This is a genomic window from Acinetobacter sp. TGL-Y2 (genome assembly GCF_001612555.1).
GTDB lineage: Bacteria > Pseudomonadota > Gammaproteobacteria > Pseudomonadales > Moraxellaceae > Acinetobacter.
This window is the reverse complement of the sequence record NZ_CP015110.1, coordinates 2,016,077-2,246,762: the sequence shown is the minus strand read 5'-3', so window position 1 is coordinate 2,246,762 and position 230,686 is coordinate 2,016,077. Positions and strand designations below refer to the sequence as shown.

The window sequence follows — 230,686 nt, the reverse complement described above, 5'->3', positions numbered from 1 at the left end:
TTTAAACGCATCAAACTTGAATACTGCTGTGTTATTTTAATGGTGATTAAAAAAATGACTGAGCTTAAAAAGGTCTTCCGCCCGCTAGACTAATCCGTTTGAGTAGACGACGCTGCTCAGCAGGAAAGGGACGACGTGAATGCAGCGTCACTTGATTGTCCCAAAACACGATATCACCTTGTTCCCACTGATGTTCATAACGAAACTCAGGTTTTAAAATATGCGCGCGTAACTGTGCAATCAGCTCACTGCCGGCTTGATCATCATAATTGACCAACTCCACTTCGCTACGGGTATTAAGCCACAGTGCTTTTCGACCTGATGCAGGATGAGTACGCACCAAGGGGTGCGGATACGCATGTCCCAAAATCGGCTGATCTTTAAAGCGATATAAAGGGGAGTTGACATAATTTTCAGTGCCTTTGTTGCTTTTGGCACGTACAAAAGGGTTATAGGTAATCAATTGCAAGTGATCAATCTGCTGCTTGGTGTGTGCGTCCAACGCTGCATAGGCTTTAATGGTGTTGAACCATGTGGTTTGACCGCCGTCTTGGGGTAGCTCAATCGCGTAGAGCAAAGAGCCAAAAGAAGGGGTTGGCGTCCACTGGTGGTCTGCATGCGGAAACAACTCGCCATGTCCAGTATAGTCACCTTGACCGACGGCATTGGAAACAGGTACGACATCGGGGGGTGTTCCAGTATCAGACTGCGTGGCTAAAACAGGATTGTCTGCGCTGGGCTTAAAGATCGAACCGAAGTAACTGGAAAAGGCCAAATACTGCAAATCATCTAAAGATTGCTGTTTAAAAATAAGAATTAAATGTTCGGCTAAGGCTTGTTTTAAACGGAAAATAGTCTCACCTGACTGCGCTTTTCGTGCGTCTAGTCCAATCACGACCGCACCCAAAGCTTCATGTGCTAGAGGGATAATTTGAATATCAGCAGGATTCTGAAAGTGATCTGTTTGATGCCAACGCGGTGCATCGTGTATCGCTTGTGAGAGTTGAGTCAGACTGGTCATGTGTATTTCTTAAATTTCGATATTGATTTAATTTAGAAAACAATCACTAAAATCAGAAATCATAAGAAATGATAAACTTATGAAATTCATTATGAATTTCATAAGTATTTGAATGTTTAACTTTTAATAAATTGATCAAAATAATGCAGAATTTCACATTAATGAGCGCAAAATGCCTGATTGAAATAGAGAAAAAGATCAGGTACTTGTGACCAAAGCAATAACGCTAAAGCCAATAATATGATAATGCCGAACAAAACGATGGTTTTAAGTCCTTGAGTGCTATCAGTCATGAACAACGGCCTCCTCATTCACAAAGAAATGCACCAATACACCAAATACGCTTAAGGCAATGGTCATTGCCCAAATGATGTTGTAGTTCCCTGTTATATCATGGTTAAGACCGCCGAGCCAGCCACCGAAAAATGAACCGACTTGGTGGGTAAAAAACACAATGCCACTGAGCATGGTCAGGTATTTGACCCCAAACATATTCGCCACGATGCCGTTGGTCAGCGGTACGGTCGACAACCATAGCAAGCCCATAATGATGGCAAAACTGTAAATGGTCCATGTACTGAGCGGCAAGCTCAGAAAAGTAATGATGGCAATACCGCGTAAACCATACAACCACATTAGTAATTTAGGCTTGGAGTATTTGTCGCCAAGCCAACCTGCCGTATAGGTTCCCACAATATTAAACAGCCCCACCAAAGCCAGAAATATGGTGCCCGTGGTGGTGCTAAAACCATGATCAGTCAAATAGCCGGGTAGATGAATCCCTAAGAAAACCACTTGGAAGCCACAGACGAGAAATCCTAAACCTAGCCAAATAAAAGGTTTATGATTTTTGGCAATAATTAGAATTTGCTTAAAACCTAAAGAGGGTTGATTTGCATTTGCTAGCACATTGGGTGCTTGATACATGGGCGCTTTGAGCATAAACGCTAAAGGCACAATCAATGCAACTAAAATAGCCGTGATTAATAAGGCAGACGACCAACCAAATTGTTGCAATAACAGCAGGGTCGTGGGCAACATAATGAATTGACCAAATGATCCTGCTGCACTGGCAATACCCATCGCCATACTGCGCTTACTCGGATGCGCCGCGCGACCTACCGCAGAGAGTAAAACTGAAAATGAGGTGGCAGAGAGTGCAAGACCAATGATGAGTCCAAGGCTTAAATTAATCAAAATGCCACTTGAGCTAAATGCCATGAGCACTAGGCCAATGACATAGAGTACACCACCTGTCGCTACGACTATTTTACTGCCATACTTGTCAGCAAGTGCTCCAGTAAACGGCTGTACAGCTCCCCATAGAAGGTTTTGCAAGGCAATGGCAAGACTAAACACACCATGATTCCAATTGAACTCATGACTCATTGGAACCAAATACAGTCCAAAACCATGTCGGACGCCCAGCGATAATGCCAAAATAAAAGCACTCCCAATGAGCATATAAATAAGCGGTTTAGAAAAACGAGTGTCAGACATAATCAAGCCATTGATTTGTTATTGTTCAAATTGTAAGTGTTCAATAGAATGATGACGATAGAATTATTTTTTATCAATCAATAAAAAATATTTATGCAAAAAATACATGAAGATTGAAGGTTTAACAACACGCTTAAAATGAGATCTAAATCGAGAGTTAAAAAAAGCGACCTCAAGGTCACTTTAAATGGTGTCTCTTTTTTAGAAATGGTAGCTGTTTAGAAACGGTAACTTAGAAACGGTAACTTAGAAACGGTAACCTACACCGGCATAACCTAAAATGGGGTTAATTTCGATATCGGATTTGGCTTGAACCAACTCACCGAGTTGAGCATCTTTCACGGTAATGGTGGTTTCACCTTTTAAATGGGCATAACTGACTGAACCGACTGCAAACCAACGATCATTAAAGTCATAGGTAAAACCGACTGTCGCAACCGGTGCGAATGCATCAGAGGCTTCAAGTTCCACCACTGGATTTGCGCTACTTTCCTTTTTTTCTAAAGCTGCACCTGCATTGCCTTGCTTGATATTGGCAATCATATGACCTGCGGTGACCAAATCTTTTTCAAGGGCAGGGTTCATCTCCAATTCATTAAAATATGCATACATCAGACCCACGCCGACATAAGGCCGAAACTTATTCACTCCAGTCTTGCCAAAGTGGTATTGAAACTCAAATGCGGGTGTCCATGCGCGCGCTTCAGCTGCTTTGCCATGGGCATCTAAGTCCGCAATTGCAATATCATTTTTTAAACCAATTTCTAAGAAATCTAGCGGAAGATTTCCAATTTGCGGTGTAGCAATGGCGGCGAAAGGTGCAGAAATTTTACCTTTTCCCATAATATCGACTTTAGGTGGAATACCGGCTTTGATTTCTAGAGAAATATTATCGGTGAAGAAATAATTGGTCATAATGCCAAAGGTCGTGACATCCTCGGCCTCTAAGCCGGTATTTTGAGCTTCCCAAGATTCTAAACCTTGAATTTTTGATGAACCACTAATCCCTGAAGGTAAGTCACCACCGGTAAAGAAACCTAGAAATTTCAGCGTGGCCGCTAAAGCATCTTGGTTGAGATTTGGATCTAGGTTCTCAAGCACAGTATCGACTTTAATGGTGCCATTTTGCGCCACCTCACCATTTTTTATGGCAGTGTTGATCTGAATAGGTTGGGCCTTACCTTGAGGCATCACGTGTAAAGCACCGACAGAGACTGAGAAACGTTTAAAGCCATCACCATCTTTTAAGCTAAAATAAGGTGAATCTGCATAAGTGAGTGTAGGTACAGCGGCTAAAGAGGTCGCTAGATAGAGTAGTGTTTTATTCATTGTGTTGGACTCCATGTCCGAGTTGATACTATTTTTATAGGCTGTATTATTAGAGTATTCACTGAAAGAGTATTGTTGTCATTCAAAGTGTTTTTTTTAACTAATGTTTTTTTTTATACTTTATTGAGTCTAAAGTTCAGCATTTGTAAGATTGGGTAAGCTACATTTTAAAATTTAGATAAAAATTATTCCATACTTATTCTTAAAAATGAGCCGCTTAATCAAAATAAACACCCGCGCAACAGACAAAAAAGGCCACATGAGGTGACCTTTTTGATGAAGTATCATGGCATTTCAGCCAAAGACACTGATTTTATAAAGAATGAATGATTCATTCTTTAAGGCGTATTTAAGCAAAGCGAGATAAATCTTCTTCAGGACGTGCGGTTAATACTTCAATCCCTGTTTTGGTGACAGCAATCGTATGTTCATACTGTGCAGATAGTTTATGGTCTTTGGTCACAACTGTCCACTTATCGCCGAGTAGCTTGGTTTGCCATACGCCTGCATTCACCATCGGTTCAATGGTAAAAGTCATGCCTTCTTCTAAAACCATACCGCTGTCTGGCTGACCATAATGCAGCACTTGTGGCTCATCATGGAACACAGTACCAATACCATGACCGCAGTACTCACGTACCACGCTAAAACGTTCAGCTTCAACATATTTCTGAATCGCATGTCCAATATCACCAATGGTTGAACCTGGCTTTACAGTTTCCATACCTCGGTACATCGCCTCTTGTGCCACTTTACATAAACGATCAGCAAGAATAGACGTTTCACCGCCGACCACATACATCATATTGGTGTCGCCGTGGTAACCATCTTTAATCACAGTCACATCAATATTTAAAATATCACCTTTCTTCAAGGCTTTGGCTTCCGAAGGAATACCGTGACACACCACATGGTTGACTGAAGTACAGATCACATGTTGAAACGCAGGGCGACCTGGCGCTGCCCCATAGCCTAGACATGCAGGAATCGCATCTTGTTTGTTGACGATGTAGTCATGACAAATCGTATCAAGTTCAAGGGTGGTCACACCAGGTTTGATATGCGGTTTGATCATATCCAAAACTTCTGCTGCTAGTCGTCCCGCTACACGCATTTTTTCTATTTCGTCTGGCGTTTTGATGAGTCGACGTGGTGCCTCGTAAGTACTGTTCATGATCTTTAAAAACTTTTGGAAATTTATGTATGACTATGGTATAAATAGCCGCCCAATTTATCAAATGCTTTTTCGTGAATTCATTCACAACGTCATTTGGAATCGGGCAATTAAAATCCGCACATATGTCGTCACATTTCTCTGGGTGCCTTTTTTAAAGGTGGAGGATGCGGACATATGGAGGCCTAACCCAAACATTTAAGGTAAAGAAAATGGCAGATTACAACGTAAGCATGCGCGACCTTCTTCAAGCAGGCGCACACTTTGGTCACCAAACACGTTTTTGGAACCCAAAAATGCGCGAATACATCTTCGGCGCGCGCAACAAAATTCACATCATTAACCTTGAGCACACTGTTCCTGCGTTAAATGATGCTTTGAACTTTGTAAACAACCTTGCTAGCAAAAAGAACAAAGTATTGTTCGTTGGTACTAAGCGTGCTGCTTCTAACATCATTCGTGAGCAAGCTCAACGCGCGGGTCAACCGTATGTTGATCACCGTTGGTTAGGTGGTATGTTGACGAACTGGAAAACACTTCGTCAATCGATCAACCGTTTGAAAGATCTTCAAACTCAATCTCAAGACGGTACTTTCCTTAAGCTGACTAAACGTGAAGCTTTAGAGCGTACGCGTGAGATGGATAAACTTGAACGCTCTTTAGGCGGCGTGAAGAACATGGGCGGTTTACCTGACGCATTGTTCATCATCGACGTTGATCATGAAGCGATTGCGATCAAAGAAGCGAAGAACCTTGGTATTCCTGTAATCGGTATCGTTGATACAAACTCGAACCCAGATAACGTAGATTTCGTTATTCCTGGTAACGATGATGCGATTCGTGCTGTAACACTTTATGCTTCTGCTATGGCTGATGCGATTCTTGCTGGTAAAGAATATGCTCAAACTCAAGCAAATGCTCAAGCTAAAGCTGAAGAAGTTAAAGAAGCTCCTGAGGCTTAATGCTTCTTGATGCACGTTTGTCATCTTTGCGACACGTAATCGTGGCTTATTAGGCATCAACTAAGCAAAACGGCCCAGATGGATTAATTTGGGCCGTTTTTTTTGAAAAGATACATTTATCTACCGAATTTAGGAGAACGACATGACTGTAGTTACTGCAAGCATGGTAAAAGAATTACGCGACCGTACTGGTCTTGCGATGATGGAATGCAAAAAAGCATTAACAGAATCAAATGGTGATGTTGAAGTTGCAATTGACAACCTTCGTAAATCTGGTCAAGCAAAAGCTGCTAAAAAAGCAGGTAACATTGCTGCTGATGGCGCGATCACAATTGTTCAAGAAGGCAACGCTGCAATTCTTTTAGAAGTAAACTGTCAAACTGACTTCGTTGCTAAAGACGAAAACTTTGCTGGTTTCTCAAACAAAGTTGCTGCTGCTGCACTTGCTGCAAACGAAACTGATGCTGCTAAAATTGCAGAACTTAAACTTGAAGATGGTTCAACTGTTGAAGAAGCGCGTATTGCTCTTGTTCAAAAAATCGGTGAAAACATCCAAGTTCGTCGTGCTAAAATTGTAACTGGCGATAACCTTGCTGTTTACAAACACGGTTTGAAAATTGGTGTTGTGGTTTCTTACGCAGGTGATGCTGCAACGGGTAAAGGTGTTGCAATGCACGTTGCTGCATTCAACCCAGTGGCTGTTTCTGCTGAACAAGTTCCAGCTGATCTTGTTGCTAAAGAGAAAGAAATTGCTGAAGCGAAAGCTTTAGAATCTGGCAAACCAGCGAACATCGTTGAAAAAATGGTGTCTGGTTCTGTTGAGAAATACTTGAACGAAGTTGTTCTTACACGTCAAATGTACGTGATTGACAACGACAAGAAAGTTGAAGAAATCTTGAAAACGACTGCAACAACGATTGTTGAATTCGTTCGCTTCGAAGTGGGTGAAGGCATTGAGAAGAAAGCAGAAATGAGCTTCGCTGAAGAAGTTGCTGCTGCTCAAGCTGCTGCACAATAATTTTTAATTATGTGCAGTAAAAAAAGCCCCAATTGGGGCTTTTTTTACACTTGGAATAAGAAAACAACCATAGGGTGAATATATGGCTAAGAAAGCCAATATGGGTATTTTAGGAATCGTCCTTGTTGTACTGGCTGCAATTTTTGGCTGGGACTTGACGGATCACCATGCGAACACGACAGAAAATTCACAACATATAGATTCAAACACAGCGCAACGTCCTGAGCAGCACACCACATTGAGCCAAAATACTCATGCGGGTGTAAAAATAATTGAACAGGCATTTCAGCAGAAGCAAAGCAATATTCAAGTGCATGCAGCGGGAACAGTTAAAGCCGTTTTAAGAGATGACAATGAAGGCTCACCACACCAAAAGTTTATACTCGAATTAAACACTGGGCAGACCGTACTGGTTGCACATAATATTGATCTTGCACCACGCATTGAAGTTTTACAAAAAGGTGATCAAGTGGAATTTTTTGGTGAATATGAATATAGCGCACAGGGTGGGGTGATTCATTGGACACATCATGACCCGCAAAAAAATCATGTTGATGGCTGGTTAAAACATAAAAATAAGACCTATGAATAGGTCTTATTTTTATTGAAATATGGAATAATGCATTATTGGCTCAGAATCGCGCCATTTTGACGTCGTCTCCATTTTGGTACCACCTTAGCTAAATAGGCATCCATACACCATAGCGGGCCAATCAGGAGGAACTGAAGGTCTTTAAAGAATGAAGGCTTTTTGCCTTCGACCTTATGTCCGTAAAACTGACCAATCCAAGCCACGATAAATAGCCCAATATAGAAGCCTACACCTACAGGTAAAATCCAGATCAGCCATGCCATGATCAGAACCAGTGCCGACATTGCCACGGCCAACACTAAATCGAGTCGTGCGTAAAAAACCAAACTTAAAACCAGAAGTAATGCAGTCAGAAGTGCGCTGAAATGCGCCAGTATGCCAACTAGGGCAAAAAGGATGGCAGGAACACAGACCCAATGAATGGATTTGTTGGTGGCATTTTGATGGCTTTCACTATATTCATCGAGCCATTCGGAAATTGTTTTCATGAGAACATCCTGTGTCATTTTTTTGATTTATAGTAGAGAATATAAACGACATTAGAGCGGAGGTCAAAGCTATTGGATGAGTATTATGTTGACCAAAGTAGAAATAAAACAAAGATAAACTGAGATAAAAGATTAGGCATATAAAAAGCCGCTTGATAAAGCGGCTTTTACGTTAAATATGGTTGCACAACGATTAAGAGTTTGGTCCGTCAACTCGTTCAATACTGACACGCGCTGTGCCCGCATTGGTAATACCTAAGCTTTTCGCAGCACCATAAGATAAATCAACCACGCGATTGCCATGGAATGGACCACGATCGTTGACTTTCACCACAACACTTTTACCATTAGTTTTGTTGGTCACACGGATAAAGCAGTTCAGTGGAAGGCTACGATGTGCAGCAGTCAATGCATTCATATCAAAAGTTTCGCCGCTTGCAGTTTTGCGACCGTGGAATTGACGACCATACCAAGAAGCTACGCCAGTTTGGCTGAAACGACGAACAGTGTTTGAAGCAACATTGTTTAATTTATCAATGACTGAAGGTTCTTCTACAGGAACTTGTATTTTTGCAGCAATCGTTTCACGGCGAATTTTGTCACCTGAACGTTCAGTAATTGCTAAACTGTTTAAATTTGAAAAGTGAGCGTTGAAGCTAGTTGCATCTTTACTGATGACACGCGACGCCAAACTCGAATTTTCTGCATCATTATTTAAATATGATGACTGAACAAGTTCTGCATGGGCTTGAGTTAAACTCAGACCTATGGTTAAAACGGATAATAATTTAAGTGAAGCGTGCATCGTTTAACTCCTGATAACCTCAATATATAACTTTCTAAGTTGCTGAAAATTAACCTTCGAGGTCTGTAATTCACTTGTGCAACTGCATTTAACGGTAGGAGATAATATTCATGGTGATACAAAAGTGTCTAGTACTATTTGAAGTTCAGTTACAAAAACCACAAATTATCACAATAATTGATTGTTAAATAATCAAAATTGTAACAATTTATGATAAATGCTGATATATTGATCATTTGAGGTTAAAAAAATCTTGACTTATTATTTTGGTTGGAAAACCAGTCTTAGCGACTGGCGATTTCTGTGCCCAAAAGCCAAAGTGCAGTGGCATACATTCGGCTTTTGTTATAGGTGGTAATCACTTGGAAATTTGGATAAGTAATGTAATAAATCGAGCCATAGTTTTCCTGTAGTTGAATGACATTCACCATGTCTAAATCGTCAATTTTAACGATAGGATTCATAGGACTAACGCCTTGGCTTCGAATCGCGCCAAAGGGCGTCGGTTGAGTTAAGTCTTTGGCGATAATTGAATCTGGATTTTGACCACTATATCGTGCTGAAAATGCAATCGGTTGGTTGCGTTGCCAACCATGTTGTGCAAGATAGTTTGCAATTGAACCAATCGCATCAACCGCAGAATTTCTCAGGTCAATATGACCATTGCCATCGTAGTCGACGCCAAATTTTGGAATATTGCTCGGCATAAATTGCGGATAACCCACTGCGCCTGCATATGATCCCACGACTGAATTGGTGGGGATACCATCTTTATATGACCATGCGATTAATGCGCTGAGCTCATCTTGAAAATATTGCGCACGACGCTCATAGCCAAAACCCAGTGTGGCTAACGCATCACGAGTGACAAAATTACCTTTATTTGCACCAAAGCCCGTTTCCACACCCAAAATACCCAAGATAATGGCTTGTGGAACGCCAAACTGTTGTTCAGCACGATTTAATGTATCTGCATATTGATTTTTAAATCGCACGCCGCGCTGAATTGTACCTTCTGCCAAGAAATTGGTTTTATAGTCATACCAAGGCTTACTTTCACCTGGACGATTCATAATGTTGATAATGTTTGGGAGGTTCTTTGAACCATTCATTGCCCAATCGACTTGCTCAGCACTTAAGCCATACGTTTGCATGGTCTTATTTTTAAAATTGTTGTAGCTCGGGTGACTATAAAAATCATTTGCTTGACAAAAACTGGTGACGGTAAATGTCGCCAAAACCAGAGATAAACGCCTAAATTTGTGAGATATAAGAGTATTTAACATATCAAAAATTTTCCGAAAATTATTATCGATGAGTATGAATAGACATCACGATGCCAAAAGTGGCCATTAATGTAATAATTGCTGTACCGCCATAGCTCATAAATGGTAATGGCACACCGACTACAGGTAAAATACCACTGACCATGCCTGCATTTACAAATACATAAACAAAAAATGATAACGCTAGGCTGCCTGCAACCAGACGACCATAATTATGAAAGCAATTTAGAGAAATAGATAAAATTCTCATAATGATCAGGAAATAAAGCGCAAATAGAAAAGCTACGCCCATTAAGCCAAATTCTTCTGAATATGCGGCAATAATAAAATCAGTATGACCTTCAGGTAAAAAATGTAAATGTGTTTGCGTGCCTTCTAGAAAACCTTTTCCTATAAAACCGCCAGAACCAATGGCTGTTTTCGATTGAATAATATTCCAACCTGTCCCTAAAGAATCTGCTTCTGGATTAAATAAAGTGAGCACACGTTGTCTTTGATAATTGTGTAATAAAAATTCCCAAGCAACTGGAACAATGATCCCAGCAGCTGCTACCGCAGCTAAAATCATTTTCCAAGTTAGACCACTTAGAAAGAGGACAAACAAGCCACTGGCAAGAATAAGTAAAGATGTGCCTAAATCAGGTTGTTCTGCAATTAATAAGAAGGGTAAGCCAATCAAAACCAGCGAAATAATTACATTTTTGAAACTTGGCGGAAGAGGATTGCGGGATAAAAACCATGCAATCATTAAGGGCATGCCTATTTTCATAAATTCACTGGGTTGTACGCTCCCAAAACCTGGAATATCAATCCAACGTTGCGCACCTAAACGAACTTCACCAAATGCAATGACGGCAAGTAAGGATAAAATACCGAATATATAAAAGTAAGGAGCGAAGGTTTGATAAACTTTTGGGGAAATTTGCGCGAGACTAATCATTACCACGAAACCAATACCGAAACTCATGGTTTGCTTGGAAACCATCATCACATCTTGCGCCGATGCACTATATAAAGCTGTGAGCCCTAGCAGTGCATTTAAAACCAGCAACATGCATAACCACGGATCAATATGAAGACGATGCCAACGAGAAGGTTTGTCGGCTGTGCTTAAGCCATCACGAGGGGCATGACGTAGAAATTTGTATTGCGGATTTGAAGGCATATGTGGGATTTATAAATGTTTTGGTGAATATCGTCTTATGAGCCGTGATGCTAACATTATCTCATTGTTTAAACCACGCCATGTCTGAGCTTAAATAGAAAAACCCAGCAGAAGCTGGGTTTTCTGAAGTGATTTTTCAAGATTGAATAAACAGTGTGTCGTGGTATTCGGCCAAAGCTAAAAGTTCTTCTTTGCTCAAGTTTGGAATGAGCTTATCAATGGCAATATGAGTCGCTTTGATTACGGCTGAAGAACCTAAATCTGAGGCTTTACGTTTAATCATGCCTAAATCTAAAGTCTTGTTAAAATCATTCATAAAATGACGTACGGCTGCTTCGGCAAACTGCTTATACTGCTCTGAAAGCACGGCACGATTAATGTCATTGCCTGACTTAATTTCAGCAAAACTATTTTTAAGATTGGTGACAAGTTCAGGTTTTAATGAAGCCCCTACACGATATTGACCTTGTGGATCTTTAAATAAACTTTGTTCAGAAAATTCGATGGATTGTTTCACCACATCATTCGACGATTTACCCAACAATTGTTTCAATAATACAGCGACTGTTGATTTGATATAGCCTGCTAATTTTTCAGCAGTCACACGTTTTTCGCTTACGGGGAAACGGCGAACGAGTTCAACTAAAATGGCATTAATAATCTCATCATTAATCATGAGTGCTGTTTGATCACGTAAAGGATACAGTGGTTCGTTGGAATTTTTTTTCTCAATTCCAGTCTGAATGCTTTTCAGTAGCTCAGCAGATGGAACAAAACCAAAATAGGACATCGTTAAAACCTCAATATTTATTCATTTTATTGTCGCGCCAATCGAATTGGGCTTGGCATCCATGCAAAGTCCGATACACGACAAGGGTTAATGTCTAAACCGCCACGCCGTGTATAAGTCGCATATACCATCAGCTTTTCTGGTTTGAACGTTTCCCAAAGGTCGGCATACATTTGCTCGACGCATTGTTCATGGAAGCCGTTATGCTGACGGTAAGAAATAATATAAGCTAAAATAGAACGATAACAAGGTTTTTTGCCTTTATATCGTATAAATACCGTCCCCCAATCGGGTTGACCGGTAACTGGGCAATTGCTGCGTAATAAGTGCGAATACAGCTCAATTTCAACATCATCACTGCTTGTATCAAGTGCGAGTAGAGATGCATCGGGATGATTTTCCAAACGCTCTGGCTCTAAATCATCAATGCACAGTCCTTGCGGTTGACTCACCTGAAGATCATCTGCATCTAAAAGCTGCAGTTTAACTTCGGCTTCAGCGGCTTTGGATAAGTCTTTTTCAACAGTGGCTATAAAGGCTTGTTTTGACTCAAATTGAGTGAAGTTCATGCTATTAAAGTATAGCTTGAGTGATTTCGACTCAATTAAGTTGGGAGAGGTTGCAGGTAGTGCAATACGCCCAATGGCCACTTGTGGAATCCCTTTGAGGTTTAACCACGAAATTTCAAAAACATGCCACCAATCTTTGCCCTGTTGAATTCCCTTAAGATGCGCATAATTTTCACGCGCAGACGCACGCGAAATAGGGAACAGAATATCAGGTTGATATTCTGTAGGATAATTGGTGTCTTTGCCTAATAAAGATTGTTCTACACTCATTACTCACGCATTCCTGAACCACGAGAAAGTAAATAATATGCAATGGCGTATAAAGCACCACAGCACAACGTAATAAAAATTAAAGAGATTGAAACATTGACGTCGCTATGACCCAAAATGCCATATCGGAACGCATTGACCATATACACGATCGGATTAATCAGAGATAAATTTTGCCAAAACGGGCTTAAGGCACTAATCGCATAAAACACACCGCCCAAATAGGTGAGTGGTGTCAGTACAAAGGTCGGAATAATTGAAATATCATCGAATGATTTGGCATAAACGGCATTGATTAAACCGCCCAGAGAGAATAGCAGCGCTGTAATCACAACTGTATAGATCGTCACAAAAATATTATGAATGGCAAGATCGGTGAAGAAGAAGCTCATTAGGGTGACAATCAAACCCACCAGAACACCACGGCAGACACCACCAATCACATAGCCCCACAAGATTAAATGCAGCGGAACGGGACTCATAATCAGCTCCTCAATGCTTTTTTGAAATTTAGCACTAAAAAAACTTGAAGAGACGTTGGAATAGCTGTTGGTAATAATGGCCATCATGATTAAGCCAGGCACAATAAATTGCATATAGCTAAATCCGCCCATTTCACCAATGCGTGAACCGACCAAATTGCCAAAAATAACAAAGTACAAACTCATGGTGATGGCAGGTGGAAGTAAGGTTTGTGGCCAAATACGCATAAATCGGCGAATTTCTTTACGCACTAAGGTAAACAGGGCAACTCTCAATTGGGTGAAATTCATTGCACTGCTTCCTCAAGATTTTTTTCAACCATTTTCACAAATAGTTCTTCAAGACGATTTGATTTGTTACGCATACTAAGGACAGTAATGCCTTGCGCTTCTAAGAGCTGGAATAGATCATTGAGACTGAGGGCTTTATCTAAAGTGACTTCTAAAGTTACAGCGTCAATGAGTTTAAATTTCACCCCAATAATATCCAGTTCAATGGGTTGAATAGGATTGGCTAAGTCTAAAATAAAAGACTCTTCATTGAGCTGATTCAGGAAGGACTTCATGGTGGTGTCTTCTTTAATCACACCACGGTCAATAATCGCAATGCGGCGGCACAGCATTTCAGCTTCTTCTAAATAATGCGTGGTCAAAATAATAGATGTGCCGTTATTGTTCATTTCAGTGAGAAATTCCCACATGGAGCGGCGCAACTCGATATCTACGCCTGCTGTCGGTTCATCTAAAATGAGAAGCTTTGGTCGATGCATCATGGCACGTGCAATCATTAAACGGCGTTTCATACCGCCTGACAGCATACGTGCTTGAACACCGCGTTTATCCCATAAACCCAATTTTTCTAAATACTCTTCTGCACGTTCTTCAGCCAGCTTTTGGGGAATGCCGTAATAACCCGCTTGGGTGACCAAAATATCAAAAGTTTTTTCAAAATGACCAAAGTTAAATTCTTGGGGAACCACACCTAAACACTGTTTAGCAAGCGAAGGGTGGGTGTCCAGATTATGTCCAAAAATTTCAACTGAACCTGATGTCTTTTTTGTGAGTGAACTGATAATACTGATCGTTGTAGATTTACCTGCACCATTAGGTCCTAATAACGCATAAAACTCACCTTCAGGCACACTTAAATCGATTCCTTTAAGCGCTTGAAAACCATTTCGATATGTTTTAGATAGTTCCCTTAACGTCAATGCTTCAGTCATAGAGTTCTCAGTTTATCAATAGTGTGAGTATTGTGAGCGATCTACCTCAATAAACCAAGTTATACCCTCAGAATTATGTGTTGCAATTTTGGAATGTTGTATAAAGGATAAGCATTAAAAGCAAGAGATTTCGATAGTTGCTTTACCTTATCCCATTTTTTGTTATGATGTGCGCAATTCAAAGTATGCGCTCATAGCTCAACTGGATAGAGTACAGGTCTCCGAAGCCTGTGGCGTGGGTTCGAGTCCCGCTGAGCGCACCATTAATCATCATAAAAACAATCATTTATTCAAAATTTGGCCTAATCTATAATTTCATCACAAAAAAATTCCGTATTTTGCAAGTCTACCTACTGCGGTTTTCAAATTCTTGAGCCATTCACTCACCAATCCAATTTTTTTAAATTCAATCATGTGATGTTCTGCTTAAATAGATCCAAATTGCATAATAAGGATCAAACATTATTTCGTTAAGTCATGAGGCATACGTAAAGCTAATTGATTCACTGTGATCAGATTTTCTTTAATTTTCACAACTACAACACTGCTGCGTCAATAATTTGATAGCTTTAATGCTCACCATAACGGATGGATACTATGAAGTTTTTGACAATAGTGGGCTTGGTCGTCATGGTTGGGCTAACTGCTTGCCAACGAGATACAGATACGAATCAGCAGGATAAAACCACTACACCCCATTCCATAGATAAAGATAAATAAAAAAATCCCGCACATATTGCGGGTTTTTTATTCATGTAATTGTATGGATTTAATTTGAGTAGATTTTGCATATCGCTTGAATCGATAAATCAATACATAGGCAACAGCGAGCTTTACCAACATCATTTTGATAGGATTTATCACTATTCAGAGAGTCTTATTAAAACATCATTTGTGAAAGACTAGGGCTAGCGCATCCACTGCAAATTGTACATGTAAATGTGACTTATGAAGATACGTAGTCTAATGGTTATCAGCGTGAAACTTTTTTATAAAATGGCGTTCAGATGGGTATAGGTGCTGGATTATAGATACTGAATTATAGATATTAGATTATAAGACTTCTACTTAAAGAGTGATTAAGAACGACTGTAAAGCCTAACCAGTATGGACTCTTTTTGTCACAAGCATTTTTCAATGGAAACAAATTGTTTGCACGGGTAGCTGAAAAAAATGAGTGAAGGGATTATTTCTAATGGGAATAATATTATAGCTGGATTTAAATTTTAAGCTACATTGCCTTCAAGCCTAAATCGAGCGCTTCTTCTATGTTTTTGTCAAAACGGACAGCGATACTTTTAACTTTGGATTTTAGCACTGACCATGCTTTTTCAATTGGATTTAAATCTGGACTGTAAGCAGGCAAGTACATGATTCTACAGTTAAAGTCTTTGGCTAGTTTTTTGATATCTCCGTTCTTATGAATCGAAGCGTTATCTAGAATCAGCAGATGTCTTTTGGTCTTATCTTGATTATCTTTGGTTAAATTTTCAAGTAGATATCTCAACCATCCCGTGAACATTGCTCGATCGCATGAACCTTGAAAAATCAAAGGGTAAAGGAACTGATACGCTGAATTAGACCTCACAGCACTGATGATACTTAATCTTTTACCATGACCACCCAATTTTAAAGCAGCGCAACGACTGCCTAGTTTAGACCAACCATATTGCGCTGTATCTGTGGTGTTTATCCCAGACTCATCAATATAAAGAATCTGATCTTCCCCAAACGCCTCTTTCCATTGCGGAAGAAACCAGTTGAATACAGCCCTTGTTATTTTGTCGGCTTGCTTATAGAGAAAACTCTTTTTTTACGTGTCCAACCAAGTCTATGAATGGCTTTTAACAGGGTTGAGTAAAGGATTGGATACCCAAACTTTTGTTCAAATAAAGGGATGAGATCTTTCACTTGAGAAAATTCAGTAGTTTCAATAAAGTGTTTGAAAGCATCCATATCCTTGATTTTAGTGGGTCGACCTGCATTGATTTTAGGCTGTTTCAATTCTCCAGTGGTGTTTTGAAGAAGAATCCAATCATCCAAAGTGGTTCTAGATATTTTAAAGGTTTTACATGTATATGATTTGTGATTATTTTCTTCATAAAACTGCATGACTTTTTCACGTAAATCCACTGAATATACTTTAGGCATGATCTTGAACAAATTAATTTTTTATCATTGTATCCCAAAATAAGATTGCAGCTATAAATCTTAGAATTTATCAAGATGAAATTTTTTAAATGTTTTAATTTTTGCTTTATGGTTTATGAGTAGATAATAAAATTAATGGATAGATTAAAATCTCGAATTCAAGTTCCTAATAAGGAAAATGATCGTATTTTTAGATTATATTTTAAAACGTGGTTAAATAAAGTTATAAAATACAGTTGCTTGTGTTCTTATTGGTATGTACTCTAAGCAAACCATATTTTTAAGCAAAGAAAGACCGATTTTGCAAAGTACATATTTTATTCTACTTTTTTTGAGTCATCAATTTCATTTCTTCATTACATATGTCTGAAAATGTACCAGACATTGCCAAATGAAAACTATTAACTTATATTGAAAATACAGTAGCTCAACAAATAAAGACGCTACTTTGACGTTGGACGGATCAATGACAGCTTGTTGCGTTTGAAATTGATTTCAAACAAGAAACCAGCACTAGCCATCCAACAAAAAGCTCGCAGCGATGCGAGCTTTTTTAATGCTGAGATTTTGTCATTTATACAACAGATTATTAGGTTTTAAGTGTATCGAGTACAGTCGCCACCAAATGATAAAGGGCTTGGCGATCTTTATTGGCCAAAGCAATGTCCTCTTTTTCAATACGAATAAAATTCTTCAGATTCTTGGTGTCTTCAACCAACACATGAAGGTTTGAGATGGGATCATTTTTAATCGCAAGTTTTCGCGTATATTCAATTGAGCTTAAAGCGTGAATGCTTGCTTCAAAAGTCGCATGAACATTGGTTAGAAATATAGCGGTTCGATTATTGGTTTTAGCAACATATTTGGTCATATTTTTATCCGTTTATTGGAATTTTTAGAATTAAGATCAAATCATTTAAGCATGAATTGAATATGTTAGGTTATACACAATAGTGCATAAAAGTATAACCAAGTTTTATTTTTTGTATCTTCACCGATGTTGATTGAATCTTGCCTAGATAGGTCATGGATCTACCATCTAGGCGATATGAACCCGTAAATCAGCTCAACAATTTATTAGTGGTTGAATAAATATGCTGCGTTAAAATTTCACAAGTATTCAAAAATACACAGAACATTGATTTAAGAGGACATCATTGCCTTATTTTCTAATGCTTTTCTCAGGTAAGTGTCTAAATCTTCTTGGCGCATCAGCCACTGTACATAGTCACTTGGTAAATCTACGATCGCAGTACCACGGTGTTTCCCAAAATTGATCGTCCGTGGAATACGCGCATCTTCTGATGCGGTATAAAGCTCTTCAATGCTTTGAATATTGAGCTTGTAAATGATATGCATCAAAATGTTGGCAGTTAAAATGATATCCGCATCTGCACGGTGTGCACCTTTCAGCATTTCGCGAGCTTTATCACTACCTTTACTGATCATATAAATCAGTGCAGAAATGTTATGTGCTTCGGCATCCGGCCAGACCAATCGTGCCAATGCCAATGTGCAAATGGCTTTAATATGTTGGGTGTCGACACCGCAGGTTTGAATAGCACGAATGTCATAATCAATATTATGACCAATCATATAAACCGTTTCAGACGGCAAGCGAAAGGTACTAAAATCTGGCTGACCCACCAAATCTGATTCTAAAATATGGTGCACCGCCATTGCAGCAAAAGAGATTTTTTCATCCCCAACGCTATACAACTGATCAAACATTTGCTCACGATCTAAACTGAGTTTTCCAGCGTGAATCTCAACGGGTGCGTAAGCAATCTCAATGGGTAAACCATTGAGCGTATGTGTTTCAGTATCCAGAATAATGGCTTGCATGGGAGATTCCAAATTTAAGGCGTGTTTTTTTAAATTTAACATTTTCGTCTGGATTGGCACAGGTTTATACGCGAAATGAAGAGAATAATACAGTTCAAAGGTGCTTCTGATCTTTATATAAGCACTTTTCAGCTCATTGCGGGAGATAGATACTTTAATAAGCTATAAGTATGTCTAGCAGTAAACGTATAAAGAAGCGCAGGCGTATTCAAAGAAAAATATACAAATATGAAGCTATATAGACATAAAACCCAACTTCTGCTTTTGATCGACTAACTTTATAGGTTTTACGCCGTCGCAATATTCAAAACTCGTGCAGGGCAGGCGATCTTGATCTAAGACAATAAATCGATCATCTTGAATGCAAATAACAAGATCGCTAGGGTGTGTTTGAACAGTCTCAAAAATACATTTCAATGGCGACTCAGGATACTCAGTTTAGCGATGCGACCATGATCTGATATATGTCGGGCTTTGAATTTCTATCTCGATTGATGAATTAGCAGGATTGAAGCCTGCGAGATGAGGAGTAATTTGGCTTTGGGTATATTTCCGCTTTAAGACTATTTCCAAAGCGAAGCCAATAATCCACATCAGAAAACTGCCTATATTGATTTTCTATTCATTTGCTCAGCGTATGTTCACTAAACAGCATGACTTAACATAAGTTTGTTGCGATAAAAGCGCAACGCTGGAGCGTGATTGAATTTTAAAACATAAGGCTATTTAATTAATCATTGATGTTAATTCAAAGACTTGTTTTGACTAAATTTTCTGAAAATCAAGCATAGTGAATGATATTTATTTCAAACTGAATGAAGTTCATTCTCGAAAATTCAAAACTTCGTGCTACAATACGCGCCAATCTTAGCACGGCTTAAAAGCCCTAATTTAATAGGACCTCGCTAATGTTTGCCAATATCTTAATTGCTGAATTTGATCCAGAAATCGCGCAAGCAATCACAAAGGAAGATGCTCGCCAAGAAGCGCACATCGAACTGATTGCCTCTGAAAACTATTGCTCTCCAGCAGTTATGGAAGCGCAGGGTTCAAAACTTACAAACAAATATGCGGAAGGCTATCCAGGTAAACGCTACTACGGCGGCTGTGAATACGTCGATATCATCGAACAATTGGCGATTGACCGTGCTAAAGCGCTTTTTGGTGCTGATTATGCGAACGTGCAGCCCCATGCAGGCTCACAAGCAAACGCAGCAGTGTACTTGGCTTTACTTAACCCAGGCGATACCGTTTTGGGGATGAGTCTTGCGCATGGTGGTCACTTGACTCACGGTGCGAAAGTAAGCTTCTCTGGTAAAACTTACAATGCTATTCAATACGGTTTGAACCCTGAAACAGGTGAAATCGATTACGAAGAAGTTGAACGTTTAGCTGTAGAACACAAGCCACGTATGATCGTTGCTGGTTTCTCTGCGTATAGCCAAATCGTTGATTGGCAGCGTTTCCGTGAAATCGCGGACAAAGTTGGCGCTTACCTATTTGTAGATATGGCTCACGTTGCTGGTCTAGTGGCTGCGGGTGTTTACCCAAGCCCAGTTCAAATTGCTGACGTAACAACAACAACGACACATAAAACACTTCGTGGTCCACGTTCAGGTTTGATCCTTGCCAAAGCAAACGAAGAGATTGAGAAAAAACTTCAATCTGCAGTATTCCCAGGCAACCAAGGTGGTCCACTTGTTCACGCAGTGGCGGCGAAAGCCATTTGCTTTAAAGAAGCGATGGCGCCTGAATACAAAGAATATCAAAAACAAGTGGTTATTAATGCTCAAGCAATGGCTGAAGTACTCATTGCACGTGGTTATGACGTTGTTTCTGGTGGTACGAAAAACCATTTATTCCTCTTGTCTTTGATTAAACAAGACATTACAGGTAAAGAAGCAGATGCTTGGTTGGGTGCTGCTCACATTACTGTGAACAAAAACTCTGTACCAAACGATCCACGTTCTCCATTTGTGACTTCAGGTATCCGTATTGGTACACCTGCAGTGACAACACGTGGTTTTGGTGAAGCTGAAGTGCGTGATTTGGCAGGTTGGATCGCTGACATCCTTGATGCGAAAGGCGATGAAGCTGTCATTAATGCAGTTAAAGCGAAGGTTGAAACGGTTTGTGCGAAATACCCAGTGTATGCAAACTAGGTTTTGATTTGAGAAAGGGCCCCCTCAAGGGGGCTTTTTTTATTGCATTTGGAAAAGTGGATGATGCCTACCATATTTTTCTGATATAACTGAATAATGAGAAAAATATTTAATCTTGCAACATTCGCTTGATCAGTATTCTTAAAAATGGATTTAACAATATGAACAAACCACAAATTATTATTTCTGAACAAGATCTCAATCGTTTAGAAACCATGCTTGATCATCAAATGAAATTATCGCCCACTATGAAACACTTGGAAGATGAACTTGCACGGGCGGATGTGGTTTTACCCCAAGATATACCAGCTAACGTGGTCACCATGAATGCCCGTGTCAAAATCACCATTGCACCTTCAACCGAGTCTACAGAAATCACATTGGTCTATCCGCATGACTTCAAAGGCGAAGCGGGGCAAGTCAACGTGATTGCACCGATTGGCACTGCCATTTTAGGTTTGGCAGAAGGTCAGCAAATTGAATGGCCACAACCAGACGGTCAGTTAATGAAAGTCAAAATTGAAAAAATTATTTATCAGCCTGAGCGTGAAGGTGATTATCTTTAAGTAAATAGTGCTTATGAAGGAAATGATCAGCCGATATCACGTAAATGGATGAATTAAACAAAAAAAGCCCAGTACAAGGACTGGGCTTTAATTTTAATTTGGAGTTTTGCCTTAGCCTGTTTTTGTTATTCGTTATGGACGACGGTTTCAGCAACATATTTGTTTAAATAGGTTTCCCGAATCTCTTTACGCTGTGCATCTGTACGGGCATTGAGCATTTTTTTACGAAGGTCATTGCGTTCTGTAGTACTCATTTGTTGCCAAGCTTCACGCATTTTAAGCTTTTCAGGTTCAGGCAGTTGTGTAAACCAATCCATACGCTGTTGGAGTGCCACTGTTTGCTCTGTGGGGATTTCTTTTAAATTTTGATAGCGTTTAATCAGCGCCTGTTGTTCAGTTTCAGACAATGCATCCCAAGTTTCATTCACTTGTGTGTTGGCGTCTTTAGAAAAAATCCAAAAACGTTCGTATCCTGCAAAACTGGTTTGCAGAAGACTCAGGGCACAAAATGCCAAAGCAAGACGTTTAGCTGCCATGGGCTAATTTTTCCTCACCAAAAACTGAAAGCATATCTAAATCTTCCATCATTTGTGGAGAGAGTTTAGGGCTGACAATCACTTGTTGATTGTTGGGCTGCTCAGTCAAGTCAACGGCGTTGGGTAAAATCACAAAACCTGTAATGGCTGCTGCCAGTGCAAAGCCTGTGGTTTTCCAATTCATAAAACTGGATAAAAGTGATTTCTCTTGAATGTTTTCAAGTACATGCTCCATCACCACTGTTTTATTGCGATGATGGCGAGCAAGTTGATCAAGCTTGGAAGTCACTTGTTTAGCGAAGTCATCGTTCTTCATCAGATGATCCCCCTATATGTGGATTTAAGTGAGAAAGCGAAAGTCTTAAACCTTGAATGGCTCTATGGTAATGCGTTTTAACGCTACCTTCCGAGCAGTCCATAATTTCAGCTGTCGTATGCGTATCAAAACCTTCCCAAGCGCGTAGCATAAACGCTTGTTGCTGACGAACAGGAAGTTTGGCAATGGCGGATTGAATTTCTTCAACGGCTAATTCTTGCGACAAAAACTGTAAAGGGTTAGGTGTACTGTCATCCACGACATCTTCGTCATCGGAATCGAGATCTACTTTTTTAAATAAAGACAGCGGAAAGGGGCGGCGCGCTTCTTTTCTGCGCCAATCTTGTAATTTGTTATTTAAAATAGTGTAAAACAGTGGATACCATTCTGCAGTAGACTTTGCTGCATAGGATTTATGTAAGGAAATAAAGGCTTCTTGCACCAAATCCATGGCAATCCCATTATGACCTTGTGTTGCACCTTCCATCATGACTAAAGCACGACCCGTGACATCCTGCATGAAAAATTTCAGGCGTTGTTCAGCTGTGCTCAATAGAACACTGGCGTCTTCAGACTGTGGATGTTTCGGTGCTAAATCCATAGAGATGGAAAATCCCGTCATTGGGGTACCCACCATTATTTTTAATCGTTACTTATATAACGTTAAAAGATAATGATAGGTTGACAATTTAAGCAACTATTTTTAGCAGTTTAAACGGTTTTTATATTTTTGAGCAGAATCGTTACGGTTCTTTAACGAATTAAATGCGTTGACGAACCATCTCGAAGAAGCAGATTGAACCCGCTGCTGCGACATTGAGCGACTCCTGACCACCAGGCTGAGGAATAGTGATTGCAGCAGCGTTAGCCAGTGCGTACTCAGAAGCACCTGAACCTTCATTGCCCAAAATCCAAGCACACGGCTGCGTCAAGTCTTTAGAGTAAAGGCTTGCAGGCTCATGTGAGCTGGTCACATAAACCGGAATACTGAATTTGGTCAGTAGGTCTTCAACAGACACATTTTCATAAGTATTTAATGAAAAGTGTGCACCCATGCCTGCACGTAATACGCGTGGCGACCAAAGCGATGCAGAACCTTTGGTAGATACAATTTGCTTAATACCCGCTGCGGCAGCAGAACGAAGCAAAGTACCCACGTTGCCCGGATCTTGAATATTTTCAAGAATAAGCGTGTCTTTAGAGAAATCTAATGACTGCGTGGAAGAAGGAATATCCACCACTGCGATACACGCTAAAGTGGTACCCAATGTGCTTAAATCTTTATATAAAGATTCGCTTAAGACAAATACAGAACCCGTATAAAGCTGGGCAATTTTGTCAAAATCTGGATGTTCCATTGCATGTTCAGTGGTGAAAATCGAATTGAGGGTACGATTTTGCTCTAACCAAGCTAAGCTTAAGTGTGTGCCTTCAAGTACAGTTTGACCTTGCTTTTTGCGATATGAACTTTGTTCAATTAAACCACGTAAGTGTTTGATTTTAGGATTGTCTTTTGATTCTAGAAAAATAATGGCCATGTCAAAACTGTCCGTGGAAGTCCAATGAAATGATTGGACTCCCAGTATAAAAATTAATTGTGGTAACGAGTAACAAGGTCAACTTCGTTTTTTGAACCAATCACAACCGGTACACGTTGGTGTAATTCAGTCGGTTGGATGTCTAGAATACGGACGCGACCAGTGGTCGATGCGCCGCCCGCTTGCTCCATGAGCATACTCATTGGATTCGCTTCATACATTAAGCGTAAACGACCTGCTTTTTTCGGGTCTTTCGTGTCGTATGGGTATAAGAAAATACCGCTACGGCAAAGAATACGGTGAATGTCACCCACCATACAGGCAACCCAGCGCATATTAAAGTCTTTTTCGCGTACCGAAGTTTTACCGTCTTGTAATTCACCAATATAGCGTTTTATCGGCTCTTCCCAATGACGTTGGTTTGATGAATTAATCGCATATTCTTGGGTGTCGGCAGCGACTTGAACATTTTCGGTAGTCAATAAAAATTCTTTAGAAACTGGATCAAAGGTAAAGAAGTCTGTACCAGCACCTACTGTTAAAGCCATCATTGAAGATGGACCATAAAGCACATAGCCTGCAGCCACTTGTGCAGTACCTGCTTGCATGAAATCTTCTGCTTGAGTCACCGCATTTTTTGCAGGCAAGATAGAGAAAATTGTACCTACGCACATGTTAATGTCGATATTACTTGAGCCATCTAATGGATCAAACAAAACCAAATATTTACCCTCTGTTTGCGCGGGAGTGAAATCGTCTAATTCTTCAGATGCTAAACCACCCACATTGGCATTATTTTTCAAAGCGTCAATGAGATAGTCATTTGAAATGACATCGAGTTTTTTCTGCGCTTCACCTTGCACATTTTCATTGCCAGCACTGCCTAAAACACCAGCCAAAGCACCTTTTTGTAACAGTACATCAATGTCTTTACAGGTCTGTGCAATCGTTTCAATAACATTTGAAAGCTCAGGTGTGAGATTCCCTTGTTGTTGTTCTAAATATTGGGAAAGGGTGCGGTAAGACATAACAAATGAGCTCCAAGAAAGCGCTAAAAAATAGCAAAATAAATACTGTGCCTATTTTAGATGACTTCGACTGAAAATAGAAAGCTTAGTGTGAGATTTGTAGCGATTTTAGACTTGTAAGAGTTTTAGAACATGCTATGTTGGAGTGGAGGATAGAAAAGAGAAGGAAGACGATCATGACCACATTAACGTTCGATGCGACTCCAACGCCAAGTGAAAGTATTGATTTAAAAGATATTAGTTCTGAAAAATCTAAGGAGGCATGGAAGGCATATGAAGCCAAGCCTGAGTATAAAGATTTTAATAAACATGACATGATTGAGTCGATGCAAAGTCCCGTACCAGATCCAGAAACAGACAAAAAATCAAAACCAGAGCTAGACTGATTCAAATACAAATCATCTTAAACAGTTCCAGCTGAAGTTTAAAGTCAAAAAGCGCTCTAATGTTAGAGCGCTTTTTTGTTTTTAATTCATATTATTTTAACAGCGGTGGAACAGCTTCGTAGTTAAGTTCTACGCGGCGGTTTTCTTTCCAAGCCGCTTCGGTATGACCAGCATTGATGGGCATCTCTTTACCGTAGCTAACTGCTTCTAATTGACCTGAGTTTACGCCATTGGTAATCAGGTAGCTTTGGACAGCTTTGGCACGACGTTCGCCTAGTGCCATGTTGTATTCACGTGTACCACGTTCGTCGGTATGACCGGTCAAAGCAATCTTTGAGTTCGCATTGGCCAATAAAAACTGCGCATGTGCTTGCAGGGTTTGATAATCTTCATTGGTCAATTCACTACTGTCATAGTCAAAATGAACTACACGTTTTGCTAAAAATGCTTTGTTGGCTTCAGTCACGCCTTTAGACGATGCACCCACCAAATTTTGCGCATTTAACGCGGCATCTTCACTTAGACCAGATGTATTTACGGTTGTCGACGTCGTCGGAGTCGTGTTTCCCGTGGTGATGTCCGTTGCAGGTTTACGACTTGCACAACCTGTCATAACCAGACTAACTGCAATCAGCGGCAACGCCAAATTTTTAATGATATTCATAATAATCTCCTTGAATTTTAATTGAATTATTTTGGTGCCCAAGCCGGTTCACGAACTTCACCTTGCTCACTCGGTAAATTCATGCGGAAGCGACCGTCAGTTGACATAATAGCCAACAGTCCACGATTTGCTTCACGTGTCGCATACACCACCATTTGACCATTCGGTGAGAAGCTTGGTGATTCATCTAAACTGGTCGGGGTTAAAATATTGGTAATACCGGTCGATATTTCTTGAATTGCAACTTTGTAGTTACTGCCTGCAGGGCGGTGAACCAGTGCCACATATTTACCATCAGCACTTAAAGAGCCACGAGCATTGAACGCCCCACGGAAAGTCAGGCGTTTGGTGGAGTTGTCACTAAAATTGTGCTTATAAATTTGCGCGGAGCCACCACGGTCAGAGGTAAAAATAAAGCCTTTACCATCTGGGGTATAACGCGCTTCAGTATCAATCGCAGAGTTATTGGTCATGCGTTGCAGTTGGCGTGTGGTCAAATCCATTTGATAAATTTCTGGGTTATCATGCATAGACGCAGTGAACAACATGCTTTTACCATCAGGTGAGAAACTAGGTGCGCCATTTAGACCACGGAAGCCTGCAAGCTTTTCACGTTGACCAGTGGCCAAGTCCTGAACATAAATGGCAGGGCGTTTGGTTTCAAAAGACACATAGGCGATTTTTTTCGCATCAGGTGTCCAAGCCGGCGATAAAATTGGATCGCGTGAACTTAAAATGGTTTTTGGTTGCTCACCATCTGTATCTGCAATTTGCAAGGTATAGCGGTTTTCTGGCGTTGCAGGGTTACGCAGTACATACGCAATACGACCGCTGAAATCACCTTTAATTCCAGTAATGGCTTGGTAAATCGCATCACTGATCATATGTGCCGCAGATCGCGTACGAGATGCAGGAACCGTGAGTAATTCGTTTAACAGGTATTGTTGTTTTTCGACATCATAGAGTTGGTAATGCACGGCCAGTGAACCATCTGCATTGGTTTTCACTTCACCATTCACCACATACGGCACGCCTGCCGCTTTCCAAGCTGCACCATTGGCATTGTTCAGACTGGCTGTTGCTGCTAAGTTTTTTGAAGAGCTGGTAAAACGACCTGAGCGATTTAAATCTTGTTCAATCACAGGATAAAGACTCTGGTCACCAGAAAATGGCACAATCGCAATTTTAGGTGCCTGTTCAGGGGCTTTGGCAATTTCCAAATGAAGTTGTGCATAGCTTGTCGTGATTAAAGCAGGGCTGAAGGCTGCAATCACAGCCAAACCAAGAAGATGTTTAGAGATTCGTTTCATTGTAGGTCACATGCTCGAAATACTAGTTTTTAGATTATGCTAGCTTTGTAGCATACAGAGATGATTTTAATCTATAGAAAGCATGTAATTATGACGATTATCTGAAAATATGAATCGAATAATCGTTATTCAAAGATCTATTCAACTTAGACCATTTGCAATTGGAACATTTAAGCTTAATAATCAATATGGCTATAAGTAGTTAAGTTTGAAAAACGCTCGACCGTGGTCGGGTGTGGTGATTTGGGTTTTATTTAACCGTAAAAGAAGCTGTAAAACTACGCGCTTGACTTCTAGCTTCAGGGTCTGAAGGCATCGGATACGGTGCAGCTGAACGGACTGCTTGTTCAATACCTGCTCTCAGTTGTGGTTCAGTAGTAGCTACAACAATAGACAATACATCGCCGTTGTTGCTTAACGGAATATGTGCAGTGGCTTTCTTTTCTGTAAATCCATCCGGTATTTTCCATGCATTTATGATTTTACTTTCGAAGTCTCGCTTGGCAGAAGATGCAATTTTACGAGCTTCAGCTTTTTTATTGGCTGCATCTTCACGTACTTTTTGTTCTACTAAAGCTTTTGCTTGATATGCATCACGTTCAGCTCTTGCTTTGGCAGCTGCTTCAGCCTTAGCATTAACCTTCTGTGCATCTGATCTTACTTTTTCTGATCTATCTTCATCTATAACTGTTTTAGCTTTCGCTGCTACTTCTACATGAGTTCCGGCTTTTTCGGCAAAAGCCTTGCGTTGATAAGCTAAATGAAGTTGGTTGTATCGTTCTAAACTTATTCCTTGTGGAATGGATGTTGAGGGAATGGTGATATTGATATTTTCTGCATATGAAAGCGGAGACAATAGGATAATCAGTGTCAGAAGTTTGTGAATCATATTTGTAATTATAAAGAGTGATTAAAGTAAAAAATCAATATATCGTTTTCATCTTTAAAAAACAAACCCCATACGAATATAGGGTTTGTTTGAAATCTATTTAACGGTAAATGAAGCGGTAAAACTTCTTGCTTGACTTCTAGCCTCAGGGTCTGAAGGCATCGGATACGGTGCAGCAGAGCGGACTGCCTGTTCTACACTGGCTTTGACGTCTGGATCGGATGCATTCACAATGACACTGTTTACAGCACCACTTTCACTTAAACTCACACGTGCCGTTGCTTTTTGACCTGAAGCATTCACTGGCATACGCCAAGCATTTTTAACTTTATTTTCAAAGTCACGTTTCGCTGAAGATGCAATTTTCTTCGTTTCAGCCTTTTTATTGACCGCTTCTTCTTTGGCTTTTTGAGCAGATGAAGCGCGTTCTTCAGCTGCGGCACGTTCTTTGGCTTCAGCATCGGCTTTGGCTTTATTCGCTGTATCTGCTTTCGCTTTGGCAGCAGCGTCGGCTTTGGCTTTATTTGCTGCATCAGTTTTCGCTTTGGCAGCAGCGTCGGCTTTGGCTTTATTTGCTGTATCTGCTTTTGCTTTGGCAGCAGCGTCGGCTTTGGCTTTATTTGCTGCATCAGTTTTCGCTTTGGCAGCAGCATCAGCTTTGGCTTTATTTGCTGTATCTGCTTTCGCTTTGGCAGCAGCGTCGGCTTTGGCTTTATTTGCTGCATCAGTTTTCGCTTTGGCATCAGCTTTGGCTTTATTTGCTGTATCAGTTTTTGCTTTGGCAGCAGCGTCAGCCTTGGCTTTATTTGCTGCATCAGTTTTCGCTTTGGCAGCAGCGTCGGCTTTGGCTTTATTTGCTGTATCTGCTTTTGCTTTGGCAGCAGCGTCGGCTTTGGCTTTATTAGATGCATCAGTTTTTGCTTTTGCAGAAGCGTCGGCTTTGGCTTTTTGAGCAGCCTCCGTTTTGGCTTTATTTGCTGCTTCGGTTCGGGCTTTCGCAGCGGCATCTGCTTTAGCTTTTTGATTTGCTTCCGCTCTTGCTTTTGTCTCAGCGTCAGCTTGTGCTTTTTGAGCAGCCTCCGCTTTGGCTTTATTAGATGCATCTGCTTTAGCTTGTTTCAACTTTTCAGCAGCTTCACGATTGGCTTTTTCGGTTGCTTTTGCAGCAACTAAGGCTGCTTGTTTTTCCGCAGCCGCTTGTTTGGCAGCTTCAGCCGCTTTTTGAGTATCTGCCTTAGGTTCGACTTTAGGTTGTTCTACAGGTTTAGCAGCTATAGCTGGAATATTAGGCGCAGCCAAAACGGGGTCAGCCGTTTGTTGAATGGTCGGCTGAACTTTAGTGTCCGCAGTTTCAACTGAGTCTGTTTCTACAAGTGGTGTTGGCTCAGGTGGAATGATTAAATCTTCAGGTTTGATCAGGACTGTTTTAATCGGTTTCGGTGGTTCATTGGGCTGAGTTAAACCCAAAAACAGTAAACCTGAAAGGGCAACCACATGCACAGCCAAGGTAAAACCGAGTGCAATTTTTTTTTCTTTAGAAAAAGACTGTTTCGTATCTTTCATAGCTTATTTTACAGGCTTGGTCAGTAATCCGACTTGTGTTAAACCCGCATCTTGAAGGTTTGACATCAAGGCAATTACATCACCATAAGGACGAGTTTGGTCACCATTAATCACAATATTTAATTGCTGATTATCTGTTTCTTCTTGAGCAGTGATGAGTAGATCCTTTAGCTCATCTAAAGTCACAGCCTGCTTTATCTTTTTATATTCAAGATAATAACTGCCATCTTCTTTTAAGCTCACCATGGCAGGTGCGGCTTCAGATACAATCGGATTGCTATTGGCTTCCGGTAAATCAACCTTAATGCCGCTGGTAATCATGGGGGCAGTCACCATAAAGATCACCAATAAAACCAACATCACATCGATGTATGGCACGACATTCATGTCACTATTGAGTGGTTTTTTGACGCGTTCAAAGCGTCCAGAACGTTGAATCGCCATTAGTCATTTTCCTGTGTTGTTCCCACAGACTGACGTTGTAAAAGCGCCACCATTTCTTCTGCAAATAATGCACGATCTGAATAGACTTCTTCGCCTTTGGATGTGTAATGGTTAAAGGCCAGTACCGCTGGAATTGCGGCAAATAGACCAATGGCTGTTGCAATCAGTGCTTCTGCAATACCCGGTGCAACGGTTGCCAACGTGACTTGTTCAACCTGTGCTAAACCAATAAAGGCATTCATGATGCCCCAAACCGTACCAAACAAACCAATATACGGGGCAACTGAACCAATACTAGCAAGAGCACCTAAACCTTGCTCCATACGGCTTTGGTCACGACTTAGACCGACACGTAAAATACGTTCTGTACCATCAATGGTATGAGAGGTCTCGGCTTTTGATTTTTTTAGCTTTAAAAATTCGCCAAAGCCATGATAGAAAATATCTTCTAGACCTTCACGTTTAGAGTTCACTTGTGCATTGTTATACAACGTATTCAGCTCTGCGCCTGACCAAAACACTTTTTGGAAATGTTCATCGCCTTGTTGCGCTTTTTTATAGGTCATATGTAACTTGGCAATTAAATACCAACTCAACAGGGACGCGAGGACTAAAACCAGCATGACCAATTGAACGACAGGACTTGCTTGTAAAATTAAATCTGAGATGTGTAGAGATGATTCTAGTTGTGTTGCCATAGTTACATGTGCCAATAGTATTTTTATTCGTGAGCCAATTGTTTTTGGATCAGTTCACGGATTTCATCAGGAATTCGAAGCGGTCTCATTGCCAAGCTAATACATGCCAATTCAACCTCGCCAGAAGCTAGCATGATTTCACCACGATAAATATTTTGTTGCAACACAAAAGACGTGGCTTTACACGAAACTACACTCGCTGTAACAGTAATGAGGTCATCCATTAGGATTGGACGTGAGTATTTGAGCGAAATCTTGTGTACCACGAAATGATAATCTTTTTGGTGCCAGTAGTGTGAAATACCTGAAGCACGTAGCCATTCGGTGCGGGCGCGTTCCATAAAACGGATGTGATTGGCGTGGTAGACAATACCTCCTGCATCGGTATCTTCTATATATACACGAATTTGAAATTCAAATTTGTTCGCCATATTCATTTCCCATGTCTAGCTTTGGATCTTGGATTTTTGGGTGATTCTATTGTTCTGATATTTTAAGCATGATGCACAAAATAATTGCTCAGAACAATGTACTGCAAAGGCTCGCAGTTTATCACCCTGAATTTTCAGTCCAATGGCACAAGGTTTCAAACACAGAAATAAAAGAAAAAGTTCTTTTCATTTTTATATTACACATCTAGATTGGAGCTGTTCATGCGTTGTTAATTTGTAAAACTAAATTATTCAACACTATCAAGATTAAGTCTTTGATGAGCATGTTCAGCTAAGTGCGCTGTTAAATATTGACTCGTATAGAATCTTCGCTCGTTAATCTTACGCTTACTGTTAAAATTTAAGCGGTCTTTTACTTTCTCATAGATGAAACCAAGTGCTGAAAATCCAGCGCCGAATAAAGCAAAACTAAGTATTTCAGGAATTCCACCATAAGTGATAAAAAAAGTGGAAAAACAGATTATTGCAATAATCATTGCAAGAGAAATATCTTTTTTATCAATAGGTTTAGGCGTTATAACTTCATTTATAAGCTGATCCATGGGTTCTTTAAAAACTAAGCTAATCAAAATTATCGCAGAAGCATAATTAAAAGAAATACTTTTAAGACAGTAATTTTGAGATTGATGGAATATGGTTCTCACCTGAAAGTCTTCTTTAATTTCGACAGTTTTGTTTAACGTTATATCAAAAAATTCAAAATTTAAACTTAAAGCAGTTCTATTTTCGATTAATTTTTGCAATGTCTCCAACTCTATGTGAGTAAGTTCAATGATAGCTTTGTCTCTCGGGATGATGGTATCAAGATCAATATTTTTAAGTGCTTCATCATATTGATGAATGATTTCTTGCATTAACTCTTGTTCGGTCATGGGGATATGGTCTATTTTCATTTTTTGTTTTTGAATATGTGGAAAAAGGATGATGAATCATCCTTTTTTGTTGACTCACTTCTCTTTCGGCTCAGGAGGTGTCATACCAAACTGCACATACGCCTGATTGGTTGCAATCCGACCACGCGCAGTACGCATTGCATAACCTTGCTGAATCAAATACGGCTCAATTACATCTTCCAGTGTGCCTGAATCTTCCGCCATTGCCGCAGCCAACGCTTCAACGCCCGCAGGACCACCATCAAAACGCTCAAGTAGCATAGACAAATAACGACGGTCTAAAGTATCTAAACCATCCTTATCAACATTAAGCATATCCAAAGCACGTTGCGCCATTTCTTTGGTCACTTCGCCATTACCTTTGACTTGGGCATAGTCACGCACACGACGCAGTAAACGGTTGGCAATACGCGGCGTACCACGTGCACGACGTGCAATTTCTAAAGCACCCTCTGCTGTGGTCGGAACATCCATTAGGTTTGCAGAACGCGCCACAATATGGGTCAAATCTTCAACAGAATAAAACTCTAAACGTTGCACGATCCCGAAACGATCTCGTAAAGGAGAAGTAAGTAGTCCTGCGCGTGTAGTTGCTGCAACTAAAGTAAAGGGAGGTAAATCCAATTTAATGGATCGTGCACCCGGACCTTCACCAATCATGATATCGAGTTGGTAATCTTCCATTGCAGGATAGAGAATTTCTTCAATCACAGGTGACAGACGATGAATTTCATCAATAAATAAAACATCACCTTCTTCAAGATTGGTCAGCATCGCTGCTAAATCACCTGCGCGTTCAAGCACGGGGCCAGAAGTTGACTTGAGATTACCACCCATTTCACGGGCAATAATATTCGCCAGCGTGGTTTTCCCTAAACCGGGTGGGCCAAAAATGAGGGTGTGATCGAGCGCTTCACCGCGTCCACGTGCAGCACCAATAAAAATTTCCATTTGCTCACGTACCACAGGCTGACCAATATAGTCTTCAAGTGAAGTGGGGCGTATGGCACGATCAAAATGATCTTCGGGTTTTTCAGAACCACTGATAATACGGTCTTGCATCAATTTATTAATCTATCGTTTAACTCGTTTGCTTATCATATGTTTGATATTCAAAAAATATGAATCACAGCGGAGTCTTATCATTTAAGTTTAAGTTGAGGATTAACCTGCGGTTCGCCTTACTTTTGTTAAGTCAAAAGTAAGCAAAACCATTGTCATTCGCAAAACTCGTCAAAGACCAATCTACATTTGAATATATCGCAGAAACTTTAGTTCACAAATTTCATCCTGCCTCAAACAGTTGCGAATGACCTTTTCGCGTATCAAATTATTTTCATTTGAAATTATTGATCATAGCGTTTTATTTATTCATCGATTTCAATGATGCACGGATAATGTCAGCCGCTTCAGTGTAATCACCTTTGGCCGCAGCAACAATTTTTTGTGCCTCTAACGGTTTAAAGCCGAGAGATTGTAAAGCCGCTTCTGCTTCAGCCACAGCAGAGTTACCAGTGAACTGAATTTGTGTTGTCGCTGAACTTGAAGATGACGTTGCCATGGCTTTAAAGCGATCACGAAGTTCAATCATCAGACGTTCAGCTGTCTTTTTACCCACACCTGGGACTTTAATCAAGGTATTCACATCTTCATGCTCAACGGTGTGAATCAGCAGTTCAACGCTTAAGGTTGATAGAATGCCCAACGCCATACGTGGACCGACACCATTGACTTTAAGTAAGGTGCGGAAAATGGTCTTTTCTCGCGGCTCTGCAAAGCCAAAGAGTTGTTGAGCATCTTCACGCACCACTAAATGTGTCCAAAGCGTGGTTTTTTGACCTTTTTGCAATTGGCAAAATGTAGATAATGGCGTATCGACTTCATAGCCCACGCCGTTTACATTGAGTAAGACTGTAGGTGCTTCTAAGGCAAGCACTTCACCAATAAGACATCCGATCATTGAATTTATTCACTTCTTTGTTAATGTTTGAATAGTAGAGTGCATTGGATCTAAAGGCAAAAGTTCTCGTATCATTTATCGAATCTCGTTTGTTGCAAACGCAGAAGAAGGTAATCTGAGAGCATTATAAGAACCCCACCTTATTGCCTTTGAGTTCTTGTGCCAAGTTATAGGCTTGATGATCTGAAAATTTACTGACAATATCCAACACTTGCATAATATTGTCATAGTGATGGTCACTAAAACGTGCGCCATAACCTGACAGGATCGAAAATAAACGACCTTCTTTAAAACTATGCACTTTATCTGGTGTAGTGAGTGGGATAAACGCATCTAAAATATGTTGCAAGCTTTGATGTGCAATGATTTCGAGTCCTGCTTTTTGCGGATGCTCAAAGATTTTTTCACGGGCCAAATTTTTGGCTTTATTAATCCCTTGTTCTATATCAGCAGAACAATATTGCAATAAACTGCCTTTCAGCTGTCCAGACAAAATTTCAAAGTGATGTTTGGCAAAAGCCGTGGTCACTTCATCGACCAGACGTTTCATCACGCGCCCACGTAAGGCTGCAATTTTTTGTTGCCATGGCGTATGTGGATTTGCAAGTTCAGAAGGTATGCCGTATTCACCAATTAAATTCAGAAAAATCGGTTCAACTTGTTCATAAGACAACATATTTAAAATAATGCCATCTTCTAGATCAATCAGGGCATAGCAAATATCATCTGCGGCTTCTAACAGATAGGTTAAAGGATGACGACAATAATGATCTTCACCGAGTTGAATTAAACCTAATTGTTCAGAAATTTGCTTCAAAATCTCTTTTTCAGATTGGTAACAGCCAAATTTCGCGCGTTGACTTGCGGGTGTGTCACCTTGAGATGCAATGGTTTTCGATAACCATGGGTACTTTAAGTAAGCCCCTAAGGTTGCGTAAGTAAGACGCATGCCCCCGTCATTGGGATGATAATCAATTTTGGTCAGCAATCTTAAGCCTTGTGCATTGCCTTCAAACTGGCGCACATCGGCTTGTTCTTCAGGACTGAGTGCTTTTAGAAAATCACCATGCGAAGCATCATCAAACCATTCACGAATGGCATATTCACCGGCATGACCAAAAGGAGGGTTGCCAATGTCGTGTGCAAGACATGCTGCTTGAATAATGGCACCCACATCGGCAGGGGAAATCCAAACTGGAAGATGGTCTTTAATTTTTTCAGCAGCCAGCATGCCAAGCGAGCGACCAATACACGATACTTCAAGTGAATGCGTCAAACGTGTATGAATGCCGTCATGTTGTGTCAGCGGGTGAACTTGCGTCTTACGGTTAAGCTGCCGAAAGCTTTGCGAGAAAATAATGCGGTCATAATCTTTATGAAATGGACTGCGCGCTTGTTCTGAGCTTTGTTTTTTACTGCCAATTCGGATGGTAGACAGCAGTTCGAGCCAACGCATTTGAGTCATTTATGATTGTTCAGTGATTACTTAAATGCATCATGCCAAAAATAAAATGAATACTCTAGGGCGAGACGACATAATTTGTCTTGTTAATTTTAAAACTGAATTTTAATTTTAAGCGCCACTTTTGACTTTTTTTGAAGGGTATGTGAGGAGCAATGTTTGAAACTATATTGCTTCAATTGCAATAAATGTATTGAAATTGGGCGGGATAGACCTCATGTTAGATGCATAAATATGAATTAAAGAGTATTGAGCTTTATGTTATTTCATTTGCCGAAATTGCCTGCTGAAATTCGTGTCAGCCATTTAAATGCCCGTATCAATGAACAACGAAAAAAAATAGCGCAAACCACGGCGTCCAAATTTGAACTTCTACAACTTTCCCAACAGTTTTCTAAAGAAGCTCGCGCGCGTAAAAAGAACAATCAAAAAATCTATGTATTGGATTTTAAAGGCGATATGGCTGCATCTGCGGTTGAAAACTTACGTGAAGAAATCACCCTGATTTTATCGACTGCAAAAGCAGGTCGTGACCGTGTGTTATTACGCCTAGAAAGCCCAGGTGGTATGGTGCATGGCTATGGGCTTGCTGCTGCACAATTGGTACGTTTACGCGATGCAGGCTTTCATTTGACCATTTGTGTCGATAAAGTCGCTGCAAGTGGTGGCTATATGATGGCATGTATCGCTAATGAAATTGTCTCAGCACCTTTTGCTGTTTTGGGTTCAATTGGTGTCGTGGCTCAAGTACCGAATTTCAACCGCTTACTCAAAGAACACAACGTGGATTTTGAGTTGTATACAGCAGGTCAATACAAACGCACTGTGACCATGTTTGGAGAAAATACTGAAGAAGGCAAAGCCAAGTTTGAAGAAGAACTTCAACAAACGCATGTGTTGTTCAAGCACTTTGTTGAAAAATACCGCCCACAGTTAAACGTTGAAAAAGTGGCAACAGGTGAACATTGGTATGGTCAAGATTCACTGGATTTGAATTTGGTGGATAAGCTACAAACTTCAGATGAATACTTATTGAATCTATTAAACTTGCATGATGTTTATCTGATTCAAACACGCCGTAAGCCGACTTTGGGTGAGAAGCTGGGTCTACAAGCGGCACAAATGGCAGATAGCTTAATTCCAGCCGTGGTGAATAAAATGATGGAATCTCTAAGCAAAGCCAACTCAAGTCTGGTCCAAATGCGTGATCCTAAATTATAAGTTTTCAGTTTTGAATTAAACCAAAGCCAGTCGATTGACTGGCTTTTTATATGTCGCATAGAAGATTGATTTATTTCTTTTTCAGCAAAATGAATCCAGTGATAATTGAGCCTAGTGTCGCGATCCACATATCTTTATGCGCATCCCATACGTCGCCTTGTTGACCATTGTAATTTTCCGCTTCTTCAGGAGATAAACCAATCGCGATTAACCATTCGATCCATTCATAAACTAAACTGCTTGCCATGACAAATTGCACGACCAAGATAAATAAAACTTTGGCAGAAAGCTGTGGAAGCCAAACTTGGAACAGCCTTAGAAAGAAAGGGTAGAGCAACAGCCCATAAGTAAAATGCACCCATCGATCATACATATTTCGTGTCCAGCCCATCTCTTGATTTAAATCAAAATTAAAAAGCTGTATTAACCAGTCGTTATAAGGGACATAAGAATACAGATAGTGCGCGCCTAAAATATGTATCAAAAGAAAGCCGATATAAAGCGCAAAACTCCAAAAGCTTAAGCCCACTTTTTTAAGGCAATAAAATAGAAACACCAACATGATGGCTGTACCAATTTGATGTAAGCCATAAGCGGTATATTCAAGGGGATCAATACTAGCCAATATTAAAGCAATGAGTAGTAATCCTAAAACCCAAAAGTGCTTACTGGTCAATGATTTATAAATCATAACGTTATTATCGTTTTTCAAGTTCTGGTATTATATAAGAAAATATAAAAGAAAGTATCCGCTAATTTTCGAAATAAAAATATAAGCCAAAACCCCATTGTTAAATTTTAATCTCATATAGTTTGAGGTTATTTGAGAAAGACTGAAGGCTTTAAGCACTAAAATCCTTTAAAATATTTGTATTTAAATTTCCTGAGTGTAGAGCATGGCGGTTATAAACGCATTTCTGGCGAAGCAAAATTGTTATTTTGATTATGAATTCGAAGCGCTCTATCTAGACAATGATTTCCCTGAAGAATTGTCTATGTCTTTGCGCGGCATGATGTATCGTCATGAAATTCACTATCCTAATGCGATCTATTATATTTATTACAGTGATGTTCTGAGAGGTAATGAATTTGAAAAGTTAAAAGCCGATTGGATGTGCTATTGTCCAGCGAAGTAACGTCTTTATTATAAAAATTCTATCTTCTTCTACTTGATGAGAAACGTAGCCTCGCAAGGCTGAGGTGATTTCTAAACAAGCCCTCATCCCGTTGCCAGAGCACATTCCTCATTCCATAGGAAGAAAGGCACTTTATTCAAGACATAAAAAAGCGAAGCATGACGCTTCGCTTTTTTATTTTATCTAAAATTAGATTTTAGAAATAAGGTCAGCCACTTGCTTTGCTTGATCTGCGGCATTACCTGTATACGATGCAGGTGTCATTGTCGCAAGACGTGCACGATCTGCTGCAGGTACGGCAAGCAATTCGTTACCATTGACGAAATCAACCATCATGTCACGCGTCATTGCTTGACCACGCGTTAGGGCTTTTAATTTTTCGTATGGTTTTTCAACGTTATAACGACGCATTACGGTTTGAATCGGTTCAGCCAAAACTTCTTGAGCATTGTCTAGGTCTTCAAGAATACGGTCAGCATTGAGTTCAAGTTTACTAATACCTTTAGAGCAAGCTTCAAATGCGATTAAACTCTGTGCAAAACCCACCCCCATGTTACGAAGAACAGTCGAGTCGGTTAAGTCACGCTGCCAACGAGATACAGGAAGTTTTTCGCCTAAGTGACCTAAAATTGCATTGGCAATACCTAGGTTGCCTTCTGAATTTTCGAAGTCAATTGGATTAACTTTATGTGGCATGGTTGAAGAACCCACTTCGCCATCTTTTAAACGTTGTTTGAAGAAACCTAAAGAGATATAGCCCCAAACATCACGGTTAAAGTCGATCAAAATCGTGTTGAAACGACGTAGCGCATCAAACAGTTCCGCCATGTAATCATGCGGTTCGATTTGCGTGGTGTACGGGTTAAATTCTAAACCTAAAGATTCAACAAATGCTTGTGAATGCGCAGGCCAGTTAATGTCTGGGTAAGCAGAATAATGTGCGTTATAGTTACCTACAGCACCATTAATTTTGCCCAAAAGTTCAACATTTTTAAATTGTTTGATTTGACGTGCAAGGCGATATGCCACGTTTGCCATTTCTTTACCCAAAGTCGTTGGGCTTGCAGTTTGACCATGTGTACGAGACAACATGGGTTGATCTGCATGTTTTTCAGAAAGGGCAACGATTGAATCAATGATCTGCTGCATGGCAGTCACTAAAACTTCACGACCGCTTTTCAGCATTAAAGCATGAGACAAGTTGTTGATGTCTTCTGAGGTACAGGCAAAGTGAATGAATTCGCCTGCATTTTTGAGTTCATCAATGTGCGCAATTTTTTCCTTAAGGAAATATTCTACGGCTTTTACGTCATGATTCGTTGTACGTTCAATCTCTTTAATGCGGTTTGCATCATCTTCAGAGAAATCAGTCACAATCGCATCGAGCGCTGCATTGGTCTCATTTGAGAAAGCAGGCACTTCTGTAATTTCAGCACGGTTAGCAAGGGCTTGTAACCAACGCACTTCGACAGTCACACGCGCATGGATTAAACCAAACTCAGACAGGAAGGGACGCAGAGCGTCACATTTGCTTGCGTAGCGACCATCAAGTGGAGAAAGTGCAGTTAAAGCGTTCATAGCGATTCCTTAGACATTGGAATTAAACGTAAAACAAAAACTCGAACAGCATCAGCTTAAACAGCCTGAAACTGTAAACGAGCGAGATCTTGAATATCTTTGAGTAACTTACGTTTGGTGAAGATCATGGACCATGAGCTTCCACCCGAATGGCGCCATAAATGGGCCATTTGTAAGCCTGTAAATAGGGATGCACGAATGCGATTGGTATGTGCGCTGTCTTTAAATGCTTCAGCACTGCCTTTGACCATAATGCGTGGATTAATCGATCCAGCCGTTTCAACATAGGTCTGTGCAAGATTGGCGATGATGCTTGGATGTAAATAGTTATTATCAAAGAATGAAAGTTGTTTTAGAATTTTTTGTTGTGATTTTTCAATAATTTCAACGAATTTTGGATTGCTGTAGACTTTCTTTTCTAAATGCAGCAGTGCCATGGCATAAGACATGGGAAGCTTAGCATTGGCTAATTTTGGAATTCGAGATTTAGGTGAGGTATTAAACGGTTGGGTAATACTACTTTCTAAAGTTTTGAGTCCGAGGGAAATATCGGCGAGTTGATGAAAAAAATCTAAGGTCTGACAGTTTTGATTAGATTGCGGGCGAATATTTAAACTCGCCTTAATCAATTGTTCTAAATAAAAGTTACCGTTTTCACCTACACTTTGACGTCCAGAGAGCGCTGTCATATGGGTCAGCTGTGCAGATTGAAACACAGCGGCCAATGCTAAGGCTCTATTTTGACGCACATTCAGAGTTTGAGGCTGTTGGAACGGTAACTCTGTCATGACCGATATTCCTTTAAATAAAATCAGGTTTTGGGGCATTGGTATGATGAATCACACCACCACCTAAACAAACTTCATCTGCGTAGAACACTACACTTTGTCCTGGGGTCACTGCACGTTGTGGTTCATCAAATTCAACCCGAACACCATTTGGCATGCTTGAATCTTGAAAAATCACGCAGTCTTGGTCAGGTTGACGATAACGCGTTTTGGCTGTACAGCGAAAACCTGATTCAGGAATTACTTGCTCGCCAGCGACCCAATCGATGGCTTCCGACCATAAAATGGTGCTTTGCATCAGTGGGTGTTCATGACCTTGCCCAATCACCAAACGATTGTTTTCAATGTCTTTATGCAAAACAAACCAAGCGCCTTCAGCAGCGCCTTTTAAGCCGCCCATACCAATGCCACCGCGTTGACCGAGCGTATAGTACATTAAGCCGTGATGTTCACCAACCTCTTTACCATCATCGAGCACAATTTTTCCAGCTTGAGCAGGGAGGTACTGTTTTAAGAAGTCATTAAAGCGACGTTCACCAATAAAACAAATCCCCGTTGAGTCCTTTTTCTTCGCAGTGGCGAGTCCAAGTTCTTCCGCAATTCGACGAACTTCTGGTTTCTCAATTTCACCCACAGGGAATAAGGTCTTATTAATTTCGCGACCATGCACCGCATGTAAGAAATAGGTTTGATCTTTATTTTGGTCTACACCACGAAGTAAAGGCGCATATTCTTCACCGCGTGAATTCGTTGCAGTTTCACCACGACGACAATAATGACCTGTTGCGATAAAGTCTGCACCTAGGTTCACAGCATGATCTAAAAATGCACGGAATTTGATTTCTTTATTACATAAAATATCTGGGTTTGGGGTGCGACCTGCGGCATATTCTGCTAAAAAATGTTCAAAGACGCGATCCCAATATTCCATGGCAAAATTGGCGGTGTGTAGTTTGATGCCAATTTTATCGCAAACGGCTTGTGCATCGGCAAGGTCATCCATCGCCGTACAGTATTCTGTACCGTCATCTTCTTCCCAGTTTTTCATGAAAAGCCCTTCAACTTGATATCCTTGTTGAAGTAAAAGTGCTGCAGAAACAGAAGAGTCTACACCACCAGACATACCGACGATGACACGTTGTTGCATAGGATTAAGTATCCAAATTTGAAATTAAGGGAGAATTTTGGTGCTCATAAACGAGCGATAAAGGAAATTTTTGACCTGAAAGAGCATCTTTTACGGCTTTAGTCACCAGTGGACTACGTGCACGTGCAGAGATTTCAAGTTCATCCAATGTCATCCACACTGCACCAATAATGTCTGTATCAAGCGTTGCATCAGCATGATGTCTGATATCTTGGGCTAAAAAACAGAAGCGATAATAGGTACGGTCAGGAAACATCGGTGGCGTATAGGTATATATGCCAAGTAAAGATTGAATCTCAACTTCATAAGCTGTTTCTTCCATGGTTTCACGAACAGCTGCTTGAATCAGCGTCTCACCTGCTTCAACATGACCCGCAGGTTGGTTGAAGACAGTATGCGTCACGCCTTCTGTATGTTCTTCTACAAACAGGAATTTTCCGTCTTTCTCAACGACAGTGGCAACGGTCACATGAGCAGTCCAAGCAGTCATAGAAAAAGTACCATGGGGGGAGAGATGCACTATTGTATAAAATTTTGCTGTGTGTGGCTATGTTGAAAGGGGATTTCTTTATTTATGCGAGGTTTTTTAAGATTGAATGATTAATATTGTGCATTATCGATGATAAAATAAGCGTGGAAAATGAAAAATTCTCAAGCAGTCCCAAGTCTGGATACATAAATTTCTATGGGTATTTGAAGATATTGATTTTAAATAATAAAATTTAAAAACGTGTAATGTGTACTTTATTGTTGTAGGAATTATAATTTTTTTAGCTTTGTTTATGCATTCGGTATAGGGTTGAGCTATGATAAATCATCTGTATAAATGTAAAATTTACTGTGCTGGCTAACACGTTTAAAAAACTTTGGTTTTGTTGTCTTATGGTTTTTGCCATAGGCTGGAGTAGTGTCGCTATAGCTTCTGTAAAAACAATGCATACCAATATGCAGATGCAGCATGAAAAAACAACACAAGATGATTGTATTGATTTACAGCAACAGATTGCAGGGCAAAAGCATGATCATCAAATGCAAAATATGCCGGATTTTCATCAGCAACTGATCAAAATCCCCCAAGCACAGCATACAGATTGTCAGGAATGTATAATATTATCCTGTCAGTCTTCAATCGTTTGGTTTGACCTCGAATTGCCTCAGTATCAAGTGCCTGAGCGGTCTAAAAACACAAGTATACAAAATTTTACTTATAAAGTTCAGTATCCTGCAGGATATTGGCAAAAAATTCTACGCCCTCCCAAAGTTTAACCTAGTTTTAAGAAATATTGATTTCAAAATAAATTTCTAAATTAAGGTTAAATTATGTCTATTAAATTATCGCAGAGCGTAATTGTCGTTGTGGGCCTGCTGTCTTCATCTTGGGGATTTGCAGCATTAAAAGAATATCATTTAACTATTGATGAAGGCATCGTCAATGTGACAGGGAAACCATTGAAACGGATCACTGTGAATGGTCAATTTCCTGCACCTTTACTCGAGTTTGAGGAAGGTGATGATGCTGTTATTCATGTACATAATAATTTAAAAAATCAGGATTCATCTATTCATTGGCATGGTTTGTTATTACCCGGAATTATGGATGGTGTGCCTGGATTCAATGGGTTTAATGGCATTAAACCAAAAAGTCATTTTGTTTATAAGTTTAAAGTTCGCCAGAGTGGTACTTATTGGTATCACGCACATTCTAAAGGTCAGGAACAAGATGGCTTGTTTGGTTCTTTGGTGATCTATCCGAAGGATAAAAAACCACTTGCTGCGCATGAACAGACTGATCGTGATTATGTGGTGATGTTGTCTGACTTTCATGAAAAAACTAGTGATCAAATTCAGAAAAACCTCAAAATTTCTGCTGAATATTACCAAGATCAACGGGAAACTTTAGGAGATGTTTGGAAGCAAGTGAAACGTGATGGCTTAAAAGCGACATGGTCTGACCGTAAAATGTGGAATCAGATGCGTATGCTGAAAACGGATTTGTCTGATGTCACTGATTATACTTTTTTGATCAACGGTAAAACCTCTGAACAGAATTGGACAGGCATGTTTAGACCCAATGAAAAAGTTCGTTTACGTTTTATCAATGCTTCAGCGATGTCATTTTTTGATGTACGTATTCCAAATTTAAAAATGACGGTGGTGAGTGCTGATGGACAGTCTGTACAGCCTGTCCCTGTAGATGAATTTCGTATAGGTACAGCAGAAACCTATGATGTCGTGGTCGAGCCGAAAACAGGACATTATCAGATTGAAGCTGAGTCAATTGACCGTTCAGGTTTTGCGATTGGGACTTTACAGAATGAATTAACACCAAATACATCTCGTATTCAGATGCCTCAGGCACGCCCTCGTGCCATTTTAAATAGGGCAGATATGGGGCATGACAGTGGTGATACACAAGGCACGGATCATTCGAAAATGAATCATGCTGATACGCAAGGCACGGATCATTCGAAGATGAATCATGCTGATACGCAAGACATGGATCATTCGAAGATGAATCATGCTGATATGCAAGGCACGGATCATTCGAAAATGAATCATGCTGATATGCAAGACATGAACCGCGCTAAACATCAAAATACTGTGCCTAAACTAACAGATAATGTAGTGGAAGGTTGGGCGAATGCGTCTACACCAAAAGGTGATAAAGCACTGCAATATAGTGATTTGAAATCATTAACACCGCAATCTGACACACGCGAAGCTACAAGCGAGTTAGTGGTTCGTTTGGGGGGGACTATGGAGCGTTATATTTGGACAATTAATGGTAAAAAATTCAGTGAAGCTGAACCATTAAAAGTAAAATATGGCGAGCGTATCCGGATCAAATTTATCAACGACAGCATGATGGCGCATCCAATGCATTTACATGGAATGTTTATGCAGTTAGAGAATGGTCAGCCTGCGCTCGATATGCCAAATAAACATACTATTGTTGTGCCACCTGCAAAAACCGTGACAGCATTACTTACTGCTGATGAGTTGGGGGAGTGGGCGATTCACTGTCATCTGTTGTATCACATGAGCGCTGGCATGATGAATAAATTGATTGTTGCTAATGTCTCTGACAGTGATACATCAACTTCACCACTTCAAAAAACAAAGGCTTCTGCAACGAATAACAAGGCTGTACAACAAGGAGATCAACATGCGCATCACTAAGTTATTTCCGTACACTGTTCTAGCAAGCTCGTTATTCTGGGTGAATGGAGAAGCTGTAGCACAAGGGCATATACAATCACCATCTGAGCATGGCATTGCGATGCCTGAAATGGATCACTCAGCCCTTACCCATGCAAGTGCTCACCAAGGACATGACCATCGTAAAGAGCATGGTGCGCAAGTCTATGCAGTGACGACCTTAGACAATAAGTGGCGTGTGAATGAAGATGGCGAAGGTGCGTTAAAATCTGAAATTGAAACCCGAATTGGCACGGATGAAAATAAGATTTTCCTCAAGGCACATGTTAATAAGCAAGAATCTTATGATACTGAATATGATTTAAAAATATTATACAGCCGTATGATTTCAGACTTTTGGGATGCGCAGGTCGGGACACGTTACTGGATTGAAAAAGTTAAGCATCGTCAGCATTCTACTGATACCGAAGAAAAGCTTGATGGGGTAATTGGTGTGCATGGTATGGCACCCTATTTCTTTGAAACTGATGCGTATCTATATATAGGTAAAGACAATTATTCAGGGTTGAGTGTGGAAACTGAACGTGATTTATTGCTCACACAAAAACTGATTTTTACACCCTATTTAGATATGGATGTGATCTTTAATGATGATTCTAAATATGCCAAAAGATCGGGTTTAAATGGTGTTACAGCAGGTTTAGAAACACGCTATGAAATCAGTAAAAAGATTATGCCCTATATCGACATCGCTTATGAATATTCTAAAGGCGATAAGACAACCTCCTTTCAATCTTCAAATGGTTCTGAAAGCAGTTGGTTATATGGTGCTGGATTCAGATTTAAATTCTGATTAATTGAAGTTTATAACTAAATAACCGCGAATCGCGGATAAGAAATTGACTCGAAAAATAGGAGGGCTAGAGCCATCGGTTGCGTTACCGCACTAAACTCACAACTCTAGTCCTTATGTTTAACAGGACTGAATTATTATGTGTAATTGATGATTTCTTATTAAGACTTGAAGCAATGTATTTGAAATCTCTCAAGCAGAGTAATGACGCTTTAAGCGTCCGAAATACACAACTTAGTATTTCAGAAATCATCTTTAGCGCTATTTAGTAGATGTGCAGATGCAACTTTCACATCATGAGTTGTGCCGTCACCCATGATAAATTCCATGCGGTTTCCATTTGCCTCTACAGCTAAATGGATTTTAGAGCTATTCCCACCGATGCTTTTAGAAATAGACACTCTTTGATTGCTCGATTCCTCCCACATGTTGATGCGCTCTCACATGGCTCGGATTAATAAAGATTAACTCTAAGTCTTTACAATTGAAAAAATAATTTAAATACTTTGAATAATTTAATGTCTTTGCATCAACAATTGAACTTTCAAAAAATCGAATTTGGTTTAGCAAAGCTTTGTAGTAAATCACGTCAAGGACATCCTGTTCTCATCCGATAAAGAATTGCTTCGATAAATAACCTCAAATTATGTTTGAGATAAATACCGAAATTGACGAGAATAGATTTTAGCTTAGAGCTGTGTTGATCAGCCAGCATCGTTCGAGGCATAGAGAGAAGCGAATGTGGTTTGGTGATTGAATTTTACTTTCTGACTGTTTCTTGAACAGCGAATATCAACCAATCCTAAAAGATTACTCAAATGGCTTTGGCTTTACATGCAAATCGACAATTTTTTTGATGATGCTGATTACTTCTTTTGTATCAAATATTGCATTGTATTTGCCAGCTAAAAGTATTTGTCCAACGCGTTTGGATTCTATTTCTAGCAAACAATAACTTTAACTCACGACACAAATAATACTTTTATTGTTCTCAGCATCTTTGTATCTGGCTTTTTAGAACTTTGGAATATATATGCATTTAAATAAAAATATGCTTACTTCTTATGGTGCAACCTCAGGTTTCGTTTTGCTTTGGGGAGCAGCGGCAATCTTTACCCGTTGGGGGGGTTAGATAATGCCTCACCCATGGTTCTTTTAATTTCCCGATTCTTAATTGCTTTAGCCTTGCTTATTATCGTTGGCTTATTCCGTCAAAAATTACTCCCACAAAGAGGTACAAGCAAACAGGTGATATTGACCGGTTTACTTATGATAGGTGGATACTCTGTATTTTACTTTCAGGCTATGGCTCATGGTGTCACACCCGGTTTAATTGCCACTATCATGGGTGCCCAACCTATTTTAACGCTTTGCATGCTTGAACGAAAAATGAATAAGACAAAATTGTTTGGTTTATTCATTGCTCTATTCGGATTGATAATTTTAGTTTGGGAAAGCTTAGTAAATTCCCATATTGCCCCCTTAGGTATGTTTTTCGCCCTGGTTGCATTACTTTGTATGACATTTGGAGCAATTTTACAGAAAGATATTAAACAGCATCCTGCTGAGATATTACCCATCCAGTATGCCGTCAGCTTACTAGTCTGTTTATTACTTTTACCCTTTGAAGATATAGCTTTGACAGTAAATTGGAATTTTATTATTTCTATATTATTCCTAGGTATTCTTATTTCCGTTGTTGCCCAATTTTTGCTATATAAGCTTCTCAATAACGGAGATGTGGTGAATGTTACAAGCCTGTTTTATTTAGTCCCCATTGTCACAGCTCTGCTAGATTATTTTATATTGGGAAATATCCTTCCTTGGTCTGGATTATTCGGCATGATCTCAATTTTGACTGGAATAATACTTGTCTTTAATGCTGGATCGAATGAAAAAAATAGTTGAATAAGTCTCTTCATGCCTATTTAACGTAATAGGCCTGATGCGAAATATAATTCTATTTATAATTAGCCGAAACTTTCACATAATTTTGTGCAGAATAAGATAAAAATTCTAATTCTTTCTCAGTCAATTTGCGCGTTTTTTTAACTGGACTTCCGACATATAGATAACCACTTTCTAAACGCTTACGCGGTGGAACAAGCGAACCCGCACCAATCATGACATCATCTTCAATGATCACATCATCTAAAACAATGGTATTGATCCCGACCAAGACACGATGACCAATCGTACATCCATGTAAAGTAACGTGATGTCCAATCGTGACATCTTCACCAATAATCAGCGGTGAACCTTCGGGTTTAGACGCATTTTTATGACTGACGTGCAACATCGCATGATCTTGCACATTCGAATTTTTACCAATACGAATATGGTTCACATCACCACGAATCACCGCAAATGGCCACACGGAGACATTTTCACCCAAGACAACATCGCCAATTAAGACAGCCATTGGATCAATATAATTGGATTCATTACTTTGTGGATAAGTATTTAAATAAGCACGAATATTGTGAGTCATGACGAAACATCCATAATTTTGGACACAGTATAAAATAAAAAAGCATTCATACCGAGATATGAATGCTTAAGTCTAATGCGTGCTTAAAACCAAAAGAACGATTTAGAATAAATTGCTAAAGAACTGTTTAACATGATCAATCATACGCGAGAAGAAACCCGCTTCTTCAACCGCTTGTAGCGCAACCAAAGGCTTCTCAGCAATCACTTTACCATCTAAAGTCGCGGTGAGTTTACCCACCACTTGACCCTTTTGTAGCGGTGCATTCAAATTCGGTTGAACCGAAATTTGCGTTTTAATCGCATTCGCTTGACCTTTAGGCATGGTCACATTGAATTTTTCAGCAAGACCAATACTCGCTTCATTTTGAGTACCAAACCAAACTTTAGATGTTGTGATTTGTTTGTTTGCAGGCTGAACATTCACAGTTTCGAAGTTTGCATAACCCCAAGCTAAAATTTCACGTGTTTGAGATGCACGTTCATTCATGCTCGGCGCACCAAAAATCACAGAGATCAAACGCATTGGTCCACGTTTTGATGACGTCGTCAGGCAGTATCCAGCTTCTTCAGTATGACCTGTTTTTAAACCATCGACACTTGGATCGGTATAAAGCAGGGCATTACGGTTGCCTTGTTTAATGCCATTGAAGGTAAATTCTTTTTCAGAATAAATAGGGTAGTATTTAGAACTGTCATGAATGATATGTTGCGCAAGCGTTGCCATATCTTTGGCAGTTGAATAATGTCCTTCTGCTGGCATACCTGTTGAGTTGACAAAACTGGTATTGGTCATGCCTAAGCGCTTTGCTTCTTGGTTCATGCTGTGAGCAAATGTGCCTTCATTGCCAGAGATATGTTCTGCCATGGCTTTAGAGGCGTCATTACCCGACTGAATGATAATCCCACGCAGCATTTCTAACACTGTTGCGGTACCATTTAGAGGCACGTACATGCATGACTCTGTGCTACTTCCACGACACCAAGCAGACTCGTTCATCCGCACTTTTTCGTCTTCGGTCAATTGACCCGCTAAAAGCTTTTGTTCAATGATGAAACTGGTCATCATTTTGGTCATGGATGCAGGGGCAAGTTTTTCGTTTTCATTCTTACTTGCAAGGATTTGACCTGTTTCATAGTCCATCAGAACATAGGATTTATTATTTAATTCTGGTGGTGTAGAGAGTACAGTCGCTGCATAAGAAAATGAAGGTAATAATAGTACTGCAGCTATGGCGCTTTTTAAGGTCATTCTCGGTGGTTCCAATCTTATATGAGCACAAAACAGCTTTGCATTCTAGGACAAAGCAAAGCCGACTGCTACCGTGAGCGTCGGCTTATTTCACACGAATTGTAACTATTTCATGCATGTTTAGCTTTTAAGATTGATAATCTTTCACATCTGAACATACTTTAAGATTGCCCTTGTCGCCCGCAGTTTTGGCATCAGCACGTGCTTGCTTTAAAGCATCTTTAAAACTACTTTGTTTGACCAAGCTTTTCAGCGCAGTTTCTGGGGTTTTTTCTTGCGGTAAATAGTCTTTAAGCAAGTTGTTATAGCCGGTTTTGAATTGATCATCTTGCTTAACAAGCGTAGGGCAAACTTCAGACAGCACATAAATAGCTGCCAGTTCATCTTTGGTTACGCTTTGCTGAGTAACTTCTATATTTTCTTTAATGTCATTAGTTTTGGTTTTTTCAGCGAAAGCAGTCGGAGCAAATGCCAAAGAAGCTGAAACCAAACCCGCAGATAAAAAACCGAACCATTGCTTTTGCATAATTTTCTCTAATTTTATAACCAAATGATTTGCATAGAATAAACATATTTAGTGAGGAAAAAACAGAGAAAATGTATCAATGCTGTAGGCTTTATATATGAAATAGTCAATTTTACATCCATGTGAACTCGATCAAGATTTAAACATAAGAACCTCTACATGGATGTCGGATCAAATCTGCATGAGCTAAATAGGGTATTTAGTGTCTGGGTCTTGAGGCTGAGAATATCAAGATTTAGAGGATTTAGAATCCACAGTACTTAAAATTTACAGTACTTAAAATTTAAAGCATCTCTGCTCAATAAACTCAAACCCAAAGATCAGCATCTTAAAGCCCTAAAATTTCTTCACAGCCTTGCTTTTGATCAGCCTTGTCATATTCAGTGGTTGTTTGCTTAGCTTCTGCATAGGCTGCTTGATATTCAGCATCTGCTTTTAGCTGTGCTAATGTGGTCGTAGGATTGCTTAAACTTTTTAAGCTGGTTTGAGTGAATTGATCCACATGTAAGTTGATTTTCGCATGTTCACCAATTAAAGCTGGACAGATTTCAGTGAGCACTTGTGCTGTTGCAATGTCTTCTTTTACCAATAAATCAAGTTCAGCAGGACTTAAACCTTCAGCAAAAGCAGGAAGAGCAAATGCAGCGCTAAGCAGAGCAATAGAGGTGAAGCGATTAATGAGACTTTTCATGTTATTCAACTCGAGATTAATATTATAAAGTGTGCTGAATATATAGCGTTGTTCAATATTTTCCAATCATATAACCTTCAGAGTCATTTTTCAGAGTCGATTTAAATTATGCATTCAATAATGAATATCTTAATTGCCAATGACGATGGTGTATTTGCACCTGGTATCCAAGCTTTGGCTCGTGCGTTAAAACCTTTAGGTCGGGTGGTTATTGTTGCTCCTGAAAGTGAACGAAGTGGTTACTCGAGTGCTTTAACCTTAGATCGACCACTGCGCCCGATTCAAATTGCCCAAGACGTTTGGGCAGTCAATGGCACGCCAGCAGATTGCGTGTATTTGTCTATGAATGGCATGTTTGATTTCGAGTTTGATCTGGTGGTGAGTGGCATCAACAGTGGGGCAAACTTAGGTGATGATGTGTTGTATTCGGGTACAGTAGGTGCTGCATTTGAAGGGCGGTTAATGAAACAGCCCGCAATTGCAGTGTCATTGGCGGGTCCAAATGTCCGCGCTTACAACAGTCCAGATGACTATGCACAAGCAGCACAATGGGTCTATACCTTTATCTCCCAAGGTTTACCCAGCTTGCCTGAACGACATATTTTAAACATTAATATTCCAGATGTAGAACATATTCAAGGCGCTCAAGTGACTTATCAGGGGCGCCGTAGCCAGTCAAAACCGATTACCACCCAAGTTGATCCCCGTGGTCGTCAAGTGTTTTGGATTGGACTTTCAGGCGAGGCGGTCACTGATCCAGTTAAAGGTGACATGCAAATTCAGTCGGATTTTTTTGCCGTGGCGAATGGCTTTGTCAGCATTACGCCCATACAAATGGATGCGACTAATTACGAGATTTTAGACAGTCTAAAATTACAATTTAATCAAAAGGACTTTTAACCGCAGCTTAAGTGTTATAAGTTTGTGAAAATGTACCATTAAACAGTCACATTCATATTAATTTTGCTAATCTTAAGCCAATTCAAGTTTTAACATTCATATTCAGATTGTAGAGAGGGAATCATGCTTTTGGCCAGACCACAGAAAGCTTCAAAAATGCCTAAGGTATGGATGAATACATTCATGATGTCAGTAACGGTTGTTGCTGCAATCACCATGGTGGGATGTGCGTCAAAACCACAAGTGAACAACCCAACCCGTTATGCAACTGCACCCGATTTTTATACGGTTCGTTCAGGGGACACACTGAGTAAAATCGCAAATCGTTATGGGCTAAGTTATATCAGTGTTGCAGAAATGAATGATATTGCCCCGCCGTATCGCATTTATGTCAATCAGTCGATTCGTTTGAAGCAGTCTGCGAACCGCAACAATAATCGTTCGACTCCACGTCCGCTGGCAACGACAGACACTCAAATTCAGCGCCAAGCGATTCAATTACCGGCCAACAATCAAACCACGTATACGCCACCTGTGACTAAAGCACCAACGACCGTACAAACACCTGTAAATGTTGCACCTACAACTATTAAAGCCACGTCTTTGCGTTGGGTTAAACCATCCAATGGTCCAGTACTGGAAAACTTCAATGCCGCTTCTAACGTAAAAGGTTTACGTTATGGGGGGAATGTCGGAGATCCAATTTTTGCAGCGGCGGATGGTCAGGTGGTTTATGCTGCAGATGGATTAAAAGAATATGGAAATTTAGTTCTAATCAAACATATAGATGGCTACATTACAGCATATGCACATAACAATAAAATGCTGGTGAAAAGTGGTCAAAATGTCACAGCAGGGCAAAAGGTTGCTGAAATGGGCTCAAGTGGTGCAACAAAAACCATGCTTGAGTTTCAAGTTCGCTTAGATGGTAAGCCAATTAACCCTGCAAATATTTTACCTTAGAATTAAATATAGTTGGTGCAAACTAAAAATTCTTCGTATAATACAATGAGTTGCTTTTATCTTAAAAAGGTGAAGTATCTCATAATTTCAGAGGGAAATTTATGTTAGATCAACTTCGATCAATGGGTGTTTTTGCATGTGTTGTTGAGAAAAGCTCATTTAGTGGTGCTGCTCGGGATTTGGGCATCACCACGAGTGCAGTCAGTCAGCAAATACGTTCATTAGAACAAGACATGGAAGTGACTCTACTCCACCGCTCCACAAGAAAGCTAAGTTTGACAGAAGCAGGACAGGCTTTTTTTTATAGCTGCCAAGAAATGCTTGCAGCAGCAGAGCGCGGTAAAATTCGAATTAATGAATTAAGAGACGACTTAGTGGGGGATTTGCGCATTGCAACCACGCCAGAATTAGGTGCAATGCATCTGGTTCCTGCATTATCCCATTGGATCAATGCACATAAAGGTCTAAATGTTCACTTTGAAGCTGAAAATCAATTTATCGATTTAATTCAAGAGCGCATTGATATCGCGATTCGCATGTGTTCTAAAGTTGAAGAATTAAATAATTTGACTTATATGCCTTTGGCACGTGTAGACCAGGTAATGGTGGCTTCGCCAAGCTACTTAAATCAGAACTTACCCATTTCACGTCCAGAAGATTTGTTAAATCATGATTTGATCCCGATCAATATAATGAAAAATTATCAAAACTTTAGTTTTGAGCATGTGACCACCAGTGAAAATGTCAATATTGAAATGAAACATCGTTTGCAGACGAACAATGTTTTTGTGGCAAAATCACTGTGCCAAAACGGTCATGGTATTGCGCGTATCTTGTATTTAGATATTCAAAAAGAATTGAAAAATGGTACTTTGGTAGAGGTTTTACCAGAGTGGAAACTTCCAGCCTTTACTTTAAATGCGATGATTTTAAAGCGTGAGCAGCAGCCGATGAAAATTCATCGTTGTCTCGATGCTTTGAAACAATACTTTAGCCAATTGCCTGGCGGACGTGTATTCCAAGAAGCGTCATAATTCAAAGCCTATAATGTCTAAATCTAAAAAAGCCGCTTTAAAGCGGCTTTTTGTGTCTCATTGAATATTGAATCTCAATGCCGAAATGAAACCAAGATCAATATCAAGCAAGGAGTTGGATTATTTTAAAAAGTTTTGAATGGCTGGTACCAAACGCTTCAGCAAATCATCTGCTTGTTCATGATTCATATTCAGTGCAGGAAGTAAGCGAACCACGTTACCCGCAGTCACATTAATAATTAGATGATGTTCAATGCGAGCAATATTCACCAGTTCCGCACATGCTTTTGGAAGTTCAATACCAATCATCATACCAAAGCCACGCACAATCACTTTTTGCTCAGTAAGTTGAGTGCGGAGTTGATCGACTAGATAGCTGCCTATTTCAGCAGCATTGGCAACGATATTTTCTTTTTGCATTAAGTCAATAATGGTATACACCACACGCGAACCTAGTGCAGAACCGCTATAAGTTGAACCATGGTTTCCAGCCGTTAAAATACCCACGCCTTTACCTTGGGTCATCACCGCACCAATCGGGAAACCATTACCCAAACCTTTCGCTGTGGTCATTACATCAGGTACGATATTGGTATGTTGGTAAGCAAAGTATTTACCTGTACGTCCATTACCTGTTTGCACCTCATCGAGCATCATCAGCCAATTGTGTTGGTTACACAGCTGGCGAATCTCTTCTAAATAACTAAAACCTTGAGGGGCGGTGTTGACACCACCTTCGCCTTGAATCGGTTCAACTAAAATAGCCACTATATCTGGGTGATTGATTGCAGCTTCGGTAATTGCTTCAATGTCGCCAAACGGTACGCGAATAAATCCTTCAACTAAAGGTCCAAAGCCTTCTTGAACTTTTTTATTGCCCGTTGCGGACAAGGTTGCCAAGGTACGACCGTGAAAAGATTGATCTGCAACAATGATTTTGGGTACAGCAATACCTTGCATATGACCAAATTTACGAGCAATTTTGATTGCGCCTTCATTGGACTCTGCACCGCTGTTTGAGAAGAAAATTTCTTCCATGCCTGATACTTCAGCCAGCTTTTGTGCAGCAGCCGTTTGCCAAGGTACTTCATAAATATTACTGGTGTGAATTAAGGTGGCTGCTTGTTCAGCAATTGCTTCAGCAATAACAGGATGGGCATGACCCAAACCGCATACAGCAATCCCGGTTAGAGCATCTAAATATTCAGTGCCTTCAGCGGTATAAAGGTATGATCCTCGTCCGCGAACAAAGCTGATCGGTTGACGGCTAAAGACAGGCATCAAGTGAGAAGGTTGATCAGTTTGTACCGGCGCGAGGCTAATGTTATTCATGACTAACTCTTATTTGTTAGGTGGAAATTAAAAGTTTATCTAAACAAAAACAGCGTAAGATTAAAAGACCCAATGTAAATTAAAGTGGAAAAACTTGGCAATCCGTTCTCTTTAAGGCGGATTTAGGTATAATGCACCCAGATGAGTTGAGGATTTAATCAATGACTGAACAAGTGCGTGATACAGAAGCGTTAATTCGCGATCAAATTGCTAAACATGCGGTGCTTCTTTATATGAAGGGCACACCACAATTTCCACAATGTGGTTTCTCTGCGCGTGCAGTTGAAGCATTGAGCCAAATTGGTCGTCCATTTGCTTATGTTAATATTTTGGAAAATCAAGATATCCGTGCAATGTTGCCACAAATTGCAAACTGGCCAACATTTCCACAACTATGGATCAATGGTGAGTTGATTGGTGGTAGTGATATCATGCTAGAAATGTTCCAAAATGGCGAACTTAAAACGCTAATTGAACAATATAGCCCAGCAGCCGAAGCTTAATTGAGCTGAAGTTAAAGAAAGCGCCTCGAGGGCGCTTTTTTTATATCAATACTTAATGCGATGACGTCTCACTATGAAACATAGATGAAGCCTTAGCTTCAGATTCTAGCCCTTCTTTTTTAGCATTGGCTTCTGTTTTGGCTTTGTCTTTCTTTGCCTTGTCTTTTTTCTTCTTTTTTTTCTTTTTCTTGGTCAAGTCTTCAAGTTCGGCACCATCTTCAATCGCTTGCCAATATTCCAATTGCTCCATCACAGCCGCATAGATCGAACCTTGGGTATAACGACCTTTTTTATTGAGCTCACCGACAGGGCGCGCCATCAATATTTCCAGCGCTTCATCAATGGTGCGAATGGCATGAATATGGAACTGACCAGCGGCCACCGCATCGATCACATCTTGACGAATCATCAGGTGATCCATGTTTTGACGCGGAATAATCACACCTTGCTTGCCAGTTAAACCTTGAAGCTTACAGGCATCATAGAAACCTTCAATTTTGGCATTTACACCACCAATCGGTTGCACCTGACCCAGTTGGTTCATTGAACCTGTAATCGCCCAGGATTGATCAATCGGCAGTTGGCTGATCGCAGAAATTAAGGCAGAGAGTTCTGCAACTGTTGCACTGTCCCCATCAACTTGACCATAGCTTTGCTCAAAAGCCAATGCTGCTGAGAAATGTAGAATTTGCTCACGACCAAAATGTGCTTTTAAGAAAGAAGACATCAGTAGCACGCCTTTGGCATGTAGAGAACCACCGAGTTCTACGCTACGTTCGATATCTAAAATATCGCCACCACCTTGGTAAACCGATGCAGTTAAGCGAGAAGGAAGACCAAACTCAACATCTGCATAATGAATCACAGACAAGGCATTAATTTGTCCCAAACGGTGACCGCGAGTTTCAATCAACTGCGTACCGCGCGATAAATCTTGCCAATACAGTTCGCGCAAATAACCCAAACGATATTGACGATGTTTAAGCGCCGTATTGATATGCTCGGCAGTTACCATCGTGGCGTTGGCTTTAAATGCATGATGATGTGACTCATGAATCAAGTCACCCAGTGTCAAGGCGTGTAATGACAAAGAGCTTTGATCTTCTGCTTGACGGCTCGAATCGGTAAGTAGCGCAGCCAGAGCAGAGCGGTCAAAAGGCAGTAATTTTGAAGATTGCACATAATCTGCAATCAAATGCATATACGCTTGTTCGTTTTCGTCATTACGTTGTAATGTATCTGTAAAGTCAGCACGAATTTTAAAGACGCTACCAAGCTCTGGCTCAACCTCTAAAATTTCATAATACATTTCAGGTTCAGCCAATAACACCACTTTTAAGTTCAATGGGATGGATTCTGGCTCAATTGAAATATTACCTGTTAGCGTTAGCATCTGTTCCAAAGAGGTCAATTTGATCTGACCTGACTTAATCGCACGTTTTAAACCTTGCCATGCATAAGGTTGCTCCAGCAATTGATCAGCTTCAAGCATCAAGAAGCCACCATTGGCACGGTGTAGTGCGCCTGGACGGATTAAAGTGAAATCTGTGCTGATGGTGCCTTGTTGTGTCAACTGTTCAACATGACCCAGCAAGTTGTAATGGGTTGGAAAGTCTTCAAAGATCACAGGTGCGCCCGTGTTGGCTTTATTGCTAATCACCACATTGGCTTGATAGCGCGCAGGCACGCGGTTGAAATGCGCAGGTGCGAAATCGACCTCTTCTTGCTCAAGTACAGTTTCAACATTTTCAATAATGTCTTCAGCATACAGTTTTAAATACTGCTCAAGTCCATCCACTGTGGTGAACTTATTGAGGATGAGTTCCATACGCGGAATAATCACTTGCTTGGCAATATCACGATTAAGCTCAGACACTAAATCTCGAGCTTCATCTTCAAGATCACCAATTTGTAAGCCTAAACGCTCAAGCTTTTTATCCATGTAGCGGATATTGGCATTAATCTCAGCACGTTCTTTACTGTTTAAAGCATTGATGTCTTCTTGAGACATTTCTTCGATTTTGTCATTTATAAAATGTGTTGGAATAAAGCAATGTTCATCGTTTCGATTAATTAGTTTTAAGTCGAGTTCTTCACCCTCACGGGTTAACTCAACCAATGCATGATGTTGTTCATTGCCTGTAATCATGCGAATTTTTTCAATTCGATTGTGATAGGTCTCAGCGCTAAAGCGGCGTTCTAACTGCTTAAAAATAGTTTGCCATGTCTGATGTAACATGGCTTGGAATTTATTGCCTTGACCCGCAAGGAAGTGCAGCACAATTGGATTACGTGGATTGTTAAAATTATAAACATAGACCCAGTCATCTGGGGTCGGCATATTTTTGGCATGTTGCTGTAGTAAACGCTTGATCATGGTGCGTTTACCTAAGCCTGCTGTACCCACTGCAAAAATATTGTAGCCTGAATAAGGTAGTGCAATACCGGCCTCTACAGAGGCCTTGGCACGGTCTTGACCCAAGAAATTATTCAGCGGTTTAATTCTTTTTGTTGACGCTGGAATTTTTGACGCATCTGGGACGTGGGTGAGTTGTTCTGGTTTGAGTGCTGTTTGAGTCAAAGTGTTTTGAATTTCCATTTGTTCAAATACTGAAGGAACCGCATTTACAAGTTTTACTAAATTTGTGGATGGTGGGGTGGTTGCTACAGCTTTTGAGTTGATTTGATCGTGTCTTTGGGTCACAGGTGAAATCCAAAACTAATAAGTACAGTTGAAAGTCTAAAGGTATACAGGTTTAAACACAAAGATCAAGAGAACATCCGCTAAATAACTGCAAAATATCCTGCAGTGGTTGCATAAAAAATATTGAAACCATCGTCATTAAAGAGTTGAATAGCATTAATTCATTTTGCCGACAATAACAACGCAATGACAGCACACACTTCCGGATGGAAATCTGCCTTTTTAGCCTTTTTAGATCGCCGCGCGCTCATCATGTTGTTTTTGGGATTCTCTGCGGGTATTCCTATTCTTCTGATTTTTTCGAGTCTTTCGCTTTGGTTGGGTGAAGCGGGTATATCGAAAAGCGCCGTGACTTTTTTTAGTTGGGCGGCACTGGGGTATTCATTTAAATTCGTGTGGGCACCACTGATCGATGAGCTGCCGGTCCCTTTTTTGACTAAGGCACTGGGGCGTCGTCGGGCATGGCTTTTGATTGCCCAAATTCTGATTATTTGCGCCATTTGTCTGATGGCATTTTCAGATCCTGCTTTGGGGCAGAGCTATTTGTATCAAATGGCAGCAGGCGCCGTTTTGCTTGGATTCTCTGCGGCCACACAAGATATTGTGATTGATGCTTATCGTATTGAGCTAGCTGAAACACAAATGCAGACGGTATTGGCTTCGACTTACAATGCAGGTTATCGCATTGGCATGATCATTGCTGGTGCGGGTGCACTGTTTCTGGCAGCAAAATTAGGCACAGCCAAAGGCAATTATATTTACGAGGCTTGGAAATATACCTACTTGGTCATGGCAGCGGTCATGCTGATTGGTATTGCAACAACGCTGTGTATTCGTGAACCACAAGTCGATCGTGTGCGTAAAGAATATAAACGCACCGATTATTATCGTTTAGTGGCGGTATTTTTTGTCGCTGTCAGCAGTTTTGTGCTCAGTTATCTTGTATCAGGTGGGCTGATCGAGTCGGTTGTTACGCGGTTCTCCATCGAAGATTCTTTTGCACTTTTTGGTTTGGAAGCGGCGCGATTTATTGGTTCTGGAGCAGTCGCATTTGGGGTCGGTGCATGCTTAGTGAAACTGGGCGCAGTGAATCAGCAAATGGCCTATGAAACTTGGGTCAATCCAATTGCAGATTTCTTTGAACGCTATGGCTTGAAATTGGCACTGGTGCTGTTGTTGCTGATTGGATTTTATCGAATTTCAGACATCATTGCGGGTGTGATCTCGAATGTGTTTTATCAAGATCTCAACTTTAGCAAAGAACAAATTGCTGAAGCAGTCAAAATTTATGGCGTGATTTTTAGTTTATTGGGCGGCTTCTTAGGCGGTTTGTTGGCGCAGCGTTTTAACATCATGAAATTGATGTTTGTGGGTGCGGTTTTAGCCAGTTCTACCAATCTGATTTTTATTGGTTTGGTGAAATCAGGTCAACAGCTTTTGGATGTCACCATTCAAGTCGGTGAAAATGTATATCGTACCCAAAGTGATGAGGTCGGTTATTTTAAGTTAAATGTACCTGCTGGTGTGCTGAATCAGGCAGATAAAATCACTATCCAAAGTCAATTTGCACATTCGGATCAAGATGCAGTTAGGGTTGATCTTCCCTATTTAAAAGCCAGTGAGCAGCCCCAAATCTTATTTTTCCCGCTGTCTCAAGACAATCTACTGCGTGCATCTGAACTTAAACAAAGCGTGGTGGTAAAAGGTCAATTGGCTGGAATAGATATGACTCAAATGGATCTGAACAAATCACTCTACTATGTGTTGGATGGACAAGATTATCCTGCAAAACTAGATGATCACGGTTTAATGACGGGTGCAATTGATGGGCAGGCCTTAGCGACAGCGAAACAGAAGAGCATTCGTCTTCGAAGTGACTATGCACCTCTTAACGCAATTACTCCCAAAGTAGCTTTATCTTATAAAGTGGATTCAACATCCCATCACGTTCCACTTTCCATTGATGTTGACCCTATTGCAGTCGTTGATGCAAATGCACAGAAAAGTATTGAACTCAAAGGCAAAGTTATTAAAGAATACAGCTCGAATTGGCTCTACTTTGCCATTATTGTGGATAATCTCGCTTCAGGGTTGGCAGGCGCGGCATTTATCGCATTCTTATCCAGTTTGACCAGTGTCTCATTTACTGCCGTTCAATATGCGATTTTCAGCTCACTTATGACCCTAACACCTAAGATTTTAGGTGGATATTCAGGTACTATAGTGTCCAATATTGGTTATCCAAACTTCTTTCTGATGACCACCTTAATTGGGATTCCTATTCTGATTCTAGTGGTGTGGGTGGGAGTGTTACTGAGCGATCACCAAAAGCAAATTGTAAATAAGGATGAATAAGATGCGAATGCTGCATACCATGTTACGTGTAGGTAATTTAGACAAATCACTTCAATTTTATACTGAAGTGTTGGGCATGACTTTACTACGCAAACGTGATTATGAAGAAGGTCGTTTTACCTTGGCTTTTGTGGGCTATGGTGATGAACAAAACCATACTGTTTTAGAGCTGACGCATAACTGGGACACTACAAGCTATGAACTCGGCAATGCGTATGGTCATATTGCCATTGGTGTTGAAGATGCTTATCAGGCTTGTGCAGAAATTAAATCACGTGGTGGTAATGTCGTGCGTGAAGCAGGCCCAATGAAAGGCGGTGTAACGGTCATTGCTTTTGTTGAAGATCCAGATGGTTGCAAAATTGAATTAATTCAACTGGATAAAGACGCGCGTAATAATTAATTTATACATTCATTTATAAAATAGCGAACATTTTGATCGAATGTTCGCTTTATTTTAAAAGCTCAGTAAGATGGTTAATGACATGATTAACCCCTCAATCTGGGCTTTTTTATGACCTTAAAATTTATGTTTTGCAATGACTTTAAAAATTCAAGGACTGAAGATGCTGAAATTGTTGGCTTTAGATCGTTTTACCATTTTATTGTTTGTGATGGTGGTTTTAGCCAGTGTATTGCCCATTTCTGGTAAAGCCGCGGAGGTATTCTCTGTGGTCACTACCGTAGCTATTGCGATTTTATTTTTCTTGCATGGTGCAAAATTATCACGTCAAGCGGTGATCGATGGGATTTTGCATTGGAAACTCCACGCTTTGGTCTTTGCATTTACCTTTGCACTCTTTCCACTTTTAGGTTTGATGGCGAAGCCGATCTTATTGCCACTTCTGGGTAAAGAGCTGTATTGGGGGTTTTTGTTTATGTGCTTTTTGCCGTCAACTGTACAATCCTCTATTGCATTTACCTCGGTGGCAAGGGGAAATGTTGCCGCCGCAGTCTGTAGCGCGTCATTTTCAAATCTGATTGGTATGTTTATTACCCCCATTTTGGTGGCATTCTTTATACTCAGTCAGTCAGAGCATGACTTTAATCCTACCGCTGCCATTGTAAAAATCACGTTGCTATTGTTGGTGCCTTTTATTTTAGGGCAAGTATTGAGACCCTATATATATCCTCATATGCAAAAATTCCCCAGCATCGTAAAGAGCTTTGATCAAGGCTCAATTCTTATGGTGGTCTATGGTGCATTTAGTGGGGCTGTGGTGGCAGGTTTGTGGCATCAAGTCAGTGGTGTGACTTTATTTTATTTAACCTTCGCCTGCTCAGTATTACTGACTGTAATTATGTTGCTGGGATTTTATATTCCGAAATGGTTGGGTTTTAACATGCCAGATCAGCGTGCCATTTTTTTCTGCGGTTCAAAGAAAACATTAGCCAGTGGTGTGCCGATGGCACAAATTTTATTTATTGGTCAGCCTCTGGGTATGATTGTATTGCCGATTATGATTTTTCATCAGATTCAGCTAATGGTCTGCGGTATTCTCGCCAATTATTGGTCGAAAGAGCCGATGAAAAGTGGGGATGAATAACTCGCTATCTGTACTAAATTGCAGTATAATTGCGCCCACTTGTTGTGCTTAGCCCTGACGGATGCCGTCTCGGTGGGCCAAAAGAATGGTCTGTTGTGGTGTTGATCTGCTGATCTAAATCGCTTGAGCGATAAAAATCAGCGCTTTCCTCAAGTTTGAGAGTGATCAATTGCGATGACAGCTAAACCTTCTTAATTTATATGGAGCATCGACCATGCGCGCCGATATTCACCCAAAATACGAAACTTTAGTTGCGACTTGTTCATGTGGTAACGTAATCGAAACTCGTTCAGCTCTTGGTAAAGAAACAATCTACCTAGACGTATGTTCAGCTTGCCACCCATTCTACACGGGTAAGCAAAAGAATGTGGACACTGGCGGTCGTATCGACAAGTTCAAACAACGTTTTTCTGGTATGTCACGTTCTATCAAACGTTAATATCGAAAAACAAAAAAACAGGCTTTATGCCTGTTTTTTTTCGTCTTAACTTTTGTTTATAACAAAAATGTACAAGACCCTATTGGTCTTGTACATCGGTTAAATGATCGAGTTTTTTCTGGAAGTAATCGCCTTGTAAGAAACGCACATCGACATTCCATGCATTGGCAAAGGCACTCATATCATTTAAACTTTTTAAAATCATTTCAATCGGTTTAACGGCATTGAAAGCTTCAATTTGCTGTTGCAGCTTTTTCAACTCTTTGTTGCTATTGAGCATTTTTGCAAGTTTTTCATCTAAAGTGAAGCACGTAATATCGGTCTGCTTTAATATGGCGTCACTTGAAATACTGGCACCAAAGCCACGGATTGAAATTTCTGCACCATGATCACGTAACACATTGATCGCATTAGTAGACTCAATCAGACTTTTGGCAAAATCATCTTCATCGAATTGTAGAATCAGAGGATGGTTGGCACGGCTTCCGACAATGGTGATGAGTTTAGAAAGTAACTCTGGCAATTGTTTATCACGGAGCAAAATATGCCGATTCAGGTTTACCACCAGTTTTGCTTCAGGGTATTGGGTGACAAAATTATGCAATTGCTTGCATGCTTCAACCAAAATCCAGCGGTCCACTTTAACGGAAAGCTCAGGTTCTTGATCAAGCTCAATTAAATGACTGATGTTATACCACTGGTTGTCGTGAATAAATCCGCTACATACTTCATAGGTATTTAAATTGATATCTTGTTTGTCATAGAGCTGTTGATATTTGAGTTGAATTTCGCTGTTATTCAAGGCTTGCTGAATACGCTCAAGCACTGGAGAGCTACTGAATGATATCGGCTCTATAGCAAAGCTCGGTTCAGCGATGTTGACTGTCTTGGCTTCAAGAGAAAGCGTCGATGGTGCGGCTTTTCGTGGCGGTTCAACGTGGGCGACAGACAAATCAAAATCAGCATCTGTACTACTTTTAGGTAAGCGTGTGTTATAGGCCTGAGCAATCCAGAGATCGAAATGAGTTTGATTGAAATCATGTTGATCTAAAACTTTACTGTCAAAAAGATGATAGCCAATTCGGACCGTTTGATGAAACGTTTGCTCACCAATTTGAACCAATTGAGGTTTTTCTAAAGCAGTCAATCCGGTTAGGCGTGAGCTGAGTATATCTTTAGATTCTGCCTGTATAATGGTGGCATACAATCCAGTTCCTACTTTAAACACAGTCCCATTGGTTTGTGCTTTAATAAATTCGGAAAGCTTTGCAAAATAACCTGAAAATGTTGCCCAATTCGTGTTTAAAACGCTGTCTGGACAACATGCCAAACTAAACAAAATCAGCGCATTTTCTTGAGCGGGTTGATTTTTTAGGAAACGCTGAATATTGTTGAGCACAGGCTCTTTGCCAATACTCGGAGCTGCGAAGGTATTGGAATTATCTAAATGATCTGAGTTGCCCGCTGTTGTAGATGGGTTAGTGGTCTCAATCGTGATCTGAACGGCGTCTTCTTCTAAGCTAGGTAGAAATTCAATTTTTAAAGGATTTTCGCTTTTTGCAGTATCATTTAAAGTATCAATTTCAAAACGCCCAAATTCAAACTGACCTTGCGTGACTTTTTTAAAACGACTTTTAAAATCAATGACTTTTTTAGGTTGGATAATATCAAGTAGCGGAAGCCCCACGAGATCATCCACACTTTGCAAACCAAATAAACTTAAATACTCAGGATTGGCTTGGGTGTGAATCCCTTCTTGAATGGTCGCAGTCGCTTTTTTTTGCTCTTCCACTAAAACTTGTTTGAGCTGTTGAGCACTTTCTAGATCATTGAGTAAATTCTGTTGTGACTGAACTGAACGGCTATAGGACAGGGCACGAACTAAAGTAATATAGAAATGATCAGGAAAATCTAAATCTAAGACATCATAAATACCTTTATGAATATAAGATTGATATTGATCATTTGAGTAATGTTCAGGCTTTAACAATAAAACTGGAATATCTGCTTTGGAGGTGGTTTGAGTTAAAGTAATGGATTGTTCGACTTTAAGATCGTAGGCTTGACCAAAAATAACCAGATCCCAAGGAAGATTTAACTGCTTTTCAAATGTTTTCAAATCATCTAGCAAAAATGCATGAACCAAATGATTTTGATTTTGGAAAATAGTGAGAATATCGTTATAACGAATTTGATTATCATCAATAATCAAAACTCGAGTTTCTGAGCGTTTTAACTTTTTTGATAATAAATTTCTCACTTTAAGGCTTCCCATACATCTTGATGATTATTGGCTTCAGTTGATTGCAAATGAATAAATTGATTGATTATTATTTGTTGTTCGTCGTTTAATAACTCAAAATCAAATTGAATAAAGCTTTGAGTCATTAGCACTACTTTGGTCAAATATACTTTAAGCTCTTGTTCACCCAAGCGCAAATAAATCGCTTGTTGTTCTTTGAAAAAAGCCAAGTTTGGAACAATTAAAGTTGAACTGGTCGACTCTAAATGTTGAATCTGTATGAGCAAACACGGATGATAATTAAAGTTAGAGCGGTCTGCATGGACTTTCACCGCACAAGGATACATATCTTGTGCAATGACTTCTAAACCAAGTTCATAGCTTTTATCGAAAGATTGTTTAATCCAACGAATCACACCACCTTTCCATTTACTCTGTAAATTTTCATTCATTAGAATAAATTCACCTGTTCTTAGGTTTTGTGGTGCTTCATTATTGGACCAGTGCACACGATAACCAGTAATACTGATGTCCAAGACCTGACTTTGATAGGTTTGCTTGGCTTGACGATCAAGGAGTTTAAGCTGTTTTTGTATTGAAGAGTCGTGCATGTTGGCACGATCTGCGAGTAAATTTGTTTCTGACTGGAAACCGAAATGATCACTTAATCCTAAGGTCTCATGGAAGTTTTTGGCTTTAGATAAATAAAAATGAGCAGTCGGTAAACCAAAACAAATTTGTAATGGGGCAGAATATTCATAACGCTCATGACGGCGCTCAGTGGTCGTCCCTAAAACATTCTGCACGTGAAATTTTAAAGGTGCTGAAAAATACAATTTTTCATTTTTAGATAAATATTCATTGTCTTTTTGAATGGTTAAATTGATGTGCTCTAATAAACCTTGGGTGGAAATGAAAATATTGGGTTTAAAACGTTCAGGCTGTTTACGGTTATAGACAGGCGGATGATCTTTTGAGCTGTCGATAATATAACGTGCGATTGTCGTTTCACGCGGCAAAATTTGCACCATCTGTGCCCAATCGAAACTACATTGATATAAAGCATATATTTCAGATGGACGAATTTGATGAGTATTGAAAATTTCTAATAATAAAACTTGTGCATAGGCCTGTTGAATATTACGAATAACACGATTGGTGCCTTGTACCTGATTAATATTAATCAGGTACTCTTGATTCTTTAGCGCCGAATCATATAAATAATGCGTCATCAACCATTGGTTAGACAGGGCAGTGCTATAGAGCATTTGCTGTTGTACCAGCAGTAAACCCAATTGTTGCAAAGCGTAATAAGTCGCAAGCGTACGTGCTGTTTTTAGATTTCTCTTTTGAGCAAAATTGAAAAATGAAATTTTCTGCTGTTTCAGCCCAATTTCACTGCGCTGCGCGATATCAATATAAATGTCTGCAAAAAAAGTACGTATACGTGTGGTCAGTTCAATGATGTGTTTATTTCGATCAGAATGGTATAAACCCTGATTTTGAAAAGTTTTTTCTAAACATAGCAATACATTTTCAATGGTCGGATGTAAGGCTTGTATAAGGTCAAAACGCAAAGTTTCGGAACATTTTAATTCAGCAATTTCATAAAGTGCTTGTAATACTGATTCTGTGGTATCACCCAATTGCATAATGGAAAGCGAAGACACCCATTCAGTTATTGCGGCTACCGTGGCTTCGGAAAAACTGAGTCTTTCTCTATTCAACACGGTAGGAAAATGAAAAATCTCCGAAATTTGCGCCTGAATCATGGTTTACGATCTCTAAAAAGTTGCAACTCCAAAAAGCGGTGTTTTATTTTGTTGTCCCGCAATTTCACGAACAAGTTTCGGTACTAAATATCCAGGTAAATTGGCCAGTACTTCTTTATAAATAAGGTCTATTTTTGCAGCCTCTAAGTCAAAGTGATGCGCGCCCTTTACTTTGTCTAATACATGCAAATAATAAGGCAAAACATTGGCATCGAATAGACGATGACTTAAATCGACCAAAGTTTGAGCAGAATCATTAACGCCTTTTAACAGGACTGCTTGATTCATGACCAAAATATTTTGCTGAGCCACATGAGATAATTTTAAGCAGGTAAAGTCATCTAGTTCCGCAGCATGATTGGAGTGTACCACCAGAATAATACGTAGCCTACTGTTTTTTAATAAAGAAACTAATTCATCATCGAGGCGATTTGGAATTACAATAGGCACGCGAGAATGGATTCTTAATATTTTTATATGCGCAATTGACTCAAGTCTTTCTATCCAAAGCGCTAATTTTCGATTTGAAAGGGTCAGCGGGTCGCCACCACTTAAAATAACTTCATTGATCTGTGTTTGCGCTGATAAATAGTTTTGGATGTTAAGCCAATCTTCATTCTTGGGTAAATTTTCTTGATAAGGGAAATGTCTGCGAAAACAGTAACGGCAATGCACCGCACAAGCCCCAGTTAACGTCAGTAGAAAACGTGACTGATACTTATGTAATACACCTGGAATGTGATTGGCAGATTCTTCGTCTAAAGGGTCAGTCACATAACCAGGATGATCTTCAAGTTCTAAATGATGGGGAAGTACTTGAAGCAGTAAAGGATCAAGTGGATCGCCGACTTTCATTTTTCCGACGAAAGCACGTGGGACACGTAATTTGAACTGTTTCGATGCAAGAATTGCACCGGATAAGAGTTGTTCTGGAGAGAGCTGGAGATTTTCAAGCAATTCTAAAGGGTCAGTAATTAATTCACTGAGTTGAGATTGCCAGTTTTGCTCTTGATACAAATAGTTTATCATGCCGCATGTAAAAAATGATGCTAGTCTAGCATTAATAGATTTAAGTTAGTAAGTTTGGAGCGAGCCTTACATGGCCAATTATTCTACAAATGACTTTAAGCAAGGTCTTAAAGTAATGCATGACGGTAACCCATGTTCAATCATGGAAAATGAATATGTAAAACCTGGTAAGGGTCAAGCATTCAGCCGAGTAAAATTACGTAACCTTCGTAGCGGTAAAGTTTTGGAAAAAACGTTTAAATCGAACGAAACGTTGGAAGCAGCGGATATTCTAGAAGTTGAAATGGAATATCTTTATAACGATGGCGAACTTTGGAACTTTATGGATCCTGTGAGCTTCGAACAAATTGCAGCGGACAAAGTTGCAATGGGTGATGCTGCGAAATGGTTGAAAGACGATTCAAATGAAAAGTGCACAATCATGTTATTTAATGGTGTTCCATTAAACGTGAGTGCGCCAAACTTTGTAACATTAAAAATCATTGAAACTGATCCAGGTGTACGCGGTGATACTTCAGGTGGCGGTGGTAAACCGGCTAAACTTGAAACAGGTGCTGTAGTTCGCGTACCGTTATTTGTACAGCAAGAAGAAAGCGTTCGCGTAGACACTCGTACGGGTGAATATTTAGAACGTGCATAATGGTTTAAAAATAGACTATTATCGATGGGGATGATGAAAATCATCCCTTTTTTTATGCCAAAGTCTTAGATGAATAATAGATTTTGAGGAGTAAAGTCGCAAGGGAGAAAACAGCAGGTCATCCAACAATAAAAATTGAAGCTGATTTAATGCAATAGAGAATGAGGGAATGGATATGGAACAGATACAGGCGAAGTCGAGTATGGCTTCGAAATTGATTTGGATTATAGTGGCCATTGTTGGGGCTGTATCTTTTGGGATACTGGCCTTGAGTCGCGGTGAACACGTCAATGCAGTCTGGATGGTTTTGGCAGCGATCTGTGTTTATAGCATCGCATACAGATTTTATAGTTTATTTATTGCAACTAAAGTTTTTGAGCTAAATTCACGTCGATTAACACCAGCGCATCGTTTAGCCGATGGTTTGGATTATGTGCCGACCAATAAAAGCGTACTGTTTGGACACCACTTTGCAGCCATTGCTGGTGCTGGACCTTTAGTCGGACCCATTTTGGCGGCGCAAATGGGTTATTTACCAGGAACAATTTGGTTACTGGTGGGTGTGGTTTTAGCAGGTGCAGTCCAAGATTTCTTGGTGTTATTCATTTCAACACGCCGTGATGGGCGTTCTTTAGGTGAAATGGCTAAGCAAGAACTCGGCTCTTTTGCCGGTGTGATTGTGATGCTGGGTGCACTTGGGGTAATGATTATTATCTTGGCTGTGCTCGCACTTGTAGTCGTCAAAGCACTTGCGAACAGCCCATGGGGCGTGTTTAGTATTGCAGCGACTATTCCGATTGCGCTGTTCATGGGCGTGTATATGCGTTATATCCGTCCGGGTAAAATCGCAGAAGTGTCCATTATTGGTTTTGTCTTGATGATGCTGGGCATTATCTATGGTGAAAACATTGCACAACATCCGTATTGGGGACAGTTATTTACCTTGTCAGGTACAGAGCTGACTTGGGCACTGATTGGTTATGGATTTGTCGCTTCAGTCCTCCCAGTGTGGCTGCTCCTTGCACCGCGTGATTACTTATCGACTTTCTTGAAAATTGGTGTGATTTCAGGGTTAGCGATTGGTATTTTATTCGCTATGCCTGAATTGAAAATGCCAGCAGTGACCCATTTTATTGATGGTTCAGGTCCAGTATTTTCAGGTTCGATGTTCCCATTCTTATTTATTACCATTGCCTGTGGTGCTATTTCTGGTTTCCATGCCTTGGTTGCATCAGGAACAACGCCAAAGCTCGTCAATAACGAAAAAGATATTCGTGTGATTGGTTATGGTGGCATGCTCATGGAATCATTCGTTGCCATCATGGCGATGATCTGTGCAACTATTTTAGATCCAGGTGTGTATTTTGCTATTAACTCACCTGCGGCAGTGATTGGTACAACAGTTGAAAGTGCAGCAGAAGCCGTGCGTACGCTTGGTTTTATTGTGACGCCAGAAGCTTTAACTATACTTGCACAAGAAGTTGGTGAAAACACGATTTTATCACGTACAGGTGGTGCACCAACATTTGCAATTGGTATGGCGCATATCATCACGGAAATTTTCAATAACCGTTCTATGATGTCGTTCTGGTACCATTTTGCGATTCTTTTCGAAGCGCTATTTATTTTAACCGCTGTGGATGCAGGTACGCGTGCTTGCCGTTTCATGGTGCAAGATACTGTGGGTATTGTTGTGCCTGCGGTGAAAAACTCGAAATCATTGGTGGGTAACCTGATTGGTACGGCTGTAGCGGTATCCGGTTGGGGCTTCTTTGTTTATCAAGGCGTGGTCGATCCACTGGGCGGCATTAACAGTTTATGGCCACTATTTGGTATTGGTAACCAAATTTTAGCGGCTATGGCACTTATACTGGGTACTGTCATTTTGTTTAAAATGAAGAAAGAAAAATATGTTTGGGTGACTATTATCCCAACAGTTTTCTTATTCATTACAGCAATGACCGCGGGTTGGCAAAAAATCTTCCATGAAAACCCGAAGATTGGTTTCTTGGCACAAGCGAATCGTTTCTCTGATGCGATTGCCAGTGGCGAAATTTTAAAACCTGCTAAATCCATTGCTGAAATGCAAACCATTGTGATCTCGAATCAAATCAATGCGGCATTGTGTGCTTTCTTTATGATCGTGGCATTTGTGATGTTATTCGCTGCCATCAAAGTAATTCGCCGTGCATTGGCAAGCCCAACGCCAACGGTGAATGAGTCTGAAGCGATTTATGTAGATGAAGTGCCAGTAGGAGGGTCGAAATGAGTTTAAAAGATCAAATTCGTCAAAAATTGGCGATTGGGGAAATTATTAAATTCACGGTTTTGGCTCAACCTAAAAAGTTCTTGATGTTGCAAGGTCTGAAGACCATTCAGTTGATTTGGCAGCGCTTACAGCAAAGTTTTCGTTTGATGGTTGGAGTGCCTGACTATCAAACCTATCTTGAGCATATGGTAAAGAACCATCCGGATTTAACTGCAATGGATGAAAAAACATTTCACCGTTATTGCGTAGATGCACGTTATCCATCTGCTGGTGGTGGCATGAAAAAGTGTCCTTGTTAGAAGCAGTTTTAAAAGCAAAATAAACCGATAAGAAACGGAGCTGAGGCTCCGTTTCTTATGGACTGTGGGTATAGACTTAATGTATGCAAGCTTTAGCTCGGCTAAATCTTCATTTCTGAGCATGCTCTATTTCTTCAAGTTGGTGATATGCGCGCTGATGTGAATGATGAAGCTTTGCTCGCTGATTGTCGCTATAATGCAGTCGAATAATAAAAATGGATAAAACATGAAAATCGGTATTTATGGTGCAGGTGTAATCGGCTGTTATTTGGGGGGACGGCTGGCTTCTGTCGGCTTTGAAGTCACCTTTCTATGCCGTCCGCGTATGTTTGAACTCCTTCAGCAACGTGGTATGACCCTGAGTGATTATAGGGGAGCAGATCAGCATATTTCGGCTTCAGCATTAAAACTCACAACCTCGCCTCAAGATTTATCTAGCCTCGATATGATTTTCATTTGTGTGAAATCTGCCGCCACAGAAACAGTTGCACATGAACTCAAAAGGCGACTCGACGCACGGCGACCGATTTTGATCAGCTTTCAAAACGGCGTGAGTAATGTACCGTTATTGCGCAGTATTTTAACCGAGCATTCTATTTTGGAAGGCATGGTGCCCTTTAATGTATCGAGTCCTCAACAAGGGCATTTTCATCAAGGCACTGACGGTGCTTTGGTGGTGAAAAGCTTTGAGAGACAATTCGAGCTTCAGCGCGCCTTTGAAGATGCAGGCTTGGAGATTCAATTTTCAGCAGATATGTTGTCTATCCAATGGGCAAAAGTATTACTCAATTTAAATAACCCGATTAATGCATTATCAGGACTGCCCTTAAAACAACAACTGTCGATTCGAGCTTATCGACAATGCTTAGCAATGGCGCAAACCGAAGCCTTAGGGCTACTTCAGGCTGCGGATATTCAACCTGCGAAATTAACTATATTGCCTGCATCCCTGATTCCGCATGTACTGACACTGCCCAATCTATTATTTAAGGCGCTGAGTCGAAAAATGCTTAAAATCGATCCATTGGCACGTTCTTCTATGCAAGATGATTTAAGCAAAGGACTTACAACCGAAATCGATTGGATTAATGGTGAAGTGGTTCGGCTCGCGGATCGATTGGGACGTGCTGCGCCAATCAATACATGTTTAGTGAGATTAATTAAGCAGGCGGAACAAAACACGTCCTATCAGCCGATGGGTGCAGATGAGTTAAAAGCCGCGTTATCTCATTGTCTATCCATCCATGCTAAGGAATGAATCTTAGATAATAAATCCTAAATAATGCACCTCAAAAAATGAATCTCAAGAAACCAATCGAAAAAACAGCTTTAAAGCAAAGTCGTGACAGGCTGAATGAACAGCATTCAAAATCGAGGTCAAATCTTTGCTTTATTTAAAACGCTCGATTCTTTTAAACCTTACATGGCTTTAAAACAAAGCACTGTCTTTGCGTGGGTTTAAAAACCGGGTATGTTGATTAGACATCGTTTTTTATTGGGAAATAGGACGTGGTTTGGGGTATGAATAAAGTTCAAAAGCAACAGGCAAGACAGGTAAGTGCTGAGCAAAATGATCTTGCTGACCGCATTCGGTTTTATACAGGGAAAATTCAAGAATTTTTAAATCACATTGATCAAATCATATTAGACAAGGACCCGCAAACCAAGCTCGCGCTTTGTTCACTGCTGGCAAGTGGTCATGTACTTTTTGAAGATTTACCCGGTTTAGGGAAGACCACGCTTTCGAGTGCCTTGGCGCATTTGGCAGGGCTTAAATTTCAACGCATTCAATTTACCAACGATATGTTGGCCAGTGACGTGATTGGAATTAATATGTTCAATCAAAAAGAGCATCAATTTGAGTTTAAACACGGACCTATTTTCACTCAAATTTTGTTGGCAGATGAAATTAACCGCTGTAGCCCAAAAACCCAAAGCGCTTTGCTAGAAGCGATGGAAGAGGGCATGACCACGGTAGATGCGATTCGTTATACGTTACCGCAGCCTTTTTGGGTGATTGCGACGCAAAATCCGTTGTTCCAGAGTGGCACTTATGCACTGCCCGAATCGCAGCTGGATCGTTTCTTAATGCGTTTGTCTTTGGGCTATCCATCACGTTCTGCGGAAAAACTACTGCTCCAGCAAAACTCAAGACAGACGTTGATTGAACGTTTGCCACAGGTGTTTAGCGAACAAGAGATTTTAGAATTACAACACTTAAGTAGACAGATTAGCATCCATGATGTAGTGCTGGAATATTTACTCGATTTAGCAAACGAGACCCGTAAAGGTCGCCATGGTCTATCCACTCGTGGCGTGTTGGCTTTAAAGAGAGCAGCTCAAGCGCATGCGCTGATTGAACAGCGTCATTTTGTGACGATCGATGATGTACAAGCCATTTTCGTGGCGGTCAGCGCACACCGAATTGGACTCTCTGAGGTGGAAACCAAACAATTGATGCAACGTGTTTTGGTTCAAGGTTAAACCCTGATGCCAAATTCAACGCTACAAAAGTGGTTAAGTGCGCGGTTTCAATTTAATGGAAATAAGCAGCTCAAACAGCGTGATATTTTGGTGTTTATTTACAAGCAAGGCTATTTATATCTTGTGTTGATTTTGATCACTTTTATTGCGGGAATTAATTATGCCAATAATTTGATTTTAGGTTTTTGCTTTTTAATCAGCGCTATTCTATGTATGAGTTTTTATCTGACTTTTAAACAGTTACATGAACTTCAAATTGAAATAACCGTACCCGAATTGGGGCAAGTCGGGAAAACGTTGCCGATTCAATTGAATATTCGCCAAGACAAATTAAAAATCAAATATCTCTTTATTAAATTAGATGAGCAGATTTATCCACTTCTGCTAGATCGGCTTGAACAGCAGTTGACGGTTGAAATGTTAGCTGAGCGCAGAGGATTGTTTAGCTTACCGAACATTCAAATATATTCGACTTATCCCTTTGGTTTGGTGCGTGCGTGGAGTTATTTTTACTTAAAAAGTGAGCTATGGATTGCACCCAAAGCAGCATATTTTCAAAATGAATATCAGTCCGCTGCAGATACAGGCTTGCCCGATATGGATGAATATAAGGAACTCAGAAGCTTTCAAGCTGGAGACGCACTGCAATGGGTTTCATGGAAGCAAGCGGCACGAGGACAGGGTTTGTACGTCAAACAATTTGAAGATCAGCAGGATTTAAATGTCATTCACATTGAATATGCAAAAATGCCGAGTACCGAACATGAAGAAAAACTCAGTTTGATGATGGGTTTGGTTGAGCAATGTGAACAGCAGCAAGCACAATATACTTTAAGTATCGAAAACTTAAAAATTGAGCAAGGCAATGGACGTCTGCATATGCATCAGGCTCAATTACTCTTGGCGCAGGCTTCACCATGAATTCATTTCTTCACATGCCTATTTTGCTGAGCTTAAGTTTAATTGGGCTAGCGCAGGTCACTTTCTTTCCTGTACCTGTCAGTCTTGTTTTTTTATTGATGCTGATTGGCTTATTCTGGCATTTAAATGCTTTAAAAAAACAGCCTACACAGACCTTTCCCAAAATACTCACCGCTGGACTGGTATTAAGTGCATTGGCTGCGATTTATTTTTCATATCAAAGTTTCTTAGGGGTTGAAGCGGGCACAGCTTTTTTGACCACTTTTTTATATGCCAAAGCTTTAGAAAGCAAAAATAAGCGCGACACCATTATTTTGTTTAATTTTGCGCTGTTCGTAACTGCCAGTGTGTTTTTGCACAGCCAGTCTATGTGGATGGCACTGCTGGTGATTTGCTGTTTGATCAGCTGTTTTTTGGGTTTGTACCGTGTACAACGTTTAGATTTTAATAGCAGCCATGCTACCCAAATACAGTCTGTCAAAGCAGACCTCAAAGATGTGGCTAAAACGGTTGCGCTCGCCGTGCCATTTTTCATTGTGCTTTTTATGTTTTTCCCGCGCTTTCCACCGCTGTGGCAGATTCCAATTTCCAGTCAAAAAGGTGTAACAGGTATCAGCGATCAGATGTCCCCGGGAGATATCGCAGAACTGTCACAGTCTTCTGAGCTGGCATTTCGTGTGATTGGAGACTTAAAAAAGTTGCCGCCACAGCATGAGTTGTATTGGCGAGCGATGGTGCTGGATCAATATGATGGAACCACATGGACGCGGCATAATATTAACGAAAATATTCAGCAAAATCTTTTGCAATATGCTCGGTATAGTTTGCAAAATCAAGCTGTTGAATATCAATATTTGGCGGCAGATGTACACCAAAAATGGATTACCGCACTTGAGTATTCTGTACCCAATGAGCGTCGGTTTTCAGTTCACCAAGATTATGCAATTACGCCTAATCGTTTGGTGCAACGTCAGCAACCGATTTCATTGCTGTGGATGGGGCGAGAAGTGCAAAATAGGCCTGTGACATTATCCATGCTTGAAAATAAGTTATCACGGGCTTATCCACCGCAGATGGATATTCGAGCTCAGCAATTGGCGCAGCAATTATTTAAAGACAGTGGCTTGAAGCCTGAAGCTTATTTACGCAATATTTTAACATGGTATCAACAGCAGAATTTTAGTTATACCTTAAAACCAGGGTTACTCGGTGAACACCGTATTGACGAATTTCTGTTTAAGACACGACAAGGCTTTTGTGAGCACTATGCATCAAGTTTTGTCATGCTGATGCGTTATGTGGGTATACCCGCACGAGTGGTGGTCGGTTATCAAGGTGGGCAAGCTGCACCTGATGGAAAAAGTTGGGAAGTGCGCCAGCTGGATGCACACGCATAGTCTGAGGTGTTTGTAAATGGAAAATGGCAACGCGTCGATCCGACAGCGATGATCGCGCCACAGCGATTAGATATGGGCATGCAAGACTATATGTCGAATGAACGAACTGTTTTTGGCGATGAGCAGTTTTCTACACTGCGTTATCAGCAGTTTTCAATGCTCAAACACCTACGTGTATGGAGTGATTATGCCAGTTTCCAGTGGCAAAATAAAATCGTGGGCTATGACACTGACCAACAGAAAAAATGGATGAGTTTTCTGGGCTTAAGCTCAAATTATGCATTGGGCTTAGTGCTCATTACGGCTGTCATTGCAGTTGGATTACTTTATTTTATCGTATCAAAATTCAACGTTTTCTCTGGTCAGTCTAAACAACGACGTTTAATTGATGCATTTAACAAAGGCTTAACAAAAAATCAGCGGAAATATCCATATGAAAGTTTTCAAGCGTGGATTGAACGATTGGCTATAAATATGCAATACAAAGAGTGTTTTTTTGATGCAATTAGGTTTCATCATCAAATAGTATATTTAAATCAATCTGATAAATGGGTTATAGCACAATTTGAAAAACTGCTCAAAGAATGTGCGACTGAATTGAAAGCTCGCAAAAGCACTTGTTAAAATTCTGAAAAATGAATATGATCGCTGTCATTCTAGGTGTATAGCTCAGTTGGTTAGAGCGCTACGTTGACATCGTAGAGGTCAGCAGTTCGAGTCTGCTTATACCTACCAAGATTTTAAAACCTCCTTCTTAGGAGGTTTTTTTATGGGGAAAATTTAGACTCGACCGTATATTGGGTCACATGCAAAAAATACACAGGCAAAGAACGGTATTCGTATGAGCACAGCTTTGCAACTGGTCTGAATTATTCATGGTTGAAATGTTTGGACTCAAATTTTATGTGTTCTCGTATTCGATCAAAGTCATTTCCAGATTTTGAGCTCTCATTTATTAAAAAATATATATCTAATCAACATGTTGCTTAAGACTTAAAATAGTAATGTACTTAGGGTATAATGCAGGCGAAGTACTACTATTTTTTTACAAAATGTTGAAATTTCGCTAGGAATATAGCATGAGGGCATATCATTGTTGACTGAAATGCGTGTACAGCGGATACTTTCAATGTTTTATTTAAGCAATCGGTTCGTAGGGGTTGAGCCATAAGTTCGACCCTCAGAAACACAATCTAAAGGAAGGGGCTATATATGGCTGGTGGAAAGTCAAAAATCATTTACACACTGACCGACGAGGCGCCACTCTTGGCGACTTACTCACTACTGCCGATCATTGAGACCTTTACTAAGCCGGCTGGCGTTGAGATTGTTAAAAGTGACATCTCTGTAGCCGTACGTGTACTCGCAGAATTCGCAGACTACCTAAGCGATGAGCAAAAGGTACCAGACACACTAGCAGAGCTAGGTCGTCTGACGCAGGATCCAGACACTAATATCATTAAATTACCGAATATCAGTGCGTCTGTTGGCCAATTAACAGCATGTATCAAAGAGCTTCAATCTAAGGGCTATGCAATCCCTGACTATCCGGAAAATCCGGCAAATGATGAAGAAAAAGCAATTAAGGTTCGTTATGGCAAATGCTTAGGCTCTGCTGTAAACCCAGTATTACGTGAAGGTAACTCTGATCGTCGTGCGCCTGCTGCTGTTAAGAACTATGTTAAAAAGCACCCACACTCTATGACAGAGTGGAAACAGTGGTCACAAACTCACGTATCTCATATGGAAGAAGGCGACTTCTACCACGGTGAGAAATCAATGACACTTGACCGTGCACGTAACGTAAAAATGGAACTCATCACGACCCGTGGTGAAACCATTGTGCTAAAATCAAAAGTGGCATTGCAAGATGGTGAAATCATCGACTCAATGTTTATGAGCAAAAAAGCACTGTGCGATTTCTACGAGAAAGAACTCGAAGACTGTCGTGAAGCGGGTATTTTGTTCTCTTTACACGTAAAAGCAACCATGATGAAAGTTTCACACCCGATCGTATTCGGTCACTGTGTGAAAATTTACTATAAAGATGCGTTTGAAAAGCATGGCAAATTATTTGACGAGCTAGGCATCAACATCAACAACGGTATGGCGGGTCTTTTTGAGAAAATCGAGACTTTACCATCGTCTCAACGTGAAGAAATCATCCGTGATTTACATGCGTGCCAAGAACACCGTCCTGCGCTTGCAATGGTTGATTCTGCGAAAGGCATCACCAACTTCCATTCACCAAACGATGTGATTGTAGATGCTTCTATGCCTGCAATGATTCGTGGTGGCGGTAAAATGTGGGGCGCTGACGGCAAACCTTACGACTGTAAAGCAGTGATGCCTGAATCGACTTTTGCTCGTATCTACCAAGAGATGATCAATTTCTGTAAGTGGAATGGCAATTTTGATCCGAAAACCATGGGTACTGTACCTAACGTCGGTTTGATGGCGCAAAAAGCTGAAGAATACGGTTCACACGACAAAACTTTCGAGATCGCTGAAGCGGGTGTTGCAAACATCGTTGATCTTGAAACGGGCGAAGTGTTGATGTCGCAAAACGTTGAGGAAGGCGATATCTGGCGTATGTGTCAGGTGAAAGATGCGCCAATCCGTGACTGGGTAAAACTTGCGGTCACTCGCGCACGTAACTCTGGCATGCCTGCAATCTTCTGGCTTGACCCGTACCGCCCACACGAAAATGAATTGATCAAGAAAGTTGAAAAATACTTGAAAGATCATGACACTGACGGTTTAGACATTCAAATCATGTCACAAGTACGTGCAATGCGTTATACGCTTGAACGTGTTGCGCGTGGTCTAGATACAATTTCTGTAACCGGTAACATCCTACGTGATTACCTCACAGATTTGTTCCCAATCATGGAATTGGGTACGTCTGCGAAAATGTTGTCTATCGTTCCGCTTATGGCGGGCGGTGGTATGTACGAAACAGGTGCAGGCGGTTCAGCACCGAAACATGTACAACAGTTGGTAGAAGAAAACCATTTACGTTGGGATTCTTTGGGTGAGTTCATGGCTTTGGCTGTGTCACTTGAAGAGATGGGTATCAAAGAAAACAATGCTGCTGCGAAGCTTTTGGCTAAAACTTTAGACCAAGCAACCGGTAAATTGCTCGACAATGATAAGTCTCCATCACGTCGTACTGGTGAGCTAGACAACCGTGGCAGTCACTTCTACCTAGCGAAATACTGGGCTGAAGAATTGGCAGCTCAAGACGAAAATGCTGAATTGAAAGCGAAGTTTGCACCACTTGCAAACGCACTTGCTGAAAATGAAGACAAGATCCTTGCTGAACTTGCTGCTGTTCAAGGTAAAGCGGCTGATATCGGCGGTTACTATGCGGTAGATCAAGCGAAAGTAGAGGCAGTCATGCGTCCAAGTACTACGCTTAACGCGGTACTTGCGACAGTATAATCTGTCATTTCACATCGACTATATTGTCGATGTGGTCAAAAAACTGGTGCATATGCGCCGGTTTTTTTATTTAAATGAAATAAAAATAGCCTAAGTGGTTGTTTGGGTTTTAAAGAAAGAGATTAATTAAATAAGCTTAACCTCAAACTAAAAATAAGATAATCATTCAAGACGAGTATAACTTTAAAAGTCTGTATGAGAAATTAGTTATATGGGATGAAGTGATAAACCAACGACCATATTGAGTTTAAGGTGTTTTATCCGCAAAAGAAGCTAAATGGCAAATTATTATTAAAAATTAGCTATTTGAATAATGAGGGAATATTTCATAAAATGAAGAAAACTCATTAATTTGATGCTATAGTGAATTTTATTCAATAAAATCTATCGCTTATTATGATCGAGCTTCGCCATTTAAAAACCTTAACTGCCTTAAGAGAACATGGTTCACTGGTTGCGGCAGCGCATGATCTTTGTCTAACACCTTCAGCGATTTCGCATCAATTGCGCGAACTAGATCAGTGGTATGGCGTGGAAGTGGTCAACCGTCGTAGTCGCCCAGTCAGTTTCTCAAATGTCGGACAGCGCTTACTTAAGCTTGCCGATGACGTGTTGCCACAAGTACAAATTGCACAAACCGATATCACGCGCATTGTACATGGTCAGACGGGGCGGATTATTTTCTCATCTGAATGTCACAGTTGCTTTGATTGGCTGATGCCTTTACTTAATCAATACCGCCATCAATATCCCGATGTGGATTTAGATTTTGCTTCAGGTTTTGAGTCAAATCCGCATGAACTTTTACAAAATGCTGAATTTGATCTTCTCATCACCGCCGATCCTATCGCGCTAAAGGGAGTTGAGTATTTCCCGATTTTTGAATATGAATCTCGGTTGGTGCTTTCCAATACCCATCCGCTGGTTCGTGCTGAACATGTGACAGTGCAAGATTTGGCTGAAGAAACCCTGATCACTTACCCAGTCGATAAACATCGTTTAGACATCATGTCGAAATTGTTTATTCCTGCCAATATTATGCCGAAAAATATTCGTACCACGGATCTAACTCAAATGCTGATTCAATTGGTGGCCAGTGGGCGAGGGGTTGCAGCATTGCCTGATTGGGTCGTGAATGAGTATGAGCAAAAAGGCTGGGTCACTTCACGACGTTTGGATTGCGTATCTGCAACGGGTTTACGCCGCACCTTGTATGCTGGCTATCGGATTGATGAAAAAGAAAAAAGTTACTTTGAAGGCTTTCTAAAGCAACTCGATAAATTCGCGAAAAAAAGAAACAGTTATTATTCTGATTAAAATCAACAGGTGATCCAAAGGTATCTAGAGATGCCTTTTTAATCCAAACAGTGACTTGTAACATGCATCAAAAGGAAATTGTCACTTGGTCAATCGATTTTTGATGCCATGTGATGCGATCTGATGTGGTATGGAATAAGCTTAACATCAAGTAATGATTTGGCTGCTGAATTAACGTTTGAATATTGTGCAAAAGCGATAAGATTTAAAAGGTATAAAAATTGCATCGTATTTTACCCATTGTTCAAAAATGTTTTTATACGATGCATTACATTCATCCATGCCAGCACAATGCGGACGCCGATTATATTGTTCTATCTTCAGGATTAGGTGGACATGCTCATTTTTGGAAACCGCAAATCGAGTTTTTGAGTCAACATTTCCATGTACTCAGTTATGATCAAGAGGGCTGTCATGCAGATTCAGAATTATTATCCGATCATTATTCTTTCCAGAATTTGGCGGAACAAGTGCTCACAATTTTAAATGAGCAGCACATCCAGAATTTTCATTTTATTGGCCATGCCATTGGTAGCTTTATTGGTGCTGAGTTAGCTGTACTTTGTGCATCACAGCATTTGAAGATGCTGAGTTTGACCTGTATTAATGCCTGGGATCGTTTAGACCCCCATACCGCCAAATGCTTTGAAGCCAGAATTCATCTACTGAAAAGCGCAGGTGCTGACGCCTATGTTCGCGCGCAGGCATTATTTTTATATCCACCCGCTTGGATTTCGAAACATCATTTACAGATTCAGCAGGCTGAAGACCTTCAACTGCTTGATTTTCCGCCGTTAAATAATGTGCTGACTCGGATTCGAGCTGCCCAGCAATTTAATCTTTCAACGCCGCATCACCAAGTATTAAAAGACGTCCCTATACATTTGATTGCCAATCAAGATGATTTCTTGGTTCCTGTACAGAAGACGCAAGATTTAAAAACCTACTTCACGCATGCGCATGTGTCCATACATGCACATGGGGGTCATGCGTCAACCGTCACTGAGGCAGACCGCTTAAATACCAGTGTGTTGAATTTTTTAATTAAGCAGTACAGTTCTGGTTAATTTAATCGAATACGCCATGAAAGCCGTGAACGAAAAATTCACGGCTTTCATATTTTTAGATACTCAGTTTAAGAAAATGTTATGGGTTTTATTGAAAGATGAAATGCTTTTTAAAATCTGTGCTTGCTTCAGATATGTATTTATTTTGACCAAAGTGTGCGCTTTTATGAGACAGCCCTGATTAAAATGAAGCAATAAATAAAGGGTTTAGTTTACCATATGGTAAAATAATAAAAATACAAGATATTGAATAATATAAATAATTAATAATTGGCACAGCAATTGCTAAATACTGATTAGATCTATTCAAGTGTTGGACTTGAAAATGAAGATTGAATTTGGCTCAAGCGTTGAGGTGTTCAAAATGAAAATAGGTGTTTTTTGTCCGATTGGAAATAATGGTTGGTTGCTCTCTGAAAATGCGCCGCAGTACAAGCCCAGTTTCGAGATGAACAAGAAAATTGTACAACGTGCGGAACATTATGGATTTGATTTTGCGTTGTCCATGATCAAGCTGCGTGGCTTTGGCGGTAAGACCGAATTTTGGGATCATAACCTTGAAACCTTTACCCTGATGGCGGGGCTGGCTGCGGTCACCAGTAAAATTAAAATTTACGCCACTGCTGCCACTTTGGTGATGCCGCCTGCGATTGTGGCGCGGATGGCATCCACGATTGATTCCATTTCGAATGGTCGTTTTGGCTTGAATGTGGTCACCGGTTGGCAAGCGCCAGAATACACCCAAATGGGGATGTGGCCGGGCGATGAATACTTTGCCAAGCGTTATGATTATTTATCTGAATATGTCGAAATTTTGCGTGAGCTTTGGGCGACAGGGAAGTCTGATTTTAAGGGTGAACATTTCCAAATGGAAGATTGCCGCGTTAGCCCAACTCCTCAAGCCGATATGAAAATTATTTGCGCAGGTCAGTCCGATACTGGACTTGAGTTTTCAGCAAAATATGCAGACTACAACTTTGTTTTTGGTAAAGGCTTAAATACGCCCATTGCATTTGCAGACATTAATGATCGTTTGAAGGCACACACTGATAAAACGGGTCGTAATGTCGCAACGTATGTGTTGTTTATGGTCATTGCAGCCGAAACAGATGCAGATGCATTTGCTAAATGGCAAAACTATAACGCTGGCGCAGATATCGAAGCGATTGACTGGCTCATGAATCAAGGCGGTAAAGACACCAAATCAGGTACTGACACCAATATTCGTCAAATGGCATCCAGTGTTTCACCAGTCAATATCAACATGGGAACGATTGTCGGTTCATTTGAAAATGTGGCGTCAATGCTTGATCAACTTGCTGAGATTGACGGTACGGAAGGGATTCTGTTGACCTTCGATGATTTTATTCAAGGTGTAGAAGACTTTGGTCAACGCATCCAACCGCTGATGAAAAGCCGTGAGCATGTAGTCATAGACAGTGTCGCAGAGGACATTCATCTAACAGAGGTCAATGCATTAGAAATCAATCCAACAGAGATTAATCCACAAGACCTTAGCCCAGAAGCAAATGATTCACTGCCTGTTTTGGAGAAATCCGTATGAATTCAAACATTGAAAATACGATCTGTGCTGGATTCACCGCTGATTCTGGGCAGGGAAAAATACTCAAAGCTGAGCCTGAGTATATTCAACTGGTAGCAGAACACACCGCATTGATCGTAATTGATATGCAAAATGCCTATACCTCAAAAGGTGGCTATTTGGACTTGGCAGGCTTTGATGTTTCTACGACCAAGCCGGTGGTTGAGAATATTAAAAAAGCAGTGGATGTCGCGCATGCAGCAGGCATTCAAGTGATCTATTTTAAAAATGGTTGGGATGATCAGTATGTCGAAGCAGGGGGTATCAATTCACCGAATTATCATAAATCCAATGCGTTAAAAACCATGCGCCATCAGCCTGAGCTACAAGGCAAGTTATTGGCAAAAGGAGGTTGGGATTTTGAGCTGATTGATGAGCTTAAACCAGTAGCAAACGACATCGTGATTGAAAAACCACGCTATAGCGGTTTCTTTAATACCGCACTTGACAGCATGCTCAGGAGTCGTGGCATTCGTAATTTGGTCTTTGTCGGTATCGCCACCAATGTTTGTGTGGAATCGACCTTAAGAGATGGCTTTTTCTTGGAGTATTTTGGCGTAGCGCTCGCCGATGCGTGTCATCAAGCTGGACCAATGCAGGCGCAAGAGGCTGCGCTATATAATATTAAAACCTTTTTTGGTTGGGTGTCTGACACAGCCGCCTTTACCGAAGCCTTTCAAAAACAAACCACATATTTAGATAAAACGGCTTAGCCCCTCGATTTAAAAAAATTGAGATCTATCAATGTATGAGAGCAATGAACTTAAAGCTTGAACTGGATATAAAAATAGGAATTTAAACATGCCAAAAACAGTGATCATCCCCGAAGGAACAGGCAAGCCATTGGCACCATTTGTACCTGCAACGAAAGCAGACAATGTTGTTTATGTCTCAGGCACATTGGCTTTTGATGAAAACAATAATGTTGTGTATGTTGGCGATGCAGCAGCACAAACGCGTCATATTTTAGAAATCATTCAAAAAGTCATTGAAACGGCAGGTGGAAAGATGAGTGATGTGACGTTCAATCACGTCTTTGTCAAAGATTGGGCGGATTATGCTGCGATTAATCAGGTCTATGCAGAATATTTCCCAGGTGATAAACCGGCACGCTACTGCGTGCAAACAGGGCTAGTAAAACCTGAAGCTTTGGTCGAAATCGCATCGATTGCCCACATTTAGATTCAGTTGCCACACATTTGAACACGCTGCATTGAATAAAGCGCGCAATGGCAGGGTTGGAGATCCGTTATGAATAGCAAGATTCAAGTTTTAAAGTCACATCAAACTGCATTGTCATCACATGAATTGGCACAATTTTCGCAACTACAAACGATTGAAATAGATCAACAAAGCTTTAAAAATGGTATGTCGAACTTGGGGGCGGCAGTGAATGTAATCACCACTCAAGGCCCAGCAGGAAGGGCGGGTTTTACGGCATCTGCTGTATGTAGTGTCACCGACACTCCACCGACTTTACTGGTCTGTTTGAACCGTTCGGCTTCTGTATTTGAAACATTTAAAGCCAATCAAGTGCTGTGTGTAAATACATTGGCTGCCCATCAAACGGAATTGTCGAATGCCTTTGGTGGCAAGACACCTATGCAAGAGCGTTTTGCAAAGGCCCAGTGGTCAACCTTATGCACTCAAGCACCTGTGTTGGATGATGCTCTGGTGAGTTTTGACTGTGAAGTCGTACAAAGCATGTCTGTGGGTAGTCATGACGTGCTGATCTGTGAAGTGAAGGCAATGAAGCAAAATCAAGGACGCAATGCGCTGATGTATTTCAACCGTGCGTACTGCGAGCCGCAACCCATGAATTAATCCAAATTGAGCAATGAGGGAGGGGAAACCCATGCAAACAAAAGAACCGTGGTTTCCAAAGTTTAAGCCTTATCAAGGTGATTTGGATAAAACCCCTGTGCAAGTCGATGAATACTTGCCAGCGGGTAAAAGTATGGTCTTAGGGCTACAACATGCCTTCGCGATGTTTGGTGCAACGGTGCTCGCACCTTTACTGATGGGTTTTGACCCCAATCTCACCATTTTTATTACCGGTATTGGCACCATTCTTTTCTTTTTAATGACTGGCGGGCGAATGCCGAGTTATTTGGGTTCAAGTTTTGCCTTTATTGGTGCTGTCGCTGCTGCAACAGGTTATGCAGGTGTTGGCTCAAATCCCAATATTGGTTTGGCGCTGGGCGGAACGATTGCCTGCGGTATTGTATATGCAGCAATTGGTCTGATTGTGATGAAAACCGGTACAGGTTGGATTGAGAGGCTAATGCCTCCGATTGTCACCGGTGCCATCGTGATGATTATTGGTTTAAATCTCGCACCGGGTGCAATCAAAGGCATTTCTGGTAATCACTTTGATATGTGGATGGCGGTACTGACCATTGTATGTATTAGCTTTGTGGCTGTTTTCACTCGAGGCATGGTCCGCCGTTTGTTGCTGCTACTGGGGTTGTGCGCTGCATATTTAATGTATTTCATTCTCGCTAATGTGATGGGTTACGGCAAACCGATTGACTTCTCCATTATTGGTAATGCCACCTGGTTTGGACTGCCTACCTTTCATGCACCGGTATTTAATGCCAATGCAATGTTACTCATTGCACCTGTTGCAGTGATTTTGGTGGCTGAAAATTTGGGTCACTTTAAAGCGGTTTCCGCGATGACGGGTAAAAATCTTGATCCCTATATGGGACGGGCATTTTTTGCAGATGGTGTCTGTACATCACTTTCAAGCTCTGTGGGGGGTACAGGGATGACTACTTATGCTGAAAATATTGGTGTAATGGCAGTCACCAAAGTGTATTCAACCACGATTTTTGTCGTCGCAGGTGTGTTTGCCGTTTTAATGGGCTTATCACCAAAATTTGGGGCAGTGATCAGTACCATTCCTGTTGCCTTACTTGGTGGAGCATCCATTGTGGTCTTTGGTTTAATTACGGTGGCGGGTGCAAAAATTTGGGTCGATAACAAGATTGATTTTACCCAAAACAGTACCTTAATTATCGCTGCAGTCAGTCTGATTATGGGAGCCGGTAATTTTAGTCTACATATTGGGGCTTTTGATTTGGGGGGTATTGGCACAGCAACGCTGGCTGCGATTATGTTGAATCTATTTTTAAATCGTGGTGAAGATGTAGCGAACTGTCAGAACAGTGAAATAGATGAGCAAGCGATGAGTGCTAAAAATCATATAGATACGCAAAGCGTAACTCGCCCTGTTGTTCCGCATTAGGAGAATGTTTTGAATACGGTAATTTCATTTATTGGGCTCGGTGCAATGGGCTGGCATATGGCTTCTCATTTGCCCAAGTTGGGTTATAGCGTGCAGGTGTGGAATCGAACAAAGGGTAAAAAGCACTCGATCATGCTGCGCAGTTTAAAACCATTTCAGTCTCGATTGAACAAGCTGTGCAAGCCGATATTATTTTTTCCTGCTTGCCGACCAGTCAAGATGTAGAAAACTTGCTTCATGCCTATGCACCCAAAGCAGGCAGTATCTGGGTGGACTGTACCAGTGGCGTACCCATGAGTGCACAAAAGTTAAGTGCTATGCTGGCTGAGCAAGGTGTGGTTTATTTGGATGCGCCGGTTTCAGGTCAAACCATTGGTGCGGAAAAGGGTACCCTCACCGTGATGGTGGGCGGAGATCGGACGGCTTTTGAGCATGCCAAGCCTTTTATTCAAGCTTTCGCGGATCGTATTGAATATGTGGGGCAAAGTGGCTCAGGCTTTGCGGTGAAAGCGGTGAACAATACCTTAATGGCCACGCACCTATGGGCACTGGCAGAAGGGCTCACCGTGTTAAAAGTCAAGGGTGTAGATTTATCCGCAGCGCTCAATTGTATCAATCACTCCAGTGGTAAAAGCAATATGTCAGAACATATCATGGCGCAGCGAGTGCTAAGCCGTCGTTTTGATAAAACCTTTGCCTTGGATTTGTTGCAAAAAGATATTGGTATCGCAAGGGATCTCATGCGACAGGAAAATTTACACTTGGCCACCCTGCAATTGATGCACAGCCAATTTAATTTCTTTGAGAAATCACAAGCATCACGCATGGATTTTTCTGCAAGCATACAAGCACTGGAAAATATCAATGCCATTCGTTTGGAGTAGTGTGGAATGAACCTGATCAATTTAAAACACAGTAGATACGCTTTTGAATGGTTTAAATGTCGCAGATAGAGTGCTCACTCATGTTAAATATCAATATTAAACATCGATATTGAACATCTTGAGTATACTTCAGCAAATTCGAGGTCAATTTGCATTAAAAGCAGTGATGCATGACTGGGTGTTTAAGCAAAATATAAGGCGTCAATTTTTCAGGCCTTAGATCGAAGCCTATGTTTTAGAGGGTTCATCAGCTTATTTGATCAGCTTAAAACACAGCAGTTTGAGTAAAATCAGAGCAATCCAAGTATGCTGGTTGTATAAAATTTCCACACTTATACCTTAAGCTGAATCCTTGATAAAAAGCAGGTTTAACTTAAGCCATTATTCTCGAAAGAATTAATGTTCTTCTAAGGGATTTAGCAGCTTTGCAATGACGGCAGTTTTGAATAAATTAGCCAAACTGTATGTTATAATTTGTAAAATAATCCCGATAAAATAGAGTTGTCTTATGACAGCGCTATGGGTGAATTAAAAAAGCTGCTGAGATGCAGCTTTTTTAATTCACACTCAATTTATCGGAAATGTCACTTAGGTACGTTTTTTGAATGTTTCAATCCGCTATATTGGCTGATATTTCATTTAATATACGATTTAAAATTTTAACAAATAGCTCAATCTCAAGCAGGGGCTCGACCATGACAAATCCAAATTCAGCGGGTTTGCTAGAACGCTTATTTAAATTAAGCGAAAACAAAACGACTTTCAGAACTGAGGTTCTTGCGGGTGTAACGACATTCTTAACCATGTGTTATATCATCATTGTGAACCCATTGATTCTGTCTGAAACAGGAATGGATCATGGTGCTGTCTTTGTAGCAACATGTTTGGCTGCGGCTATTGGCTGCTTGGTTATGGGGATTGTGGCGAATTACCCGATTGCGTTAGCACCTGGTATGGGCTTGAATGCCTACTTTACTTACTCAGTGTGTATTGGCATGGGTATTCCTTGGCAAACGGCTTTGGCTGCTGTTTTTGTATCGGGTTTGGTCTTCATTGCCATCAGTATGTTCAAAATCCGTGAAGCGATTGTCAATGCGATTCCTATGTCGTTAAAATTCGCGATTGGCGGTGGTATTGGTTTATTCTTGGCTTTAGTTGCCTTGAAAAACTCAGGCATTATTGTCGCGAATCAAGCGACTTTTGTCGGTTTGGGCGATTTAAAGCAACCAACGGTATTGCTATCATTATTGGGCTTTTTCATGGTCGTGGTGATGCATCAGTTCAAAGTCCGTGGTGCCATCATTATTAGTATTTTGGTCATTACAGGTCTAGCAACTGCACTTGGTTTAAATGAGTTTAAAGGTGTAGTAGGTGCAATTCCATCTATCGCGCCGACCTTTATGCAAATGGACTTCGAAGGTCTATTTACAGCAAGCTTAATTGGTGTGATTTTCGTTTTCTTCTTGGTTGATTTATTCGATTCAACGGGTACTTTGGTCGGTGTTTCTCACCGTGCTGGACTACTGAAAGACGGCAAATTACCCCGTTTGAAAAAAGCACTGTTTGCCGATTCAAGTGCCATTGTTGCAGGTGCTGCACTGGGCACGTCTTCAACAACGCCTTATATCGAATCTTCTGCAGGCGTTGCAGCCGGTGGCCGTACAGGTTTGACCGCTGTTGTAGTGGGACTGCTTTTCGTGGCATGTTTATTCTTAGCTCCGCTTGCACAATCTGTCCCTGGCTTTGCAACTGCTCCAGCGTTATTATTCGTGGGTGTACTCATGATTCAGGGCATTACCAATATTGATTGGGAAGACATTACAGAGGCTGTTCCTGCCTTCTTAACCATTGTCTTTATGCCGTTTACCTATTCCATTGCCGATGGTATTGCCATGGGTTTCATTAGTTATGCATTGATTAAATTATTTACCGGTAAAGCGAAAACTGTACCGTACATGGTGTGGATTATCGCTGTACTTTGGGCATTAAAATTTGCAATGTTTGGCGGTTAAGACCTCACATTTTGCGGAGGGTGTAAACGCGGTTTACACCCTTTTTTATTCTGATATTTTAAATTTTTAAATCTCTTTTTTCATTTTGATATCACCTTGAGGATTGAACATGAACCAATTAGCGCTTATTCGTGCATTGCCTAAAGCAGAATTACACGTACATATTGAAGGAACGTTTGAGCCTGAACTCATGTTTGCGATTGCTCAGCGGAATCAAATTGATATTCCATACAAATCGATTGAAGAAGTAAAGCAAGCCTATAACTTCCATAATTTACAGTCATTTTTAGACATTTATTATGCAGGTGCTGCAGTACTCATTCATGAGCAAGATTTTTATGATTTGGCGTGGGCATATTTTAAAAAATGTGCAGAAGATCATGTCGTCCACACAGAAATGTTCTTTGATCCACAAACTCATACAGATCGCGGAATTGCCTTTGATGTGGTGTTAAACGGTCTAAAGCGTGCCTGTGATGATGCCCAAGAAAAACTTGGTATTAGTTCACATCTGATTATGTGTTTCTTACGCCATTTAAGTGAAGAGGCAGCATTTGAAACCTTAGCGCAAGCACTACCATATAAAGATCAAATTATTGGTGTGGGTTTAGATTCAAGTGAAGTGGGCCATCCACCTTCAAAATTTGAGCGTGTATTTGCCAAAGCACGCGAAGCAGGATTTCTGATTGTGGCACATGCGGGTGAAGAAGGCCCAGCTGAATACGTTTGGGAGGCACTTGATTTATTGAAGGTAAATCGTATTGACCATGGTGTGCGTTCTGAAGAAGATCCAAAGTTAATGCAGCGATTAATTCAAGAGAAAATGCCGCTTACGGTCTGTCCTTTGAGTAACTTAAAACTCTGTGTGGTCGATGATATGGCAGATCATAATATTCGCCGTCTGCTACAACAAGGCGTGCATGTGACTGTTAATTCAGATGATCCGTCTTATTTTGGGGGATATATGAATGATAACTTCATTGCCATCACTGAAGCTTTAGATTTAACCGAACAAGAGCTGAAGCAATTGGCGATCAATTCATTTGAAGCTTCATTTATTTCAGATGCCCAAAAGCAAGCATGGAAAGACACAATTCGAACGCTTGTCGCATAATCGGGTTTAGACTTTAATGTTAGGGCTTAAGTTTTGATATTGGGTTTGAATATTTTAGTTTCAAATGAAGTTTTAAGACACAACAAGACAAAACACAGCCCAACTCACACCCCAAGGCAGATCAGTCTCTGTCTTGGGTTGAATACATTCAGGATTGAGCAGGCTCATTCATCATGAAATATTGTTTAAGTTTCGCGGTAATACTCACTTTCATGACCGGTTGCAATGATGCGAGTAAGGATCTTTCTATTGCGAAAAAGATGATTAAACCCTTAATCAATGCTCAATGTGGTCAAGAGTTAGATCAGTCTAAGCTATGGAATGTCAGTACTTACCTGATGACGGCAAGCAACAAATTGCAGTTACATAAAGAGGTTTGTGCATGTGTGGCAGAACATGCATTCACCGATATTTCCAGTCAAGATTTAATGCGGGCGATAATTGATGAAGACCTTAAACATCAACTCATTCAAAAAGCAGTATTAAACAGTGTGAAAGCCTGTATTTTACAAATCAAGCCATCAAGCAAGGATGAGTGATGGTCCTCATCCCGAGTTTACACAATGAATATTAAACTTAGATCGACGTCGTGTAAGGTTGATAAGGATCAGTGTGTCGATCAAGACTAAGTGAAATAATGTTATTGATCGCGTTTGAGCATGCTGTTTAACACATTGTCTTTGTCGATGAAGTGATGTTTGAGCGCTGCAGCAATATGCCCGAATAACAATAAACCTGCTGCCCAAGAAATCCAAATGTGTAGCGGTTTAACCACTGCCGTGACCGCTGGATTCTCACCAATAAGCGTAGGCAGATTGAAAAGATAAAGCACCGGTGCAGGATAGCCGACACTCCAGCTATATAAACAGCCTGTAATGGGGAGGGCAAGTAACATAAAATACAAGCCCAAATGGCCTAAATGTGCCGCTTTTTTCATGACCGGAGACATGCTGTTCGGAAGTTCGGGTGCAGGGTGGGTGTAACGCCAAAAAATACGCACCACGACCAAGAAAATAATGGTGGTGGCGATATTTTTATGCAGACTAATCACATCGCCTTTAAAGCTGCCATCAACCTCATAACTTAAAAAATTGCCACTATAAAAACCAATGATCCAAGCCAGAATAAAGATTATGGCCATCAGCCAATGCAAAACCTGCGCTGTACGCGTGTAATATTGTGATGTGTTTTTCATTTTTAGCGTCAGTTGTGGTAAAAGGCTTATGCTAAAGCAATTCGATTTAGAAAATAAGTCATGCCGTAGAACAGTCTGTTGAAAATCTGCAACAATCACTGCTGTCAAAGTGTTCAGGTGGCCAAGTTCAACAAAATACATATTTCTTAATGTTTTTACATTGGGCAAAATAGCGCTACAGGTTTCCCATATCATAAGGATAAAATTGTGAAAAAATTAATCGCAGTACTTGCACCCATCGCTTTGGTTTTATCAGCGTGTGCGACCGGTACAACAGGAACTGGAACAGCTGCGTCAAATACCACTCAACAGTTGGGTTCTGCGGCACTTAAAATTGCCATCAATGCAAAGTGTACCAATGAGTTGAATAATCTGCCTGCATGGCAAACTGCGACAAAACTCATGACAGCAGATCAAAAAACCAATATTCAAACTGAAATTTGTGGCTGCGTAAGTGAGAAAGCACCGCAAAGCGTAACTGCTGTAGACCTCGCGACAGCGGCGATTGACCCTGCAGCACGTGCAACGATTGTGAGCAATGTAGTGACCAAAACCATTAATGCTTGTGTTGCAGAAGCGGTCAACTAATTTTTAAAGATAAGCATCAACTAGGCTGACGCGTTCAGCCTTTTTTGAGGACACTAAATATGTTAATTGCTGGTGCTGATGAGGCAGGGCGTGGGCCTTTGGTGGGTTCTGTGGTGGCTGCGGCTGTGATTTTAGATCCAAACCGTCCTATTGAAGGTTTGAATGATTCTAAAAAACTGACGGAAAAAAAGCGTGAAAAGCTATTTATTGAAATTCAGGAAAAAGCCATAGCTTGGGCAATTGCAGAAGCGACCCATACAGAGATTGACCAAATCAATATTTTACAGGCATCGCTGCTTGCCATGCGCCGTGCAGTCGAGGCCTTAGACATTCAACCTTCGCACGTGCGTGTGGATGGCAATAAAGTGCCACAAGGTTTAATCATGAGCTGTGAAGCTGTGGTGGGAGGCGATGCCTTACATGAAGAAATTTCAGCGGCGAGTATTTTAGCCAAAGTTACCCGTGATCGTGAAATGGTTGAGTTGGATCGAAAATATCCGCAATATGGTTTCGCCAAGCATAAAGGCTATCCAACCAAAGCCCATTTTGAAGCGATAGCAGTACATGGAGTGATTGCAGAGCACCGCCGAAGTTATGCACCGGTGAAAAAAGCCTTGGCATTATTGGATTAATTTGAGTGAATACTTGAACATCAGGCAAATTTAAAGCGGCTAGGTAGCCGCTTTAGGATCAAAACAATTTTAAAATTAACGATTAAAATCATTTTCTGGAACCACAACTGTCTCTTCTTCAAAAGCAGGTTGGTAGTCCTGGTCGAGATGCTGCAAATGCTCATGCATTGCACGCTCATGTTGAATTCGTTGATAGATTTCTTCACGATGTACAGACACTTCTTTGGGGGCATTCACGCCAATACGGACTTGATTGCCTTTTACGCCAAGTACAGTCACACTAACTTGGTCGCCAATCATTAATGTTTCCCCGACACGACGGGTCAAAATCAGCATGTTTATCTCCTTGCTTATACGCTAAACCTGCGATAGTTTTTTCAAAAAGCGAAAAATAACAACCTCGGAATCAGGGGAAATTTTAACAGATAATTGTGACGAAATATGCACTTATCACAATACTATTTTTAATTTTCCAAAAAACCTATCAGCTTAATATAACAGAGCCACTATAAAAAACACTATAGTGGCTCTGAATATTTATTCATCTTTATAGCTTTGATAATGCTATATAAGATCAATTAAGCGCGAACACTTGACTCACCCGATTCACGGTCTAGACCGAAAGCAGTATGCAAGGCACGAACGGATAGCTCTAAATATTTTTCATCAATGATCACTGAAATTTTAATTTCTGAGGTTGAGATCATCAAAATATTGATGCCATCATCTGCAAGTGCGCTGAACATTTTGCTTGCAACGCCTGCATGAGAGCGCATACCCACACCCACGATGGACACTTTTACGATGTCATCGCGTGTAGAGACTTCACGTGCACCAATCTTTTGAGCTGTTTCTTCAAGAATCGCTTTGGCTTTTGCAAGTTCAGTGCGGTTTACCGTAAAAGTAAAATCAGTTGTGCCATCTTCTTCGACATTTTGGATGATCATATCCACTTCAATGTTTGCAGAGCTGATTGGTGATAGGATTTTAGAGGCAATACCTGGTTCGTCAGGTACACCTAAAATAGTCAATTTCGCTTCGTCACGGTTAAAGGCGATACCTGAAATAATTGGCTGTTCCATATTGTCTTCCGCTTCTGTGGTAATCAAAGTGCCGATGTTTTGCTTAAATTCTTCGTCGAATGCGCCATCATCGTCATTATCAAAACTCGATAATACACGTAAAGGGACTTGGTATTTTCCTGCAAATTCAACTGAACGGATTTGTAGAACTTTGGATCCCAGAGATGCCATTTCAAGCATTTCTTCAAACGAAATACGATCAATTTTTTTGGCTTTTGGTGCAACGCGAGGGTCGGTGGTGTAAACACCATCTACATCCGTATAGATTTGGCATTCGTCCGCTTTAAGTGCTGCAGCAAGTGCAACACCTGAAGTATCTGAACCACCGCGACCTAAAGTGGTGGTATTACCATGTTCATCGAAGCCTTGGAAACCTGCAACCACTAAAACACGACCTGCATCAAGGTTCTCGGTCAATACGTCGGTATCAATCGATTCAATGCGGGCTTTGTTAAATGCGCTGTCGGTTTTAATGCCTACTTGGCGGCCAGTGAGCGATTTTGCTTCAACGCCAATAGAGTTGAGCGCCATCGCTAACATTGAAATCGTCACCTGTTCACCCGTGGACACCATTTGATCTAATTCACGTGGGTCTGGGGTTTCGGTAATGGCTTTGGCTAGAGCCAATAAGCGGTTCGTTTCACCACTCATAGCGGATACAACCACAACCACCTTGTGACCATGGTCATGCCAACGCTTTACACGACGAGCAACATTTAAAATGCGCTCGGGAGTACCCATAGAGGTACCGCCATATTTCTGAACGATTAATGCCATAACTATCCTTACCAAGTAAATAAGTCTAACGACTTAAAGCACTCACACATATTTTAAAACCGCCCTTAGCAGGAGATTTTAAGATACCACGTAGCTCATAAGCTTCGCCTTTTTTCAAAGCGTTCAGCTTATATTGATACTTTGTGTCAGAGAGCCGAGTTGCTGTAACTCGGCCCGCCGGACTCCATAATTGCAATCCTGTTAATGGTTTGGTGTCTTGACGAATGACTTCCAGTTTTACAGGCTGCTTAATATAAATTCGATTGTACATTTTTGAAATGATAATTTTTTTATCGACATAGTCGAAAGGCATAACTTCACAGTAGGGTAATGCTTTGGAAGGAAGATGCAATTGATAATGCGTTCCTGCCCAAAGCACGGGACTCAAAGTAAGTGATAAGAGTCCCAAACCCCGCTTGAACATGACAATTTAACCTTATTTCGCTTCAAGCCAAGCAGTTAAATCTGCCATCACTGCTGCAAATTTTTCGTTGAGTGGCGCGCCACCTTGTGCTAAATCAGGTTTACCACCACCTTTACCACCCAGCTCATTTGCAAGATGTTTGATAATATCACCTGCTTTAATTGTTGCAGTGAAATCTTTTGCGACAGATGCGATCAGGCTGACTTTGTCACCGTCAACACCCGCAATGACAATGATTGCGTTGTCTAATTTAGATTTCACACCGTCATGTAGGTTGCGAAGTGATTTCGCATCCATGTTTTGAACAGTTGTGATGAGTGCAGTACGACCTGCGATATCCTGCACTTGACTTAGAAGTTCAGATGCTTGGAAATGCGCTAACTTTTGGTTCAATTGTTCTATGTGTTTTTGCAGTGCAGAGGCAGTCTCTACAACAGCTTCAACTTTTTCAACGGTTTGATGATTTTGTGCTTTAAGTAAACCGTTAATGTGTTGAACATTCGCTTCAGTTTTTTGCACAGTTTCAATAGCTTTAGTGCCTGTAACCGCTTCAATACGGCGAACACCCGCAGCTACGCCACCTTCAGATGTGATTTTAAATAAACCAATGTCACCGGTGCGCTGAACGTGAATACCACCACACAGTTCAATAGAGAAGTTTTTATCTTCAATCACGGAACCCATAGATAGAACGCGAACTTCATCACCGTATTTCTCACCGAATAACATCATCGCGCCTTTGGCTTTGGCAGATTCGATGTCTAAAAGCTCGGTAGAAACAGCAGTATTTGCAATCACTTCAGCATTGACTAAACGTTCAACTTCTTGAAGCTGCTCAAACGTTACAGGTTGATCATTGGCAAAGTCGAAACGTAAAATATCAGATGCAACCAATGAGCCTTTTTGTTGAACGTGTGTGCCTAAGACTTGACGAAGGGCAGCGTGTAACAAATGTGTTGCTGAGTGGTTGCGCGCAGTCGCAGCGCGAATATCCGCTTTTACAATCGCTTCAACACTTTGAGTCGCTTTTAAGCTACCCATAGTCACGATACCTTGATGGACAAAAGCACCACCAGATTTCTTGGTGTCTTGAACCTCGAAAATCCCTGTATCGTTTTTGAACAGACCTATATCACCAATTTGACCACCACTTTCTGCGTAGAAAGGGGTTTGGTTGAGTACAATTAAAGCTTCATCACCCTCGAAAACTTCATCAACTTGTACGCCATCTTTATAGATCGCAATAATTTGACCTTGACCTTGAGTTGCATCGTAGCCATCAAATTGAGTTTCACCTTCAACATTGACAATGCTGTTGTAATCGATGGCAAATTTACCTGCATCACGTGCGCGTTGACGCTGTGCAGCCATCTCAGTTTCAAAACCAGCTTCATCAATTGTAAGTTCACGCTCACGCGCGATGTCAGCCGTTAAATCACCAGGGAAGCCATAGGTGTCATACAGTTTGAAAACAACAGCACCCGGAATCACTGAACCTTTTAACTGTGCCAATTCGCCTTCAAGCAACTTCAAACCTTGCTCTAAGGTTTTTGCAAACTGCTCTTCTTCTTTCAATAAAAGGGCTTCGATACGAGATTGTTGTGCTGTAAGTTCAGGATAAGCTTCACCCATGACAGCAATTAAAGGCTGTAACATTTTATGGAAGAATGAACCCGTTGCACCTAACTTATTACCATGACGCACAGCACGACGGATAATTCGACGCAGTACATAACCACGACCTTCATTTGAAGGATTCACGCCATCTGCAATCAAGAAGCAACATGAACGTGCATGGTCAGCAACCACTTTAAGTGATGCAGGGTAGTCAACAGCTTTGTTATTTGCAGTTGCTTCAGCTTCTAATGCAGTGGTATCTAAACCGATAATCTCTGCTGCTGATTTTAATAAGTTTTGGAATAAGTCGATTTCGTAGTTAGAGTTGACGTGCTGTAATACAGCAGAAATACGCTCGAGACCCATACCTGTATCGACAGATGGTGCAGGAAGCGGGTGGAGCACGCCATCCACAGTTCGATTGAACTGCATGAAGACGTTGTTCCAGATTTCAATGAAACGGTCACCATCTTCTTCAGGGGTGCCTGGTAGACCGCCCCAGATATGATCGCCATGGTCAAAGAAAATTTCAGAACATGGACCACAAGGCCCCGTATCACCCATTGCCCAGAAGTTATCTGATGCGTATTGACCACCTTTGTTATCACCGATACGGATAATGCGAGATTCATCTAGACCAATGTCTTTGTTCCAGATCTCAAAAGCTTCATCATCAGTATGATAAACAGTGGCATAAAGTTTGTCTTTTGGAAGCGCTAACCATTGCTCTGAGGTTAAGAAATCCCATGCGAATTTAATCGCATCACGTTTAAAGTAATCTCCAAATGAGAAGTTACCGAGCATTTCAAAGAAGGTGTGATGACGTGCTGTATAGCCAACGTTATCTAAGTCGTTGTGTTTACCACCTGCACGTACACATTTTTGCGAAGACGTTGCACGAACGTAGTCACGTTTTTCAAGCCCTAAGAAACAGTCTTTAAACTGGTTCATACCTGCGTTTGTAAACAACAAAGTCGGGTCGTTGGCTGGTACGAGTGAACTCGACGCGACACGTGTATGCCCTTGCGATTCAAAGTAACGCAAAAATGCTTCACGGATTTCAGCGGATGTCATAAAACGAGTACTCACAACCAAGTCACTCCATATTCATATTGGCAAAAGCATACAGAAAGAGTCTAACCAATTATTGCTCTGTTCTGTATGCGGGCTTAATTTTTTAAAACGCCAAATTATAACGGAAAATATAAGCTGCACCAATGATTTTAAAGTGTTTTGATGACAATTCTCTTTAAAGCACCTGTTCCTTTGGCATTATTTATTTTCAAGCTTAACTAAATCTGGATAGTGCTCACATTCTTGAATTTCTAGTGTTGATGCTTTAAAGCTTAGATATAAAGCGTCAGCTCAATGAATTCATTAGATAAATGGAATATTGTTTAGCTTAGCGTGAATTCTTAAATCCATCTGTGAATCAGCTGAAGTTACTATTTAAAATAGTGAATGCACTGTGAAGCGAACATCATCAGTATTATTTAAATGCATTAAACTTAGAATTTATATCTGCAATCTGCTGAAATCTATTAACATAGCCCTGTATTTACATCATTCTTCATCAGTTAAGGGTCTCTAATGCAGCGAGTTGCGATTAATGGATTTGGTCGAATTGGGCGTAATGTATTGCGTGCATGGTTTGAAAATCCGAAAGAATTTCATTTTGATATTGTCGCGGTTAACGATGTTGCAGATGTAGATACGCTCATCCATTTATTTAAATACGACACCACCCATGGACGTTTTAACGGAGAAGTGGAACTCCATTATCAAGCTGAGCAAGCGTATTTAAGCATTAAGGCTGGCAAGGCACAGCTCAATCTGCAGGTGCATTGTCAAAGCCAACCCGAGCTATTACCTTGGGGCGCCTTAGATATCGATGTGGTTTTAGAATGTACAGGTTTGTTTCGTTCACGTCAGGCGGCCACACAGCATTTAACCGCAGGTGCAAAACGTGTGATCATTGGCGCTGCGCCTTTCGATAGCGTGGATGCTGCGATTGTCTACGGGGTGAATCACCATGAGGTTAAAGACACCGATCAAATTATTTCCAGTGTGTCGTGCACCACGCAAGCTTTAGTGCCCTTGGTCAAAATCATTGATGATGCTTTTGGTATAGAGACTGCCATGATGACTGAAATTCATGCAGTGACGGCAGATCAGTCCGTGCTCGATCATGTGCACCGAGACTTACGCCGTGCGCGAGCGTCGGGGCAAAATATTATTCCGACCACATCATCAGCCTTAGGGGCTTTAAAAAATGTCATGCCAAAAATGGAAAACCGAATCGATGGTTATTCTATTCGTGTACCGACCATTAACGTCGCAGCGATTGACCTGACCTTTGTCTCTCAAACGCCAATGAACGCGCTTAAGATTAATGATGTCTTAATTCATGCTGCCAAATATGACTATGCAGAAATTATGTCTGTCACTGATGAGCCTCTGGTGTCTTCAGACTTTAATCATTCACCGTATTCATTGATTGTCGATTTAACCCAAACCATGGTGGTGGGGCATCAAGCCAAAGTTTTTGCTTGGTATGACAATGAATGGGGCTATGCCAACCGCTTAATGGATCTTTGCGAGTCTTTTAATCATTCAAAATAAATCATCGGGGACGCGCTCATGCTATGGATAATGGGTTTTTTAATTCTACTTTTGGTTATTTTATCTGTATTGAATTGGCGCTTGATTCATCAGCATCAACACTTGCTCAATGAGGCAAATGCTCAGATTGAATTACAGACTCAAGTGGATGCGTTGGAGCTTAATTTGCAGAAAACTTTAGAAATTATGCAAGATTTGGCGAAGAAGATGCAGCTTCAACAAGAGGTCTTAGATCTCACTGCATTAAAACTCAATCAAGTTGAACAACAAAATGCGGATTTGGTTGGGCTTGTTTCAGACTTAGTGGGTTTAAAAGAGTCCCAACGTATGATCAAAAAGCTTTAGTATTAAAAGTATCAAAAAAAAATTAGTATCAAAGACTTCAAAAGTGAAAGGTTTCTAGTGTTAAAGATTATCAAAGTTAAAGACTTTGACTAGCTTGATGTGGGGGCTTACCACTTGAGGTGTGAACAGAGCCTTATCATCAATGATGATGGCTGTGTTTTAATGTAGGGTCGTGATGGTTTAGTAGTGATTCTCCATATATTTACTTTAACGAATGGTAAAATAATGGTGCTTGGGTTATTCCATATTTAAAGCGGATACTGTGAATTTTTGAGGGATTGAAGCAAGAGTTTTAGGAATATATTGATCAATGCTGTAAATCTGGCTATTTTTTCAATTCTTTTCTAAAAAAGTCTGATGCAGAGCCAAAACGAACGTGCTAAAATCACAGAAATCGGGTGTGTTCCCGATTTTTTTATGCGGATTCGTTCCGCACTGACAGGATTTAGGTTTACAACATGCCCATTTCAGAGACATGGTTATTACCTGATGGTGTAGCTGATGTATTACCAGAACAGGCGCAAGTAATCGAAACTTTGCGCCGTGACGCATTGAATTTCCTCGCAACTCGAGGTTATCAATTGGTGTACACACCATTTATCGAATACATCGAATCTCTATCTTCTCTTTCAGAATCGAATCAAGATTTAGACTTAGCCACCTTTAAAGTGATCGATCAGTTATCTGGTCGTTTACTCGGTGTGCGTGCCGATATGACACCACAAGTGGCACGTATCGATGCACATGTACATCCAGTCGAAGGTGTGGCACGTTATTGCTACGCGGGTACGGTGTTACATACTAAGCCACGAGGTTTCAATACCACGCGTGCACCGCTACAACTCGGCGCAGAGCTATTTGGTTCAGACAGTATTGATGCTGATGTTGAAATGGTCGATGTGATGTTGAGCTTGCTGGAAACAGCAGGGTTTGCAGAAGGTATTCATTTAGACTTAGGTCATGTGGGTTTATTCCGTAGCTTGGTGAAACATGCCGGCTTGAATAAAGACACTGAAGCGCATCTTTCAGATTTGTACCAACGTAAAGCACTGCCAGAACTTGCAGAATTTACACAAGAATTAAAGTTTGGTGCTGACTTCTTTGCTTTAGGTCGTTATGCCAGTGATCTTGATGCATTGCAAGCCAATTTAAGTACTGAAATCTGGGCAGATGCTGCGTTTAAGCAAGCTTTTGAAGTAGTGCAAACCACCCAAGCTCAAATTCAAGCACGCTGGCCGAAATTACATATTGGTATAGATGTGGTTGAACTGCGTTCTTACCATTATCACACAGGCTTAATGTACGCTGTATATGCACCAAATCGTGCAGCACCGCTGGCTCAAGGTGGTCGCTATGACGGTATTGGTGAGCACTTTGGGCGTGCGCGTCCTGCCACAGGTTTTTCTTGCGATTTATTTGCGCTCAGCGCAGGTCAATTTATTCAAAAAGCGGTGATTGTTGCACCGAAGGGACTAGATATAGATCTGGTTCAAGCAATAGCAGCAATACGTCGTCAAGGTTTAAGCGTTATCCAGCTTTTGGGTAATGATGATTTAAACTCAATTCCTTATGCAACACACCAATTGGTGAAGACGCAAGGTGAGTGGACAGTCGAAAAGATTTAATCACTTAAATTTGTTTGGTTTTAGACAAGTTAAGTTCTTCAATTTTAACAGCATGATGCAATGAGGCTATTATGGGCAAGAATGTTGTGGTACTCGGTACCCAATGGGGCGACGAAGGTAAAGGTAAAATCGTCGACCTGCTCACAGATCAAGCGGCTGCGGTCGTTCGTTATCAAGGCGGACACAACGCAGGTCATACACTTGTCGTTGGTGGTAAGAAAACTGTATTACACCTCATTCCATCCGGTATTTTACGTGAAAACGTATTGTGCTTAATTGGTAATGGTGTGGTTCTTTCACCTGAAGCGCTGATTAAAGAGATGGATATCCTTGAAAAGGAAGGCGTACCTGTTAAAGAACGTCTTCGTATTTCACCAAACTGTCCACTGATTCTTCCAAACCACATTGCGCTTGACCAAGCACGCGAAATCAAACGTGGTAACGCGAAAATTGGTACAACAGGTCGTGGTATTGGTCCTGCTTACGAAGATAAAGTGGCACGTCGCGCGATTCGCATTGCTGACTTGGTTCGTGGTGGTGAGCATCTTAAAGCACAGTTAACTGAGCTTCTTGAATACCATAACTTCCAATTGACTCAATTCTACGGTGTAGAAGCGGTGAATTTGGATGATGTGCTTGCACTGTGTGATCAATGGCGCGAAGTGGTTGCACCACTGGTGATTGATGTAACAACTGAATTGCATAATTTCCGTAAAAACGGTGACAACATCATGTTTGAAGGCGCGCAAGGTTCACTCCTTGATGTTGACCATGGTACATATCCGTATGTAACTTCTTCAAACACAACTGCTGGCGGCGTAAGCTCGGGTTCAGGTTTAGGTCCATTGCACCTTGACTATGTATTGGGTATTACCAAAGCGTACACGACACGTGTCGGTGCAGGTCCATTCCCAACAGAATTGATTTATGATGCTGCAAATGATACTGGCGACCAAATTGGTAAGCATTTGGGTACGATCGGTCATGAGTTTGGTGCATCAACTGGTCGTCAACGTCGTTGTGGTTGGTTCGATGCTGAAATTTTACGTCGCTCTGTAGATGTAAACTCACTTTCTGGTATTTGCTTAACTAAACTTGATGTGCTTGATGGTTTAGAAGAAGTAAAAATCTGTGTGGGTTATGAAGCAGCAGATTCGGGTTGTGTAGGTTCTTCTGATGCGCTTGCATTCGAATCTTTAAAACCAATTTATGAATCGATGCCAGGTTGGTCTGAGTCGACTGTGGGTGCAACGGACGTTGCTCAATTACCTGCTAATGCGATTGCCTATGTAAAACGTATTGAACAGTTGATTGAATGTCCAATCGATATTATTTCGACGGGTCCTGACCGTGCAGAAACGATTGTACTGCGTCACCCATTCGATGCTTAATTAATCACTCGGTAACGAATATAAAAGCCTCGCTTTATGCGGGGCTTTTTTTGCTTTAAAAAAATGAAGCACAGACTAAAGTTGCAAGGATCATCATGCTGATCTGCATAAGGACTTGCTACAATAGAATAGATCAGAAACAAAAATGAAAGAGATGATGCAGCGGATGCAAAAAAATATTTCAAATACCATTTTTTATTCATCACTTTTTGCCATGGGTGGGGCACCCACCATCGCGATGATTATTATCAAAGAGCAAACCAGTGATCCTGCTTTGATTTATCAGGCTTTAATTGGGCTGTCTGTGATCATTGCTTGTATTTTAGTGCCTTTGATCTTGATCCAAAATGGCTATTTATTTTATAAAAGAAAAAGTGAAAATATTGAGCAGAAAATTGAACCGATTGCGCATTTCTATTTTGTCTTGAGTGTGCTGTGCTTACTGTACTGGCTGGCAGTACAATTTTTAAAAATTTAACGAATTACATAATTCCTATGAAATAATCTAAATTGAGATTTCATCTGTGAAATCAATTGAATATAATCCATTTGAATAAATAATCTGATTCTTGTGTAGTGGAGAAAATATAATGAAAAACAAACTACTTCTTACGCTGTGTGCAACGAGTATGTTAACAGTGACAGGTTGCTCAACAGTTGCAAGCCTAGCGGGGGCTGATACAGCGTCTCTCAATGTCGTGGCATCTGACGGTTTTAACAAAACGGTTCAAGAAGCAAAAAGCAAAGGTACTCTAGATACATCATCTTCAACATATAAGCGTATTAATACTGTATTTAATCGTCTGAAGCCGCAAGCCGATTTGATGAACCAAACAGGCACTAAGTTCAATTGGCAGCTTGCAGTGCTTAAGGCAGACACGGTAAACGCATATGTTGCACCAGGTGGTAAGGTTGTATTCTATACGGGTATTGTGACCAAACTGGGTCTAACCGATGCTGAAATCGCAGCGATCATGGGGCATGAAATGGTGCATGCGTTAGAAGAGCATGCAAAAAGCAAGATCGGTGCGCAAGCATTGACAGATTTGGCTCTAAACGTAGGTCTAAGCTATGCGGGCAGTAATGTTGGACAATTGGGTTCAGCTGCTGCGCAGCTCGGTAGCCAAATTGGTATTGGCTTGCCGTATTCACGTAATTTGGAAAGTCGTGCTGACCAAGGTGGTTTAATGTTGATGGCGCGTTCTGGTTATGATCCTCAGGCGGCAATTACATTATGGCAAAAAATGAATAAACAAGAAGGCGGTGGTGGTTCAGCATTCTTGTCTACGCATCCATCAAATAGTCAGCGTATTGAAGCAATGCGTAAAAATTTACCGGCGGCACAAGCGATTTATAAACAGCGTTAAGGCTTGTTAAAGTTGCTTAGATTGTCTAAGAAATCAAAAAGGATGCATATGTATCCTTTTTTTTCTCATAGTTTTAAACTGGATATCGATTTATTTAAAACAATTTAAAGCTGTGCTTTAAATTGTTTTAAGGTGCAGGATTGGGTTGTTGCTGATGAATCGCATCAATTTCTTTTAAAATATCTTCAGTTAAGTTGACCTCGAAAGCATCAATATTTTCTTTAAGTTGATCCAAATTGGTTGCACCAATAATAGTAGAACTCACGAAGAACTGTTGTTTGATAAATGCCAAAGACAATTGCGTTAAACTTAGACCATGTTTTTCTGCCAATAATGCATATTGCTCGGTTGCCCATTCGCTTTCAGGGTTGCTATAGCGGCTAAAACGGCTATACAGTGTAACGCGCGCATCAGCAGGACGTGCACCATCACGAAATTTCCCACTCAAATATCCAAAAGCAAGCGGTGAGTAAGCGAGTAGTCCGACACCTTCATAATGCGCAATTTCAGACATGCCAATTTCATAGGTACGATTAAGTAAGTTATATGGATTTTGAACAGACACAAATTTTTCCAGTCCGAGCTTTTCTGCAAGCTGTAAAAATTTCATGGTGCCCCACGGGGTTTCATTGGATAAACCAATATAGCGAATGCGACCCCGCTTGATTTCATCATGTAAGGCAGAAAGTGTTTCTTCTAAAGCGGTGACATTCTGTGATTTTTTAGACTGCGCATTACCATAACCGAGTTGTCCAAAGTAGTTGGTTGGACGCTGTGGCCAATGTAACTGATACAGGTCGATATAATCGCTGTGTAAGCGTTTAAGCGAACCGTCAATCGCTGAACTGATCTCTGTGACTGTAAATTGCGTTTGACCGTCACGAATATGACTACCGCCTTGTGAAGGGCCTGCAATTTTAGAGGCGATAAAGAGTTCTTCACGCTGACCGCGCTGTGCAATCCAATTGCCTAAAATGGCCTCAGTCGCCCCTTGTGTTTCAGGTTTAGGTGGAACGGGATACATCTCTGCGGTGTCCCAAAAATTTAATCCTCGACCCAAAGCATATTCGAGTTGCTCAAATGCTTGGGCTTGGGTGTTTTGTTCACCAAACGTCATCGTACCTAAGCAAATCTCTGGAACCAAAATACCTGTCTGTCCTAATGGCTTAAATTGCATCTGGCTGCATCCTTCTTATATTGTGATGTGAATCATGAGACTATAGTAACGGAGTTGGGCTTTTTGGGTACATGCCGATTAGTAGAAAACTTATACACAAAGAATAAAAGCAAAAAAACAAACCCGAAGATTTGCTTTTGCTCATCTTTTAGTAAAGATTATTCGTCATCTTTGGTTGTGGAGTCTTCTTCCACTGCATTTACAGCATCTAATGACACATCAAAGATCAGAATGGCTTTACCATCAGTTTCGATCATGCCTTGCTCTTCAAGCGTTTTTAGAACACGGCCGACCATTTCACGTGAACATCCCACAATACGACCAATTTCTTGACGCGTAATACGGATTTGACGACCATTCGGGAGGATCATTGCTTCAGGCTGACCTGACAGATCAATTAGACAACGTGCAATACGACCTGAAACATCAATGAACGCTAAGTCAGTCACTTTACGTGTGGTGTTTTTCAGGCGGCGAACCAGCTGAGCGAACACAGCGTAGCTCAAATCAGGATATTGTTTGCTTACTTCGTGGAAATTTGCATATGAGATTTCAGCAATCTCACAAACGTCGCGAGTTCTTACTTCCGCAGTACGTTGTGGGTTGGTCTCAAATAATCCCATTTCGCCAAAAAAGTCCCCAGGGTTCAAATATGCAACAACAATTTCACGGTCATCATCTTCACGTAAAATAATCGATACCGACCCTTTTAAAATTAGATACAGAGATTTCGACTCCGTGCCAGCATCAATAATAGGTGTGCGTTTTGGGAAGCGATTGATGTGGGCGCGCTTAAGTAAAGCTTTGACAGATTCAGGTAGTTGACCTGGTGACAAAGCATCTGTACTCAGTTGTGAAAAAGTAGAAGTCATGCTTTTTAAATTCCGATTAGGATAATTACTAGATCATCTGATCTAAATGAATGTTTCACATAGACGCAGAAGAGATGAAATTCCTTATCATCTCTATTTATGCTAATGTACAGTACTTCGTAAATTTATAGCTTTTTTTAGGTAGTTGCAATGCATACCAGCGTACATTGGTTAGAGAATGTTGCTTTTGAAGCAAAATCAGAGAGCGGTCACCAGATTGTCATGGATGGTGCTGAAGCCTATGGTGGTGAGAACCGTGGACCACGTCCCATGGAGCTGATATTAATGGGACTTGGGGGGTGTGCGTCCTTTGATATTGTGACTATTTTAAAGAAATCGCGCCAAGATGTGACGGGTGTGATTTGTCAGCTCAAAGCTGATCGCGCTGACACAGTTCCTGCGGTGTTCACTAAAATTCATTTACATTTTGTAGTCACAGGTAAATCAGTAAAAGAAAAGCAAGTCGCTAAAGCGGTTGAGCTTTCTGCTGAAAAATATTGCTCGGCCAGCAAAATGTTATCGGATGGTGGTGTTGAAATCACCCACGATTTTGAGATTGTTGAAGCTGAATAAATGAGCATGACTTTTTCAAGGCAACTTAGAGTTGCCTTTTTATGTTTGACATTGAAAGGCGCATAACAAAATAAAATATTAATAGGATATTAAGTTGATCACTACTCAATCTGTTTTTATATTCCCCAATACGAATTTTCTGTGTATTGAATGGTTATTTCGGTTGAATAATCCTAATTTGATCAATAGTTTTTTTGAAATTTAAAGTCAATAAAATTAAATTCACTAAGGTTCAAGTCATTATAATTGAAGTCACTGAAATTAAAGAAAAGTAGTAAAACTTTAAAAACTTCTGATAAATATTCTATTTTATTTTGAGATTTAAATTTTTAGGACCATGCGCATTAACTAAATTAGTTCTCTTTCAGTATTGGTTTTAACCCGCACTACTTTTTCAAATAAAAACAATTTCAAACAAAGAACAATTAAACCCCTTTGTGAAAAAGATCGGTGATCAAAAGTCGGTGATTTGTTTAAGCAGATGAGTGCTAAAATTTTTACAATGAGAGTAAGGCAAAAAATGTTTGGATTAAAATAATAATTAAAAATGAATGAAATGCCATATTCAATGACATTTCATTCTCAGTACAATTTTTGGATAACTAAAGTTTTTTAGTTTCGAGCTGATCTCAGTGGCTTAACTCTACGCAATTGATGTAATACAGAGATCAATGAATCTATTTCTTCGTACGTGTTATAGAACGCAAGTGAAGGACGTACAGTTCGTTCAACACCAAAGCGTCGTAAAATAGGCTGCGCACAATGATGACCTGTGCGAACCGCAATACCATACTGGTTCAGAATTTTACCCACTTCTTCAGTTTCATAACCTTCTAAAGTAAATGACATTACACTGGCTTTGTTTACAGCTGTTCCAATCAAACGTAATCCTGAAACACCACTCAAGGCATTCTGACCATAATCTAATAAATCATGTTCATAACGTGCAATATTGTGAATGCCAATATTTTCTACATATTCAAGTGCTGCACCAAGCCCTACAGCATCCGCAATATTTCCTGTTCCAGCTTCAAACTTATTTGGAGCTGGTTGATAAGTGACATTTTCAAAGGTTACATCTTCGATCATATTACCGCCGCCTTCCCAAACAGGCATAGACTCAAGTAATTCAGCTTTCGCATAAACAGCGCCAATACCAGTTGGCCCAAAGACTTTATGACCTGAGAAGACAAAGAAGTCTGCATCCAAGGCACTCACATTGGTTGGCATATGAGAAACGGATTGAGCACCATCAATCAATACGCGTACACCTGCTGCATGTGCTAAGGCAATGATTTCTTCAGTGGGTGTAATCGTACCTAATGCATTAGAAACTTGGGTGATTGAAACCAATTTAGTTTTAGGATTGAGTAATTTAATAAACTCCTCAATTTTGATTTGACCCGTATCATCAACTGGGATCACACGTAATTTTGCACCAGTTTCCTGACTCAATTGGAACCAAGGAACAATATTAGCGTGATGCTCCAAGTGTGAGACAATAATTTCATCCCCAGCTTGAATATTCTGTTTGCCCCAAGATTTAGCAATCAGATTAATCCCTTCAGTCGTACCACGCACAAAAATGATGTTCGATGCAGATGGCGCACCAATAAATCTTGCCACCACATTTCGTGCATGTTCATAGGCATCAGTCGCTCGTGCAGCCAATTCATGCGCTGCACGATGAATATTTGAATTTTCATGTTGATAAAAATGACCAATTCGCTCAATCACTGCCAAAGGTTTATGTGTGGTTGCTGCATTATCAAACCACACCAAAGGTTTACCATTGATACGTTCATCTAAAATTGGAAAATCCTTGCGGATACGATGAATATCAATAGGTTGATACGATTGGTGAGGAAATGGAATTTGAGCCGTATGTTTAGGTGCTGCATAAGCACTTTCAACAAAAGGATCATTCAAAAAGTAAAAACCAGATGCTGTTGAATGTGGTTTTTCATTTTTATCCACTGATGCTGATTGGATACGTTGATCTTCAATAATATGAAAATCACCAAATGCAAAGGGATTTTTATTTTGACGATTGCTATGTATGAATGGATCAACAGGAATTGATGTAGATTCTGAGGATCCAAGGTTCAAGAAATAAAAAGGTGATTGTTCAGAAGTCCATTCAGCAGCTTGGGAATGGTTTGAAGGATTGCTTGGACTTCTTGCTGGGCTATTTTCTATACCATTGTTACTTTGAGTTAAATTACTTTGAGCTAAGTTCTGCACAGGTGAAACAGCAGAAAATGGATCTGGCTGATGAGCACCACCAATAATGGGTAATGAAGAAGCAATACGTCTTTCAGGATGATCTGAAATCGGATTGACGTATTGCTGATTAAAATCAGGATTTAACTGTTGCTGATGAGCAATACTTGGAATGCGCCCGGACAAGCCTAAAAATGGATCTTTAGGCTGGGGTGGATGTGTAATGGGTTCATTCGGTAAATCGAAATTTAAGCCTTGAGCGGTTTGATTAGGCAAAGCAGAAAAAAATTCTGCTGCCAAACGGGTCAAAGTAGCTTCATCCAAGCCTGAATGTGACGGTACGCTGTTCACATCTAGACTGGGCGTTGAAGACAAAGGTGAATTATTTGTAGTTTGTTGGATAGTCATGGTATTTATCAACCTCTACATCGTCTAAAACAGCCAAAGCATCGTCTGTTAATACAGCGAGTGAGCAATATAATGAGATTAAATATGATGAAATTGCATTATGGTTAATCCCCATGAAGCGCACGGAAAGTCCAGGTGCTTGTTCGCCTGCTAAACCAGGTTGAAATAAGCCGACGATGCCTTGACGTTTTTCACCGACACGTAAAAGAATGATTTTGGTTTTACCACCTTCCACAGGAATTTTATTCGATGGAATGAGGGGAATACCGCGCCATGTAATGAACTGAGAACCAAATAAACTGACAGTAGGGGGGGGAACACCACGACGTGTACATTCACGACCAAATGCAGCAATTGCATCAGGATGCGCCAAGAAAAAACCAGGTTCTTTCCATACTTTTCTAAGCAGGTCATCCAAGTCATCAGGCGTTGGTGCACCAGTCAATGTTGAAATGCGCTGTTCATCTGCCACACTGGCCAATAATCCATATTCAGGATTATTGATCAGTTCACTTTCTTGACGTTCTTTAATGGTTTCAATGGTCAGACGTAACTGTTCTTTGATTTGATCATGTGGGCTGCTATACAAATCAGAAACACGAGTATGAATATCGAGAACTGTTGAAACGCCATTTAAAAAATATTCTCTTGGATTAACCTCGTAATCCACGAAGGTTTGAGGAAGCGTTGCTTCATCACGTTGCGTACATGCCACTTGAATATCATCGGTATTACTGACTTTATTCACACGGTAGATACCTGCTTCAACGGGGGTCCATTGAAGCAAATGTGTCAGCCAACGAGGGGTTATGGTGGCAAGCTGTGGAACCGTCTTGGTTGCATTGGCGAGTTGGCGAGCTGCCTGGTCACTCAGTGCTTGACGAGCAATTTCTTGATTTTTAGCCATGGAAATCCTTTATTTTCACTATTTCTTAAGCGCTTGTTCAGCGATTAAGGTATAAATATTTCAATCTGAATGTTTTGAGATATAGGTTCAAATATTTGTAAATCAAAACGTCCGTATTGGGTTATTGTTGCAAAAAAAATTAAACTGTTATTGGAACAATAATGATCTTCTCCTCAGCTAACCAAGGCTTAAAAAATGTAAAAAAGAAAAATATGATTTTTGTTTTCAAGATCATTTAAATTTTTATTTATAGTGGTTATTCTTGAATCCAAGGCAGATGATGAAAACGCCAACCATTAAATGTACCTCGATGGTTGTACTCATCTAGATCACCTTCAAAACCTTGATCAATGTTATAAACCGATTCGAAACCTGCATTAAAAGCAACATTCGCAGCAGCAGCTGAACGTTTGCCACTACGGCAAAGCAGAAGAACAACTTTATCTTTTCCAACTTTATTTTCGAGTTCTTTTGCAAAGCGTGGATTACGATTTAAAGAGGTTCCAGTTGCCCAAGGAATATGAATGGTATTTTCAATAAATCCGACAAACTTACGCTCTTCCAATGTTCTAACATCAACAATCACAGCTTGTTCAGTCTGAAAGAGTAGCCAAGCATTGTGTGGTGTCACTGTACCTGTAAACTCCAAATAATGATCTTCAGCAAGCTTTTTTGCTTGGACTAAAATTTCATGGACTTGTTCAGCACTAATTTGAGCTTGTTGGACGAAACTATTCATAATCTTGCCTTAAATCTTGATTAGATTTCAATATTTTAAATGGACTTTAGATAAGTGAGTCTTTAAATGACTCAGTTCTCAATGCATCACTTAAAATAGATGATTTAAAAAATCACTATATATATTCAGTTTTATTAATATACATTTAATCTTTATTCTTCAAATTAATAAAAATTCACTTATATATTCTAAATTTGAAAATAGATTCATAGTCAAAAAACAGATATCCATATGGGTATTTTGTTTATCTGATTCAGACATAATCAAATAATATTCACAAAGGATTTTGAATAACTCTATTGATACAAGAATATGTTGATACAAGAAAAGGAAGAACTAAATTGGGTAATGCGTTGAATACGCATAAATAAGAAGTGAAAAGTAGAAAATGATGAGGGGAATTTTTAATTAAAAACGATTAAAATAAGCAATTTAGATAATCAAAGGAATGGTTTACATTCAAATTGTGTAAATCATTCAAAATATAGAATGTGTTTTATAACTATAAATTTGTGGTGAATCGAATGGCGTGGAATATTCAAAAAATCGTTGAAGAACTTCAAAGTGTCCGTCATGAATGGCGGTTACAGCAAAATAACCTGAAAGATGATGGTGGTCGTGAATTGCCTTCACGCACGGAGATTAAAAAAATATTGAATGATCTTTGCGGTATTCTTTTTCCAATGCGCTTAGGTCCTCATGATTTACGCCATCAAAGTGAAAACTTTTATATTGCCTATACGCTTGAAAAAACACTTTATGCACTCCTTGAACAGGTCAAATTAAATTTATCTTATGTTTCCAAAAATCGTAAAAGCTCTGAAAATAGCGATGAAATATCGGCTCTAGCAGAAAGCATTGTTAATGAGTTTGCAGCACAGCTTCCCTTCATTCGTAAAACTTTAGACACCGACGTAATTGCAGCCTATCAAGGGGATCCAGCAGCACGGAGTGTAGATGAAGTGTTGTTGTGCTATCCCGGAATTGCTGCGATTATCTATCATCGGATTGCACATGAATTCTACAAGAAAGATTTGTTATTGTTGGCACGTATTGTGGCTGAAATATCCCATTCAAACACCGGAATTGATATTCATCCAGGCGCGCAAATTGGGCAAGGCTGTTTTATTGATCATGGAACAGGGGTGGTGATTGGTGAAACCTGTATTATTGGAAAAAATGTTCGAATCTACCAAGCGGTCACGTTGGGCGCGAAGCGTTTTGAAGTTGATGGTGAAGGGCGTTTGCAAAAGGAATATGTGCGTCATCCGATTGTCGAAGACAATGTGGTAATTTATGCAGGTGCGACTATATTGGGACGTATTACGATTGGTGAAGGTGCAATTATTGGGGGGAATGTTTGGATTACGCAAAGTGTTGCGCCTTATAGCGCGGTTTCGCAAAGTTCTCTGACGAAGACGCAGGTTTAGCGGTTATCCTTAATCATCTGGCTGAATGATCAAGCATTAAAGATAAATTCTTCTAGTTTTTGATAAAAATGGTTTGAGTTTAATCGTGGCTAGAAATGCGTGAATGAGCTATAGCCTAATTATTCAAGAAAGGAAAAATAATAGTTCTTATTCCTAAATAACATGTCTTGTGCATAAATGAGAAGCGAGTAAGATTGTTACATGATCAGTATATGCGTAAGTATTGCATACAGCAAAATACATACGATATAAAATCATGCTTTAAGAAATATTAAATTTTAGTAAGTCATTTAACCCTTTTTTATTTAAATTTTTTCTTCTTGAGCCAGTCTTAATTCAGATATCATTCTATTGAGTACAACAGATGTATAGAGCCTTTATGAAAGCTTTTGAATGAAGCTTATATAAAGGGGTTTATGACTCTAAAATTTAATTGCATTAGAACTTGAAATATCGTTACAAAGCACACATCTTAACGCTAAGATATATTCCAATCATTTTAATAAGTTTTTGAAAATAAAAAATAATTTAAATATTTTTCTTGAAATTAAATAAACAGCTCCCATTTATTATCCAAGTACAAAATTTGTTGTGAGGAAAATAAAAATGCGATTCGAGAAATTTACCAACCGCCTACAGCAAGCACTTTCAGATGCCCAATCCTTAGCGATGGGCAAAGATCATACCGCCATTGAAGGGATTCATATTTTATCGGCATTATTGAAAGAGCCCTCAAATTTAAGTTTGCTGCAACAAGCAGGTGCACATTTACCTGATTTAAAAACCAAGTTACAGCATGGTTTAGATCATGCGGCAATGCTGAGCAACCCGACAGGTGACATTAATTTAAATCCTGAAGCAGTGCGTGCTTTAAATTTGGCTGACAGTTATGCGCAAAAGGCTGGAGATGAATTTTTATCGACCGATTGGGTCATCTTGGCGCTGGCTGAAACTGGTGCAACCAAAACATTACTCAATGCAGTAGGCGTGACAACGGACAAACTGCGTAAAGCAATCGAAAATATTCGAGGTGGTGAACAAGTCATGGCAAATAATCATGAAGATCAACGAGATTCACTCGATAAATATACTTTGGATTTAACCGCACGGGCTGCTGACGGCAAACTTGACCCTGTGATTGGTCGCGATGAAGAAATTCGCCGTACCATTCAAGTGCTGTCACGCCGTACTAAAAATAACCCCGTCTTGATTGGTGAGCCAGGGGTGGGTAAAACAGCGATTGTTGAGGGCTTGGCACAGCGTATTGTCAATGGTGAAGTGCCTGAAAGCTTAAAAGGCAAACGTGTGTTGTCCCTTGATCTGGGTTCTTTGCTTGCAGGGGCTAAGTATCGTGGCGAGTTTGAAGAGCGCTTAAAAGCAGTACTCAAAGATTTGGCAAAATACGATGGTGAAATCATCCTGTTTATTGATGAGCTTCATACGCTTGTCGGTGCAGGCAAGGGTGATGGCGCAATGGATGCCGGAAATATGCTCAAACCTGCACTTGCTCGCGGTGAGTTACGCTGTGTGGGTGCAACGACTTTAGATGAGTATCGTCAGTTCATTGAAAAAGATGCAGCACTGGAGCGCCGTTTCCAAAAAATCTTGGTCGATGAGCCAAGTGTGGAAGATACCATTGCCATTTTACGGGGTTTAAAAGAGAAGTACGCGACCCATCATGGTGTTCAAATCTTGGATTCTGCAATTATTGCTGCTGCGAAAATGTCACATCGTTATATTACAGACCGTCAGTTACCCGATAAAGCCATTGATTTAATTGATGAAGCAGCATCACGCATCAAAATGGAAATTGACTCAAAACCTGAGCCACTGGACCGTTTAGATCGCCGTTTGATTCAACTTAAAATGCAACTTGAAGCTGTGAAAAAAGATGCCGATTCAGTCAGCAAAGCTGAAGTAACGCATTTGGAAGGTCAAATTGCAGAGGTTCAAAAAGAATATAATGATCTAGAAGAAGTTTGGCGCGCAGAAAAGACCTTAGTTGAAGGTACCAATCAAGCGCAAGTGGAACTGGATAAAGCACGTACTGCCTTTGAAAAAGCCCAGCGTGAAGGCGATTTGGCTGAAGCCAGTCGTTTGCAATATGGCGTGATTCCAGAATTGCAAAAACGCTTGAGCGAAGAAGAAGTACTTGAAGTCAATGAAGAGCCAAAATTGATTCGAACCAAAGTCACAGAAAATGAAATCGCTGAAGTGGTCAGTGCATCGACAGGTATTCCTGTGTCGAAAATGCTACAAGGTGAGCGTGAGAAGCTGCTTCAAATGGAGTCGTTCTTGCATAACCGAGTTGTAGGGCAAGATGAAGCGGTTATTGCCGTGTCCAATGCGGTACGCCGTTCACGTGCAGGGTTGTCTGATCCCAACCGTCCAAGTGGTTCGTTCTTATTCTTGGGTCCTACAGGGGTAGGTAAAACCGAGCTGACCAAAGCATTGGCGAACTTTTTGTTTGATAGTGATGATGCCATGATTCGAATAGATATGTCCGAATTTATGGAAAAGCACTCAGTCAGCCGTTTGGTGGGTGCACCTCCAGGCTATGTGGGCTACGAAGAAGGCGGGGTGCTAACAGAAGCTGTACGCCGTAAGCCGTATAGTGTGGTGCTATTTGACGAAGTGGAAAAAGCGCATCCAGATGTGTTTAACATTTTGCTGCAAGTGTTAGATGATGGTCGTCTGACTGATTCACAAGGTCGTACCATTGACTTTAAGAATACCGTGATTGTAATGACCTCAAACTTGGGTTCAAACGATGTGCGTGAACTGGGTGATACAGCAAGTGAGGCAGATGTACGCGCTGTGGTGATGAATGCTGTATCTGAACATTTCCGTCCAGAGTTTATTAACCGTATTGATGAACTGGTGGTGTTCCATTCTCTTAAGAAAGTTCAAATTCGCGGTATTGCGGATATTCAATTGGACCGTCTACGTGAGCGTTTGGCAGAGCGTGAGCTTGGTTTAAGGGTAGAAGATGGCGCGTTTGACCAATTGATTGATGCTGGATTTGATCCTGTCTATGGAGCGCGTCCTTTGAAACGCGCTATTCAGCAGCAAGTTGAAAACAGCTTGGCGCAAAAAATATTGGCAGGAGATTTCGTGCCTGGCGATACCATTGTGGTCGATAGCCGAGATGGAAAACTCAGCTTTGAAAAAGTGAAATTGAGTTAATTCAGCAGCCTACTGAGATAAGACCCAGCTTCGGCTGGGTTTTTTCATGTAGCACACCTGTAAAAATGACAGCGGCTAAGCTAAATAAAGTGAAAGCATTGAATAAAATATCCAAAAAAAAATGAGGTTGGGTTGACCTATTATCTGAAAGTGATTTATCTGATTGAACTTCATCACGTGACTTGCTAATTTTTAGACATCATTAAAAGAAACTGAGGTGTTGCTCATGGATGATAAACAACCATTAACAAGAAAAAAACATTGCAAAAGTCTTATAATGCTGTCTGTTCTTATGCTGATCAATAGATTTTCTTATGCCAATCAAAGCCTTGATGACGCTACTTTATCCGAACAAACTGATCGGTTGCAAAAAGTCACACCAGAGGTGATTAGCCAAGTTAAAAGTGGACTAGAGCTTAATCTAGAGCAGCAACATCAAGCACAGCAAAAATTAGCTCAAGTGAATGCCAAACAGATTAAAAAAGAGTTACTCGAAGCGAATGCCGCATCGGACTATGAAATTAAAAGAAAGACAGATCCAGAGACACTGATGCGTGTTGAAAAGCATGAATATGTGCCCGCGAAGCCTTCAAATGTGAGCTATACCTTAGAATATAGCAATAAAAATGTGCAGATCGGAAGCCATATCAAATAAATGAAAGACATCCACACTGCACATGCTAAAAGACGCTCATTTTTAACGAGCGTCTTTTATTATTGCTTTGAAATTTTTAAATTAAGCCTCTAGATGCTTAATTTTCCAAGAACGGTGAATTCGTGTATTACGCTTAAAGTCAGGTCCAATGGTTTCACTGGTCAATTCTTCAATGTCATAAAAGGCTTTAATTTCATCGTCCAATTCAAACCCACGGTAGTTATTCGAGAAGTACAGCGTACCACCCGTGGTCAAACGGTTCATTGCACGTTTAAGCAAAGACAAATGGTCACGTTGAATATCAAAAGTACCATGGAATTTTTTAGAATTTGAGAATGTTGGTGGATCGATAAAAATCAAGTCATATTGCTCATGACCTTCTTTTAACCATTCGAAACAGTCACTTGAGAAGAATTGATGCTGCTGATCTGGATGATCGACGGTCAAGCCGTTCAACACATAGTTTTCTTTTGACCAGTTCAGGTAAGTATTGGATAAATCCACACTGGTGGTACTTGCCGCGCCACCTAAAGCAGCATGTAGGCTTGCCGTAGACGTGTAGCTATACAAGTTTAAGAAATGCTTACCTTTGGCCTCAGCTGCAATACGTAGACGCATTTGACGGTGATCTAAGAACAAGCCTGTGTCTAGGTAATCTGTTAAGTTCACCAAAATTTTGGCTTTGCCTTCTTGCACGATAAAACGTTTAGACGCCGTACTTTGCTTGGTGTACTGGGTTTTACCTTCTTGACGCGCACGAGTCTTAATAAAGATTGCATCACGACCCAAACCTGTCACAGAACGGATCGCTTGCAAGGCCAAGTTAAAACGTTTTTTGGCTTTTTCAGGATCAATGATTTTAGGCGGCGCATATTCTTGAACGTGTAAACGATCGCCATATAAGTCTACAGCCACATTAAAGTCAGGCAAGTCAGCATCATAAACACGTAAGCAGTAAATATTTTCTTTAACGGCCCACTTTTTCAAGTTTTGCATGTTTTTTTGCAAACGATTGGTAAAGTCTTCAGCACCTTCAATTTTTTCAAATTGTTGTGGCTGCCAATCTGCCAAGAAAGGTTTCGATACAGGCGCCGCTTTAATCTCACCTGAGCGGATGTAAATTGGCAATTTACCATTCATCAAACGTAAGGTTTGCGGCTCTAAAATCGCAAGTACATCGGCCTGTTCAATTTGAGCGGCAATAACGGCTGCAGTTTGATTCGGGAAATGCTTTTGCAGCAAACCTGATAAACCTAAATAAAATGCACGACTAGAAACTTTGTCACCTAAACGCTCGCCATAGGGAGGATTGGTCACCACAATCGCAGTTTTACCTTCCGCTTGAAAATCTGGCCAATCTGCAAGGGTACGTTCTTCAATCTGAATTTGATCTAAAATACTGCTAAATCCAGCCGCTTTAATATTCTCTTTGGTGGCTTTAACCGCTTCCCAATCTGCATCATAAGCATAGAATCGTGGAAGAGGTTGCTCGAGCGCTACTTTATGACGTTCAGCTGCTTCACCTTTAATCGCCATCCAAAGTTCATGGTCATGACCATTCCAACCATTGAAACCGAAACGACGCACCAAACCTGGCGCACGATCGGTCAGCATCATGAGAGATTCAATGATGAATGTGCCTGAACCACACATTGGATCAAGAATAATATCTGGGCGAGCGTCTTGTAATTTTATACGGCGCAAAATCGCTGCTGCCAAGTTCTCTTTGATCGGTGCATCAGTCATATAGTGACGATAGCCACGTTTATGTAAAGAATCACCAGACAAATCTAGGCAGTAGGTATGTTCTGTTTTACCTGCAAGCACATAGAGCGTGATTTCAGGTTGTTTAATATCGATGCTTGGGCGTTTACCTACAGCTTCCATGAATGAGTCGACCACACCATCTTTCACGCGAAGGGTAGCAAACAAACTATTGACTTTAATTTCACGTTCAATATGAAGACGAACAGCAAAGGTACTTTGAGGCGCAAAAATTAATGACCAGTCAAAGCTATTTGCACCTTCATACAATTCTTCAGCGACGTCACGTGCGTCATGACTGAACTCAATTTCATGGGTATGAATAGGGGTGAGAACGCGAGAAGCTAAACGTGACCACATACAAACGCGGTACGCATTTTCGAGTGTGCCTTTGAAAACTAAACGTCCAGGGAACCGTTCGATGTTTTGAACACCTAAAGCTTCAACTTCTTCTTGAAGTAAGGTTTCAAGCCCATCTGCACAGGTGACCCAATATGTAGAAAGACGTGGTTTCGAATTCATGAACATTTTCCAAAGACAATTTTAGCAATCGCGTATTTTAACGTATTTTAACGATCAAAGCTTTTGAAATTAGAACAATGCGACCCTTAAAGTATCATTATTTATTCTTCATTCAATTGTTGATGCTAAATATTACGAATATTGCGGAAACAGGTTGGTTTTTTTATTGAATCAAAACAATGGGGTGGAAATAATATGTGGGGAAATGTGACTATCCAACAGTCAAATGATAAATTTTCTACTACTACGCTTTTATATGCACGATTATATCGTGTGACAAGTCGTGTGATTGATGTCATGTATTTTTAACAGAGAATCATGACCTATATTGGATGTGTGATTAGTTTTGCCCTTAGCAACGCATGATGCTGAGCTATATAGCTTTCACATTGTTATATCCTTGAAAAAATACAATAGGTCACTATTTAAGAAAAATAATGATTCAAAGATATAACAATATTCGAGGCTATAACGATGTTCAGTTTAATTTTTTCAATGTTCACTTTTTCTTTATCCATGTCTATATCGCCTGGACCTGTGAATATTACGATTCTGAGCAGTAGTATGAATTATGGTCTGAAGCAGACTTTTGCATTTATTTCAGGTGCCACGATTGGCTTTACTGCATTATTGGCAGCAGTCTGTTTTGGTTTATACCAAGTTATTTCACTCTATCCGATTTTACTGAATCTAATCACTGTCCTGGGTACAGCTTTATTGGTCGGGATGGGCTGGAATATTGCCCGAGCCAAAGGGGAATCAATTCAGACGGATCAGCTTACATTACCCAAAGCCCCAACATTTATGCAAGGTGCTTTGTTGCAATGGTTGAATCCTAAAGCATGGATTGCAGCAGTCTCTGGTACTGCTTTATTTTCAGCATCACATAACGTATTTTATTTGTTTTGTTTATTCTCATTTACTTTGTGGTTTGCTATTTATCCTTATTGATTTGGGGCTATGCAGGTCAAAAGTTAGCGGTGTTTTTAAATCACGGCACTCGTATGCGAGTGTTTAATATCGTTATGGGAATGTTGTTAATGCTCATTGCACTACAGATGAGTTGGTCGCATTTTTATGCTTAGTGATTATGTAGAGTAAAAATCAATATTTACTCAATAAGCTCAAATCATAGAATTTTTTATGAGATAACGTAAAACACTGAGCAGACGTCCTTAGATGAATCACATTAAATATCAGAAGAACAAAAGCAATAGCACAATAGGCAAATAGGTAATTAGATGATTTCACTTCAGTATTTAAAAAGACTATTCATTATTCTCATCATGAGTACGATGCCAAGCTTTTCATTTGCAAATAATCTGCATCATACAATGACAGATGTGCCCTTAAATGCGCTATGGAACCATGATCGTACAGCGGCTGTATCAAGGGATAAAGCGTCACTGAATAGATTAATGAAATTTGTTTAATTTAAGTATTTGAAAATTAATAATAATTAAATACAATAAAGGTTTGAATGTGACTGATATTAGATCAATCAATGAAGTTGAAGACTGCCAATAGCAATGAATCTCTGTATAATACGTTGACTTAACGTATAAGGAATCTCTCATGCACTTGGCGGCATTGCACACCCCGAGCCAGATTCAACTCAATCGAGATGGTAACTTAAAACATTTTCTGACCATTGAAGGTCTCTCCAAAGAAACGCTGACAAAAATATTAGATACAGCCAACTCATTTTTTAACGATCAAAACCAACTGATCACGACGCCGTTACTTGAAGGTCGTACGGTGATGAATCTCTTCTTTGAAAACTCAACCCGTACCCGTACCACTTTTGAAGCAGCGGCGAAGCGTCTTTCTGCAAATGTCCTTAATATTGATATCGCACGCTCAAGTACTTCAAAAGGCGAAACCTTAAGAGATACTTTGTGGAATTTAGAAGCTATGGCGGCGGACATATTCGTTGTTCGACACTCATCTTCAGGTGCTGCACATTTTATTGCACAAACGGTTTGTCCAAATGTCGCGATTATCAATGCAGGTGATGGGCGTCATGCACATCCGACGCAAGCGATGCTTGATATGCTCACCATTCGCCGTGAGACCAACAAGAAATTTGAAGACATGAGTATTGCCATCATTGGAGATATCAAGCATTCACGTGTAGCCCGTTCTGATGTTGCTGCACTACAAACCTTGGGATGCAAAGACATACGTGTGATTGCGCCAAACACCTTGCTGCCTTATGGCTTCGCTGAATATGGCGAAGATGTGCGTCTGTTTAATGATATGCAAGCAGGGATTAAAGGCTGTGATGTGATCATTACCTTACGTATTCAAAATGAGCGTATTGATTCGCCCGCACTGGCATCTCAAGCTGAATTCTACAAAATGTATGGTTTAAATCAAGAGCGTCTTGCCATGGCGAAACCTGATTGTATCGTGATGCATCCGGGACCGATGAACCGTGGGGTTGAAATTGATTCAAGCATTGCAGATGGTCCACAGGCGGTGATTTTGAATCAGGTGACCAATGGGATCGCCGTGCGTATGGCGGTACTTGCATTGTCGATGCAAGGTCAGTTACAGGAACTGGGTTTATTAGAACAAAGTTTAATAGAAGCGATTGCGGGTTAAGGAATTAAGTCATGACTATTGTAAAAATTGAAAATGTCCGTGTTCTTGATCCGATTCAAAAAACCGACAGCGTGCAAACTGTGTTTATTGAACATGGAAAATTAGTGGCTGAATCTGACAGTATGTTGGAGACCATCGATGGCCAAGGCAAATGGCTGATGCCGACCATGGTCGATCTGTGCGCGCGGTTACGTGAACCCGGCCAACAGCAACATGGAACGCTGAAATCTGAAGGTCGTGCTGCACGTGAAAATGGTATTTTGCATGTGTTTACACCGCCTGATTCAAAACCGATTGTGCAAGACAATGGTGCACTGATTCATGGTTTGGTGGAAAAAGCCAAGCTTGACGGTGGGATCTATCTTGAAGTTATTGGTGCGCAGACTCAAGGTTTAAATGGCAAGCAGCCTGCCAATATGGCCGGTCTTAAAAAAGGAGGGTGCACAGCGGTTTCCAATGCCAATGCACCCTTTGCCGATGATGATGTCGTACTTCGCACGCTTGAATACGCAGCTGGTGTCAATATGACCGTGGTGTTCTATGCAGAAGAGCCACAAATTGCCAAAGATGGTTGCGTACACGAAGGTTTTATTGCCTCGCGTCAAGGCTTAACCATGATTCCTGCTTTGGCGGAAACCATCGCCATTGCAAAATACTTACTCATGGTTGAAGTCACTGGGGTGCGCGCGCATTTTGGTCTATTGTCTTGTGGCGCATCTGTAGATTTAATCAAGATTGCCAAAGACAAGGGCTTAAAGGTCAGCTGTGATGTGGCGATGCATCAATTGCATTTAACCGAGCAGTTAATCGATGGTTTTAATTCACTTGCACATGTTCGTCCGCCACTACGCTCAGAACAGGACAAAAATAGTCTTCGCCAAGCCTTAAAAGATGGTGTCATCGATGCGATTTGTACCCATCATGAACCGCTGAGTAGTTCTGCCAAACTGGCACCCTTCGCTGAAACCACACCGGGCATTACCGCTTTTGACACCTATGTGGCCTTAGGCATTCAACTGATTGAAGAAGGATTGTTTGAACCGCTTGAATGGGTTGAAAAAGTGACCCTTGCACCCGCTCGCGTTGCACAAATGGTCGAGCGTTGGAAGGTAGAGTCAGGTTGGGTGCTTTTAAACCCAGCACTAGAGTGGACTGTGGCGAAAGACACGATCTTATCTCAAGGTAAAAATACGCCGTTACTGGGTGAGTTAGTTAAAGGCAAAGTGGAACGTGTGTTTATTGTCTAGCTTTAATTAAAAATGAATCTTAAAAAGTCAGCTTCGGCTGACTTTTTTAATGCCTATCTAAAAACCTTAAGGCGTGCGGTATTTTTAGAAGATTAAAAAATATACATAAATATAATGCACCTATGCTCTAATAACTTTTAGTATAGATGTGCGTAATAAGAAAAAACAAATATGATCCAATAACAGGAGTCCTCAGCATGGATTTAGTACAAATATTAAAAGACCGTGTGATCCCCATCGTTTTAAATCAAGATTCAACCCATCAAAATGCCAGTTTATTCGGTGAGAAAACTGCTGTTTTATCCAGCTTTATTCCCATTTTACTGTCTTTGCTCAAAAACAATCCCAATTTAATTTCAATGTTACAAAGCAATTTGAATCCAAGAATTGCAGATTTATTTCCACATGATAGCTTAGCGAAAAACAATTTAATTGATGCTGTAGGGCATACATTACCCAAAGAAGAAACTGAGTCTTTGCTCAATCATTCCATTGCACCCACTTTAGGGGCATTAGAAGATTTGGCCGGCAGTAATGATGATCGATCGATTGCGCACTATTTAGAACAGCATAAAGCGTCTATTGCTTCAGCATTACCGTTATGGGCAAGCTCTATTTTGGCTGGCTTAGGTGGTTTAGGTGCTGGCGCTGCCACAGGCGCTTTTGCGTCAAACACAGTCAATTCAGTCGTCGAGCCAACACCGACCGTGACATCCCCGCATGTAACACCATCGCATGTCGCACCATCGAGCCCTTATACGCAACCACCTGAACCTGAAAAAGAAAAATCCAGTTTGTGGTTTCCGCTGATTGCACTGGTGATCTTGGCAATTTTGGTTGGTTTGTTTTTGCGTTATTGTAATAACAAAGAACAAGTGGTTGCGACCAATGAACAGCCTGCTATGAGCAATGCCAACGCACAACCTGCATTTTTTCAATTAAGTACAGATGCAACTGGAAGTTTGGTGACGTGTCAGGCGCGTATTGGTAATCCAACCTTCACTGATATTATTCAAACAGAAGTTAAACAATTGTTTAATCACCCGATTGGTTGTGGAGTCGATTCGAGTCAACAGTATCATGCAGAATTGATTGACCAAAATGGTTTATCAAGCATTTTGAAATTGCTTAAAGGTGTACCGAACGCGACTTTAACTTGGACGGGCAGTGAAATTACTTTACAAGGCACAGATGCAGCAGCCATGCAAAATCTAGCTGCACAAATTAAACCTTTGGTGCCAAACGTTAATGTGAATGTTCAACAAGCAGTGGATATGAGCCAAGCCGTGAACAGCAGTATTAGTGATGCTGAGAAAGCGCTGGCAAGTATTAATCCTGAGCAAGTCAAGCCGTTGGATATTGCGACAGCATTGAATCTACAAATTATCAATTTTGCGACAGCTTCAAAAGATATTCCAGATGCCAATAAATCTGTTTTAGATCAAGCTGCGGCACTGATGAATCGTGTACCTAACGTGCAACTCACAGTGAAAGGCTTTACAGACGCGGTGGGCAATGCTGAAAGTAATAAAACCTTGTCACATCAACGTGCACAGTCTGTCGTGGATTATCTGATTTCAAAAGGTGTTGATCCAAGTAAGCTTAAAGCTGAAGGCTATGGTCAAGAAAACCCCGTGGCAGACAATGCGACTGAGGAAGGTAAATTTAAAAACCGCCGTATTGAATTTGCTGTAACCAATACTGAAACAGGTGTTGAACGTGAAGTTAGCCCTGAAGGTGTGGAAAAAGTAAATTAATGATTCATTTTCCTTCCGATTAGGACTTAATTATTAAATCTAGTCTTTAAAATCCAATCAATAAAACCTCATTGTTGAGGTTTTATTGATTTAATCTGTAAAAAAATAAATAATGCATGCTCAGATCATGCATAAAATAATGAAAATAAGGTTGGTAAAATGAATAAAGCATTGGTTATCAGTGTGTTGGCAAGCAGTATGTTTTTAACTGCATGTGATCAGTTTAAGCAAAAAAAAGATGAGACTGTTCAGGTAGAAAATGCTGAATGGAGTTGTACCAATCAGGATCATATCAAGGATTTGCAAGTTTTTCTAAAATCTGAATATCTTAAAGAACTCGAAAAAAGTTTAAGAAGCTCAAAATACTATACGGCAGATGAAGCTTTAGTCAAAACCATTAATGACAGTTTAAAATTTGACATTAAAAATATTCGTACCATTACCCAAGACCCGAAAGCCACTTCTCAATTGGAATGCGAAGGTCAGTTGGTGGTGAATTTTCCAAAAGGCTTACAAAAGCGTGCTGAAAATGCCTATTTGGAGCAAGATGAACGCTGTGAAGAATGTGACGAAGAGGGTGGTCATGCAACCTTAAATGATTATTTAGAAGCGAGTGAAGCACCACTGAGCATTGAAAATGATTTGGTTAAAGGTGATTTTAAGTTTGATGTGATCAAAACCGACAAGGAAGGTTTTAGCCTCAATGCAGATCATCAAAATGAAGTGATTAAAGCGGTGGCGTTTATTACCACCAAGGCTGTGCAATATGAAGCGTATCTCAAAGAAAATGAAGCAATACGTGAACAACAAACTGAAAGTAGTGTCAAAGATGCAGCCCAAACCGAACTGGCTTTAAAAGCGATGAATATTCGAAACAAAGAACTGGATGATGACAAGAAAAAAGTGGTTGAGCGTTTGAATCAAACTTGGGATCGTTTTAGTGATGAACAAAAAACGCAGCTGCAACAAGATCAGTCCGATTGGTTTGAAAAGCGTGACGTCGACTGTAAAGTGATTTCACAGAAACGCGTTTATCAGATTTCAGAGAATGAGCGTGAGACCTATCAAAAACAAGCAGATTACTGGGATGAGTCGATGCATGCGCAAAATGCTGAAATGCAATATAACAAATGCTTTATTCAGCGAAGCAATGAACGTATCGTCTATCTCAACAATGTGTTTAACTAATCATCATAAGCCTATCTAAATTGGATATTTCAAGTTTAAATTGAAGGGACGAATTGATTCGTCCCTTCAATGTTGGCATGCTAGCGAAAAATAAAGTGGAAAATGTAGCATGCGAATCAGTCTAATTGGTGCAGGACGGGTGGCAACTCATTTGGCTCAAGGCTTATGTCAGCAACATGAAATTGTACAGGTCTTTAGCCGAGATCTTGCCAATGCATCCATTTTGGCAAATCGAGTCAATGCAGAAGCCATCAATGATGTTCAACAACTCAGTGCGCAGATTGATCTGCTGGTCATCGCAGTCAGTGACCAAGCGATTTCAAGTGTGATTGAATCGGTCTCCATGCGGTTGCCTGACGTGTTGATTGTACATACATCTGGCAGTACCCATTTAAAGGCTTTAACTCAGCATCATGCAAAATCTGGGGTATTTTATCCATTACAAACCTTTAGTTTGGAGCGAGAGGTGAATTGGGGGAATACGCCGTTATTTATCGAAGCGGAGTGCGCTGAAGATTTAAAGGTATTAAATGCATTGGCAGCAGCTTTGAGCCAGCGGATATATCAATATGACTCTGCACAGCGTTTGAGTCTGCATTTAGCTGCGGTATTTGCCTGTAACTTCAGTAACTATTGCTATGACATGGCCAAGCAAGTTGTGGATGCTAAAAGTGTTGATTTTAGTTTGCTCTATCCCCTGATTTTAGAAACAGCTAACAAAGCCACTCAAAATGATCCAAAAAAAATGCAAACTGGACCTGCCATGCGCGGGGATAAAAATATTTTAATGATGCATCAGCAAATGTTAGCAGATGCTGGACGCCCAGATCTTAAAATGATTTATGAATCTTTGAGTAATGGAATTATGAGGAATTCATGATTTCGATATAAAAACAGTGTAAACCTACGGTGCAGATCAATGTAAAGTTATAGTCGGTGATCCTTATGTGCAGTGGATCGAAGGCTATGCTTAGACTATAAATAAAATATATTTAAAACAAATAATAAGGATTTAAGCATCCAATGCATAAGCATCAACATTTACTCGAAGATGTACTCTGGAAAGATTTGGTCAAACTGAATAAAAAAAATGTTTACTCAGAATTATTGATCTCTGTGCCATGGTTCATACTGTCACTGATCTTTGCTTATCATCAGTGGTATCCGATTGCATTATTTTGCTCGTTTATGTTCTTTTTGACGGGACTTAGACAAGTGCATAATGCGTTTCATTTTGCATTGGGCATTACTCAAAAACAAACCCATGTGGTGATGTTTATTTTAAGTATTGTCATGTTGGGTTCGATGCATGCTGTGCAGATTAACCATCTTCGACATCATCAACATTGTATGCAAGATGAAGATGTTGAAGCCAAAAGTGCCAAGATGAAATGGTGGCAAGCTTTGTTATTTGGTCCTATTTTTCCATGGATGTTGCATAAAAAAGCCTTTGAAGTAGGTAACAACACACAAAAAAACTGGATGATTGCCGAGTTGCTCGCAAATATCATATTCCTGATTTTAGTTTTTGCTGTTTTAGAGAGTACCACCTTAAAATATCATGTCTGTGCGATGCTAATCGGGCAGTGTATGACCGCTTTTTTCGCCGTGTGGACAGTGCATCATGATACGGAAGATCATATTTATATGGCACGGACTGTGCGCAATGAGTTTAAAAGTGTCCTAACCTATAATATGTTCTATCACGTTGAACATCATCTGTTTCCTGCGGTACCTACGCGGAATTTGCATATACTGGCAAAGCGGCTGGATGAATATGATCCCGATATAGAAATTCGAGAAGTATTTTAGATGATGTGAAAAGAAGCCATAAAGAACAGGACATTGAAGTCCTGTTTTGGGATTATTGAATGATCACATCAAGGCATCATTAATTAATTTTCTTAAAGTAAAAATCATTAATTTTATGACCTTCTTCTAAGCCACGGCGTTCAAATTTGGTTTGTGGACGCCAGTCTGGACGTGGGTAGCTGTTGCCTTTGCCTGCCAAGTTCTCAAGGTTTGGACGGTTGTCTAGAACATCCAGCATCCATTCTGCATACGGTTCCCAATCTGTTGCGGAGTGGAAGGTGCCACCCATTTCCAGTTTTTGTTCAACCAAAGGCATACGGTCATGTGATACGAAGCGACGTTTGAAGTGACGTTTTTTCTGCCACGGATCTGGGAAGTAGAGTTGAATCGCATTGATACTGTTGTCAGGCATTTCACGTAAAACTTGAATGGCATCGGCATCAAGTAGACGTAAATTAGTGACTTCTGCCATACCGGCTTCATAGACACACTGCGCAATACCAGGAATGTGAACTTCAATCCCCACAAAATTACGCTCAGGATTGGCTTTTGCCATCAGTACCAGCGAGCGACCCATACCAAAACCAATTTCAACGGTAAGTGGGCGTTCTGGGTGTTCAAAATGCTGGCGCAGGTCACCCACCGGGTATTCCAAAATTAAGTGACCATATTGTTCAAGCGCAGCACGTTGTGAAGTATTCAAAGGAGATGAACGGCGCATAAAGGTCACAATTTCGCGATGCTCGTTCAAGTTGTCTAGTTCCACAACTTGCGGGTCTAATGGTTCGTTCGACATAATTTTGGCAAATGAATTAAATTTGAATGCGGTATTTTAAGACCTAAGGTGCTCAAGTCAAACTTTTTTGACTTTAATCCTTCAGAATGACCGAAATGGATAGATTGAGCAAACCATCATCTATTTTTATAGCTGTCATAAATACATCATGTCATCTTGCTAATCTTCAGCGTATTCCAATAAGTAATAAAAAAGACATCGCCGATGAAACTCATAAAATTACACAGCTTAAGCTTAAGTCTCACTTTACTAGGATGTGCATCTCCTGCCTATGCACAGTTAATGTTTAGCCAATACATCGATGGCTCATCCAATCGCAAAGGACTCGAAATTTACAATCCAGATGCCACCACAGTCAATTTAGCTGATTATGAAATCCGTCAATTTAATAATGGTGAAGCAGTAAAATTTTCCGCATTTGCATTGCAAGGTAGTTTAGCCAGCAAAGCTAAATTTGTGATCGGGCGCTCTGAGCTTAAAGCTGTGATCGGTGACCAAGTCAATCAAGTGGCAGGTCTAAGCTATAACGGTGATGATGCATTGGTGCTGTTATACAAAGGCACACCTATCGATCGTTTTGGTCGTGTCGGTGAACAACCCAGCAATGGTTGGGGAAGTTCGGTTTCAAGTCTTAAAAATAGTTTTGCACGGCTTAAAAAAAGCAATGATGTAAGCTCGATTGACCCGAACGCTGCATTTGATCTTGAATCAGAATGGTCAAAGTGGTCTGATCAAAATGCCTTTGAGATTTATCTGGGCGGTACAACACCAACTCCAACACCCATTCCACCAGCGCCATCGAGCATAAGTTGTAGTACCACGGATACACCGATTGCAGATTTACAATCAGCCACTCAAAATCAAAGCTACGTGGTTCGTGGTGTGATTACCGCAGATTATCGTTATCAGAACGGTTTTTCTGGTTTTTATCTACAAACCCCAGACAGCAAAGCCAAAACAAATGTGACTAATGCAATTTTTGTTTACCTGCCTGCCAGCAGTAGCATCAAAGGCGGTAAGGTCGGTGAAGAAGTGATTCTAAAAGGTCGATTAACGGCTTACCAAAACCAGTTGCAAATCGACCAGCTTGATCAAAATATTCAAACCTGTAATCAACAAGCCAATTCAGTCACCGCGCAAGCTTTCAATTTACCTTTTAGCAGTTTGACTGATAGCACTGGACATGTGCCAAGACTTTATCAAGGAATGTGGGTCAAAATTCCGCAGAGCTTAACGGTCAGTGAAAATTATAATTATGGACGCTATGGTGAGCTGTCCCTAAGTTTGGGTCGGTTGTATATTCCCACCAATCTTTATCCTGCTAAATCTAGTGAAGCGTTAGCACTGGCAAAACAAAATCAACTTTCCAAGATCATTTTAGATGATGGCTTTGGCAATCAAAATCGAACGCCGTGGTTGCCGCAGAACTTCAGTGCAGCCAATACTTTACGCTCAGGCAATCAAGTTAAAAATGTCGAAGGCATTTTAGAGTACCGTTTCGGGGCTTGGCGTATACAACCCATTCAAAACAAAGCGCAGCCTGAAATTGTCAAAGACAGTAATCCAAGAGTTTCGTTGCCAACGAAAGAAGCCAAACAGATTCGCGTTGCGTCATTTAATGTGTTGAACTATGACAATGGTGCAGAGAAAGGCTTTCCGACCGAGCGTGGTGCGAACTCTTTGGCTGAGTTTAATAAACAACATCAAAAAATTGTGAGTGCATTAAAAGCGATTGATGCCGATGTTTATGGACTGATGGAAATCGCCAATAATGGCTATGATGACAAAAGTGCAATCGCCCATTTAACCCAAGCTTTAGGCAAAGATTGGAAATATATTGTTCCACCTAATACTCAAAAACTAGGTACGGATGCGATTGCAGTAGCGATTATTTACAACAGTGCTCGGGTTAAACCCGTCAATGCAGCAGTGGTTTATGATGACCTCAGTCAAAAAAACCGAGTGACTTTGGCACAAAGCTTTCAAGCACTCACTGGCGGAAAAAACTTTACAGTTGTACCCAATCACTTGAAATCTAAAGGTAGCTGTCCTGAAGATAAAACATCTCAAGACGCAGATCAAAGTGATGGTCAGGGCTGCTGGAATGCCACTCGCTTAACCGCTGTACAAAAACTCATGCAATGGATCGCGACTAATCCCACTAAAACGCCACAACCCAATTATTTGTTGGTAGGGGATATGAATAGCTATGCCAAAGAAGATCCGATTCTGGCATTTGAAAAAGCCAACTATCAAATTCTACTCAATGATGAAAAAAAAGGCCAAGGCAAAAATGCATATAGTTACGTGTTTGGTGTGGCGAGTGATACAACAGGAAATGGCGGTGCCGGTAATCTAGATCACGCTATTGCTGATTCAAGTCTTTATCCTTTGGTTAAACGTGCGTTTGCTTGGCATATCAATGCGGATGAACCTACTGCGCTAGACTACAACGAAGAGTTTAAATCAGATGAGCAAAAAGTACTGTTTTATGCAGAAGATGCATATCGTTCCTCGGATCATGATCCTGTGATTGTAGATCTGGATCTCAATCAATCGCCTGATCTGGGTCAAGGCAGTGCAACCAAGCAGGGTGGAGGCAGTCTGGGCCTTTGGAGTATATTGGCTTTGATCATACTGATGATGTCACGCCGATATCATCAACAGCGTAGACTCAGTTAAGCTCTAAGATACTCGTCCAGTAAAGCACAAGTTACCCCTATGCCGAAGTTTGTAAAAAAGCCAGATGTGATCTGGCTTTTTTACAGTGTTTTACAGCACCTTATCAATCAAGGTCGAGCTGGCTTGATTGACTCCGACCAATTCAACTTGAACATGCTTGGCTTCAAATTTCGCCACGACATTGGCCAGCATATTCACAGAGGTAATATCCCAAATATGTGCTTGGGTGAGGTCAATTTGAACCGTTGAGATCTTTTCATTAAAATCAAAAAATTGATAAAATTTTTCCGAACTGCTAAAAAAGATCTGCCCTTTAATCACATAAATTCTTTTAGTGCCTTCTAACTCAGATTGCACTTTCACTTCACTTTCCAGTTTATTGACCAAGAATAAAGCTGATAGTAAAACGCCAGCGAGTACGCCCAAGGCCAAGTTATGGGTCACAAGTACAATGACAACCACGCTAAGCATCACGATATTGCTCTGTTTAGGATGCTTACTAAAATTTTTGATTGAATCCCAGTTGAAGGTGGTGAATGCCACCATGATCATAATCGCAACCAGGGCCGCCATAGGAATAAAGGCAAGCCAATCTTTTAAAAACACCACCAAGCACAGCAAAAACACACCTGCTACTAAGGTCGAAAGGCGGGTACGCGCCCCTGAAGTCACATTGATAATCGATTGACCAATCATGGCGCATCCTGCCATGCCACCCATAAAACCACTGGCAATATTGGCAATGCCTTGTCCGCGGCATTCTTGATGACGATCACCTTCTGTGCCTGTTGCTTCATTGACAATGGTAGTGGTCATCATGGTTTCAAGTAGACCCACCGTAGCCAAGGTTATGGCATAAGGCAAAATGATCTTAAAGGTTTCAAAATTCAGCGGAATATCTGGAATTAAAAATATAGGTAAAGTATCTGGAAATTGACCCAAGTCGCTCACCGTACGCATATCTGCACCCAGCAACAATGCAATTAAACTCAGCACCACAATACAAATCAAAGGTGAGGGGATTAATTCTCCAATTTTAGGAAGATGCGGAAATACATAGACAATGGCTAAGCCCAATGCCAAGAACATATAAGCATGTATATCCATACGCAGCAGTTCAGGAAGTTGTGCTGCAAAAATCAAAATCGCCAATGCGTTGACAAATCCATAGACCACGGACTGCGATACAAAACGCATGAGTTTTGCAACTTTAAAATATCCTGCAATAATTTGAATGATGCCGGTTAATACTGTCGTTGCGAAGAGGTACTGCAAACCATGATCTTTCACCAAGGTAATCATGAGCAATGCCATGGCACCTGTAGCAGCAGAAATCATGGCGGTTCGACCACCAAAAAAAGCAATGGTGACGGCAATACAGAATGAGGCATATAGCCCCACTTGAGGGTCAACGCCTGCAATAGCTGAGAAAGCAATCGATTCTGGTATCAGTGCCAAACCGACCACAAGTCCAGCAAGAACATCAGTTCGGATATTTGAAAACCATTCTTCTTTCTTCAGACTAATCACACAGAACCTTTTGAAGTGTTTTTGAAAGTCGGCTATGTTAAAACAAATCGTAGCAATAAAGCAGGTAATTTCGCTTGAAAAATAAATGAATCTGTTGAATATTCAAAGAGAGGGAAATGCGATTTGTAGCCTGAGGTGTCCTTCAGGGCTTTGAAAAGGTTCAATCGTGCAGAACGCATTTTTAAAACATAAAGCGCTGAGGATAAGTTCAAATATTTTGACATTGAATAAGGGTCATCCATTCGCTCCAACCCAATTACCCTAATTGAATAACAAGGATCAATTATGAAGTTGTATTATTCGCCAGGTGCATGTTCACTGGCAGCACATATTATTTTAAATGAAATTAACGTTGATTTTGACCTTGTACGTGTCGATTTAAAAACCCATAAAACCGAAAAAGATGTCGATTATTACTGCATTAATCCAAAGGGCTATGTGCCTGCATTAGAAATTAACCCTGGGCTGATTTTGACTGAAAATGTGGCCATTTTACCTTTCTTGGCACAACATGATCCAAAGCAAGATTTGATTCCACCTTCAGGTTTGGGCCGTGCCAAAGTGCTCGAATGGTTGGGGTATTTAAACTCAGAGTTACATGATGCCTATGCGGTATTTTTTGGCGCACCACTAGATGCACCTGCAAAAGAAAAAGCCTATGCTGAAATTGATCGTTTGTTGAAATATATTGATCAAGCCATTGCAGATTCAGACAATGATTATTTGGTAGATGATAATTTCGGTCCAGCCGATGCCTATCTGTTTGTACTGACCAATTGGTCGAATCTGATTAAGCATGACTTAAGCCCATATACCCATGTGAATAACATCAGAAATAAAGTGGCAGCACGTCAATCCGTGCAAATTGCCATGCGTGATGAAGGCTTGATTGCTTAAATGTAAATGATGACATTTAAAGAGAGCTCGTAAGAGTTCTTTTTTTTGAAAGTACTTCTATATTTCTATTGTTGATTATTAGTCAATTATATATTACTTATTTATGAATATTTATCAGTAAATACTTTTGTTATATTCGCTTCAAGCAAAAATATATAGGGAATACACATGAGTCATATTTTAATCATCAATGGTGCAAAGGTGTTCGCGCACTCAAAAGGCGATCTGAATAATACCTTAACTGCTCAAGCAGAACAGATTTTAACTGAATTGGGGCATGAGGTTAAAATTACACGTACAGATGATGATTATGATATTCAGCAAGAAGTTCAAAAGTACTTATGGGCGGATGTCGTGATTTACCAGATGCCTGGTTGGTGGATGGGAGCGCCTTGGACAGTTAAAAAATATATAGATGAAGTCTTTACCGAAGGACATGGCACACTATATGCCAATGATGGTCGTTCACGTTCTGATGCTTCAAAAAAATATGGCTCAGGCGGTCTTATTCATGACAAAAAATATATGTTGTCTTTGACATGGAATGCGCCTATGCAAGCATTTACAGACCAAGATGATTTCTTTCATGGCGTGGGAGTGGACGGTGTGTATTTGGCATTTCACAAAGCTAATCAATTTTTAGGTATGCAATCTTTAAACACATTTATTGCCAATGATGTGATTAAAGCACCTGACGTTGCTCGTTATAAAAAAGAATATCAGCAACACTTAGTCAATGAATTTTCTCAGTAAGGAAGCCTCAAATGTTGACCGTCATTGCAGAAATTAATTTAATTTCAAATACTGCATTTAAAAGTGTATTAGAGCGTATTCAGCAGCTTATACCAGCCGTACTGAATGAAGACGGATGTTATGCTTATGAGCTTTTGAGCGATAGCGAGCTACAAAGTCCGATGCAAACTAAAGTGCCAAATTCTTTGGTCATGTATGAAAAATGGGAATCGGTAGAACAGCTTGAAGCGCATATGCAGACACCACATATGCTGGCCCATACGCAGGCGATACAAGATCAGGTTGCTGAAGTCAAAATTAGAATTTTAGAGAATCCATTTAGTCGGTCTTCATCTTTAACGAATGTATAGCAAGCCCATAGCAAAAGCCCTGTGATCACACAGGGCTTTGGGGTATATCTTCAATATTAAATGATGAAATCAGATTATTTAAAAAAATATCCAGTTTCAGGCGAACTTGCATTGGACATCTGTTTACGTGGCATACGACCCGCCAAATACGCTTCACGACCCGCTTGAACGGCTTTTTTCATGGCAGATGCCATCAAAATTGGGTTTCGAGCTGCAGCAATCGCCGTATTCATAAGTACGCCATCACAACCAAGCTCCATCGCAATTGCAGCATCGCTAGCAGTTCCCACGCCGGCATCCACTAAAATGGGGACTTTGGCATTTTCTTTGATAATGGAAATGGTGTGCGGATTTAAAATTCCCAAGCCAGAACCAATTAAACTGCCTAAAGGCATAATGGCTACACAGCCCATACTTTCTAGCTCTTGTGCTACGATCGGGTCATCAGACGTATAAACCATCACTTCAAAGCCGTCATCGACCAAAGTACGTGCGGCTTTAAGCGTATCCATAACATTCGGGTAAAGCGTTTTTTCATCACCTAAAACTTCTAGTTTTACCAGATTGTGTCCATCTAAAAGTTCACGTGCTAGCATGCAGGTACGCACTGCGCTATTGGCATCGAAGCAACCTGCTGTGTTGGGCAAAATCGTGTATTTTTCTGGCGGAATCACTGAAAGTAAATTGGGTTGATGAGGATCTTGCCCAATATTGACGCGTCGAATGGCGACCGTCACAATTTCAGCACCACTCGCTTGAATGGCTAAATCTGTTTCATTTAAATCCTTATATTTACCAGTTCCCACCAGTAAACGAGATTTAAATGTACGTGAACCGATAATGAGATGTGAATCTTCCATGAGAACTCCGTGTTTAGCCGCCGCCGACAGCATGTATGATTTCTATGCGATCTGAATCTGAAATAGGGGTTTCTGCAAGTTTGCTTTTAGAAACGATCATCTCGTTCATTTCAACTGCAAAACGTTTGCCTTCAAGGGATAGATCTTGAATTAATTGATATAAATTTTGATGATGTGTATGTTGCAATTCGCCATTTAAGTAAATATTCATTGATGCAATCCATTCATTTAAAATCAATAAAGATGATTTAACGTGAAAATTTAAAAGCATTCCAAGCCAAAATCAACCAACCAGCAATCATTAATGCGCCACCGATCGGGGTAATTGCACCTAAAATTCGGGGTAACCCAAGCGCCATGATATACAGTGAGCCACAGAAGAAAATAATTCCGATTTGAATCAGGAGAAAACTGGTTTTAATGGGGATTTGAGGAATGACTTTGGCAATAACGCCCAACGCCAATAAACCAATCGCATGATAAAAAAAGTAATCGGTGGCGGTGTGCCACCAATTCAATTGTTCAATAGAAGCTCGTGCTTTTAACCCATGCGCACCAAATGCACCGAGCATCACTGCAACGGCAAGATTAAGCGCTGAAATTGCAATCCACATAAATGATATCGGCTTGGTAAATTTGCAATAAACCATAACATATATCGGGTCTGATTTTTAATTGCAAAATTTAAAAAATATCGCTAAAACCCTGATTAAGATCCACAGTACAACTATAAAAAAAGGGCATTCGCCCTTTTTTTATTTGATACATTTTCAACTCAATTAGTTGGATGACATGGCAACTTTGATTTTATCCATAGCATTTTTTTCAAGCTGACGAATACGTTCAGCAGACACGTTATATTCAGCTGCCAACTCATGCAATGTCGATTTGTCATCGTCTAACCAACGACGCTGCAAAATATTACGCGAACGATCGTCAAGCTGTCCCATGGCTGCATGTAGTGCAGAGGTACTTTGTTGCTCGTAATCTTCTTCTTCAGCCAAACGCGCTGGATCGTAACGGTTATCTTCTAAATAAAGTGCAGGCGCAACATAGGTAGAACCTTCATCGTCATCATCACCTTGTGCTTCAAATGCTGCATCATAGGCAGTCAGGCGACCTTCCATTTCAATCACTTGCTCAGCTGTGACATTTAAGTCTTGAGCAATCGATTGTGCTTCTGCAAGAGTGAGCTTTTTGCTAGATTTTTTTAAACTTCGTAAGTTAAAAAACAGTTTACGCTGGGCTTTTGTGGTCGCAATTTTAACAATACGCCAATTTCGGATTACGTATTCATGAATTTCTGCTTTGATCCAATGTACCGCAAACGAAACCAAACGCACACCCATATTGGGGTCAAAACGTTTTACTGCTTTCATTAAACCGAGATTGCCTTCTTGAATTAAGTCACCTTGAGGAAGGCCATAACCTGCATAACTGCGGGCGATATGCACCACGAAACGCAGATGAGACATCACCAACATTTTCGCTGCATCTAAATCTTGATCATAATAATAGCGGTCAGCCAACTCTTTCTCTTGTTCGGCTGTCAAAATCGGGATTTGATTTACAGTGCTAATATATGCACCAAGATTCACCCCAGGCGCAGACAATGACAGGGGCATCAATTGATTGCTGCTGTCAGTCATGAGTACTCCTTATAGGAAAATAGTTGTAAAACCAATAGATTCATCTTAATTCGAATATCGAGCATAATTAAGGAAAATTGGGTAGTGAAATGTAAGTAAGCACTCTATATGTGCATAAGATTAGTTTAATTGAAAATAGCCAAGATTCAATTAGGATTCAATCAAGTAATGAAATTCATTTATTGAAATTTTTTGAATTTGGCAGCTATAGTTGTGTATTTGACAATAACGTGAAATATCAAGCTGACTATTGGGGTCAGAAGACTTCAATACATAGACTTGAGGTGATGGATTTTTTTTAAGCTGCTTCTTAAGCAAGAGTAAAGGCATTGGGCAAGGTTTTCCAAGCGCATCTATTTCAATCTGAGCGGTCATGTCTACACTAAAACACAGCGGTTATTAATTGTATTCTAACAAATTCGTGCGACTGGACTCAAAATATTTGTGATCTTTCCATTAAGTGGAGAGTGAATGAAAGCGGCATAGCTATTTGGGTGATAAATATACAAATATTTTGTTGAATAATTTGCGAAAAAACCTCTATTAATTGTTTTTAACCCGTGGTAAGCTCGTTGCGTACTTAAGGATTGGATAGGGAATTATCCTTCTCTAAACCTTGTGTATTCATGGATATAACCGGGATTTTGTTAATAGTTTTACAGAATGATTACAAGCTTTGAAATACAAAAATGTTTTGAAACTTTGTTTGCTCTGCTGTTTGCAACACCGGGTGATCCCTTTTCTTACCAACTGAGGATTTACTTATGACAGCTCGCGAACAAGGCGTTGTTAAGTGGTTTAACGATACTAAAGGTTTTGGCTTCATTCAGCGCGCTGGCGGTGATGATGTTTTCGTTCATTTCCGTGCAATTCAAGGCGATGGACACCGTTCACTACGTGACGGTCAACGCGTAGAATTCAGCGTTGTGCAAGGTCAAAAAGGTTTTCAAGCTGAAGAAGTTCAGCCTTTAGACTAATCCTACGTTTTATTTAAAACTAGGTAACGCTCCAATTTTGATAAATTGGGGCGTTTTTTGTTTATAATGGTATAATTTTAAAATAACTGACCGTAGAGCGCGTATATATGTCATCTGGTTTCGAAACCCTTAATTTACATCCGCAACTTAAGCAAGCCATAGATGCTTTAGGGTTTAAAGAAATGACCCCCATTCAAGAAAAAGTATTGCAATATACTTTGGCGGGGCATGATGCAATTGGACGTGCACAAACTGGTACAGGAAAAACTGCAGCTTTCCTGGTCAGTATTATTAATGATTTACTGCACAACCCAATTCAAACGCCACGTTTTCGTGGTGAACCTCGTGCACTCATTTTAGCGCCGACACGCGAACTTGCAATTCAAATTGAAAATGATGCCAAAGATTTGACCAAATTTTCAGGGTTAAATGTCGTGACTTTGGTGGGTGGTGTCGATTTTGACAAACAGAAAAAATTACTCGATCAAGGGTATGCCGACATTATCGTGGCAACCCCAGGTCGTTTGATTGATTTCACCGAGCAAAAAGAAATTTGGCTTGATCAAATTGAATTTTTGGTGATTGATGAAGCGGATCGTTTACTTGATATGGGTTTTATTCCCTCGGTTAAACGTATCGTGCGTTTTTCACCGCGTAAAGAACAGCGTCAGACCCTGATGTTCTCTGCAACCTTTAGTTACGATGTTTTAAACTTGGCGCAGCAGTGGCTGTTTGAACCTGTAACGGTTGAAATTGAACCTGAGAAGAAAACCAATGCTGACGTAGAGCAGCGTGTTTATGTGGTTGGGAAGTCAGATAAATACCGTTTACTTGAAGAAATTTTACGTGATGAGCCGATTGAGAAAGTCATGATCTTTGCCAATCGTCGTGATCAAGTTCGTAAGCTTTACGATCATTTAAAACGTGATAACTATAAAGTGGTAATGTTGTCAGGTGAAATCGCACAAGACAAACGTATTAAAATGCTTGACCAGTTTAAAAATGGTCAACACAATATTATGATCGCGACAGATGTTGCAGGTCGCGGTATTCACGTGGATAACGTCTCACACGTGATTAACTTTACTTTGCCTGAGCAGTCTGATGACTATGTACACCGAATTGGTCGTACAGGGCGTGCCGGAAGCAGTGGCGTGAGTATTAGTTTCTTGTCTGAAGATGATGCGTTCTATCTACCTGAAATTGAAAAAGCCATTGGTCAAAAAATCCCACTGACTCGTTTAGACGGGTATTGTTAATTTATTGACCTCATGATCTCTTCATTACAGTGATCTAAACGTTACCAAAATTTAAAATGGTAATAAACAAAAAAGTCCCGATTCGGGACTTTTTTTATTTTAAAGCTTAAAGATTATTTAGTGCCATTACAGCTAAATGTAATCACTGACTGATAGTCGGTGTCTTTTTCAATGCCTGTACTTTTACCCATCACTGATCCTAAAACACTAGCTGCCGCTGTAACCATTTGTCCAGTTTTCTCATCCAATACGCCTTTAAGCGCACCGTTATATTCAGTCTTTTCATCAACCAAAACTGGCGCTGCATTTTTACCGCAGGTTTTGTTAGCTGCTAAAATCGCATTGTTTTTGGCAATCACTGCGGATTTACCTAAGCCAGCCACTTCATATTGGTTATTAGGCTTTTGAATCGCTAATGTTTCCGTCGGGTTGGAGGCACATGCGGTGAACATGACAGCGGTTATGAGGCTCATTGCGGCAATGGCAGTCTTTTTCAGATTTGAATTCATATCATTCTCAACTTATTTTGGGTCATGGAATAGGATATTTAGCTTTGACTATGCTAGAGGATTAAGCGTGATTAAATTTGAAGAAATTGTATAAATATTGATGCCATAACAGTTTTTTATGTGAATTTTAATCTACCAAGCTTAGAGACGAGATCTCGCTAGAGTAACTTTCATGGTTTATGCTAAGCTTAGCATAATGAGTTTTTAGTAGATCAATCGTCAATGTCAGATTCTTCTCTACATGCAGTTCATGACAATATTCATCAGCGTCAATCTATTGGACATTTAATTGAACCTTCACCCAATGCAGCCCAATTGGAACAAGCATTTCAAGCAGCATTAACCGCGCCTGATCATCATCGTTTAAAACCTACGCATTTTATTGTGGTACAAGGTGAGCAGCGTGAGGTATTTGGTCAGTTGATGATGGATGCAGTGCGCGATATGGGTGAACAGGAAGAAGCACAGATTGAGCGTGTAAAACATCATCCTATGCGTGCGCCACTTTTGGTGTTGGCGGTGACACGTTTTCAAGCGCATCCAAAAGTTCCAGATTTTGAGCAAACTTTAAGCTCGGGTGCTGCCATACAGAACTTTTTACTGTCTTTGCAGGCACAAGGTTTTTCAACCATGTGGAGAAGTGGCGCAGTGGTCGAATCGAAACTGCTCAAGCGTAAGCTGGGTTTACAAGAACATGATTTGATTTCAGGCATTATTTATGTAGGCACTGCCTTTAAAGCGATTCCGCCACGTACTGAAATTGATACACAGCCTTATGTGACTTATTGGCAGGCAAATTAAATTGCATAAAATGTAAGTGCATAAAAAGATTGATTGAATCAAGTCACTATCTAAAGCTTCTGACTCGAAACGCAGCAGCTTTAACATAGGTATACACAGATCATTTGATCTTATCTGATCAATAGGGATGTGTGTAAATCATATGTTTAAGAGATACATCATTTTTTATAGATAAAGATTTTTGGGATAAAAATAATGTCGGAATTAAAGTTTACAGATTTGGTTCAACCTGTCGTTTTGGATAAGAAAACAGCCTTACGCGTGACGGTTTTGGGGGGAGGGAGTTTCGGTACTGCCATGGCGAACACCGCAGCACGAAATGGCTGTGACACCATGATTTGGATTCGCGATGAAGTGATTGCTAGTGAGATCAATCAAACGCATATTAATCAGCGTTATTTGCCTGATTACACCCTTGAAAGCTCCTTAAAAGCAGAGTCAAATTTAGAAAAAGCAGTGCGTGATCGTGACATTATTTTGGTCGCTATTCCGAGTCATTCTTTTCGTGACGTTTTACAGCAAATTAAGCCCTTTATCAGTGCTCAAGCAGTGATTTCCCTCACTAAAGGTGTAGAAGCAAAAACCTTTAGTTTTATGAGCGACATTATTCGCTCAGAATTGCCTGAAGTGCCTTATGGCGTGTTGTCCGGTCCAAATTTGGCCAAAGAGATCATGTCTGGTATGCCTGCAGGTACTGTCATTGCCAGTGATTCAGAGTTGGTTCGATATGCTGTGCAACAGGCGCTTCATAGCGCGTTATTTCGTGTCTTTGGTAGTGATGATGTACATGGTGTTGAACTTGGCGGCGCACTTAAAAATATTTATGCAGTCGCGATGGGCATGGCGGCAGCTTACAAAGTGGGTGAGAACACCAAAAGTATGATTTTGACCCGTGCACTTGCGGAAATGAGTCGTTTTGCGGTCAAGCTCGGTGCGAATCCTTTAACCTTTTTGGGTTTGTCGGGTGTTGGCGATTTGTTCGCGACCTGTAATAGTCCGCTGAGTCGTAATTATCAAGTGGGTTTTGCTTTAGGTTCAGGCAAAAGTTTAGAGCAAGCCACCACAGAACTTGGGCAAACTGCAGAAGGTATTAATACCATTGTGCAAGTGAATACCCGCGCCAAAGAATTGGACGTTTATATGCCTATTACCACGGCGTTATATGAAGTGATTTATGAGGGTGCACCCCCATTAAATATTGCGGTGTCTTTGATGAAAAATGGACATCGTAGTGATGTGGAATTTGTGTTACCACATAACAAAGTGTGATATTTTTAATCAGCGTCCAATACCTGTCATCAAGCTTGGATAAGATGGGATTTTTAGAGTTAGGGAATACACATGCATTTGACTTTGGTTCGACATGGTGAAGCTTCACCCGCTTTAGATGGTAATGATACTAAGCGCCAACTGACAGCACGAGGGCATCAACAAGCCAGACAAACGGCAGGGTATTTAAAAGATCATGTGCAACCTGACATTTTTGTGGTCAGTCCGCTGGTTCGAGCGCAAGAAACTTTAAGTCATATTCAAAGTTTATTTCCAGGTGTTGATGTGATGATTTGTGACAAAATCAAACCTGAAGATGATGCCAAGGTCGCAGTAGAGTGGTTGTCGCAATTGCCTTTTGAAAATATCGTGGTGGTCTGTCATATGAATGTAATTGCACATATCGCAGAAATTTTGACCTCAGAATATTTTAATGCTTTTGCTTTAGCAGAAGCGCGTATCTATGAGCAATCAGTAATCGCCAATGGACTGTCTACGCAGCGAAAATGTTTTATACCAGCAGTCTAAAAATTCCTATAAATTTAAATTAATAACACGGCAGAATAAGATTAATGTTGTATTTATGGATGCCCGAAGCCAATGGGGTTTGGCAATGGTCGCGTGGTGAGAGCTGGATTCAGGCATCGACACTTGAGTTATTAATTCAAGATATCAAGCCGTATCAAGGGGAGGAGGCGACGGTCTTTTTTCCTAGCCGCGATGTGCAAATTATTCAACAGACTTTGACCAAAGCGCAGTATAAACAATTGGGCGTCGAAGGAATTAAGTATCTGCTTGAAGAATATGTGATTCAGCCGATTGATCAAATGAAAGTGTTATCGCATTTTCAAGCACCAGATCAATTGACGATTTTAGGTATTTCGCACAATCGTGTGCTCACTATGCAACATGCATTAACGTTGATTCCTGTCAAATTGGTTGCTTTGTTACCAGATTTTATGGTCTTGCCCACTCCCAAGTCAGGTGAAATGGTTTTAGCCAATATCAATGATAATTTATTGGCTCGTCATGGTGCTTTATTGGGCGCTTCAGTTGATGATTTAGAGTTGTATTTGAATGTCTTGCCTAAATCAGAACAATATCTGTATTCAGAATTAACCGATGATCAGGCGGTCACATTGTTTCAAGTGGCATCTGTAGAGCAGCGTGAGTCGTTTCATTATCGCTTTGAACCTTTAACTAAGGCGAAAAGCCATCCCTTTAATGTTTTGCCTAAAGCAAAGTCAGAAGACAGTGGGATTTCAGGGTATTGGAAAGCATGTGCAGCGCTCTGTGTGGCGCTGATCATGGTTCAGTTGGTATTTGATCTAAACCGATGGGTGAAACTTAAAAAGGTAGCAGATGAAACTGCTGTTGTGGCGGTTGATCAATATAAATCTTGGTTTGGGGCAAACAGTCGAGTGACCGAACAAAATCTAAAAAGTATGTTTGAGAGTCATCTACGTATGAGTCAATCAGCAGATACTCAAGCCCTGCAATTGATCAGTCGAATCGGTCCAATTTTAATGCAGCAACAAATTGTGGCAAACCGTGTGGCTTATGACAGTAATGTGCTGAATTTAGACCTTTTGGCGCAGTCTTCAGAGGCACTTCAAAGCTTAGTAACACAGCTCAATCAGCAAGGCTTTAAAGCTGAACTGGGCAATGTACAAACACAGGGTTCAATGGTGCTTGGATTGGTGAAAATACAATAATGAATATCATAGATAAAGCCCAGCAAAAAATGGATCATTGGATTGAGCGAGTTGGCGATTATTTGGCGAGGCTCAGTTTACGTGAACGAATCATGGTGATTACCGCGACAGTTCTAGTTACAGTGGCGATTATTGGCTCTGCACTTTGGAATATGCATCGCGTCGCAAATGAACAGCAGCAGCGTTTAAATGAATTGAAAGATACTTTGGTGTGGATGCAAAGCAATGTCATCATCATGAAACCTGCCAATGATTTAAATTTAACGCCTTCCGACAAAATTCAGCGTGCGGCACAGCAACAAGGTTTGTCTGTGGCTTCACAACAAATGGATGGTAAAATTCAAATTGTGGCTGAACATATAAATTATTCAATTCTGGCCAATTTTCTGACCCAACTTGCACAAATGGGCTTGAGCATTGAAAAACTTGAATTAAATAAAGTCGGTGGGCAGATTAAATTAACAGCGGCAGTGAAGTAAGCGGTGAAAATAAACCTATGACAGGCATAGCCTTTTAGCTGGTCTGTGCCTATAATGTGGCAACTTAAAAAGCAGTAGACTTTTTTGATATGTTGTATTCGCTTGCTCGTCCATTTCTCTTCTCTTTGGCGCCAGAGCGTGCTCATGATCTGACATTATCATTACTCAAGTCTTCCCATAAATTTGGGGTAATGCGTCAAAAGATTGAGCCTAAGCCAGTCACTTGTATGGGAATCGAATTTCCAAATCCAGTGGGTTTAGCTGCGGGCTTAGACAAAAACGGTGCATATATTGATGCATTGGCAAGTTTAGGTTTTGGTTTTATCGAAATTGGCACCATTACACCGCGTCCACAAGCGGGCAATCCGCAACCTCGTTTATTTCGTATTCCAAAAGCACACGCCATTATTAATCGTATGGGGTTTAATAATGAAGGTGTTGACCAACTGATTGAAAATGTCAAAGCATCCAAGTTCAAAGGTGTATTAGGCATTAATATTGGTAAAAATGCCGATACTGCGGTTGAAGATGCCGTTTCTGATTATTTAATTTGCCTTGAAAAAGTCTATAACTACGCATCTTATATTACGGTTAATATATCCTCACCAAACACCAAGAATTTACGCAGTCTGCAAAGTGGCCATGCTTTAACAGAACTGCTCGAAACTTTAAAAAAACGTCAAATTGAATTGGCAGAAGAATTTCAACATTATGTGCCGCTGGTCCTCAAAGTTGCACCCGATTTATCTGAAAAAGATATGCAGTTTATTGCATCACAATTGCTTGAATTTAAAATTGATGGCTTGATTGTGACCAATACCACTTTGTCACGTGAAGGCGTAGAACAACTCCCTTTTGGTGATGAAGCGGGTGGTTTGTCAGGTGCACCGGTCTTTGAGAAAAGCACTCAGTGCTTGGCAGCATTTTCAAAATTACTGAAAGATCAAATACCATTAATTGGTGTAGGTGGTATTCTACAAGGCGACCAGGCAATGACAAAGCAACAAGCTGGTGCGCAATTGGTTCAGCTCTATAGTGGTCTGATTTATACAGGTCCGAGGCTGATTAAAGACTGTGTAGATAGCATGATCTAATTTCTATGAATACCATTGATATCTTTTTACTGATTATCTTGTTGATTGGAGGGCTTAACGGTTTGCGCCAAGGATTCGTTAAAGCCTTTGCGAACTTGATCGGATGGATTTTTGCACTGATTGTCGGTGCGAAATACGCTGGCTTAATTGCCCCTTCAATGTCCGCGCTCAGTTCAGATCCAGTGGTTCAAAAAATTGCTGCTTTTGCCTTTATCGTATTGCTGATTGTGGTCATGACTTGGATTGTGACTGCCGTTTTAAATCGGCTTTTAAAAAGCCTAAAATTGGGGCCATTAAACCGTCTAGCGGGTGGTGCATTTGGAACCTTAAAAGGCTTATTGGTGGTGCTGATTACTATGCAGGGGATTGGCACTTTTGCTGAGAGTTCTCCGCATTGGAAGCACTCTAAGATTATACAAAGTTTATTGCCTTATGCTCCTATGGCTACCAAATTTACCAAAGATACGGCCAATAAGGCCTTAAGTCATATGAAATCTGATGAGTCGAAGCCGAACATACAACCTTCGCATCAATCGTCTTCAGAGCAAGACGACTCATCATCACATTCAACGAAAAATCCTTTTTATTAATCCTAGCTTGTCTGCGAGGTTGCTATGTGTGGAGTTGTTGGTATAGCTGGTAAATCACCTGTTAACCAAATGTTGTTTGATGCATTAACGATGTTACAACATCGTGGACAAGATGCTGCTGGGATCGTAACTTGCCATGATGGTCGTCTATTCTTAAGAAAAGACAACGGCATGGTTCGAGATGTATTTCATACACGACATATGCGTGCCTTATTGGGTAATTATGGTATTGGTCATGTGCGTTATCCAACTGCGGGTTCGTCGAGCAGTGCTGAAGCACAGCCATTTTATGTCAATTCACCGTATGGAATTACACTGGCGCATAACGGTAATTTAACCAATGCATCAGAAATTCATGATGATTTATTCAAAACTGACTTACGTCATATGAATACGGATTCTGACTCGGAAGTGTTGCTGAACGTGTTTGCACATGAATTGCAAAAGCGCGGCAAACTGAACCCGACTGCAGATGATGTTTTTCATGTCGTGACACGTGTTCATGAGCGCTGTAAAGGTGGTTATGCAGTGGTTGCCATGATTACTGGACATGGTTTGGTGGGTTTTCGTGATCCCAATGGTATTCGCCCACTGATTTTAGGTTCGCGAGAAACTGAGCTGGGTTTAGAATATATTTTGGCATCAGAATCTGTTGCACTGACCGCTTTAGGTTTTAAAGTTGAACGTGATGTCATTCCGGGCGAAGCGATTTTTATCGACTTTAATGGGCAATTGTTTACTCAGCAATGTGCAGCCAAGCCTGATTATCGTCCATGTATTTTTGAATATGTGTATTTCGCACGTCCAGATGCCATTATTGATGGTATTTCAGTGTACAAAGCACGTTTGAAAATGGGTGAAAAACTGGCGCATAAAATTTTATGTGAATGGGGTGAGTTCCACGATATAGATGTGGTCATTCCAATTCCAGACACTTCACGCACCTCTGCTTTAGAGCTAGCCAATACCTTGGGTGTGAAGTTTCGCGAAGGCTTTATGAAGAACCGTTATATCGGTCGTACCTTCATTATGCCTGGTCAACAATTGCGTAAAAAGTCTGTACGTCAAAAGTTAAACCCGGTTGAACTTGAGTTTAAAGGCAAAAATGTACTCTTGGTTGATGACTCAATTGTACGGGGTACAACCTGTAATGAAATTATTCAAATGGCACGTGATGCGGGTGCAAAAAAAGTATTCTTTGCTTCTGCTGCGCCGATGGTCAAATATCCGAACGTCTATGGTATTGATATGCCAGTAAAGGATGAACTGATTGCGTCGAACCGTGATGTTGAAGAAATCCGTGAATTGATTGGTGCAGATCGTTTGATTTTCCAAAACTTGGAAGATCTAAAAGATGCTGTACGGACCAAGAAAGTACCAGATTTGCGTGAATTTGACTGTTCTGTATTTGATGGTATTTATGTTGCGGGTGGGATTAACGAGCAATATTTAGATGATTTGGAACAAAAGCGTAATGATTCTGCTATGAAAGACAAAGGTGGCTATATTGATGTCAATGTAGATGCATCTTCGGTGGATTTGACTGGTATTAAAGAAATGTAAGGTTTTTTACAAGTCATTAATCAGCAAATTCTATTTTAAAAAAGCGGGTATTTCCCGCTTTTTTAATTTATGATTTCAAAACAATGTAATGAGGAAAATTTACATTGAAAGATGTCAGTTATTATTTAATAAAAAACAAAAATATGGTCTGGTCTGCAAGTTTGTGTTTTCTTGCGGTCATTTTGGCAATCACTATTTTAAATACCATTATGGGCTTGTTGGTTCATTATATTGATCCAGCGCAATCGATTTGGTGGCATGTTCTTAGCCCTTTTGTGGTCTCCGCATTACTGACCGTCATTTGCGGTTCAATTTTATATGAATTTTATGTATTTCGACTGGGCGGGCATACCCTTGCTAAACAGCTCAAAGCTCGACAGCTCAGCAAAGTTGAAAGTACGCCAGAGGAAAGTGTAGCATTAAAGCTTGTTGAAAAATTAGCACAAACTTTTGCCATTGAAGTCCCCACCGTCTATGTATTGCCAGATGAAATTGGGGTGAATGCACTCACGGCAGGATTTCATCCCAAAAATACCGTGATTATTTTGACTTGGGGGGCGCTACAAAACCTTGACGAGCTTGAACTCTATGGTCTGCTTGGGCATGAGTTTAATCAGATTTTATCAGGCGAGGCGACTGAAAATACTCGCTTAAAAATCCTGTACAGTGGCCTAATTACTTTTAGTCAATGGGGGAGTAAAATATCGAAACGTGGCTTTCAGGGATTTCGAAATCAAGGTCATCAAAATCAAAGTCGGCATAAGCTCGAAACCAGCTTTGTCGCCATTGGTGGAGTAATTTGGCTGATTGGGAGTTTAGGCATCCTGATCACACGTCTAATTAAATACTTCAGTCTCAGTGGGCGCACTTTATACAATGACAACAAAAGTAAGCGACTGCTGTTAAATAATGCCAACGTGCAAACCTTGTTACGAATTTATGTACATCATGCAGGATCGCAAATCCACAGTGAATACTCAGAAGCCATTTCACATATGTGTTTTGCCAATTCGCTCAGCCCACAAAGTTGGTTGAACATTCATCCAAGCATTCAAGATCGCATTTATGAACTAAATCCGAGTCTACTTGAAGACTTACAATTGGAAAATTTGCAAAAGCTGCGCAGTCAACCGCTGTTTAGCTTAATGCGTTCACTCGAAGAATCGATTGTTGAAGAATATAATCCCTGGGTCTCAACCCAGCCTTTGCCACTTTTACGGTTGTCACCGATTAGCTTTGCGATTAAAGATGCCATTAAACCTTTAAATACTGAAGTACGCCAACAAATGAGCCGTCCAGAGCTGATTCAGCGCGCGATGCAAACAGCGACAGGTTCACGAGAGGTAATGGTGGCGATTTTAATGATTCGCCAGTATCGAGAGTTCATTCCTTCTGAGGCACAAGTCAGCCGTGCGATTATCGATTCGTTATTGCATATTGATGGACGCGTGCACATTCAAATATTTCATGAAGCCTGTAGCCAATTGGGCAATATGCCCGCTACCAGCGCGCGGCAATTTATTACCAAACTTGCCAAAATAATTCAAGAAGATGGTGAAATTGGTTTACTCGATGCTTTACTCATTGAAAAGGTCAAAGCTGAGTTAAATTTACTCCCCATTCATCGACCGACATCCATGGAAGAGGTAAAGCCACAAATTGTTCGGTTAATTGATGCCTTACTACATGTTCAACAGTTGAATAGTGCCAGTCAGCTGGAAGTGCGTTACAAAATTTTGGAACGTGTGCTGAACCTAGAAGAGCTAGAATTGTATGAAGAAATCTCAGATGAACCCATTGATCTGGGCGAAATTATGAACGACATTGCAGGACTACTGCTGCGGGATCGATTGAGTATTTTGGGTGTGGCTGAAATTTGCTTATGGCATGATCGAATCATTACCCAAGATGAGCTGGATGTATTGGAACTGCTGTATTGGCGTCTTGGTTTTGAAAGTGCTGAAATTGTTGATCAGATGCATAAGAAAAATAGCGTCATCATTGTTTAAATGAAAAGGCGTGATGGCATTGAAAATAGACTGAATAATTGTTTAAGATGAATTAATATGCAGCACATAGGTTTTAATTGAGGATTTAAAGCTCAGCAAAGAACTTTAAAAATCGTTAGAATACCCGACCCGATGAATACTAGAAACGATGTAATGAATGTGAATATGGTAGAGCATCAGCGAAGTATTATGGCAGTGATGGGTATCGATATTTGGATGCCTAAAACTGACGTAGATACGCGTGCCTATTCAAATTCCTTATATCGAGATCAAGCTGCGCCCGAAAATAATGCATTTCACAGTTTTAAAGATTCAACTGGTCTCCAAGAACAGACCAAGCATCAAGATCAAGCACCTGTATACGCAGAAGAAATTGATGCGCTAAAACAAGAAAAAACCATCCAACCTCTAGCGAAAACGATTCAGGTTAAAGAAGCCGTTCAAGTTACTCAACTGAGTACGTCATTAAGTGCCGAAACTCCTTCTGCGCTAAAGCTGGACGCCTTTGAGTTGCAAGCGTTGTGTTTGGATAACTGCGTCATTGTGGTCGATGTAATGAGTATGAGCACCGAGCAGAATCAATTGTGGCGTAATATTCAATCTGCAATGCACGGTCAATATTTTCAATTGAAATGGCCTTTTGCTTTGATTAATTTACAAGATGGACGCGGTGCGAAGAGCTATATACAGGGCTTTTTAGATGCAATTTGTGCTGAAAAAACCAAGATTTGTTTAGGACAATTGCCGCATATCCATGCTCATGCCATGCTTGAATTGGCAAGTTTACAAGACATGCTGGAACAACCCGCGTTAAAAGCAAAACTTTGGCAAATGATGCAAAAGTAGTATTTTGAAAGTATGTAGGAAATAAAAAACAGGATGTGAAAATGAGTCAGAATGTTGTCGTATTTAGCCAAATTGATCCGATTATTTTAGAAAAATTACACGCTCAATATAATGTAATTTGTATTGATCCAAAGCTGGGTGATGTCAATACACAAATCCGTGAAGCGGTCAAAGATGCAGATGGCATGATTGGCGCAGGTCGACTTCTGAATGAAAAAAACTTAGAGACCGCCACGAAACTGAAAATAATTTCTTCAGTCAGTGTAGGGTATGACAATTATGACCTTAATTATCTCCATGCTCACAATATTTGGCTATCTAATACGCCTCATGTCCTCACCGAAACCACAGCCGATTTAGCCTTTGGTTTGCTGATGAGTGCCGCGCGTCAAGTTGCTCATTTAGATGCTTGGACCAAGCAAGGTCATTGGACACGAACAGCGGTTGCTGTACAGTTTGGTCAAGATATTTTTGGAAAAACGCTGGGCATTATTGGCTTAGGTCATATTGGTGCTGCAATTGCTAGGCGCGGATTTCATGGCTTTAATATGAATATTTTGTACCACAACCGTAATGAAAAAATTGAATTGGCAGAGTCACTTGGTGCGACATATTGTGGTTTAGATGAATTATTAACTCAATCGGACTTTGTTGTGGTCGCGGTGGATTTAAATTCGGATTCAAAAGCACTGATGGGTGCTAAGCAATTTGCCTCAATGCAAAAGCATGCAGTTTTTGTCAATATTGCACGCGGTTCAGTCGTCGACGAATCAGCACTCGTGGATGCTTTAAAACAAAAGCAAATTTTCGCCGCGGGACTGGATGTCTATCAAAAAGAACCTTTACAAAGCTCAGCGTTATTTGAGTTAGATAATGTTGTGACACTGCCACATGTTGGTTCAGCAACAGCTGAAACACGCTTTAAAATGGCCAATTTGGCCTATCAGAACCTAGTAGATGCCTTAGAAGGTCGCATACCCAAATATCTCGTAAATCCTCAGCATTAAGATATTCTTGGGCTTATGTGTTTTATGGATCGAACAAGTGGGGAGATACAGTAAAAATTTCATAACACTTCACTGCGCATGTATTCTTATTTCGATGCTATAGTCATTTTTAAGTTGTCTATGAGCCTGCGCTTTGAAGAAAATCATCCTTACATTGAGTTTAAGTCTAAGTTCTGCATGTGGTCTCGCGGATGATTTTCACCCCGTAAATTCACCTCAATTTGACATCCCAGATATTGGCAGTGGGGTCGGTCTGATCGATCGTCAAAAAGAAAAAATGATTGGTGAGAAAGTTTATCGCCAAGTTCAACATCAAATGCCGGTCTTAAATAATGTCTGGCTTGAAGATCAGTTCATGACCATATTTACGCGCATTTTGAGTCAGACCCAATTGGGTAGCCCCATTGGTCTAGTGATGATTAAAGATCCGCAAATTAATGCATTTGCAGTACCGGGTGGATTGTTTGCCTTAAACAGTGGCTTAATTACCTCGTCCAAAAATCTCGATGAAGTGGCAGGGGTTATGGCACATGAGATTGCGCATGTATCACAGCGCCATTTTAGTCGCTCTCAAGAAGCTTTTAAGGGGCAGGGCTTATTGGCGCTTGCCGGTATTATTGTGGGTGCAGCGATTGCCTCTCAAGCGGATGGCGATGTCGGAAGTGCGGTCATGCTGGGAACGCAAGCTGCGATGATAGATCGGCAGTTGAGTTATAGTCGTAATCAAGAGCGTGAGGCTGACCGTATTGGAATGCAGCTCATGTATGCCTCAGGCTATAACCCACAAAGCATGGCAGATTTTTTTGAAACGATGAATCGTGCGACGGCACGCGTTAGTTTTTTGCCTGACTTTTGGTTTACCCATCCATTGACATCACAGCGTATGAGTGAGGCGCGTTTAAGAGCCAATCAATTGCCACGAGTGCCCTATAGCAATACTCAGCAAGAATTTGATGTGATCAAGTGGTATACCGCTGTGGTCAGTAATCAAACCAATGAAATACAACTCAATACCATTGCCCGCGGTCAAAATTTTGCAGGGATTTTAGCACTGAGTGCTTATCATTTGGGGCGGGGAGACTATACGCTTGCTCAGCAGCAGCTTAATATCGCAAGGCAACTCAATGCTGAACATACGCTAGTCAGCTTAATTCAAGCCGATATTTTTTTAGGGCAAAATAAATTAGATGATGCTTTGAAGAGTATTATCTCAAAGCAAAGAATCATGCCTGAAAATAGAGTTTTAGCTTATAAATTGGCAGATATTTATTTAAGAAAAAATGATTATGCAGCGGCGGATCGCATTGTAAATAAATTCGTTCAAAAGAATTATCGTGATATTGTGGGGTGGCAGTTGTTACAGCGCGGAGCCAATATGGATCAAGATAATCCAATGCGTACGGTTAATGTGCTGCGCTATCGAGCAGAAGCGGAGTATTGGAAAGGCGCAGAAGAAACCGCAATTAAATCGCTATTACATGCGCAGCGTTTGGCGAAAAGCAATAATGCCATGTCTGCCAAAATAGATATGCGTTTAAAAGAAATGCAGAGTGAACGTCAGCAGAGAATTTAGTATCAATATTTAAGCTCACTTATGATGAGATTCAAGCTGAGATTGAAGAAGTAGCATGCTTAAAGGTCAATGTTTATGCGGAAAAGTCAGTTATATCTATCATGCAGAGCTTAAAAACAGTATTTTATGTTTTTGTCTGGACTGTAGGCAGGCTCAAGGCAGGCTCAAGGCGGATTATGTGGATGGAATAGCCCCATTGATCAATCTCAATTTGAAATTCTCATGGGCTCAGAATATTTAAAAGAATATTTTCATACGCCGAATAAGGCGCGTGTTTTTTGTGCATTGTGTGCAAGTCCGATTTATTCTTATCGTTTGGATTTGCCAGATATTTTGAGATTACATTTAGGCGCTGTGGTTGAGGGAGTCGTTCCTGCGCCAAATGAGCAGTTTTATGCGGATTATAAGCCTGATTTTGTTGAAATAAAATTTTGTTCACACTCAGTAAATTAAGCAGTCAATGGATTGATTTAAAGTATAATATAAGCCTATGGATGTACTGAAGAAAGTAGAATTGAATAAGAAAATAATTGTGGCACTGAGTTTAATCTGGGTGGGGTCTCAAGCCATCGCACAAAATGTGCCTGAAAAATATCTGCGTGAAATGGACAAGATTTCCAATACATACACGACAGATATGCGCCAATTTTTAAGATCTTTACCCAATTCAACCGTTCAATTTAATCCGCAGCAAAAAAATCAATATTGTTCAATCGTGGCTATCTATGTAGACGACTTTTATCAATTGATCGATCAAAATCGAGCAAGTTTGCCATTTTCATATACCAATATGACTAAGCAAGATGTGATAGTACAAGTGAAAAAGTCAAAAGAGATGCAACTGCTCAGTCGATACCACATTGAATGTGATTTAAATCAGGTGAAGTAATGCTTAAAAAAGAAGATTCTAAAAAATAGACGAATAATCATGTTTGGAAGGGGACGAAATTTATTATTTTTATAGAAATGTGCAGTCACTGCTGTGGCTATTTAACTTATTAGTCGAACTTAAGTTAAATAGACCAAATCAAACGTGAATAGAGGTGTGGGGTTAAGCCAGTTTCGCTTTAATTTTTGATGAAACTTGTGCAGGATCGGCACGCCCGGCTATGATCGGACGTAGAGAATTCATCACCTTACCCATATCTTTAATGCTAGTAGCTTGTTGAGCAAGAATAGTTTGCTCAATCACGGAATCAAGTTCTTCCTCAGTCATAGCGGCTGGTAGAAATTGAGAAATAATCTCAAATTCGGCTTGTTCCTTACTAGCTAAGTCTTGTCGATTAGCGCCTTCATAGGCTTTAATCGACTCTTTACGTTGTTTGATTTGCTTTTCAATGACCGCAAGAACTCGATTTTCATCAAGTTCAATACGCTCATCGATTTCAATTTGTTTAATTGCTGCTTGGAGACCACGCAGAACCGTTACTGTTGCCATATCTTTGGCACGCATAGAAATTTTCAATGCATCAGTAATTTGGTCTTTTAAAGTCGTCATCTATATATCCAAGCAGTCAGTGAGTCACAAATTAATTTTAGTAAAGGCGAGTTGTACGTACAGACTCACGCGCCAATTTCTTTTGGTAGCGTTTAACTGCAGCAGCTTTCTTGCGCTTACGTTCTTGAGTTGGTTTTTCGTAGAATTCGCGTTTACGAACATCTGCTAAAACACCAGCTTTTTCGCATGAACGTTTGAAGCGACGGATCGCTACGTCTACTGGCTCGCCTTCTTTCAATTTAACTTGTGGCATGAAGAATCCTCTAGTTTATGGATAAGACTTAACGCACTATTGCGCTAAGTCACAAGTGAAGGACAGTATTTTACTCATTTACATCTCATACCACAAGTCTATAATAGCTTTAGCAATATTTTGAAATGGGTTAAAGGCAGTTTAATGATCGTTTTAGGCTTAGAAACGTCGTGTGATGAAACAGGTCTCGCACTATATGACAGTGAAGTCGGCTTAAGAGGACAGGTGTTATATAGTCAAATTAAACTGCACGCAGAATACGGCGGGGTAGTGCCAGAGCTTGCATCACGTGATCATGTACGTAAATTAATTCCTTTAATCAATCAGTTGCTTGACGAATGTCAGGTTAGAAAATCTGAAATCGATGCGATTGCATATACGCGTGGACCGGGTTTGATGGGTGCGCTGATGACAGGCGCGCTGTTTGGTCGGACTTTGGCCTTTGCTTTAAACAAACCTGCCATTGGCGTGCATCATATGGAAGGTCATATGCTTGCTCCATTATTATCTGAAACTCCACCGGAATTTCCGTTTGTAGCATTGTTGGTTTCGGGTGGTCATACCCAACTCATGGCAGCCCATGGTATTGGTCAATATGAGATTTTGGGTGAGTCGATTGATGATGCCGCTGGTGAAGCATTTGATAAAGTTGCGAAAATGATGGGTTTGCCTTATCCGGGTGGTCCAAATATTTCAAAACTTGCTTTACAGGGGGATGCCAAAGGTTTCGATTTTCCCCGTCCGATGTTGCATCAAGGCTTAAATTTTTCTTTCAGTGGTTTAAAAACGTCAGTATCGAATCAGCTTAAAAAAGTAGAAGGTCAGGGACGTGAGGCAGATATTGCAGCATCTTTCCAAGAGGCTTTGGTGGATACTTTGGTTAAAAAGTCGGTAAAAGCACTTAAGCAAACTGGTTTAAAACGGTTGGTGATTGCAGGTGGCGTGAGTGCCAACAGTCGCTTACGTGAGCGTTTAGAGGCAGACTTGGCCAAGATTAAAGCGCAAGTGTATTATGCTGAACCTGCGCTGTGTACCGATAATGGTGCCATGATTGCCTTTGCAGGATATCAGCGTTTAAAAGCAGGTCAACAAGATGGCTTGGCGGTGACCACTACACCACGCTGGCCCATGACCGAATTGACTAATCCTGAATCAGTTTAAAAAATAAAATAGTAAAGAGGCTTAAAGCCTCTTTTTTAATATTAAGAGATGGGCTTCCATGTTTTTGTTTTTCCATGATATTCGTGTTGAATTTTATCAGAATAAACTGATTCAAAACCTGTAAAATTTTGATCTGTTTTGATTTCAAAACATTGTCGAATATTGCTATAGGTTTCATGAGTGCCAGGATGTTCACCATCATATTGAGAACCAGATAAGCAGACTTTCGGTGTATTGAGTGAAAACTGAAAAGAAGGTTTTTTGAGTACTTTTCCTTGGTTATCTTCCCAACCAGTAAATTGATAATTTAGTGGGTAAGCTATTCCTGTTTTAGTGTCTAATGCAATAAGTTCTAGAGAATCTGAATCACCTGTATTGAGTAAAATGTATTTTTTATTAAAATTAGCTTTCTGAGCTTTGAGTACATTCTTATAGAGCGTTAAATTTTTCTTGGAGCAAAATGATCCATTGAAAAAATCTGATTCGCATTGTGCAACTTTTTTGAAGGGTACATTAGCATTCGCTACGCCCACACAGCAGAGGAGGAGCAATTTTGCTAAAATCAGATTGATTACAGGGATTTTTTTCATTTGGATTTTTCCAACAGGTCAATTTTAACTTAAATCAATTTTTTTAGTTCTTATCTTGCTGTAGTGACGCATTAAATTTCTCTTTCATCTCAATATATTTTGGATGTACTTTAGCCTCATCCCATTTCTTTTTAAAGATTTGTGTCGCTACAGCTTTCACAGGGTCTTCCTCACTGCGAGGCAATTCTTCACGACCATGCGCACCGCTGAGTCCTTTTTTATCCTCAGGCACAGCACCTTTATACTTTTTGCCGCCTTTGTGATTGGCATAACGGCGTACGCGGGTATATCCCATCTGTAAAAACTTGCGTGCCATATCTGCACCAACAAAATCATCATTGTCCAAATAATCTAGAAACAGTTGAAATATTTTCTCAGAGCTTGCTGTGGCTTTAGCTTCATCCGCAAATCTCCAGTAGGGCAAAATTTCGGATTTATAAGGCTCAACCAATAATACACCTTGTTCGCCGCGGCCCACGCGATATAGTTCAGGATGCGCTCTGAAATCAATTTTTTTAAAGTCCAAAGAATAATCAAAACTGTTTGAATGCACTCTTGATGTACGCTTCGGAATGTCTTTTTGAGTTGTAGGACTCATAGCGATCCTTGTTGATGTTTTCCTGATCATAGATGCGGATTGCGCTGCTTAAATGTGCTATTTTGTAATCATATTTAAAATTATATTTTAGGATGACCACTGAACCTTAAGTGTCTTCTGGAGTCGTCAAGGTACAGGCATAGTGGATGCTATAACGCTAAAAATTAAAACAAGGACACATTGAATGAGCGAGAATAATCAGCAGATCAATTTAAAACTTTTTGCTCAAGGCGTCAGTTTGCCTTATGAACTTTTAGAAACAAATCCCATACCAGACGGTGCCAAAGAAGGGCATTTTATTGAAATACGCTGCGGCGGATTCGGTTCTGAAATCTCTGCACATCCCAGCATTCCACATCAATTTTATGCCCTGACGGATCGTGGACCGAACACGACATATAATGTAAATAATGACAATGGAAAAATATTTTTAGACCCCAGTTATACCCCAAAAATTGGCTTATTCGAACTTTTGGATGATGGCACAATTCATAAATTAAAAGAAATATTACTTAAAAATCCAGCGGGGAGCGCCATTACGGGTTTGCCCAACCGTGAGTTTGGCGCAAGTAAAGAGACGGCATATGACCGAGATGGCAATGTCCTTGCTAATGGAACAGATGAATATGGACTTGATGCGGAAGGTTTAGTCGCATTAAAGGATGGGACTTTTTGGGTCAGTGATGAGTATGGACCGCATATCGTGCATTTTGATGCCGAAGGGATTGAGATTGACCGCATCAATGCTTACGTGGAAGACGATAGACGAGTTTCGGGATATTTACTGCCCGCAGAGTATGCTAATCGACGTCAAAACCGAGGCATGGAAGGCTTAACCATTACGCCAGATCAAACCACCTTACTGGGCGTTATGCAGTCCTGTATGAGTCATCCTGATGCCGCAGCGAATAAATCGACCTTGACGCGTATTGTGAGTATTAATTTAAAGACAAAAGTGTTTGCTCAGTATCTCTATCGTCAGGAAGATGGTGTAGAACCACATTCAAATACGGCTTTTGTCGCTTTAAGCCATAACAGCTTTTTGGTCGCTGAGCGAGATGATACTTTTTATAAAGACAATCCTGATGCCTTTAAGCGTGTCTATAAAATTGATCTCAGTCAGGCGACAGATTTAGAAAGTGTGTTAGACAGTGATGTCTTTAAACAAGATCCCGCTTTGGGTTTAACTCTACACGGTCAAACTTTAGAGCAATATGTTATGGCCAATGGTTGGGATGCCTTAGTAGATTTAGGCATTCGAGCCGTAGATAAGCACTTGGTGGTGGACTTGGTTGAACGCTTAGATTATCCACACGATAAAGTAGAAGGTTTGTGGGTCATCGATGAGTCGCATTTGGCGGTAATCAATGATGATGATTATGGGTTTAGTGAAAACAATGGCGTACTTGAGCAGAAATATTTAGATCAAGGCCAAACCATAATAGACGCCAATACACTCTATATTATCGATGATTTGGATTTAAGCCCGATTTCAGATCAGCCCTCAGTATGGGTTAATTCGCGTTAGAATTTTTAGCTTGCTTACAATGAAGTACATCACGCTGCCCAGTTGCAAGCTGAGAAAACTTGTGATCATGAATAGATGAAAGGTTTTCGGAATATAACCACTGATATAAATAAAAATACCCATAAGCGCTACCAACATTAAGCTAAGCAGTAGGGCATTGATATACTTTTTCTCGGGTGCTCTACGTATATTGAGTAAGCCCATCACTGCCAATCCAACAAAGAAAAGCGGAGTAATCACATTGTTCAATTGGTCTTTGCTGAGCATGAAATTGCCCAGTAAGGTGAGGACAAACATGCAGAGCATCATTGCCAAAAGCATCGCAACGCCATATGCCATGTAGAGAAAACTCATCGTATACACCTAAACGCCATTTCAAGCGCAACACCATACTGAAAAAATCATGACATGTGTAGCGAAATTATGCGCAGATGCAGCAGCAAAAAATCCATACAAACAGGGTGGTTTGCATGGATTTTCAAATAGGCATTAAACGCTTAATTCCATAGATTCAAATCGCCTAAGCTTGTTCACTGCTGAATGGTCAATAGCCTAAGTTTTTGCTCAGCTTTAAGGTTTCAACTTTGAACGCGAATGCCTCAAAATTAAGCATCTACATCTTGTTCAATCATTTGATTGAATTTTTCTTTCAATTCAACATATTTAGGATGAGATTTAGCTTCATTCTTTTTGTCTTTAAACATCTGAGCAATGGCAGCATTCTCTAAATCAACACTACTTTTCGGTAATTTTTCAGTGGTTGCAGGATCAATCTTTTCAACTTTAACTTTGGGTGTTGCTCCTTTATTTTTCCGACCTGTCTTATGTGTACCTTTTTTATGATGTGCATAACGACGCGCGCGGGTATAACCCATCAGCAAGAACTTTCTTGCCATGTCCGCGCCAACGAAATCATTTTTCTCAAGATAATCTAAAAACAGAGCGAAAATTTTATCGCTGCTTTCTGTAGCAGCGTCTAAACCTTCAATATTCCAAAGGGGTGCGATTTCAGCGTTATAAGGCTGAACCAACAAGACGCCTTCTTCACCTTGACCCACGCGGTACAATTTGGGACGTTTTCTAAAGTTAATTTTTTCAAAATCAAGCGTATGGTCAAAGCTTCGTGAGAAATCTTTATTTTCTCGTATCTCATTCTCACGAGTCTCATTTTCATGGGTGTCTAGAATAGGTTGTTCATTATCGGTCATGGGAGATTCCTTAAAATGATGGGTTTCTCTGAATAATGAACAATATTCAAGTTCAAAGAAATTTTGCTGATTTTGAAGCATTTTGATTGACTTAGATATGCACAAATCAAAATAAGCGAGATAAGTGCTGATTATATGGTCCAGTTAAGCGTTGAGCGCCAAATAAAAATACAGCCCCATATACCTTTAAACTGGACATAGCATGCCTATGTTGAATGTTGCGCTAATTTCTGTGAGCCAATCCAATGCTTAGAAAATTGGTAAGCTGCTCGTCCTGATCGTTGCCCGCGTGCTTGACACCAACGTAGTGATTCGGCCCGCACAATGTCAGTGAACGGCATATTCTCTTTTCCCAAATAATGTTCCACAATCTCGAGATATAAATTTTGATCCATGGGATAAAACGACAGCCACAAACCAAAACGATCTGATAATGAGATTTTTTCTTCAATCGCTTCTTGGGGGTGTAACTCAGTGTATTGCGGAACGTCAACACGTTTTACAGGGGTATTTTCATGCATAAATTCTGGCAGTAAATGGCGACGGTTACTGGTGGCATAAATAATAAAATTATTTGCACCTGATTGAAGAGAGCCATCGAGTACGCTTTTTAAGCTGCGATAATTTTCATCTTCTGCGTTAAATGCTAAATCATCACAGTAGACGATAAATTTCTCAGCACGATGTTGAATCAGTTTTTGAATTTCAGGTAGATCAGACAGATCATCACGTTCAATTTCAATTAAGCGTAAACCTTGGTCGACATATTTCGACAGGAGGGAGCGCACGATGGATGATTTTCCAGTACCGCGAGATCCAGTCAATAACACATCATTGGCAGGGTAGCCGTTTAGAAATTGCTCGGTATTTTGCAGTAATTTTTCTTTTTGACGCTGTATACCTTTTAGATCTTCCAAGTCGATGATTTTGGGATCATGTAGTGCTTTAAGCTGTTTGTGTTGCCATTTAAATGCAGGCGCAGAAAAATCCGGTGCTTGCTGAGGTTCTGGCAACACGTGTTGAAGTTGTTCAAGCACAGTACTTAAACGCTGTAAAAGATGATCAGGAAGTTCCAAAGTCGCCATAATATGTATAGGTATAGTCTGATTGAAAACTATATTAATCTAGAATCTAAGAATAACCTAGGTCTAACATGCAAGCCAACACACCGCATGTATATGACACCTATAGTCAACAAAATATAAGTTTTGACGATTGATTAATTTAATTTTTTTACGCATAGTCTGAGCAACAATTATACAAATGCTGTGTCTTCGCATTCAAGGAATCGGCGCAATGGTCTTAGCTCGAGTACGTGATTTAAATCCACATCAAGCCTATCGCATAAAAAAAATGAAGCGTGAGCTGGAAAGAGCCGAAAGTTATGAGGAATGGAAATCCATTGCTTTAAAACTCGATGAAGAAACCGGGGCACAAGAGTGGAAATATGATAATTCTTCAGCGTATTTTGATGCTGAAATTATTTCACACCGCTTAAATCTACTGCGTCGTTATCAAAGCAATCATCGGGTGCCAGATCTGATGTATATTTTACGTGAAGGTTTTAGCCATGATGTGGGCAATATCGGACATCCGATGCTGTTTAGCGAAACCTATGTCGGCACCAAAAAGTTGATTGAAGACTATATTGAAGCGGTTAGTCAAAGTTTGATTTTTATTGCATCTAGCCAATGCGATGCTTTAACTGTTCAAGAAAAAATCGAATTCTTTGAAAATTGTAGGCTTGCCTATGGTCAACCCGCCATGATGTTCTCTGGAGGTGCATCCTTAGGTTTATTTCATACTGGGGTATGTAAAGCACTGATTGAGCAAGATCTGATGCCGAAGGTGCTTTCAGGTTCAAGTGCGGGCGCAATGATGACCGGCATGTTGGGTGTATCGACCGCAGATGAAATCCAGCAGTTGTTAACGGGAAAGAGCTTTTATAGTGAAGCTTTTCATTTTCGGAGTTTAAAAGAGCTGATCCGAGGCGATGGTGGCATCGCAGATGTACGATATTTGAAAAAATTTCTGATTGAAAACTTAGGGGATTTAACTTTTCAAGAGGCCTATGAAAAATCGGGCTTTGATATCAATATCAGTGTTGCACCCTATAACGCCGCGCAAGAAGATGCACGAATTATGAATAAATACACTGCGCCAGATCTATTGGTTTGGAGTGCAGTCTTGGCGTCTTGCGCTGTGCCTATCTTGTTTCCACCAGTGAGATTGACCAGTAAGCGCTATGATGGGGTACACACCCCGTATTTGGCGAGTATTCGATGGGTTGATGGCAGTGTGAGAAGTGATTTCCCTCAAGAAAAAATGGCGCGCTTATATAATATTAACTACACCATCGCCAGTCAGGTTAATCCGCATATTGTGCCGTTTATGCAAAGCGATGCAGGACGCTTTCGTACTGACTTGCTCAGCTGGCCTGAGCGTATTGTGCGTACCCATGGCAAAACGATTGCGATTGATGTGATGAACTTTACCCGTGATCGCATGGGGCGTGTACCCACGGTACGCCGTTTGTTGGATCATGGTTATGGCATTGTGGATCAGCGTTATTATGGTGACTTAAATATTGTAGGTAATTATAGCCTGCGACATTATCAGTACATGCTCCAAAATCCACGTCCACATTTGTTTAAAATTTTACAGCGTGAGGGCGAACGTGCCACATGGTCTAAAATTTCAAGCATTGAAATCCATGCGCGGATTGGCAAGACCATTGAGCATTGCTTAGAATTGCTGAAATCAAGACGCCATGTGAGTCATTCTGTTGATCCAAACCTTCAATCAAATTCAGTGGCGCATCATTCAGCCTCAGCTCAAGCAAGCTCTTAACCCAGCGCGGAGTCAAAATTTTGGTCGCAGGCTGTTTCAGGTTCAGCTTTACGATCAATTATTTTGGTTAAAGCTGCAATTAAAATCCCACAGTGCTGAACATGAAGTCGCGCTCTATAATGAAATTCAATGTTATCGACATATTTTAAAACAAGCGCCTGAGCTACTCGCGCGGTTCGAGGTTATTGATACAACGTGCTTGGGTCTACAAGAGGATTATCTAGAGCAGGGGATATTGCTTGGGCACACTGACCCTCTATTTCAGCACTCTCCGCACAGTTTGAGCCAAGCTGAAATTTATCAATGTCTATATTTAAGTTTAGATCTGCTTAAACAACTGCATGCACTTTCATGGGTGCATGGCGATCTAAAAGTGGAGCATTTTCGGAAAATACACGATAGAGCAGTCTTGATTGATTTTGAGCAGGCATTTTCGGTGAAATTTTCTCAAAATATTAAACATACCGCTACACCACGCTATATGGCACCGGAATTATTTCATGCACAGGCTAAATCTTATGCCAGTGATGCTTATGCACTGGGTATTATTTGGTTGGAATGGCTAACACAAGAAAAATTACAAGCTAAAAGCTATCTAGATTGGGCAAAATTACACTGTCAGCAGCTTAAAATTGAGTTGCCAAAGCGATATCAGGTTTTCGAAGCTGTTTTAAGCGGCTTATTAAGCAAAGAAAAAAGCCATCGTTGTACAAATTTTTATCAAATAAAACAGTTATTAAGCCAAAATGAGCAAAGAAAAAGCACTGAATAACCAAATTGTTTTATATTTAGTCAAACGAGTGTATTTTTCATAAAAAGGACTTGTCAGGTGATAATGATCTCTATAATATACACAGCCATTGGGGACGTGGCGAAATTGGTAGACGCACTGGATTTAGGTTCCAGCGCCGCAAGGTGTGAGAGTTCGAGTCTCTCCGTCCCCACCAAGTAATTTAACTTAATGCTTTTTATGTTAAGTTAAACGAAATAGAGGATTGGTGTAATGGTAGCATGACGGTCTCCAAAACCGTTCGTCAAGGTTCGAGTCCTTGATCCTCTGCCAAGTTTTTTGAAACTCATATGATGAGTATTCTATGGGGACGTGGCGAAATTGGTAGACGCACTGGATTTAGGTTCCAGCGCCGCAAGGTGTGAGAGTTCGAGTCTCTCCGTCCCCACCATAATTAAAGCAAGGTTTATTGACCTTGCTTTTTTATTGCCTGTTGTTTTTGTAATGATCTCTATAGCTGAATGCAATAGAATTTTTAACGGGTCATAGAATTTTAATGGTAGGTATTTAGATTTGATCCATAGCCATGAAAAAATTATGGATATAAAAAAGCCCAAATCCTTGGGCATGAATATTTTAAAAAATACTTTAAAAATATAAACATAAATATTGCTGAATTTATTATTGGCTTTCAATCAACATATTCAGTGACTATTCACCTCGCTATGCTCCTGAATATTGTTCTTGACTAGGCTTTTAAATGATCTTCAAATTCTTCACCCAGCTGAAGCGCTAAATTATTACCCGCCAGATCACAGGTCACTAAACCATATTCTTTCTTGAAGCTAAACGTGAAACCACGATTGTCCGCCAAAGTTTTGACCGAATAACCGAGTTTTTCTAACCAAATACGAAATGCGATTAAATTTTTTGCTTTAACGACTTTTTTCACGATATAACTCCATGTAGTGATTATTATTAGATAGGGTTTTACACAACACTTTTAAAGGGCATTTGTGTAATAGTGAATTAAAAAAATAGTGTTTGTTTATTTTATATTCGATTTAGAGTTTTAAAATCATTCAAATGTATCAAAATAATTTTAATAAAATATTAAGTTTATGATTTAAAAAAAGAATATTTATTTTATTGTTATTTTGACTTTCAATAGGATTAAAAGTCATATAGTGCATTTTTTTGTGGTTGAATCAATTATCTTTAAATTTGATAAAAATGGTATGAGATACAGAGATGCAATTAAATTTATTCAAATCATGATCACGCGCATTTTTGAACAAATGACAAAGAAGATCCAGTCTTCTCTGTCATTTAAAGATAATTAACATTTAAAGATAAGCAATATTTAAATATAAGCAACATCGCGGAAAATGACGCATCTAGAATTGATCTTTTAATGCTCGAATTTTTTTAAAGGCTTCTGCACTTTCAACGCGAAGGAAGGGATTGGTTTCCAGTTCAAGCGCTATACTTGAGGGCAGTGTGATGTGCTGGTTGTCTCTTAACTGTTGAACCTGTTCAGCACGTGCAATGAGCGCTTTATTCTCAGGTTCGACCTGTAGCGCAAACTGAGCGTTAGAGAGGGTATATTCATGGGTGCAATACACCTTGGTACGCGGTGGTAGTGCAGCCAATCGATTAAGAGATTGATACATTTGCTCCATTGTCCCTTCAAATACACGACCACAACCCATAGCGAACAAAGTATCGCCACAAAACAGCGTATCTATTTCATCTATAAAATAAACAATATGCCCCAGTGTATGTCCTGGAACAGCAATAATATCGACTTTTAAATCATTAAATTCAAATTGTTCTTGGTCTTGCAGTGGGTGACTGAGAAATGGAATTTTAGAGAGTTCTTCGCGTGGACCATAGATAGGGATGTTCTGTCCAGCAATCAGGTCAGGTACGCCGCCAATATGGTCTTTATGCCAATGTGTCAGCCAAATTTGCTTGATTTGTAAATCATGCTCCAGACAATAATCAATGACCAGCAGTCCTTCCGTGGGATCGACCACAACCACTTCGTGGGATCGTGTATCTTCTAAAAGCCAAATATAGTTTTGTAGTTGGTTTTTGACATCAATGACATGAATTTTGAAATACATAGTGCTCGAATCCTTGGGCTTTATCGCAGTGTATAAATTTTAAAATCATTTGGCTAGATTTAACTGTCTAGGTCATCGTATTGCATCATACCCATTTAAAAAATGATTGTTCTGATTCCATGATCAGGGTAACGTTGGGGTTAAAGTAAAGTGAGACGGAAATTTTTAGAGTAAATTTATAGATTTTGATTTGTAAATCAGTTTTGAGGTTTGCAAATTACGTTGCAATATGATGGTTAAGTGTGTAAGAAAAAAAGGGAATAAAATGCAAAAGTTATGGGGTATCGCATGTTTGGTTTCATTTGGACTGCTCGGGTGTGTCAGCACTCAAATGCCAAATGCTGCAGACTATGTGCGTGATCCAAACTGTAAAGTGAATGAAAGTATTGAGCGTAATCCAATTCCAAAAACACCGCAGAATATGAGTCTACCTCTTTTTGGTCAGGGTGTGATTGGCTGGGAAACGGGTCCTGAAGGGGCTGAGGCACGCTTGAAGAATATTCAAAAAGCAGATTTAAAGGCGATTCAAGATAAAGGCACCACCCTTGAAATGGTCAAAGAGTGGCAAGCATTTTATGAAAATGAAACGCTTCGTAATCCGTGCAATCCAACTGCGCCTTATCGTGCGAAATTGATGAAGAAAATTGCTCAGCTTTGGGTAGATTAAGTGATTTAAATATCTTCATTATTTTAATAAAAATTCATAGAAAAAGGAGAGCGAATCTCCTTTTTTATATTCTAAACTTGCTTATCTTTTTTTATTAGCAGGCGATCCCTTGACTAATCTCAAGGCGCGCCAATTGACCCTTCTGAAATTTAAAATACAAAGCTGACGTATAAACAGCATCAAAATCTGTTGGATTTTTGAGGTAATTTTTTACATCAAAAGTATTAAGCATTAATACAACATTGTTTTTATTGTTGGCGCTGAGAGGAAAATCCTTTTTAAATTGCGCTAAAGTGTATTAGATCTCTTTCATAAATCAAAAAACGATCTATCTCTTGCTGATTATTTGTACCGAAGAATTTTAAATATTCATGCATAATTAGCTTATGAAATACGTCGATTCAAAAAAGCTTTCTGAAACACAGTTTAAGCGATATACAGGCATCTCATGGTCAACCTTTGATTTAATGGTTGAACAGCTGAAAATGCATATGCCTGCTAAAGGTAGACCAACCAAATTGAGCATAGAGGATCAAATCCTTCTGTGCTTAAGTTATTGGCGTGAATACCGAACCTTGTTCCATGTCGCAACAAGTTATGGTGTGTCAGAGCCTACAGCTTCAAGAATTGTCCGCCATGTAGAGGATTGCCTAATCAAGTCCAATCTATTTAATTTACCGAAGAATTTGCCTGAAGGCGAAGGTATTGACTGGAATGTGGTGATCGTAGATGCTACAGAAATCCCAATACAAAGACCTAAAAAAACAGAAGAAAAGCTATAGTGGCAAGAAGAAGGCACATACTTTTAAAGTTCAAGCCATTATTCATTATAGAACTCAGAAAATTCTGAGTTTATGCACGAGTCGTGGTGCTGTACATGATTTTGAGCTATTCAAACGCAATTTAAATCAGGTTCCTAAAGGTGCTTTTATTCTTGCAGATAAAGGCTATCAAGGGATCTATGCAATGTATCCAAATAGCTTATTGCCTGTAAAAGTAAAGAAGCGCTGCAAACTAGATCCCGAGCTAAAAGTTTACAATCAGGAAATCAATAAAAGAAGAATTGGAATTGAGCATGTATTTGGCAGTTTGAAAACCTTCAAAGTACTTGCCGAGCGATATCGTAATCGAGGCAAAAGATTAGGCTTGAGATTCAATCTAATTGCGGGAATCTTGGAAATGAGTAAAAAATGACTTATGAAAGAACTCTATTGAGAGTCGATTATTTTTTGATTTAATTTAAGCTGTTCAGTTAAGTGTGTAGCTGTACCCCAAGTGAGCCAAACACGACCTTTGGTTGTGTTCAATTGCTGAAAATTGTTGTATGTTTTGTAGTAGGCATCTGATTTAATTTGAGCATTTTCTTCTGCAAATATTTCGAATTTTAATTGCCTATTATTTTTATACTGAGTTGAATATTCGTAGTTGCCTGTGCATTCAGAATATTCTTTTGCAATTTTTTGAGTCGTTTTCCCGAAAATTTTATCCACTTGATTGGCGGATACAGGTTTGCTGATTTCAATACCATTTACTTGAACCGAAGTCACGTAATCCATGCTGGTTTTGGCAAAAGAATACGCAGGTAACATTAGAGTGAATGCAATAAATGAGGATGTGATTATTTTCATTGTTTTATAGGATTTAAGTGTTTCAAGAACACTAAACATGTCATATAAGAATGGCAATCTAAAAAAATCTAAACTTTGTCAAAATAAAAGCCCTCTATTGAGGGCTTAATGTTATCGCATCTTAGCGAGTCGTTCGCCAATCATTTGCACCAACTGAACCAGAATTAATAAGACCACCACCGTTAAAATCACCACACTGGTGTCAAAACGTTGGTAACCATAGGAAATGGCTAAATCACCAATACCACCTGCACCGACAGCGCCTGCCATAGCCGTTGCACCAATTAAGCTGATGGTTGCGGTGGTTAAGCTTAAAATCAGAGAGCTACGTGCTTCTGGTAGAATAAATTTGAAAATGATTTGAAGTGGAGATGCACCCATAGCTTGTGCAGATTCCACAATGCCTTCATTAACTTCTAAAAGTGAATTTTCAATTAAGCGACCAATATAAGGCCCAACATAAATAGTAAGAGGCACAATGGCTGCCCAAGTCCCAATAGATGTACCTACCAATAATTTAGTTAAAGGTAAAACTGCAATCAGTAAAATAATAAAGGGTAGTGAGCGTAAGGCATTTACAATCGGATTTAAGCCCAAATAAATTGCACGATTCGCCAAAATACCTTCAGGGCGGGTCACCAATAAGGTAATACCTTGGATAAAGCCCCAAATCGTACCAAAGAGCATGGCGAAAAAAACCATATGGAAGGTTTCTTGCAAAGCGGTGACAAACTGATCAATCGACAGTGCGCTTTTCCAAAAAGGCGCAGTGAGTTCAGTCAGCCATTGCACAATCCAATCTCTCATTTCGATACTCCCGACTGTTCAACTTTAACGCCATGATGCTCGAAGAAATCAATGGTTTGCTGAATGATGATAGGATCACCCAAGAGCTGAACAAACATTTGTCCAATCACTGCGCCATTAATTTCGGTCATATTGGCAAATAAAATATTGAAGCTAATATCAAATTGTTGAATGGCTGCCTGCACCACGGTTTCTTGTGCTGAAGTGCCTAAAAACTGAAGACTATAAATACTATGGTGATTTTTATTCTCTAAATTATTCAAAATTTTAACAGGCAGCTGTTGCTGTAATACCGTTTGAATAAAGGTCTTGGTGGTGGGATGTTTCGGTTGACTAAAGATCTCTAAAGTCGAACCTGTTTCAATCACTTTGCCTTGTTCCATGACCGCAACATAGTCGCATACAGTTTCAATCACATCCATCTCATGGGTCACCATCACAATGGTAATCCCTTGTTCTTTATTGATCTTTTTGAGCAGTTCTAGCACAGATTTGGTGGTTTGTGGGTCGAGTGCACTGGTTGCTTCATCGCACAGTAAAATTTTGGGATGATTGGCTAGGGCGCGCGCAATACCGACACGCTGCTTTTGACCACCAGACAACTCATCAGGATAAGCATCTTTTTTATGGGTTAAATCAATGAATTCGAGTAGCTCATTTAAGCGTTTTTCACGTTCAGCTTGGCTATATCCCAAAAGACGCATGGGCATTTCAATATTGGCTGCAACGGTCTTGGTTTGTAATAAATTGAAGTGCTGAAAAATCATGCCGATATTTGCACGTTCTTGACGAAGGGAGCGGGCATCAAGTGCGGTGAAATCTTTTTGATTGATCACGACCTGACCTTGATTGGGTCTTTCCAATAAATTGATCAAACGAATTAGTGTACTTTTACCTGCGCCACTATAGCCAATGATCCCAAAAATACTGCCATCTGGAATGGTCAGATTAATCTGATCCAGTGCGCGTATGGTTTGACCCTTTAGCTGATAGTGTTTAGAAATATTTTTAAATTCAATCATATCGTCAAGAACTATTCTGGAATGAAAAACAGGCAAAGTTAATTTGCCTGCGAATTGGGGAGAAGTATATTACTATTTTGATTCACTAAGGTAGCTAATCATTTTATTTGCATCAACTTTAATCCCTCACTTTTTATTGAATGATTTAGAGGGTAAGGTTGATAGTTGAAGCGAACATGATCAATAAGTAGCACACGATGATGTTTTTAAATCGACAAGTTTAAGATCTTATTATTTATGATGGGTAAAGACATTCAATAGATGAGCGTTTCACTATTTAAAACCGAAATTTAAACCAGAATTTAAAATGAAATTTACATCAAGATGCTGAAGAACCATTATACCAAGGTGCTGAAAAATCATCTGCACCTTGGTATTGGTTAAACGCTACTTATTTGATGTGAGCAAATTCGCTGATTGGGCGATCTACTTGAACTTTAGTGCCTTGGAATTTTTCCGCTATGAAGGTTTGAACTTTAGGTAAATGATAAAGCTGACCGAGTTTAGTATAAACTGGATCATCTTTATTTTTCTCAGCCACACCCAACAGGTTCACGTAAAGGGTGGTGCTAGCATCTACAGGTTCGCGGAAAATTGAGTCTTTCAATACATTTAAACCACCTTCAAGTGCAAGCGTATTGCCGAGCACAATCGCATCTACATCGCTTTTTACGCGTACAGCAGTGGTCATTTGAATTGGTTTAAGTTGAATCTCTTTTTTGTTTTCAACAACGTCATTTACACTGCCTTTCGCCAAATCAAAGCCTTCTTTAAGTTTGATCAAACCTGCAGTTTGTAGAAGTGACAATGCACGTGCTTCATTGGCCGTGTCATTTGGAATGGCAATGGTTGCACCTTGTGGAAGGTCAGCAACAGACTTAATGTTATTGGTGTAAATACCCATTGGTTCTAAATAGGTCGTCGATACCGCAGCAATCTTGTCTTTGTTGGCAGAATTATATGCAGCCAAGTAGTTAAAAGATTGGAATGCATTTACGTCTTGTTCACCACTCGCAACAGTGGTGTTGAGAAGTACGTAATCCGTTAAATTTTTAACTTCAAGCTTGATGCCAGCTTCTTTAGTTTCTGGTAATGAAGCAACATAGTTCCAAATATCTGTATCAGAACCGGTTGATACAAGTTTGATTGTTCTTACTTCTGCAGTATTTGCTGTATTTGTTTGATCAGTTTTTGGCTCGGTCGGTGCAGGTTTAGAGCATGCTGTCAAAAGAATGGAAGACAGAGCAAAACCAGTGAGAAGAATTTTTTTCATAAAAATCTCAAATTCAAAAATAAAGTAGATACATCAATGTGTTTGATGTTTATTGCTTAGAAGAATAACTTTAATAATGTTTTTTATTTATATTTATTTGTGATAAGTAAATCAAAAAATATTAAATTTTGAACTATTATCTGAAAAAAATGAATAAGTCTTATATGGTTTAAGGCGCACAGGAATGATGAACTCATAATGGAATACACTCTGTTTTTCCAATAGCGGATTACTTTATTGGTTGCGCACATTTGTATAAATGGGGTGATGTCGGAGTCTTGCCATTGGCGGAGGATCAGGCGAGGGGTCGATATTTTACACATATTACTTTTAAAGTTGTGGTTTCTGTATTTAAGTAATTGATTTAAAATTAATTCAATTCCTAATTATAACGATTGTACGATTGTACGATTGTACGAATGAAGACTAAGATCATAAAAGACTTAACCATAGGTTATCTAGTTATTATTGTCATCATGACACTTATAACCTACTTTTTAATCTATCCATTAGCGGTTGATAAGGGTACAGCAATTGCTACCATGTTTGGTTGGTCGGCAGGAATTTTTGCACCGTTATCAGCTTTTGTTTTACTAAATGCATGGAAAGAACAAAACAATTTCATTGTCAAAAGAGATTTAATGATTGATGCACTGGAATATCTAGATGAGGCATTTAGGGCAATAGGTCAAATATATTGGTTAATTTATATAAATGAAACTAAGAGCTATTTTTATCCATATAATGAAAAAAATATACCTTTGGATTTACATAAATTTATTATGGATGAGCATGCGATTTTTGTGAAAAATTTAGGGAAGTTTCACAAAGTTGCGTTGAGGGTATTAGGTGAAGATGAATCTAAAGAATTTAATGATTTGTATAAAATTTTGAATAAACTGCATGATGAAATCATCTATGCTTTAGATATGAAAAATAAAAAAATTGAAGTCGATACTAAGACTTATAACGATAAATTTCCATATTTGTATGATTACTACCATGAACTTCTTAAAAAGAAAGAAAATTATGAACAGTTAGCTAAAGATTATCTAATTGCAAAATAAGAAAACCCCGCACACGGCGGGGTTTTTATTTAATCTAAATATAGATTAAGCATTTTCGCGCGCAATCGCACGGTAACCAATATCTTTACGATATTGTACGCCATCAAAAGTCACTTTTTGACAAAGCTCTAAAGCTTTCGCTTTCGCTTCACCAATGGTATTGCCAAGTGCAGTCACGCATAGTACACGACCACCAGCAGTTACGATGTCACCATTGTCTGTTGCTTTAGTACCCGCATGGAATACTTTCGCATCAGCCATTTCAGTGTCTAAACCTGAAATCACATCGCCATTGCTCGATGTTTCTGGGTAGCCTTTAGATGCTAAAACAATACCAACAGTTTTACGCTCATCCCATTCAGCATCGATTGGTAAATTACCTGCAATACCTGCTTCAACCAAATCAACCAAAGATGATTTCAAACGCATCATGATCGGTTGAGTTTCAGGGTCACCAAAACGGCAGTTAAATTCGATTACTTTAGGTTGACCTTGTTCGTCAATCATCAAGCCTGCATACAAGAAACCTGTATAAACATGACCGTCTTTTTTCATACCTTCAACGGTAGGACGCATCACTTCATTCATGGTTTTTTCAAATACTTCAGCAGTCACTACAGGCGCAGGCGAGTAAGCCCCCATACCGCCAGTGTTTGGACCTTGGTCACCTTCAAAGATACGTTTGTGATCTTGTGAAGTAGCCATTGGTAAAATGTTGTCGCCATCAATCATACAAATGAAAGACGCTTCTTCACCAGCCAAGAACTCTTCGATCACGACACGCGAGCCTGCATCACCAAATTTATTGCCTGCAAGCATGTCATCAATCGCATCAAACGCTTCTTGGTTGGTCATCGCAACAATCACACCCTTACCCGCAGCAAGACCGTCAGCCTTGATCACGATTGGTGCACCATTTTTTTCAACAAAGGCTTTTGCGGCATCAACTTCTGTAAATACATCGTAGAACGCAGTGGGAATGTTATGACGTTTTAAGAAGTGTTTCGCGAAAGCTTTAGAGCCTTCAAGCTGCGCTGCAAATTGAGTTGGACCCCAAATTTTCACATCAGCCGCGCGGCATGCATCAACCACACCATTGACTAGCGGTGCTTCAGGACCCACAATCACGAATTCAACGGCATTATTTTTGGCAAAATCAATAATGGCAGCATTGTCTAAAATGCTGACGTTTACGTTTTCACATTTCGGTTCAGTCGCAGTACCTGCGTTGCCTGGTGCTACAAAAACTTTAGTCACTTTTTCATCTTGCGCGATTTTCCATGCTAATGCATGTTCACGGCCGCCATTACCCAAAACTAAAATGTTCATCGGTTCATACTCCATGAATCGAAAATGACATAAAGTCCTCAGCCTGTAAGCAGGAGAGGACTTTATCTCGATTATAAATCAAATGTATTAAGCATGAATAAGTGCTTATACGACATAATCAGTTTGCCAACTTAGTGACGGAAATGACGCATGCCTGTGAAGACCATTGCGATACCCGCTTCATCAGCAGCAGCAATGGTTTCTTCATCACGCATAGAACCACCCGGTTGAATAATGCATTTGATACCGGCTTTTGCAGCATTATCAATACCATCACGGAATGGGAAGAATGCATCAGAGGCCATAACAGCACCTTCAACCACAAGTCCTGCATGTTCAGCTTTAATCGCCGCAATACGCGCAGAGTTGACACGGCTCATTTGACCTGCGCCCACACCAATCGTTTGACGGTTTTTCGCATAGACAATCGCATTTGATTTCACATATTTCGCAACTTTCCAAGCGAAGATCATGTCATCAATTTCTTGTTCAGTAGGTGCGACCTTGGTCACTACTTTAAGATCGTCTTTGGTAATCATGCCCAAGTCTTGATCTTGAACCAGTAAACCACCGTTGACACGTTTGTAATCCAGTTGAGATTGACGTGCATCAATGTTCGGTAATTCACCGCATACCAGTACGCGTACATTTTTCTTCGCGCCTGTTACGTCTAGAACACCATCAGCGATACTTGGTGCAATGATTACTTCAACGAATTGACGATCAACAATGGCTTGAGCCGTTGCAACATCTAATTCGCGATTAAATGCAATGATGCCGCCAAATGCAGATTCAGGATCGGTTGCATACGCAAGATCATAAGCGGCTGCAATACCATCTAGAGACACCGCAACACCACATGGGTTGGCGTGTTTCACGATGACACAGGCAGGTTTAGCAAAAGATTTCACACATTCAAGTGCTGCATCTGTATCTGCAATGTTGTTATAAGACAGCTCTTTACCTTGCAACTGTTGAGCCGTTGAAACAGATGCTTCAGACGCAGTTGATTCGACATAGAATGCAGCAGATTGATGTGGGTTTTCACCGTAACGTAAATCTTGTGCTTTATTCAATTGTGTATTAAAGGTACGTGCAAACTTATCAGCAGCGCCTTCATCCTGACCTAAGCGAGCACCTAAGTAAGATGCGATCATGCCGTCATACTGAGCGGTATGTTCAAATGCTTTCACCGCAAGATCAAAACGAGTTGCATGAGACAAGCTGCCTTCAGCTTTTAGTTCAGCAACAATAGTATCGTAATCAGAAGCATTAACAATAATACCCACAGACGCATGGTTTTTCGCAGCAGCGCGAACCATGGTTGGACCACCGATATCGATGTTTTCAATGGCGTCAGCAAGTGAACAGTTTGGTTTTGCAACCGTTGCCGCAAATGGATATAGGTTAACCACAACCAAGTCGATCGCATCGATGTTGTGTTCAGCCATCACAGCTTCGTCAATGCCTCGACGTGCTAAGATCCCACCATGAATTTTCGGATGTAGTGTTTTTACACGGCCGTCCATCATCTCTGGGAAACCTGTATGCTCTGAAACTTCAACTACGGCAACATTATTGTCTCTCAACAATTTATATGTTCCGCCAGTAGATAAAATTTCTACCCCTAGAGCAGCAAGATTTTGAGCGAACTCAACAATACCAGTTTTGTCAGAAACAGAGATTAAAGCGCGTTTAATAGTCATGATCTTCGTCACAGTCTTTAAGAAACAGAGTAAAACAAATTATAGAAATGCAAGTTAAAAAAAATGCCTGCGAAATCGCAAGCATTTTATCATTTATTCACTCATTAAACCGTGAGCTTTCAACTTTTTACGTAAAGTACCACGGTTGAGTCCGAGGATCTCTGCAGCACGTGTCTGATTACCACGTGTATATTCTAGCACTACAGATAAAAGAGGTTTCTCCATTTCTGCTAGCACCATGTCATATACTTGAGATGGTTGTTCGCCTTGCAATTGAGCAAAATAATGGCGAACTGCGCGATCTACGTGGATACGAAGAGCGACATCAGATTGTGCAGTAAAAATAGGAGATTTGCTATTCATGCGAGTTAATCCGAGAATCAATAATCACTTGGGTAAAGTGATAAAATGTGGTCAAAATAAAAACAAGCTCCGTTTTAGATGCTAAAACGGTTGGCTCTAAAACAAAGAACAATTAGCTTGCCACAACTTTCACTGTTGTGCGAAAAATAACCGTAACAATAGATTAATATTTGTTACAGCCGATCTCTCAAAAAAAAAATACCTGATGCGCTCAATAATGCTACTGAGCACAGGGGGATAACCATTATTTTTTTGAAAAATTGCGAGAAGTTGGCATGGCAAAGCTTTCGTGGCGCGTATCATACCATTGTCTAGAAAAAAGTGAGCAAGAAAACTACATTTTTTTTCATTTTTTTAAAGTTTTTTTAAATCTTAAGGGCGGATCACCGCCAATCTGTATGTATCGAAAGCATTTCGAGGGACATTTAACTTAAATTGAAATTTGTAAGGGCTTTGGGTAGGGATTCGTGTGATTCCATTTAGGCTTTCAATTAAATATTCTGAAGGTGGACGTATCGATGAGGAAATGACTTTACCATCTTTGATTAAGCTGATCTTCATTAAAGGCAGTGCTATACCTTTTTCATAATGATTGGTCAGTACACCTGAAAACTCAGTGCTTTTCGTGCTTAACGCACGCACTTGAATCTGACTTACCTGAATATAGGTATAACGTTCATCAATAGTTTGACAGTTAAACACATTGCAGGTGGTGATAAATACCCAGTTTAGCAGTGGAGAACGTTGTAACAGATTGGGGTTAAACCACAGCACTTGGAACATTAATACAAAGATGAGGATTAAATTAATCAAAGACCACAGCACATAGTACCCAGTGCTTTTGCGTTTGGTATCAGAAGATATACTTTGATCGGCAGATAAATTCAGCGCTGGAAAATTGGCAATCGGTTCATTGTTAAATGAATTGAGATTGTTTAAGTAAGTGCGTAAATTAATATTGGAATTGTCAGTCTTGCGATCAAAAATATCAAGCAGGTGTTGTTCATTGGAATGACGAGTCACCGAAAATGGATTCGCGTGGTGGAGCTCAGTCTCAACAGATTGAGGTGCATCTGTATTGGAGGATTTAGGCTGAACTAAATGCAAGAGTGCATTAAATTCAGCCGTACATTTTGGGCAACAAACCATACCTTGTGCAACGGTCAATTGAGTCACAGTGACTTTATATATCGATGAACAATTTGGGCAGCAGGTTTGTTTTTCACTCATGATGTTAAATCAGGCTCTATGATATCGTGTGGCGTTTCCCTGAAATACGACACCAGTTTTCGTCGCGTTTCTCTACTTCTAATATATCAAAAAATTCAGAATAAACACGAGAAACATCATCAACTTGCTCGTCTATTACACCCGCAAGTGCGAACTCACCCTCAGATTTAACCAATGTTGAGAATTCAGACGCGAGTGCCATCAATGGACCTGCCAAAATGTTTGCCACAAACACATCTGCTTTTTGATGTGCAAATTCAGCATTGAATTCTTCGGGTAAGCCGACATACAGATTTTCAAGCACGCCATTAAGTTCAGCATTTTGCTGCGTTGCAAGAACGGCTTGGGGATCAATATCGGTTGCGTAGACTTTTTTAGCACCTAAGAGCAGTGCCGCTACGCCCAAAATACCTGAACCACAACCATAATCGATCACGATTTTGTCTTTTACATCTGTTTTACCTAGCCATTGTAAACACAAGAAGGTAGAAGCATGGTTACCCGTACCAAATGCTAAACCTGGATCCAGTTTTATGTTTACCGCATCAGGTTCAGGCGCTTGTATCCATTCTGGAACAATCCAAAACTTTTCTCCAATTTGAATGGGTTCATAAGCATCCATCCATGTGCGTTCCCATGCTTGGTCTTCCATCAGCGCGCTACGAAGAGGAGCATCTGGCATTTGCTGTTGAATAAAGGCTTCTAAAGCAGCCACATCAATTTCTTCGCCATCCTCTTGCGCGTAAATACCAGTGACAATCACTTTGTTCCAAAGCGGTGTTTCACCGGGAAGTGGTTCAAGCAAGGCCTGATCTTCAGCATCGTCTAAAGTGACGCTAACTGCGCCCAAGGACAATAACAATGTTTCAGTAAAATCAACTTGCGCTTGATCGACAGTAATATGGATTTGTAACCACTTCACAGTAACAACCTAAAAAATGATAAAGGATGCATTATTGTAACGTATTCAACTTGCACATGTCTGAAATTCATATTTCAAATATGGGGTACAGGATTTTAAAGATGACAAGATTCATCTCATTTCCAAAGAGATCATCGCAATGGGGGAAGTGCTTTTTGAGATTTTAGTATTCCCCCGAATCCTGCTTAAGCCAATGGTTCCATAATCTGAATTTTTGGCTTATTTCGATGGGTGAGTTGATATGCGCATAACGATGCGTAAATTCCACTTAGAAATCCATGAATACTACGCGCTTTATTCGTCACTAAGTTGTATTGTCCTTTTAATACGCTGAATAGCGTTTCTATTTTATTGCGCTGTTTCAAGTGATATTCATCTGCTGCACAGAGTTGAACCTGCTTCATGTTCTTTCGATGACATGCTCTTTCGATGATAGGTTATCAAATCAATACCTTGATCTTTTAATCTGCTTTTTAAGTCTTGGCTGATATCACCACGATCGGCATAAAGCTTTGCTTCTAAGTCTTCAACCAAATGCTCAACCATTTTGATGTCACTCACAAGTCCATTAGATAAAGCAGAACAAGCGATTTCACCCAATTGATTTATTGCATATGTAATTTATAACCATAAAACCACCCCATCGAAATTTTACCGCGAGATGCAATTTTGGCTAGAGATTTATGACGTTGAATCCGTTGATTTTTGCAGACCGGAAGTGGTTGAATCAACCCATAAGTATTGGCTAAGTTGGCTTTTCATTGCAGCCATGTGTAAAGCATGTAGTGCTAATTGATGCATATTGATGAGGTGAATCATTCGTTGATAACAAGGTAAGCTTTTAAATAAATGAATTTTTATCCTGCTTCAACCATGAAAAGAATGCTTTGAAATTATTGAAGTGAGAACACTTATACCAAATGGCTATAAAAGTAATTTCTGAGAGACTCAGTTGGGTTGGTCGAATTCTGATAGATTGACGACTTTGTTTGAGAAATTTCCAATAATTTGCTTCAAATTTAAGAAAGAAATCATCAATTAAGCAGAATAATTCGGTACTAATGAACATCAGGACTTGAGCTTTAGGTTTGGTGTGCTAACTCAAATGATGGTTCTCGTCCTCTTATTATTCAGGTCCATTTCTTACAAGCTTTGATTTTAATGATGAGATCTTTAGTTTTTCTTGTTTAGGTAATTGTATTTGCTGAAATTTAAAATGTAAGATTCAATTAAAAAGCCCTTTAAATGAAAAGGGCTTGTGAATATTTACGGCATGACAGTTTTGGCTTCAGTCCGCGTTTTTCAGTTGCATGAGTAACTCAAAGTTACGAATACGTTTTTGCGTATCATAAATATCACAGGTGAAAATAAACTCATCCACATCATAAGGAATGAGGAGTTGTTCAAGCCCCATTTTCACGGTTTCAGGCGAACCAATCTGCGCCATCGCAAAGAAATTATCCACCGACATTTTTTCGGCAGCTGACCAATGCACTTGTATATTTGCAACAGGGGCTTTGAGTTTTAGACTTTCACCGCGCATTAAACCTAAGACCCGTTGATACGCACTGGTGGCCAAGTATTCAGCTTCTTCATCGGTCTCTGCAATGGCTGTAGGTACGCCCATAGACACATAAGGTTGATCTAAGTAAATAGACGGTTCAAAGTTTTCACGATACAGCTGAATCGCTTGACCGAGCATACGCGGCGCAAAGTGTGAAGCGAAAGAGTAGGGTAAACCAAGTTTGGCCGCAAGCTGTGCACTAAACAGGCTCGAACCGAGTAACCAGACTGGAACGTGCGTACCTTGCCCCGGGGTTGCTGTAATACTTTGATTCGGCTTTGCATCTCCGACATAACTCAAAATTTCGAGTACATCCTGTGGAAATTGTTCTTCCGTTTCTTGGCGTCCACGGCGTAAAGCACGCATGGTGACTTGATCTGTACCGGGTGCGCGTCCAAGCCCTAATTCAACACGGTTTGGATAAAGTGTTGCAAGTGTACCAAACTGCTCAGCGACCACTAGTGGCGCATGGTTGGGTAACATAATGCCACCTGAACCCAGTTTTAATGTTTGCGTATTGGCAAGCAAATAGCCAAGCAACACAGCGGTAGCTGAACTGGCGATACCATCCATATTGTGATGTTCAGCGAGCCATAGACGTTCATAACCTAGTTTTTCAATATGTTGAGCAAGTTCTAAAGCGTGCTTGAGTGAAAATTCGACGGTTTTGTCATCACGAACAGGGGCGAGTTCTAATACTGAAAACTTAATGTCTTTTAAAGTACGCATTGCATGTCTCATTCAACGGGTTTGAATTGATCATACGACTTTATCATAATCTTGTATATTGAAAAAAATCGATATAAGAAAACGATAAGATAAAGCGCGTTGAATTAAAATAATTTTCAAATCAAAAAAGCACCCGTAGGTGCTTTTGCTCTCTCAACTTTTAAACAAAAGCGCTTTTAAAATTAATCAATTTTTGGCTTAGATTAGCGTTTTCCGTTTTTAGACCAACCCAAATGACGACCGTTATCAGAACGGTAGTTACGATCATTATAACGATAGTTGTTGTTACGATAGCCACTGCTACGACGGTCATAACGATCGTTATAACGACTGTCACGGTCATAGCGGTCATCATAACCATCATCATAGCGACGATCTTCAGAGACTTTCTTGCCTAAAACTGAACCACCCGCTGAACCAAGCGCAGCACCCGCATATCCGCCATTGGTACCGCCCATGTTACGACCGACCGTATAACCACCGACACCGCCGAGTGCTGCACCAATCGCTGCGCCATTACGGTCACGTTTGCTGGCAGATGCAGCTGCACCACCTGCACCGCCGAGTGCGGAACCGACCATTGCACCGGTAGAGCCACCCATTTTTTGTCCAATAGCAGCACCGACCACGCCACCAAGAGCTGAGGTAAGCGCAACGTGAGTGTTGTTATCTGCTTGGGCTGTGGTAATTCCTGCGGTTGCAACCACGGCTGCTAATACGATTGAATTAAATTTCATGACCGACTCCTGAACGAAGCTATATTTATTGGATAGATTGAATATAAATAAGCATTGATCAAGCAGCGTGGAGGGAGTGTGCTGAATGTGTATTTTTTTCTTCAAGATTCATTCATTATTTTATGTGGTCATTAAAGGGCAAACGTAGTTTGGTCGGAATTGGAAAAGTAGGACTTCAGTATGTTGAAGTTCTTGTTTCGGCTAAAATTTGAGCAGGCATGACTTTTAATTTTTAAGGTACTTAATAAATCCCAAATGAGTGAAAATTCTAATTAGGCAAGCGGTATATTTATATTCAATCAAGCAAGTGAAATGAGATTAAATCATGAAGCACAAAAAAGCACCTAACGGTGCTTTTAAGATTGCTTGAAAAGATGAAGCTTTGAGAATTAACGACGATTACGTTTTTTCTTCCATTTGCGATCTTGACGAGAGTCAGAAACTTTGTCTTTTGAGATTTTATTACCCAGTGCCGCACCACCTGCCGCACCTAAAGCAGAACCGATGTAACCACCGTTTGAACCACCCATACTTTTACCGACGGTATAACCTGCACCGCCACCTAAAGCACCACCAATTGCAGACTCTGTACGGTTACGCTTGTTACTTGCCACTGCTGCACCACCTGCACCGCCTAACGCTGCACCAATGGTTGCGCCAGTATTGCCACCCATATTCTTACCAAGCGCTGTACCTGCAACACTGCCTAAAGCACTGGCAGCAGCAACACGTGCTGTACTGTCTGCATGCGCAGATACGGTGAACATAGACGCAGTCGCTAATGTTGCTGAGATCAATAAAGTATTCAATTTCATTTTTAACTCCATGTCCAAAACAGCCGGACCAGTATTATTTCGATGAAGCAAATGTAACAAAAACACTGACCGAAAATATGGAGAAGCGAGTGCCGAGTTTTACTGTTTCGTATCCTAGTGTAGTGTTTATATTACAACTGTCTAATAAAGCCTCTAAATGATGCTGAATAAGTATAAATCATGAAGATGATTGTAATGTGAATGAAAATTGAATCAGAAAAATGTTGAGCAAGTGGCGTGATGGGACGTATTAAAATCAAATCTGAATCATCCATCATGTTTAACGTCTAAAGCTAAGCTCAATCCTTCGATTATTGAAAGTGGGGCTAAATCCTATAAGGATGCTAAGGTTTTCCTATGAAAGGTTTGCATATGAAATGATTAAAAATAAGCAAAATTTAGACATTCTTGAAGTTTTGCCTTTTGATTGAACTTGAATACCCACTAGATATGTTATTTAAAGGTGTAAGCCGTTAAACTAAGCTCAATTTAGAATTGACTTGCCATCGCTGCTGTTGAATGAGACGGTCGGGTTGGATTGAGTCTTAGCTTGAGATCCTATTTAAAATGAAAGAATCGTTACGTTTACGATTAGACCAATTGTGTGATCGTCACGAAGAGTTAGAAGCGTTATTGGCTGATATTGAAGTTATTTCAGACAATAAACGTTTTCGTAATTTATCACGTGAACACAGTGATTTAACTGAAATCACGTCGGTATGGAAAAAGTACCTTCAAGCTGAACAAGATATTGAAACTGCAAGTGAAATGCTCTCAGATCCTGATTTTAAGGAAATGGCGGTTGAAGAAATTAAAGAAAATAAAGCTTTAATTGCAAGTCTTGAAGCGGATTTAAATATCCTGATGATTCCAAAAGATCCAAATGATGCCAACTCGGCTTATTTGGAGGTACGTGCAGGAACGGGTGGGGATGAAGCTGCAATATTCGCAGGTGATTTATACCGTATGTACAGCAAATTTGCTGAAACCCAAGGCTGGCGTATAGAAGTGCTTTCTGAAAATGAAGGGGAGCACGGCGGTTATAAAGAAGTGATTTGTTTGGTCAGTGGCGAAGGTGTCTATGGTCGCTTGAAGTTTGAAAGTGGCGCGCATCGTGTCCAGCGTGTACCTGCAACTGAGTCGCAAGGGCGTGTCCATACCTCTGCCTGTACTGTTGCAATTTTGCCTGAAGTGGATGTCGATACCACGGTTGAAATTAATTCATCGGATTTACGTATTGATACTTACCGTGCGTCAGGCGCGGGTGGTCAGCACATTAACAAAACCGACTCTGCGGTACGTATTACCCATTTACCGACAGGGACTGTGGTTGAATGCCAGGACGAACGTTCACAGCATAAAAACAAAGCCAAAGCTTTGGCACTGCTTGCATCGCGTTTAGAAAATGCCAAACGTGCCGCCGCTGATGCTGCAACCTCAGAGATGCGCCGTGATTTGGTCGGTTCTGGTGATCGTTCTGAACGTATTCGTACTTATAACTATCCGCAAGGTCGTATGACCGATCACCGTATTAACTTAACCTTATATAAGTTAGACGCCGTGATGGAAGGTGATTTAACTGAATTACTTGACAGTTTACATCGTGAATATCAAGCAGATATGTTAGCAATGCTCGCAACGCAGAATGGTGGATAATGAATATTGGACAGGCTTTGGCCTTACGTGGTGAAGTAGAAAGTTACGAGCGTCAAGAAAATGAATGGCTGCTTGAACACATCACCAAAATTGATTCATTTGATTTGGTCATGAAAAAATCGCAAGAGCTGACTGCAGAACAAGAGCGAGACTATGTTGCAGCGCTAAAACGTATCGAAGCGGGTGAACCTTTGGCTTATGTCACCGGTTCTCAGCCGTTTTGGACTTTAGATTTGAAAGTGACCAAAGATACTCTGGTACCCCGTCCGGATACTGAAATTTTAGTTGAAACGGTACTGCGTTTGGATCTACCTAGAGATGCTCGCGTGGTCGATTTGGGTACCGGTACTGGTGCAATTGCACTCTCGCTTGCCAGTGAACGCCCAGACTGGAGCATGACCGCAACGGACATTTACGCGCCGACGCTTGAAGTGGCGAAGTTTAATGCAGAAAAGCATGATTTAAATCATGTGAAATTTGCCTGTGGCTCATGGTTTAAGGCTTTAGAGCGTAATCAATTCTTTGACGTGATTGTGTCTAATCCACCTTATATCGCAGAAAATGACAAACATATGAAAGGCCTTGCATCTGAGCCAAAGCGAGCTTTGGTGTCTGATAAGCATGGTTTGGCAGATATTGAGCATATTGTACAGCAGGGTAAAAAGCTCCTCACAGCAAAAGGCTGGATCGTGATTGAACATGGTTATGATCAATCCGATGCGGTGCAAAAAATCTTTAAAGATGCGCATTTCAAAAAGATTCGTACCGTCAAAGACTACGGTGGTAATGACCGTGTGACCTTGGGTCAGTGGCCGAATTAAGCTTTGATTAAAGAAAAGCACCCAAAAATGCCATCAATCGACGGCATTTTTGATCAAATCTTCAATGTCAAGCTTAGAAAATGAATCCTATTTTAATCATCGCCTTGAACCCAATTTTGAATGGATAGATAGGCAAATTGCGTCGGTGGTCGATGCATTGTTTATAGAGCATAGTGTTGTATAGAAAATAGTCTTCTATAAAAAAGTGTATAGAGAAAGGTTTTTAGAGCATCCTTTTTGGGAAAAAGCTTTATGAAGCGTACTTTATACGTATGACTGATAACGAGTGCGTTATACCGAATCTTAGTCTCACAGAGATGATGGGTATAGATGATGCGTAGTCAGATTTGAAAGCCTACACAATCGAGATTTAAGATTGGAAAAAAGCGACTATTGAATAGTCGCTTTTTCATTGCAATGTAGTCATGGTTAAAACGAATGTAAAAAACCTTAGATAGGGTAATCTTGCAAACTGTCCGCAATATCTACTTGGGCTAAAGTGTCTGTTTCAAGTGCAAGACAGAGCGAAACCACCTTAGCGGTATCGTTGATATTTTCATGGCTGAGCGCAGCACCAGATTGAATCGCTTGAATACGCTCAGGGCTAATATCCAGCGCATGAGCCACTTCAAGTGGATTATGTTCAAGTAAAAATGAGCTCAGTGCATGATGAAGTTGTAGCTCAGGTGCATTTAAAATGCCTTGACTGAGTTGGTCATCGAAATTGGAAGTAGATGACGTAAGCGCATATTTAAAGTTTTGTACCAGATGTTGTTCAAGTACATCAATCATCTTAAGCATAATAAAACCTATAGCTGATTTAACAAGCGTGGGGGAGAGTTGAGATTGCAAAGCGCAATAAATTGGGTGAAAAATAACCTAAAATTAGAATGGGTGCAATTTTATTCAGATGAGTCGTGTTGCTCATTTAACGAGTAACTACACCTTTTTTTAAATATTCAACACTAAATAAATGACTTAATTTGAATCTGTATTAGGTGACTGATCAGTCTCATTTTTTCGGAAAAATCGATACCCACTTAGACTTTGCTTCTCCATTTTTTCAAATGAAGGGGAAAGACACGGGCGTCATGAACACTGAGTTGGTCGCTGATCTTATTGCAACGATTTAGAGTTTTTACTGAGATATGCAATCGCGGTTTATCTGCGCACTTTATTTTAATTCTTCGATAAATATTTATTTTTAAACGCTATTAATCGGTATCTTGAGACCCGTTAAGTTCTTTGGCAAGGGCTTGTATATTCATCCATTCACTATTTCCATGATCTATTCGATTGCTTAATCAGTAGATTTAAATCGCTGTAGGGTAAATGAATGGGCATCAAACGATGAATAGTGTTCAGCTTTGTCATATTGAATCTGTTCATCCAGTCGGACTTGGTCATCTGAATCATGTTTAAGTGCTGCACATTCTGGGCAATGTGATAAACCTAGCGAAATGAGTTGGTTTTAGAGTGGGGGATGTATTATCGACTATCGCACTCTTTACTACACACAGAGTGTTGCAAGATGCCCCAATGCAATACAACGGATTTCTTTGCTATATTGAGTGTCTTGAATGCAGAGTGATTTTTTCCTTATGTAATTTCACCGACGTAATGGTTCAAATTCGCCAGTGAAAATGCAAATTTTGGACATTATACTTAAGCCATGTTCAAGTTAAGCTGTGTTAACTCTGCTGTTTCAAAAGAGTAGATATTTTAAAAAAATCAACATTAAAAATGAACATGAAAATAATCAACAGGAATGTGATATGAAGATCAGTGGAAAAGTATTTGTGGTCACCGGTGGTGCATCAGGTTTAGGCGCGGCTACGGCAAGCTACTTGGTGAATCAAGGTGCGCGGGTGATTATGGTTGACATGAATCAAACCCTCGGCGAAGCCTTAGAACAACAGTTAGGTAGTCAATCTCAATTTGTCGCTTTAGACGTGACCAATGAGTCGGCCGTTGAAGCCTTTTTTAAACAAGTTGAACAAGACTTTGGTCAGCTGAATGGTTTGATCAACTGTGCAGGGGTTGGGCCTTCCGCGAAGGTGTTGGGTCGTGATGGTTTACATGAGTTGGCACTGTTTCAAAAAGTACTCAACATCAATGTCACAGGCACATTCAATATGCTTCGCTTCGCCGCAGAACTCATTGCAAAATATGAGCTGCAAGCCGGTGAGGAAGAGCGCGGTGTGATTGTAAATACCGCATCGGTCGCAGCTTTTGATGGGCAAATTGGGCAAACTGCTTATGCTGCGTCGAAAGGTGCCGTAGTGGCGATGACTTTGCCTTTGGCACGTGAGCTGGCACGAAATGGCATACGGGTCATGACCATTGCTCCAGGGATTATGGAAACCCCTATGCTCAAAGGGTTGCCACAAAATGTTCAAGATTCCTTAGGACAAATGGTACCGTTTCCGCCGCGTTTGGCAAAGCCTGAGGAATTTGCGCATTTAGTCGGTCATATTTGTGAAAATGCCTATTTAAATGGTGAAGTGATTCGTTTAGATGGTGGAATTCGAATGGCAGCGAAATAAATAGCCTAAGTGGAATTTTGACGATCCGCTGACACTTATACTGAATAAAAGTCCAAATTTTCTGGTTACTTTTGTTTCGGCAAAAGTAACCAAAACCATTGTCAATTGCAAAACTCGTCGGCTTGAGCCATCTAAAAGAAAACGCGCAGAAACTTTAATTATTCAATTGAGACTGACTCGAACAGTTGCAAATAACACTGGCGCGTATCTCATACTGAGTAATGGTTTTAAAAAATTTAATTAAAATCTGATCATGAGCGTGGAGCTCAATGATTTTAAAGGGTAAAAAAGGGGCAATGTAGATTAACTCGTTCTCTACAATAAAAATGGCTTTGTTATAGGGTAGCCATAAATACTTACTCAGTCCTGTACTTTGCTGATGCAAAGCCTGCGGCTCAAATTTATCTTATTAAAACAACAATAAAATAAATTCAAGAAATAAGCTTTATACTCTGTAAATAAGCATAGGTCATATTTGATTTAAAAATGATGGATATAGAAGACGCAGAACTGGAACTCTCAAACGCTGAACTACAGCTTTATTCCCGTCAAATCTTACTCGAAGGTTGGGATATTGAGGCCCAAGAAAAGCTCAAACTTAGCAATGTACTGATTGTGGGCTGTGGGGGGATTGGTTGCACAACTGCCGAGCTATTGGCTCGTGCAGGTGTCGGTCAAATAACGTTGATTGATGCAGATAGTATTGAGATCAGCAATTTACAACGTCAAATCGCCTATACAGCGTCAGATCTTGGATTTTATAAATCTGAAATTTTGGCAAAACGACTCAGACAGATTAATCCGTATATTCGTGTGGAAAGTCATACTGATCAGCTTGACCTAAGCAACGTAGAAGTGCTTATTTCAGCGCAAGATTTAGTTCTAGACGGCTGTGATAACTTCGAGACACGTTATTTGGTTAATGAAACCTGTAAAGCGAACAACGTTTCGCTGATCAGTGCCTCGGCCATTGGCTTTCAAGGGCAAATGTTTATGCTAGAAGGCAATTCAGCCTGTTATGAGTGTTTATTTCCCAAACAACAACATGCCAATGAAGGTCTGCGCTGTGCAGATTCTGGGGTGCTGGCAACCACGCCAAACGTGATGGCAAGTCTACAGGCACATCATGCGCTGTTGTATTTGGGTTTAAACCTGACACCGCTCAAGCAAAAAGTGCTGCTTTGGGATGGATTAACAATGAAACAACGAATTTTAGCCTTTGAAATTGATACAGATTGTCCAATCTGTCAGGCAAGACAATCCGCAGATGCCGATTAATTTGCTACACTCAAGCTAACTTAATTCTATTCAGACATTATGAAAAACAATATTTGGTTAGATGGACTACGTTCAGTTGCCCGAGTTGGGGAAACTGCCGTGATTGCTGCTCGCGCAGGCATAAAATATGCAACAGAAAAACCCAGTAATCCCAAACTGATGCGTGAAACTTTTGAGTCTTTAGGTTCAACCTATATCAAACTCGGACAATTTATTGCCAGTACACCGTCGCTTTTTCCACGTGAATATGTTGAAGAGTTTCAAGGCTGTCTAGATCAAACGCCAAAACTGCCGTTTAGTTATATTGAAAGTGTTTTAGCTTCTGAGTTTGCAGGTCGTGATTTAGCTGAAATTTTTGCTTCAATCGATGAGACTCCACTTGCATCCGCTTCAATTGCTCAAGTTCATGCAGCAAAATTGGTCAGCGGTGAAGACGTTGTGATCAAGGTTCAAAAACCGGGTGTAGAAACTATTCTCTATACAGATTTGAACGTTCTACATTGGGCAACCAAAATTTTAGAAAAAGCAGTACCGAAAGTGAAGTTTGCTTCACTTGCAGATATTGTTGAAGAAATTAAAAACCGCATGGTTCGTGAAGTTGATTTCATTGAAGAAGCTAAAAATATCGATGATTTCTCGAATTATTTGAATGTGACCCAAAACAATAACGCGGTGGCACCTAAAGTATATCACCAGCATTCAACCCGCCGTGTGTTGACCATGCAGCGCTTTTACGGTGTGCCTCTCACTGATTTTGAAGTGGTCAAGAAAGTCTCTAAAGACCCAACACAAGTGCTGATTACTGCGATGAATACGTGGTTTGGTAGCCTGATGATGTGTGAAAGCTTCCATGCGGACCTACATGCAGGCAATCTAATGCTATTAGAGGATGGTCGTGTCGGCTTTATCGATTTCGGAATCGTAGGTCAACTTAAACCTGAAGTGTGGACAGCATGTATCGCATTTATGGACGCGCTACAGAAAACGGATTATCTACTGATGGCTGAAAATATGCTGGGTATGGGCATGACTGACCATAAAGTAGATACCCAAGTCCTTGCCGCTGATTTAGAACGCTTATTTAGCGGTGTGCTCATGGCAGATCCACAGCAAATCTTGTCGACCAATCCTGCCGATTTAAATGACATCATGATGGATATGGTCGGAGTCGGTGAGCGTCATGGTATTCGTTTCCCGCGTGACTTTGCCTTGTTGTTTAAACAAATGCTGTATTTTGATCGCTTCATGCGTATTCTTGCGCCGTATACGGATATTTATGCAGATCAACGTTTGCAAATGGTTCAAAGCATGGATCCTGCATCTTTGTTAAAAAGTTAATTTATTATTTTTTAATCCCTATTTTTAGTCCCTCTCAGCCTTCCTTTGTAAAGGGAGGCGTCAATATTGCATTTTATGGAAGGGGCAGTCCTCCTTTTTAAAGGGGGATGTAGGGGGATTATTTTAACCTAAGAGTGAAATTATGGACGCCATCATTATTGAAGGCTTAAAGGTAGAGACCGTGGTTGGATGCTTTGACTGGGAACGTCAAATTATTCAACCGTTGATGTTGGATCTGATGATCAATACGGATTTAGAGCAGGCGTCAAACTCAGATGTTTTGGCAGATACTTTAAATTATGCCGAGATTTGTGAAGTTTCGGCAAAAGTAATTCAAGATGCACAACCTGAATTGATTGAACATGCAGCAAAACTGGTACTGAACACGCTTTTTACTACCTTTGATGCCATAGAATCTATTATGATTACGATCCGGAAGCCTGCCATTATCGCGCAAGCAAATTCAGTAGGAATTCGTCTTGAACGACACCGCAAAGATTTTCGCCCTCGCACTGGCGAGTAATCATTCACCTGAGCAACATTTTCACCGTGCATTCCAAACCATCCAGCAGTGGGGCGATGTTGATTTTTCCCCCATTTATCTCATTCCATGTCGAGATGGCGTAGGCGCAGACTATTGGAATGCGGCGTGTTTATTGAAAAGTAGATGTTCAGAGCGTGAAATGATTCAACGCTTAAAGAAAATGGAGCAGGATTCAGGGCGAATTCGTCCTTCGCATCAGATTTCTTTGGATGTCGATTTAATTGCTGTTGGGCATGACTTGGCGCATATGCAGTTTAATCCAAAGAAAATGCCCTTAGCAGTAGATGTTAAAATTCCACTTCATGATGTGTGGGCGTCTGAATGGTTTGAAACGGATTTAAGTTATCCTGTGGTTCAGAAAAACCTTGAGCTGAGATCAAGTTGATTGATGATGCGTATCCATTCAAAAGGATGTGATTGGCGCATTTAAAATAAAAAAAATTCCGTTTAAATCATCTCAAATGTGTTAAAAAGTGAAAAGGCGTGGTCGTTGTACATCGCCTTTTTTGTTCATTGTTCTGGTATTGAGTTCTTATCTATTTTAGGAAGTATTTGTGGTTGAGATCGACATTAAGATTCTAAAAGTTTTCTTATATGTGTATAAATTGAAGAATGTATCTGTGGCTGCAAGCCAACTGGGTATGAGTCAGCCTGCGGTGAGTAATTTGCTCAACAAGCTTCGAAAATATTACGTCGATCCTTTGTTTATTCGCGTTGAAAATGAAATGCGTCCCACGGAACTTTCGATCCAGCTATTTCCGCTTATATCGGATTTGTTGAATAATTACGAAGCAATTTGTCAGCATAAAGAACAGTTCAATCACTTTGATTCGCAGAAAATTTATAATATTGCCATGACTGATGTCGCCCATTTGGTGCTACTTCCGCAAATTTCATCGTATTTAAAAAATCATGCACCGCAAGTTCAGCTCAATGTTCATGCGATTAAGGTCAAAAGTTTAGAGCTACTGAAAAATGGCACGCTGGATTTGATCGTGGGCTATTATGACCAACTGGATGACTATTTTTATCAACAGAAGCTGTTTGAACAATACTTTATTGTGATTGCGGCAAAAGATCACCCACGCTTAAAAAATTCCAAAATCACTTTGGATCAATATTTAAGTGAAAAGCATATTGATGTTGAGGTCGGTGCAGGGCACTTTTCATTTGAAAATCATATTGGAGAGCTGTGGTCAAAGCGCAACAAAGTGATGACACTACCCAGTTATTTGGGTGTGGGTCTAGTGGTGCAACAGTCGGATGCGATTGCGACTGTACCGTTTTATTTAAGCGAAGTGCTTTTGGCACGGGGTAATTTACAAATTTTAGAATTGCCTGAAGATTTTCCGACCTATTCGATTAAACAGTTTTGGTATATCTCTAATCATAATCAGAAAAGTCATCAATGGATTCGCCAAGTTTTTTATGAAAACTTAAAAGGCAAAGATATTCACCTTTAGGTCGAATCGATTGAGCAAGTATTGAATTTATAAAAAAGACCTAAAGCAAATTTAGGTCTTTTTTTATTTTCCATATACAGCTTTAGATGTAGTAACTGGTTTTGGTCATCAGTTTCGAAATGGCAGTCATGGTAATTTTAACAGGGACAGGAAGTTCAACTCCACCTGCATTTAGTGCCGTATCACGGTGCTGTAATTCATCTTCATTCATTTGCAGCAAGATTTTACGTGAACGATCATCTTGCTCAGGAAGCTGAGTAATGTGATGCTGTAAATGCATACTTACTTGACGTTCAGTTTCTGCCACAAAGCCCAAACTGTATTTATCGCCTGCAATACCGGCAATAGCACCCATGCCAAAAGACAAACCGTACCAGACTGGATTTAATAAACTGGTATGACTATCGAGCTCTTTTAAACGGTCTTCGCACCATGCCAAATGGTCTTGTTCTTCTATTGCGGCATGCTCCATTTCACGGCGTACATTTGGAAGTTTTGCCGTCAAAGCTTGCCCGTGATAAAGCGCTTGAGCACACACCTCACCCGCATGGTTGACTCGCATTAAGCCTGCCACATGGCGCGCTTCACTGACGCCCAAATGGGTGGTTGCATCACTGCCTGGATTGACACGCTGAGCAGAGGTTGTACCTGGTACAAGACTACGTAGCGCTTGATCAAAAGAATGAATAAATTTGTCTAAGCCCGTGTATTGACGCATAAGATTAATCCTCTAAAGCAATGTGTGCATTTTTAAGCTTGGGTTTTAAACTGCGTAAGAGCCAAAAGGTAAAAATGGCACTGAACACAGCGGTAATGCTAAACAGAATTTTGATATCAATCTTGAGTATACTCAAGATGATGATGGAGAAGATCGCAGAAGAGACCATGAATACGGCATTTAAAATATTATTGGCCGCCACCACTCGTGCACGGTGTGAACGAGGCGAGTAAGCCTGCATCATGGCATAAAGCGGAACGATATAAAAACCACCGCTAATACCGAGTAAGGTCACGGCAATCATGACATGATAGTAGCTCATTCCCGAACTAAACATTTGCGCAATGCCAATAAAATCACCTGTCCGCTCTGGTACAAAGGCAAGGCTCCCTGCCAAATAAAAAGCAAAAACAGTCAGCCCAATTGCACCAATAGGCACCATCTTGATATTGACTTCAGTGCCACCAATCTTACGGCACAGCAAAGATCCGACCCCAATACCGACAGAGAAAAAGGTCAGCAATAAACTCACCACATTTTCATTGCCATGTAAGTTTTGTTGGGTGAGCTGTGGAATTTGAGTCAGATAAGTCGCCCCATAGAACCAGTACCATGAGTTACCCAGCAAAATGGTAAAAACCACAGGTAAACTTTTGGCATATTTGAGGGTTTGGAAGCTGGTTCTAAACACATTCCAATCGACTTCTAGCTCAGGGGTGCGAACAGTTTGCTTTAAAATAAAACGGCTACACAAATAACCAATCACTGCAATGCCCACCACGGTCATGCTGATCCAGAGCAAGTTTCCGCCTGAACTGGAAATCACCACCCCACCCAAAATCATCCCGATTAAAATGGCAATTGATGTTCCTGACTGGAACAAGGCATTCCCTGACATCAGCTCTTGGGGCTTTAAGATTTCAGGTAAAATGGCATATTTAATCGGACCAAAGAAGGTACTGTGCGTTCCCATGAGGAATAAGGCGATTAAAAGCAGCCACAAATTGCCCAGCATAAAGCCCGCACTACCAATGAGCATGATCACAATTTCGAGCAGTTTGATATTTCGAATGAGGAATGAGCGCTCATATTTGTCTGCGATTTGTCCTGCTGTTGCAGAAAAAATGAAGTATGGCAAAATAAATAACAAAGCTGCCATATTGTTAAGTGTACTAATACTTGCAGACTGCTGTTGAATTAAGCCATAAGTAATGACTAAAAGTAGCGATTGCTTAAAGACATTATCATTGAGTGCTCCAAAAAACTGGGTGAGGAACACTGGAAGAAAACGCCGTGATCCAAGTAGATGCTCTTTTTTTTCCATTGTATGCAGACTTCATTAAAATTTATTAAGAAATGTGATGATTTAGTAACAATATCCCAAAATCATGTATCATGTTTTCATCCTGAAAAGTTCTGAAAATACTCGAAATTTGGACTAAAAATTCAATTGAATTAGATCAGTATTTTCGACTTAAAATATAAAGTGTTTAGAGCGCATTATGCCAGAAAAAATTCAGTTTAAAAAATCAATGCTTGTGCAGTGTATGAACAGCATATTTAACATAAATGATATCAATAAATTGTTGTGCGCCAGTGTTTTTTTAAGTGTATTTACTTCGCCTGTATTGTATGCCGCAGAAAATGTTGACGCCGGTTCGACGCAGATTCAACCCGCGACGAGTGAGCGTGCGATTGAACAAAACAAAGACGCTTTAGAAGCTGCTGCTAAACAGCAAGGCGTGGCGAATGAAAAAATAGAACAATTAGATGAAAAAATAGCTGAACTAAATACAAGCGAGCAGCAGTTCGATAGTCTCCAAATGCTTAAACAACAAGAACAAGGTTTTACTGGTCAAGAATTTATCCCAATCCAATTCGAAGACTTAGAAGACCTACCCATGCAGTCAGTCGATCGCTCAATGGAAAATGAAATTTTGCAGGTGGCCGAAGACGCCAAAATTCAAGCGCAAAATTTTCGTTCGGGTTTAACCCAAGCGCCTGATGTTGAAGTCCCTGAAACCTCACAAAACGACATCAATGAAATTGTACAAGCACCCATTAATGTCGATCAATTGATGCAGAGTATTCAAGCTGACAGTAAAATTGTGGTTGCTGAAAATGAATCAGGACGTTCATTGGCGACACAAGGTTTAGCTGAGCCGACCAGCACTGAAAAACCGAATATATTTAAACGTCTGTTTTATAAAGTTCGTCCACCTCGCATTAATCAAGTCGAAAAAGTGCCTCGTATTACGGCTGAAGTTGAAGGCGCTCCAAAACCTTTAGCAGAGAATATCAAAGGGAAGCTTTCAGCCTTTACAAAGGAATCCTTTGGTGACTTTAATTCTGCAGTGCCCCAGTTAAGATCATTAACCAATCAGGCCGCTCAAGCTGTAGGTTATTATGATGCTGAATTTAAATTTGAAAAAGTCAGCGACAGTCGTGTTCGGGTTTTAGTGAAGCCAAATGATCCTGTTATTGTACGTGAGCAAAATATTGAGTTTACTGGCGAAGGTGAAAAATTGGCGCAGTTCCAAGTGATTCGGGTATTACCTGATTTAGAAGAAGGTGATGTACTCAATCACGGTCTGTATGAAACCACCAAAACACGCATAGTCGATGCTGCCAGTAACAACGGATTTTTTGATTCATATTGGCGCATGCATGATGTGATGTTGGCACGACCACAAAATCAAGCCGATATCAATTTACGCTTTGAAACAGGTGAGCGATATAAGCTAGGTGATGTTGAATTTCGTATGAGTGATCCGACAAAGCCTTTACCTATTCGTGAAGAAATTCTACGAACACTTGCACCTTGGAAAGAAGGCGCTGACTTCACCGCATGGCGTGTCAATGGCTTGGCCAATAATCTGACCAACTCACGTTATTTTAACTATACCTTGGTGGATGCAGTTAAACCTGAGCCGATTATTCAACCTTTGGAACTCGCACCAGATTTACAAGCCTTAGTGGATCAGCAAAAGATTTCTGCTGACGCATTGATGCCACAAGACAACAAGAAAGTGGTTTCTGATACAGAAGTCGAGTCTCAATCTGTGGCTGATGAAAATCAGTTCGCAGGGGTGCGTGAAGCGCAAATTGATCCGGATTTGTCAGAAGCCCAGCGCAAAGTCAAAGAAAAAACATTGGAAAATGAGCGCTTACAAGCGAAGGCGCGGGAGCAAAAAGTTATTCCTGTGATTGTGACCATAAATGCAGATAAGTTAAATAGCGTTGAAGCCGGTTTGGGCTATGGCACAGATACTGGCGTACGCCTAAGAAGCCAATATCGCCGTGCGATTGTGAATGACCGTGGTCATTCTTTTGATGCCAACTTAGAGCTGTCGCAAATTCGTCAGTCTATTGATGGTCGCTATAACATTCCTTATAAACATCCACTGAATGATTATGTGAGTTTGGTCGGAGGTTATGAGCGTGAAGAACGCGATTCAGTCGGTAATGGCTTAGATTTGTTGGTTGAATCTGCGGTGGCCGGGGCCGATCGGATTGTGAAAGGTTCACGCCGTGATTGGCAGCATATTTTTGGTTTACGTTATCGACTGGACCGCATTACTGTTTCTGAAGGTTTTGAAGGTGATTTTAATATTGATGATATTCCGGATGCATTTTTGGCACCAGGCGCTAATTCAGAGCAGCAATCGCTTTTATTGGGCTATGAGCTGACCAAAACCAACGCAGATACGCGCATTAACCCGACCCGTGGTTTTAAACAGAATTATAAAATTCAGCTCGGCAGTGAAAGCCTGTTCTCAGATGCAGACATGGCGATTTTAAATACCAATTGGAGGGGCTTATATTCTTTAGGCAGTAATAATTATCATCAGTTCTTTGGGGGGCTAAGTCTTGGTTATATCTTTACCGAAGACTTTGAAAAAGTCCCTTATAACTTAAGATTCTTTGCAGGTGGTGATCAAAGCATCCGTGGTTTCGACTATAAAGGACTGTCACCGATTGAATCAGGATTTAAAGTCGGAGGTCAGGCAACCGCTGTGGGTACGCTCGAATACAATTACCAATTTAAAGAAGGCTGGCGCGCAGCGGTATTTAGTGACTTTGGTAATGCTTATGATAAAAAATTTAGCAATGACTCTGAATATAGTTTAGGTTTAGGTGTCCGTTGGAACTCACCTATTGGCCCGATTCGTTTAGATGTGGCTTCTGGGGTTTCAGATCCTGATCATCCGATTCGTTTGCATTTCTTTATTGGCTCTCAACTTTAATCGATGCGTAAATAGTCCCTAAAATCGATTTAAACTGTTTTTATTTTGTGGAAATTTTATGGCTGAAGTAGAACAACAAGAACAACCCACTCCTAAACCGCAACCACCAAAGCGACGCCGTGTCGTTCGTAGTATTTTGTTGTTGGTGGCTTTTTTATTGGTGTTTTTGGTCGCAGCTTTGGCCGTGATGTTTTCTACAGATAAGGGTAGTAAGTTCTTGTTAGATCGTGTGTTATCGACCCAGCAGATTATTAAATACGAATATGAAGGCGGTAATTTACTCAAAGGCATTGTTTTAAAAAATGTACTGGTCACGCTCAAAGCCGTCGATGTCAAAATTGATCGTGCCGATGTGCTGTTGGGGTGGCGGGCAATATTAGAAAAAGAAATTCATTTAAGTTATGCAGATGTGAATAATCTGAGAGTGATTAATAAATCTCCTCCAAGTGATGAGGCGTTTAAATTTAGTGAAATTAAATTGCCTTTTGTATTAAGGATCGATGAAGCCACCATTGATAAATTACAGGTACAGACTTCAACCACTAAGGTTGATTTTAAAGATGTGATTTTAAATGATGCGCTGTGGTCGGGGACTGAGCTTAAATTTGAAAATTCGCAAATGGACATGGGCTATCTGTCTGTGCGAAATGCCACAGGTAACATGAAATTTGAGGGTAAGTATCCGCTCCATGCCGATGCTATTGTGAAAATTCCTTCACTCAAAAGTATTAATGTTGATGATATTTATTTGAGTGCACGTGGCTCACTCGACACTATTCGCGCAGGCGTCGCAACGCGTACACCGGATATGCTCACAGGTTGGGCCGTGGTGCATCCCGTTCGCCCGCAAGTGCCGATGAACGGCGCATTGAATTTTAAAGATTATCACTGGCCGTTATTGTTAGAGCAAGAGCTGCTGTCTAAACAAGGTATTGCTAAATTTAAAGGAAATATTAAGCGCTTAGATCTCGATATCAATACAGATATAAGTGGTAAAGGTATTCCAGAAGGTCAATATACTGCTTTAGCTCATACTGATTTAGTCAACCAAATTAATATTAGTAACCTAAATGGTCAGGTGATGGGCGGTGCGGTGAATCTTGCAGGCTTAGTGAGCTGGCAAGACCATGTGCATTGGGATTTAAAAGGGCGTTTAGATAAAATCAGCCCGAAAGATAAGCGAATTCCGCAAGTGGTGCGTGATTTCCTCCCACCAAGTTTAGATGCCAATATTGCCTCAACCGGTGCTTTAAAAAATGGCATGACTGTCGGAGCAGATGTTGATTTTGATCAATATGAAACGTGGAAGCTGATGCTCAATCAGGCTGAACAGGTCGGCAAAAAACCAAAGCCAATGTTGCTTGATGTCGCATGGAATAATATTGATCGTGCTGTACCGTATGTGGGCTGGCTCAGTAGTGAATCAGGTCAAGTGAAACTGGCATTGGTTGAAGGTCAGCAAAACATTCAAGTGGCTACCGTGGTTCGTCCAAATGAGAAAGGGGCATTGCCTGCGGGTCAATATGTCGCGCAACTGGATTTAAAAGGCAACAATTTACATGTTCCTTCATTTCGTTATCAGGCTGCGAAAGGTTCATTAACAGGCAATGCTTTACTAGAACTACCAGATGACAAACGTCAATTGAAGTGGAATGTAGTACTCAATGCCCAAGATTTTAATCCGCAGTCGATTAGCCCCGCTGCACCGATTAATTTACTCAATGGTCAAGTCAAAGCCAATGGTTATGCTAAACCCAATCAGCAAATTATTCAGCTCAATGCGATTAATTTAACTGGACGTATGGCCAACCAAGCCACACAAGAAACAGTTCGACTCACAGGTAAAAGTACGGCAGCCTTGCTGTTTAACGATGAAAAAGCGGGTGGTGGTTTCAAAGGCTTTGCAGTTAACTATGACGGTGCATTACATGCAAGTCAGTTACCACAAGGTGATGGCACGCTTAAATTACGAGTGGCGGGAACACCACAGCGGATTCAAATTTCGGAGTTTAAACATAATGGAGCAGCAGGACAGATTACGGCCAATGGCTTATTGAATTTAAATAATGGTATTGGCTGGGATGTCAACGCATCCCTCATTCGCTTTAAACCGCATTATTTTGTGTCTAGCGTACGCGGTGAGATCTCAGGAAATGTCAAATCTCAAGGCGTATGGTCAGATAACCTCAAGCGCATTAATATCGAGCGCTTAAACCTTGCAGGTAAAATTAATAACAAACCGTTGCGTGCCAAAGGTAATTTAGCCTTAATCATCAACTCTAATCAAAAGGGCTTTTTACCCCAGCAGTTTGAAGCCAATAATTTATTCTTATCTTATGCACAAAACCAGTTGCAAGCTTCAGGCAATGCACAGAATTTACGTGTGAACATTAACGCACCTGCGTTGTTTGAAGTGTATCCAGGCTTACGCGGTAAAGCCCAAGGTTATATTAACCTTCAATCGCAACCGCGCTTATCTGCAACGGCAAATTTAGTGGTCAACAATTTTGGTTTCAATGATTTAATCAGCATTAAAACTCTCAGTTTAAAAGGTGAGCTGCCTACCTCAGAAACGGTGCCTTCAACGCTGTCGGCACGCATGGCCAATCTAAGAAGTGGCAACCGTGAGATTCAACATGGTGAAGTGGCCATCTCAGGAACGCGTAAAGCGCATGTGCTTAAAGTTCAAGCGTGGAACAACTTTTCTAAGTTTTATGTACAGCTCGCGGGTGGTTTTAATGCACAAAATGATTGGTTAGGTCAGATTCAACGTGGTGAGTTTGACTCAGTCCGTGTACATTTGAAGCAGCAACAAAATGCGCCAGTGATCTATACCACAGCGAAATCTGAAGTCTATGTGGGTCAGCACTGCTGGTCGAGTCAAGAAAGCCAGTTGTGTCTAGATCAACCAGCAAGAGTGAGTAAAACCAAGGGCAATGCTTCCTTTGTGACGCGTAACCTTGATTTGGCTGATTTTTCAGCCTTTATGCCGGAAGGTTTAGCGATTACTGGTAAACTCAATGGTTATGCTAAAGCCTCTTGGGCACAAGGTAAGACGCCGCTTATTGATGCGAAATTGGTGACACGTAATGGTGTCATTGGTTTGTCTGCGGTTAATCCTGAAGATATCAGTTCAACCATGAATTATGATGAAGCCAGTGTCATTGCCAAAAGTGTTCCAGAAGGATTGATGTTGCGTGCAGATTTGAAAGCACCGAATGTTGGGGCAGGTTATGCCAATGTGGTGATTAATCCTTTTGTTGATGCCAAACCCATGCGTGGTGAAATTGCATTTAATCAGGTTCAACTGAAGATATTAAAGCCGTTCATTGCAGATGTACGAAAGCTCGAAGGTAATTTATCCCTAGCAGGAAAAATCAGCGGGACATTAACGCGACCACTCTTTAATGGTGAAATGCGCTTAAAAAATGGTGAGATCAGCATGATTTCATTGCCAATTAATTTCACCAATGTCGAGCTTTATTCATCTATTCGTCAAAATGAAGCCAGTATCAATGGCGCATTTAACAGTGGACAGGGTGTGGCAAAACTGACCGGAAATATTGATTGGAAAAATGACCCACGTATTCAGTTGAATCTTAGTGGTAAAAATCTCCTGATTCGTCAAGCGCCTTTAATCACGGCAATTGTAAATACGGATATTTCAGTCGATGCACGACCGATGAGTAAGCGTATTAGTGTAAATGGTAAAGTCGATGTGCCACGCGCACTGATTTCCATGCCAGAGGCCAGCGCAAAGATTATTCCTGTTTCAGCAGATGTTCGTGTGGTACGCGAAGGTGATAATCAACTCGCTATTTTGAAAGCGGCTAAGCCATGGGATATTCGTGCAGATGTGGAACTAAGCTTAGGCAATCAAGTCATTTTCCAAGGCTTTAACAGCCGTATTCCACTGCTTGGACGTGTGTATATGTCACAGCGCGGACTAGAAACTGCAATGAGAGCCAATGGTGCAATCGGTGTCAGTCAGAAAGTCACCATTGAAGCCTATGGACAGCGTTTAGATTTGAACCGTGCCATTGCACGATTTAATGGCGCGCTTTCAAATCCAACCCTAGATGTGGATGCCAATAAAAATATTTCAGGCAGTACGGTGGGCGTGCGAGTAACAGGCACTGTCAGTTCGCCCAATATTCAGGTGTATAACGATGCCGGACTGTCTGAACAAGAAGCGATGAATGCACTCATTACTGGCCGTATTAATGAGGGTTCAAGTGCACTCAGTAGCTCTGAAGGCTTTAAATCCGATGTGAACAATACTATTGCTGCCGCAGGGATCAGTCTTGGTTTAGGCGGCACACGTGCCTTTACCAATCAAATCGGGCAGACCTTTGGTTTAAGTGGCTTGGCACTGGATGCGCAAGGTACAGGGGATGACACGCAACTCAGTGTGACGGGTTATCTGACGCCTGATCTGTATATTCGTTATGGCGTAGGGGTATTTACACCTGTTAATAAACTCACATTACGTTATCAAATGAATCAGCGTTTATACTTGGAAGCGAGTCAATCTTTAGAACGTGCAATAGATGTATTCTATAACTGGCGTTTCTAAGCACTGTTTTGAATACGTCTAAAAGTATCGTATGGATCAAAAGGCATCCCTTAAATTTAAGTGGATGCCTTTTTTAATATTGAATTCTTATTCATCATTACAACTTAAAAATAATGCGTAGTTTTTTCAAATCAATGACAAAAATAGGCCTCAAGTTTGCTATGGTATTATTTTTTGGTAGTGCATGAATACGACGTGATAAAAATAATAAGTTATTGATATTAAAATATATAAATGAATTATTACACGTTGGTATTTAGCACTACCTATTTTTTAAATGAAAACATCACGATGAAAAAGATATGGATATTCGGTTTACTGGGCATGGCGATGACTGCCTGTACGACCACATCTCAAACGGATGCAGAGCACAGCCCTAAACTGGGTTCACCAAACCCTGCAAGTGCGTACTGTGTCAGCCAAGGTGGGAAATTAACCATCAAAAATGAAGCCAATGGTCAGGTGGACTACTGCCATTTAGCCAATGGCGAGGTGGTAGAGGAGTGGGCATTGTTTCGTGCCAGTCAAGCTAACTGTATTGCAGAAGAAGCCAAAAGACTGATTGGGCAGGTAGGGCTGACAGAAGCACAAATTCAGCAGAAAACGCAAGCCAAAACTGTTCGTTTAGTTCAGCCCAATCAAGCAGTGACTATGGATTTTCGAAGTGATCGCGTCACGGTTGTGGTTGATCCTAAAACTCAAAAAGTAATTCAAGCCAGTTGTGGTTAATGGTCTACTCTTTTCTAAACGCTTAGCGATACAACTCAAAGCCCGAATTCGGGCTTTTTGATTATTTTCGGGCAGGAGCTTACTTATTTGGCTCAAGATTGATTATCATAGCTTGATGAGGAGAGTTTTATGAAAAAGTTAGTCATCTTAGCGACTGTATTGGGTACTTCAATTGTTTTGAGTGCTTGCTCTGAGAAGAAACCACTCACGCCTGAAGAACAGTGGCACGGTTACTGCACCAGTATTGGCAATGCTGCACGTTCGATTTTATTAGATCGTCAAAATGGCATTACTCAACAAGAAGCTATTGATCATGCCAATAAATTGACCGATCCAACCACCAAAGCCTTTGTTGATAAGCAAATTGTTAAAGTATATGCATTTCCTCAAGCACAGCTTGAAGTCGACAGAGATGCATTATTGGCTCAATTTAAAAAAGAAAGTACAGATGAGTGTTTAGCGACCCCCTTTGATCAGCAAAAATTACCAGATTACAAACCGTTCTAATGAACGGTTTTTTTAGCTTTTTATGGCACTATTTTATATCCAATTTTCTTTATAAATTTCGATATTGGTTACTTACAAAACTAGGTATTTGTTTTCCGAAAATTGCATCATTTTTTTCAATATTTAAGCATGGGACATAAATAAATAGGGATGGCATTAATTAAATACAATTATCTGTTATGCATTATTTGGAAAAGCATATATAAATAAAAGATAAAAAATAAAAACTGAGGAGCGGGCCAATGGAAGTCGTCGCATATATGAATAACGCAGATTTGCTGATTGAAGATGAAAACGGTATTGCGGTCATCAATGGCAGTCATTATGTATTGAGTTTAGGAGATCGTGTTTATATAGAGGACATGATTAATGAGCACGCAAAAATATATCAGGTGAAAATTAGCTTTGCATGTGCTGAACATCGTATGATGCATGAAGATGAAATATTGATTCGTTTTGAAGGTACGCGCGAAAGCCTTCAGCAATATTTAGAAAAAACTACAGTCCACTAAGGTGGAATAGTCATCGCTCACACAATCAGGCAACATTCGGTTGCCTTTTTCATATTCAAACGTCCGTTAAAAGTGCAAAAAATGCCTAGATTTGATTGGTTTAATGACAATCTGAGCATAGAGTAATCAATATGAAGATCATTTAGTTAAAAAATAATGGTCATCACAAAGAAACACTCATCTTGCATTAACTTTTAACTGGAATTTTAGTAAAATTTAGCTGTCCATATTATTTGCTTGGCTTAATAAAGCAGGAATTTGCAAATAATTTTTTAAAAAGAGGAATAACACCGTGCTAGAAGCTTACCGCCAACACGTTGCAGAACGTGCCGCACTCGGAGTCCCACCGAAGCCACTTGATGATGCTCAAACAGCTGACCTCGTTGAATTATTAAAAAACCCACCCGCTGGTGAGGAAGCATTCCTTGTCGATTTGCTTGAAAATCGTGTTCCAGCTGGTGTTGACCAAGCTGCTTATGTAAAAGCTGCTTTCTTGGCTGCATTGGCAAAAGGCGAAGCAACGTCTCCTTTAATCACGAAAGAACGCGCGGTTTACTTACTCGGCACAATGCTTGGTGGTTATAACGTTGCACCTTTGGTTGCACTTCTTGATGACGCTGAGCTTTCTGAGCTTGCAGCTGAAGCATTGAAGAAAACCCTACTCGTATTTGATGCGTTCCATGATGTTGCGGATAAAGCAAAAGCAGGTAACGCAAACGCACAGGCTGTTATGCAGTCTTGGGCTGATGCTGAATGGTTCACAAGCCGTCCAGACGTACCTTCTGAAATCAAATTGACTGTTTTCAAAGTCACTGGCGAAACCAACACCGATGACTTGTCACCTGCACAAGATGCATGGAGCCGTCCAGATATTCCATTGCATGCCAATGCAATGCTTAAAAACGTACGTGACGGTATTAACCCAGAAGTTCCGGGTGAAGTGGGTCCATTGAACCAAATTAAAGAACTTGTTGCTAAAGGCAATCAAGTTGCTTACGTGGGTGACGTTGTCGGTACGGGTTCAAGCCGTAAATCTGCAACAAACTCTGTGCTTTGGTTCTTTGGTGATGACATTGCGCACATCCCGAACAAAAAAGACGGTGGTTACTGCCTAGGTTCTAAAATCGCTCCGATTTTCTTCAACACTATGGAAGATGCAGGCGCGTTACCTATCGAGATTGATGTTGCAAACATGAACATGGGCGATGAAATCGTTCTAAACATTGATCATGCTGCAGCGAAAGTTTCTGCGTCTAAAAACGGTGCGGTTATTGCTGAAGCTGAACTTAAAACGCCAGTACTTCTAGACGAAGTGCGTGCGGGTGGTCGTATCAACTTAATCGTTGGTCGTGGTTTGACCACTAAAGCGCGTGAAGCTTTAGGTCTGCCTGTATCGACTTTGTTCCGTGTTCCAGTTCAACCTGCTGCAACGGGCAAAGGTTTCACTCAAGCACAGAAAATGGTCGGTCGCGCTTGTGGTCTTCCTGAAGGTCAAGGCGTACTTCCAGGTACTTACTGTGAACCACGTATGACAACAGTTGGTTCGCAAGATACCACTGGTCCTATGACGCGTGACGAATTGAAAGATTTGGCTTGCTTAGGTTTCTCAGCGGATCTTGTGATGCAGTCTTTCTGTCACACCGCGGCTTATCCAAAGCCAGTTGACGTTCAGATGCAACATACGCTTCCTGATTTCATCATGAACCGTGGTGGTGTATCTTTACGCCCAGGTGACGGTATTATTCACTCGTGGTTAAACCGTATGCTTATGCCAGATACAGTCGGTACTGGTGGTGACTCACATACTCGTTTCCCTATAGGTATTTCATTCCCAGCGGGTTCTGGCCTTGTGGCGTTTGCTGCTGCAACAGGTGTTATGCCACTGGATATGCCTGAATCAATCCTTGTGAAGTTCAAAGGTAAAATGCAACCAGGTATCACATTACGTGATCTTGTACATGCAATTCCTTATGTTGCGATTCAACAAGGCGACTTAACTGTAGAGAAGAAAGGTAAGAAAAACATTTTCTCTGGTCGTATCCTTGAGATCGACTTAACAGAAATGGAAAATGACCTGACTGTTGAGCAAGCATTCGAATTGTCTGATGCATCTGCTGAACGTTCTGCTGCGGGCTGTTCAATTACACTTTCTGAAGAGAAAGTGGCTGAATACCTACGTTCAAACATCACTATGCTTAAGTGGATGATCTCTGAAGGTTATGGCGATGCTCGTACCATGGCGCGCCGTGTAGAGAATATGGAAGGCTGGTTGGCAAATCCATCACTTCTTAAAGCTGATGCTGATGCTGAATACACGAAAGTGTATGAAATCGATCTTGTTGATATTAAAGAACCTGTTCTTTGCTGCCCGAACGATCCAGATGACGCTAAACTTCTTTCTGACGTTCAAGGCGTGAAAATTGACGAAGTATTCGTTGGTTCATGTATGACCAACATCGGTCACTTCCGCGCAACAGGTAAGTTGTTAGAGAAAGTTCCAGGTGGCGTACTTTCAACTCGTTTGTGGATTGCTCCGCCTACGCGTATGGACGAGCGTCAATTGATGGAAGAAGGTTTCTACAACATCTATGGTAAAGCTGGCGCGCGTACTGAAATGCCAGGTTGTTCATTGTGTATGGGTAACCAAGCACGTGTAGCACCGAACACGACTTGTGTATCGACGTCTACGCGTAACTTCCCGAACCGTCTAGGTCAAGGTGCGAACGTTTACTTAGCTTCTGCTGAACTTGCATCTGTTGCTGCTGTTCTTGGTAAATTGCCAAGCCCAGAAGAATACCAACAGTATGCAGCTCAAATTGACAGCATGTCAGCTGACATCTATCAATACTTAAGCTTCGACAAAATGAGCGACTATACTGACGCTGCTGCGAATGTTGATACGAAGAAAATTGCTGCTGCTCAATTGTCTTAATTGATTAAGTAGTTGAAAATAAGGGCTGATCGATCGGCCCTTATTTTATTTATGTTGTTTTTATACAGAATAATAACTAAAATTAATCAATATATTTTATTGATTTTGAATAAAAAATGGCTAAACCTAGAATTTTTATTAGTTCAACATATTATGATTTAAGAAATATTCGATCAGATCTTGAACGTTATATTAAAGAAAGAAATTATGATCCAATTTTAAATGAAAAAGGACATATCCCATATTCAAATCTATCTAGGCTAGAAGATTATTGTTATAAAGAAATAGATAATTGTGACATATTAATTTCGATTATTGGAGGGAGATTTGGTTCCGCTGCTTTTGAAAGTGGTGGTTATTCGATATCACAAAAAGAGTTAAAAGTAGCTCTTGAAAAAGGAAAGCAAGTATATATTTTTATTGAAAAAGCTGTTTTACATGAATATAAAACTTATGAACATAATAAAGATAATGAAGAAGTTATAAAATTGATGAAATTCTCTGCGGTAAATGATATCGGGATCTATAAGTTTTTAGATGAAGTTTTTGCTTTACCAATTAATAATCAATATACAGGTTTTGAAACTTCGAATGACATTATTACTTATCTTCAAGAACAGTGGGCAAGTCTATTTCAAAGTTTATTGAGTGATGTTTCAAAACAAAAAGATTTTAAACTTATTGAAGAATTAAAAGATACAGCAAAAACATTAAAACAACTTGTGACATATCTTACAAATGAAAAGTCAAAGGGCAATGAAGCAATAAATGAAATTCTTTTCTCTAATCATCCTGTATTTAATGCTATCAGAAAAGCTATAAATACGAATATTAGAGTTTATTTTGCAAATGAAGAAGAATTGAATACACTTTTGAATGCTTTCGGATATCAGTTTGAATTATTTAGGAGTGATAAGGAGTTTCAAGTGTGGGAAAACAAAGAAGGTAAAAAAATAAAAATTGTACGAAATTTATTTACTGAGGATAAAAAATTAAAACCATTGGATATTAATGATTGGGATAAAGATATGGTTCAAGCCATATCAAAACCTGCAGACTTGGATGATGACCTACCATTTTGATACTTATATACAAACGATATGGACTTCTGTCTTTACACTTACCTTGATAAATCGTTTAATCCCTACATTGAAAAAATTATTTAAAAAGTTGATGTAACAAATGGCAAAACAGGCACGGTTTTTATGTATCGGTGGTTTTTTAAACGGTTCTGCCTTAAAAGATCAAGGTGACAGCTTTGAGTGTATTGAAAAGTCAAAAAAGATCACTTATCGAAAGCTTCAAATTAGTCATCCTGACGTTTGGGAAGACTATTACTATGTATGTGAGACAACCACAGACAAACAAGCGACAAATTGGGTGTATGACGTCAAGAATTAATCTAGACAATAGATACCCCATAATGCTTTAAAATGATGCTCAAGTTCGAAAAACTTGAGCATTTTTTCATATCAATGTTTCAATATTATTTTATAACCAGAGATTGAATGAATATTGTGCAAATAGTCACTGGTATTTATTTTTAGTGTACGCTTTTACATTTATCTAGCTGAAAAAAATCCATAATTTTGATAAAAAATGAACAAAATAAAGGGGGTATCAAGATAATGAATTTTGAAGTAGACGCTTTTGGCACCATTGTCATTGCTGTTTTTTTTCTATTTATCGGACGTTATTTAGTTAATAAAATACATTTTTTTAAAAATTACAACTTACCAGAACCCGTGATCGGTGGTTTGGTGGCTGCCATTACAGCATTTGTACTTTATAAATTTTTTAATATTAGTGCCACTTTTGATGCACAAATCCAAACGATATTGATGCTGATGTTTTTTACATCCGTCGGTTTAGGCGCGGATTTTGTCAAACTTAAAGAGGGCGGTAAGTCACTTTTAATATTTTTACTCTGCATCATTTTATTTGTACTGGTGCAAAATGCAGTCGGTATGAGCTTGGCGACCCTGCTTGGACTTGATCCGCTGATCGGCTTAATTGTAGGTTCAATTACATTGACCGGTGGCCATGGTACAGCAGGTGCTTGGGGGGCGGTGTTGGAAAACCAACATGGTATACAAGGCGCAATCGTACTGGGTATGGCAAGTGCAACCTTTGGTTTAATTATTGGTGGTGTTGTCGGTGGTCCAGTTGCCAAGTTTTTAATCAAGCGACACCATTTAAGTGAAAAATTTACAGAGGACTTAAGCCAACAGCAACTTGATGAAACTAGCGACACAGCACCCTTTGAGCATCCTAAGAAAACCCGACTCATCACAGCGACCGATGCAGTGTCTACACTCGGTATGTTTGCCCTGTGCATTTATTTTGCCAACGTAATGACTGATTTTAGTCAGGGTCAATGGTTTGAATTGCCTACATTTGTATGGGCATTAGGGGCAGGTGTAGTCGTTAGAAATATGCTGGAGCATGTGTTTAAATTCAATATCTTTGACCGTGCAATTGATGTATTCGGAAATGCATCCTTATCCTTATATTTATCCATGGCATTACTCTCGCTGCAACTTTGGTTATTGGCAGATTTGGCAGGACCGCTGATCACTATTTTAATAGTTCAAACCCTTGTTCTGATTCTATTCACTGCATTTGTTACCTTTAAAATTATGGGTAAAAACTACGATGCAGCAGTATTGGCAGCAGGGCATTGTGGCTTTGGTATGGGTGCAACACCGACTGCGATTGCAAATATTCAAGCAATCACCAATACCTATGGTCCATCACATAAAGCATTTTTAATCATTCCATTGTGTGGTGCATTCTTTATTGACATTGTAAATGCGGTGGTGATTCAAGCCATCATTAGTATTTTTGGATAATTAAAGCCTTAACGTGTTGAATGAACCCATAGAATCTATGGGTTTAGCTGAAATGTAGATTCAATTTTTAGACTTAATTTTAAGCATCTTAGGATGCTTTTTTAATTTTTAGGCATTAAAAAGCCCCATGGTTAGGGGCTAGTCGTATGCAAGTCAAGCTTACATACTGTAAGAGGCTCATCTCAAACTGAGGGTATTAGAACATATAAAACGCTAAATACCTAATTGCACCGCATAGATTCTATACAACCCATGTTTGCCATAAGCGCCATTAAAATAAGCTTCATTTTTATTATTTTGATTCAGAAAAGTATCGATCCTGTTTAAATAAACTTTAAGAGCAATTCTTAATGTTCATTTACATGAAATGAAGTCAGGGGCTAAACTTTAATGTTGATCAATTGAACAGCAAAAAGCGCTGATTTAAGCATCATTTTTCAAATAAAAGTATCTCTTATGAATTGATCTGCTTAGATTCACTTTGATTTTTTGTTGAATTAACCATCAAATAAATCCAAGTGGCGCACTTAAAACAATACTCAATCTTTTAAATCTAAAGTTATAAATAAAATTAAGGTTTTAATTTATTTACTGTTATATAAAAAGTTTTTAGAAAATAACTTATTTTAAGCACGACCATTTTTTTAGTTTTTTGAAATTATCTAAATGGGGGGAGGTTTCTGAATAAAGCTCAGCCACTTATAGTACTGCTTTATTTTAAAACTTGTATGATAAAATAAACACTTAGAATGCATTTTTTGTATTTATTTTAGCCACAGGTCGCCACTTTGCACCTGATATTTTGGCTTTTTTCCATGTTTTAAACTCAGTGTCTTTACATTTTTCAATTCCTGATCTGCGCTATAAATTTCATTTCAGACGTCTAGGGAAAAGAGAAATAGGTTATACCTATTGTAAGCATAGCTGAGTTCAAGCATTTCATGAATATATGGTTAAAGGTTACACATGACTTATCAGCTTGATGCCTTCGGTACGATTATCACAGCAGTATTTGTACTTTTAGTGGGTTATGTTTTGGTTCAGCACATCAATTTCTTTAAAAAATATAATCTACCAGAACCTGTTGTCGGTGGTTTGGTTGCAGCGGTCATTACCTTGGTGTTATTTCGCCATTTTAATATTGCGATTCATTTTAATGTCGATATTCAAAAAGCCTTTATGTTGATGTTCTTCACCTCGGTGGGGCTGAGTGCCAGTTTTAGTAAGCTCAAAGAAGGTGGTAAGGGCTTATTTGTCTTTCTAATTTGTGTGAGCATTTTTGTCATTATTCAAGATGCTGTGGGCATGGGTTTGGCAACGATGCTCGGTTTAAATCCATTGATTGGACTCATTACAGGTTCAATCACCCTGACTGGTGGGCATGGGACGGCCGCTGCATGGGGTAGTGTTTTTGAAGAGCAACGGGGCATTGAAGGGGCAATTGTACTCGGTATGGCCAGTGCAACCTTTGGTCTGATTATCGCTGGGATTTTGGGTGGTGTGGTGGCCAAGTTTTTGATTAAGCGTCATGCTTTGGCTGAGGCATTGGTGCAAACCCCTCAAAAAGATCAAGCACCACCATCGGCGATGGTGGCACCTTTTGAATATCCTGAAAAAACTCGCTTAATTACCGCCGATGATGCGGTGAAAACCTTGGGTATGTTTGCAATCTGTATTTGCTTTGCGCAGTGGATGACCGTGGTTGCAAAAGGACAGTGGTTTGAACTTCCAACGTTTGTTTGGGCTTTGGGTTGTGGTGTGGTGATTCGAAACACGCTTGAACATATCTTTCGTATTGAGCTTTTTGACCGCTGTATTGATGTATTTGGAAATGCATCGCTATCCCTTTTTTTGGCAATGGCACTGATGGGCTTACAACTCTGGATGCTGGCAGACTTGGCTGGACCTTTGGTGGTTATTCTTGCGGTACAGGCTCTGGTTTTGGTGCTGTATATTGTGTTTGTGACCTTTAGAATGATGGGCAAAAACTACGATGCGGCAGTGCTATGTGCGGGACAGTTTGGGGTGAACTTTGGTGCAACACCTACAGCGATTGCCAACATCCAAGCGGTGACCAACAGTTATGGCCCGTCACACAAGGCATTTTTGATCATTCCGCTGACGGGTGCTTTTTTTATTGATATCGTTAATGCGGTGGTGATTCAAACCATTTTGAAATTCTTTTAATACTTAAAAGTGCGTGAAGCTCGTACATTGTTAAACTTAAAAAGCCCTGTCATCAGGGCTTTTTTGTATTTTTAATTTCGCATTTGGTGTGTTTAAGATGAACCAATCACCAACGATAAAATACCCGCTGCAATTAAAGGCCCGACAGGTACACCCCTTAATATCGCAACCCCAGCAACTGTGCCAATAAGTAAGCCTGCGACCACGTTAGGTTGATTCGCCATGAGTTGAACACCACGGCCCCCTAGCCAAGCGACAAAGACACCGACCGCAATCGCCATTAAAGATTTCCAACTAAGAAAGGATTTTAAGATATCATTGCCTGCAATCGTGCCACTTGCAATAGGTGTCAGCACTCCAATGGTCAAGATAATAATGCCAATATTTAAACCATGCTGCTGTAAAAGTGGGAAAAATTCACTCAAGGGTGTAATTCGAAATACGATCAATACCGCTGCCGCAATAGTAATGGCAGTATTTTGACTGAGTACACCGCAGGCTAAAAGAATAATCAGAACGATCAGGTTAAGGTCAAGTTGAGACATACATCAGTTCCGTAGCCAAAAGGGTATTGCTTGAAAGTTGGCATAGTTTAACTGATTCACTGCAAAAGTGCGGTAGCATATAGCCTTGAGCAAAAGCCTTTAAATTTTTGCTTGGTTTATTAGATTCGATACTGGGTAGCTTTTATGATTTTGGAAAAAATGTTGCAGTCACAAGGTTTTGGCTCGCGTAAGTATTGCCAACAACTGATTAAAATCGGCGCAATTGAAATAGGTGGTGAAGTCATCACTGAACCGAAATTCAAATTAAATCTGATCGATTTAGAATATTCAGTCTATGCAAAAAGCTATCAGTACCGTGAAAAAGTCTATATTGCGCTCAACAAACCGGCGGGTTATGAATGCTCGCATCAATCTACACATCATTTTAGTGTGTTTGAATTATTTGATGAGGTGCTGTTGAATCGTGGTTTGCAATGTGTTGGGCGTTTGGATCAAGACACCACAGGGCTGTTGTTATTCACCGATGATGGTCAGTATCTGCAAGCCTTAACGCACCCCAAAAAGCATGTATCTAAAGTCTATCATATGCAAACCGCAGATCCCGTCACCCAAGACCAAGTGATCGCGCTTGAGCAGGGTGTGGAACTGAGAAATGAAACGGGTGTTTTTGCTGCTACAGATGTGGTGAAGCTTGGAGAGCATTCGCTACATTTCACAGTACATCAAGGTGTGTATCATCAAGTCAAACGCATGATGGCAGCGGTAGGGAATAAAGTAGATCAACTGCACCGTCAGCAAATTGGACTGCTTAAACTACAAAATCTTGCAGAAGGCGAGTGGGTCTATTTAAATGCGGCACAAATAGAGGCAGCACGTCACCAAGCCCAAAGTAGTCTAGAACAGCCTACAGTTGAAATTTAATACATAACCATACTTTATAAATTAACTAGATTGATGAATTCCATAAAAGCATTTTTCATTTAACTGTGGTTGTTTCAATTTACTGTAGAAAACAGTGATACGTTTGGAACTCAGTGTCTTTGACAAATCCCATTTGCTCATACAGTTCATGGGAATGATAATTATTTTTTTGAGTTTCCAGACTAATCCGAATGGCTTTTTCATGACGTGCAAATAAAATTGCGGTGTCGATCAGCTGTTTGGCTGAACCCTGCCTGCGGTAAATAGGGGTGACGTAGACATCATCTAGAATATAATAACTTGAACATGCCAGCGATGAAAAACCTAAGTACAACACGACGAAACCAGTAATGACATCATCTTTCACGTGAATGAAAATCACACTTTGCTGGTTTGAAAACCGCTGTTGAAGAAATTGGTGGGATTCTCGAATATTTGAAGATGAGCCATAAAACTGACGATACTCATCAAATAAAACTGCAAGTTTTTCTAAGTCTTCTGAAGTGGCACGTCGAACGATCACGGTTTAGCTCCTTGCAGTTTTAGCGGGTATGCAACAGAGCTAATCACAAATTCTAATTTGATTGAAAAATAAATTGTTTAAAAATGAGACAGTGTTAAGTTTTGTCACTTTCACCAAGTAGAGCATTCAGTTCTGCAAAGAAATCATCGTCATCTTCTTCAGCACGGCTTTCAGTACTCGCACCTTGTTGATTTTGCTTTATTTTTTTGAGCTTTAACAGCTGTTCCATATTAATACTTTGGTTTTCAATGGCAAATGGAATAGATTTAGTCAATACTACTTGCTTGAAAAAAAGTCGCACAGCTTGTGCAGGTGTAATCCCCAATTGTTTAAAAACAGCAAAGGCATGTTTTTTTTCGAGTGAGTCAAGTCGGACTTGATAGACTTCTGTTTTTCTCATGAATAAAACCAAACGACTTAAGAATTCAAGTTGTTATTTTAATCGAAGTATTTGTAATTTCAATCTTTTAAAGATATAAATGTGATTTATTGTCATTACATTGAAATTATAACGTCAATACCAACTCGGAACAAAAATGCATGGGTTGCTGATTGAGTGGATCTGTAAAGTAAATTTCTTTGGCTAAAAGCTGTAAAGGTGAAGAAAAATTAGTTGATGATTTATGCGTGACACGGGGGTAAAACTGATCATTTTTAATGGGAATATTGAGATGATTTAAATGCACGCGAAGTTGATGCTGTTTACCTGTAGCTGGTTTCAATTGGTAAAGTGCCCAAATCTGATCATGATCAATGAGACTAATCTCAGTGTGGCTGTTCGGCTGTCCCTCAACCACTTGCATGGTATAAAAAGGTTCACCTTTATCCATTCTTAATTCAACGCGTAAAGGGAAAATCAAATCAGCTCGATAAGGCGCTATCGCCTGATAAACCTTATGTACTTTTCGCTCAGCAAATAACTGTTGATATGCTCCGCGTGTTTCAGGACGTTTGGAAAAAAGCACCACGCCAGCTGTTTCACGGTCTAGGCGATGAATAGGGGTTAAATCTGTATAACCTGTAGTGTTCTTTAAGCGAACCAATAAAGTCTCTTGGACATATTGACCCGTTGGGCTCATGGTCAAAAAATGGGGTTTATCGACCACCAAAAGATCATTATTTTCAAACAAGATTTTCTCTTGAAATGGCACATGCGTTTCTTGTTTGAGAAAACGATAATAATAAATATGCTGATTGGGCACATACGCGCTTCGAGTAGTGAGGAGCAGGCCAAGCGAATCCATGACCAGTTTCTCTTGAAAACGCTGTTGCCACTCAGAGGCTTCAATGTGGGCAAAATGCGCGCATAAATATTCAAAAATGCTGTTCGGTAGAATCTCAAGTTGCGGTAGAAAAACTTTGCTTGCACCTACACCATTTTTCATGGGTGGTTTAAACGGAACACTTAGAGGTGAATTCGACATAAATGACATCAATAAAATGATCTAAACAGCGTAAAAAAAATGAATTTAACAGCCAAAGAATAGGATAAGAGCAGAAGCGTGCAAAGGACAATAAAATCAACATAAAGCCCCTCAACACCACTTCACCACATAGGTTTTGCAGCCATGCAATGTTATCATAGCTTTTCAATTGAATCATGTTGTGAGCATTATGCAATATTCATTTAAGCTGCATTTAAGTAATGAAAATGACACCCAAAAATTGGCAACTTTTTTAGGGCAACATATTGCACAGGGCGTTATTTATCTGATTGGGGATTTAGGTGCGGGTAAAACCACCTTAACACGCTACTGGTTGCAAAAACTGGGGCATCAAGGCGCTGTGAAAAGCCCTACCTATACTTTGGTTGAACCTTATAAAATTCGTGAGCAAAATGTCTTTCATTTCGATCTCTATCGTTTAAATGATCCTTATGAATTGGAACTCATGGGTATTCGAGATTATTTAGACATTGAACATGGATTATTTTTATTTGAATGGCCCTCTAAAGGCGGTGATGAAATTCCACAGCCAAATTATATGATCCATATTGAGAAAACCGAAGATGACGCGAAGCGTGAAGTCACCTTAACTTTTGACAGTGCCGAATTTTTAACAGCGCTAAAACAGCATTTTCCGAGTTAATTCTGTATGTCTGAAGAAATCAGTTTACGTCGTATACATGCCTTAAATCCTGCATTAGCCAACCAAATTGCAGCAGGAGAAGTGATTGAACGTCCGTCCTCCGTGGTTAAAGAGTTACTTGAAAACTCAATTGACGCGGGTGCGACCGAGCTGATTATTCGGATTGAGCAAGGGGGCAGCACCTTAATCGAAATCATTGACAATGGTCGCGGCATTCATCAAGAAGATTTGGCTTTAGCCGTCATGCGTCATGCGACCAGCAAAATCCAATCTGCTGAAGACTTACATGCGATTGTGAGCCTTGGCTTTCGTGGTGAAGCGCTGGCATCCATTGCCGCAGTATCAAGGCTCAGTTTAAGCAGCAGCCGAGATGAATCCGGCATTGGCTATCAAGTTGAAGTCAATGGTACGGCCTTTGATCATCAAGAAATTCAGGCGATTGCGGCAAAACGCGGTACGCATATCCGTGTACAGGATTTATTTTTCAATGTGCCTGCACGACGTAAGTTTCTAAAAAAGCCCACCACAGAGTTTGGTCACATTGAAGAAATTGTGCGTCGTCTTGCTCTGACGCATTTTGATATTCGTTTTGTGCTCGAGCATAACGGCAATATTCGGTTGAATTTACCCGTAGCAGACAGCGGTGAACTGCGTTTTCAGCGCGTTCAGCAATTGTTAGGTCGCTCTTTTACTGAAAATGCCTATTGGATCGACGCGGACAGTATCCATATGCGTCTATCAGGTTGGCTTGGACATCCTTCAGATGCACGTGCGCAAGGCGATTTACAGTATGTCTATGTGAATGGACGGATTGTTAAAGACAAGACCATTTCACATGCACTACGCATGGCATATGACGGTATTTTACATGGTCATCAGCATTCGGCGTATTTATTGTTTTTGGAAGTTGATCCTGAAAATATTGATGTCAATGTCCATCCGACCAAACATGAAATCCGCTTTTTGAATCAACGTGAAGTACACGAGTTTGTGCGTCATTTTGCTAAAGAAACGTTGTCCAAGTTTCAAACCGCAACCGCTGAGCTGGCGCAAGCCATGAAACAAGATGAAGCGCGGGCAGAATCAAACCCACAGATTCAGCAGCCACGCTTTCAAGAGCAATTTCAACTGCATAAAAATGCTGAGCAGATGCAACATCATGCAGCTGTGATAGAGGCTACATCTGGCGATGTGCTGTCAGATTTCAATTCAAATCGTCCGCAAGCGGTGTCTTATCCAGTACCGACCTCATTTAATCGTTCTGGGCAAATGAGCAATGCTTTAAAGAGTTATTTAGCGCCATTAAATGAGGTCGGGCGTATCAGTGTGGCTGACGAAGAAATTTCTGAGCATTCCGCACCCCGCAAAGTGGATGAGTTTCCCTTAGGGATCGCGATTGCACAATTGCATGGAATTTATATTTTGGCTCAGAACACTGAAGGCTTGATCATTGTTGATATGCATGCAGCGCATGAACGGATTTTATTGCAACAAATGAAGCTGGCTTGGGATAAACCTGATTTTTGGGTGTCTCAGCAACTGCTGATTCCGAAAGTGATCTCAATTACCCGTATGCAAGCGACCCGTATTGATGAACTCAAACCTCAGTTAGAGCGTTTGGGTTTGGATATTGACCAATATGGCGATGATCAGGTGATTATTCGCGGTGTGCCTGCGATTTTGCATAAAGCTGATTTTCATGCCTTGTTGTCTGAATTGTTAAATGATTTAGATCCAAATGATGAAGCCCAAGCCTTACAGCAAAAGCGTGATCAAATCTTAGCGGGTATGGCATGTCATGGTGCAGTACGTGCGCATCGTATGCTCAGTTTATCTGAGATGAATGCCTTATTACGTCAAATGGAACAGACTGAATTTGCTAGTCAGTGTAATCACGGACGTCCCACATGGCGTGCATTTCCACTGAATCAATTAGATAAATTATTTGCTCGAGGAGAGTAGTTGTACATGTCAAATCAAATGCCTGTCATTCAGTTAATGGGACCTACGGCAAGTGGTAAAACCGCTTTGGCATGTGAACTGTATGCACGTGGGGGCTATGAAATAATCTCTGTCGACTCTGCGCTCATTTATAAAGACATGGACATCGGTTCAGCCAAGCCGTCGAAACAAGAGCAGGCGCTGTATCCGCATCATCTAATTGATATCATTACGCCACTTGAAGTGTATTCTGCGGCGCAATTTGTAGAAGATGCATCGGGTCTGATTAATCAAATTCACGCACGAGGCAAAACCCCGATTTTGGTCGGCGGTACGATGTTGTACTATAAAGCCTTACTTGAAGGTTTGGCGGACAATTTACCCAATGCCAATGAGCAGATTCGACAGCAAATTGAAGTTGAAGCGGAGCGCAATGGTTGGGCGCATGTGCATGAGCAATTAAAGCAGGTTGATCCCGTTGCTGGTGCCAAGTTCAATACCAGTGACAAGCAACGCGTTATTCGTGCTTTAGAGGTTTTTCGTATTACAGGAAAGCCAATTAGTCTATTGCAGGCTGAGCAGCCGAAACAAACCGCATACCGTTACAATTTTCATAATTATGCTTTGCTTCCAGATCGGTTAGAATTGCACAAAAGAATTGAACAAAGATTAAAAATAATGTGGGATATCGGTTTTTTAAATGAAGTTGAGTATTTGATTGAAAAATACGATTTGAATGAAAATTTACCTGCAGCACGTTCGGTCGGTTATCGCCAAGCCTTAGATTTTCTTAAAAATAGTGATGGTGGTCACACATCCAAGCAAGAGATGGAGGATAAAGCTTTATACGCAACACGACAACTTGCAAAACGTCAATACACTTGGTTACGTTCTTTGCGAGAAGCGCACAGTTTTAAAACTTATTTAACGATAAAGCAAGCGCAAGAAGACTTGCGAAACTTATATGGATAAAGCAAAATTTAGTTACTGTCTTTTTTATAAATTTTAATTGAAAAATTAAAGATAGTTTTTGCGCTGATTTTAAATTTTTTTGGAGTATAAAATGTCTAAAGGTCAAACTTTACAAGATCCGTTCTTAAATTCTCTCCGTAAAGAACGTATTCCTGTTTCTATCTTCTTAGTAAACGGTATTAAATTACAAGGTCATATCGAGTCTTTTGACCAATACGTTGTTCTATTAAAGAACACTGTAAGCCAAATGGTTTACAAACATGCAATTTCTACAGTTGTTCCTGCACGTAATCCACGTCCTGCTGGTGCTCCTGCTGGTGCTCCTGCTGCTGGTGCTCAAGGTGGCTTCGGTGGTGCTCCTCAAGGCGGCTTCGGCGGTCAACAAGGTGGCTTCGGCGGTCAAGGCGGCTTCGGCGGTCAAGGTGGCTTCGGCGGCGGTCAAGGTTTTGGCGGTCAAGGTGGTTTCGGTGGCGGTCAAGGCGGTGGTTTTGGTGGTCAAGGCGGTTTTGGTGGTGGTCAACAAGGTGGTTTCGGTGGTCAAGGTGGCTTCGGTACAACACCTGCGCCTAACTTTGATGGCGAAACTAAGTTTGACGATACTCAAGATGACGAAAACAACCGTTAATTCAGTATTTTAAAAAAGGCGCCGAATAGGCGCTTTTTTTTGCTTCATATTTTTCGCTTTAAGTTTGAGCATAAAAAAGCCCCCTGATGCAGAGGCTTTTTAAAATGCGTTAACAGGGTTGAAGCATGATTTAAGGGGGTGTAATGCCTTTAATTTCAACATAGGTGCTGGTGCGAAGTTCACGTAACCAACTATCTAGTTCTGCTTCAAATTGGCGTTCGCCTAAGATTTGACGCGCCATGCGCTTTTGGTATTCAGCCGTCATATCTTGTTGGCGAGTATCAGTCACCTGCAAAATGTGCCACCCAAACTGAGTTTCAAACGGTTGACTTACTTTGCCAACTGTCGCATTTTGCATCGTTTTATCAAACTCTGGCACCATCATACCTGGAGCTACCCAGCCTAAGCTACCGCCATCACGCGCTGAACCTGGATCATTTGAGTAGGTCGACGCCAGCGTTGCAAAATCGCCACCAGATTGAATGCGATTATAAATACTATCAATGATCTGTTTCGCATTTTCAGGAGTAACGACTTCTGAAGTTTTAATCAGAATATGACGTGTGTTGTACTGGGGAACCAAAGCTTTTTTGTCGTTGGTTTTACGCTCAAGCAATTTTAATACATGAACGCCATCCTTCACGGTAATGAGTTCAGTGGTTTGTCCAGGATTAATTACGCTGACGCGTGCTGCCAGTTCGTCGGGAATGTCAGACAGGGAGCGCGTACCCATATCTGCACCATCAACTTTAATACTTGCAGTACTGAACTTTTTTTCCAGTGCTTTAACATCATTGCTGTTTTGCAATGCAGTCTTAATTTCAGCGGCAGTTTTATTGAGTTCTTCAGCTGAAGCAGAGCCTGAAACACGCATGTGTAAGACATGAACCTGTCCGCCGACTGCAGCTTGACCTTCAGGTGACTTCAAGAAATTATCAACGTCTTGATCACTGATTTTGATACGTGACATGACTTGTTGTTGGCGTAAGCGTTGAATGAGCAAATCATCAGCAATACGTGCACGCAAATTTTCATAGGTCCCAGGGGACACACTGTCTAGCTTTTGTTGAAAAGCTTCCAAGCTTTTTGAACCGGATTGATTGGCAACTTTAAGTACGGCTTCATTGAGACTTTTTTCATCCGCTTGAATAGCATAGCGCTTCACTTGCTCAAGCTGTGCATGATGAATAATCAGTTGATTGAGAATTTGCGCTTCTAATACATTTCGCGGCGGAACTTCTTTTTTTTGTGCTTGAATTTGATGTTGGGCTTCAGCCACACCTTGATCTAGATCACTTTTAAGAATTGCACTTTTACCCACAATCGCAATCACTTGATCGGTTGGGTTTGCAAAAGCTGACATGGATGAAGAAATAATAAGCGCTAATGCGGAAGCTTTAAAGAGTTGTTTTAAATTTTGCGTCTTCATTAATGAGTCCAATTTTGTTTAACTTTATCGAAACCTAAAATTCGATTTTCAAGTAAAGAGCTTAACTTGCTATTTAAGCCACCAAGTCCTTTGAGTGTAAATTCTGCCATGACAGCACGTTTGGGTTTTACATCTGAGTTACGTACATTGTCTAAGTCGTTGAAATAGGAGCGACCATACACGGATACACCCCAGCAGCATGACTCATAGTTAACACCGAGTAAGTATTCACGCGCCACATGATTATCCATATCATATTGTACATGACCCATTAAACGCCAATTGTCTTTTAGGGGTTGAATGAAAGAGGCCGTGACCTGATCATAATCCTCTTGGCGATCTGGAAGGTTATTTCGGTTAAAATAGCCTAAGTTGTACAGATTGCCTTGGTTGCCTGTGTAATACACTTGAAAATCACGTTGTGCATTATCACCATTCGACATCCACATAGAATTTAAGTTGACGGTAAAGTTTTCAGACAGCTGGCTGGCAAGGCTAATCACTGGACCTGTTTGTTTCTCAGTATTGAATGGATCATCTTTACTGTTGTTTAGGGTCACTTTACGATCATCAAAGAAATAACTTTGACCAATGCTTGCACGTAGGCGCTCTAAACCAATGGTGTCAAATAGGCTATAGCTCAAACCTAAAGACAAGAAGTTATTGTCTTCTAAACGGTCATGTCCATAAAAACGTCTTGGGTTGAACAGTTGGTCGTAGTTAATTGACGCCGCGGTTGAGTCGAAGTTTGGATAGCCATCCTGATTTTTATACGGTGAATATGCATAAAAAGCACGCGGTGAAAGGGTTTGTAGGTATTTCCCATCCTTTTCAAAGGTCAAACCCGTATCTAAAGTAAATTCAGGCACGATGACAGACTGATCTTCACTTTTTTTACGCTGACTTTCATCTAAACGATCAATGGTTTTTTGATCATAGAATGTATTTAAAGTTCGAACTGTGGCTTGTGGAATGAAGAATGACCACTGGTTGCGGAAGTTATAACGCGCTGAAAGATCATTATATAAACGTGTCCCACTTGGCTCATAGACATTGCTGCCATCGGTTGGCTGTGGGTTGTTTAGGTCAGCATAATTATTGATTTTCTTCTGAAAATAGGCCGAGTCATTATTAAACTCATATTCAAGCCCTTGTGGATTACCTGTGACATAGTTCACCAACAATTGGGGTAGACGTGCATAAGGACGGTCTACATCACTAATGTCAGGATCGAGCGTTTGAAAATCTTCGACCCTTAATTGTGCGCTTAAACCAGGAAGACCGTTGCCGTAGTTCAGCTCCCAAGCACGACGTTGGTTAAGTTCGGTACGGGTATTGGGGTCGTTGTCTAAATCTGCAAAATAGTCTTTATCTGAAACATAGTTATATTCAACATTGGTTGACCACTGATCGTTAAGTTGCCAAGCATGTAAGAGGTGTAAATCTTTACGATCTTTATCATCTTTTTTATCATCTGAAGGTAAGTAACCGCCCCAAATACGTCCACCACCAAAGTCTTCGGTAATATAGCGAAATTCAGCTTGCCCCATCACACCACGACCACCAATATAACGTGGAGTTAAGGTGGCATCATAGTTCGGTGCTAGGTTTAAGTAGACTGGAACGGAAAGTTCTAAGCCACCATCATTGGTATAACCAAAACTTGGGTTTAAAATCCCTGTGGTTCTGCGGTCATCAATGGGGAAGTTAAAATAAGGTACCGCCAAGACTGGAGTATTTTTAATATACAGCTTGGTGCCCTTGGTGGTTCCGCGTCCTGTATCTTGATTCAGCTCAATTTCGTTGGCTTGAATTTTCCATGTTGGGCTTTCATCGGGGGGGCAGGTGCTATAGCTGGCATTCTGCATGACCAACACATTGGGTGATGAACGCTCAATATGTTCAGCATGACCGTGACCATGTGTGGCCTCAGAAATATAAAAACTATTGTTGAGTTCGCCCGTTTGGGTTTTTAAATTGTAATTAATTTGATCGCTTTGCGCCAATAAACCAGACTGCGCCATTTGCACATTACCTTTGGCATTGGCAAAGGTTTGTGTTTGGTCAATGGTAATGGAGTCTGCTCGAATCATTCGACCCTGCTGGTCAATGACCACATTACCATCTAAAGTTGAATCACCATTAGGATTGTAATACCCCTGATCTGCGGTAATGACAGAGGTTGCATCTGCGGCATCGACCGCTTTAGTGTCAGGGCTAATCGGTGTCAGCCATGTATCTTGACAGAATTTTGCACTGCTTAAAGTCGTACTGCGCTGCTGTGCTTCTGGTGAGTCTTTACTGACATAATGCTGTTCGAAAAAATGTTGCCCCGGATAACTTTCGTTAATGACGGTTTTTAAGCTTTGATTGTCTATTTCCGAAGCAATTTCATTTGATTCGGCATAACTTGATACTGTGCTTCCGCAAAGTAAGGTCAAAATAGCAGTCGCTAAAGGATTGAATTTAAACTGTTGCTTCATTTGTCTCATTAACCAAGTATGCTGATCGCAATTAATTATTGTCGCATCATAGAGAAAAATTGGATAAGTGGCTACACTTAGCGCTTCAAATATTCAGCCTGTACTAGAATTTATAGCAAATGAATACACAACGCGAACAATTGATACAAACATGGATTACATCTGTACTTCAATCAGAGAACTGTGAAATCAAATTTTTAGCAGGCGATGCGAGTTTCCGTCGTTATGCACGAATTACTTTGAATAATAAAACATTTATGCTCATGGATGCACCTCCTGATCAGGAAGATTGTGTACCTTTTGTGACGATTGATGAGTTCTTTGATCAGCATGGGGTACGTGTGCCGCATATTCTTGCCAAAGATTTAGAGCATGGTTTTTTATTGCTTGAAGATTTTGGAGATGTGGTGCTCTCCACCTTGCTCAATGATCAGACGGTCGATGGGCATTATGCACAAAGTTTTAAACAGTTGATTCAATTGCAATCGATTGATGGCACAGGTGAGTTACCTGAGTATTCTTATGAAAAATTAATCAGTGAAATGGAACTTCTCACGGATTGGTTGTTGCCATCTCTCAAGATTCAGCCGACGCAAGATGAGACAGCACTGATCAAGCGTAGCTTTGCAATTTTAGCTAATGCAGCTGTCGCACAGCCTCAAGTGATTGTGCATCGTGATTTTCATAGTCGTAACTTAATGGTGATTGAAGGCGAAACTGAGCAGGGTGTAATTGATTTTCAAGATGCTGTGATTGGTGCGGACACCTACGATTTGATCTCGATCACACGTGATGCGTATGTGCAGTGGAATGCGGATCGTGTCTATGGTTGGTTTAAAACCTTTTATGACTTGTTACCAGATTCATCAAAACAAGACCGTCATTTTGAACAGTTTAAACAAGACGCAGATATGATGGCGATTCAACGTCATATCAAAATTTTGGGTATTTTTGTACGTTTGTTTGAGCGTGACGGTAAGTCAGGTTATTTAAAAGATTTACCGCGTGTCATGTGGTATTTGCTCGAAGAAAGTAAACCTTATACAGAACTCGCACCTTTTATTCAGTTCATGCAAACGCGTGTGTTGCCAAAAGTTGAAGAAAAGTTTGGAAAATATGAGGTGGTGGCCTAATGAAAGCGATGATTTTAGCTGCGGGTTTAGGCAGTCGGATGCGTCCTTTAACTTTATATACGCCAAAACCGCTTTTGGAAGTCGGTGGAAAGCCGCTCATTGTTTGGCATATTGAAAAGCTTAAAAGCATTGGTGTGAAAGAGATCATCATTAATTCTGCATGGCTTGCCGATAAATTGATTGGTGCATTAGGTGATGGTTCAAAATACGGTGTGACCATTCGTTGGACCCGTGAAGATGAAGGCCTAGAAACCGCAGGCGGTATTATCAATGCTTTGCCACTTTTAGGCGATCAGCCTTTTATTTTGGTCAATGGTGATGTTTGGACCACAATGGATTTTGCGCCCCTTTTAGAGATTGATTTAAAAGCAGGCTCAAATACAGATCTTGCACATTTGGTTTTTGTGCCCAATCCAGAACAACATCCAAAGGGTGACTTCACCTTGGCTACTGGTCGTGCTTATACTTTTGATCAAAAGCAGCAAGGCGAGAATCTGACCTATAGCGGTGTTGCGGTCATTCATCCCAAAATGTTCGAGAATTTGGATGCGGGCAAACGACCACTTGCGCCACTGTTAAAACAAGCCATGTTAGATGGACAGGTTTCTGCTGAAAAAATGCAAGGCATGTGGGTCGATGTGGGAACACCTGAGCGTCTGACACAGTTAGATTTACAGATTCGTCAGGGCTTATTTGATTAAGTGTGTAATCACTAAGCGTTAAATAGTGTTCCACGGTGCATAAATCGGTATACTTTGATTTAAATTTTACTTTGATGTTATCTGTTTATGCATCCATTTTTCCAAGAGTTACAACAGGGTAGTCTTAAACTTGGTTTAACACTAAGTGATGAGGCATTAAATTTATTGTTGAAGTATCAAGATTCTTTGGTGCTTTGGAATAAAGCCTACAATCTCACCGCGATTCGTGATCCAAAAGAAATGCTGGTGAAGCATTTGCTGGATAGTTTGAGTATTTTGAACGATTTACCCGAAGGTCGTTTGCTCGATATCGGTACAGGTGGCGGTATGCCGGGTATGATTGTTGCCTTGTGTCAGCCAGAGCGTCAATGTGTGTTGCTCGATTCAAATGGTAAGAAAATTCGTTTCTTGAAGCAGTTTATTGCTGATTTAAAATTAAAAAATGTGGTTGCGGTTCAAACGCGCGTTGAAAATGTCGACAGCATCGATGAGCTAGGTAAGTTCGATGTGATTACCAGTCGTGCTTTTGCATCATTAACCGATTTCGTTGAAGCTTCACGTCCGTTTATGCATGAGAAAAGCATCATTGCATCGATGAAAGGTTTGATTCCAGCGGAAGAAATTGAACAGCTTAAGCGTGAGTGGAGCTGTGAGATTGTTGAGCTTCATGTTCCACGTCTAGATGAACAGCGCCATCTACTTTTATTAAAACAGATTTGAAAAATTTCTAAGGATTGGGGTGAGCATGGCTCAAATTATTGCAATTGCGAACCAAAAAGGCGGCGTGGGTAAAACCACAACTGCGGTAAATTTGGCTGCATCTTTGGCCGTATTAAAAAAACGTGTGTTATTGATTGATATGGATTCCCAAGGTAATGCCACCATGGGATCAGGTATTCAAAAAAATGATCTACTGTATTCGGTGACGGATGTTTTGCTGGGTGATGTACCGATTGAAACCGCCATTACCAAAGCTGAAGTGGGTTATAAGGTTTTAGGTTCAAACCGTGATTTGGCTGGGGTCGAGCTTGCGATTGCGGAGCAAGACGGGCGTGAATTTATTTTGCGAGAAGCCTTAAAGCAAATTGAAGGCAGTTATGATTATATTATTGTTGACTGTGCGCCAAGTTTAAGCTTAATTACCATCAATGCTTTGGCAGCAGTAGATAGCGTGCTCATTCCAATGCAATGTGAATACTATGCTTTGGAAGGGCTTGCAGATTTAACCCAAACCATTGATCGTATTCAGCAAGCTTTAAATCCTCAGTTAGAAATTATAGGTGTGCTGAGGACTATGTATGATGCACGTAATGCTTTGACCCGTGATGTGTCAAATGAGCTTGATCAATATTTCGGTAAAAAACTATATACCACCGTTATTCCAAGAAATGTCCGCCTAGCGGAAGCGCCGGCACATGGTTTGCCGATTATTTATTTTGAAAAAAGCTCTAAGGGTGCAGTGGCCTACTTAAATTTAGCTGCTGAGATGTTAAAAAAAACCAAAGTGAAAAAAGGAAGTAAGACATGACCGTAAAAAAACGAGGCTTGGCGAAAGGTCGTGGTTTAGATGCATTATTGGGGTCGATTCAAAAAGAAAAACTACAACTTGAAGTCCAAGCGCTAGATCATGGTCAACTGAAGCAAATTGATGTGAAAGTATTGAAGCGTGGTAATTATCAGCCACGTCGATTTATTCATGAAGAAGATTTGCAAGAACTCGCAGCGTCGATAAAAAAACACGGTGTCATGCAGCCGATTGTGATTCGTCCAGTGGATGATGAACAATTTAGCTATGAAATTATTGCGGGTGAACGTCGTTGGCGTGCAGCTCAAATTGCAGGTTTGAGCACGGTTCCCGCCATTGTTCGTGATCTCACCGATCAAGTGGCGATTGCTTTGGCCTTAATTGAAAACATTCAGCGTCAAGATTTGAATCCAATTGATCAGGCCATGGCATTACAGCGTTTTCATGAAGAATTTGGTTTAAGTCATCAAGAAATTGCAGAAACGGTGGGTAAAGCACGCACGACTGTCAGCAATTTGTTGAGACTTTTGAGCCTGGCTGATCCGATTAAAGACCATATTCAACATGGTCAATTGGACATGGGGCATGCGCGCGCAATTTTGACCTTAAAGCCTAAAGATCAGATTCAGATTGCTAAAATAGTGATTGAAAAAAGATTATCTGTGCGTCAAACCGAACAGTTGGTGCGTGATTTGAATGCGCCGAAGCAAGATAAGCCGAAAGCGTCGCTCTCTTCTGATATTGAACAATTAACACAGAAGTTATCTGAACGTTTCAGTGCCGATGTGAAAATTGATCATAATAAGCACGGTAAGGGCAAGCTCGTGATTCATTATCATTCACTGGATGAGTTAGATGGGATTTTAAATATCTGTTTAACGGGCAAATAAAAAGCTTAAGTCGCTAATTTTTTAATTTTGGGGAATTAAAAATGTGGGAACTGGTTAAAGCAGGCGGTTGGTTAATGCTGCCGTTGGTGTTGTGTTCGATTTTTACCGTGGCCATTTCCTTAGAGCGGTTCATTCGCTTAAAGCGAGCTTTGGTTTTGCCGCAACATTTGATGATGCGCAAAGGTCGAAAGTTAGATGCTGTCATTAAAAGTTTAAATCAAGATCAGTCTCAATCGGCGCTGGGCAGTATTTTTAAAGAAGCCATTGAAGCCCAACCGCAAGGTGAGACTTTTGCTCGAGCTCAAATGGAAGCCACGGCATCACGTGAGATTGGCTACTTAGAAAAAAATGTGAATTTTCTAGGAACATTAAGTGCTGTTGCACCCCTATTAGGGCTTTTAGGCACGGTGGTCGGGATTATTGAATCCTTCTTGGTGATGGATTTGGCGTCAGGCACCAGTCCAACCATGATGATTCCTGGATTATCTAAAGCCTTGATTACCACGGCCGCTGGGATGTTGATTGCGATTCCTGCACTGTTTGCCTATCGTTATTTTCAGCGTTTGGTTCAAGAGTATATTGCTGAGTTAGAACAGCAATCGACTTTGTTTCACGCCGCATTATTTTATCAAAATCATACAGACGCTGAACAGTCGAACGTGGGTTAATATAAAAGGATGCTGCCATGAAATTTAAGCGTCGAAGTGTTGAAGATATTCATATTAATTTAACACCCATGATTGATTGTATTTTATTTATCTTAGTCATTTTGTTGCTGACCACCACTTTTCAGCAGCAAAGCAGATTAAACTTAAGCTTGCCCGATGCTCAAGGTGTGCCACCGAAAGAGTTCAATCATAAGGTTGAGGTCATGGTAGACTCGTCAGGGCATTATGCAGTCAATGGTCAGGCCTTATCTTCAAAAGAAGTGCCTGATTTAAGTGCTGCAATTAAACAGGCGGCAAATGATCGCCGTGATTTGATGTTTGTGATTGCAGCAGATTCTGCTGCCACTCATCAAGATGTGATTCGTGTTATGGATGTTGCTGGTCAGTTGGGCTTTGTTAACATTAATATTAGTACCAAGGTACCCACTAGAGGTTATTAGTGAATCAAGATTTTAAAGTATATATACGTCTGATCAGTTACTTAAAACAGTACTGGCCAATTGGCTTAATTGTAGTTTTTGGTTTTGTCCTTAATGCCGCAACAGAAGTCTCTGTGGCGAAGTTGTTAGAATCCATCATTAATGCCATTCAAAATAAAGACCAAAGCTTTACCAATCTTTTTCCCTTTTTAGTGGTTTTACTGATGTTCTTCCGAGGATTAGGTTTATTCCTCGGGGGGTATTATACCTCGGTCATTTCCCGGAATCTCATTTTCAATATTCGCCAAGAAGTCTTTGGCAAGCTCATGCGGTTACCTGCGCAGTATTATTTAGACAATACCAGCGGGCATATTACTGCCAAAATCATGTACAACGTTGAACAGCTCACTGCTGCAACGACAGAATCCCTGCGTACTTTACTGCAACAAGGTTTAATCACTATTGGTCTGGTGGGTTATTTGCTTTACACCAACTGGCGACTCACCTTGTGTATATTGATCTTTACCCCAATTATCGGTCTCTTAATTCGTACTGCAGCCAAACGCATGCGCAAACTCTCTAATCAAGTCCAAAACACCATGGGTGACGTCAATCATGTGGTGCAAGAAACTGTAAATGGTCACTTGGTGGTGAAGGGTTTCGGTGGGCAAAGTTACGAACAAGATCGCTTTCGTGAACGCTCACTTGAAAACCTGCGTCGTGGTTTGAAAATGGTGGCAGTACAGCAGCTCAACAGTCCTGTCGTGCAGTTCATCATGTCTTTGGCATTGAGTATGATCATTTGGATTGCGCTGCGTCCAGAGATTTTACAAGATACATCTGCAGGTCAGTTTGTGGCGTACATAACCGCCGCGGGTATGCTGAGTAAACCGATCAAAGCCTTAACCGATATTAATGAAAAATTACAACGCGGTATGGCAGCAGCTTATTCAGTATTTGAGTTACTAGATTTACCAGAAGAAGAAAATACAGGCTCTGCTCAACCTGCACTTAAAGGTGATATTCAGCTGCAGAATGTAAATTTGATTTATCCTGATGGACTACATGCCATTCAAGACTTTAGTTTGACTGTAAAAGCTGGTGAAACCGTGGCTTTGGTAGGGCGTTCAGGGGCAGGTAAATCCTCACTGGTGAATCTATTGATGCGTTTCCAAGAAGTCAGTTCGGGTCAGATTTTATTTGATCAGTATAAAATTCAAGAGATAGAAGCCACCGCACTGCGTTCACAAATCGCGATGGTGAATCAGCAAGTGGTGTTGTTTAACCGTACTGTGCGTGAAAATATTGCCTATGGTCAACTTGAAAGTGCAACCGATGAACAAGTGATTCATGCGGCAAAATCTGCCTATGCGCATGACTTTATTATGTCGTTGCCACAAGGCTATGATACGCCACTCGGCGCGCAAGGTTTGAATCTGTCTGGTGGTCAGCGTCAACGAATCGCAATTGCACGTGCGATTTTGAAAAATGCACCGATTTTGATTTTAGATGAAGCGACCAGTGCTTTAGACAATGAATCTGAATATTTTATTCAGCGTGCATTTGATCAGGCTATGCAAGATCGTACCACCATTGTGATTGCGCATCGTTTATCGACCATTGAAAATGCAGATCGTATTGTGGTGATGGACAAAGGACGTATTGTTGAGCAAGGAACACATGCAGAACTGTTAGACATGCATGGGGCTTACTATCAATTGCATCAACGAAATTTTGAGGAATAAGTCCTATGTCACTTGCGCAAAACATTCAGAATGCTTGGAATAAGCAGGCTAAGTGGTTGGTTGTGTTGCGTCCTTTGTCATGGATATATCAAGCTGGATTTCAATTCAATAAAAAAATGTTTGATGCGGGTTTAAAAACCCGCTATACCGCACCCGTTCCCGTGCTGATTATTGGTAATATTACGGTCGGTGGAAGTGGCAAGACCCCGCTACTGATTCATTTAGTCAAGTATTTACAGCGCAAAAACGTGCGTGTGGGTGTGATTAGCAGAGGTTATGGCGGTCAAGGACCTTTTCCTGCAGCCGTGACATTGGATGCTCTACCTGAAATTGTTGGCGATGAACCTTGTCTAATTGTTCAATCCACTGAAGTGCCTATGGTTGTTGGGTCAAACCGACAAGCCAGTATTGAATTATTGCTAAAGCATCATCAGCTTGATCTGATTATCAGTGATGATGGCCTACAGCATTGGGCCTTGGCGCGTCAGTTGGAGTGGATTGTACTGGACCGTAATCGAGGTTTAGGCAATCAAAAGTTATTGCCTGAAGGTTTCTTACGTGAACCTGTTGAGCGCTTAGCCCATAGCACCGTGATTGAGCATGCAGAAACGCCGCAAAGCGAGTTTAATATGCATCTACAGGTGGGGGAGCCATATTTACTCAATCCAGTGTTTGATCAGGTTGAAATGCTAGATTTAAATCAGGATTATTATGCGGTGGTCGGGATTGGTTTTCCACAGCGTTTTTATACCACATTGGAAAGTATTGGCTTACATCATTTTCAGTGTCATGAGTTTCCGGATCATCATGATTATGAAATTGATGATTTACAATTTGAAGATTCAAATCCGATTATTACCACTGAAAAAGATGCAGTAAAGCTGTTGCCCCTCCTCAAAAAGCATCCTGATTTTAATCGTGAAATTTGGGTGGTGCCCGTTGAAGCAGTATTGTCTGATGCGTGTTATCCATTGTTAGACCAGCAGTTATCTGAACTGGGTATTCAACTTTCTTAAAGGTATTCCATGAAGCATATTGTTATTCCTGCACGTTATTCAAGTTCAAGACTTCCGGGCAAACCTCTGCTTGAAATTCATGGTCGCGCCATGATTTTGCGTGTCGTCGATCAGGCTCGAAAAGTGCAAGGCTTTGATGACTTATGTGTTGCAACGGATGATCAGCGGATTGCCGATATTTGCCGTGCAGAAGATGTCGATGTGGTGATGACCCATCCAAATCATCCATCAGGAACCGATCGTTTAAGCGAAGTGGCAAAAATCAAAGGTTGGGATGCAACTGATATTATTGTCAATGTGCAAGGTGATGAACCTTTATTGCCTGCTGCATTGGTCCAACAAGTGGCACAGCTTTTGGTTGATAAACCAAACTGCTCAATGTCGACCTTGTGTGAGTCGATCCATCAGTTGGATGAGTTTCAGCGCGACAGCATTGTTAAAGTAGTGATGTCCAAGTTGAATGAAGCACTTTATTTCAGCCGTGCAAGCATTCCTTATGATCGTGATGGGGCAAAGCTTGCTCAGTCACAATTGCATTCACAGGCTTTTCGGCATTTAGGACTCTATGCGTACCGAGTGAAATTGCTGCAAGAATACGTGACTTGGGAGCAAGGCACGCTCGAACAGCTAGAAAGCCTAGAGCAACTTCGGGTGCTGGAAAATGGTCATCGTATTGCAATAGATGTGGCGCAAGTCAATTTACCTCCCGGCGTTGACACACAAGCAGATTTGGATCGTTTAAATGCAATGGATATTTCAAACTTTGAATAATGGGATGTGTGCTCACGCATGATGGATGCTGAAAATTCACAGGTTTATCCGTGGCAAGAACAGGTCTGGCAAAACTTAACCCAGCGCTTTCCCAATATGGGGCATGGGTTATTGTTCTACGGCAAAAAAGGCTGTGGTAAGCATGCCTTTGCGCAGCATTTTATCGCGTGGATTTTATGTTTAAATAAACAGCCAAACTCGGCTTGTGGTGAATGTAGCAGTTGTCTTTGGTTAAAGTCCGATACGCATCCCAATTATGTGCATATCAGTACTGATGAAGACAACAAAAAGCAAAATGCCAAAATTAAAATTGAAAAAATTCGTGATCTACAACCCTTTGTTCAGCAAACGGTAGAGGGTTGGCGGGTCATTGTAATTGAACCAGCTGAAGCTTTAAATATGGCTTCTGCCAATGCATTATTAAAAACCTTAGAAGAGCCGGGCGATCGGGTGGTGATTATTTTGCTGGCAGATCATTATTTGAAATTGCCTGCAACCATTCGCAGTCGCATGCAACATTTTGCTTTAGATCGGGTCTCTCATGCTCAGGCGCAGGTGTTTTTAGAACAGAAATTAGCGCCTGCCTTGCATGCGCAAATTCCACTGCTGATGGGACTTGCCAATGACATGCCTTTACAAGTGATGCAATTGTCACAAGCGGAGTGGCTCAAGCGTCGTGCTGATTTCTTACTAGATTGGCAGAAACTGGTCATGCAAAAAAGTATGCCTATGCAATATGCGAGTAAGTGGAATAAAGAGCTAAATTTTGCAGATTTGATGACCTTATTTGAATACTTGTTGTCTGATATTATTTGTGTCAAGCTGAATCAGAACGTTAAAAATAGTGATTTGGATTTTAGTACTATTTCGACCCAATATAGTTTAGAGCAGCTCTTTGCACTTTATACTGACATACAAGAATTTAAACAATTGATTGAACAAAACGTACAAAGTAATTTAGCGGTTGATCAGCTATTTATAAAATTAATGAATGTATCTTAATCTCAGAACAAGGGGAAAATAATGCAACCACCTCGTATGGGCGGATTATTACAAGTCAATATTGCAGACCGTGTAACCTTGCAAGCCAGTTATATGCCTTTTGTACAAGGTGGCGGCCTATTTGTACCATCAAAGCAAGCGGTGAAAATGGGCGAAGACGTGTTTGTATTGGCAACCTT

Annotated in this window: 212 protein-coding genes, 5 tRNA genes and 7 pseudogenes (1 of these 224 only partly in view); 127 read left to right on the top strand and 97 right to left on the bottom strand. The window is 40.4% G+C overall.

Annotated elements, in window-relative coordinates; genetic code table 11:
- Window positions 1–64 precede the first annotated feature (64 nt).
- The 4 genes from AMD27_RS10765 to map all read right to left on the bottom strand — a co-directional run bounded on the left by AMD27_RS10765 (window position 65) and on the right by map (window position 5,024).
- Window positions 65–1,021, bottom strand: coding sequence for a TauD/TfdA dioxygenase family protein (locus AMD27_RS10765; protein ID WP_067660251.1), 957 nt, complete (start codon window positions 1,019–1,021; stop codon window positions 65–67).
- A gap of 285 nt (window positions 1,022–1,306) precedes the next feature.
- Window positions 1,307–2,521, bottom strand: coding sequence for an MFS transporter (locus tag AMD27_RS10760; RefSeq protein ID WP_067660248.1), 1,215 nt, complete (start codon window positions 2,519–2,521; stop codon window positions 1,307–1,309).
- A 246-nt stretch (window positions 2,522–2,767) separates the two neighbouring features.
- Window positions 2,768–3,850 carry an OmpW/AlkL family protein gene (locus tag AMD27_RS10755; protein WP_067660245.1) on the bottom strand — a complete coding sequence of 361 codons (1,083 nt, stop codon included), beginning with the start codon at window positions 3,848–3,850 and terminating at the stop codon, window positions 2,768–2,770.
- 349 nt (window positions 3,851–4,199) lie between these two features.
- Window positions 4,200–5,024, bottom strand: a complete 825-nt coding sequence (map, locus tag AMD27_RS10750; RefSeq protein WP_067660242.1) for a type I methionyl aminopeptidase — start codon at window positions 5,022–5,024, stop codon at window positions 4,200–4,202.
- 212 nt (window positions 5,025–5,236) lie between these two features.
- Between map and rpsB the strand changes: the two genes are divergently transcribed.
- From rpsB to AMD27_RS10730, 3 genes are all read left to right on the top strand, one after another.
- Window positions 5,237–5,986, top strand: coding sequence for a 30S ribosomal protein S2 (rpsB, locus tag AMD27_RS10740; protein ID WP_067660236.1), 750 nt, complete (start codon window positions 5,237–5,239; stop codon window positions 5,984–5,986).
- A gap of 142 nt (window positions 5,987–6,128) precedes the next feature.
- Entirely contained in the window at window positions 6,129–7,004 is an 876-nt protein-coding gene (gene tsf / locus AMD27_RS10735; protein ID WP_067660233.1) for a translation elongation factor Ts, read from the top strand.
- Window positions 7,005–7,086: 82 nt separating this feature from the next.
- Window positions 7,087–7,596, top strand: coding sequence for a DUF3465 domain-containing protein (locus AMD27_RS10730; RefSeq protein ID WP_067660230.1), 510 nt, complete (start codon window positions 7,087–7,089; stop codon window positions 7,594–7,596).
- A gap of 32 nt (window positions 7,597–7,628) precedes the next feature.
- Here AMD27_RS10730 and AMD27_RS10725 read toward each other — a convergent pair whose 3' ends face one another.
- The 8 genes from AMD27_RS10725 to AMD27_RS10690 all read right to left on the bottom strand — a co-directional run bounded on the left by AMD27_RS10725 (window position 7,629) and on the right by AMD27_RS10690 (window position 14,674).
- Window positions 7,629–8,084 carry a DUF962 domain-containing protein gene (locus AMD27_RS10725; protein WP_067660227.1) on the bottom strand — a complete coding sequence of 152 codons (456 nt, stop codon included), beginning with the start codon at window positions 8,082–8,084 and terminating at the stop codon, window positions 7,629–7,631.
- Between the two features lie 193 nt (window positions 8,085–8,277).
- Window positions 8,278–8,889 carry a septal ring lytic transglycosylase RlpA family protein gene (locus tag AMD27_RS10720; RefSeq protein ID WP_067660224.1) on the bottom strand — a complete coding sequence of 204 codons (612 nt, stop codon included), beginning with the start codon at window positions 8,887–8,889 and terminating at the stop codon, window positions 8,278–8,280.
- Window positions 8,890–9,173: 284 nt separating this feature from the next.
- The gene (mltB, locus tag AMD27_RS10715) at window positions 9,174–10,175 is read right to left on the bottom strand and encodes a lytic murein transglycosylase B (protein WP_067660221.1); all 1,002 of its coding nucleotides are present in this window, start codon (window positions 10,173–10,175) and stop codon (window positions 9,174–9,176) included.
- 22 nt (window positions 10,176–10,197) lie between these two features.
- Complete coding sequence (gene rodA, locus AMD27_RS10710) at window positions 10,198–11,340, bottom strand: rod shape-determining protein RodA (protein ID WP_067660218.1); 1,143 nt, start codon at window positions 11,338–11,340, stop codon at window positions 10,198–10,200.
- A 136-nt stretch (window positions 11,341–11,476) separates the two neighbouring features.
- Window positions 11,477–12,130: a hypothetical protein gene (locus AMD27_RS10705; RefSeq protein ID WP_067660214.1), complete on the bottom strand. Its 654-nt coding sequence runs from the start codon at window positions 12,128–12,130 to the stop codon at window positions 11,477–11,479.
- A gap of 26 nt (window positions 12,131–12,156) precedes the next feature.
- Window positions 12,157–12,969, bottom strand: a complete 813-nt coding sequence (gene queF, locus AMD27_RS10700) for an NADPH-dependent 7-cyano-7-deazaguanine reductase QueF (RefSeq protein ID WP_067660211.1) — start codon at window positions 12,967–12,969, stop codon at window positions 12,157–12,159.
- Window positions 12,969–13,742 (bottom strand): ABC transporter permease, encoded by a 774-nt coding sequence (locus AMD27_RS10695; RefSeq protein ID WP_067660208.1) that lies wholly within the window; start codon window positions 13,740–13,742, stop codon window positions 12,969–12,971. The genes queF and AMD27_RS10695 overlap by 1 nt, the downstream gene beginning before the upstream one ends.
- A complete protein-coding gene (locus AMD27_RS10690; protein ID WP_067660205.1) occupies window positions 13,739–14,674 on the bottom strand; it encodes an ABC transporter ATP-binding protein in 936 nt (311 codons plus the stop codon). Before AMD27_RS10690 ends, AMD27_RS10695 begins: the two co-directional genes overlap by 4 nt.
- A 187-nt stretch (window positions 14,675–14,861) precedes the next feature.
- Here AMD27_RS10690 and AMD27_RS10685 point away from each other — a divergent pair.
- Window positions 14,862–14,937 (top strand) — tRNA-Arg (locus AMD27_RS10685).
- Window positions 14,938–15,271: 334 nt separating this feature from the next.
- Window positions 15,272–15,394, top strand: coding sequence for a hypothetical protein (locus tag AMD27_RS19390; protein WP_416202789.1), 123 nt, complete (start codon window positions 15,272–15,274; stop codon window positions 15,392–15,394).
- Between the two features lie 511 nt (window positions 15,395–15,905).
- On the opposite strand, the gene AMD27_RS18160 is transcribed toward AMD27_RS19390, so the two are convergent.
- The 4 genes from AMD27_RS18160 to AMD27_RS10665 all read right to left on the bottom strand — a co-directional run bounded on the left by AMD27_RS18160 (window position 15,906) and on the right by AMD27_RS10665 (window position 18,670).
- On the bottom strand, window positions 15,906–16,454 hold the full coding sequence (locus AMD27_RS18160; protein WP_081405914.1) for an IS630 family transposase: 549 nt from the start codon (window positions 16,452–16,454) through the stop codon (window positions 15,906–15,908).
- Window positions 16,451–16,825 carry an IS630 transposase-related protein gene (locus AMD27_RS10675; protein WP_067655598.1) on the bottom strand — a complete coding sequence of 125 codons (375 nt, stop codon included), beginning with the start codon at window positions 16,823–16,825 and terminating at the stop codon, window positions 16,451–16,453. The genes AMD27_RS18160 and AMD27_RS10675 overlap by 4 nt, the downstream gene beginning before the upstream one ends.
- Window positions 16,826–17,414: 589 nt before the next feature.
- On the bottom strand, window positions 17,415–17,696 hold the full coding sequence (locus tag AMD27_RS10670; RefSeq protein ID WP_067660202.1) for a hypothetical protein: 282 nt from the start codon (window positions 17,694–17,696) through the stop codon (window positions 17,415–17,417).
- A 272-nt stretch (window positions 17,697–17,968) separates the two neighbouring features.
- Window positions 17,969–18,670 carry a putative quorum-sensing-regulated virulence factor gene (locus AMD27_RS10665; RefSeq protein ID WP_067660200.1) on the bottom strand — a complete coding sequence of 234 codons (702 nt, stop codon included), beginning with the start codon at window positions 18,668–18,670 and terminating at the stop codon, window positions 17,969–17,971.
- A gap of 908 nt (window positions 18,671–19,578) precedes the next feature.
- Here AMD27_RS10665 and glyA point away from each other — a divergent pair.
- Window positions 19,579–20,832, top strand: coding sequence for a serine hydroxymethyltransferase (gene glyA, locus AMD27_RS10660; RefSeq protein ID WP_067660197.1), 1,254 nt, complete (start codon window positions 19,579–19,581; stop codon window positions 20,830–20,832).
- Between the two features lie 161 nt (window positions 20,833–20,993).
- A complete protein-coding gene (gene rnk / locus AMD27_RS10655) occupies window positions 20,994–21,398 on the top strand; it encodes a nucleoside diphosphate kinase regulator (protein ID WP_067660194.1) in 405 nt (134 codons plus the stop codon).
- A gap of 125 nt (window positions 21,399–21,523) precedes the next feature.
- On the opposite strand, the gene AMD27_RS10650 is transcribed toward rnk, so the two are convergent.
- The 5 genes from AMD27_RS10650 to AMD27_RS10630 form a co-directional block, all read right to left on the bottom strand.
- Window positions 21,524–21,934, bottom strand: coding sequence for a DUF3106 domain-containing protein (locus tag AMD27_RS10650; protein WP_067660189.1), 411 nt, complete (start codon window positions 21,932–21,934; stop codon window positions 21,524–21,526).
- The gene (locus AMD27_RS10645; protein WP_067660186.1) at window positions 21,924–22,250 is read right to left on the bottom strand and encodes a hypothetical protein; all 327 of its coding nucleotides are present in this window, start codon (window positions 22,248–22,250) and stop codon (window positions 21,924–21,926) included. The genes AMD27_RS10650 and AMD27_RS10645 overlap by 11 nt, the downstream gene beginning before the upstream one ends.
- Entirely contained in the window at window positions 22,237–22,851 is a 615-nt protein-coding gene (locus AMD27_RS10640) for an RNA polymerase sigma factor (protein ID WP_067660182.1), read from the bottom strand. The genes AMD27_RS10645 and AMD27_RS10640 overlap by 14 nt, the downstream gene beginning before the upstream one ends.
- A gap of 160 nt (window positions 22,852–23,011) precedes the next feature.
- Window positions 23,012–23,788, bottom strand: coding sequence for a TrmH family RNA methyltransferase (locus AMD27_RS10635; protein WP_067660179.1), 777 nt, complete (start codon window positions 23,786–23,788; stop codon window positions 23,012–23,014).
- Window positions 23,789–23,841: 53 nt separating this feature from the next.
- The gene (locus tag AMD27_RS10630; protein ID WP_067660177.1) at window positions 23,842–24,816 is read right to left on the bottom strand and encodes a class 1 fructose-bisphosphatase; all 975 of its coding nucleotides are present in this window, start codon (window positions 24,814–24,816) and stop codon (window positions 23,842–23,844) included.
- A gap of 176 nt (window positions 24,817–24,992) precedes the next feature.
- On the opposite strand from AMD27_RS10630, the gene AMD27_RS10625 reads away from it, so the two are divergent.
- On the top strand, window positions 24,993–25,202 hold the full coding sequence (locus tag AMD27_RS10625; RefSeq protein WP_067660174.1) for an NF038105 family protein: 210 nt from the start codon (window positions 24,993–24,995) through the stop codon (window positions 25,200–25,202).
- A 91-nt stretch (window positions 25,203–25,293) separates the two neighbouring features.
- On the opposite strand, the gene pal is transcribed toward AMD27_RS10625, so the two are convergent.
- From pal to AMD27_RS10570, 11 genes are all read right to left on the bottom strand, one after another.
- Entirely contained in the window at window positions 25,294–25,866 is a 573-nt protein-coding gene (gene pal, locus AMD27_RS10620; protein WP_067660171.1) for a peptidoglycan-associated lipoprotein Pal, read from the bottom strand.
- A 26-nt stretch (window positions 25,867–25,892) separates the two neighbouring features.
- Window positions 25,893–27,176 (bottom strand): Tol-Pal system beta propeller repeat protein TolB, encoded by a 1,284-nt coding sequence (tolB, locus tag AMD27_RS10615; RefSeq protein WP_067660168.1) that lies wholly within the window; start codon window positions 27,174–27,176, stop codon window positions 25,893–25,895.
- Between the two features lie 250 nt (window positions 27,177–27,426).
- On the bottom strand, window positions 27,427–28,065 hold the full coding sequence (locus tag AMD27_RS10610; RefSeq protein ID WP_067660165.1) for a cell envelope integrity protein TolA: 639 nt from the start codon (window positions 28,063–28,065) through the stop codon (window positions 27,427–27,429).
- Window positions 28,066–28,161: 96 nt separating this feature from the next.
- Window positions 28,162–29,628 carry a protein TolA gene (locus AMD27_RS10605; protein WP_067660163.1) on the bottom strand — a complete coding sequence of 489 codons (1,467 nt, stop codon included), beginning with the start codon at window positions 29,626–29,628 and terminating at the stop codon, window positions 28,162–28,164.
- Window positions 29,629–29,631: 3 nt separating this feature from the next.
- Window positions 29,632–30,072, bottom strand: coding sequence for a protein TolR (gene tolR / locus AMD27_RS10600; RefSeq protein ID WP_067660160.1), 441 nt, complete (start codon window positions 30,070–30,072; stop codon window positions 29,632–29,634).
- The gene (gene tolQ, locus AMD27_RS10595; protein WP_067660157.1) at window positions 30,072–30,770 is read right to left on the bottom strand and encodes a protein TolQ; all 699 of its coding nucleotides are present in this window, start codon (window positions 30,768–30,770) and stop codon (window positions 30,072–30,074) included. The genes tolR and tolQ overlap by 1 nt, the downstream gene beginning before the upstream one ends.
- A 23-nt stretch (window positions 30,771–30,793) precedes the next feature.
- Complete coding sequence (gene ybgC, locus AMD27_RS10590) at window positions 30,794–31,201, bottom strand: tol-pal system-associated acyl-CoA thioesterase (protein ID WP_067660154.1); 408 nt, start codon at window positions 31,199–31,201, stop codon at window positions 30,794–30,796.
- Between the two features lie 248 nt (window positions 31,202–31,449).
- Entirely contained in the window at window positions 31,450–32,094 is a 645-nt protein-coding gene (locus AMD27_RS10585; protein ID WP_150115772.1) for a hypothetical protein, read from the bottom strand.
- A 75-nt stretch (window positions 32,095–32,169) separates the two neighbouring features.
- On the bottom strand, window positions 32,170–33,177 hold the full coding sequence (ruvB, locus tag AMD27_RS10580) for a Holliday junction branch migration DNA helicase RuvB (RefSeq protein WP_067660148.1): 1,008 nt from the start codon (window positions 33,175–33,177) through the stop codon (window positions 32,170–32,172).
- 301 nt (window positions 33,178–33,478) lie between these two features.
- Entirely contained in the window at window positions 33,479–34,075 is a 597-nt protein-coding gene (ruvA, locus tag AMD27_RS10575) for a Holliday junction branch migration protein RuvA (protein ID WP_067660145.1), read from the bottom strand.
- Window positions 34,076–34,199: 124 nt separating this feature from the next.
- On the bottom strand, window positions 34,200–35,540 hold the full coding sequence (locus AMD27_RS10570) for a deoxyguanosinetriphosphate triphosphohydrolase (protein WP_067660142.1): 1,341 nt from the start codon (window positions 35,538–35,540) through the stop codon (window positions 34,200–34,202).
- A 255-nt stretch (window positions 35,541–35,795) separates the two neighbouring features.
- Between AMD27_RS10570 and sohB the strand changes: the two genes are divergently transcribed.
- Complete coding sequence (gene sohB / locus AMD27_RS10565) at window positions 35,796–36,758, top strand: protease SohB (protein ID WP_067660139.1); 963 nt, start codon at window positions 35,796–35,798, stop codon at window positions 36,756–36,758.
- A gap of 70 nt (window positions 36,759–36,828) precedes the next feature.
- Here sohB and AMD27_RS10560 read toward each other — a convergent pair whose 3' ends face one another.
- Window positions 36,829–37,449 carry a DUF2238 domain-containing protein gene (locus AMD27_RS10560; RefSeq protein ID WP_067660136.1) on the bottom strand — a complete coding sequence of 207 codons (621 nt, stop codon included), beginning with the start codon at window positions 37,447–37,449 and terminating at the stop codon, window positions 36,829–36,831.
- A 205-nt stretch (window positions 37,450–37,654) separates the two neighbouring features.
- On the opposite strand from AMD27_RS10560, the gene AMD27_RS10555 reads away from it, so the two are divergent.
- Window positions 37,655–37,894, top strand: a complete 240-nt coding sequence (locus AMD27_RS10555) for a hypothetical protein (RefSeq protein WP_067660133.1) — start codon at window positions 37,655–37,657, stop codon at window positions 37,892–37,894.
- A gap of 189 nt (window positions 37,895–38,083) precedes the next feature.
- Here AMD27_RS10555 and purB read toward each other — a convergent pair whose 3' ends face one another.
- Genes purB through AMD27_RS10535 form a run of 4 tightly spaced genes read right to left on the bottom strand, consistent with a single transcriptional unit; the run spans window position 38,084 to window position 41,897 of the window.
- Window positions 38,084–39,472 (bottom strand): adenylosuccinate lyase, encoded by a 1,389-nt coding sequence (purB, locus tag AMD27_RS10550; RefSeq protein ID WP_067660130.1) that lies wholly within the window; start codon window positions 39,470–39,472, stop codon window positions 38,084–38,086.
- Window positions 39,473–39,528: 56 nt separating this feature from the next.
- The gene (gene hflD, locus AMD27_RS10545; protein WP_067660127.1) at window positions 39,529–40,260 is read right to left on the bottom strand and encodes a high frequency lysogenization protein HflD; all 732 of its coding nucleotides are present in this window, start codon (window positions 40,258–40,260) and stop codon (window positions 39,529–39,531) included.
- Window positions 40,261–40,273: 13 nt separating this feature from the next.
- Entirely contained in the window at window positions 40,274–41,407 is a 1,134-nt protein-coding gene (mnmA, locus tag AMD27_RS10540; protein ID WP_067660124.1) for a tRNA 2-thiouridine(34) synthase MnmA, read from the bottom strand.
- A gap of 4 nt (window positions 41,408–41,411) precedes the next feature.
- A complete protein-coding gene (locus AMD27_RS10535; RefSeq protein ID WP_067660121.1) occupies window positions 41,412–41,897 on the bottom strand; it encodes an NUDIX hydrolase in 486 nt (161 codons plus the stop codon).
- 392 nt (window positions 41,898–42,289) lie between these two features.
- On the opposite strand from AMD27_RS10535, the gene AMD27_RS10530 reads away from it, so the two are divergent.
- From AMD27_RS10530 to AMD27_RS10520, 3 genes are read left to right on the top strand one after another with little or no spacing between them, the layout of a single operon-like run.
- Window positions 42,290–42,673, top strand: coding sequence for a hypothetical protein (locus AMD27_RS10530; protein ID WP_081405965.1), 384 nt, complete (start codon window positions 42,290–42,292; stop codon window positions 42,671–42,673).
- Window positions 42,674–42,727: 54 nt separating this feature from the next.
- Window positions 42,728–44,587, top strand: coding sequence for a copper resistance system multicopper oxidase (locus AMD27_RS10525; RefSeq protein WP_067660115.1), 1,860 nt, complete (start codon window positions 42,728–42,730; stop codon window positions 44,585–44,587).
- Window positions 44,574–45,419, top strand: a complete 846-nt coding sequence (locus AMD27_RS10520) for a copper resistance protein B (RefSeq protein WP_067660111.1) — start codon at window positions 44,574–44,576, stop codon at window positions 45,417–45,419. Before AMD27_RS10525 ends, AMD27_RS10520 begins: the two co-directional genes overlap by 14 nt.
- A 281-nt stretch (window positions 45,420–45,700) precedes the next feature.
- Here the strand turns inward: AMD27_RS10520 and AMD27_RS19155 are convergent.
- Window positions 45,701–46,146: pseudogene (locus AMD27_RS19155) on the bottom strand (IS5/IS1182 family transposase); the annotation flags it as partial.
- Window positions 46,147–46,452: 306 nt separating this feature from the next.
- Here AMD27_RS19155 and AMD27_RS10510 point away from each other — a divergent pair.
- Window positions 46,453–47,327, top strand: a pseudogene (locus tag AMD27_RS10510) (DMT family transporter).
- 52 nt (window positions 47,328–47,379) lie between these two features.
- On the opposite strand, the gene AMD27_RS10505 reads toward AMD27_RS10510, so the two are convergent.
- The 4 genes from AMD27_RS10505 to AMD27_RS10490 form a co-directional block, all read right to left on the bottom strand.
- Complete coding sequence (locus AMD27_RS10505; protein WP_067660105.1) at window positions 47,380–47,910, bottom strand: gamma carbonic anhydrase family protein; 531 nt, start codon at window positions 47,908–47,910, stop codon at window positions 47,380–47,382.
- Window positions 47,911–48,012: 102 nt separating this feature from the next.
- Window positions 48,013–49,161, bottom strand: coding sequence for a D-alanyl-D-alanine carboxypeptidase PBP5/6 (gene dacC, locus AMD27_RS10500; RefSeq protein ID WP_067660102.1), 1,149 nt, complete (start codon window positions 49,159–49,161; stop codon window positions 48,013–48,015).
- 127 nt (window positions 49,162–49,288) lie between these two features.
- Window positions 49,289–49,687 carry an MCR_0457 family protein gene (locus AMD27_RS10495; protein WP_067660100.1) on the bottom strand — a complete coding sequence of 133 codons (399 nt, stop codon included), beginning with the start codon at window positions 49,685–49,687 and terminating at the stop codon, window positions 49,289–49,291.
- A 328-nt stretch (window positions 49,688–50,015) separates the two neighbouring features.
- Window positions 50,016–50,378, bottom strand: a complete 363-nt coding sequence (locus AMD27_RS10490) for an MCR_0457 family protein (protein WP_081406018.1) — start codon at window positions 50,376–50,378, stop codon at window positions 50,016–50,018.
- A gap of 120 nt (window positions 50,379–50,498) precedes the next feature.
- On the opposite strand from AMD27_RS10490, the gene surE reads away from it, so the two are divergent.
- The 3 genes from surE to AMD27_RS10475 all read left to right on the top strand — a co-directional run bounded on the left by surE (window position 50,499) and on the right by AMD27_RS10475 (window position 53,275).
- Window positions 50,499–51,278, top strand: a complete 780-nt coding sequence (gene surE / locus AMD27_RS10485; protein WP_067660095.1) for a 5'/3'-nucleotidase SurE — start codon at window positions 50,499–50,501, stop codon at window positions 51,276–51,278.
- Window positions 51,279–51,401: 123 nt separating this feature from the next.
- On the top strand, window positions 51,402–52,241 hold the full coding sequence (locus AMD27_RS10480; RefSeq protein ID WP_067660092.1) for a peptidoglycan DD-metalloendopeptidase family protein: 840 nt from the start codon (window positions 51,402–51,404) through the stop codon (window positions 52,239–52,241).
- Window positions 52,242–52,342: 101 nt separating this feature from the next.
- Window positions 52,343–53,275 carry a LysR family transcriptional regulator gene (locus AMD27_RS10475; protein WP_067660088.1) on the top strand — a complete coding sequence of 311 codons (933 nt, stop codon included), beginning with the start codon at window positions 52,343–52,345 and terminating at the stop codon, window positions 53,273–53,275.
- A 120-nt stretch (window positions 53,276–53,395) separates the two neighbouring features.
- Here AMD27_RS10475 and AMD27_RS10470 read toward each other — a convergent pair whose 3' ends face one another.
- On the bottom strand, window positions 53,396–54,607 hold the full coding sequence (locus AMD27_RS10470) for an aspartate aminotransferase family protein (protein WP_067660086.1): 1,212 nt from the start codon (window positions 54,605–54,607) through the stop codon (window positions 53,396–53,398).
- Window positions 54,608–54,768: 161 nt separating this feature from the next.
- On the opposite strand from AMD27_RS10470, the gene grxD reads away from it, so the two are divergent.
- The gene (grxD, locus tag AMD27_RS10465; protein ID WP_067660083.1) at window positions 54,769–55,110 is read left to right on the top strand and encodes a Grx4 family monothiol glutaredoxin; all 342 of its coding nucleotides are present in this window, start codon (window positions 54,769–54,771) and stop codon (window positions 55,108–55,110) included.
- A gap of 52 nt (window positions 55,111–55,162) precedes the next feature.
- Here the strand turns inward: grxD and AMD27_RS10460 are convergent, their stop codons facing one another.
- A complete protein-coding gene (locus AMD27_RS10460) occupies window positions 55,163–57,793 on the bottom strand; it encodes an ATP-binding protein (RefSeq protein ID WP_228140749.1) in 2,631 nt (876 codons plus the stop codon).
- A gap of 207 nt (window positions 57,794–58,000) precedes the next feature.
- Here AMD27_RS10460 and AMD27_RS10455 point away from each other — a divergent pair, with 207 nt between their 5' ends.
- The 4 genes from AMD27_RS10455 (at window position 58,001) to rpmE (ending at window position 62,155) form a co-directional block, all read left to right on the top strand.
- On the top strand, window positions 58,001–60,169 hold the full coding sequence (locus tag AMD27_RS10455; RefSeq protein ID WP_067660078.1) for an AmpG family muropeptide MFS transporter: 2,169 nt from the start codon (window positions 58,001–58,003) through the stop codon (window positions 60,167–60,169).
- A 1-nt stretch (window position 60,170) separates the two neighbouring features.
- Entirely contained in the window at window positions 60,171–60,572 is a 402-nt protein-coding gene (gene gloA, locus AMD27_RS10450; protein WP_067660075.1) for a lactoylglutathione lyase, read from the top strand.
- Between the two features lie 157 nt (window positions 60,573–60,729).
- Window positions 60,730–61,716: a bile acid:sodium symporter family protein gene (locus AMD27_RS10445; protein ID WP_171254843.1), complete on the top strand. Its 987-nt coding sequence runs from the start codon at window positions 60,730–60,732 to the stop codon at window positions 61,714–61,716.
- Window positions 61,717–61,930: 214 nt separating this feature from the next.
- The gene (gene rpmE, locus AMD27_RS10440) at window positions 61,931–62,155 is read left to right on the top strand and encodes a 50S ribosomal protein L31 (protein ID WP_067660072.1); all 225 of its coding nucleotides are present in this window, start codon (window positions 61,931–61,933) and stop codon (window positions 62,153–62,155) included.
- A 79-nt stretch (window positions 62,156–62,234) separates the two neighbouring features.
- Here rpmE and AMD27_RS10435 read toward each other — a convergent pair whose 3' ends face one another.
- The 3 genes from AMD27_RS10435 to epmB are packed head-to-tail and all read right to left on the bottom strand — an operon-like array spanning window position 62,235 to window position 67,198.
- On the bottom strand, window positions 62,235–64,430 hold the full coding sequence (locus AMD27_RS10435; protein WP_067660070.1) for an EAL domain-containing protein: 2,196 nt from the start codon (window positions 64,428–64,430) through the stop codon (window positions 62,235–62,237).
- Window positions 64,412–66,169, bottom strand: coding sequence for a GTPase (locus tag AMD27_RS10430; protein WP_067660067.1), 1,758 nt, complete (start codon window positions 66,167–66,169; stop codon window positions 64,412–64,414). Before AMD27_RS10430 ends, AMD27_RS10435 begins: the two co-directional genes overlap by 19 nt.
- Window positions 66,170–66,181: 12 nt before the next feature.
- Entirely contained in the window at window positions 66,182–67,198 is a 1,017-nt protein-coding gene (epmB, locus tag AMD27_RS10425; protein ID WP_067660065.1) for an EF-P beta-lysylation protein EpmB, read from the bottom strand.
- A gap of 70 nt (window positions 67,199–67,268) precedes the next feature.
- Between epmB and efp the strand changes: the two genes are divergently transcribed.
- From efp to AMD27_RS10325, 20 genes and pseudogenes are all read left to right on the top strand, one after another.
- Complete coding sequence (gene efp / locus AMD27_RS10420) at window positions 67,269–67,838, top strand: elongation factor P (protein WP_067660062.1); 570 nt, start codon at window positions 67,269–67,271, stop codon at window positions 67,836–67,838.
- A gap of 175 nt (window positions 67,839–68,013) precedes the next feature.
- Window positions 68,014–70,107, top strand: coding sequence for a carbon starvation CstA family protein (locus AMD27_RS10415; RefSeq protein WP_067660059.1), 2,094 nt, complete (start codon window positions 68,014–68,016; stop codon window positions 70,105–70,107).
- Window positions 70,104–70,406: a YbdD/YjiX family protein gene (locus AMD27_RS10410; protein ID WP_067660057.1), complete on the top strand. Its 303-nt coding sequence runs from the start codon at window positions 70,104–70,106 to the stop codon at window positions 70,404–70,406. Before AMD27_RS10415 ends, AMD27_RS10410 begins: the two co-directional genes overlap by 4 nt.
- Before the next feature lie 226 nt (window positions 70,407–70,632).
- A complete protein-coding gene (locus AMD27_RS10405; protein WP_067660053.1) occupies window positions 70,633–71,664 on the top strand; it encodes a 2-dehydropantoate 2-reductase in 1,032 nt (343 codons plus the stop codon).
- Between the two features lie 251 nt (window positions 71,665–71,915).
- Window positions 71,916–72,890 carry an AAA family ATPase gene (locus AMD27_RS10400; protein ID WP_416202788.1) on the top strand — a complete coding sequence of 325 codons (975 nt, stop codon included), beginning with the start codon at window positions 71,916–71,918 and terminating at the stop codon, window positions 72,888–72,890.
- A gap of 6 nt (window positions 72,891–72,896) precedes the next feature.
- Window positions 72,897–73,811 (top strand): DUF58 domain-containing protein, encoded by a 915-nt coding sequence (locus tag AMD27_RS10395; protein WP_067660047.1) that lies wholly within the window; start codon window positions 72,897–72,899, stop codon window positions 73,809–73,811.
- Window positions 73,808–75,832 (top strand): annotated as a pseudogene (locus AMD27_RS10390) (transglutaminaseTgpA domain-containing protein). The gene AMD27_RS10395 and the pseudogene AMD27_RS10390 overlap by 4 nt, the downstream one beginning before the upstream one ends.
- A 34-nt stretch (window positions 75,833–75,866) precedes the next feature.
- Window positions 75,867–75,943 (top strand) — tRNA-Val (locus AMD27_RS10385).
- Window positions 75,944–76,420: 477 nt separating this feature from the next.
- Window positions 76,421–78,652, top strand: a complete 2,232-nt coding sequence (locus AMD27_RS10380; protein WP_067660044.1) for an NADP-dependent isocitrate dehydrogenase — start codon at window positions 76,421–76,423, stop codon at window positions 78,650–78,652.
- 396 nt (window positions 78,653–79,048) lie between these two features.
- Window positions 79,049–79,969 (top strand): LysR family transcriptional regulator, encoded by a 921-nt coding sequence (locus AMD27_RS10375; RefSeq protein WP_067660040.1) that lies wholly within the window; start codon window positions 79,049–79,051, stop codon window positions 79,967–79,969.
- A 263-nt stretch (window positions 79,970–80,232) separates the two neighbouring features.
- A complete protein-coding gene (rutD, locus tag AMD27_RS10370) occupies window positions 80,233–81,036 on the top strand; it encodes a pyrimidine utilization protein D (RefSeq protein WP_067662953.1) in 804 nt (267 codons plus the stop codon).
- 364 nt (window positions 81,037–81,400) lie between these two features.
- A pseudogene (rutA, locus tag AMD27_RS10365) lies at window positions 81,401–82,501 on the top strand (pyrimidine utilization protein A); the annotation flags it as partial.
- Window positions 82,502–82,596: 95 nt separating this feature from the next.
- Window positions 82,597–83,352: a pyrimidine utilization protein B gene (gene rutB / locus AMD27_RS10360; RefSeq protein ID WP_067660038.1), complete on the top strand. Its 756-nt coding sequence runs from the start codon at window positions 82,597–82,599 to the stop codon at window positions 83,350–83,352.
- Between the two features lie 88 nt (window positions 83,353–83,440).
- Entirely contained in the window at window positions 83,441–83,821 is a 381-nt protein-coding gene (gene rutC / locus AMD27_RS10355) for a pyrimidine utilization protein C (protein WP_067660036.1), read from the top strand.
- Window positions 83,822–83,890: 69 nt separating this feature from the next.
- A complete protein-coding gene (gene rutF / locus AMD27_RS10350) occupies window positions 83,891–84,463 on the top strand; it encodes an NADH-dependent FMN reductase RutF (RefSeq protein WP_067660034.1) in 573 nt (190 codons plus the stop codon).
- Between the two features lie 31 nt (window positions 84,464–84,494).
- Window positions 84,495–85,889 (top strand): pyrimidine utilization transport protein G, encoded by a 1,395-nt coding sequence (rutG, locus tag AMD27_RS10345; protein WP_081405964.1) that lies wholly within the window; start codon window positions 84,495–84,497, stop codon window positions 85,887–85,889.
- A 45-nt stretch (window positions 85,890–85,934) separates the two neighbouring features.
- Window positions 85,935–86,773 (top strand): annotated as a pseudogene (locus AMD27_RS10340) (NAD(P)-dependent oxidoreductase).
- A 695-nt stretch (window positions 86,774–87,468) separates the two neighbouring features.
- Window positions 87,469–88,785, top strand: a complete 1,317-nt coding sequence (locus tag AMD27_RS10335) for an NCS2 family permease (protein ID WP_067660032.1) — start codon at window positions 87,469–87,471, stop codon at window positions 88,783–88,785.
- A gap of 109 nt (window positions 88,786–88,894) precedes the next feature.
- On the top strand, window positions 88,895–89,899 hold the full coding sequence (locus AMD27_RS10330; RefSeq protein WP_067660030.1) for an adenosine deaminase: 1,005 nt from the start codon (window positions 88,895–88,897) through the stop codon (window positions 89,897–89,899).
- A 173-nt stretch (window positions 89,900–90,072) separates the two neighbouring features.
- Window positions 90,073–90,438 (top strand): hypothetical protein, encoded by a 366-nt coding sequence (locus tag AMD27_RS10325; RefSeq protein ID WP_067660027.1) that lies wholly within the window; start codon window positions 90,073–90,075, stop codon window positions 90,436–90,438.
- Window positions 90,439–90,539: 101 nt separating this feature from the next.
- On the opposite strand, the gene AMD27_RS10320 is transcribed toward AMD27_RS10325, so the two are convergent.
- Window positions 90,540–91,094 (bottom strand): cytochrome b, encoded by a 555-nt coding sequence (locus AMD27_RS10320; RefSeq protein ID WP_067662949.1) that lies wholly within the window; start codon window positions 91,092–91,094, stop codon window positions 90,540–90,542.
- Between the two features lie 207 nt (window positions 91,095–91,301).
- Here AMD27_RS10320 and AMD27_RS10315 point away from each other — a divergent pair, with 207 nt between their 5' ends.
- A complete protein-coding gene (locus AMD27_RS10315) occupies window positions 91,302–91,682 on the top strand; it encodes a hypothetical protein (RefSeq protein WP_067660025.1) in 381 nt (126 codons plus the stop codon).
- Window positions 91,683–91,741: 59 nt separating this feature from the next.
- Entirely contained in the window at window positions 91,742–92,314 is a 573-nt protein-coding gene (rnhB, locus tag AMD27_RS10310) for a ribonuclease HII (protein ID WP_067660022.1), read from the top strand.
- A gap of 75 nt (window positions 92,315–92,389) precedes the next feature.
- Here rnhB and csrA read toward each other — a convergent pair whose 3' ends face one another.
- The 4 genes from csrA to alaS all read right to left on the bottom strand — a co-directional run bounded on the left by csrA (window position 92,390) and on the right by alaS (window position 97,303).
- Window positions 92,390–92,650 carry a carbon storage regulator CsrA gene (gene csrA, locus AMD27_RS10305; protein ID WP_067660016.1) on the bottom strand — a complete coding sequence of 87 codons (261 nt, stop codon included), beginning with the start codon at window positions 92,648–92,650 and terminating at the stop codon, window positions 92,390–92,392.
- Window positions 92,651–92,892: 242 nt separating this feature from the next.
- A complete protein-coding gene (locus AMD27_RS10300; protein ID WP_067660013.1) occupies window positions 92,893–94,173 on the bottom strand; it encodes an aspartate kinase in 1,281 nt (426 codons plus the stop codon).
- A 25-nt stretch (window positions 94,174–94,198) separates the two neighbouring features.
- Entirely contained in the window at window positions 94,199–94,597 is a 399-nt protein-coding gene (locus tag AMD27_RS10295; RefSeq protein ID WP_067660010.1) for a hypothetical protein, read from the bottom strand.
- A gap of 12 nt (window positions 94,598–94,609) precedes the next feature.
- Window positions 94,610–97,303, bottom strand: coding sequence for an alanine--tRNA ligase (gene alaS, locus AMD27_RS10290; RefSeq protein ID WP_171254798.1), 2,694 nt, complete (start codon window positions 97,301–97,303; stop codon window positions 94,610–94,612).
- Between the two features lie 501 nt (window positions 97,304–97,804).
- Here alaS and AMD27_RS10285 point away from each other — a divergent pair.
- The 6 genes from AMD27_RS10285 to AMD27_RS10255 all read left to right on the top strand — a co-directional run bounded on the left by AMD27_RS10285 (window position 97,805) and on the right by AMD27_RS10255 (window position 103,564).
- Window positions 97,805–98,836, top strand: a complete 1,032-nt coding sequence (locus AMD27_RS10285) for a type I glyceraldehyde-3-phosphate dehydrogenase (protein ID WP_067660002.1) — start codon at window positions 97,805–97,807, stop codon at window positions 98,834–98,836.
- Between the two features lie 18 nt (window positions 98,837–98,854).
- Window positions 98,855–99,181 (top strand): hypothetical protein, encoded by a 327-nt coding sequence (locus AMD27_RS10280; protein WP_081405963.1) that lies wholly within the window; start codon window positions 98,855–98,857, stop codon window positions 99,179–99,181.
- Between the two features lie 458 nt (window positions 99,182–99,639).
- The gene (locus tag AMD27_RS10275; protein WP_067659996.1) at window positions 99,640–100,806 is read left to right on the top strand and encodes an ATP phosphoribosyltransferase regulatory subunit; all 1,167 of its coding nucleotides are present in this window, start codon (window positions 99,640–99,642) and stop codon (window positions 100,804–100,806) included.
- A 71-nt stretch (window positions 100,807–100,877) separates the two neighbouring features.
- Complete coding sequence (locus AMD27_RS10270) at window positions 100,878–102,197, top strand: adenylosuccinate synthase (protein ID WP_067659993.1); 1,320 nt, start codon at window positions 100,878–100,880, stop codon at window positions 102,195–102,197.
- Between the two features lie 166 nt (window positions 102,198–102,363).
- Window positions 102,364–102,675 (top strand): hypothetical protein, encoded by a 312-nt coding sequence (locus tag AMD27_RS10260; protein ID WP_067659987.1) that lies wholly within the window; start codon window positions 102,364–102,366, stop codon window positions 102,673–102,675.
- A 112-nt stretch (window positions 102,676–102,787) separates the two neighbouring features.
- Window positions 102,788–103,564: a M48 family metallopeptidase gene (locus AMD27_RS10255; RefSeq protein WP_067659984.1), complete on the top strand. Its 777-nt coding sequence runs from the start codon at window positions 102,788–102,790 to the stop codon at window positions 103,562–103,564.
- Between the two features lie 127 nt (window positions 103,565–103,691).
- Here the strand turns inward: AMD27_RS10255 and AMD27_RS10250 are convergent, their stop codons facing one another.
- Both AMD27_RS10250 and crp read right to left on the bottom strand, forming a co-directional pair.
- A complete protein-coding gene (locus tag AMD27_RS10250) occupies window positions 103,692–104,741 on the bottom strand; it encodes an NADP(H)-dependent aldo-keto reductase (protein WP_067659982.1) in 1,050 nt (349 codons plus the stop codon).
- 158 nt (window positions 104,742–104,899) lie between these two features.
- The gene (gene crp / locus AMD27_RS10245; RefSeq protein ID WP_067659979.1) at window positions 104,900–105,613 is read right to left on the bottom strand and encodes a cAMP-activated global transcriptional regulator CRP; all 714 of its coding nucleotides are present in this window, start codon (window positions 105,611–105,613) and stop codon (window positions 104,900–104,902) included.
- Between the two features lie 150 nt (window positions 105,614–105,763).
- Between crp and AMD27_RS10240 the strand changes: the two genes are divergently transcribed.
- Window positions 105,764–106,186 carry an OsmC family protein gene (locus tag AMD27_RS10240; RefSeq protein ID WP_067659976.1) on the top strand — a complete coding sequence of 141 codons (423 nt, stop codon included), beginning with the start codon at window positions 105,764–105,766 and terminating at the stop codon, window positions 106,184–106,186.
- A gap of 612 nt (window positions 106,187–106,798) precedes the next feature.
- On the opposite strand, the gene AMD27_RS10235 is transcribed toward AMD27_RS10240, so the two are convergent.
- The 3 genes from AMD27_RS10235 to AMD27_RS10225 form a co-directional block, all read right to left on the bottom strand.
- Complete coding sequence (locus AMD27_RS10235; RefSeq protein ID WP_067659973.1) at window positions 106,799–108,817, bottom strand: family 2A encapsulin nanocompartment cargo protein cysteine desulfurase; 2,019 nt, start codon at window positions 108,815–108,817, stop codon at window positions 106,799–106,801.
- Window positions 108,792–109,724 carry a family 2A encapsulin nanocompartment shell protein gene (locus tag AMD27_RS10230; RefSeq protein ID WP_067659971.1) on the bottom strand — a complete coding sequence of 311 codons (933 nt, stop codon included), beginning with the start codon at window positions 109,722–109,724 and terminating at the stop codon, window positions 108,792–108,794. The genes AMD27_RS10235 and AMD27_RS10230 overlap by 26 nt, the downstream gene beginning before the upstream one ends.
- Window positions 109,725–109,980: 256 nt before the next feature.
- Window positions 109,981–110,463: a rhodanese-like domain-containing protein gene (locus AMD27_RS10225; RefSeq protein ID WP_067659966.1), complete on the bottom strand. Its 483-nt coding sequence runs from the start codon at window positions 110,461–110,463 to the stop codon at window positions 109,981–109,983.
- A gap of 524 nt (window positions 110,464–110,987) precedes the next feature.
- Here AMD27_RS10225 and epsC point away from each other — a divergent pair.
- The 3 genes from epsC (at window position 110,988) to AMD27_RS10210 (ending at window position 115,734) form a co-directional block, all read left to right on the top strand.
- Window positions 110,988–111,893 (top strand): serine O-acetyltransferase EpsC, encoded by a 906-nt coding sequence (epsC, locus tag AMD27_RS10220; protein WP_067659963.1) that lies wholly within the window; start codon window positions 110,988–110,990, stop codon window positions 111,891–111,893.
- 606 nt (window positions 111,894–112,499) lie between these two features.
- A complete protein-coding gene (gene clpB, locus AMD27_RS10215) occupies window positions 112,500–115,079 on the top strand; it encodes an ATP-dependent chaperone ClpB (RefSeq protein ID WP_067659962.1) in 2,580 nt (859 codons plus the stop codon).
- A gap of 226 nt (window positions 115,080–115,305) precedes the next feature.
- Window positions 115,306–115,734 carry a hypothetical protein gene (locus AMD27_RS10210; protein WP_067659960.1) on the top strand — a complete coding sequence of 143 codons (429 nt, stop codon included), beginning with the start codon at window positions 115,306–115,308 and terminating at the stop codon, window positions 115,732–115,734.
- 81 nt (window positions 115,735–115,815) lie between these two features.
- Here AMD27_RS10210 and rlmKL read toward each other — a convergent pair whose 3' ends face one another.
- Entirely contained in the window at window positions 115,816–118,020 is a 2,205-nt protein-coding gene (rlmKL, locus tag AMD27_RS10205; RefSeq protein WP_067659956.1) for a bifunctional 23S rRNA (guanine(2069)-N(7))-methyltransferase RlmK/23S rRNA (guanine(2445)-N(2))-methyltransferase RlmL, read from the bottom strand.
- 474 nt (window positions 118,021–118,494) lie between these two features.
- Here rlmKL and AMD27_RS10200 point away from each other — a divergent pair, with 474 nt between their 5' ends.
- From AMD27_RS10200 to AMD27_RS10170, 7 genes are all read left to right on the top strand, one after another.
- Complete coding sequence (locus AMD27_RS10200; protein ID WP_228140653.1) at window positions 118,495–118,971, top strand: LysE family translocator; 477 nt, start codon at window positions 118,495–118,497, stop codon at window positions 118,969–118,971.
- Between the two features lie 624 nt (window positions 118,972–119,595).
- Complete coding sequence (locus tag AMD27_RS10195) at window positions 119,596–120,627, top strand: aspartate carbamoyltransferase catalytic subunit (RefSeq protein WP_067659953.1); 1,032 nt, start codon at window positions 119,596–119,598, stop codon at window positions 120,625–120,627.
- A gap of 11 nt (window positions 120,628–120,638) precedes the next feature.
- Window positions 120,639–121,874, top strand: coding sequence for a dihydroorotase (locus tag AMD27_RS10190; protein WP_067659948.1), 1,236 nt, complete (start codon window positions 120,639–120,641; stop codon window positions 121,872–121,874).
- Between the two features lie 197 nt (window positions 121,875–122,071).
- Window positions 122,072–123,631, top strand: a complete 1,560-nt coding sequence (locus AMD27_RS10185; protein ID WP_067659943.1) for an OmpA family protein — start codon at window positions 122,072–122,074, stop codon at window positions 123,629–123,631.
- 159 nt (window positions 123,632–123,790) lie between these two features.
- Window positions 123,791–124,819, top strand: coding sequence for a hypothetical protein (locus tag AMD27_RS10180; RefSeq protein ID WP_067659939.1), 1,029 nt, complete (start codon window positions 123,791–123,793; stop codon window positions 124,817–124,819).
- A 109-nt stretch (window positions 124,820–124,928) separates the two neighbouring features.
- Window positions 124,929–125,699 carry a Rossmann-like and DUF2520 domain-containing protein gene (locus AMD27_RS10175; RefSeq protein WP_067659936.1) on the top strand — a complete coding sequence of 257 codons (771 nt, stop codon included), beginning with the start codon at window positions 124,929–124,931 and terminating at the stop codon, window positions 125,697–125,699.
- Window positions 125,700–125,842: 143 nt separating this feature from the next.
- Window positions 125,843–126,631 (top strand): fatty acid desaturase family protein, encoded by a 789-nt coding sequence (locus AMD27_RS10170; protein WP_067659933.1) that lies wholly within the window; start codon window positions 125,843–125,845, stop codon window positions 126,629–126,631.
- A gap of 79 nt (window positions 126,632–126,710) precedes the next feature.
- On the opposite strand, the gene trmB is transcribed toward AMD27_RS10170, so the two are convergent.
- The gene (gene trmB / locus AMD27_RS10165; RefSeq protein ID WP_067659930.1) at window positions 126,711–127,427 is read right to left on the bottom strand and encodes a tRNA (guanosine(46)-N7)-methyltransferase TrmB; all 717 of its coding nucleotides are present in this window, start codon (window positions 127,425–127,427) and stop codon (window positions 126,711–126,713) included.
- 204 nt (window positions 127,428–127,631) lie between these two features.
- On the opposite strand from trmB, the gene AMD27_RS10160 reads away from it, so the two are divergent.
- Complete coding sequence (locus AMD27_RS10160; RefSeq protein ID WP_067659924.1) at window positions 127,632–130,109, top strand: ExeM/NucH family extracellular endonuclease; 2,478 nt, start codon at window positions 127,632–127,634, stop codon at window positions 130,107–130,109.
- A gap of 90 nt (window positions 130,110–130,199) precedes the next feature.
- Here the strand turns inward: AMD27_RS10160 and AMD27_RS10155 are convergent, their stop codons facing one another.
- Window positions 130,200–131,639 carry a SulP family inorganic anion transporter gene (locus AMD27_RS10155; protein WP_067659921.1) on the bottom strand — a complete coding sequence of 480 codons (1,440 nt, stop codon included), beginning with the start codon at window positions 131,637–131,639 and terminating at the stop codon, window positions 130,200–130,202.
- Between the two features lie 285 nt (window positions 131,640–131,924).
- Here AMD27_RS10155 and AMD27_RS10145 point away from each other — a divergent pair, with 285 nt between their 5' ends.
- The 3 genes from AMD27_RS10145 (at window position 131,925) to AMD27_RS10135 (ending at window position 133,639) form a co-directional block, all read left to right on the top strand.
- Complete coding sequence (locus AMD27_RS10145) at window positions 131,925–132,536, top strand: glutathione binding-like protein (protein WP_067659915.1); 612 nt, start codon at window positions 131,925–131,927, stop codon at window positions 132,534–132,536.
- A gap of 168 nt (window positions 132,537–132,704) precedes the next feature.
- Window positions 132,705–133,289, top strand: a complete 585-nt coding sequence (locus AMD27_RS10140; protein ID WP_067659912.1) for an NAD(P)H-dependent oxidoreductase — start codon at window positions 132,705–132,707, stop codon at window positions 133,287–133,289.
- Between the two features lie 11 nt (window positions 133,290–133,300).
- Window positions 133,301–133,639, top strand: a complete 339-nt coding sequence (locus tag AMD27_RS10135; RefSeq protein ID WP_067659909.1) for a putative quinol monooxygenase — start codon at window positions 133,301–133,303, stop codon at window positions 133,637–133,639.
- Window positions 133,640–133,713: 74 nt separating this feature from the next.
- Here AMD27_RS10135 and AMD27_RS10130 read toward each other — a convergent pair whose 3' ends face one another.
- From AMD27_RS10130 to AMD27_RS10110, 5 genes are all read right to left on the bottom strand, one after another.
- Window positions 133,714–134,499: a thiazole synthase gene (locus AMD27_RS10130; RefSeq protein WP_067659906.1), complete on the bottom strand. Its 786-nt coding sequence runs from the start codon at window positions 134,497–134,499 to the stop codon at window positions 133,714–133,716.
- A 13-nt stretch (window positions 134,500–134,512) separates the two neighbouring features.
- Window positions 134,513–134,710: a sulfur carrier protein ThiS gene (thiS, locus tag AMD27_RS10125; RefSeq protein WP_067662947.1), complete on the bottom strand. Its 198-nt coding sequence runs from the start codon at window positions 134,708–134,710 to the stop codon at window positions 134,513–134,515.
- A 37-nt stretch (window positions 134,711–134,747) separates the two neighbouring features.
- Window positions 134,748–135,113: a DUF423 domain-containing protein gene (locus AMD27_RS10120; protein WP_067659903.1), complete on the bottom strand. Its 366-nt coding sequence runs from the start codon at window positions 135,111–135,113 to the stop codon at window positions 134,748–134,750.
- Window positions 135,114–135,278: 165 nt separating this feature from the next.
- Window positions 135,279–136,148: an RNA polymerase sigma factor RpoH gene (gene rpoH / locus AMD27_RS10115; protein WP_067659900.1), complete on the bottom strand. Its 870-nt coding sequence runs from the start codon at window positions 136,146–136,148 to the stop codon at window positions 135,279–135,281.
- Window positions 136,149–136,298: 150 nt separating this feature from the next.
- A complete protein-coding gene (locus AMD27_RS10110; RefSeq protein WP_067659892.1) occupies window positions 136,299–136,523 on the bottom strand; it encodes a sulfurtransferase TusA family protein in 225 nt (74 codons plus the stop codon).
- Window positions 136,524–136,912: 389 nt separating this feature from the next.
- Between AMD27_RS10110 and AMD27_RS10105 the strand changes: the two genes are divergently transcribed.
- Together AMD27_RS10105 and rhlB are read left to right on the top strand one after the other, a co-directional pair.
- Window positions 136,913–137,125 (top strand): cold-shock protein, encoded by a 213-nt coding sequence (locus tag AMD27_RS10105; protein ID WP_004822370.1) that lies wholly within the window; start codon window positions 136,913–136,915, stop codon window positions 137,123–137,125.
- Window positions 137,126–137,232: 107 nt separating this feature from the next.
- Window positions 137,233–138,384, top strand: a complete 1,152-nt coding sequence (gene rhlB, locus AMD27_RS10100) for an ATP-dependent RNA helicase RhlB (RefSeq protein ID WP_067659880.1) — start codon at window positions 137,233–137,235, stop codon at window positions 138,382–138,384.
- A gap of 113 nt (window positions 138,385–138,497) precedes the next feature.
- Here the strand turns inward: rhlB and AMD27_RS10095 are convergent, their stop codons facing one another.
- On the bottom strand, window positions 138,498–138,893 hold the full coding sequence (locus AMD27_RS10095; protein WP_067659876.1) for a hypothetical protein: 396 nt from the start codon (window positions 138,891–138,893) through the stop codon (window positions 138,498–138,500).
- Window positions 138,894–139,115: 222 nt separating this feature from the next.
- On the opposite strand from AMD27_RS10095, the gene AMD27_RS10090 reads away from it, so the two are divergent.
- From AMD27_RS10090 to AMD27_RS10025, 14 genes and pseudogenes are all read left to right on the top strand, one after another.
- Window positions 139,116–139,694 carry a nitroreductase gene (locus AMD27_RS10090; protein ID WP_067659873.1) on the top strand — a complete coding sequence of 193 codons (579 nt, stop codon included), beginning with the start codon at window positions 139,116–139,118 and terminating at the stop codon, window positions 139,692–139,694.
- A 195-nt stretch (window positions 139,695–139,889) separates the two neighbouring features.
- Window positions 139,890–140,963: an NAD(P)H-dependent glycerol-3-phosphate dehydrogenase gene (locus AMD27_RS10085; protein WP_067659870.1), complete on the top strand. Its 1,074-nt coding sequence runs from the start codon at window positions 139,890–139,892 to the stop codon at window positions 140,961–140,963.
- A 72-nt stretch (window positions 140,964–141,035) separates the two neighbouring features.
- Window positions 141,036–141,491: a SixA phosphatase family protein gene (locus AMD27_RS10080; protein WP_067659867.1), complete on the top strand. Its 456-nt coding sequence runs from the start codon at window positions 141,036–141,038 to the stop codon at window positions 141,489–141,491.
- A 44-nt stretch (window positions 141,492–141,535) separates the two neighbouring features.
- Window positions 141,536–142,678, top strand: a complete 1,143-nt coding sequence (gspL, locus tag AMD27_RS10075) for a type II secretion system protein GspL (protein ID WP_067659864.1) — start codon at window positions 141,536–141,538, stop codon at window positions 142,676–142,678.
- Window positions 142,678–143,157: a type II secretion system protein GspM gene (gene gspM, locus AMD27_RS10070; protein WP_067659861.1), complete on the top strand. Its 480-nt coding sequence runs from the start codon at window positions 142,678–142,680 to the stop codon at window positions 143,155–143,157. The genes gspL and gspM overlap by 1 nt, the downstream gene beginning before the upstream one ends.
- Before the next feature lie 89 nt (window positions 143,158–143,246).
- Window positions 143,247–144,251 carry a quinone-dependent dihydroorotate dehydrogenase gene (locus AMD27_RS10065; protein WP_067659857.1) on the top strand — a complete coding sequence of 335 codons (1,005 nt, stop codon included), beginning with the start codon at window positions 143,247–143,249 and terminating at the stop codon, window positions 144,249–144,251.
- 5 nt (window positions 144,252–144,256) lie between these two features.
- Complete coding sequence (locus tag AMD27_RS10060) at window positions 144,257–144,841, top strand: CvpA family protein (RefSeq protein WP_067659854.1); 585 nt, start codon at window positions 144,257–144,259, stop codon at window positions 144,839–144,841.
- Window positions 144,842–144,865: 24 nt separating this feature from the next.
- Window positions 144,866–146,404 (top strand): amidophosphoribosyltransferase, encoded by a 1,539-nt coding sequence (gene purF / locus AMD27_RS10055; protein WP_067659853.1) that lies wholly within the window; start codon window positions 144,866–144,868, stop codon window positions 146,402–146,404.
- Between the two features lie 104 nt (window positions 146,405–146,508).
- Window positions 146,509–148,413, top strand: coding sequence for a M48 family metalloprotease (locus AMD27_RS10050; protein WP_067659851.1), 1,905 nt, complete (start codon window positions 146,509–146,511; stop codon window positions 148,411–148,413).
- A 132-nt stretch (window positions 148,414–148,545) separates the two neighbouring features.
- Window positions 148,546–149,259, top strand: coding sequence for a hypothetical protein (locus AMD27_RS10045; RefSeq protein WP_228140652.1), 714 nt, complete (start codon window positions 148,546–148,548; stop codon window positions 149,257–149,259).
- Window positions 149,260–149,300: 41 nt separating this feature from the next.
- Window positions 149,301–150,266, top strand: a complete 966-nt coding sequence (locus tag AMD27_RS10040; protein ID WP_067659843.1) for a 2-hydroxyacid dehydrogenase — start codon at window positions 149,301–149,303, stop codon at window positions 150,264–150,266.
- 133 nt (window positions 150,267–150,399) lie between these two features.
- Complete coding sequence (locus AMD27_RS10035; RefSeq protein WP_067659840.1) at window positions 150,400–151,839, top strand: M48 family metalloprotease; 1,440 nt, start codon at window positions 150,400–150,402, stop codon at window positions 151,837–151,839.
- Between the two features lie 55 nt (window positions 151,840–151,894).
- A pseudogene (locus tag AMD27_RS10030) lies at window positions 151,895–152,292 on the top strand (GFA family protein).
- Window positions 152,293–152,353: 61 nt separating this feature from the next.
- A complete protein-coding gene (locus tag AMD27_RS10025; RefSeq protein ID WP_228140651.1) occupies window positions 152,354–152,728 on the top strand; it encodes a hypothetical protein in 375 nt (124 codons plus the stop codon).
- Between the two features lie 162 nt (window positions 152,729–152,890).
- Here the strand turns inward: AMD27_RS10025 and AMD27_RS10020 are convergent, their stop codons facing one another.
- Together AMD27_RS10020 and rpsU are read right to left on the bottom strand one after the other, a co-directional pair.
- A complete protein-coding gene (locus AMD27_RS10020) occupies window positions 152,891–153,337 on the bottom strand; it encodes a GatB/YqeY domain-containing protein (RefSeq protein ID WP_067659834.1) in 447 nt (148 codons plus the stop codon).
- A gap of 37 nt (window positions 153,338–153,374) precedes the next feature.
- Window positions 153,375–153,590 (bottom strand): 30S ribosomal protein S21, encoded by a 216-nt coding sequence (rpsU, locus tag AMD27_RS10015; RefSeq protein WP_001136722.1) that lies wholly within the window; start codon window positions 153,588–153,590, stop codon window positions 153,375–153,377.
- Between the two features lie 144 nt (window positions 153,591–153,734).
- Between rpsU and tsaD the strand changes: the two genes are divergently transcribed.
- Window positions 153,735–154,751 carry a tRNA (adenosine(37)-N6)-threonylcarbamoyltransferase complex transferase subunit TsaD gene (tsaD, locus tag AMD27_RS10010; protein WP_067659831.1) on the top strand — a complete coding sequence of 339 codons (1,017 nt, stop codon included), beginning with the start codon at window positions 153,735–153,737 and terminating at the stop codon, window positions 154,749–154,751.
- A 41-nt stretch (window positions 154,752–154,792) separates the two neighbouring features.
- On the opposite strand, the gene AMD27_RS10005 is transcribed toward tsaD, so the two are convergent.
- Entirely contained in the window at window positions 154,793–155,341 is a 549-nt protein-coding gene (locus AMD27_RS10005; RefSeq protein WP_067659828.1) for a hypothetical protein, read from the bottom strand.
- A 43-nt stretch (window positions 155,342–155,384) separates the two neighbouring features.
- On the bottom strand, window positions 155,385–155,939 hold the full coding sequence (locus AMD27_RS10000) for a DUF4385 domain-containing protein (RefSeq protein WP_067659825.1): 555 nt from the start codon (window positions 155,937–155,939) through the stop codon (window positions 155,385–155,387).
- A gap of 184 nt (window positions 155,940–156,123) precedes the next feature.
- Between AMD27_RS10000 and AMD27_RS09995 the strand changes: the two genes are divergently transcribed.
- On the top strand, window positions 156,124–157,467 hold the full coding sequence (locus AMD27_RS09995) for an esterase-like activity of phytase family protein (RefSeq protein WP_067659822.1): 1,344 nt from the start codon (window positions 156,124–156,126) through the stop codon (window positions 157,465–157,467).
- Here the strand turns inward: AMD27_RS09995 and AMD27_RS09990 are convergent.
- The 3 genes from AMD27_RS09990 to AMD27_RS09980 form a co-directional block, all read right to left on the bottom strand.
- A complete protein-coding gene (locus AMD27_RS09990) occupies window positions 157,444–157,821 on the bottom strand; it encodes a hypothetical protein (protein WP_150115770.1) in 378 nt (125 codons plus the stop codon). The two genes, AMD27_RS09995 and AMD27_RS09990, sit on opposite strands and share 24 nt — an antisense overlap.
- A gap of 251 nt (window positions 157,822–158,072) precedes the next feature.
- Window positions 158,073–158,675, bottom strand: a complete 603-nt coding sequence (locus AMD27_RS09985) for a DUF4385 family protein (protein WP_081406016.1) — start codon at window positions 158,673–158,675, stop codon at window positions 158,073–158,075.
- Between the two features lie 206 nt (window positions 158,676–158,881).
- Window positions 158,882–159,760 carry an ATP-binding protein gene (locus AMD27_RS09980; protein ID WP_067659815.1) on the bottom strand — a complete coding sequence of 293 codons (879 nt, stop codon included), beginning with the start codon at window positions 159,758–159,760 and terminating at the stop codon, window positions 158,882–158,884.
- Window positions 159,761–159,971: 211 nt separating this feature from the next.
- Between AMD27_RS09980 and AMD27_RS09975 the strand changes: the two genes are divergently transcribed.
- The 5 genes from AMD27_RS09975 to AMD27_RS09955 all read left to right on the top strand — a co-directional run bounded on the left by AMD27_RS09975 (window position 159,972) and on the right by AMD27_RS09955 (window position 162,706).
- The gene (locus tag AMD27_RS09975) at window positions 159,972–161,525 is read left to right on the top strand and encodes a DUF3336 domain-containing protein (protein ID WP_067659812.1); all 1,554 of its coding nucleotides are present in this window, start codon (window positions 159,972–159,974) and stop codon (window positions 161,523–161,525) included.
- Window positions 161,461–162,297 carry a protein kinase domain-containing protein gene (locus tag AMD27_RS09970; protein ID WP_067659808.1) on the top strand — a complete coding sequence of 279 codons (837 nt, stop codon included), beginning with the start codon at window positions 161,461–161,463 and terminating at the stop codon, window positions 162,295–162,297. The genes AMD27_RS09975 and AMD27_RS09970 overlap by 65 nt, the downstream gene beginning before the upstream one ends.
- A gap of 90 nt (window positions 162,298–162,387) precedes the next feature.
- Window positions 162,388–162,472: transfer RNA gene (locus AMD27_RS09965), tRNA-Leu, on the top strand.
- Between the two features lie 42 nt (window positions 162,473–162,514).
- Window positions 162,515–162,588 (top strand) — tRNA-Trp (locus AMD27_RS09960).
- A gap of 33 nt (window positions 162,589–162,621) precedes the next feature.
- Window positions 162,622–162,706: transfer RNA gene (locus AMD27_RS09955), tRNA-Leu, on the top strand.
- Between the two features lie 297 nt (window positions 162,707–163,003).
- On the opposite strand, the gene AMD27_RS09950 is transcribed toward AMD27_RS09955, so the two are convergent.
- Together AMD27_RS09950 and gloB are read right to left on the bottom strand one after the other, a co-directional pair.
- The gene (locus tag AMD27_RS09950) at window positions 163,004–163,207 is read right to left on the bottom strand and encodes a hypothetical protein (RefSeq protein ID WP_067659805.1); all 204 of its coding nucleotides are present in this window, start codon (window positions 163,205–163,207) and stop codon (window positions 163,004–163,006) included.
- A gap of 445 nt (window positions 163,208–163,652) precedes the next feature.
- Window positions 163,653–164,384: a hydroxyacylglutathione hydrolase gene (gloB, locus tag AMD27_RS09945; protein ID WP_067659802.1), complete on the bottom strand. Its 732-nt coding sequence runs from the start codon at window positions 164,382–164,384 to the stop codon at window positions 163,653–163,655.
- A gap of 331 nt (window positions 164,385–164,715) precedes the next feature.
- Here gloB and AMD27_RS09940 point away from each other — a divergent pair, with 331 nt between their 5' ends.
- The 3 genes from AMD27_RS09940 to AMD27_RS18910 all read left to right on the top strand — a co-directional run bounded on the left by AMD27_RS09940 (window position 164,716) and on the right by AMD27_RS18910 (window position 166,245).
- Window positions 164,716–165,051, top strand: coding sequence for a DUF4951 domain-containing protein (locus AMD27_RS09940; RefSeq protein WP_067662940.1), 336 nt, complete (start codon window positions 164,716–164,718; stop codon window positions 165,049–165,051).
- Between the two features lie 386 nt (window positions 165,052–165,437).
- Window positions 165,438–165,833 (top strand): transposase family protein, encoded by a 396-nt coding sequence (locus tag AMD27_RS09935; RefSeq protein WP_067659800.1) that lies wholly within the window; start codon window positions 165,438–165,440, stop codon window positions 165,831–165,833.
- Entirely contained in the window at window positions 165,781–166,245 is a 465-nt protein-coding gene (locus AMD27_RS18910) for a transposase family protein (protein ID WP_067659798.1), read from the top strand. Before AMD27_RS09935 ends, AMD27_RS18910 begins: the two co-directional genes overlap by 53 nt.
- 14 nt (window positions 166,246–166,259) lie before the next feature.
- On the opposite strand, the gene AMD27_RS09925 is transcribed toward AMD27_RS18910, so the two are convergent.
- The 4 genes from AMD27_RS09925 to AMD27_RS09910 form a co-directional block, all read right to left on the bottom strand.
- Complete coding sequence (locus tag AMD27_RS09925; protein WP_067659791.1) at window positions 166,260–166,640, bottom strand: hypothetical protein; 381 nt, start codon at window positions 166,638–166,640, stop codon at window positions 166,260–166,262.
- Window positions 166,641–166,790: 150 nt separating this feature from the next.
- A complete protein-coding gene (locus AMD27_RS09920) occupies window positions 166,791–167,486 on the bottom strand; it encodes a methionine ABC transporter permease (protein WP_067659788.1) in 696 nt (231 codons plus the stop codon).
- Window positions 167,483–168,508 carry a methionine ABC transporter ATP-binding protein gene (locus AMD27_RS09915; RefSeq protein WP_067659784.1) on the bottom strand — a complete coding sequence of 342 codons (1,026 nt, stop codon included), beginning with the start codon at window positions 168,506–168,508 and terminating at the stop codon, window positions 167,483–167,485. The genes AMD27_RS09920 and AMD27_RS09915 overlap by 4 nt, the downstream gene beginning before the upstream one ends.
- 391 nt (window positions 168,509–168,899) lie before the next feature.
- On the bottom strand, window positions 168,900–169,781 hold the full coding sequence (locus AMD27_RS09910) for a MetQ/NlpA family ABC transporter substrate-binding protein (RefSeq protein ID WP_067659781.1): 882 nt from the start codon (window positions 169,779–169,781) through the stop codon (window positions 168,900–168,902).
- Between the two features lie 419 nt (window positions 169,782–170,200).
- Here AMD27_RS09910 and AMD27_RS09905 point away from each other — a divergent pair, with 419 nt between their 5' ends.
- Entirely contained in the window at window positions 170,201–170,848 is a 648-nt protein-coding gene (locus tag AMD27_RS09905; protein WP_067659777.1) for a hypothetical protein, read from the top strand.
- 45 nt (window positions 170,849–170,893) lie between these two features.
- Here the strand turns inward: AMD27_RS09905 and purD are convergent, their stop codons facing one another.
- The 9 genes and pseudogenes from purD to AMD27_RS09860 all read right to left on the bottom strand — a co-directional run bounded on the left by purD (window position 170,894) and on the right by AMD27_RS09860 (window position 180,243).
- Window positions 170,894–172,177 carry a phosphoribosylamine--glycine ligase gene (purD, locus tag AMD27_RS09900; RefSeq protein ID WP_067659773.1) on the bottom strand — a complete coding sequence of 428 codons (1,284 nt, stop codon included), beginning with the start codon at window positions 172,175–172,177 and terminating at the stop codon, window positions 170,894–170,896.
- Between the two features lie 131 nt (window positions 172,178–172,308).
- On the bottom strand, window positions 172,309–173,883 hold the full coding sequence (gene purH, locus AMD27_RS09895; RefSeq protein ID WP_067659769.1) for a bifunctional phosphoribosylaminoimidazolecarboxamide formyltransferase/IMP cyclohydrolase: 1,575 nt from the start codon (window positions 173,881–173,883) through the stop codon (window positions 172,309–172,311).
- 93 nt (window positions 173,884–173,976) lie between these two features.
- Window positions 173,977–174,246 (bottom strand): DNA-binding transcriptional regulator Fis, encoded by a 270-nt coding sequence (gene fis, locus AMD27_RS09890; RefSeq protein WP_001086304.1) that lies wholly within the window; start codon window positions 174,244–174,246, stop codon window positions 173,977–173,979.
- A 372-nt stretch (window positions 174,247–174,618) separates the two neighbouring features.
- Complete coding sequence (locus AMD27_RS09885; RefSeq protein WP_067659765.1) at window positions 174,619–175,476, bottom strand: DUF3426 domain-containing protein; 858 nt, start codon at window positions 175,474–175,476, stop codon at window positions 174,619–174,621.
- Between the two features lie 16 nt (window positions 175,477–175,492).
- Window positions 175,493–176,398, bottom strand: coding sequence for a 50S ribosomal protein L11 methyltransferase (gene prmA / locus AMD27_RS09880; protein WP_067659761.1), 906 nt, complete (start codon window positions 176,396–176,398; stop codon window positions 175,493–175,495).
- A 185-nt stretch (window positions 176,399–176,583) separates the two neighbouring features.
- Window positions 176,584–177,467, bottom strand: a pseudogene (locus AMD27_RS09875) (IS982 family transposase).
- Between the two features lie 219 nt (window positions 177,468–177,686).
- Window positions 177,687–178,691 (bottom strand): LLM class flavin-dependent oxidoreductase, encoded by a 1,005-nt coding sequence (locus AMD27_RS09870; protein WP_067659757.1) that lies wholly within the window; start codon window positions 178,689–178,691, stop codon window positions 177,687–177,689.
- 203 nt (window positions 178,692–178,894) lie between these two features.
- Window positions 178,895–179,428, bottom strand: a complete 534-nt coding sequence (locus AMD27_RS09865) for a glycine zipper domain-containing protein (RefSeq protein WP_067659754.1) — start codon at window positions 179,426–179,428, stop codon at window positions 178,895–178,897.
- Window positions 179,429–179,817: 389 nt separating this feature from the next.
- Entirely contained in the window at window positions 179,818–180,243 is a 426-nt protein-coding gene (locus tag AMD27_RS09860; protein ID WP_067659751.1) for a glycine zipper domain-containing protein, read from the bottom strand.
- 567 nt (window positions 180,244–180,810) lie between these two features.
- Here AMD27_RS09860 and prfA point away from each other — a divergent pair.
- Both prfA and prmC read left to right on the top strand, forming a co-directional pair.
- Window positions 180,811–181,899, top strand: coding sequence for a peptide chain release factor 1 (prfA, locus tag AMD27_RS09855; RefSeq protein ID WP_067659748.1), 1,089 nt, complete (start codon window positions 180,811–180,813; stop codon window positions 181,897–181,899).
- Window positions 181,899–182,720: a peptide chain release factor N(5)-glutamine methyltransferase gene (prmC, locus tag AMD27_RS09850; protein ID WP_067659744.1), complete on the top strand. Its 822-nt coding sequence runs from the start codon at window positions 181,899–181,901 to the stop codon at window positions 182,718–182,720. The genes prfA and prmC overlap by 1 nt, the downstream gene beginning before the upstream one ends.
- A gap of 450 nt (window positions 182,721–183,170) precedes the next feature.
- Here the strand turns inward: prmC and AMD27_RS09845 are convergent, their stop codons facing one another.
- Window positions 183,171–183,521 (bottom strand): hypothetical protein, encoded by a 351-nt coding sequence (locus AMD27_RS09845; RefSeq protein WP_067659741.1) that lies wholly within the window; start codon window positions 183,519–183,521, stop codon window positions 183,171–183,173.
- Window positions 183,522–184,495: 974 nt separating this feature from the next.
- On the opposite strand from AMD27_RS09845, the gene AMD27_RS09840 reads away from it, so the two are divergent.
- The 6 genes from AMD27_RS09840 to AMD27_RS09815 all read left to right on the top strand — a co-directional run bounded on the left by AMD27_RS09840 (window position 184,496) and on the right by AMD27_RS09815 (window position 189,889).
- The gene (locus AMD27_RS09840; protein ID WP_067659738.1) at window positions 184,496–185,266 is read left to right on the top strand and encodes a 3-hydroxyacyl-CoA dehydrogenase; all 771 of its coding nucleotides are present in this window, start codon (window positions 184,496–184,498) and stop codon (window positions 185,264–185,266) included.
- Between the two features lie 489 nt (window positions 185,267–185,755).
- Window positions 185,756–186,544, top strand: a complete 789-nt coding sequence (locus AMD27_RS09835; protein WP_081406014.1) for a HesA/MoeB/ThiF family protein — start codon at window positions 185,756–185,758, stop codon at window positions 186,542–186,544.
- Between the two features lie 39 nt (window positions 186,545–186,583).
- Entirely contained in the window at window positions 186,584–187,882 is a 1,299-nt protein-coding gene (locus AMD27_RS09830; protein ID WP_067659732.1) for an ABC1 kinase family protein, read from the top strand.
- A 142-nt stretch (window positions 187,883–188,024) separates the two neighbouring features.
- Entirely contained in the window at window positions 188,025–188,405 is a 381-nt protein-coding gene (gene folB, locus AMD27_RS09825; protein ID WP_067659729.1) for a dihydroneopterin aldolase, read from the top strand.
- The gene (locus AMD27_RS09820) at window positions 188,362–188,811 is read left to right on the top strand and encodes a 2-amino-4-hydroxy-6-hydroxymethyldihydropteridine diphosphokinase (protein ID WP_067659726.1); all 450 of its coding nucleotides are present in this window, start codon (window positions 188,362–188,364) and stop codon (window positions 188,809–188,811) included. The genes folB and AMD27_RS09820 overlap by 44 nt, the downstream gene beginning before the upstream one ends.
- Window positions 188,812–188,980: 169 nt before the next feature.
- On the top strand, window positions 188,981–189,889 hold the full coding sequence (locus AMD27_RS09815) for a LysR substrate-binding domain-containing protein (protein WP_067659721.1): 909 nt from the start codon (window positions 188,981–188,983) through the stop codon (window positions 189,887–189,889).
- Between the two features lie 82 nt (window positions 189,890–189,971).
- On the opposite strand, the gene coq7 is transcribed toward AMD27_RS09815, so the two are convergent.
- Complete coding sequence (gene coq7, locus AMD27_RS09810) at window positions 189,972–190,607, bottom strand: 2-polyprenyl-3-methyl-6-methoxy-1,4-benzoquinone monooxygenase (protein ID WP_067659718.1); 636 nt, start codon at window positions 190,605–190,607, stop codon at window positions 189,972–189,974.
- 4 nt (window positions 190,608–190,611) lie between these two features.
- On the bottom strand, window positions 190,612–191,931 hold the full coding sequence (locus tag AMD27_RS09805) for an MFS transporter (protein ID WP_067659714.1): 1,320 nt from the start codon (window positions 191,929–191,931) through the stop codon (window positions 190,612–190,614).
- A gap of 178 nt (window positions 191,932–192,109) precedes the next feature.
- Here AMD27_RS09805 and AMD27_RS09800 point away from each other — a divergent pair, with 178 nt between their 5' ends.
- The 10 genes from AMD27_RS09800 (at window position 192,110) to gltS (AMD27_RS09755) (ending at window position 209,149) form a co-directional block, all read left to right on the top strand.
- Window positions 192,110–194,854, top strand: a complete 2,745-nt coding sequence (locus AMD27_RS09800) for an autotransporter assembly complex protein TamA (protein WP_067659711.1) — start codon at window positions 192,110–192,112, stop codon at window positions 194,852–194,854.
- Between the two features lie 58 nt (window positions 194,855–194,912).
- Complete coding sequence (locus tag AMD27_RS09795; protein ID WP_067659709.1) at window positions 194,913–199,430, top strand: translocation/assembly module TamB domain-containing protein; 4,518 nt, start codon at window positions 194,913–194,915, stop codon at window positions 199,428–199,430.
- 291 nt (window positions 199,431–199,721) lie between these two features.
- Window positions 199,722–200,159: an I78 family peptidase inhibitor gene (locus AMD27_RS09790; protein WP_067659706.1), complete on the top strand. Its 438-nt coding sequence runs from the start codon at window positions 199,722–199,724 to the stop codon at window positions 200,157–200,159.
- Between the two features lie 129 nt (window positions 200,160–200,288).
- Window positions 200,289–200,666: a hypothetical protein gene (locus AMD27_RS09785; protein WP_067659703.1), complete on the top strand. Its 378-nt coding sequence runs from the start codon at window positions 200,289–200,291 to the stop codon at window positions 200,664–200,666.
- A gap of 242 nt (window positions 200,667–200,908) precedes the next feature.
- Window positions 200,909–201,178, top strand: a complete 270-nt coding sequence (locus AMD27_RS09780; RefSeq protein ID WP_067659700.1) for a hypothetical protein — start codon at window positions 200,909–200,911, stop codon at window positions 201,176–201,178.
- Between the two features lie 292 nt (window positions 201,179–201,470).
- Entirely contained in the window at window positions 201,471–204,110 is a 2,640-nt protein-coding gene (locus AMD27_RS09775; RefSeq protein WP_067659697.1) for a bifunctional aconitate hydratase 2/2-methylisocitrate dehydratase, read from the top strand.
- Between the two features lie 116 nt (window positions 204,111–204,226).
- Window positions 204,227–205,192 (top strand): DUF4062 domain-containing protein, encoded by a 966-nt coding sequence (locus tag AMD27_RS09770; RefSeq protein ID WP_067659694.1) that lies wholly within the window; start codon window positions 204,227–204,229, stop codon window positions 205,190–205,192.
- A 100-nt stretch (window positions 205,193–205,292) separates the two neighbouring features.
- Window positions 205,293–205,511, top strand: coding sequence for a hypothetical protein (locus AMD27_RS09765; RefSeq protein WP_067659691.1), 219 nt, complete (start codon window positions 205,293–205,295; stop codon window positions 205,509–205,511).
- A gap of 227 nt (window positions 205,512–205,738) precedes the next feature.
- Window positions 205,739–206,962 (top strand): sodium/glutamate symporter, encoded by a 1,224-nt coding sequence (gene gltS, locus AMD27_RS09760; protein ID WP_067659688.1) that lies wholly within the window; start codon window positions 205,739–205,741, stop codon window positions 206,960–206,962.
- 966 nt (window positions 206,963–207,928) lie between these two features.
- Window positions 207,929–209,149, top strand: a complete 1,221-nt coding sequence (gltS, locus tag AMD27_RS09755) for a sodium/glutamate symporter (RefSeq protein WP_067659685.1) — start codon at window positions 207,929–207,931, stop codon at window positions 209,147–209,149.
- Between the two features lie 92 nt (window positions 209,150–209,241).
- Here gltS (AMD27_RS09755) and AMD27_RS09750 read toward each other — a convergent pair whose 3' ends face one another.
- Window positions 209,242–209,694 carry a DUF441 domain-containing protein gene (locus tag AMD27_RS09750; protein WP_067659682.1) on the bottom strand — a complete coding sequence of 151 codons (453 nt, stop codon included), beginning with the start codon at window positions 209,692–209,694 and terminating at the stop codon, window positions 209,242–209,244.
- 144 nt (window positions 209,695–209,838) lie between these two features.
- Between AMD27_RS09750 and AMD27_RS09745 the strand changes: the two genes are divergently transcribed.
- Window positions 209,839–210,576: a pseudouridine synthase gene (locus AMD27_RS09745; RefSeq protein WP_067659679.1), complete on the top strand. Its 738-nt coding sequence runs from the start codon at window positions 209,839–209,841 to the stop codon at window positions 210,574–210,576.
- Window positions 210,577–210,655: 79 nt separating this feature from the next.
- Here AMD27_RS09745 and AMD27_RS09740 read toward each other — a convergent pair whose 3' ends face one another.
- The 3 genes from AMD27_RS09740 to AMD27_RS09730 form a co-directional block, all read right to left on the bottom strand.
- On the bottom strand, window positions 210,656–211,099 hold the full coding sequence (locus AMD27_RS09740; protein ID WP_067659676.1) for a GNAT family N-acetyltransferase: 444 nt from the start codon (window positions 211,097–211,099) through the stop codon (window positions 210,656–210,658).
- A 94-nt stretch (window positions 211,100–211,193) separates the two neighbouring features.
- Complete coding sequence (locus AMD27_RS09735; protein WP_067659673.1) at window positions 211,194–211,499, bottom strand: type II toxin-antitoxin system RelB/DinJ family antitoxin; 306 nt, start codon at window positions 211,497–211,499, stop codon at window positions 211,194–211,196.
- Window positions 211,500–211,605: 106 nt separating this feature from the next.
- On the bottom strand, window positions 211,606–212,523 hold the full coding sequence (locus tag AMD27_RS09730; RefSeq protein ID WP_067659670.1) for a pseudouridine synthase: 918 nt from the start codon (window positions 212,521–212,523) through the stop codon (window positions 211,606–211,608).
- A gap of 190 nt (window positions 212,524–212,713) precedes the next feature.
- On the opposite strand from AMD27_RS09730, the gene tsaE reads away from it, so the two are divergent.
- The 4 genes from tsaE to hfq all read left to right on the top strand — a co-directional run bounded on the left by tsaE (window position 212,714) and on the right by hfq (window position 216,725).
- Complete coding sequence (tsaE, locus tag AMD27_RS09720; protein ID WP_067659664.1) at window positions 212,714–213,187, top strand: tRNA (adenosine(37)-N6)-threonylcarbamoyltransferase complex ATPase subunit type 1 TsaE; 474 nt, start codon at window positions 212,714–212,716, stop codon at window positions 213,185–213,187.
- A gap of 6 nt (window positions 213,188–213,193) precedes the next feature.
- Window positions 213,194–215,149 carry a DNA mismatch repair endonuclease MutL gene (gene mutL / locus AMD27_RS09715; RefSeq protein ID WP_067659661.1) on the top strand — a complete coding sequence of 652 codons (1,956 nt, stop codon included), beginning with the start codon at window positions 213,194–213,196 and terminating at the stop codon, window positions 215,147–215,149.
- 6 nt (window positions 215,150–215,155) lie between these two features.
- Window positions 215,156–216,100: a tRNA (adenosine(37)-N6)-dimethylallyltransferase MiaA gene (gene miaA, locus AMD27_RS09710; RefSeq protein WP_067659658.1), complete on the top strand. Its 945-nt coding sequence runs from the start codon at window positions 215,156–215,158 to the stop codon at window positions 216,098–216,100.
- A 91-nt stretch (window positions 216,101–216,191) separates the two neighbouring features.
- The gene (gene hfq / locus AMD27_RS09705) at window positions 216,192–216,725 is read left to right on the top strand and encodes an RNA chaperone Hfq (protein WP_067659655.1); all 534 of its coding nucleotides are present in this window, start codon (window positions 216,192–216,194) and stop codon (window positions 216,723–216,725) included.
- A gap of 130 nt (window positions 216,726–216,855) precedes the next feature.
- On the opposite strand, the gene AMD27_RS09700 is transcribed toward hfq, so the two are convergent.
- Both AMD27_RS09700 and AMD27_RS09695 read right to left on the bottom strand, forming a co-directional pair.
- On the bottom strand, window positions 216,856–218,154 hold the full coding sequence (locus tag AMD27_RS09700) for a peptidylprolyl isomerase (RefSeq protein ID WP_067659652.1): 1,299 nt from the start codon (window positions 218,152–218,154) through the stop codon (window positions 216,856–216,858).
- Window positions 218,154–220,637 (bottom strand): LPS-assembly protein LptD, encoded by a 2,484-nt coding sequence (locus tag AMD27_RS09695; RefSeq protein WP_067659649.1) that lies wholly within the window; start codon window positions 220,635–220,637, stop codon window positions 218,154–218,156. Before AMD27_RS09695 ends, AMD27_RS09700 begins: the two co-directional genes overlap by 1 nt.
- A 119-nt stretch (window positions 220,638–220,756) precedes the next feature.
- Between AMD27_RS09695 and AMD27_RS09690 the strand changes: the two genes are divergently transcribed.
- From AMD27_RS09690 to AMD27_RS09635, 12 genes are all read left to right on the top strand, one after another.
- A complete protein-coding gene (locus AMD27_RS09690) occupies window positions 220,757–221,770 on the top strand; it encodes an aminoglycoside phosphotransferase family protein (protein ID WP_067659646.1) in 1,014 nt (337 codons plus the stop codon).
- Window positions 221,770–222,471 (top strand): N-acetylmuramate alpha-1-phosphate uridylyltransferase MurU, encoded by a 702-nt coding sequence (gene murU / locus AMD27_RS09685; protein ID WP_067659643.1) that lies wholly within the window; start codon window positions 221,770–221,772, stop codon window positions 222,469–222,471. Before AMD27_RS09690 ends, murU begins: the two co-directional genes overlap by 1 nt.
- Before the next feature lie 87 nt (window positions 222,472–222,558).
- Window positions 222,559–223,191 carry a 16S rRNA (guanine(527)-N(7))-methyltransferase RsmG gene (rsmG, locus tag AMD27_RS09680; protein WP_067659640.1) on the top strand — a complete coding sequence of 211 codons (633 nt, stop codon included), beginning with the start codon at window positions 222,559–222,561 and terminating at the stop codon, window positions 223,189–223,191.
- A 25-nt stretch (window positions 223,192–223,216) separates the two neighbouring features.
- On the top strand, window positions 223,217–223,999 hold the full coding sequence (locus AMD27_RS09675) for a ParA family protein (protein WP_067659637.1): 783 nt from the start codon (window positions 223,217–223,219) through the stop codon (window positions 223,997–223,999).
- A complete protein-coding gene (locus tag AMD27_RS09670; RefSeq protein WP_067659634.1) occupies window positions 223,996–224,886 on the top strand; it encodes a ParB/RepB/Spo0J family partition protein in 891 nt (296 codons plus the stop codon). The genes AMD27_RS09675 and AMD27_RS09670 overlap by 4 nt, the downstream gene beginning before the upstream one ends.
- Window positions 224,887–224,927: 41 nt before the next feature.
- On the top strand, window positions 224,928–225,554 hold the full coding sequence (locus AMD27_RS09665; protein ID WP_067659631.1) for a MotA/TolQ/ExbB proton channel family protein: 627 nt from the start codon (window positions 224,928–224,930) through the stop codon (window positions 225,552–225,554).
- Between the two features lie 17 nt (window positions 225,555–225,571).
- Entirely contained in the window at window positions 225,572–225,994 is a 423-nt protein-coding gene (locus AMD27_RS09660; RefSeq protein ID WP_067659627.1) for an ExbD/TolR family protein, read from the top strand.
- Window positions 225,994–227,718, top strand: coding sequence for a lipid A export permease/ATP-binding protein MsbA (gene msbA / locus AMD27_RS09655; protein WP_067659623.1), 1,725 nt, complete (start codon window positions 225,994–225,996; stop codon window positions 227,716–227,718). Before AMD27_RS09660 ends, msbA begins: the two co-directional genes overlap by 1 nt.
- A 5-nt stretch (window positions 227,719–227,723) precedes the next feature.
- Entirely contained in the window at window positions 227,724–228,734 is a 1,011-nt protein-coding gene (gene lpxK / locus AMD27_RS09650) for a tetraacyldisaccharide 4'-kinase (protein WP_067659620.1), read from the top strand.
- A 9-nt stretch (window positions 228,735–228,743) separates the two neighbouring features.
- Complete coding sequence (kdsB, locus tag AMD27_RS09645; RefSeq protein ID WP_067659617.1) at window positions 228,744–229,505, top strand: 3-deoxy-manno-octulosonate cytidylyltransferase; 762 nt, start codon at window positions 228,744–228,746, stop codon at window positions 229,503–229,505.
- Window positions 229,506–229,526: 21 nt separating this feature from the next.
- A complete protein-coding gene (locus AMD27_RS09640) occupies window positions 229,527–230,507 on the top strand; it encodes a DNA polymerase III subunit delta' (RefSeq protein ID WP_150115806.1) in 981 nt (326 codons plus the stop codon).
- A gap of 21 nt (window positions 230,508–230,528) precedes the next feature.
- Window positions 230,529–230,686: the 5' end (the start) of a PilZ domain-containing protein gene (locus tag AMD27_RS09635; protein ID WP_067659611.1), read on the top strand. The gene runs 187 nt beyond the window's last position; the window shows 158 of its 345 coding nt (coding positions 1–158); its start codon is at window positions 230,529–230,531; its stop codon lies off the right edge, out of view.

Bases quoted from the DNA above. Each gene is read 5' to 3' on its own strand.
- AMD27_RS10765 (WP_067660251.1), bottom strand. From the start codon at position 1,021: ATGACCAGTCTGACTCAACTCTCACAAGCGATACACGATGCACCGCGT.
- AMD27_RS10760 (WP_067660248.1), bottom strand. From the start codon at position 2,521: ATGTCTGACACTCGTTTTTCTAAACCGCTTATTTATATGCTCATTGGG.
- AMD27_RS10755 (WP_067660245.1), bottom strand. From the start codon at position 3,850: ATGAATAAAACACTACTCTATCTAGCGACCTCTTTAGCCGCTGTACCT.
- map (WP_067660242.1), bottom strand. From the start codon at position 5,024: ATGAACAGTACTTACGAGGCACCACGTCGACTCATCAAAACGCCAGAC.
- rpsB (WP_067660236.1), top strand. From the start codon at position 5,237: ATGGCAGATTACAACGTAAGCATGCGCGACCTTCTTCAAGCAGGCGCA.
- tsf (WP_067660233.1), top strand. From the start codon at position 6,129: ATGACTGTAGTTACTGCAAGCATGGTAAAAGAATTACGCGACCGTACT.
- AMD27_RS10730 (WP_067660230.1), top strand. From the start codon at position 7,087: ATGGCTAAGAAAGCCAATATGGGTATTTTAGGAATCGTCCTTGTTGTA.
- AMD27_RS10725 (WP_067660227.1), bottom strand. From the start codon at position 8,084: ATGAAAACAATTTCCGAATGGCTCGATGAATATAGTGAAAGCCATCAA.
- AMD27_RS10720 (WP_067660224.1), bottom strand. From the start codon at position 8,889: ATGCACGCTTCACTTAAATTATTATCCGTTTTAACCATAGGTCTGAGT.
- mltB (WP_067660221.1), bottom strand. From the start codon at position 10,175: ATGTTAAATACTCTTATATCTCACAAATTTAGGCGTTTATCTCTGGTT.
- rodA (WP_067660218.1), bottom strand. From the start codon at position 11,340: ATGCCTTCAAATCCGCAATACAAATTTCTACGTCATGCCCCTCGTGAT.
- AMD27_RS10705 (WP_067660214.1), bottom strand. From the start codon at position 12,130: ATGTCCTATTTTGGTTTTGTTCCATCTGCTGAGCTACTGAAAAGCATT.
- queF (WP_067660211.1), bottom strand. From the start codon at position 12,969: ATGAGTGTAGAACAATCTTTATTAGGCAAAGACACCAATTATCCTACA.
- AMD27_RS10695 (WP_067660208.1), bottom strand. From the start codon at position 13,742: ATGAATTTCACCCAATTGAGAGTTGCCCTGTTTACCTTAGTGCGTAAA.
- AMD27_RS10690 (WP_067660205.1), bottom strand. From the start codon at position 14,674: ATGACTGAAGCATTGACGTTAAGGGAACTATCTAAAACATATCGAAAT.
- AMD27_RS19390 (WP_416202789.1), top strand. From the start codon at position 15,272: ATGAAGTTTTTGACAATAGTGGGCTTGGTCGTCATGGTTGGGCTAACT.
- AMD27_RS10675 (WP_067655598.1), bottom strand. From the start codon at position 16,825: ATGCCTAAAGTATATTCAGTGGATTTACGTGAAAAAGTCATGCAGTTT.
- AMD27_RS10670 (WP_067660202.1), bottom strand. From the start codon at position 17,696: ATGACCAAATATGTTGCTAAAACCAATAATCGAACCGCTATATTTCTA.
- AMD27_RS10665 (WP_067660200.1), bottom strand. From the start codon at position 18,670: ATGCAAGCCATTATTCTGGATACTGAAACACATACGCTCAATGGTTTA.
- glyA (WP_067660197.1), top strand. From the start codon at position 19,579: ATGTTTGCCAATATCTTAATTGCTGAATTTGATCCAGAAATCGCGCAA.
- rnk (WP_067660194.1), top strand. From the start codon at position 20,994: ATGAACAAACCACAAATTATTATTTCTGAACAAGATCTCAATCGTTTA.
- AMD27_RS10650 (WP_067660189.1), bottom strand. From the start codon at position 21,934: ATGGCAGCTAAACGTCTTGCTTTGGCATTTTGTGCCCTGAGTCTTCTG.
- AMD27_RS10645 (WP_067660186.1), bottom strand. From the start codon at position 22,250: ATGAAGAACGATGACTTCGCTAAACAAGTGACTTCCAAGCTTGATCAA.
- AMD27_RS10640 (WP_067660182.1), bottom strand. From the start codon at position 22,851: ATGGATTTAGCACCGAAACATCCACAGTCTGAAGACGCCAGTGTTCTA.
- AMD27_RS10635 (WP_067660179.1), bottom strand. From the start codon at position 23,788: ATGGCCATTATTTTTCTAGAATCAAAAGACAATCCTAAAATCAAACAC.
- AMD27_RS10630 (WP_067660177.1), bottom strand. From the start codon at position 24,816: ATGTCTTACCGCACCCTTTCCCAATATTTAGAACAACAACAAGGGAAT.
- AMD27_RS10625 (WP_067660174.1), top strand. From the start codon at position 24,993: ATGACCACATTAACGTTCGATGCGACTCCAACGCCAAGTGAAAGTATT.
- pal (WP_067660171.1), bottom strand. From the start codon at position 25,866: ATGAATATCATTAAAAATTTGGCGTTGCCGCTGATTGCAGTTAGTCTG.
- tolB (WP_067660168.1), bottom strand. From the start codon at position 27,176: ATGAAACGAATCTCTAAACATCTTCTTGGTTTGGCTGTGATTGCAGCC.
- AMD27_RS10610 (WP_067660165.1), bottom strand. From the start codon at position 28,065: ATGATTCACAAACTTCTGACACTGATTATCCTATTGTCTCCGCTTTCA.
- AMD27_RS10605 (WP_067660163.1), bottom strand. From the start codon at position 29,628: ATGAAAGATACGAAACAGTCTTTTTCTAAAGAAAAAAAAATTGCACTC.
- tolR (WP_067660160.1), bottom strand. From the start codon at position 30,072: ATGGCGATTCAACGTTCTGGACGCTTTGAACGCGTCAAAAAACCACTC.
- tolQ (WP_067660157.1), bottom strand. From the start codon at position 30,770: ATGGCAACACAACTAGAATCATCTCTACACATCTCAGATTTAATTTTA.
- ybgC (WP_067660154.1), bottom strand. From the start codon at position 31,201: ATGGCGAACAAATTTGAATTTCAAATTCGTGTATATATAGAAGATACC.
- AMD27_RS10585 (WP_150115772.1), bottom strand. From the start codon at position 32,094: ATGACCGAACAAGAGTTAATGCAAGAAATCATTCATCAATATGATGAA.
- ruvB (WP_067660148.1), bottom strand. From the start codon at position 33,177: ATGCAAGACCGTATTATCAGTGGTTCTGAAAAACCCGAAGATCATTTT.
- ruvA (WP_067660145.1), bottom strand. From the start codon at position 34,075: ATGATCGGATGTCTTATTGGTGAAGTGCTTGCCTTAGAAGCACCTACA.
- AMD27_RS10570 (WP_067660142.1), bottom strand. From the start codon at position 35,540: ATGACTCAAATGCGTTGGCTCGAACTGCTGTCTACCATCCGAATTGGC.
- sohB (WP_067660139.1), top strand. From the start codon at position 35,796: ATGTTATTTCATTTGCCGAAATTGCCTGCTGAAATTCGTGTCAGCCAT.
- AMD27_RS10560 (WP_067660136.1), bottom strand. From the start codon at position 37,449: ATGATTTATAAATCATTGACCAGTAAGCACTTTTGGGTTTTAGGATTA.
- AMD27_RS10555 (WP_067660133.1), top strand. From the start codon at position 37,655: ATGGCGGTTATAAACGCATTTCTGGCGAAGCAAAATTGTTATTTTGAT.
- purB (WP_067660130.1), bottom strand. From the start codon at position 39,472: ATGAACGCTTTAACTGCACTTTCTCCACTTGATGGTCGCTACGCAAGC.
- hflD (WP_067660127.1), bottom strand. From the start codon at position 40,260: ATGACAGAGTTACCGTTCCAACAGCCTCAAACTCTGAATGTGCGTCAA.
- mnmA (WP_067660124.1), bottom strand. From the start codon at position 41,407: ATGCAACAACGTGTCATCGTCGGTATGTCTGGTGGTGTAGACTCTTCT.
- AMD27_RS10535 (WP_067660121.1), bottom strand. From the start codon at position 41,897: ATGACTGCTTGGACTGCTCATGTGACCGTTGCCACTGTCGTTGAGAAA.
- AMD27_RS10530 (WP_081405965.1), top strand. From the start codon at position 42,290: ATGGTTTTTGCCATAGGCTGGAGTAGTGTCGCTATAGCTTCTGTAAAA.
- AMD27_RS10525 (WP_067660115.1), top strand. From the start codon at position 42,728: ATGTCTATTAAATTATCGCAGAGCGTAATTGTCGTTGTGGGCCTGCTG.
- AMD27_RS10520 (WP_067660111.1), top strand. From the start codon at position 44,574: ATGCGCATCACTAAGTTATTTCCGTACACTGTTCTAGCAAGCTCGTTA.
- AMD27_RS10505 (WP_067660105.1), bottom strand. From the start codon at position 47,910: ATGACTCACAATATTCGTGCTTATTTAAATACTTATCCACAAAGTAAT.
- dacC (WP_067660102.1), bottom strand. From the start codon at position 49,161: ATGACCTTAAAAAGCGCCATAGCTGCAGTACTATTATTACCTTCATTT.
- AMD27_RS10495 (WP_067660100.1), bottom strand. From the start codon at position 49,687: ATGCAAAAGCAATGGTTCGGTTTTTTATCTGCGGGTTTGGTTTCAGCT.
- AMD27_RS10490 (WP_081406018.1), bottom strand. From the start codon at position 50,378: ATGAAAAGTCTCATTAATCGCTTCACCTCTATTGCTCTGCTTAGCGCT.
- surE (WP_067660095.1), top strand. From the start codon at position 50,499: ATGAATATCTTAATTGCCAATGACGATGGTGTATTTGCACCTGGTATC.
- AMD27_RS10480 (WP_067660092.1), top strand. From the start codon at position 51,402: ATGCTTTTGGCCAGACCACAGAAAGCTTCAAAAATGCCTAAGGTATGG.
- AMD27_RS10475 (WP_067660088.1), top strand. From the start codon at position 52,343: ATGTTAGATCAACTTCGATCAATGGGTGTTTTTGCATGTGTTGTTGAG.
- AMD27_RS10470 (WP_067660086.1), bottom strand. From the start codon at position 54,607: ATGAATAACATTAGCCTCGCGCCGGTACAAACTGATCAACCTTCTCAC.
- grxD (WP_067660083.1), top strand. From the start codon at position 54,769: ATGACTGAACAAGTGCGTGATACAGAAGCGTTAATTCGCGATCAAATT.
- AMD27_RS10455 (WP_067660078.1), top strand. From the start codon at position 58,001: ATGACAGCACACACTTCCGGATGGAAATCTGCCTTTTTAGCCTTTTTA.
- gloA (WP_067660075.1), top strand. From the start codon at position 60,171: ATGCGAATGCTGCATACCATGTTACGTGTAGGTAATTTAGACAAATCA.
- rpmE (WP_067660072.1), top strand. From the start codon at position 61,931: ATGCGCGCCGATATTCACCCAAAATACGAAACTTTAGTTGCGACTTGT.
- AMD27_RS10435 (WP_067660070.1), bottom strand. From the start codon at position 64,430: ATGGGAAGCCTTAAAGTGAGAAATTTATTATCAAAAAAGTTAAAACGC.
- AMD27_RS10430 (WP_067660067.1), bottom strand. From the start codon at position 66,169: ATGATTCAGGCGCAAATTTCGGAGATTTTTCATTTTCCTACCGTGTTG.
- epmB (WP_067660065.1), bottom strand. From the start codon at position 67,198: ATGATAAACTATTTGTATCAAGAGCAAAACTGGCAATCTCAACTCAGT.
- efp (WP_067660062.1), top strand. From the start codon at position 67,269: ATGGCCAATTATTCTACAAATGACTTTAAGCAAGGTCTTAAAGTAATG.
- AMD27_RS10415 (WP_067660059.1), top strand. From the start codon at position 68,014: ATGGAACAGATACAGGCGAAGTCGAGTATGGCTTCGAAATTGATTTGG.
- AMD27_RS10410 (WP_067660057.1), top strand. From the start codon at position 70,104: ATGAGTTTAAAAGATCAAATTCGTCAAAAATTGGCGATTGGGGAAATT.
- AMD27_RS10405 (WP_067660053.1), top strand. From the start codon at position 70,633: ATGAAAATCGGTATTTATGGTGCAGGTGTAATCGGCTGTTATTTGGGG.
- AMD27_RS10395 (WP_067660047.1), top strand. From the start codon at position 72,897: ATGCCAAATTCAACGCTACAAAAGTGGTTAAGTGCGCGGTTTCAATTT.
- AMD27_RS10380 (WP_067660044.1), top strand. From the start codon at position 76,421: ATGGCTGGTGGAAAGTCAAAAATCATTTACACACTGACCGACGAGGCG.
- AMD27_RS10375 (WP_067660040.1), top strand. From the start codon at position 79,049: ATGATCGAGCTTCGCCATTTAAAAACCTTAACTGCCTTAAGAGAACAT.
- rutD (WP_067662953.1), top strand. From the start codon at position 80,233: ATGCATTACATTCATCCATGCCAGCACAATGCGGACGCCGATTATATT.
- rutB (WP_067660038.1), top strand. From the start codon at position 82,597: ATGAATTCAAACATTGAAAATACGATCTGTGCTGGATTCACCGCTGAT.
- rutC (WP_067660036.1), top strand. From the start codon at position 83,441: ATGCCAAAAACAGTGATCATCCCCGAAGGAACAGGCAAGCCATTGGCA.
- rutF (WP_067660034.1), top strand. From the start codon at position 83,891: ATGAATAGCAAGATTCAAGTTTTAAAGTCACATCAAACTGCATTGTCA.
- rutG (WP_081405964.1), top strand. From the start codon at position 84,495: ATGCAAACAAAAGAACCGTGGTTTCCAAAGTTTAAGCCTTATCAAGGT.
- AMD27_RS10335 (WP_067660032.1), top strand. From the start codon at position 87,469: ATGACAAATCCAAATTCAGCGGGTTTGCTAGAACGCTTATTTAAATTA.
- AMD27_RS10330 (WP_067660030.1), top strand. From the start codon at position 88,895: ATGAACCAATTAGCGCTTATTCGTGCATTGCCTAAAGCAGAATTACAC.
- AMD27_RS10325 (WP_067660027.1), top strand. From the start codon at position 90,073: ATGAAATATTGTTTAAGTTTCGCGGTAATACTCACTTTCATGACCGGT.
- AMD27_RS10320 (WP_067662949.1), bottom strand. From the start codon at position 91,094: ATGAAAAACACATCACAATATTACACGCGTACAGCGCAGGTTTTGCAT.
- rnhB (WP_067660022.1), top strand. From the start codon at position 91,742: ATGTTAATTGCTGGTGCTGATGAGGCAGGGCGTGGGCCTTTGGTGGGT.
- csrA (WP_067660016.1), bottom strand. From the start codon at position 92,650: ATGCTGATTTTGACCCGTCGTGTCGGGGAAACATTAATGATTGGCGAC.
- AMD27_RS10300 (WP_067660013.1), bottom strand. From the start codon at position 94,173: ATGGCATTAATCGTTCAGAAATATGGCGGTACCTCTATGGGTACTCCC.
- AMD27_RS10295 (WP_067660010.1), bottom strand. From the start codon at position 94,597: ATGTTCAAGCGGGGTTTGGGACTCTTATCACTTACTTTGAGTCCCGTG.
- AMD27_RS10285 (WP_067660002.1), top strand. From the start codon at position 97,805: ATGCAGCGAGTTGCGATTAATGGATTTGGTCGAATTGGGCGTAATGTA.
- AMD27_RS10280 (WP_081405963.1), top strand. From the start codon at position 98,855: ATGCTATGGATAATGGGTTTTTTAATTCTACTTTTGGTTATTTTATCT.
- AMD27_RS10275 (WP_067659996.1), top strand. From the start codon at position 99,640: ATGCCCATTTCAGAGACATGGTTATTACCTGATGGTGTAGCTGATGTA.
- AMD27_RS10270 (WP_067659993.1), top strand. From the start codon at position 100,878: ATGGGCAAGAATGTTGTGGTACTCGGTACCCAATGGGGCGACGAAGGT.
- AMD27_RS10260 (WP_067659987.1), top strand. From the start codon at position 102,364: ATGCAAAAAAATATTTCAAATACCATTTTTTATTCATCACTTTTTGCC.
- AMD27_RS10255 (WP_067659984.1), top strand. From the start codon at position 102,788: ATGAAAAACAAACTACTTCTTACGCTGTGTGCAACGAGTATGTTAACA.
- AMD27_RS10250 (WP_067659982.1), bottom strand. From the start codon at position 104,741: ATGCAATTTAAGCCATTAGGACAGACAGGTATTTTGGTTCCAGAGATT.
- crp (WP_067659979.1), bottom strand. From the start codon at position 105,613: ATGACTTCTACTTTTTCACAACTGAGTACAGATGCTTTGTCACCAGGT.
- AMD27_RS10240 (WP_067659976.1), top strand. From the start codon at position 105,764: ATGCATACCAGCGTACATTGGTTAGAGAATGTTGCTTTTGAAGCAAAA.
- AMD27_RS10235 (WP_067659973.1), bottom strand. From the start codon at position 108,817: ATGACTATCCAACAAACTACAAATAATTCACCTTTGTCTTCAACGCCC.
- AMD27_RS10230 (WP_067659971.1), bottom strand. From the start codon at position 109,724: ATGGCTAAAAATCAAGAAATTGCTCGTCAAGCACTGAGTGACCAGGCA.
- AMD27_RS10225 (WP_067659966.1), bottom strand. From the start codon at position 110,463: ATGAATAGTTTCGTCCAACAAGCTCAAATTAGTGCTGAACAAGTCCAT.
- epsC (WP_067659963.1), top strand. From the start codon at position 110,988: ATGGCGTGGAATATTCAAAAAATCGTTGAAGAACTTCAAAGTGTCCGT.
- clpB (WP_067659962.1), top strand. From the start codon at position 112,500: ATGCGATTCGAGAAATTTACCAACCGCCTACAGCAAGCACTTTCAGAT.
- AMD27_RS10210 (WP_067659960.1), top strand. From the start codon at position 115,306: ATGGATGATAAACAACCATTAACAAGAAAAAAACATTGCAAAAGTCTT.
- rlmKL (WP_067659956.1), bottom strand. From the start codon at position 118,020: ATGAATTCGAAACCACGTCTTTCTACATATTGGGTCACCTGTGCAGAT.
- AMD27_RS10200 (WP_228140653.1), top strand. From the start codon at position 118,495: ATGTTCAGTTTAATTTTTTCAATGTTCACTTTTTCTTTATCCATGTCT.
- AMD27_RS10195 (WP_067659953.1), top strand. From the start codon at position 119,596: ATGCACTTGGCGGCATTGCACACCCCGAGCCAGATTCAACTCAATCGA.
- AMD27_RS10190 (WP_067659948.1), top strand. From the start codon at position 120,639: ATGACTATTGTAAAAATTGAAAATGTCCGTGTTCTTGATCCGATTCAA.
- AMD27_RS10185 (WP_067659943.1), top strand. From the start codon at position 122,072: ATGGATTTAGTACAAATATTAAAAGACCGTGTGATCCCCATCGTTTTA.
- AMD27_RS10180 (WP_067659939.1), top strand. From the start codon at position 123,791: ATGAATAAAGCATTGGTTATCAGTGTGTTGGCAAGCAGTATGTTTTTA.
- AMD27_RS10175 (WP_067659936.1), top strand. From the start codon at position 124,929: ATGCGAATCAGTCTAATTGGTGCAGGACGGGTGGCAACTCATTTGGCT.
- AMD27_RS10170 (WP_067659933.1), top strand. From the start codon at position 125,843: ATGCATAAGCATCAACATTTACTCGAAGATGTACTCTGGAAAGATTTG.
- trmB (WP_067659930.1), bottom strand. From the start codon at position 127,427: ATGTCGAACGAACCATTAGACCCGCAAGTTGTGGAACTAGACAACTTG.
- AMD27_RS10160 (WP_067659924.1), top strand. From the start codon at position 127,632: ATGAAACTCATAAAATTACACAGCTTAAGCTTAAGTCTCACTTTACTA.
- AMD27_RS10145 (WP_067659915.1), top strand. From the start codon at position 131,925: ATGAAGTTGTATTATTCGCCAGGTGCATGTTCACTGGCAGCACATATT.
- AMD27_RS10140 (WP_067659912.1), top strand. From the start codon at position 132,705: ATGAGTCATATTTTAATCATCAATGGTGCAAAGGTGTTCGCGCACTCA.
- AMD27_RS10135 (WP_067659909.1), top strand. From the start codon at position 133,301: ATGTTGACCGTCATTGCAGAAATTAATTTAATTTCAAATACTGCATTT.
- AMD27_RS10130 (WP_067659906.1), bottom strand. From the start codon at position 134,499: ATGGAAGATTCACATCTCATTATCGGTTCACGTACATTTAAATCTCGT.
- thiS (WP_067662947.1), bottom strand. From the start codon at position 134,710: ATGAATATTTACTTAAATGGCGAATTGCAACATACACATCATCAAAAT.
- AMD27_RS10120 (WP_067659903.1), bottom strand. From the start codon at position 135,113: ATGTGGATTGCAATTTCAGCGCTTAATCTTGCCGTTGCAGTGATGCTC.
- rpoH (WP_067659900.1), bottom strand. From the start codon at position 136,148: ATGACTGACAGCAGCAATCAATTGATGCCCCTGTCATTGTCTGCGCCT.
- AMD27_RS10110 (WP_067659892.1), bottom strand. From the start codon at position 136,523: ATGACCGCTCAGATTGAAATAGATGCGCTTGGAAAACCTTGCCCAATG.
- AMD27_RS10105 (WP_004822370.1), top strand. From the start codon at position 136,913: ATGACAGCTCGCGAACAAGGCGTTGTTAAGTGGTTTAACGATACTAAA.
- rhlB (WP_067659880.1), top strand. From the start codon at position 137,233: ATGTCATCTGGTTTCGAAACCCTTAATTTACATCCGCAACTTAAGCAA.
- AMD27_RS10095 (WP_067659876.1), bottom strand. From the start codon at position 138,893: ATGAATTCAAATCTGAAAAAGACTGCCATTGCCGCAATGAGCCTCATA.
- AMD27_RS10090 (WP_067659873.1), top strand. From the start codon at position 139,116: ATGTCAGATTCTTCTCTACATGCAGTTCATGACAATATTCATCAGCGT.
- AMD27_RS10085 (WP_067659870.1), top strand. From the start codon at position 139,890: ATGTCGGAATTAAAGTTTACAGATTTGGTTCAACCTGTCGTTTTGGAT.
- AMD27_RS10080 (WP_067659867.1), top strand. From the start codon at position 141,036: ATGCATTTGACTTTGGTTCGACATGGTGAAGCTTCACCCGCTTTAGAT.
- gspL (WP_067659864.1), top strand. From the start codon at position 141,536: ATGTTGTATTTATGGATGCCCGAAGCCAATGGGGTTTGGCAATGGTCG.
- gspM (WP_067659861.1), top strand. From the start codon at position 142,678: ATGAATATCATAGATAAAGCCCAGCAAAAAATGGATCATTGGATTGAG.
- AMD27_RS10065 (WP_067659857.1), top strand. From the start codon at position 143,247: ATGTTGTATTCGCTTGCTCGTCCATTTCTCTTCTCTTTGGCGCCAGAG.
- AMD27_RS10060 (WP_067659854.1), top strand. From the start codon at position 144,257: ATGAATACCATTGATATCTTTTTACTGATTATCTTGTTGATTGGAGGG.
- purF (WP_067659853.1), top strand. From the start codon at position 144,866: ATGTGTGGAGTTGTTGGTATAGCTGGTAAATCACCTGTTAACCAAATG.
- AMD27_RS10045 (WP_228140652.1), top strand. From the start codon at position 148,546: ATGAATACTAGAAACGATGTAATGAATGTGAATATGGTAGAGCATCAG.
- AMD27_RS10040 (WP_067659843.1), top strand. From the start codon at position 149,301: ATGAGTCAGAATGTTGTCGTATTTAGCCAAATTGATCCGATTATTTTA.
- AMD27_RS10020 (WP_067659834.1), bottom strand. From the start codon at position 153,337: ATGACGACTTTAAAAGACCAAATTACTGATGCATTGAAAATTTCTATG.
- rpsU (WP_001136722.1), bottom strand. From the start codon at position 153,590: ATGCCACAAGTTAAATTGAAAGAAGGCGAGCCAGTAGACGTAGCGATC.
- tsaD (WP_067659831.1), top strand. From the start codon at position 153,735: ATGATCGTTTTAGGCTTAGAAACGTCGTGTGATGAAACAGGTCTCGCA.
- AMD27_RS10005 (WP_067659828.1), bottom strand. From the start codon at position 155,341: ATGAAAAAAATCCCTGTAATCAATCTGATTTTAGCAAAATTGCTCCTC.
- AMD27_RS10000 (WP_067659825.1), bottom strand. From the start codon at position 155,939: ATGAGTCCTACAACTCAAAAAGACATTCCGAAGCGTACATCAAGAGTG.
- AMD27_RS09995 (WP_067659822.1), top strand. From the start codon at position 156,124: ATGAGCGAGAATAATCAGCAGATCAATTTAAAACTTTTTGCTCAAGGC.
- AMD27_RS09990 (WP_150115770.1), bottom strand. From the start codon at position 157,821: ATGAGTTTTCTCTACATGGCATATGGCGTTGCGATGCTTTTGGCAATG.
- AMD27_RS09985 (WP_081406016.1), bottom strand. From the start codon at position 158,675: ATGACCGATAATGAACAACCTATTCTAGACACCCATGAAAATGAGACT.
- AMD27_RS09980 (WP_067659815.1), bottom strand. From the start codon at position 159,760: ATGGCGACTTTGGAACTTCCTGATCATCTTTTACAGCGTTTAAGTACT.
- AMD27_RS09975 (WP_067659812.1), top strand. From the start codon at position 159,972: ATGGTCTTAGCTCGAGTACGTGATTTAAATCCACATCAAGCCTATCGC.
- gloB (WP_067659802.1), bottom strand. From the start codon at position 164,384: ATGTATTTCAAAATTCATGTCATTGATGTCAAAAACCAACTACAAAAC.
- AMD27_RS09940 (WP_067662940.1), top strand. From the start codon at position 164,716: ATGCCAAATGCTGCAGACTATGTGCGTGATCCAAACTGTAAAGTGAAT.
- AMD27_RS09935 (WP_067659800.1), top strand. From the start codon at position 165,438: ATGAAATACGTCGATTCAAAAAAGCTTTCTGAAACACAGTTTAAGCGA.
- AMD27_RS18910 (WP_067659798.1), top strand. From the start codon at position 165,781: ATGCTACAGAAATCCCAATACAAAGACCTAAAAAAACAGAAGAAAAGC.
- AMD27_RS09925 (WP_067659791.1), bottom strand. From the start codon at position 166,640: ATGTTACCTGCGTATTCTTTTGCCAAAACCAGCATGGATTACGTGACT.
- AMD27_RS09920 (WP_067659788.1), bottom strand. From the start codon at position 167,486: ATGAGAGATTGGATTGTGCAATGGCTGACTGAACTCACTGCGCCTTTT.
- AMD27_RS09915 (WP_067659784.1), bottom strand. From the start codon at position 168,508: ATGATTGAATTTAAAAATATTTCTAAACACTATCAGCTAAAGGGTCAA.
- AMD27_RS09910 (WP_067659781.1), bottom strand. From the start codon at position 169,781: ATGAAAAAAATTCTTCTCACTGGTTTTGCTCTGTCTTCCATTCTTTTG.
- AMD27_RS09905 (WP_067659777.1), top strand. From the start codon at position 170,201: ATGAAGACTAAGATCATAAAAGACTTAACCATAGGTTATCTAGTTATT.
- purD (WP_067659773.1), bottom strand. From the start codon at position 172,177: ATGAACATTTTAGTTTTGGGTAATGGCGGCCGTGAACATGCATTAGCA.
- purH (WP_067659769.1), bottom strand. From the start codon at position 173,883: ATGACTATTAAACGCGCTTTAATCTCTGTTTCTGACAAAACTGGTATT.
- fis (WP_001086304.1), bottom strand. From the start codon at position 174,246: ATGAATAGCAAATCTCCTATTTTTACTGCACAATCTGATGTCGCTCTT.
- AMD27_RS09885 (WP_067659765.1), bottom strand. From the start codon at position 175,476: ATGAGTGAAAAACAAACCTGCTGCCCAAATTGTTCATCGATATATAAA.
- AMD27_RS09870 (WP_067659757.1), bottom strand. From the start codon at position 178,691: ATGCGTACTTTAAAAGACATTAAGTTTTCAGTATTAGAACTCGCCCCT.
- AMD27_RS09865 (WP_067659754.1), bottom strand. From the start codon at position 179,428: ATGAAATTTAATTCAATCGTATTAGCAGCCGTGGTTGCAACCGCAGGA.
- AMD27_RS09860 (WP_067659751.1), bottom strand. From the start codon at position 180,243: ATGAAATTGAATACTTTATTGATCTCAGCAACATTAGCGACTGCGTCT.
- prfA (WP_067659748.1), top strand. From the start codon at position 180,811: ATGAAAGAATCGTTACGTTTACGATTAGACCAATTGTGTGATCGTCAC.
- prmC (WP_067659744.1), top strand. From the start codon at position 181,899: ATGAATATTGGACAGGCTTTGGCCTTACGTGGTGAAGTAGAAAGTTAC.
- AMD27_RS09845 (WP_067659741.1), bottom strand. From the start codon at position 183,521: ATGCTTAAGATGATTGATGTACTTGAACAACATCTGGTACAAAACTTT.
- AMD27_RS09840 (WP_067659738.1), top strand. From the start codon at position 184,496: ATGAAGATCAGTGGAAAAGTATTTGTGGTCACCGGTGGTGCATCAGGT.
- AMD27_RS09835 (WP_081406014.1), top strand. From the start codon at position 185,756: ATGGATATAGAAGACGCAGAACTGGAACTCTCAAACGCTGAACTACAG.
- AMD27_RS09830 (WP_067659732.1), top strand. From the start codon at position 186,584: ATGAAAAACAATATTTGGTTAGATGGACTACGTTCAGTTGCCCGAGTT.
- folB (WP_067659729.1), top strand. From the start codon at position 188,025: ATGGACGCCATCATTATTGAAGGCTTAAAGGTAGAGACCGTGGTTGGA.
- coq7 (WP_067659718.1), bottom strand. From the start codon at position 190,607: ATGCGTCAATACACGGGCTTAGACAAATTTATTCATTCTTTTGATCAA.
- AMD27_RS09805 (WP_067659714.1), bottom strand. From the start codon at position 191,931: ATGGAAAAAAAAGAGCATCTACTTGGATCACGGCGTTTTCTTCCAGTG.
- AMD27_RS09800 (WP_067659711.1), top strand. From the start codon at position 192,110: ATGCCAGAAAAAATTCAGTTTAAAAAATCAATGCTTGTGCAGTGTATG.
- AMD27_RS09795 (WP_067659709.1), top strand. From the start codon at position 194,913: ATGGCTGAAGTAGAACAACAAGAACAACCCACTCCTAAACCGCAACCA.
- AMD27_RS09790 (WP_067659706.1), top strand. From the start codon at position 199,722: ATGAAAAAGATATGGATATTCGGTTTACTGGGCATGGCGATGACTGCC.
- AMD27_RS09785 (WP_067659703.1), top strand. From the start codon at position 200,289: ATGAAAAAGTTAGTCATCTTAGCGACTGTATTGGGTACTTCAATTGTT.
- AMD27_RS09780 (WP_067659700.1), top strand. From the start codon at position 200,909: ATGGAAGTCGTCGCATATATGAATAACGCAGATTTGCTGATTGAAGAT.
- AMD27_RS09770 (WP_067659694.1), top strand. From the start codon at position 204,227: ATGGCTAAACCTAGAATTTTTATTAGTTCAACATATTATGATTTAAGA.
- AMD27_RS09765 (WP_067659691.1), top strand. From the start codon at position 205,293: ATGGCAAAACAGGCACGGTTTTTATGTATCGGTGGTTTTTTAAACGGT.
- gltS (WP_067659688.1), top strand. From the start codon at position 205,739: ATGAATTTTGAAGTAGACGCTTTTGGCACCATTGTCATTGCTGTTTTT.
- gltS (WP_067659685.1), top strand. From the start codon at position 207,929: ATGACTTATCAGCTTGATGCCTTCGGTACGATTATCACAGCAGTATTT.
- AMD27_RS09750 (WP_067659682.1), bottom strand. From the start codon at position 209,694: ATGTCTCAACTTGACCTTAACCTGATCGTTCTGATTATTCTTTTAGCC.
- AMD27_RS09745 (WP_067659679.1), top strand. From the start codon at position 209,839: ATGATTTTGGAAAAAATGTTGCAGTCACAAGGTTTTGGCTCGCGTAAG.
- AMD27_RS09735 (WP_067659673.1), bottom strand. From the start codon at position 211,499: ATGAGAAAAACAGAAGTCTATCAAGTCCGACTTGACTCACTCGAAAAA.
- AMD27_RS09730 (WP_067659670.1), bottom strand. From the start codon at position 212,523: ATGTCGAATTCACCTCTAAGTGTTCCGTTTAAACCACCCATGAAAAAT.
- tsaE (WP_067659664.1), top strand. From the start codon at position 212,714: ATGCAATATTCATTTAAGCTGCATTTAAGTAATGAAAATGACACCCAA.
- mutL (WP_067659661.1), top strand. From the start codon at position 213,194: ATGTCTGAAGAAATCAGTTTACGTCGTATACATGCCTTAAATCCTGCA.
- miaA (WP_067659658.1), top strand. From the start codon at position 215,156: ATGTCAAATCAAATGCCTGTCATTCAGTTAATGGGACCTACGGCAAGT.
- hfq (WP_067659655.1), top strand. From the start codon at position 216,192: ATGTCTAAAGGTCAAACTTTACAAGATCCGTTCTTAAATTCTCTCCGT.
- AMD27_RS09700 (WP_067659652.1), bottom strand. From the start codon at position 218,154: ATGAAGACGCAAAATTTAAAACAACTCTTTAAAGCTTCCGCATTAGCG.
- AMD27_RS09695 (WP_067659649.1), bottom strand. From the start codon at position 220,637: ATGAAGCAACAGTTTAAATTCAATCCTTTAGCGACTGCTATTTTGACC.
- AMD27_RS09690 (WP_067659646.1), top strand. From the start codon at position 220,757: ATGAATACACAACGCGAACAATTGATACAAACATGGATTACATCTGTA.
- murU (WP_067659643.1), top strand. From the start codon at position 221,770: ATGAAAGCGATGATTTTAGCTGCGGGTTTAGGCAGTCGGATGCGTCCT.
- rsmG (WP_067659640.1), top strand. From the start codon at position 222,559: ATGCATCCATTTTTCCAAGAGTTACAACAGGGTAGTCTTAAACTTGGT.
- AMD27_RS09675 (WP_067659637.1), top strand. From the start codon at position 223,217: ATGGCTCAAATTATTGCAATTGCGAACCAAAAAGGCGGCGTGGGTAAA.
- AMD27_RS09670 (WP_067659634.1), top strand. From the start codon at position 223,996: ATGACCGTAAAAAAACGAGGCTTGGCGAAAGGTCGTGGTTTAGATGCA.
- AMD27_RS09665 (WP_067659631.1), top strand. From the start codon at position 224,928: ATGTGGGAACTGGTTAAAGCAGGCGGTTGGTTAATGCTGCCGTTGGTG.
- AMD27_RS09660 (WP_067659627.1), top strand. From the start codon at position 225,572: ATGAAATTTAAGCGTCGAAGTGTTGAAGATATTCATATTAATTTAACA.
- lpxK (WP_067659620.1), top strand. From the start codon at position 227,724: ATGTCACTTGCGCAAAACATTCAGAATGCTTGGAATAAGCAGGCTAAG.
- kdsB (WP_067659617.1), top strand. From the start codon at position 228,744: ATGAAGCATATTGTTATTCCTGCACGTTATTCAAGTTCAAGACTTCCG.
- AMD27_RS09640 (WP_150115806.1), top strand. From the start codon at position 229,527: ATGGATGCTGAAAATTCACAGGTTTATCCGTGGCAAGAACAGGTCTGG.